The organism is Veillonella sp. 6_1_27, assembly GCF_000163735.1.
GTDB classification, from domain to species: Bacteria; Bacillota; Negativicutes; order Veillonellales; family Veillonellaceae; genus Veillonella; species Veillonella parvula_A.
Genome location: NZ_GG770215.1, coordinates 57,672 through 288,357, shown reverse-complemented (window position 1 = coordinate 288,357; position 230,686 = coordinate 57,672). Strand labels below are relative to the sequence as shown.

The window sequence follows — 230,686 nt, the reverse complement described above, 5'->3', positions numbered from 1 at the left end:
TATTGCTATAAAATTATAGCAACTTATATTATAGCCTAGAAATAGGTATATTGAAAAGATTTGAAATAAAAAGAATCCCTTTCACAAAAGAAAGAGATTCTAAACATTATCTATGTTTTAATAGTTCTTCAGCAGCTCCTAAAATACCAAGCATGGAATGTTCAAATACTAGGCCACCCTGCATGAAAATTGTATATGGTGGACGTATAGGACCATCGGCACTGAGTTCAATAGAGGAACCTTGTACAAAGGTACCACCAGCCATGATGATTTTATCTTCGTACCCAGGCATATCCCCAGGAATAGGATGTACGTGAGCATCTACAGGAGAATAGGCTTGCATACCTACACAGAAATGCTCCATTTCTTCCCCATTTTTCAGATTAATGGCTTGAATCAAGTCATAGCGATCAGCATTTACCTTAGGGAATACATCATAGCCTAGTAACTCACCTACAGCAGCCGTATATACAGCACCTTTAAGAGCTTGTAATACTACGTGAGGTGCCATAAATAAACCTTGGAAGAACAAGCGATAACCAGGAGCATATGAACCCATATGATCACCAAGTCCAGGAGCTGTCAATTGATATGCTGCATCCTCTACAAGGTTTTCTCTACCAACAATGTAACCACCAGTTGGTGCTAAACCGCCACCTGCATTTTTAATGAGAGAGCCAGCCATAATATCAGCACCAGCTTCTAATGGTTCTTGCAGCTCTGTAAATTCACCGTAACAATTATCTACGAAACAAATCGTTTTAGAATTTTTAGTTTTTACAGCATCTACAATAACCTTAATATCTGCAATAGATAAAGGTTCACGTGTGCTATAGCCTCGAGACCGTTGAATCACTACTACCCGCGTATTATCGTTAACAGCGTTAGCAATAGCTTCAACATCATAAGTATTATCTTTCAATGGTACCTCAGTATAGGTAAAACCTTTTTCTACTAAAGAACCACGTACTTCACGAGCGGCACCGATAACGGATTGCATCGTATCATAAGGAGCCCCTACGGCATAGATAAACTCTGTCCCTTTAGAGCCATTTCCCATCAAAGAAATTAATGTAGTAGCTAACGCATGTGTACCAGAAACAAAATGAGGACGAACGATAGCCTTTTCACCTTTAAATACATAGGCAAATACTTCATCTAATTTTTCACGCCCTACGTCGTTATATCCATAACCAGTAGTACCAGTGAAATGATAATCAGATACTTGGCATTCCTTAAAGGCTTCTAATACTTTTTTTGTATTGGCCAATGCAATAGGTTCAAATTTCTTAAATTCTGGTTCAGCCATTTCTAGGGCTTTACTGCGTATTTCTTCTAATGTCATGCTAATCCTTCTCTACGGATTAAATCCATAGCTTTATTAAATATAAAATCTTTAGATGTATTGCTATCAATATGTATCCATTCTATATATGGCATACGTTTATACCATGTAATTTGGCGCTTAGCAAAGTGACGTGTATTCTTCTTAATTAAGTCACGACACTCATCTAATGTTATATTGTCATTTATATAGTCTACAACCTCTTTATAGCCAATACCTTTAAAAGCTTGGCAATCTGGATTCACTCCAGATTTTATGAGTTGTTCCACCTCTTCAATCAAACCTGCATCAAACATCATATCAACGCGTAAATTGATGCGTTCATATAATTTATCACGATCTCTCATGAGACCGATAACAGGACCTTTATAGGATACACCATCTTTTGTCTGATTTCGCAACGAATCTACATCACCATGATGCAATATCTCAATAGCTCGATACAAACGATGTTTGTCGCTATATTGTATCTCTATATTATGCTCTTTACCTAATGTGAAAGCATATTCTCGTAAGCCTTCAATACCTTTTGTACTATAGAGCTCATCGAGTTCTGCTCGCAAATATTCGTCAGGTTTAACATCATTAAAGTTGTAGTTTTCCAATAATGATTGGACATACAGTCCTGTACCACCAGACAGAATAGGAGGGATATTTCTATCTTTTAATCTTGCAATTATTTCTTTAGCTTGATCTTGAAAAATAGATACCGAATATGAATCATTTGGTTCCAGTATATCGATGAGATGATGTTTCACCCGATTAAGTTCATCCACCGATGGTTTAGCGGTACCAATATTAAGTTGTTTATAAACCTGGTAAGCATCACCAGAAATAACCTCAGCATGTAGCTGTTCTGCTAAGTCCAAGGTAAGATCTGTTTTGCCTACCGCAGTAGGTCCAACGATGGTAATTAAGGGATTCACAATAGCTCCTTCATATATACACCATAGCCTATGCGGCTATATTTTCCTCCTACCCATTGGTGAGGTGGATATTTCTGAAAGACAGAACTAAATGGTCGTTCTTTAATGATAACACCATAAGAGGCAACACGCATAGCTTCCTCCATAATTTTATCATCAATATGACTTTCCACAGTATGTCCACGAAGTGGTTTAAATTGAGGACTATCCTCTACAGGGACCTCAAACATGGGATCAAAATAAATAATATCTATACTTTCATCTGGTAGATTAGGTACATAGTTTTCAAAGATATCATAACTTACCTCAATACGACGTAATGCGTCCGTCACACTTTTCACATTATGCGAATAATGAGCTAAACCATAAGATGTGGCAAGCCATATAGGTAAAGAACCTTCTAGACCTTTTATTTTAGCCTGAGGAAAAGCATAGCTCACAACGATACTGTCACTACCAAGACCAATTGTACAATCAAGAAACGAAAATTCTTCTTTATCAGTTATTTTATTAGTATTTAGTATTGTCTGAACAGCATTAATTAAATGATCTCCTTCTCCACGTTGCAAACGTAGTATACGTAATTGAGCCATGGATAAATGAAAGCTATGTTGCTGATTATCAGGAAAATGAATAGTTAAGCCATTACCAGAAAGAACAACAATAAAATCACATGGATAAGCATTAAATAATGCTGGTATAGATAATTTTCCTCTTTTTATATAGGCCATATGCATAGAGGAAGCCAAAGCTTTGGCTTCCTCTTGAATGGCCTCATTAGATTTTTGAGCTGTAGTTAATATATTCATATTAAGACCGTAAGAATAATTTACCTAATTCATCAGGTGTAAATTTGATAATCGTAGGACGACCATGAGGACATACATATGGTTTTTCGGTACTAAATAAGTCCTCAATTAAGGTAGTCATTTGATACATATTTAAATTATGACCTGCCTTGATGGCCCCTCTACAAGATGCATAAGCTAGCATTTCATGTCGTAATTGGGCCTTAGTAGGCTGTTGATGATCATGTAAGTAAGAGAATATATATTGGAGAATTTCAAATGCTTTTGACTCTACTAAATCTACTGGAGCCCCTACTAATTTTATCTTAGTAGGACCACCTAACTCTACATCAAAGCCAAGATCAAGTAATGTTTCTCGTTCTTCCTCTACCAAATTCATTTCATCATTTGTGGCCTCACTATACTGAGGAACCAAAATAGATTGCATAGGAATCGATTCAGAAGACTTACACAACTTATCATAACGCACACGCTCATGTGCAGCATGTTGATCTATGATATATAGATCATCACCTTTTTTAGCTAATATATAACAAGATGCAACTTGACCCATTGGTAAAAAGCCCGAGTTTTGAATTGTACGTTCTTCTATCTCTTCGTTACGAATATCGTGAGACAAGGATTTAAACTTCTCTACATCTTCCGAAGTATAACTAGTGTATGCAGTAGGAACAGCTTCAAAACTTTCATCTACAAAAGAGGATTGTTCATAAGTAGCTTTAGGTGCAGGTGGTGTATACCCCTTTGTTTTAAGATTTTCCACAAACTGCGAAGTTTCACCGCGCATGACTTCATAGCCTTTTGTACGGCGTCCACCAAAAACCTTATCATAATCTATAGCTGTTGCTATATGTTCAGCTGACTGCATCGAATCGTGTACAACAGTAGGTGCTTGATAAGAATCATAAGTAGTATTACCAGCTAAGAATGTACTATTAGAACTAAAATTCTTAATATCACTATTACTATTACTATTACTATTACTAGCAATATCATTACCATATTTATCGGATATGTTAGCAACTGTACCAGTCATATAAGATGATGACTCTCGTTCGTATCTCTCATGGAGTGGATTATTTAAAGCATTTAAGATACCGTGATATACGGCTTTAAATATAATCTTATCATCTGAGAATTTAACTTCACTCTTGCGAGGATGTACGTTTATATCAACCATTCTCGCAGGCACAGTAATATTTAGTACCACTAAAGGATGACCATTTTTCGGCAATAGTGCATGGTATGCATTATCGATAGCCTTCATTATGGTTTTATCAGAAATCACGCGATTATTGACGATAATGGTCTGCCATATCCTTGTACTTTTAAGAAGTGTGGGCTTACTCACTACGCCATCGATATAGATAGAATCACTTTCATAAGCAACAGTAAAAATATCATCTTTGGTTTTATATCCATATAGCGCAGCTACAGTATCACTAATATCGCCATTTCCTGGTGTGATAATAGCTACCCGATCATCTATGATAAGCTTAAAAGAAATATGTGGATTACTTAGAGCTAATTTCCCTACAATATCTTGAATTTTAGAGGCTTCTGTACGCTCCGTTTTTAAGAATTTACGACGAGCCGGCGTATTATAAAATAAATCTTTAATTTCGATAGTTGTACCAGGTGCCGCACCATAAGGAATGCAATCGGTAAAAGTGCCGCCATCAACAGTAATACGAGTCCCCAAATCAGAGTCTGCTTTACGAGTAGTCAAAGAGAAATGAGATACAGAGGCAATACTAGCCAAAGCCTCCCCACGGAAGCCTAGGGACGCAATATCAAAGAGGTCCTCTACTTGTTGAATTTTAGAGGTTGCATGACGTAGAATCGCCAAGCGAGCATCTTCCTCCGTCATACCGATACCATTATCAGTAATCCGCATATAGGCCACACCGCCTTCACCAATTTCAACCTCAATATTAGTGGCAGACGCATCAATAGAGTTTTCAATGAGCTCTTTAATAACTGATGCGGGACGTTCAACGACTTCACCGGCAGCTATCTTATTGATTGTCGTTTCATCCAATACGTGAATGGTTGCCATTATTTCCCGCCTCCTTTACGAGCCTCCTCTTGTAGTTCATATAATTTATTTAATGCTTCAATTGGAGTCATGCTCATTACATCGACTTCCAGTAAGCTATCTACTACGGAATGGGTAAATAAATTGCCTAGTGGAGAATCACTAACTTGCTTAACCGCTGGTTTTGCCACATTAGTAAGTTGAGCACCCATAACTCGATTATTTAAGTCACTTGCATCATGACTTTGATCTTCCAAGGATTCTAAAATCACTTCAGCTCGTTTTAATACAGAGTTAGGTAGGCCCGCCAGTCTGGCAACATGGATACCATAACTGCGATCTGCACCACCTTTAATGATACGACGCAAGAAAGCAACATCTTTCCCTTTTTCTTTAACTGCAACGGTATAATTTTTTAATTTACTATAGCTTTCTTCTAAGCAAATCAATTCATGGTAGTGCGTTGCAAATAAAGTCTTGCTATGAATGTGCTTACAAATATGTTCCACTACGGCTTGTGCGATACTCAAACCATCAAAGGTACTCGTACCCCGACCAATTTCATCGAGAATAATTAAACTATTATGAGTAGCATTTTCTAAAATATACGCTACCTCTTTCATTTCTACCATGAACGTGCTTTGACCAGTAGAAATATCGTCGCTAGCACCGACACGTGTAAAAATACGATCCACAGGTGAGATAGACGCTTCACGAGCAGGGATAAAGGAACCAATCTGTGCCATAATCATTAAGATAGCCGCTTGACGCATGTAAGTAGATTTACCTGCCATATTAGGGCCTGTAATGAGTAAAAATTCTTCTTCATCATGATTTAAAACGATATCATTTGGTACGAATACCTCACGTTTTAAGAACTTTTCAATAACAGGATGACGACCATCACGAATATTGATTTGACCATTCATCACAATAGTTGGACAAATATAGTTTTCTTCGTATCCAACTAATGCTAATGAGCATAATACATCAAGGTCTGCAAGAGCACGAGCCGTTTCTTGCACATCTTTGATAACGAGTTTAATATCATTACGCAATTGTTGATATAGTTCGTGCTCTAAAGCGATGATTTTATCTTTTGCGCTGAGAATTTTAATTTCAAACTCTTTTAACTCAGGCGTAATATAGCGTTCAGCATTGGCCAGGGTTTGTTTTCGTATGAAATAGTCTGGTACTTGTTCTGATTTACTATGGGATACCTCGAAATAGTAACCAAACACTTTATTGTAACCAGTCTTAATTTTTGAAAGCCCTGTAGCTTCTTTAATATCCGCTTCCATCTTAGCAAGCCATTGCTCGCTATTAGTCGCTAAAGAACGTAGCTCATCTAAATCAGCATTAAATCCATCTTTAATAACACGACCGTCTTTTAATGTCAACGCTGGTTGCTCTGCAATAGCTCGACATAATAAGTCATAAATATCTTTATGATCTTGCATGCGCTCATTAATAGATGTTAAAGCTAGACTTGAACATGTACCTAATACATTCTTAATATCAGGTAGAACTACTAATGACTCACGAAGAGCCGTTAAATCTCTGGGAGACACAGATCCGGTTTCAACACGACCAACGATGCGTTCAAAATCGTAAATACAATCTAAAAAGTTACGAATATGAGAACGTTCAGCACCGCGTGTAATAAGTTCTGAAACGGCTGCTTGACGACGTTGTATTTGATTTATATCAGTTAATGGACTTTCAAGCCATTGTTTTAAAAGGCGTGCCCCCATTGGTGTCAACGTACGATCTAGTACATCCAGTAAAGTACCTTTTTGTCCACCATCGCGTAAATTATGAGTAATTTCAAGGTGCCGCAAAGAAGATGTATCAAGAATAAGGCGATTACCTACACTTAATTGATGTACATAGTTGATATGAGAAATTTCAGATTTAATGATATCCTCTAAATATAAAAGCATATAACCTAATGCTTCCCATACATCCTCTTCCATAAGGCCTAAATCACCGAAATGAGTTACAGCTTTTTCAGCTACTTCACGTTGTGTATAGTATGTAGAAAAAGGAGAAAATACGACATTACTAAATTGATTTTCAATAAAATCCTGAATATCTTGCGGTAATATCGTTCCTTCAGGCAATATGATTTCACTTGGTCTATACATGCTGAGTGCATCGTACATATCACTGCGTTTTTCACAATCAGTAATGCGGTGCCAAATAACTTCCCCTGTAGATACATCAGAAAACACAAGAATCCACGTATCTTTTACCATATAAAATAATGATAAAAAGTTATTTGACCGTGCATCGTTACCATTTTCTGTCATCACTGTACCAGGAGTAACAACTTTAATGACATCGCGCTTAACAATGCCTTTAACTGCTTTAGGATCTTCTAGTTGTTCACAGATAGCAACTTTATATCCTTTTTTTACAAGCGTTTCTATGTAGCTTTCAGCCGCATGAAAAGGAACGCCACACATCGGTGTGCGTTCCTCATCTCCTGTAGGACGACCTGTTAAGGTAATATTAAGTTCACGTGATGCGACTAAAGCATCCTCATTAAATAATTCATAAAAATCACCTAATCGAAAGAACAATAATTCTTCAGAGTATCTAGATTTAATATCTAAATACTGCTCCATCATAGGTGTTTGCTTTTTACTCATATTCACCTCATATATTATGAGTCATATCACAGATTCCGCTTATATTCGTATATTCCCATACGATTATTAAACAAATATATAAACGGGTATAATAATTTATAAACAATAGGTGCTAAGGACAACATACTTCCTGTAAAATTAATCAATCCAGTCTGTTTAAGCTTAGGATTCATAACTACAATTTCATGACCATCCTTAGTTCCCCATTGAAAAGTAACATCCATTTTACTGAGCATATCATGTTGTTTACTACGTTTTGCCACGTAAGGAGAAATCATATCAAGATATAAGGTAAATTCTTCAAAAGAATCAGTCAGTAAGCCTAAGAATTGCTTCATTTCATCCAGTGTAAGATACATAACTACCCCTTCACTAACAAGCAATAGTTTTCGGCCATTTATCTCAATATTTTTAGTCCACAATTCATCAGTTATAGAGCTCACTACGTTATGTACTCGTTCATGAGGCTCAAAAAATTGTGTACGTGCTTCAATCACTCCGGCAAAATCGATATTATACCAATCAATATAACCGTTGTCGACTCGATAAAACATAGTATCTAAACCGGCACCTAATGATACGACGATACAATCTGGATATAGAGATATAAAGTTTCGTATCTCTTCATCGATTACTTTTGCTCGTCCTAAAATTCCATAATAAGACATCTTAACATCTTTAAATTGATCAAAATCATAATCAATATGCTTTAAAATATCCCAGGATTTCTGATCCTTTAATACAGATTGATCTGACTCATAATCTTTCGCTCTTGCATATAGTGTCAATAATGCCGTTTCGCCTACAGCGTTTAAATCAAGTTTCATAGTTACACCTTCTTTGTAAAAATACAAAATGTAAATGGTGTTCATACCTATGAATGTCTTCAATATACAACTTTTATATTATTTTATTATTATAACACATATGATTTCTAATCAGCATCTATGGTAAAAAAGAACATCGCCACCACATGTTTAGCAAACTAATTTTAGATAAAAATTCTAACCTTAGAGTTAACATAATAGTGACGAGTTCTTTTTGATTCTAATAGTTTATTTTACAATACTACCATAACAAACCCATGTTTGAGCTTTATCGATATGAGCTGGTACAGTTTGACCAATTGATAGGGAGTCATCCTTAGGGAATAAAACCATTTTATTACCAGATGTACGACCGAACCACATGTCTTCATCACGAGGACTTGGTCCCTCTACAATAATATCAAATACTTGTCCTTCCATAGGTTTATTTAATTCATAAGAGATTTCATTTTGTACATCCATCAATGTTTGTAAGCGAACGCGCTTAATCTCTTCTGGAATTTGATCATCCATAGTTGCTGCTGGCGTTCCAGATCGCTTAGAGTAGATAAACGTATACGCCATGTCATAGCGCACATCTTTTAATAATTGTAATGTAGCTTGAAAATCTTCCTCAGTTTCTCCTGGGAAACCTACAATAATATCCGTAGTCACCACCACATCTTTTATTTTTTCACGGCAATAAGAAAGTAATTCTTTATAATGCTCTACCGTGTAATGACGATTCATTTTCTTTAAAATACGATTGGAACCAGATTGAATAGGTAAATGTAAATGCGTCACAATATTGGATGACCTACCAAGAGCATCAATCATAGACTTACTCATATCTTGAGGATGACTTGTCATATAGCGAATACGTTCTATACCAGGAATACCATCAAGAGCATCAATTAATGTACCAAAATCTGTACCATCTTTAAAATCTAGGCCATAAGAGTTTACATTTTGCCCCAATAAAGTGATCTCTTTAAATCCTTTAACCCCTAGGTCTGTAACCTCTTTAACAATGGCCTCTACAGGACGGCTAATCTCTCTACCACGTACATGGGGAACAATACAATAGGTGCAAAATTTATTACAGCCATTCATAATAGGTACCCATGCATAAAAAGAGCCATTTGGTTTTGCCTCTAATTCAGGCAATACAGAGTTATCCATATCTACGCTGATTTGATGCGTATGTCCATGTTGTACTTCTTCAATCATCTCGTTAATATGTTGAATATTATGAGTACCCAATACAATATCAATATGAGGAGCTCGTTTAAACATTTCTGCTTGATTTTTTTGAGCCATACATCCTGTGACGGCGATAATCAAGTTTTTATTATTACGTTTTAGTCTTTTTAGCTCACCTATACGCCCATAAACTTTAGTTTCTGCATTTTCACGCACTGCACAAGTATTTAGCAGAATTAAATCTGCAGTTTCAACATTCTCTGTTGGTATATACCCAACAGATTCCAGCTGATGCGATAATCGCTCAGAGTCGGCGGTATTCATTTGACAACCATAGGTGTAAATATAATAAGACTTCATTCTAACTCCTACACTTTAACAATCTTACGTTTTGTTTCAATAATATTCTTAACTTTAATGGACATGCGTTCAATAGACATGCCGGTAATATATTCAATTTCATTGCGAACAGATTTTTGTACCTGTTGCATCAACGGTTTAACAGGATATCCATGTTCAATAACTACAGCCATATCAACAACAAGACCGTTTTGACCTTTGTCGCTTTTTTTAAAAGAAATTATACTGGTCTCATCGACACCAGCTACTTTTTTTAACCCATTTCTAATCAATTTAATAATTACTTCATCGTCAAAAGTGAGTCGACCATAGTAGCTAAAAGCAGGCCGTACAACAGAACGTTCAAATCCTTCAGAACCAATTTGACCTAAGGTATCTTGATCTTGTTTTTTCAAAGTCCTGCGGCGCCACATGGTTTTGATTGGATCAATCAAATACCCCCTAAAGTGTGGCTTTAATTCCATAGTCGGCACAGGAATTATATGTTTACCCTCTTTAAGACGTGCATGTTGTGCCTTTTCAATTTCCTTAGGTGTTGCAACATCTTCTATACGAATATATCGATCAGGTTCTTGTAAGCCTAAAGCTTTAGTAATCTTCTTAACCATATTATCAGAAGTGCCGATAATCATAAGCTTATTAGGTTTAATCTTATCTAATTGTTCTCGTACGGATTTAACTTGTACTTCGTCTTGAAAAATAGCACGACGAACAGCTTTTAAACGACTAGACTCTTTTTTTGCAGAAAAGCCAGCTACAATTTTATTATCATGAATCAAAATACCATCATCGATGATACATTCAATTTTATTTTCATGAGCAACTACGAGGGCACGATGACTTTTACCTGTGCCACTACTACCTACAAAAGCAACGACTTCCATAGCCTACCTCGTCATTTATAACAAACTAATAAATTCTGATACATCCTTACCAGATACTAAGTAATCACCAAATCTATCAGGTTTCTTGCCTACAATACCATGGTAATCAGAACCACCAGTAATAAATAGCTTATGCTTTTTAGCGAATTCTTTATATCGCTCCACATCATCATCATTATGCTTTGAGTGATATACCTCCATACCATCAAAATCATAATTTAACATTTCCAACACATATTCATCACTAGTAACCAATTTAGGATGAGCCATAACAGCAAGTCCTCCAGCTTTATGTATAATATCAATAATATAAGGAACCTCTACTTTTACCTTAGGAACATAGCAAGGACTATCTTTTCGAAGAATACCTTTAAATACATCATTAATATCCTTGGCATAACCACCATCAATTAAAAGTTTACCAATATGTGGGCGACCATAAGCTTTAGTATCAGGAAATTGTTTAATGAGCTCTTCTTTTGTAATATAATATCCTTCATTATTACAACGACGGATAATTTCATCGATACGTTCTTCACGTTTTCCTTTAAAAAACGTAATAAAATCGATTAAATCTTTATTATTTTCATCAAAACAATATCCTAAAATATGAATTGACTTATCTTTATAATCAGCACTAAATTCACAGCCATTTACGATTTTAATAGATTCATTAGGATCTAACTTCTTTTGAGCAGCACGCAATGCTTGAATGCCGTCTATTTCATCATGATCGGTTAAAGCCATCATAGATACATTACAGTCTATGGCATGTTGCAATAGATCTTTAGGTGTTTCAACACCATCTGAAAAGATGGAATGTATATGAAAATCTACAAGCATATAGCACCTCCATTCCAAATATTCTATCATTTAATTATGACTTATTTAATCTATTAATTCAAGTTTAGAAAGAAAAATTGCGACCCTAATGAACATTCACTAGAATCGCAATTCTATTATAAGTTTTGAAGCAATTCTGTTACTTTATCAGATACAGAATCAATAGCACATGGAAGAGCTTCTCCAGACTTACGGATTTGAATTTCTACTTCGTTATTCTCAAGAGTATTTTTACTTACTGTAATGCGAAGTGGATAACCAATCAAATCAGCATCTTTGAACTTAACACCTGCACGATCTTTACGATCATCTAACAATACATCTACACCAGCATTTTGTAATGCAGTATAAATAGTTTGACTAGTAGACATTAATGCTTCGTCTTTTGCATTAATTGGAACAATAACTGCTTCAAATGGAGCGATAGAACGTGGCCAAATAATACCATTTTCATCGTGATATTGCTCAATAGCAGCAGCTAGTGTACGAGATACACCGATACCATAGCAACCCATAATCATTGGATTAGGACGACCATTTTGATCTAAGAATGTAGCTTGTAATGCTTCAGAATACTTTGTACCCAATTTAAATACTTGACCCACTTCGATGCCTTTAGCATGTTCTAAAGCACCCCCACATTTAGGACACACATCGTCCTTCGTGATTAAACGAATTGGAGCAACAATAATATCTTCTACATTAAAGTCCCGTTTTGGATTGATATTAACGTAGTGAGCATCTTTTTTATTAGCGCCACCACAAACATTGTAAGTTTCCATAACAGATTCATCAACAACAATAGCAAATTCTTCTGTTTGTTTTAAACCAATAGGACTGATGAAACCAGCTATTAAACCTACTTTTTCCAATTCTTCAGGGGTGGCCATCTCAGGCTCTACAGCACCAAGAACGGCATGTTGTACAGCGACTTCATTTACTTCATGGTCACCACGAACAATGGCTAATACCACTTTACCATCAATAGAAAATACTACCGCTTTGATAGTTTTATGTAATGGTAAATTTAACATGTCTGCCACAGCTTCAATAGAACTTGCATTTGGTGTATCCACAACAGATAACTCATGAAGAACTTCTTCGTCTTGCTTCATGATACCAGGCTTGCCGATTTCAATGTTAGCTGCATAATCACACTTAGTACAATATACGATATCAGCTTCACCAGCTTCGGCAATGGCCATGAACTCATGCGTACCACTACCACCGATTGCACCACTATCAGCCTCTACTGGGCGGAATGTAAGACCACAACGTGTAAAAATACGTGTATATGCATCGTACATAGATTTATAGGATTCATCTAAACCCGCTTCATCTACATCAAAAGAATAAGCATCTTTCATAATGAATTCACGGCTACGCATCAAGCCATAACGTGGACGACGCTCATCACGGAATTTACTTTGAATTTGATATAAGTTGACTGGTAATTGACGATATGAGTTAATCTCATTTTTAACGAGGGTTGTAATCATCTCTTCATGTGTTGGTCCTAGACAAAACTCATTATCATGACGATCATTGATACGCATCATTTCTGCGCCATATGCGTTCCAACGGCCAGACTCTTTCCAAATTTCTGCAGGCTGTAAAATTGGCATCATAATTTCTTGAGCACTAGCACGATCCATTTCTTCACGTACAATAGCTTCAATCTTTTTAATACTTCTCCAACCTAATGGTAAAAAACTATATAAACCATTTGCAGTTTTACGCATAAAACCAGCGCGAAGCATAAGCTGTTGGCTTACTACATCAGCGTCAGATGGAACCTCACGCAATGTAGGTGCATATAATTTAGTGGCTAACATAAAGACTCCTCATCTAAATTTTCTAAATATTGGTCAATTTCTCTAAACAATGTATCTACTAATTCGGCTTCTGGTACAGTCTTAATAACTTTCCCTTTACGGAAAATAATACCTTGACCATCACCACCAGCAATACCAAAGTCGGCCTCACGCGCTTCCCCTGGACCATTTACAACACACCCCATAACGGCAACCTTAATAGGCGCTTTTATGGATGCTAGACGTTCTTCTACAATACCAGCCATATCAAATAAATTTACTTGGCAACGACCACATGTAGGACAAGATATCATAGTGGCCCCAAAATTTCTTAATCCTAAGCTACTTAAAATACTTCTACCTACTTCAATTTCGTGAATTGGATCTCCAGTTAAGGATACCCGTAATGTATCACCAATGCCATCGAGCAATAATGCACCAATCCCCATAGCAGATTTAATAGTGCCTTGTTTAATAGTACCAGCTTCTGTTACCCCTAAATGTAACGGATAAGGAATCTTATCAGATAACTTACGATATGCTTCCACCATTAGAGGTACTTCCGTGGCTTTAATGGATAATTTCATTTGACGATAATCGAGTTTTTCTAAAATTCTTACGTGTTCTAAAGCTGTTTCAACCATACCATCCGCTGTAGGATGTCCTCCATGAGCATCGAGAATATGCTTTGGTAAAGAGCCTGCATTAACACCAATGCGAATTGGGATTTGTTTAGGTTTTGCCTTTTCAATAACGGCTAAAACCTTATCTTCACCACCAATATTTCCTGGATTAATGCGCAATCCATCAACATTATTTTCAATAGCTTCTAAAGCTAATCTATAATCAAAGTGAATATCGGCGATCAAAGGAATTGAAATGCCCGCTCTAACAGCCTTTAAAGCCTTTGCAGATGCCATTGTAGGAACGGCGACACGAACCAGTTCACAACCAGCCTCTGCTAAATGATTAATTTCTGCAATTGCCTTCTCTGTATGTACTGGATCCGTAGTAATCATAGATTGAATACTTACCGGTGCATAATCGCCGATTTTAACTGTACCTACATAGATACCATTTGTTGGTTTACGTACAATCATTGTAATCTCCCATCTGTCTTATAGTAAACGGAAAATATCCTGCGTTGTTACATATAAGAATAATGCTACCATTAAGGCAACCCCAACCATTTGTATATACATAAGAGCTTTAGCAGGTAATCTACGGCCTGTTATAGCTTCCGCCAAGATAATAATCAAGTGACCACCATCTAAAACAGGTAATGGTAAAAGATTAATAACCCCTAAGTTAATACTAAGGAATGCAGCAAAACTTAATAGTGGTGCAAATCCTGATTGTGCAATAGTACCTGCCATTTGGGAAATTCCTACTGGACCAGATAATTCGGCTGCTTGTGTGCCACGAATCATATCATAAATCCCACTGACCATAGCAACAATAGTTTGCCCCGTCCGACTAACAGCAAGGCTCAAAGATTCACCAATACTATAAGTTTCACGAGTAAAGCTAGGGTAGATGCCAATCTTAGGACTATCTTGTTCCATTTTAGGTATTACCGTAGTCTCTATAGTTTGTCCTTCACGCTCTACAACAACAGTTACACCATGGTTTGCTGTGCCTTGTAAGCTAGGACGAATATCATCCCAAGTACTAATTTTTTTACCATCAATCGTAATAATTCTATCGTTAGCTTCTAAATGAGCCTGTTCTGCAGAACTACCCGCAATAATGTTACCAATTACAGGTTCATTTGTATATGTAAGATTTCCTACAGTCACATTTAGGCCAAAGAAAAGTACAATGGCTAATATAAAGTTGAATACAGCCCCTGCAGAAATAACAATAAATTTTTTCCACGCAGGTTTATTATAAAAGGAGCGCTCATTAAGAGGCTCGTCAGGTGTCATACCAGCAATACGATTAAATCCTCCAAGAGGAATTATACGAATAGAATATAAAGTTTCCCCTTTTTGTACTTTAAATATGGCTGGACCAAAACCTATAGCAAATTCATCAACTTGCATACCTGACATCTTAGCTGTAATAAAATGACCTAATTCATGAATAAACACGATTAAACCAAATACAAATATTGTGGCTAATGCCGTAATCATATATTCTCCTATAACATCAACGATGTTGCCTTTTCACGGGCCCATCTATCGATGGATAATAAATTATCTAATGTAAAATCATCTTCTGTTCCCATAGATTCAAGAACAGAAGTAACGACTTTATAAATATCACCAAAGGCGATTTTATCTTCTAAAAAGGCATATACTGCCGTTTCATTAGCTGCATTAAATACAGCAGGTTTAAATCCACTAGCACGTCCCACCTCATACGCAAGTCGAAGTGCAGGAAAATCGTCATACCGCGGAGGTAAAAACTCCAATTGTAGTGCTTGACTAAAATCAAGATGATTCATACTTAAAACTTCACGTTTTGGATACGTCAAAGCATATTGAATGGGCTCGCGCATATCTGGATTACCCATTTGCGCTAATATCGCACCATCCTTCATACGTATCATAGAATGAACAATACTTTGAGGATGTACTACTACATCAATATGATCAAAATCAAAACCAAATAACCAATGAGCTTCTATTACCTCTAAGCCTTTATTGAATAAAGAGGCAGAATCTATAGTTATTTTATTGCCCATATTCCAGGTAGGATGTCGCAAACAATCTGCAGCAGTTGCAGTTTGAATTTTACTAGAATCCCATGTGCGTAAAGGACCACCAGAAGCAGTGACGATTAAAGAATCAACATTGTCACGTTTCTGTCCTTCTAAGCACTGAAATATAGCACTATGTTCACTATCGATAGGTAAGATTTGCACGCCATGTTCTTTAGCTAAAGCCGTAATTAATGGACCTCCAGCAACAAGAGTTTCTTTATTAGCAAGACCTATAGTCTTACCTTGTTTTATAGCTTCCACTGTAGGCTCAATGCCCGCAGCACCTACAATAGCAGTAACAATCATTGTTGCTTCTTGAATTGTAGCTGCTGCAATGAGGGCTTCCTTACCACCTATCAATTTTGTAGGACCTGTATAGCGTGCTTGTAAGTCTTTAAAAGCACCTTCATCTACAAGACCCGCCACCAAAGGTTTATATTCTTTAATCTGATGTTCTAAGAGGTCAATATTATGATGTGCCACTAAGGCAACCACCTTGAATTGATCTGGATGTTGAGACACCACATCAAGCGTCTGTGTACCGATTGAGCCAGTACTGCCGATAATACTTAGGTATTTCATAAGTGTACCTCTATGAAATTAGTACGAAAATAGTAATATATATACTAATGTAATAGGAGCCGCAAATAATAAACTATCAAAGCGATCCAATACACCACCATGACCTGGTAATAATGTACCAGAATCTTTTACATTACATAGTCGTTTAATCTTTGATTCAAACAAATCACCTAATGGTGCTAATATACCGCTAATCATACCTACATGGATTCCCATCCACCAAGGAATGCCAACGATATACGAAAATACTGTACCTGTAAAAATACAGCCGATAAATCCACCAATAAAACCTTCTAGTGTTTTATTAGGACTAATAGATGGTACTATTTTACGTTTACCAAAAGCTCGACCTGAAAAGTATGCAAAGGTATCGCTAGCCCAAGTAGTAAACAATAATAACCAAAGTGTAATAGTGCCCCAGTTATATAATTCAAAAGGCATTGATAAATTCATGTAAATTGAATCATGACGAATCAAGAGCAATGAAGTCATACCCATACCAATATATAATAAACCAAATACACTAAAGGATACACTAGACATCGAGTACTTAGTTTCACCAAATGTACACAACATATAATTGGCAAATAAACTTAATACTAAAATACCTATAGCTATAGTATACTGATGACATGCAAGAGCAATCATTAGCAATAAAATACTAATATATCCCCATATAATGGATATCCGAACACGTTTAGCTTTACCAAGTAATACAAACTCACGCCACCCTAATAAAGCCAAAAGTGTAATTAGCACATCATAAACTAATCCACCAAATGTAATGGCCCCTAAGGCAATAATAAAACCAATAACAGCGGTAATAACACGTGTTTTTAACATTTTTTATTCCTCATCACATAAGCCACCAAATCGGCGTTCTCGTTTCTGATATGCCGCCACAGCTTCAAGTAAAGTTTCCTTAGTAAAATCTGGCCAATGCAAATCGGTAAACCAAAATTCAGCATACGCTAGTTGCCATAACAAAAAATTACTAATTCTAAAATCACTACTAGGACGAATTAATAAATCTACATCACTAAACTCTTTAGTGAATAATTGAGAACTTACATATTCTTCAGTAATTTTGTCCATTGTAATAACGCCATCCGCAACGGATTTTACAATGTCGCGGATAGTTCTAACTATTTCATCACGCCCACCATAGTTAATCGCTAACTGTAATGTGAGGCCTGTATTATTCTGAGTTAATAATTCTGCATCTTGAATGATTTTTTGTAGGTCTTCTGAAAGCCCTCCAATAAAACCAATAAATCGAATGCGTACATTATGTTCATGCATATACTTAACATTATTATTTAAGTATTCTTTTATGAGAGACATAAGTAAAGAAACTTCCTGTTCAGGACGTTTCCAGTTCTCCGTGGAGAAACCATATACCGTAAGAGCTCTAATTCCGATCTCATCTGCGGCCATAACAATTTCTTTTAATACATCTGCACCAGCACGATGCCCCATGGAGCGCGGCATGCCTCTGCGTTTAGCCCATCGTCCATTACCATCCATAATAATAGCAACATGTTGTGGAATTATATTACGATCAATGACAGGCGTATCAGAACGTTTACGGTTAAATAATTTCTTTAGCATAGTCTACCTCGATAGAATTTCCGAAGTCGCTGGCAATCATTGGTCTATATAGTAGTATATGTAAGCACTCATCAACCTTTGTAATACGTGCCACATAAAATCCTTTATCTGAAATTTCAAAGAAGCGATTAAAGGATCCACCAATCATTACCTTAAAAGGAATATGGGCAGCCTGCAAACGAGACTTTGCAAGCTGCCATGGTATTCCAATAAGGCTATTAGAATCAAACATTATACTTCTAATACGTCCTTTTCTTTTACTGCTTTTAACTCATCGATTTGCTTAACTTTAGCATCGGTAAGCTTTTGGATTTGATCTAAACCGTCTTTAGCATCATCTTCAGTAATCGTTTTAGCTTTCTCTTCTTTTTTTAATGCTTCATTTACATCGCGACGAATGTTGCGCACTGCAACTTTTGCATCTTCAGCCTTTTTATGAACTACTTTAACGATTTCTTTACGACGTTCCTCAGTTAATTGAGGAATACTTAAACGAATTTGTGCACCATCATTACCAGGGTTCAAACCTAAATCAGATTGTAAAATTGCTTTTTCAATAGCACCAATCATTGTTTTATCCCAAGGTGCAATCACAATCATGCGAGGTTCAGGCACGGAGATATTCGCAACTTGATTAATGGGTGATGGACTTCCATAATAATCAACCATTACTTTATCAAGTAGTGCTACACTAGCACGGCCTGTACGAATAGATGCGAATTCATGTTTTAAAGCCTCAATAGACTTATTCATGCGGTCTTCTGCTTGTTGTAACAATTCTTTAATTTCCATATGAATTATTCTCCTCGAACAATGGTCCCTATTTCTTCACCTTTAGCAGCTTTTGTAATATTACCAGGAATATCCATGCTAAATACAATAATAGGAATATTGTTATCTTTACATAAAGTTGTAGATGTAGCATCCATTACTTTTAATTCTTTTGTGATAATCTCGTTATATGTTAATTCATCAAATTTAACAGCATTAGGATTTGTCTTAGGGTCAGAATCATATACGCCATCTGCAAATTTCTTTGCCATTAAAATAGCATCGGCTTCAATTTCAGCGGCCCGTAATGCAGCTGTTGTATCTGTAGAGAAGTAAGGTTTACCAAGGCCAGCACCGAAGATAACGATACGTTTTTTTTCTAAATGACGAATAGCGCGACGACGAATATAAGGTTCTGCAATTTCTTGCATTTCGATAGCCGTTTGTACACGTGTATCTACACCAGCTTGTTCTAATGCATCTTGCAATGCTAAGGAGTTCATCACTGTTGCAAGCATCCCCATATAGTCAGCAGTAGCACGATCCATACCTTGATTGCTACCAGCTAAACCTCTCCATAGGTTACCACCACCAACAACAATTGCGATTTCTAAATCAGTGGATTTTGCTAAAGCAGCAATTTCTTTTGCAAATTCTTCGACAACATCAGGATTAATACCAAAACCTTGTTCACCTGCTAATGCTTCACCACTCAACTTTAAAACAATACGTCGAAAGTTTCTTTTTGCCATATTTTTACTCCTCTATTGCAAAATAAGAGAACACTGTACGGTGTTCTCTTATTGTTTATTAATTATTTACCAACAGATGCCATTACTTCTGCTACGAAGTCATCTTGGCGTTTTTCAATGCCTTCACCTAAACCATAGCGAACAAAACGACGTACGTTGATGTTTTCACCGATTTTTGCAATACTTTCATTAATGATGTCTGTAACAGTTTTATCACCATCTTTAATGAATACTTGTTCTAATAGGCAATTTTCTTTATAGAATTTTTCGATACGGCCAGCAACCATTTTTTCTAAAACAGCTTCAGGTTTTGGTTTACGACCAGCTTTAACGTCTTCTTCAGCTTCTACTTTAGCTTGTTCCAATAATACTTGTTTTTCGTGTTCAATGACTTCAGTAGGAACTTCTTCACGGTTCAAGTATGTAGGATTTACAGCCGCAATTTGCATAGCGATATCGCGTGCTAAATTTTGGAAATCATCAGTTTTTGCAACGAAGTCAGTTTCACAGTTAACTTCCACTAAAACACCGATACGACCACCTGCATGAATGTAGGATTGTACTACACCTTCAGCTGCAATACGACCAGCTTTTTTAGCTGCCGCAGCCAAACCTTTTTCACGAAGAAGGTCAACCGCTTTATCGATATTACCGTCAGTTTCAACCAATGCTTTTTTAGCGTCCATCATACCTGCGCCAGTCATGTCGCGCAATTCTTTTACCAAAGCAGCAGTAATTGCCATTATTTTGTTCCTCCTAGTATTAATTAAGGTAAGGATATAGTCCTTACCCCAATTATATATGTTATAGATTTATCTTTCAAATGCTAATACGACAACGATTAAGCTTTACCGTCTCGAACCATTTCAGCAGAGTCAGCTACCATGTTATCTAATGCTTCTTCGAAGGATTCGCCTTGACGACCTTCAAGAACAGCGTCAGCCATTTTACCAGCCAACAATTTAACAGCACGGATAGCGTCGTCATTTGCTGGAATTGGGAAATCAACTTCATCTGGGTCACAGTTAGTGTCAACTGTTGCAACTACTGGAATGCCCAATTTTTTAGCTTCCGCAATAGCAATTTTTTCTTTTTTAGGATCTACTACGAAAAGAGCACCTGGCATTTTAGGCATATCTTTGATACCACCAAGGTATTTTTCCAATTTATCCATTTCATGACGAAGACCGATAACTTCTTTTTTAGGCAATACTTCGAAAGTACCGTCTTCTGCCATAGCTTCCAATTGTTTTAAACGTTTAATACGAGTTTCAATTGTTTTGAAGTTGGTCAACATACCGCCCAACCAACGTTCGTTAACGAAGAACATGTTAGCACGGATAGCTTCTTCTTTAATAGCTTCTTGAGCTTGTTTTTTAGTACCTACGAACAAGATTACTTCGCCTTGGGAAGCAACTTCACGCAAGAAATTGTAAGCTTCTTCTACTTTTTTAACTGTTTTAGACAAATCAATGATATAAATACCATTGCGTTCAGTGAAGATGAATTTCGCCATTTTAGGGTTCCATCTTCTAGTCTGATGACCAAAGTGTACACCAGCCTCTAATAATTGTTTCATTGATACTACTGCCATTGTGGCACCTCCTGTTAATTAACCTCCGCCGCTTCATCCTTCGGGTCACCCAAAATTAGGCACAGTACCGAAGTCCACTGACGTGCATATTTTTCATACCTAATAATTCTAACAAAAAATCATGGCAAAAGCAAGCAAGGAGTGAGGAATTCTTTAAGTATTCCTCACTCCTTATTTTAAATACATTCTCTTTCTTATTGATGTACGATCTTATGTTCAAATTTGAATTATAGAATATTATGAAAATATTTATTTAATTATTGCGAATGGAGTCAATCATACTTGCACGATTTTCTGCTCCAAACACTGCAGAACCAGCAACTAAAACTGTAGCCCCCGCTCTTTTAATCGGTACACAAGTAATATCGTTAATACCACCATCCACCTCAATGACTGCCGTTGAATTGTCTACTTCTTCTAACAATATCTTGGCTTGTTTAACTTTTTTTATGGCATTCTTAATAAAAGATTGTCCTCCAAATCCTGGATTCACAGACATAATTAAAATCATATCTAAATCTGCAGCTACATCTTCTAGTAGAGATACAGGTGTACTAGGATTCAATGCTACACCAGCCTTCATCCCACACTGCTTGATATGTTGAATCAAACGATGCATATGAGGTACAGTTTCTTGATGAAAAGTAAAATATTCTACACCAATTTTTGCAAATTCTTCTACATAATCACCAGGATTAGTAACCATCAAATGCACATCAAATGGTAATTTTGTATATGGACGAATGGCTTTCACAATGGGAGCACCAAAGGTTAGATTAGGAACAAAGTGTCCATCCATGATGTCGATATGTAATAAATCAGCCCCCGCTGCTTCAATAGATTTTAATTCCTCGCTTAACACCGCAAAATTTGCGGAAAGCATAGATGGTGCAATTTTTATCATATTAAAACCTCTTTCGTTGACTTTCTATATCATTACGTATAGACATATAAGCATCATATCGTCCTTGATGAATATGACCAGCTTCTAGAGCAGCTTTAATCCCACAAATAGGTTCATGTTCATGATAGCAAGGATTAAATTTACAAGTATCAACATATTCACCAAATTCTGGGAATAATGTAGGCAATCTTTCAAGGGAAACATCATTAAATTCAATAGCACTAAATCCAGGTGTATCCATGATAAAAGAATCTGCATCTAAACTATATAAAGAAGCGTGACGAGTAGTGTGTTTGCCACGTTTAATCTTATCACTTACCTCCCCAGTCTGAAAGGCAAATTTTGGGTCTACCGCATTTAAAAGACTACTTTTACCAACACCAGATGGTCCTGCAAAAGCCGTTACCTTATGTTGAAGCACATGACGCAAATCATCAATGCCTGTCATATTATATGTGGATGTCATCAAAACCTCATAGCCGATTGATTTATAAAGATCAACCATAGTTTCCGTCTCTGAATCCATCAAGTCACATTTATTGATACATAGTACAATAGGGATATCCGCATGTTCAATCATAACGAGCATTTTATTGAGTAATAACTCATTAATATCTGGTTCATGAGCAGCCACAACTAATACAACTTGGTCAATATTAGCTACTGCAGGGCGAACCATCGAATTATGACGTTCATGGATGGATTCAACGAACCCATCCTCCGAAATCGTAACGCGGTCCCCTACAAGTAAACTATAGCGTCCTTGCTTAAGTCTGCCACGAACCTTACATTCATGAATAGTACCTGTATCATCTTGTACATAAAAGTACCCATTCATATTTTTGACAACAATGCCTGTAATCATAGTACCTCTTATAATGCAGTTTCTTGCACTAATGCACCATTGAGGTACACCTCAATACGTACATTACCTACACCAGACACTTTTTTAACAACACGATCTCCAGGTTTATTCGTATCATCATAGATTACGGCAGAACCTTCATCATCTTTTACGACAATTTTAAGTTCTTGATTTTTAGAACCAGCTGGTACAGTAACATCTATAGTACCAGTTGTTTTATTACCACTGTTTCCTTCTTTTTTATCGGATTTCTTTTTATCATCTTTGAACTCAGTCGTAAGATTTAATGTGGAACCTTCGTCAATTTCATCGCCAGCTTTAATGCTTTGCTCTATAACCACAGATTTTTCTTCCACAGATCCAGATACTTGGTTTACACCTAGTTGAATATTACTCAATGTATCACGAGCATCTTTTAATGTCATACCAACAAGATTAGGTACTTTGACTTTCTTAGCCTTCGCTTTATTTACTACGAGATCAATTGTTGTCCCTTTAGACACTTTAGAATCTCCTGAAGGACTCTGAGCAATAATTACACCATCTTTTTTACCATCCACAGATTGTTGTGTTATTTTCCCCACAACTAAACCTAAATCTTTAAGTCGTTGACGGGCTTGATCGACAGTTAAATCAGTTAAATCTGGCACAGTAATATCGCCTACACCTTTAGAAACTACAAGGTGAATCGTCCGTTGCTCTTTAACCTTTTCTCCAGCCCCAGGTGTTTGAGAAATAACTTGACCAGCTGGCACATCAGGATTAGTAACTTCACTTGTAGACACACGCAAATGTTTATCTTCTAAGATATTTTTTGCTACAGAAACTTGTTTGCCTACCACATTAGGTACATCTACTGTTGTATTACTCCAGAAATTTCCGTAGCTTAAGAAAGCACCTAAAAATGCTACTAAGAAAATGACAGCAGCACCTAGAACGATGTATTTTTGTGGAATCGATGCAATTTTACTTAACATACTCTTCTTTTTACCCTCGTCTTTACGTTCTTCTTGAATAGTACTTAGATCTTCAAGTGCTTCAGGATCAACCGCAGGAATCATTTGTGTAGCAAAATCATATGGTTCATGACGTTGTGTTTTCCCCATTGTAAAACCTTGAGATAACCGCAAATCACTGATCATATCAGAGATAGAATCAAAACGATCTGCAGGATTTTTAGATAATGCTTTCATAACAACAGCTTCTAAAAGCGGAGGAATTGATGGATTATATCGAGTTGGAGGTTCTACCTTCTCACGAACGTGTTTTAATGCTACTGCAATTGGCGTTTCCCCTTCAAATGGTACACGACCTGTAAGCATTTCATACAATACAACACCCAATGAATAGATATCTGTATTTCCATCTACCGGTTTACCACTAGCTTGCTCTGGTGATAAATAGTGTGCAGAACCCAAAATCGAATTCGTATACATAACTGTGTTAGTTGCATTTATTGCACGAGCAATACCAAAGTCAGTTACTTTAACGCGCCCAGTATTGGTAATAATAACATTATGTGGTTTTATATCACAATGAACAATACCCATTGTATGAGCGTGCTCTAAGCCTTCAGCTATGGCAATAGTAAATTTAACAGCCTCATCTATAGACAGTCTTCCATGACGAGTTATATATTTTTTTAAGGTTTCACCATCTACATATTCCATAACAATGTAATGTAAATTTTGGTCAAAACCTACATCATACATATTTACAATATTGGGATGATTTAATTTACCTGCCGCTTGTGCTTCTCGTTTAAATCGAGTCACAAATTCATCATCATTTGCAAAATTAGCATGCAATACTTTTATTGCTACTTGTCTACCTAGTAAGGTATCTTCTCCAAGGTATACATCAGCCATTCCACCAACGCCAATTTTATCAACAATACGGTAGCGGTTATCTAGAAGTATGCCTTTTATATTCATAGTACTCATTATTTCTCCATTTCTAGATTAGATTGTTCCCACCACAATGGTCACATTATCTCCTGCTCCGACTTCATATACAGCTTCCATCAATGATTTAATAACCAACATATCATCATCCGTTGATTGTAATGCAGAGGCAATTACATCATCAGATACATAGCCACTTAATCCATCAGTGCAAAGTAAAATACGATCACCGGGAAGAATAGACTCTACACCACTATCAACCTCTAAGATTTCATCAACACCGACTGCACGAGTTAATAAATTACGTTGAGGGTGATTTAGCATTTCATCCTTTGTAATCTCTCCAGCTGTTAATAATTCTTGTACCATAGAATGATCCGTAGTAATTTGTCGTAAATGACCATCTCTATATACATACAAACGACTATCACCAACACTTGCCCAGTAAAGTTGATTACCATTTATAGCTGTAACTACAGCGGTAGTACCCATACCAGCAAGTCGTTCTTCACAAGCAACGCGATTTACAATACGTTGATTAGCGTGAATGATAGCATCACATAAGTCTTGTTGACCTATCGTTTCAAGGGAGGACAAATATTCTTTTATTTCATCTACAGCATAGGTACTTGCGATTTCACCACCGCTATAACCACCCATGCCATCAGTAACAGCACAAATATGGCCATCAATGAAAAAACGGTCCTCGTTACGCTGGCGTACAAGCCCAATTTTACTTAAACCAACAAAATTATTCATGATTCTCCTTTTTCCGACCATGAGCAGCCTTTAACTGTCCACATGCGGCTTGGATTGCATCGCCCATTTCCTTTCGTACCGTTACTGATACGCCATAGGAACTAACGATGTCTTTAAATGTATTCATATTCGTAATAGATGGTTTATATAATTCAATATGTTCATTACCATTAACTGGGATCAAGTTAACATGACAATTTGGGAAATCTTTACAGATTTTCCCCAAAGCATGAGCATCATCTATAGATGCATTTACAGAATCTATAAGAATATACTCAAAGGTAACACGACGCTGTGTCGTATTATAATAGTATTTTACCGCATCTAAGACTTCCGTCAATTCATAACGTGCCCCAACGGGCATAATACTACGACGAACTTCATTATTTGTAGCATGTAATGAAAGTGCTAAGGTAATTGGCAAACCTTCATCAGCTAATTTATAAATATTAGGAACCCAACCACAAGTGGAAATCGTCATCTTACGATAACTAATATTACAAATCATAGGATCATGTAGTAGTTGTAATGCTTGTAATACATTATCATAATTTTGTAACGGCTCCCCTGCGCCCATAACGACAACAGAGTGTATTTCCTCTTTAGTAAGAGCCCCAAATATGACAACTTGTCCAATAATCTCAGCGACTGTTAAATCTCTGTATAAGCCACCTTGTGTAGAAGCACAGAATACACATCCCATAGCACACCCCACTTGAGAGGAAACACATACAGAATACCCATAGTGTTGCTCCATCAAAACTGCTTCCACACGACTTTGATCTGACATCTCTACAAGTATTTTGCGAGTCTTTCCATCAGGGGCAATAGACTCTGTAATTAATGTAGGTAAAGAAATAACACAATTGTCACCTAGCCATTGACGTAAGTCTTTCGGAAATTGTGTCATGTCTTCAAAATCAAAAATATATCTATGATAGATATAGTCAATTAATTGTTTCGCTCGAAACTTTTGTATATTATGGGTCTTAAAGATAGATTGTAATTCTTCTAAAGACTTACCCAATAATTCTATCATGGTGCTCCATTTCTTATATTATGATAAGCGTTTCATGCGAGCCATAAAGAAACCATCCATATGATCTCGCGGTGGATAGGTTGTAATCATACCATCTATAGCTTGTGGTGCCCCTTTATATGATACAGGATCGATGATAAAGTTCTTATGAATTGCCAAGAATTTATTTAGAACAGCTTCATTTTCACCACTATTCATAGTACATGTGGAATATACTAAATATCCATTAACCTTAACCATTTCAGAAGCTTTTTCTAATATTTCAAGTTGTAACAGCGGCAACTTAATAAGTAAAGACTCTGTTTTACGCCAACGCATGTCTAATTTCTTTTGTAATATACCTAGACCAGAACAAGGAGCATCAACTAAGACGCGATCAAATTGTTCTTTCCAATTATCAGGAAGATAACGACCATCTTGAAGCTTAGTAGAAATAATAGATACACCTAATCGCTCAGCATTTTGATTAATCAGTTCTAATTTATGGTCGTAAATATCACAACTCATAATAGCTCCTGTATTATTCATAAGACTTGCCATATGCATAGACTTGCCACCTGGTGCAGCACAACAGTCTAAGATACGCTCTCCTGGTTGAGGATCTACCACATGGGCTACTAACATAGATGCTTTATCCATAAAAGTAATATGACCTTCTAAAACAGGTTTAGCTTTTTCTAAATGACCTTGATGTCCATCAATATAAACTACTTCAGGAATATATGTATCCTGTTCTACAATCCAATCTAAATCTTCTAATTCTTTTAAACAATCCTCAATAGATACTTTCACTGTATTTATGCGAGCCGTCAAACGAGGTTGTTCATTAAACCAAGAACAAAGATCTACGGTCTTATCTTTTCCCATTTCTTTTATCCATAAGTTGACAAGCCATAATGGTTGATTGTAGATAAAGGAAATTTCTTCAGCTTCGGACTTAGCTAGTTCACCGATAGAAATGCTATCACTTTCACGTAAAACCGAACGCAAAACAGCATTTACAAAACCAGATAAACCTCTAGTTAGCTTTTTGGCGAGTTTAACAGATTCGTTAACAGCCGCACTTTCAGGAACCTTATCCATATAGATAATTTGATAAATACCAAGTCTAAGGATTTCCACAACCATAGAAGATAGTTTCTTTAAGGGTCGCTTTGCAAAGTGAACAATAATAGCATCCAAGTAATTTTTTCTACGAATGACCCCATACACAAGTTCAGTAAAGAATCTTCGATCTAAATCGGATAGATGATATTTCTGTAAATACTCTTGCAACTTTATATTTGCATAAGCACCATTGCGATTAATTTCACTCAATGCTTTTACAGCGAGCAATCGAATATTTTGTTGTTGATTAGTCTTTACCTCTATCATTACTATTCCTACCAATCAATTGTTCTACTACTGCTCGAACACGTTCAGAATCGACTGTTGTATTACAACATGGCCCATTAGGACGTTCATTTAATACCCCAATAACTGGAATGGGAAATACATCAGCCATTCCACTTGCTAAATCTCGTTCGCAAGCTATTGCTACAATAGCTTTTGGCCGTGCTTCCTTTACCTTCATCCGCGCTAAGGTGCCTCCAGTGACAACTATAAATTGACAACCATAGTCCTTAGCCACTTGCAACAAATTACCAACCTGGCATCGCCCACACTGCTTACAATTATATACATCATGTGTAACCTTATGAACACACGAACTTTCTTGTAAACAGTGAGGAGTTAATAATAATATACGTTCTGGATCTACCGTATACATATCTAGCATTACTAAATGATTGATTAAATCAATCATAGACTGGCGGAGTTGATCCTTAGTAACCCCTCTCACCTTACCAATCGCCAAAGTTAATGGAAATAATCCATAAATAAACTGATTGGCTAGTCTTAAAACAATAGGATGTAACCGTATAATACCTGTGCTAGCAACAATTAAAGATAAGCACAAAATCCATATAATAGCAATAAGTATAGATATAACTACACTACTTACAATTGATGCAAATGGATGCAATTGTAAAAGTCCTGGTTCTAATATATACATTAGAAAGGCTAGTACTGCTGTGAGCAAAGCACATGTAATAGTTGATAAAATCAAGTATAACGGATACGTTTCGTACTGCTTATATTGAGTCCCCAAAAACGATACCTTCCTTTATTTGATGACCATTTATAAAATCAATTGCAGAAATGCGTTTTTTATTTTCTGGTTGGACTTCTGTTAATAGAATTATATTTCCATCACCACAAAATACACCTAAACCGGCTATTTTAGATACGATTGTACCAGGCACAGTTGTGGCTGATATAGCAATTGGTACATGTTTACCATGGACATCTATCAAACAGTGAGTCGTATCACTGGGAACCACTTCTCCAGACCATACTTTTAAACGTTTTCCATCGAGATATGTATAACATCCAGGTGCTGGATTAAGTCCTCTAATGAGATTTGCAATTTCATTAGCCGGCTTAGACCAGTCGATCTGCCCCATTTCCTTTGTAATCTTAGTAGTATGTGTAGCCATTGAATCATCTTGTGGTGTAGCCACAATTTCTCCATTAACCCAACGAGTTAATACAGGCACTATAGTTTCACCCCCCAGTACAGCTATACGTTCAAATAACTGTCCTGTCGTTTCACCGGGTAAAATATCTATCTCCACAATGTCAATGATATCACCTGTATCAAGTCCATCATCCATATGCATTATGGTAACACCCGTTTTAGAGTCTCCATTAAGAATTGCATAATGAATTGGCGCAGCGCCTCTATAACTAGGTAAAATAGAGGCATGAACATTAATACAACCATATTGCGGCAATCGAATAAGCCAAGGAGGTAAAATTTTACCATACGCAATAACAATCACTACATCTGGTTGTAATGCTTCTAATTCGGCTCTCACTTGTTCATCACGCAAAGTGACTGGTTGATATACAGGCAAGTCATGCTCTAAAGCAGCTACTTTTACAGGGGGCATTTGAACTTGTTTACCACGCCCTTTTTGTTTATCAGGCTGGCAATACACACCGACAATAAAATGACCAGCTTGAATCAAAGCCTCTAAGGTAGGCACAGAAAAGTCTGGTGTCCCCATAAAAACGATGCGTAATTGTTTATTATCAGACAATTTCTTTCTCCTCTGGATGATCAGTAATTAATCGTAAGTTAGTTGCTTTTTCAATAAACAAATGACCTTCCAAGTGATCAATTTCATGTTGGAAAATACGCGCTAAAAAACCTTCAGCTTTTATAGTTACCTTTTTATTATGTGGATCAATACCTTTAACGGTGACTTTATTAAATCGTTCCACATCTCCGAAATATCCTGGCACACTTAAGCATCCTTCAGGTCCAACTTGAGAACCTTCAGCATGAGTGATTTCAGGGTTAATTAGCGCAATAAGACCACTACCAGATTGGTCATCTACAACGATAATACGTTTAGCTACAGCCACTTGAGGTGCTGCAAGACCAACCCCTTCAGTCTTATACATAGTTTCAGCCATATCATCGATAAGGGCTCTAAGTTTTTTATTAACATGCTCTACAGGTTCCGCCACTTGTTTTAAAACGGGATGACCTGCTTTCACAACATCTAATACAGCCATTGATACTCCTACACTACACGGGATCCACGTCAATCAGCAGTCCTTCTTGCGTGAAAATCCATGAGTTATATATATATTCTTTCAAATTCGTTAAATCTGTACCGCGAATCATAATAGCTAAACGATACATATCGCGCACTTTTTTTATAGGCGCTTCATAAGGACCATTAATCAAAATATCCTGATTTCCTTTATAAGACTCCAAGTCATCGACAATACGATTTGCTATAGACTCTAATGTTTTCATATCTTGATGACGCACAACCATATGAATCATTTCGCGAAATGGAGGATATCCTAAAGCTTTACGGTTTTGAATTTCTTCATTGTAAAAGCCTATATAATCATGAGCCTTACTCTTTATTATAGCATAATTTAAAGGATTATATGTTTGTATTACAACGCTACCCGGTTTTTCACCCCTACCGGCACGTCCAGAGGTTTGAGTAAGTAAATCAAAAGTTCGTTCTGAAGCTGTATAAACAGGAATATTCAAAACTGAATCGGCTGTTAAAATACCAACAGCTGTTACATCTTTAAAGTCATGACCTTTAGATACCATTTGTGTTCCCAACAAAATATCATATTTATGAGCCCCAAAGTCATGTAAAATATCTTCTGCTAATTGCTTATTTTTTGTCACATCTTGATCAAGACGAGCAATGCGGGCCGATTTAAAGTGACGACGTAACTCTTCCTCTACCTTTTGTGTGCCTGAACCAAAAAACTTAATCCTCTTACTATTACATTTGGGACAAACAGTTGGAATTGGTTCATGATGTTCACAATAATGACAACGCAATTCTTCACCAGCTTGGTGATAAACCATAGCTACATCACAATGAGGACACATAATAGTTTCCCCACAATCCCGGCACATAACAAAAGTACTATAACCGCGTCTATTTAACAGAATAATCATTTGATTATGCTCATCTAATGTATGTTGAATTAAGCGACTCATGGCATCAGAAAAAACGGAGTAATTTCCATGAAGAATTTCTTCCTTCATATCTACTATAGTAACCTTCGGCATAGGTTGCTCAAAAATGCGATTTGGCAATTCTAGTAAATGATACTCCCCTTGCTTAGCTTTATAGTACGAAGTAACAGATGGTGTAGCAGAACCTAAAATAACGGGACAACCATGTGCCTCAGCACGCCACAATGCCACGTTACGTGCATGATACCGAACCATATCCTCTTGTTTATAAGATGGATCATGTTCTTCATCGACCACAATAAGGCCGATATCCTCAGCTGGCGCAAATACGGCAGAACGAGCGCCAATAATAATGTGACTATCCTTACGGCGCAAACGCTCCCAATTATTGTTCCGTTGTTGTACCGTCAATTTACTATGAAATACTACGACTTCGTCACCAAAAGTTTCTACAAATCGTCTCACAATTTGATCAGTCAATATAATTTCAGGTACTAAAATAATAGCTGTTTTATCCTGACTAATACATCTTGCTGTAGCACGTAAATATAATTGAGTCTTGCCACTACCAGTGACACCATGAAGTAAAAAGGTTTTATGTTCATGGCTATTCATTGCATCTTGTATTGGTCCATATACAGCTTGTTGAGCTTCAGTAAGAGGAATATTAACTTCTTCTGTTAAAAGCTCATCAAATGTTGTTTTTGTGGCTTTAAAACGAGCTTCAACGACAATACCTTTAGCTTCACTCACTTGTTTAATGACCATACGAGAATAGCCTTTAGCTAGTAATAATGCCTTAGATGCTCCGCCCACTTCAAGTAAGTATTTTGCTAATTCTCGTTGCTTCTTTTTTCGTTCACTAAATTGTGCCACCGAAAATTCTGGCATGACTACTAACCATTCTTCCTTTGGTGCCTCGTAAGATTTTAATGTCTTATTCACTGTAAACAATCGCAATGCATCGCCATAAGAGAATAAATAATACTCATTTAGACGGCGGGCCGTATCCATCATTTCCGGTGTAAACCAAGGTTGGCTATCTAATACTTGCACAATATTTCGTAAAGTGAACTCTGGTGGCTCAACTAACTCGTCGTAACCAATAAGAATGCCTTCTTCACGACTATGTCCTAAAGGAATGAGTACGCGCGTACCAGGTAAGACATTACCAAACTTTTCAGGCATTAAATAGCTCAAAGGTTTATGAAGTTGTTTGGCCGGTCTGTTAATTATAACTTGTGCTACGCGCATACATTTTTTCCTTTCGTTTATTATAAAAGGTCTCAGTAGAAATTCTACCAAGACCTTTTGTATTATAAGCCAGCTTCTTCTTTTAGAATTTGTGCTTTATCTGTACGTTCCCAAGGTAAATCCACATCAGTTCTACCAAAGTGACCATACGCTGCAGTTTTGCGATAATGAGGCTTTAACAAATCAAGCATTTCAATGATTCCTGCTGGACGAAGGTCGAAATGTTTTTTAACAAGCTCTTGAATTTTTGTTTCCTCTATGCGACCTGTACCAAAAGTATCAACTAAAATAGATACAGGATGAGCAACCCCAATTGCATAAGCAACTTGCACTTCACATTTATCAGCAAGACCTGCTGCTACAACATTTTTAGCTACATAACGCGCTGCGTATGCTGCAGAACGGTCCACCTTAGATGGATCCTTACCAGAAAATGCACCGCCACCATGACGGGCCATACCACCGTATGTATCTACAATAATTTTACGGCCAGTTAAACCAGCATCTCCATGAGGTCCTCCAATTACGAAACGACCAGTTGGATTGATGAAGTATTTAGTATTTTCATCAACGAATTCAGCAGGCAACGCTGCGTCAATTACATAACGCTTCAAATCGGCTTTAATTTGTTCTTGGGTAACTTCAGGGCTATGTTGCGTAGAAATAACAATTGTATCAATGCGCTTAGGTTTACCATCAACATATTCTACAGTAACTTGAGTCTTACCGTCTGGACGTAAGTAAGTTAAGGTCCCATCCTTACGAACTTCTGTAAGTCGACGAGATAAACGATGTGCCAAGGAAATTGGCAAAGGCATGAGTTCAGGTGTTTCATTAGATGCATAGCCAAACATCATACCTTGGTCACCAGCACCGATTTTATCAAGCACTTCACCATTGCCATCTTTTGATTCAAGTGCTTCATCAACACCCATGGCGATATCCGCAGATTGTTCATCGATGGATACAAGTACACCACAAGTATCACAATCAAAACCAAATTTTGCACGAGTATAACCAATTTCACGAATTGTATCACGTACGATGCGAGGAATATCTACATATGTGTGAGTAGAAATTTCACCTACTACATGAACTAAACCAGTAGTAACTAAAGTTTCACAAGCCACACGAGCAGTTGGATCCTTTTCAATAATCGCATCCAAAACAGCATCAGAAATTTGGTCAGCTATTTTATCTGGATGGCCTTCAGTAACAGATTCAGAAGTAAAAAACATATGTTTTTCAGCCATTTTATCCTCCTAATACGAAAAAAAGTCTCTCATGCACTCATGAGAGACCCTCCCATCTAACGACATTTGTCATAGGAATTAGCACCTTTTCCGCTTGGAATGGTTGCTGTAGCTTCACAGGGCCTATCCCTCCACTACTCTTGATGAGTTACAGAAATATTATAGTGTATTTACAGTGAGAAAGCAAGTCATTATTATACCTCTCTTGCCTCTTTTAAAGCTAAATCATATTCAGCCTTATGAAGGGCACTTTCAAACTGACGATACATATGATGACGGCCCAGAATATCCAAAAAATTAGATTTATACATCTCTCTACGTATATCGTAACTCACATCACTAAGCAAAACTTCTATGCCTCTTTTTTGAAGTTCTTCAATAATACCTCGTAAAATACGTAAACCCGTTAAATCTACAAATGGTACTTTTACAAAACGAATGATTAAATATTTAGGATCTTTATGTATAGAGTTTAACGCTCTATCAAATGCACTTATAGCACCAAAGAATAATGGGCCTTCTACAGTGTATACCATTATTTCTGGATGGATTGTAATCTCATGCCTAATCTGTGCTGATAATTCGGCACTACTTGCTTCATGCACATCAATTGTATTAACCATTTTGCGCATAAACTGCAACACTGCAAGTACTACACCTACATTTACAGCTACTACTAAATCCGTAAAAATAGTCAGGAAAAAGGTAAGCAATAATATTATTTGATCTGGACGAGATGCGAGAATAAGCATTCGTATAAAACGTGGTACATCACTCATATTGTAGGCTACTACAAATAATATGGCTGCCATAGATGCCAACGGAATATACACTGCATATGGGGCTAAAAATAAAAGAATGGCACCTAATGTAATGGCATGAACAATACCTGCCACCGGAGAATTACCACCTTGACGAATATTTGTAGCAGTTCGCGCAATAGCACCGGTTGATGCAATTCCACCAAACAATGGCGCAAATATATTAGCTAATCCTTGTCCAAATAATTCAGTATTAGATTCATGCTTGGTGCCACTCATACCATCAGCAACAACTGCAGACAATAAGGATTCAATAGCGCCTAGCATGGCAATTGTAAAAGCCGGCCCGATTAAAGATAAGATTTTATCAAAGCTCAATTTTGGTACAGAAAATTCTGGCAAACCTTGAGGTATACCACCAAATGCACTACCAATGGTTAAAACCGTAGGAAATTGGTAGATAGCTTGAATAACCGTAGCAACAATCATAGCTACAATGGGAGCTGGAACTTTATTAATATATGGGATTTTAGGTAAAACTAACAGTAGACTTAAGCTTAAGAGCGCAATCCCCAATGTAGGTAAGTCAGAGTATGGTAAGGACTGAATCATAGCCCATAATTTTTCATGGAAATGAGCCATATAAGGCAACGGTGGAAATCCAAAGAAATATGGCCATTGCCCTACCCAAATTGTAACACCAATACCTGCTGTAAAACCCATAATAACAGGTGTGGGTATAAACCGAATGACTGTCCCTAACTTTGCAACGCTCATTAAAACCAGAATAATCCCTGCCATCATGGTCGCAATTTGTAAACCTTCAAAGCCATAATTGACAACGATACTGCTCAATAGAACGATAAATGCCCCTGTAGGGCCCGCAATCTGAACAGGGGAGCCACCAAACAAGGATACAAATATACCTGCAATGATTGCCGTATAAATGCCCGCTTGCGGTGTAACTCCACTAGCAATAGCAAAGGCCATTGCTAAAGGCAGAGCCACTACCCCTACGACCAATCCAGCAATAATATTGTTACTCCATTTTCCTTTTCCTAATGAGCCGTCTAAATATGCTTTTTGTATAGCAAACATGTAAGAAAAACACACCCTTCTTAAAACAACACACACAAGAATTAATTTATGTCAGCTTTGTTTGCTACTAAATCAATAACTTCTCTAAGGATATGTCGAGCAAGTTCAGATTTTTTCATATTAGGCATTTCTTTAGGCTCTTTATCGGGATATAAAAAATAGCCTTCATTCGTATCTACATTAAAACCTGCATTCGATTTGCTTACATCATTGGCCACAAGCATATCTAGATTTTTTCTAGCCACTTTATCCTGACCATACTTGATTACATGTTCTGTTTCTGCCGCAAAACCAACAAGAATTTGATGATTTTTTTTAGAGCCCAACCCTTGTAGAATATCTGGATTTTTTACAAGTTCTATGGTCATAGACTCCATTTTCTTTATTTTTTGCTCTGCTTTATGAAGGACTCTAAAATCAGAAACAGCGGCAGCCATAATAACTACATTAACATCATTATAACGAGCTTCAACAGCCTCCTGCATAGATACCGCAGAATCTACAGAAATAAAGTCTACGCCACTTGGTATAGGCAAGGATGTGGGAGCACTTACTAATATCACTTTAGCCCCCATGCGTACAGCCTGTTCTGCAATGGCATATCCCATCTTACCGCTAGAACGATTTCCAATATACCGAACAGGATCAATACTCTCCTGTGTTCCGCCAGCTGTAACAAGTATAGTAGTACCTTCAAGCTCATTGGTGCTGCACATTTTAGATTCTAGCCAATCCACAATTGCTTCGGGCTCCGGTAAACGTCCTACACCTGTGATGCCACAAGCTAACCAACCTTCTGCAGGGTCCATAATATGGTAGCCCAAAGAACGTAATCCTTCTAAATTGCGTTGAGTAATAGGATTATTATACATTTCTGTATTCATAGCAGGACAAAGGTACTTAGGTGCTTTGGTAGCCATAATTGTTGTAGTTAACATATCATCAGCAATGCCTGCATAAATTTTTCCGATCACATTTGCTGTTGCAGGCACAACTACATATGCATCTGTCCAAGTGGCCAGTGCAATATGTTCTACATCCCACTGATGAACTTGTTCAAACATGTCTAGAGCTACAGGATGTCCACTGATTTCGCCAAATGTTAAAGGTGACGCAATATGCGTTGCATTTTGTGTCATTACAACCTTTACTTCAGCCCCTTTTTTACGAAGTCTGCTTACCACTTCAATTGCCTTATACGCTGCAATACCTGCAGATACTGCGACAATGATATGTTTTCCGCGCATGTTCTTCTCCTTTTAAAAATTCCTTGTATCAATGATACAAGGAATTGATTTTTTATTTAATGCCTTCTTTAGTGCGTTTATATGTCACTTCACCTTCAGCAATTTCATAAAATGCCAAAGATACAGGCTTGTCAGTCGCATGTGTAGATTCTGCTAAGCAAGGTTCGCCATCTGTTAATTCGCGAGCGCGTTTAGCCGCTAAAGTCACCAATGTATATTTGCTATCTACTTGGCTTTCCAATTTTTTTAATGGAGGTTTTACCATCATACTATCACTTCTCCTTAGACTCTTGATATTGTTTATAAATATATTGAATTTGCTCTTTATTACGACTAATCTTACAAGACTCAGCTCGCAAGATAGAAGCAACCTTTTCAGAAGCCTCTGCTAAATCATCATTTACAACGATATAGTCATAACGATGAGCTAAGGCCAATTCTGAACAAGCCAATGACAATCGTTTATCAATGACTTCTTTAGCATCTGTGCCACGATTATGTAAACGTTCAGATAACTCAGATAGTGACGGCGGTACAATGTAAATAAATACAGCATCGCTAAAACGTTCCTTAACCTGCATAGCGCCTTGAATATCGATTTCTAATAGTACACTTTTCCCATCATCTAATAAATCCATTACATGTTGTTTTGGAGTACCATAGTAATTATCATATACCTTAGCATATTCTAAGAATGCGTCTTCACTAAGTAAAGACTCAAATTCCTCTTTAGAGCGGAAGAAATAGTTAATTCCTTCCTTTTCACCCACACGTGGAGCACGGGTTGTCATAGAAACGGAATAAACTAAATTAGGCATTTCTTTACGAATATTCGCACAAATCGTACCCTTACCTGCGCCAGATGGCCCGGATATAACGATTAATAATCCTCTGTCTGACATATGCACTCCTATGATTCCACTGTATCTACATCCACATCATGTTGCACAAGTCGATGTGCTACGGTTTCAGGTTGAATTGCAGATAATACAATTTGACCACTATCCATAACTAATACAGCACGTGTCTTACGACCATATGTGGCATCAATGAGCAATCCCTTGTCTCTAGCATCTTGAACCATCCGCTTTATAGGGGCGGATTCAGGACTAATAATAGCCATAACACGGTTAGCAGATACCATATTACCAAAGCCTATATTCAGTAATTGAATACTCATTCATAGACCTCCTATTACTCTACATTCTGTACTTGTTCTCTAATTTTCTCTAACTCACATTTAAGTTGAACCACAAGCTCAGTAATAATCGAATCCATTGCTTTGGATCCGATTGTATTTACTTCACGATTCATTTCTTGCAAAATAAAATCGACCTTACGACCGATTGAGTTTGTATCTGCAAGTGTATTTCTTAATTGTACCACATGAGAGGTAAATCGGACAATCTCTTCCGTAATATCCGTCTTATCAGCTAATAGAGCAATCTCTTGTATAAAACGATCCTCACTAATACTCGCTTCTAAAGAAACTAAATATTCCTGAATTTTAGTTTTTATGTGTTCGCGATATGCTTCTACAGCACCAGATTTATTAGTGTCAATTTTAGTAATGATCTTTTCAAGTGTATCGATACGATCTAATAAATCCTGCTTGATATGTTGACCTTCCGCAGTTCGCATTGCTATTAAAGCATCTAATGCTTGAGTCGTAGCTTCTTTCACAATATCTAATAGAACATCTTCTGCAATTGGTGTATCTTGTTGTTGAACCCATTCGGTAGAAATCGAATTTACAGCTTGTAAAGGTACCTTTTTTGAATCATCATAGAATTCTTCTTGTACCAACAACTCTTGTATTTGTTTTCTCAATACACTATTAATAGTAAAAGTTTTAGGTCGCTCCCCTGCATCTAAAATAGAAACTGATACCTCAACCTTACCACGAGTAATACGATCTTGTATCATTCCACGAATAGTACTTTCAAAAGGATTCATTTGTTTTGGACTACGAATAAACAGATCCAAGAAGCGAGCGTTTACGGACTTAATTTCTACCGTACAGGTAATGCCATCTTTGGTTGCTGTGCCAGAACCAAAACCGGTCATACTTTTCATAAATCATCCTCCTTAGTAGTTTTTATTATTGTACCACGAATTACACAATCCGTGTTTAAATACTAAGAATTATATGTACACTATGGTATACTAAACTATACTTCTAAATATATTTGAAAGGAGTACTATGAATTTAGACGGACTTACCATGTCTGTACTCGCTAAAGAATTAAACGAGCGACTACAAACAGGTCAAATACAAAAACTATATCAAATAGATAAAACTACATTATTATTTAAAGTTCGAGCACTTAACGAAGACCAAAACTTAATTATTACCGTAGGTGCCACACCAGCAATGTATCTTAGCCAACCACTTCAAGATCTACCAAAAGAACCAAGCTCACTTTGCATGTTCTTACGAAAGCATATTGAAGGTAGCCGCATCGTAAAGGTGGAACAAATCAACGGTGACCGTATCATGTGTATCCAAACGGATAAACTAGAAATGGACGGTTCTATTACGAGTACATATATTTATATTGAATTAATGGGCAAATATTCCAACTGTATCTTCGTACAAGACGGTATTATTTTAGAATCCTTAATTCACGTCTCCCCTCTCATGAACCGTGAACGTATTATTAGTCCAAAAATACAGTATGATTTACCACCTAATGCTAATCGCGTAAGTTTAATGGACTTTGATAATAATGAAATAAAAAATCTACTTACTTCCTTTGGTAATGGCTCTGTGCAGCAATCTATTCGAGCTATCTTTAACGGTTTTGGTAAACCTTTATTGGATGAGCTTTTATATATTTCCAAATTAAGTGGTGAAGAAATCATAACTGATTTAGATACTTCTCAACTAGATACACTTGCTAAAGCCTTGTACGACCTCAAGGTAAAACTCGAAAATAGCAAAGGTTTATTTACTTTAGTCAACGATAACAATAAAAAAGCTTACACAAGTATTTTATTACATAACTATAAGGTATTAAAAGAATACAACACTATTTCTGAAGCCTTAGAGGAATCTATTCATAATACAAAGGCAATTTATACAGCTGATAAAGAGTTAGAAAAAATCTTAACAGCAGCCATCAAAAAGGAAGAAGGTCGCCATCAAAAGATCAAAGATGAATTAGAAGATACTAAGAAAATGGAAACCTATAAATTATATGGTGATCTTCTAATGATAAATGCACACCTTCAAGTGCAATATGAGCCTTCTATTGAATTACAAAATCTTCTTTCCGAAGAAAATGAAATGTTAACGATTCCTTTAAAGCCAAACTTAACGATTGTGGAAAATGCACAATGGTATTATAAGCTTTATACAAAACTAAAAAATCGTATGGTTAGTGGCGAGTTCCAACTCAATGCTAGTACTACAAAACTAGCATACTTACAATCTATTCTGTACAGCATCTCTTTAGCCACAACTCGTGAAAGCTTAGAAGAAATACGCAAAGAATGCATGGATGCAGGTATCATAAAAAAATCAAAAAAACCACTATCTTACAAGCTTGGCAAATCTAACTATATTCACTTAACAATTGATGAAGGTGAAATATTCATCGGTCGTAACAATCAACAAAACGAATATTTAACACACCGATTTGCAAAGCCAACTGACATTTGGTTCCATACACAGGATATCCAAGGTTCGCACCTTATTTTAAGACTCAATGTTGAGCCAGACGATATGATTCTATCTAAAGCAGCTCAATATGCAGCCTACTTCAGTAAAGCTCGTGATACTAGTAAGGTCCCGGTAGATTATACATACATTAAAAATATCAAAAAGCCACCTGGATCTCCTTTGGGATTTGTTATTTTTAATACCCATCAAACTATGATTGTGGAGCCGAAAAAGCCAGAAAACTATAGAGAATGATAAAAGCGAAGGTATCCCTTCGCTTTTATTTTTGGTTTATTATTTCGCTCACATTATTTTTTACATATTGATCTGAAAATTGATATTACTTATCTTAAGTTTTCTATGGAATTTAAAATATAAAAAAAGAGGCTAGATATAATATGATATCTAGCCTTTGTTTAAACTATTGGTTTTCTTCTGTACGTTGTTCAGTTTGTTTCAAACTTTCACGATTTTGACGCAAGCTTTCCAATGTTTTTTCCAAGTTGTTTTCAACATATTTAAGAACATCACCAGCATATTGAATAGAACTAGCTTTCAACTCATCAGAGGATTGATTTGCTGCATTAATAATTTGATTCGCTTGTTCTTGAGCTTGTTTTACAAGTTCACTTTCAGCTGTCAATTTAGCAATGTAGTCTTTAGCTTGATCAATCAAAGTTTCAGCCTGACGTTGAGCATCAGCTAACACTTTATCTTTATCTGCTACAATACGACGAGATTCTTCAAGTTCCAAAGGTAAGGATTCCTGAATAGAATCAATAATACGCATAATTTCGTCTTCCTCAACCATACGTTTTGTAGTCATAGGAATACGGCTGCTAGATTCAATAAGAACCTCTAAATCTTCTAATAATTTTTCTGTTTTCATACAATTCACCCCTATTTATTATGGACCGTATTAAAGCGTTCTTCAAGTTTTTCCTTAACATCATCCGGAACAAGACCATCTAGCTTACCACCAAATTTAGCTAGTTCACGAATACCCGTGGAGCTGACAAAAGAGTATTTGTTATTTGTCATAATAAATACTGTTTCAATGTCATCATCCAAATATTTTGCAAATAATGCGCGCTGAAATTCATATTCAAAGTCGCTCAATGCACGTAATCCTCGAATAATAATAGTAGCATTCTTGGATTTAACATACTCATTGAGTAAGCCACCTGTACAATCAATTTCAACATTAGGAATATGTTTGACAGAATTTCGAATCATCTCAACCCGTTCTTCCATAGAAAATAAGGAATTTTTATTCGGATTTGAGCTGACAGCAATGATTAATTTATCAACCAATCGGCTGCCCCGTTCAAAAATATCAACATGTCCATTAGTAACTGGGTCAAAACTACCCGGACATACACCTATACGCACAGGTTTAGCTCCTTTCGGCTGTCTTTACAAAATAGGAAACCAACGTATAACCAAATTTCTGTTCTTTTATACATTCCCATGATTCTGGTAAGGTAAAAACCTCATCCTTATGATGTTCTAATAATAAAACACCTTCAGGTTTTAACAAATCATAGTTCACAACCAAATCTATGGTATCTTGTATAAATCCATTTTCATATGGCGGGTCAGAAAATATATAATCGAACTGTCGCCCTACTATATAATTTTTTAATTGTGAAAGTTTCCTCGGAATAATTTCTAACCGATCATCCACACGACAATGTTTAGCATTCTCTAAAATTAGTTTTCCCGTTTTAAAGTCCACTGCTACTGCATGTGCTGCACCACGACTTAAGGCTTCAATTGCTACTGCACCAGTGCCAGAAAATATATCTAGTATATCAGAACCAAATATACCTTTATTGGCTAATACATTAAATACACTTTCACGAACACGATCAAGTGTAGGCCTAGTATCTAATCCTTTAGGTGCTTTTATAGCATGTCCCTTAGCAGTTCCGCCAATAATTCGCATACAACCCTCACAAGATTATACTCATTAATTATAGTATATAAATAACCAAATTAAAAGTATCTTTTATTTATGATACTTCAATTTTAATATCACGCCCCATCAACTCAGCTAATGCTATGGATGGAGATTTTTTTTCGTATAAAACCTCATATAAAGCCTTCGTTATAGGCATTTCAATTTGATGTTTACAAGCCATTGTATAAATAATTTCTGTTGCGAAAAATCCTTCTACAACCATATTAGTATGATTAACAATAAAATCCATAGTCTTACCCTCGGCTAGTTTTTGACCAGCCGCACGGTTACGACCATGTGGGCTCATACAAGTAGCAATCAAATCCCCCATACCAGCAAGACCAGCATAGGTTTCTTTTTGGGCCCCTAAGGCCACCCCAAAGCGAGTCATCTCATGAAGACCACGTGTTAATAGTAAAGCCTTACAATTATCCCCTAAAGCTAAACCATCTGCAATACCAGCTGCAAGGGCAATGATGTTTTTCGTGGCTCCTGCTAGTTCAACACCAATCATATCAGTATTTGCATAAATTCTAAAATTTTGACTACATAATGCCTTTTGCAATGTTGTAGCTACCTCTAGGCTTTCAGTACTCAGCACAGATGCAGCAGGTAAGTTGCGACCAACCTCTTCTGCATGATTAGGTCCAGACAAAACCGCTAAATTACACCCTATGGTAGCAAGAACCTCTTTCATCACAGTCGTCAAAAGTTTGCCACTGGTTCGTTCTACACCTTTTGAACATAGAATATAGGCTTGATTTTTATGAGCATACGGTTTAATAGCCTCTAAACTGGTACGTACATGTACAGAAGGAGTAACCATTAATACCACTTCGGCATTACTAATACAGGCCTCTAAATCAGAACTATATTGTAATTCTTCTGGAAGTTTTACACCTGGTAAATAGTCTTTATTCTCTAAGTCTTTTGCAAGTTTATCTGCAAATTCTGGACGACGACAATATATAGTTGTAGTATTTCCAGCTAAAACGGATTTAATAGCAAGGGCCGTCCCCCAACTACCAGAGCCGATAACAACAACATTCATTCTTTAATCCTTTTTAATGCGCTCTACTTTTAACTCATTTCCAGCAAGTAGACGCTTAATATTATCCCAGTGACGTACAATGACAAACAAAGCTGCTAATCCGCCAAAGCCAACAAACCAGAAGGATTCTCCAGTGAAATACATCAGTACTGGTACTAATGCAGCGGCAATGATAGAGCCTAAAGATACAAGTTTAGTGAAGTATACGATAACACCCCATACCAAAAAGCAAATCAATGCTACTATTGGTGAAAGAGCAATAAGTACACCTAAACCCGTAGCAACGCCACGACCACCTTTAAAGCCCAAAAAAACAGACCAGTTATGCCCCATCATTCCAAGAATACCACCTAAGATCATAAACATAGGCCCATAGGGTGAGAGTAGCACTACTCCTGCTGCCCCTTTTAAAGCATCACATAGAAATACAGGTAAGGCTGCTTTAAGACCTATAACACGATATGTATTAGTAGCGCCAATATTTTTAGAGCCATATTGCCGTACATCTGTATTAAAGAAAAACTTACCTATAATTAATCCACTAGGAATCGAACCGATAAGATATGATAATACAGCATATACAATAATCAAAATATCCATTAGTCTTCATCATCCCGTTTCTTGCCACGTAATACTAAACGAATCGGTGTTCCTTCAAAACCAAAGGACTCACGCAATCGATTCTCTAAGAAACGCATATAAGAGAAGTGAATTAGCTCTGGTTCATTTACAAATAAAATGAATGTAGGCGGCTTAACACTAGCTTGCGTCATATAATAAATTTTTGGAATTCTACCATTGCGAGACGGCACAGGGTTTACAGTTTGTGCATCTTGTAATAATTGGTTTAACGTCCCCGTAGATACACGGCGATATTGTTGTTCAGATACGAACTTCAACATATCAGCTAATCGATGAATACGTTGCTTAGTTAAAGCCGAAGCAAACAGGATAGGTGCAAACTGCAAGAAACCTAATTCATCATAAATATCTTCAGTAAAACGCAATGTAGTTTTATCATCTTTTTCAACAAGATCCCATTTATTAACAACAATGACTACGCCTTTACCCGCTTCGTAAGCGTAACCTGCAATTTTTTTATCTTGTTCTGTAACACCATCTTGAGCATCTAGTACAAGAACTACAATATCAGCACGATCTACTGATCGCAAAGAACGAACAATACTATATCGTTCAACAGCTTCTTCGATTTTAGACTTACGACGCATACCTGCTGTATCAATAAGTACAAACTTTTGATTCTCATGAGTCCAATACGTGTCAATAGAGTCTCGAGTAGTACCTGCTACATCAGATACAATTACACGATCTTGTCCTAACAATGCGTTAGTCAAAGAAGATTTACCCACATTTGGACGACCTATAATAGCAACATGAATAGTATCTTCATCATCTACATTAGTACCTACTGGAGGAAAATGTTTTACAGTATCATCCAATAGATCACCTAAATTCATAAGATTTTTAGCGGAAATACCAATGGGGTCCCCCAAACCAAGATTGTAAAATTCATAAATATTCGGTTCTTGATTTACACTATCAATCTTATTAACTACGAGTACAACAGGTTTTCCACTAGCTCTAAGAATATTTGCGACCTCTTCATCAGCAGGTACAATACCTTGTTTACCATCAACGACAAATAGAATTACATCTGCTTCTTCAATTGCTAATTCCGCTTGTAGTCGCATCATCTTAGGAATAACATGACTATTGTCAGTAATGAACTCGATACCACCAGTATCGATCATTGTAAACTCACGATTTAACCACTCTGCATCGAAGTAAATACGGTCCCTTGTCACACCAGGAATATCTTCAACGATAGAGATACGTTTATTAACAATGGCATTAAAAAGTGTAGATTTACCTACGTTTGGACGGCCTACAACAGCCACTAATGGTTTTGCCATAGTTTCACCTCATTATCTAATCTAATACATTACTATATTTTATCATATACTAAGTAAAGTACGCAAAAAGGCTAACCAAGGAAACCTTGGCTAGCCTTATATTAGACAATGAATTATTCAGCGTCTTCTGCAGTTTCTTTTGATTCCATCAATTCAGTCAAAGCCAAACCCAATTTCTTTTCATCTTTGTTAAGAGAAATGATTTTAACTTCAACTTCTTGACCACGATTCAAGTAATCTTCAACTTTCGCATTACGTTGTTTTGTAATTTGAGAAATGTGAAGTAAACCTTGGATGTCGTCATTAACAGCTACGAATGCACCGTAAGCTACTAAACGAACAACTTTGCCTTTAATAACATCGCCAACATGCAATGTTTCTTCAGCAACGTCCCATGGGCTCTTAGATAAAGCTTTTAAGGACAAGGATAATTTATTGCTTTCAGCGTCGAAAGATTGTAATTTAACTTCGATTTCTTGGCCAACGGAAAGAACATCTTCCACTTTTTTGATTTTTTGCCAAGAAATATCGGAAATGTGAAGTAAACCTTCAATACCGCCGATATCTACGAATGCACCATAAGGCATAATTTTACGAACGATACCTTTATAGTTTTCGCCAACGTTGATATTTTTCAATGCTTCAGCTAATTTAGCTTGACGTTCCACTTCCAATACTGCACGACGAGAAAGAACCAAACGGTTTTTCTTTTCATCGATTTCAAGTACTTTAGCTTCAAATTCTGTACCAACCAAGTTGTCCAAGGATTTCACGAAATGAACATCACCTTGGGACAATGGAATGAAACCACGAAGAGATTTAACTGTTACTACTAAACCTGCTGGGATAGCATCAATACCTTTACATACGATAGCTTCATCTTTTTCTTGTGCTTCGATAACATATTGCCAATCTTCATCTTTAGCCAAGCGAGTCATGGAAAGATAAATAGGATTATCTTCTTTGATGTGATTCATGATAACTGCTTTAATTTCATCACCATTTTTTAACACATCTTTGGCAGATTCTGGTGCTGGATAAGAAATTTCAGTTCTGTTCAAAATGGCTTCAGTTTTGTAGCCAAAAGATACATAAGCTCGTTCATCTTCGACTTGAACTACTGTACCTTCTACAACGTTCCCTTTCTTAAATTCTTCTTGACCTTCGGCTGCTAATAATTCTGCAAAATCTTTCATTGTCTCAATGACCTCCTTAATAATCCAGTCGGGAGTCGATGCTCCTGCTGTTACTCCTACCGTCTGTACTCGGTTAAACCATTCCAGTTGTAATTCAGTAGAAGTTTCAATGTGATACGTTGTACATCCAACGTCACGACAAACCTCTGCCAATCGGTTTGTGTTGCCGCTGTTCTTACCGCCTATCACTATCATAAGATCTACATTACGTGCTAAATCAACGGCAGAATTCTGTCGTTCTTGCGTTGCATTGCATATCGTTTTGAAAACCTTAAGATTCTTAGATTTTTTCTCTAATATGTCTATTATACTGTTAAATTTGAATTGTGAAAAGGTTGTTTGTACAACAACGCCCATTTTTTCCACAACTTGTAGTTTTTGGGCGGATTCTTCATCTTCGATGATTATTCCTTCGTTATTTGCCCACAAATTAATGCTTTTGACCTCAGGATGGTTTTTTTCTCCCAAAATCACCAAAGTCATACCTTCATCTATAACAGACTTTGCATCTTGCTGTGCCTTTTTTACATGTGGACATGTGGCATCCACAACATGTAATCCTTTTTCTTCTGCCTCTTCATAAATAGCAGGTCCTACACCATGAGAGCGAATAATCATTGTGCCTTCAGCGATATCAGACACTTCTTGAACAGGGCTTACCCCTTTATCTTCAAGACGACCTACAACTTGAGGATTGTGAATAATAGGTCCTAATGTATAGCTTTTACCATCGCTATTTGCAGCTTCATTTGCCATTTCGACAGCCCGTTTTACACCATAGCAAAAACCATGGTTTTCAGCCAAAATTATTTCCATAAAGTCTCCTCTATACAATTGTTATGATAAGAATCTATCATTCGTTGGATTTCACTTTTAACACTATCATTTACTTTTTGAATTGCTTCTGGAGTCGCTTTAGCTTTTTCAACTGGGATTGGTTTACCAATAATACAAGCCACTTTATTACGTTCCATATTGTGAGAGCCAATGATAGCAACAGGCACTATGCTAACACCTGTTCTAAGAGCAATTGATGCTGCACCATCATGGAATCTACCAAGTTTACCACTTTTTTGACGGTTTCCTTCTGCAAATATGCCTAAAACCTTATTGTCTTTAAGTAGTCCCATGGCATGACGAATAGCAACTTTATCAATAGCACCGCGATTTAACGGAAATGCACCAAGCCATGTACAAAAAAAACGTGAAATGGGATTCACAAATAATTCTTGTTTAGCCATAAAGTGTACATGTCTAGGCAAAGCATAGCCGCAGATAGGGGGATCGTTATTACTTAAATGATTAGGCACCACGATAACAGGCCCTTCCATTGGAAAATTATCGCGACCATATACTTTCAACCCATACCCTACCTTATAGCGAAGCCAAAAAGCGGTACGCCATAACCAGGTAGAAAATTTATTCATGATTGATTGTCTCCTGTACTAAATTCAATATATATGCCACAGTTTCATCGAAATTCATATTACTAGAGTCTACAACCACTGCATCTTCAACGCATACAAGTGGAGACTCTTCACGATTTTTATCCATTTCATCACGACTAACAACATTCTTTTTAATTTCGTCTAGTGTTTGCTCGTTTGATGTACCTTGTACTTCTAACCATCTACGTTTTGCACGCGCATCTACAGAAGCGGTTAAATAAATTTTTAGCTCTGCATTAGGTAATACGACAGAACCGATATCACGTCCATCTAATATAACTCCCCCAACGGCGGCCATCTCTTGTTGGCGTTCTACCAAATATTGTCGAACCCCTTTATAAGAAGCTATAGTCGATACATTATCATTAATTTGCTGCTGGCGAATTAATGATGTAACATCTTTCCCTTTAATATAGACCTTGCATGCTGTTGCAGTAGGCTCTAAAGTCAAATTTAAAGAAGGTAATAAAGCTTCTACAGCAACTTGATCCTTAACATCGATTTGACTATCAAGAACTGCCCATGTAACACCGCGATACATGGAACCTGTATCGATATATAAATACCCTAATTCATTGGCCACTACTTTAGAAATGCTACTTTTACCAGCCCCAGCAGGACCATCAATAGCAATGGCAATTTTTTTAGTGTTCATAATAACCTCTATTCTTCATCACCGTGTACGGCATGCATAGCCGCCACATAGCCTGTGGAAAAGGCAGCTTGTAAATTATAGCCTCCTGTAAAAGCATCTATGTCTAGTACTTCACCAGCACCATATAAACCACCAATCAATTTAGACTCCATAGTTTTAGGATTAAATTCTTTTAATGAAATACCACCTGCTGTAACAATAGCTTCCGCTACAGGTCGTAATTCCTTAACAGTTACTGTCATATGTTGCAATACATGGCATAAGCGCAAACGCTCTTCCTTTGTAATTTGATTAATTGGTTTAGCCGGATTTAACTCAGCAAGCTTTATAACAATGGGAATAAGATTTACAGGTAGTAAATCCTTCATTCCATTAATCAATTGTTTTTTAGAATATAAGTCAAAATCCTTTTGCAAGCGCTTATCCAATACTTCTGCAGTTAAAGCAGGCTTAAGATTAATTTCAATGGTAATTTGAGGATTTTTCTTACGAAACAACTTACCTACCGTGTGACTTAATGATAAAATTGTAGGCCCCGTAAGACCAAAATGAGTAAACATCATTTCCCCAAATTGTTTAGCTTGTACCTTACTTTTAGAAATTACGGATACCTCAACATTACGAAGACTAAGCCCCATAATTTCCTTTACCCACGTTTCGTTTGTAACGATAGGGACTAAGGATGGACGAATATCAGTAATAGTATGTCCCACTTTTTCGGCTAAAACGTAACCATCACCAGTAGAACCTGTCAATGGATAAGATGCACCACCAGTACAAATAATAGCAGCATCACAAGCATATTGTTCCTTATCCGTTGTAACACCAACTACACGATTTTCCTGTACAGTAATCGATGTAACAGGTTCATTTAAATGAACTTGAACATTATACTTTTTTAGGATTTTCATAAAGATATTGCGTACTTCTAATGCAGAATCGGATTCAGGAAACACTCGTCCACCACGTTCTACTTTAGTTTTTAACCCCCAGCTATGCAATAGGTCCAGAAGATCTTCATTACTAAAGCGTTCATAGGCACCGTACAAGAACTTACCATTACCAGGCGTATTTTTTATAAATTCGGCCATATCTGCACTATTCGTAATATTACAGCGACCTTTACCGGTAATGCCCATTTTCTTGCCAACCATATTCATTTTTTCCAATAAGATGACGCGTGCTCCTTCACAGCCTGCTATAACAGCTGCCATTAGACCTGCCGCACCACCGCCAATGACTATGATTTGCTTCATGCCTTATCTGTCCCCAATGCTTTTAGCGCTTTTACTTCACGAATTGTTAGTTGACGAGAAGCGCCTCGTTTCACACCACCTAAAGTAAGACCAGCATACGCAATGCGTTTTAAATTATGAATACGATAGCCAAAGTGTTCAAACATACGACGAACTTGACGATTACGACCTTCATGAATTGTAATTTCTACTTCATGTACACCATTATGATCATCAAAACCTAAATCTACAATTGTTGCAGGTGCAGTTATACCATCTTCAAGCTCTACACCATTTGCAATAATTTGCAAATCATCATCGCGAACACGACCTTTGATACGAACTTCATAAGTCTTTTCCACGCCTTTAGATGGATGCGTTAGATTTTGTGCCAACTCTCCATCATTCGTAAGCAGTAACAAACCTTCTGTATATAAATCGAGACGACCAATAGGGTAAATTCGTTTCGTTTCATTTTTTATATAATCTAAAACCGTTTCTCGACCTTGAGGGTCAGACACAGATGTAATAACCCCCTTTGGCTTATTTAACAAATAATATACTGGTTTCTCTTGAGCCAATAATTGCCCATTAACCTTAACCTTATCTTTTTGTGGATTAATTTTGACCCCTAATTCGGTTACCTTGCGACCATTGACCTGTACTTTACCTTCTGTAATTAGTTCTTCTGCCTTACGCCGTGATGCAATACCACAACTGGCAATATATTTTTGTAATCGTTCCATGTTATCCTTCTGTTTCCGAAACTTCTTGATGTAAGGCTTCAATAGATTCTACTCCAGCACTTCTCAAAAACTCATCAGTTGTGCCATATAAAATCGGTCTACCAACAGTATCCTTATGACCTAATTCAGCTATAAGAGATCTAGTCAATAATTGTTTTATAATTTTATCGCTATTTACACCGCGAACCTCTTCAATTTCAGCCTTTGTAATAGGCTGCTTATATGCGATAACAGCTAATGTTTCCATGGCCGCATTAGATAATTTATCTTCTTTTTTACGAATATGACCAACATAATCAGCACATTCAACAGCGCTGACTAATTCAACACCGGCTCCTGATATACGTAATCGAATACCTCTATTTTGTTCTTTTAGTTCACGTTGTAATTCTTCTATATATTTTTGTGTTTCCTCTGTGGAAAGACCAAACACCTCTTCTAGCATATCTATCGATATAGGCTTTGCTGCTGAAAACAAAACGGCTTCTAAATGCATCGTTGGTAAGCTCATATAGCCCCCTTTCTACACGGCCCCATCCAAGGTAGCAGTGAATATAATATCATCATCTTCATAACGCATTTCCATAACTTGTTGTTTTAATAATTCTAAAACAGCCATAAAGATGGTTACCATACCACTTTTCGTTTCAATTGCTACTAATAACTCCCTAAAATATAGACATTCGCCACGATGTATACGACGAGACAAGGATATAATCATGTCCTCTAAACTATACGTATCCTTTTCAACCTTTACCTCACGAATCGTCTCTTCTTCTGATAACTCTTTAGCTCGTTTTATAGTTTGATAAAAAATTTGATATAACTGTGAAAGTTCCAAATTATATACACTATCTAATCCAAGCACACTCGTTTCTTCAGGACGACTAAATATATTCGCAGATACAGCGGTACGCTCCATTAATAGAGATGTAATATCCTTAATTTTCTTAAATTCTACTAATTTTGCTACCAACTCGTCACGTGGATCCTCTGCTTCATCGGGCTCAGGTTCAGCCTTAGGTAATAACATGCGTGATTTAATCTGTAATAAGGTAGATGCCATAACAAGAAATTCACTACTATAATGAATATCAAAATGGTTCCAATTGTCTAGATATGCCAAGTATTGACTCGTTATTTCAACGATAGGAATATCGGTAATTTCTATTTTATGTTTTTCAATGAGATGCAAGAGCAGATCAAGGGGACCTTCAAAAACGTCCAACTTGTAGTTATAATCTCCCATAAAACCCAATCCTCAGAAAAAATGTTTTTAACTATATAATTATAAAGCATTTATAGTAGTACTTTCAAATAATTGTTTTTTTTACACTCATCTGCTATCTTTATTATTGTAATTATTTTATATTAAAAAAAGATACGTTATTGTGTATTCCTTTTAGAGAGGATTTATTATGTCATCGAGTGTGAGGCAAATTGGGCGAAATCCAATTTTTCGCTTTGGTATTATAGGTATTGTTTTATATATCATCTTATTTTTAATTTATGAGCCCATAACCTTAGGGCTTGATGTAGAGGATATTACGATTTTAGCTGTACCAACAATTGTAGGTACCTTTTTATTTCAATATTTTATGGGGTGTACCGTTTTCCACAGGCCTTTTTTAGGGTATGGCCTAGTCGGAATCTTATGGGCACTTACCTTTCCTCTTTTATTCCATTGGTCCTATGTGAAGCCATTATACTTCTATGAATTTGCTAATGATTTTTTATTTGGCTTATTAATTTTCATGGGATTATCAGGCATTCAGTTTTTACTGAACCAAACAAATCGCTTCCATAAAACAACATCCTTAATCATGGCTATCATTTCCATGATTCTGAGCTTAATACCATTCTTACAGATCGGCTATTACATGACTACTTGGCATTGCTTAACGCCAGCCAGTCTGCTAGCCGTATATATGACCAATCCAGAAGAAGCATTTGGTTTTTTAAAGAATGCAGCTGGTATACCTGGTCTTATAGCAGTGAGTATTGGTCTTATTTTATGGACTTATTTATTGTACTGGTCTAACTTAGGAATGAAAGCAGTAGTAAACTTAAATACTACACGTCCTATGCGGTCAGCTATGCTCATCGCATCCCTTGTAGCTTTTTTAGTATATGTACCATTCTTCTTGTTCCCTCAAACCTGTATTGTGGCGAACTGGATTGCTGCAGGCGATTATGTAAAACAAATGCAACAATATAATGATAATCACCACTTAGTATTTGATTCCTTTAATTTAGACACAAAGGAAACAGCGGTGAACAAAACACCTGGTACTATTATTCTAGTCATTGGCGAATCTAGTTCTCGAGATTATATGAAAGTATATAATCCAAACTTCCCATATGACGATACTCCATGGCAAGGCAATATGCGTTCGGACAATAAAGACTTTGTCTTCTTTGATAATGCCTATTCATCGTACGTACAAACAGTACCAACCTTGGAGCGTGCACTATCTGAACGAAATCAATATGATGATAAACCATTTCTTGATTCAGCCAATATCTTAGATATTGCTAAAAAAGCGGGATACACGACTTCTTGGTTTAGCAATCAAGGTGTATTCGGTGAATATGATACAGCTATTTCATTAATGGCTAAGACTGCAGACACAACAAAATGGGCCCATGAATCTTATGCATTCTCAGATCGATATGATGAAGCTCTATTGCCATTATTAGAAACTGTAGATCCTACCAAGAACAACTTTATCGTTATACATATTATGGGTAGTCATATTTACTACAATGATCGTTACCCGCATGAATTTAGCAAGTGGAAACAAGGTCCGTATCCTGATGGTCAAGAAGCATATGCTAACAGCCAATTATACACAGACTGGTTATTACAACAAATTTACAATTATGGCAAAGACAAATTAAACTTACAAGCCATGGTGTATTTCTCCGATCACGGTGAAAGTTTAGACAAATCGCATAACCCTGATACATTTGATTTTGTTATGACACATATTCCATTCTGGGTATACCTATCTCCACAATATCGCTCAACCTATCCACAGACTGCTGAGGTACTTGCAAAACACGAGCATCAATTCTTTACTAATGATTTGCTATACGATACATTAGTTGGTCTCATGCATGCTCCAAGTCAACGATATGATGCAACACGAGATTTTAGTAATGCTCAATATCGATTTAATCTACATAACTTAACTACATTACTTGGTGAACAACCATTAGCAAATGATCCTGTTAATGCAAACAAGTAGTCTTTAATTGATATTGTAGCCATTATTTTTCTATTGTATTAAGTTATTTTAATAGTAAAACAACTTAATATAACCAAAAAGAGATGAGTTTAACTCATCTCTTTTTTTCTGCAAGCAAAAGCTCTATATCATTTTCCGTATAAATTCTTATATTCTTTTCTAATAGAGCCTCTACAGTACATCCATGACCATTTTTCAATGTTCTAGTAAAAGTTCCATCATAAATGCACTTATATCCACAGCTAGGACTTTTCGCCTTCATCAAAGCTTGCTTGCAACCATATTTTAGTGCAATATCAACTGTTAATTGAGCACCTCTTACAAACTCATCTGTAACATCAGCTCCATTAACAGTACATATACGTTTACCTTGACGCTCCGCAGGATCACGAGGCGTACTAAGTCCCCCTAACACTTCCGGACATACTGGTACTAATTCATAATATTCCTTTAGAGCCTCTATCGTTTCTATATAATTGTCTTTGCCATCATATCGACAGGGTACACCAAATAGGCATTCACTAATCAATAACTTAGGTTTCTTATTCATAGATTTATCTATCTCTTATATATTTATACGTAACTTATAGTAATAATTTTCACAAATCGTTTTAATTGTATATAAGAAAAAAGACTAACCCAAAGTTAGTCTTAATTGGTGCCGAGGACCGGAATCGAACCGGTACGGTTGTTTCCAACCGACGGATTTTAAGTCCGTTGCGTCTGCCTGTTCCGCCACCCCGGCATGGGTAACGATTGTGGAGGCGGCACCCAGAATCGAACTGGGGAATAAAGGTTTTGCAGACCTCTGCCTTACCGCTTGGCTATGCCGCCATATAAAATTGGAGCGGGAAACGAGATTCGAACTCGCGACCCCCGCCTTGGCAAGGCGGTGCTCTACCGCTGAGCTATTCCCGCATATAAATGGTGCCTCAGGACAGAATCGAACTGTCGACACACGGATTTTCAGTCCGTTGCTCTACCAACTGAGCTACCGAGGCATAAATGGCGACCCCGATCAGATTTGAACTGACGATCTTCGCCGTGACAGGGCGACATGTTAACCGCTACACCACGGGGCCGTAACCAAAGTACTTGCTTAGTATATCGGTTATCAGGACTTTTGTCAACACTATACTACAATATTTTTAATAAATTCTTCCTCATGTTTTAATATAGTAGATTCCCTATGTCCAGGCTCAACAATTAACTCCTTAGACAAAGTTAAAAGATGATTCAAACTCTTAATCAAATCAGCTGGATTACTGTTATAATTATCTGTATTTCCCACATTTTGTTTAAATAAAGTATCACCAGTAAATAGATGGCCTTCAATTTCTAAACAAACCGATCCAGCACTATGCCCAGGTGTATGATGAACTATTATATTAAAAGGATCTAACTGTAATTGCCCCTCTACTAAATCATTACAATGTGTATACATTTTTTTCTTATATACACTTGGTCTCCGTCGAATTAACTGTAACAATTCTTGATCTAAAGGATGTAAATAAGCGGGAATATTATAATGTGTACACACTTCATCCAAGGCTGACACATGATCACAATGACCATGTGTCAATAAAACTGCTATGGGTTGAGAATCTGCAACCATATCAATAATGTAATTACAATGAAAACCCGGATCAATGATTATAGATTTTCCCTCTTTGATAAGCACATAACAATTTGCTTTATAAAGCCCTAGAGGACGTTTTATAACTTCCATATAGTTCCCGCCCTCCTATAGAATACGATATCGTTTAGGAACCTCTTTTTTAATAAAATACCCTTCCCAAAACTGAGGGTGAAGCATAACTAAAATCGTAAATAACTCCAAACGACCTAGTAACATGTCTACAATAGCAATACATTTAGCAGTATCCGGCATAACATTAAAGGAATCAGTAGGACCAAAGCCACCAAACCCTAGTCCTACATTGCTAAGAAAGGCCGTGACCACTTGCATAGAATCATATGTATTAAGACCAGTACAAGTCATTAGAAAAACAGATACCACATAAATCATTAAATATAAAAATAAAAATTGATGTGTCATCTGGATCCATTTAGTAGGCATCGGTTTGCCATTAATACGTACTACTTGAACCATATCAGGATGAATTGATTTTCGCAAATAAATTATAGAACTCTTAATCAAAATAATAAGTCGTATAATTTTTACACCGCCCGTTGTAGAACCACTACAACCACCAAAAAATGTACAAATAAATAACATCATCTGTGCTGCAGCAGGCCACAAATCATAATCACTAATAGCAAAACCACTACCAGTTTGAAGCGAAACTAAATTAAAGGCAGCATTTCTAACAATCTCTAAAGGACTAGAATAGCTAGATTGTAATGCTAGAGATATTGATACAATGGCAATACCAATAAACACTACAAGCCAGTACATACGTGTTTCAAAATCATTAATTAAAACGTGAATTCCTTTTTGAAGTGCATTGTAATACACAGAGAAATTGCCACCAGCAAGAAACATAAAGAATATAAATACGAAACAAATATAATTACTTTGTTCATAAATAAAAGCCCCTGCTGATGTCGGTGCAAATCCACCCGTGGCAATAATAGAAAAGGCATAGTTTAACGCATCAAAAGGTTCAATGCCTCCAGCCCACAGCATAAGAAAGCAAAGAGCAGTAAAGGCAATATACAACTGCCAAAGCTTTGTAGCCATTGATTGAATACGCGGCATTACAACACCAGGCTTTGGTACAGATGCCTCTGCATTAAAGAAATGTGCTGCATCTGCTCCTAAATTCTTTAAAAATGATAAGATAAGGACGATGATCCCCATCCCTCCAACCCAGTGCATAAGGCCACGCCACAATACAAATGTGTTTGGTAACGTATCAACACTATAAATAATAGTTGCACCAGTTGCAGTAATACCCGAAGTGGCTTCAAATAAAGCATCAAAAACATTAGTCAATATGCCACTCCCCAAAAAAGGTAAAGCCCCCAAAATAACCGTGAATATCCAAGTAGAGGATACAACTAAGAACCCATCACGAATACTAAAGCTTTGACTTTCACAACCGTAATAAGATAAAAGCGTCCCCAAAACTAAAGAAAGGCTTGTGGTTATAAGGAATGACCAATATGCAGTTTCAAATACAACACTGTATATAAAAGGGATTAAAGTAAAAATCCCAAATATATAGAGTAGTCGACCCACTAAGGACATAACGATTTGAATTCGCATAGCCCCTCCTTACTAAGTAAGATATTTAAGCAATTTGCTTACCGATTCAGGTAATGTAAAGAGAACGATATGATCACCATCTAAAATTTGAGTATTACCACGAGGTACGATAGCTTCATTTTCCCGTAAAATTACACCTACTAAGGCCTTCCCAGGTAAACGAATATCTTTCAATTGTTTACCTGCTACAGGTGATTCATTGGTAATTTCAATTTCGATAGATTCGGCTTTACCACCTTCAAAGGTGGAAATAGATACAACCCCTTCTCCACTTCGTACAAAGCGCAAAATTTGACTTGCAGTTAATAAACGTGGAGAAAATACTACATCAATACCTACTTGCTCCATCAGCATAATATATTCTGGCCGTCCCACACGAACAACGGTTTTTGGGATGCCCATATGCTTCCCTACAAGTGCTACAAGTAAGTTAAGTTTATCATCATCTGTTAGAGCAATAATTACATCGCTATCAGCAATTTCCTCAGCTTCGAGCAAATCAAAATCAGTACCATCCCCATTGATAACCATGGCTTTATCCACTTGATTTGCCAGTTTCTCACAACGGTCAAAGTCTTTTTCAATAACCTTCACAGAAAAACCAGCTTTTTCTAATAATACAGTTAAGTTACGACCTAAGAGACCTGCCCCAATGATTACAGCCCTTTTATAGAATGTATTATAATTATGGAACCAAAGTTTCTCCACTTCAGAAACGGACTCTTTCAAACCTAGGAAAAATACACTATCATCAGCCTGTAAGCGACTTTCACCATGCGGAATAATCATTTCACCATAGCGCAAAATACCAACTAATAGAACACCTTCAGGAAAGCGAATTTCTTTTAGTGGCTGTTCTAATAGAGGAAATTCATTATTCAATTTGAATTCCATAAGGCGCACAGCACCTTGACCGAACTCCTCAACATCTATAGCTGATGGTGTTTCTAAAATTTGTAGTAACTCTTGAGCTGTAACCATTTCAGGATTGATGAAAAGATCAACACCTAATTGAGCTCGTATCTCCTCATCCATATGTTCCGCCACACTATTATCACGAACGCGTGCAATAGTTGTAGGCACACCTTTTATTTTAGCTACCGAACAGGATAGCATATTAACCTCATCTGAATCAGTAACAGCAATAAACATACCAACATCAGACATATCGATTTCATTCAATAATTGAACATCACTGCCATTTCCTAAAACTAGGCTAACATCTAATGTATTTTCAAGATTATGAATGCGTTCTGGTGAGCGATCGATAACATATACATCATGATCGTCTTGAATAAGACGTTGTGCTAATGAATAACCAACCTTACCAGCGCCTACAATGACAATTTTCATCGTCTTTATTCCTCATCTTGGGACTCATCACTAACAAGAGGTGTCCATTGGCGACCTATGTCGGTAAGCAATGTCCAACCATCCTCCTGAACAATTTTTTTCTCTTTCATTAAATGCCCTAAGGCACGTTTGAACGCAGCCTTACTAATATTGAACTTATCTTTAATCAACATCGCTGAAGACTCATCACTATATGGCATCTTTCCACCGCGATTTAAAAGATATTCCATAATAATATCACCATCTGAAACAAGAGCTTTTTCCTTTGTAGGGCGCATAGATACATTGACACGACCATCATCGCGTTTGAAAGTAATACGACCTTCAATCATTTCCCCTACTTTTAACTTTCTCGTCATTTCAGAACGATGTAAAAAGGCAATCCAACGCTCAGGAGTGATAAAAAATGCCCCCTCACTCGTTAAGTTATAGATAGCACCTTTTACAAGTTGACCAACCGTAGCTTCAGTAGCAGCTTTAGAGGCACGACGCATTTCATCATCTACATCCATGGAGACCGCAAAACGGCCAGATTTATCTGTATAAAGACGAACCCACACCTTTTCCCCTACCTGAGGGCGACCACGCATCTCCGCATGAGGCATAAAGATACCACGTTCTGTGCCAACCTCAACGAAGCAACCAAAATTTGTCGTATTGATGACCTCAACATAACCAATTTGGCCAACCTTCATAGCTGGTAAACGCATAGAAGCAGTTAAACGCCCCTTTGGATCGCGATATAAAAATACTTCTACCGCATCTCCTATAGTAACTGGTGAAGTTTGTTGATCTTTATGAAGCAAAATATCATCATTTGTATTGCCTGTTTGACCATCTAGAAAAGCACCTTGGTCACTAGTACGCAATACTTTCAATGTGGCAATTGTATTTTCCAACAATTCTGTAGCCATATTATACTCCTTCAAATGGAACTCGACCAGCGTCATTCCACAATTCTTCTAAACCGTAGAATTCACGCAATTCATCACCACCAAAGACATGACAAATTATATCGCCAAAATCCAATAAGATCCATTCACCTTCACGATAACCTTCTCTATGCTGTACGGTTATACCTAATTCGGCTGCTTTATCTTCCATTTCATCAGCAATGCTTTGAGATTGCTTACTATTATTTGCACTGGCAATCAAAAAATAATCACCTAACATTGAAATACCTTCTAAATCAAGAATTTCAATATCTCTGCCCTTTTTATCAAATGCAGCTTGTGCAAGTTCTAATACGATTTGTTTAATATCTTCTTTCTTTTTCATTATATTGCCTCTTATCTTATCGCTTACTACCGCTCTCCTCACCTGGTTCTGTGGGCTTTGTAATAGTGCCCCCATTATGTTCCGATTCAGGTGCAACTTTCGACATACTATTTGTTGGTGCAGATATAAATTGCGTCATTTCATTAGCTGGTAAATTACCCATTGTAATACCCACTAAACGCTGAGCTTCCGTAGGGTTTACCTTCCAATAAGTCGTTTCACCTATAAGCTCTTTTTCACCAGGAAGAATATAGAAGTGGATCTCTTCCTTATTAATTTTGCTCGCATTATATACCAGTTTAATAGCATCTAAAGTGGAGATATTACTATCAAAATGCTCCCAAATACGCCAAATATGCCATGCATTTGTTATAAAAAATGCATTATGCTCTTGTTCCACCCACAACTTTAAGAATCGCTCTTGTCGTTGCACACGAGTAAAGGTATCGTGTTTAGGATCAGAATATCGTAAATATGCTAAGGCATTATTACTATCTAAAGTTTGGTAACCACGTCGCAAATCAATATCTATATTGCCTTCTGCATCAATATGTTCCATCGGTTGTTCTACATAAATTTGCTGATTTCCTAACACATCATTAGTTTTCTTGAAGGCAGTTTGATTAACTACTACATAGTACGGGATTGAAATATGGAACATATCCTCAATTACAGCTTTAGTAAGTTCAATGCCTCCTTTTTCATAAATACTATTTAACATAGTCGCATCGGTTTGATCACGATTATCGATTTTACTATTACTTGGAATGCCGATAACGTCCATCGTTTTTTGATCAAGGTTTACAGATAATAGGAATAGACTATCACCTTGACTAGGATTATTGTCATCAGTGCCGATAACCAAAATATATAAAGGTTTATCTAAGCCTTTTTGCTCTACTGATACAGTATTTGCGTCCTGTTTATTTTCACTATCTATCACGGCTTCAGTAGCTTCAGTAGTTCCGACAATTGCTCTATATGCATAAGATACACCACTATATATGCCATACCCTATCCCACCGAGCAAAGTAAAAACTACAACAATAGCCAGAATAACTCTGGGCCACTTCACAGATGACTTTTGTTGACGTCTTTTTCTACGTCGGCGAGCTCTTGCTCGTTCACGTTCGTCCATATAAAACTCCATTATTTACAAGATTTTAATACATCATTACGACCAAGAATGGTCAAAGGATAAATAGAAAGATGTTGCTCAATAAGGTGATTAATAGTATTGTCAAAACCAAGCAATACAGCCTTATTTAGATCTTTTTTAGCTACCGTTCGAAGTTCATCAACACCTAGGAAATCACGATTGGGTTCAATATAATCTGCTAAGAATATAACTTTATCTAATGTAGACATTCCCACCTTACCAGTTGTATGAACACGAATAGCTTCTAAAATTTCTGAATCGGTTATAGAAAACTCAAGTTTAGCTCGAATCATACCTGCTAATCCATGTAAAAGATTACCATTGGCTAATAATTCTTCATCAGCTTTGTAATTATTCTCCTTCACCAAATCTTGCATCTCTTTCAAAGGCATTTCTTTAGCACAATCATGCAGTAATGCCGCTAATCGTGCTTTTTCTACATCAACATTATAAAGTTTAGCCAACTGAGTTGCAGATTCAACAACACCCAGGGTATGCTTAAAACGTTTTTTTCCCATCCATTGACTTACCCTATGTTGTATTTCATCAAACGATAACATCATTTATTCCTTCCCATATATATGGTTTTCTTCTATATAATCCACTACACATTTAGGCAACATATAACGAACTGTCTTTCCAGACCGTAAGCGTTCTCGTAAATACGTAGCAGACAATTTCATTTCAGGCACTTCCATAACATGTATTTTTTCCCGTGCTTTAGCTCCTAATTCATCCAAAGTAGAATCAATAGCACTCGATCCATCTGGTCTAGTAGCTCCAATAAAATGAACCTCATCTATCAGTTCATCTATAAATTTCCAAGTCGGTAATGCACGAATAGTATCAGTCCCTGCAATAAAGTAAAATTCAACAGTAGGACCATATAGTTTTTTAAAATATTGAATCGTATCAACGGTATACGAAGGGCCTTCTCGGCGCATCTCTACATCAGAAATTTCAAAATTTGGATTATCCGAAACTGCGGCCGCCGTCATAGCATAGCGATGATGACTATCTATCACATCATATTGCTTATGTGGTGGAATACGAGCAGGTACAAAGATAACCTTTTCTAAATTAAAGCTTTCACAAGCCACCTCTGCAATCATTAGATGACCTAAATGAATGGGATTAAATGTTCCACCAATTATACCTATACGACGTTTATCTACCATAATGTGGTCACTCCCTTAATGACAATGACACAAATAATGATGAATATGAGCAATGCTTTTATATAGGATATCCATTCATATCGTCCCTTTGGTGTTTGAATGTATCTATAATATGCTCTTATAAAATAATATAATTTCTTCACGTCCGTACTTGGCCTTCTCCAAATACAAAGTATTTATAAGATGTTAGAGCTTGTAACCCCATAGGCCCTCGAGCATGGAGTTTTTGTGTACTAATGCCAATCTCAGCACCAAAGCCAAACTCAAAGCCATCTGTAAAACGTGTAGATGCATTATGATACACAGTAGAGCAATCTACTAAATTCATAAATACATTAGCACGCATAGGTTCATCTGTGATAATAGCCTCAGAGTGATGTGTAGTATACCGATTCACATGTTCAATAGCTTCTTCAAGATTTTCAACGATACGCACATTTAAGTCCATATCATTGTATTCTGTGCTGAAAGACTCTTCTGTTAAAGGAATTGTATTCTCCATATATTGAGCTACAGCCTCATCACCATGAATACGAACACCATATTCTAGTAGTGCTATATTAAGGCGTGGTAAAAACTCTCTAGCCACAGCTTGATGAACTAGTAAGGTTTCCATAGAGTTACATACAGATGGACGTTGAACTTTAGCATTGACTGCAATTTCTAAAGCCATCTCTAAATCAGCAAATTCATCAACAAAGGTATGACATACACCGCTGCCAGTTTCAATAACAGGAATGCTACTATCTTCTACAACACGACGAATAAGTCCAGCACCCCCACGTGGAATGATTACATCAATATATTCCCGTTGTTGTAAAAGTACTCCAACCAGATCTCGATCAAGCACCTCAACGAGTTGAATAGAGTCACCATTAATACCTAACGACTCTAAGGTATCCCGCATGATAGACACGATGATTTGATTCGTGTGAAATGCCTCCTTACCACCTCGTAAAATTGTAGCATTTGCTGTCTTTAAACAAAGAACACCTGCATCTATGGTTACATTTGGACGGGCTTCAAAGATGATACCAATAACACCAAAAGGTACTGATCGCTTTTCAATAATCAAACCATTAGGCCGAGTGATTGTTTCTATAATGGAACCTACAGGACTTTCAAGAGCAGCCACTTGACGCACCCCTTCTGCCATTTGAGCAATGCGACTAGGTGTCAAAGTCAATCGATCTATCATAGTTCGAGGTAAATTATAATCAACAGATTTTTCTAGGTCTAACTCATTAGCCGCCATAATTTCATCTGTTTGTGCTTCTACAGCATCAGCAATTGCTAACAATGCAGAATCTAAAGTTTCTTGGTCGAGTTGGGCTAATTCAAAAGATGCCGTTTTAGCTCTCTGGCCCATATCTTTACAAATTTTTTCATACTGGTTCATAGGATTTCCTCAGTGTAATAAAACTAGATTATTACGATGTACAGCCTCATCATAGGTCGTATTAATACCCAGAATCTCGGCTATATCATTTGTATTGTGACCTTTAATCGCCTTCATATCATCAATACTATAATTAATAAGTCCACGACCAATTTCCTTATGATCATGATAAATGGAAATTGTATCACCAGGTCCAAAAGTCCCCTCTACTTCAATAATACCAGCGGGCAGAATGCTAGCACCCTTATCTAAAACAGCGCGAGCACACCCGTCATCAATCGTAATGGAGCCTTTTAATCGTTTACCAAAAGCTAACCAATGATGTTTACCAGATAAACTTGCATCATGGGCTTCAAAGAGTGTCCCAATTTGTTCACCCTTACATACACGACGAACAGAATCCTCTACTTCACCTGAGGTAATAACCATTGGTACACCAGAATTTGTTGCCATATGAGCAGCTTTAATTTTTGTATACATACCACCCGTTCCCATATTAGAACCAGCACCACCTGCAATAGCATAGGTTTCATCGTTAATTTCAGAAACAGTTTCTATCAAAGTAGCATCTGGATTAGTGGCTGGGTTAGCTGTATATAAGCCTTCAATATCTGACAAAATGATAAGTAAATCTGCATCTACAATACCTGCAACAGTAGCAGATAATGTATCGTTATCACCGATTTTAAATTCTTCGATAGCAACCACGTCATTTTCATTAATAATAGGAATAACGTTAAGTTGCAATAAAGTATGTAATGTATTACGCAAGTTAAGATAACTATGTCGTCCAGTACTATCCTCTTTCGTTAAAAGAATTTGCCCTACGGTTCGACCATATTCTCGAAACATGCGCTCGTACATATGAATGAGAATACCTTGACCTACTGCAGCAGCTGCTTGTTTTAATACGAGATCTCTAGGCTTTTCTTTAAAGCCTAAAGGGGCAAGACCTGCACCAGTAGCACCAGAGGAAACAAGAATAATCTCTTTACCTTGGTTAGCCAAATCTGATAATTGGCGCACTAATCTTTCAATACGCTCCAAATTTAAATGTCCATTAGTGTAACAAAGCGTACTGCTACCAACTTTGACTACAATTCGTTTTGCATTAACGATGGCGCTGCGCATAGACTAACCTCCTAAGGTTGAAATTCTTAACTACGATGTATACAAATTTTTATGATCTACTAGATATAAAATTATTTTGGCAAAATGATTTTAGGTTCTTTTTTAGCTTTATATAAAACACCATTAAAACCAATCACTTGAACTAGTTCAGCGCCAAGCATATCTGCTAAGTCTTGAAAAATTGTCTTATCTTCAGGACTATTATTATGTAATTTAACCTTAATAAGCTCACGTGCTGTAATCGCTGCACGAGCACTATCTATAACGCTATCCTCTAAACCATTTTTACCAATTTGGACAACCGGTGGTATTGTAGCCGCCAATGAACGTAAATACCGTTTTTGTTTTCCTGTCATTATTACTCCTACTCTTGGAAAGTAAAGCGCTGATCGCCGATTACAACTTCATCACCGTCTTTACAGCCTTTTTCCTTCAATTTTGCATCAAGCTCCATAAAGCGCCAAATGCGTTGGAATCTACGAAGAGATTGATCATCGTCAAGATTTGTCATAGCTACTAATCGTTCAATACGTTTACCAGTAATGTAGAAAGCAGCATCATCACCACGAGTAATGACAAATTCTACATCTTGTTTTGCTTCGTATACAACTGTGTCATCATTTGCTTCAGGCTCTGGTTCGTAGTTTTCTACATAGTAGTAAGCTCGTTCCATAAGCTCTGACAAACCTTCACCACTTAAGGCGTTAATGAGAAATACTTCATAGCCTTTATCTTCAAAATATTTTTTTGTTTCGGGAATCGTCGTGTCATCAAAGACCATATCGATCTTATTGAGAGCTACAATTTGTTTTTTATTAGCCAATTTTTCAGAGTATTTACGTAACTCTTCATTAATCGCATCAAAGTCGACCTTAGGGTCTCGGCCTTCCATACCAGATACATCTAGAACATGAATTAAAATATTCGTACGTTCAACATGACGTAGAAAATTGTGACCTAACCCCACACCTTCACTAGCCCCTTCAATAAGGCCCGGAATATCGGCCAAAACAAAGCTACGATCTCCAGAAATTGTAACTACCCCAAGTACTGGTGTTAGTGTAGTAAAGTGATATGCTGCCACCTCTGGTTGAGCTTTAGATACTTTTCGCAAAATACTAGATTTACCAACAGATGGATAACCTAATAAACCTACATCAGCTAATACTTTAAGCTCTAATTGTAACCAGAATTCTTCACCAGGTTCACCCTTTTCTGCAAAGGTTGGTGCACGGTTAGCACTAGTTTGGAATCGAGCATTGCCACGGCCGCCACGACCACCTTTGGCAATAACAAAGGTATCGCCATCGTTGACAAGATCGCAAAAGATTTTTCCTGTTTCCTCATCTTTAATTACTGTACCCAATGGAACTGGAATGATAAGAGGATCGGAACCTCGACCGTGCTTATTAGAGCTTTCACCATTACCGCCAGCTGGTGCCTTAAACTGACGTTTATATCTAAAGTCTACAAGCGTATTAATATTCTTGTCAGCTTTAAAAACAACATCCGCACCTTTACCACCATCACCACCACTAGGGCCGCCATTTGGAACGTATTTTTCTCGACGGAAGCTGGACATACCATCCCCACCGTCACCAGCTTTAACAAAGACGCGCGCTCTATCTATAAACATAATTTAACTCCTATGCATTATTGCTGTAATAGCTCTAATGCTTTTTTAATTTGAATATCATCTAATGTACTAGATGGATGTACACCTTTTGGTAAATCGATTTCTACATCAGGTTTAATACCTGTTCCATCAATAACACGATCACTTGGCGTGTGGTACTTAGCAATAGTTACTTTAATTCCTTCATCATCTAAACTAGGGAAAATAGTTTGAACGGTACCTTTACCATATGTATTAGTACCTACGATAGTGCCTAATTTACGATCTTGAACAGCCCCTGCTATGATTTCTGATGCACTAGCAGAGCCCTTATTAACTAAAACAACCAATGGCATAGCTACATCAGGTCCATCTGACTTATAAGTATCCTTTTTACCTGATCGATTTTGTACTGTTACGAGTGTACCTGGAGGCATAATATAGTTAGATATCTTTTCAGTAGTAGATAATAAACCGCCTGGATTATCTCGTAGGTCCAAGACAAGAGCCTTCATACCTTGAGATTGAAGCTCTTTATATTGAGTGGCAAAATCTTCTGCGGTATTTTCTGCAAACTGACTAATACGAATATATCCAACTGTGCTAGTAAGCATTTTACTTTTAACAGTAGGCAAAACTATGGATTCACGAGTGATATCAAAATGCAACTTTTCACCATTACGTTCAATATCTAGAGATACAGTAGTACCAGCTTCGCCACGAATACGAGAAGATGCTTCCTCTACCGGAATTTCAGTAGTGGATTGTCCATCGATAGCAATAATGTGGTCTCCAGGTTTAATTCCAGCTTTAAAAGCTGGTTGGTCTTCCATTACGCTAACTGCATATAGACCTTTATCATCAGTACCAAGGACCATACCAACACCAGCATATGTTGCAGATGTTTGCATTTTCATAGATTTATATTCTTCTGCATTTAAATAAACACTATGCGGTTCTCCCAAAGAGTCAATTAACCCCTTTAGCATACCATCATAAAGGGTAGTTTTAGCCATAGGTGTCATAAAAACTTGACTCGCAGTATAATAGGCTATAAATAATCTTGGTAGCCCCCAGAATGAACCGGAAAGATACCAAAATGTAAGCCACATAATAACAATGCCAGAGCCTATATATTTCAATAGACTCCATAACACTGTACGTGTATCAAATTTCATATTATAAATATCCCATAGGATCCACAGGATCCCCACTTATACGAACTTCAAAATGTACATGTGGCCCTGTACTATTACCTGTGCTACCAGCATAGGCAATAACTTGACCCTTACCTACATCTTGCCCTTCAGAGACAGCAAGTTCAGAATTATGTCCATAAAGAGTAGACATGCCATTACCATGATCGATAACTACGGCATAACCATAGCCACCCATCCAACCCGACCAAGCAACAGTACCACCATCTGCAGCATGAACAGGTGTACCTTCATCAACACCAATATCAATGCCAGAATGATAAATTGTAGTGCCCCAAATCGGATGTGTACGATAGCCATATGGAGAGGTAATTTCACCACTTACAGGCCACCCAAGTTGACCAGACCCTTGTACCCAAGAGTAAGTTGGTGAAGATTGTTGAGCCGCTGCTGCAGCACGAGCAGCGGCACGCTCTGCTTGACGTGCTTTCAATAACGCTGTAATCTGTGCAGAAGATGCATTTAATTCTTCTACTGCTTGCATTGCTGTAGCACGATCATTTTGAGCCTTTTGAAGAACTACCTCACGTTCTTTCTTCTTTTGCTCTATTTCAGCTCGTTTTGCCGCAGCTGCTTTTTCAAGCTCAACTAGTTTTGCGCGAGACTGTTCTAGTGCTTGCTTTCGAGCCGCTATTTCAGCGCGCTCTTTTTTGATTTCCTCAATTAATTTAATATCAGAATCAATAATTCGTTTTAAAATTTCTAAACGATTAGCAAAGTCTGTAAAATCTTTAGATCCAATAACTACATCTAAGTAACTTAAACGACCATTAATATAAATATCACGTACACGCTTATAAAATACGGCTTCTCGCCCTTCTAGTCGCTTTTGTGCTTCAGCAAGTAATTTTTCATTCACTGTAATATCATTTTCAACAGCTATACGTTGTTGTTGAATAGAATCCAATTGTTGCTGAGCCTGACGTAATTGTTCTTCGATTTGACGTAACTGTTCGGATACACTGACTATTACAGTTTCAGCATCTGCCTTTTTAGCATTTTGTTGATTAACTTGTTGTTGAATTGAATCAAGTTGATTTGTTAAATCTTCGTCCTCTGCAACGATGTATAATGGTGTTCCCAATACCACTATACCAGTCAAAATTGCCGCTACGAAGCGAGATTTAAATATACTATTATTCATAAACATTACACCTTCATGTATTGTTTCAAAGAAATAGTACTACCAATAGCACCTACTACTATGCCGCCACCTAAGATATAAAGGGCTACATCATAGAAGAATGGGAACATTGGTACTAAAGGGAAGAATGCTAATGATTCAGAAACTTCCATTGTGATGAAGTGATAAAATTCACCAACGCAAAGAACGGCAATGATAGCACCAATTAAGCCTAACAACATGCCTTCAATCAAAAATGGCCAACGAATAAATCCATTAGTAGCACCTACATATTTCATGATTGCAATTTCTTTACGACGTGCGAATACAGTCAACCGAATTGTATTTGAAATGATGAATAGTGTTGCAGCTGCTAGGAAAGCAATCAATACAATCCCACCAATACGAATTACTTGCGTAATGCGGAAAAGCTCTTCTACAATATCTTGACCATAGTGTGTACTTTCTACGCCTTGGAATGTCGTAGCTAATTTTGCAGTTGCTTTAACATCGCTAGGATTATCAAAGGTTAACACATATGAGTTAGGCAACGGATTTACATCACCTAAAGCATTCACCAATTGTTGCTGATCACCAAGGCGTTCTTTGAACTCCTTCATAGCTTGCTCTTTATTAACAAATTCTAAATGCTTTAAGTTAGGTATAGCCTTAATTTGCTTTCCTACTGCCATAATTTGATCAGTTGTTAAGCCATCCTTTAAGTAAATACTTAACTGTACTTGATTTTCTAGACTGGATGCCATGTTATTCAAATTAATGACACCACAAAGGAATACACCGAGCATAAATAAGGATAAAGCCACTGTAGAAATGGACGCTAATGTCATAAGTCCATTACGTTTCATAGACTTCAGTGCTTCTTTAAAATAGTATTTTATCGTTCTAGGCTTCATTAATTTCTGCACCTCTCATATTATCACTTTGAACACGGCCGTCTTTTAAACGAATAACGCGTTTATTCAAGTATGAAACAAGATCCATATTATGGGTAACCATAATAACGGTAGTGCCGAAATTGTTAATATGCTTAAACAATTCAACAATATCCTTACTAGTATCAGGATCAAGGTTACCAGTAGGTTCATCAGCAATTAATACTGTTGGGCGATTAACAATTGCACGCGCAATAGCAACACGTTGTTGTTCCCCGCCAGAAAGATCCTCTGGTAAATCATTAGCCTTCTCAGATAAACCAACAAGGTCTAATACATGACTCACCTTTTCTTTAATAATTTTTGGTTTTTCTTCAATAACTTCAAGAGCAAAAGCAATATTCTCTGCTACCGTTTTATTAGGCAATAATCGGAAGTCTTGGAATACAACGCCAAGCTTTCTCCGCAATTTAGGAATTTTACTGCGCTTCATACGCGTAACATCAAAGTCATCAACAATGACAGTACCAGCATCTGGCACTACCTCATGTGTTAATAACTTAAATAATGTTGATTTCCCTGCACCACTGTGACCACAAACGAGAACAAATTCACCATCGTTAATGGTTAAACACACATCGTCTAATGCAACAGAACCATTATCATAGACTTTACTAACATTCTTAAATTCAATCATGGGATCCCCTTTGATTATTTACGAGCGATTACACGTTTTACGGCTTCTACAATATCATTGGCAGTTAAGCCATACTTTGCCATTAGTTCTTTTGGTGTTCCACTCTCCCCAAATGTATCTTGGACACCAACGAATTCCATAGGTACAGGCTTATTAGATACTACTACTTCAGATACAGCAGAACCGAGGCCACCAATAATATTATGTTCTTCAGCTGTAACGATAGCACCAGTTTCCGCAGCGGCTTTTATAATTGCTTCAGCATCAATAGGTTTAATAGATGCCATATTAATAACACGTGCAGATATATTAGATTCAGATAAAGTTTTAGATGCCTCTACAGCAGGTCCAACTAATGCACCACAAGCAATAATTGTAACATCAGAACCATCTACCAAAATAGTAGATTTACCTGGCACAAATGAGTAGCCTTCTGTTGTTACATCATCTACACCAGCACGCCCCAAACGAACGTATACTGGGCCGTTATAAGATGCAGCCCATTCGATAACAGCCTCTGTTTCACGCTCATCAGCAGGCACCACTACAGTCATATTTGGCAATGTACGCATACAGGAAATATCCTCTAAACTTTGGTGCGTTGCACCATCCTCACCAACAGTAATGCCCGCATGTGTAGCACATACTTTCACGTTTAATTTAGGATAGCATACAGCATTGCGAATTTGTTCAAATGCACGTCCTGTAGCAAACATGGAGAAAGATGATACAAATGGAATCTTACCTGCCGCTGCAAGTCCAGCACCAACAGAAATCAAGTTTTGCTCTGCAATACCTACGTTAAAGAAACGTTCCGGGCACACAGCTTTAAATGTATCTGTTTTAGTAGATTTGGATAAATCCGCATCTAGTACGATAATATTAGTATTCTCTTTACCAATGCGAGCTAGCGCATTACCATATGCTTCACGTGTTGCTTTACCCATTATTGCACCCCCATAATTTCATTAACAAAGGCTACACCTTGCTCTTCACTTGGTGCTTTACCATGCCAGCCTGCTTGACCTTCCATCTCTTCAACGCCTTTACCCTTTACAGTATGCATGATAATACATGTTGGGCCTTCTGTGAAAGCTTTCGCAGTTTCAATAGCATTATGAAGCTCATCAAGGTCATGACCATTAACTTCAATAACATTCCAATTGAAAGCTTTGAACTTTTCTGGAATTGGTAATGGAGAAAGAACTTTAGTAATATCACCATCAATTTGAAGACCGTTAAAATCGACAAAAGCTGTCAAATTATTCAGTTTATAAAAGCCAGCAAACATTGCAGCTTCCCACACTTGACCTTCTTCAAGCTCACCATCACCAAGAATAGAGTATACACGGTAATCTGCATTATCAATTTTGCCTGCCAATGCCATACCACAAGCCGCAGAAATGCCTTGTCCTAAAGAACCTGTAGACATATCTACACCTGGTGTGTGTTTCATATCAGGATGGCCTTGTAACATATGATTAATTTTACGTAAGTTCAAAAGTTCTTCTTTAGAGAAATAACCTTTTTCAGCCAATGTAGCGTATAGTGCAGGCGCTGCATGACCTTTAGAAAGGACAAAACGATCTCTATTAGGAGCTTTTGGATTTGCTGGATCTACATTCATCTCAACATAGTACAACAAGGCCATCACATCGGCGATGGATAATGAACCACCTGGGTGACCGGATTTCGCTGCCGTTACAGACTGTACAATACCAACGCGAATAGCTTTTGCCTTCTCTTGAACTAATTGTTTAACATCTTGTGTTAATGTAGCCATAGAGACCTCACTTTCTGGATAAAATCCAATATATTAATAATCTTTAAGTAATGAAATAGCAATTTCTGCATTGCGTTGGGAATCTACACGCAATGATTCAATGCGATCATAAGATGCTTGATACTCCTCACGAGAATTCAACAATTTATGACACCATTGATATAAGGCTTCTTCACGCAAATGAGTCATTGTGCCAATAGGCTCTTGACCAATCATATGTAAAAAGCTTGTAATTTTAGGATCATAGGAAATACCAATAACTGGTTTTCCCATTAAAGAACTAAAAACTAAAGCGTGAAGACGTATACCAATCATGAGGTCCACATTTCCAGATAATGACACTTGTTGCTCTGTAGAGAACGGACCTTCTAGCACAATAGCGCCATTCGGCATATAGCTGGCAATGATCTTAGCCTCTTTTGTATCCTCAGGATGTGACATAGGAATAAAGATAATTTCCACATTATCTTGTTCTTGTAATCTGCTCAATACATTAGCTAAGGATTCTCTATACTCTGTATCCTCTTTCCAACTACGAACCGCCACACCAATTCGTTTACGTTGTTCATCTGCTTCAGATATTTTAGATATATACCCTTTCAGAATATGAGAGCCAATTGAAAGATCTGCTGGTTGCATGGCCAATACCGCATCTGCAGTAACTTCTACATCTTCAATTCCCAAAGAAACTAGTTCATCCTTTGAAATAGAATCTCTAACTGTAATAGTATCTACAAAACGCAATACAAATCCAACGGCACGACGTGTTGATGAACGATTTAAAGGACCAATACCTTGGGAGTATAGCATTACTTTTTTCCCAAGCAACTTTGCTAACGCCATAATACTTAAGTAATAGTAAGTATTGCGAATACTAGTAGCATCTTGTAATAAACTACCACCACCACTAATAACAAGATCCGAATGAGCAATTGCTTTTAAGATACCCAATGCAGAAAATGTACCTACAGCATTAATATTATGCTTTTTACTAGTCTCTTTAGGATTACCAGAAATTACAGTAATATGTGCATCAGCCTCTTCTTTACGAATAGCATCGATAATAGCACAAAGCATGGCCTCATCACCAGCATTACCAAAGCCATAATAACCAGAGATAACAATATTACTCATGGTCAACCTCCCTAGCTTGGAACCATTGTGTTACGTACATCATAAACCGTACTGCGATGATAAGAAGCACTCCAAAAAGGGCGCCAATTAACAAACCATCATAACCACGCATGATGGACATGAACACTGGCGTTCTAAGATGACAGAAGGTTTCAACCATCGAAGCAATGCCAATAACACCAGCTAGAGTTAACAAGAAATGAATTACTGTAGGCCACTTACGCATGAACGCAAAGGTAGCTAGCATTAAAGCAGGATGACCAATAATGAACTCTTTTTCACGCGGTCTCGCATACATTGTATTTTCAAGAAAACGACGTAGCATAAGTTCAAAGCCTGGTACAGGAACACCTGCAGTGTGTCCACTACGGCCAACAAATACCCATACTGCACCACCAAGTGCTGCTATTATAAAGAATACATATAATTTAACATCCATAGTTAAGAATTCCACTACAAATGTTTTCGCTTCTTCTTTGGAATTAATCATGCGGCCGTTCCACAATGGGAATCGTTGAAGGTACGCAATAATAACTAAAATAATTGGCAGAACAAAGGTCAACTTAACACCTCTAAAGAGAGCAAACTCCATAAAGAATTTCGTATTGCCCAATAAAGATGCGATATACATTCCGCCAATAGCAGCAAATAATGCAGCAATTACAAGATATAATAAGGCAAGAATCGTAGACTTAATGGCACCTAATGGACGTGCACCATCATAACGGCGCCACTCTTCCATCAAGCGTATCATAGCACCTACAGGAGCCATAATAGCACTAGATAGAGCCCATATTTGAGTAATTAAGGTACCACTTGTAAGAATAAATACAACAATGGATGCCAAAGAAATTCCAAAAAAGGCCACAAGTTGCGTATGCTTAGACATTGGTAACATCATTTGTAGAACATATACAAAAAGTGCTATAGCCCCGATCATTGTAATAACTACTAATAATGGATTTGGTGTATAAACAGGATAAATATCCGCTGGACCAAATTCATAACCTTTTACAGCCAATTTCTCTGTAGCTATGTTAATATAGTTGATTGTAGTCTGTAATACAGTTTCATTATTTATACCTGTTTCATACATCGGAAACAAGTTAAAACGAATATTTCGCTCTATATCACTAATGTAAAAGCGTTGTGCCGCTTCTTCAGGGGTAATTTTCTTTAACTCCTCTTTAGCGATAGTATACACACGACCTACACTATAATTATTTTTGGCCGCCATTTCCAAGAAACCTTGTTGTGGCTCATACTGCAACTGATTTACAGCTTCGATACCAACTAGTGGAATATGGTTTTTATTTAGTAATGCTAATGTTTCATCCGTTAAATTAGGTGCACCTAGAGCTTCTTTACCAGCAAAAATCATCCCTGTTACATGAGGAATGCCTTCAAGTCGTTTAAATACATATTGAATATCTTCAGATGTTACGTTTCTATAGTTTGTTGGACGAACGATAACATTGAAACCACGATCTACAACCTCTTGTGCTTGCAACTTTGAAATACCAAGATTCATCTTTGCATAGCTATCTGCTGTTGCACCATACAATTCAAGAACAGGACCAATACTTGTATTAAGCTCTTTCACCTTGTCCTTGCCAATACGGTGGTATAAATCCTCTCGAATTTCTTTATAATAACCTTCTTTACCTGAAATTAATGCCACATAAGTCGCCCCAGGTTTAATCGCAGCGCCATTAACACGAACAGAGTCCATCTCTTCAGAGCTTAATACTTTAACTTGGCCCGCATCTTTTGCTTTTTCTAACGTGCGATCATAAATAGCAAAAGCAGTCACACCAGCATTATGTAATGCATCAAAAGCTTCTTGTTGACTACGCTTTTCAAAGGCGCTGGCTCGTAAAACTGCATCATAGTCTACAATATTTTCAATATGATTTTGAGATTTCTCAATCTGATGGCGTTCAAATACTAAGTATAAGGAAGATAAAAGACCTATAATAATACAAAGTATAAGAATCCATGAGTACTTACTTTTTTGTGCGTTCCGATGATTCACGACAAATCCTTTCTAGTTGAGTACAGGTTTAACTTTAATGAGAATTTCACCATTATCAACAGTTAAACTTTCCGCTTTTACAGGAATTGGAAAATTGTTAAAGTCATAAATTTGAGTACTTTCTAACACATTAGATGTCATACCAGGAATTGTAGCACCATTTATGGTGAACTTTTTAGGTGAAAACAATAATGTATTGCCCTTTAACTCTAAATTCCCATCTAATTTAACATCCCCTTTAAACACCATGCCTACATTCATTTTACCGGTTAGGCTGATATTATCTTTACTAATGTCAACTTGTACGTCTTGAATATCACTACCTGCTTCATTACTTAAGAAAGTCCCTAAATCAGCTTTATTAATAGTCCCATCAATACTAGCATTCCCAACACTAACGATATCAATTTGTTGACTAGCTAATAAAGAAATTGGATTAACAAAAATTTGTTTAGCATCAAATCGGAAGCTAGCAAAATTCAATTTACCCAGTTTAATATTCTCCAAAGTGCCATAAACACGATCCACCTCACCATATAAAATTTTGAAAGCAGGTTGAGCCTCAACATTTACTGTTTGAGCCGTTGGTTTCAATGTTTCATTTAATTGACTTTCAATACGAGAGCCAATAAAAGATGGTAATAAAAATTGGGATGCCACTACAAGAGCAATAATTAGCACTAATAGGAATAGTAAAAACTTTTTCATAGTATCTCCTAAATTGTTAAGTTAGCCTCTTTTTTTAAGAAACCTTCGATAAATGGGTCTAAGTTGCCATCCATAACAGCTTGAACATTACCAGTTTCTACACTAGTACGATGATCCTTAACAAGATTATATGGATGGAATACATAGGAACGAATTTGACTCCCCCACTCAATTGCTTGGTAGGTACCTCCAATCTGTTCTTTAAGTTCAGCTTGCTTTTCGAGCTCTAACTCAAATAGTTTCGCCCGTAACAAACGTAAAGCTTGTTCTCTATTCTGCATTTGAGAACGTTGTGTTTGGCATTGTACTACAATACCTGTTGGCTTATGGGTCATACGAACAGCAGAATCGGTTTTATTAATATGCTGACCACCAGCGCCACTAGCACGATATGTATCAACTTGAACGTCTTTCATATCGATATTAATTTCTACAGTATCATCGATTTCAGGCATTACATCGACAGCAGCAAATGATGTATGACGTCGAGCCGCGGCATCAAATGGTGAAATACGAACGAGACGATGCACACCTTTCTCAGACTTCAAGTAACCAAAGGCATTTTCACCTTTAACAAGGAATGTAGCAGATTTTATCCCTGCTTCATCACCAGGTTGTTCATCCATTAACTCGATGGAGAAGCCAGATTTTTCAGCCCAGCGCAAGTACATGCGAATTAACATAGAACACCAATCTTGTGCCTCCGTCCCACCAGCACCAGCATGAAATGTTAAAATAGCATTATTTGCATCATATTCACCACTTAACAATAAAAGTACTTCTTGCTTTTCCAAGGTTTCTTCTATTTGCTTAACATATTCCTTGATTTCACTCTCCATGGAGAGGTCATCTTCATCTATAGCCATTTCAAGCATCATATTAGCATCTTCAATATCACTAACAAGTTGCTTATAGCTTTCTACAGCATTTTTTAGTTGTGTGGCCTCTTGAGAAATCTCACGAGCTTTATCTGGATTATCCCAAAATGTAGGATCACTCATCTGTACATCAAGTGTAAATATTCGGTCTTCCTTCTGAGCGATGTTAAAGTGAATCCCTCATCCCATAAATACGTTCTTCTAGATTAGAAATAATCGGTTTTAAATCTTCTAACAATTTATGTTCACCACCTTTAGTTAATTAGCCTATTACATCAATAAACTATTACCTTAACAAAATAGAAAAATGGCCGTTGCCCAGTGGAAATCCCTTTGAGCAACGTGCCATTCACAAATCTTAATCTATGTTTTGTGGCTCCAACACATCTTCATGATGGGATTGTGCACCTTCTAAGTGATCAACTGGTTCTTCGATTTCTTGAATCAATTGTGCACGAATTTTATATAATGCCATGATTGTCTCATCTTGAATAGCTGCAATCATGTTTTGGAACATATCGAAAGCTTCAAACTTATATTCTACCAACGGATTCTTTTGACCATATGCACGGAGGCCAATACCTTCTCGTAGCATATCCATATTATCCAAATGTTCCATCCATTTATTATCAACAACGCGCAACATAATCGCCTTTTCAAGTTGACTAAACATAGCCTCTCCAAGCATATCAACGCGATCTTGATACTCTTCATGAGCAATTTCTAATAAGCGTTCTAATAAGTCTTGACGACTATATTCTTCCATATCTTGAGAAGACATAATCTCCTCTGTTAAGAAATATTGACTTAAATGTTTATAGAGACCTTCATAATCCCATTCTTCTGGATAGAGCTTTTCATCAGCATAAGCATCTACAGATTCGGTAACAAGCTTGTCAATCATTTCATTAATTGTTTCACGCAAGGATTCGTTACGTAAAATACGACGTCGTTGTTCGTATAATACTTCACGTTGTTGATTCATAACATCATCATACTCGAGTACATATTTACGAATATTATAGTTATGATCCTCTACTTTCTTTTGAGCACGTTCAATAGATTTAGTAATCAAAGAATGCTCGATAGGTTCATCCTCTTCCATACCAAGTTTATCCATGATACCTGTAATATTATCAGCACCAAAGATACGCATTAAGTCATCTTCTAATGATAAGAAGAATTGAGAAGAACCAGGATCCCCTTGACGACCAGCACGTCCGCGTAATTGATTATCGATACGTCGGCTTTCATGGCGTTCTGTCCCCAGAATTGCTAAACCACCTAGTTCTGGCACACCTTCTCCAAGAGTAATATCTGTACCGCGACCAGCCATATTAGTAGCGATTGTTACCATTCCCATTTGGCCAGCAGCTGCAACGATTTCTGCTTCTTGTTCATGATGTTTAGCATTCAATACTTTATGAGGTACACCTGCACGCAACAACATGTCTGAAAGTTCTTCAGACTGTGTAATAGATGTAGTACCAATCAGAATAGGTTGCCCTATTTGGTGGCGTTCTACTGCATTTCGTACTACAGCACGATATTTAGCAGCTTTAGTTTTAAAAATTTGATCAGGCAAATCCATCCGGATTAAAGGCTTATTTGGTGGAATTGGTATAACCTCTAATCCATAAATATCGATAAATTCTTTTTCCTCTGTTTTAGCAGTACCTGTCATGCCTGATAATTTATCATACATACGGAAATAGTTCTGGAATGTAACAGATGCTAAGGTTTGGCTTTCGCGTTCAACTTTCAAACCTTCTTTAGCCTCAATAGCCTGATGCAAACCATCAGAGTAACGGCGTCCAAACATCAAACGGCCCGTAAATTCATCGACGATAACAACTTCACCATCTTTAACCACATAGTCTGTATCACGATGCATCATAGCATAGGCACGCAAAGAAGCACCAAGCAAATGATTCAACTCGATATTTTCTGCATCATATAGGTTTTCAACACCAAGCATTTTTTCAACCTTTGCGATGCCAGAATCTGTAGGGGCAATAGTTTTTTGTTTTTCATCGATAACATAGTCTTCATCTTTTATAAGGTGAGGAACAATTTTAGCCAATTTATAATAATTATCAGTGGAACGTTGACCAGGGCCTGAGATAATTAATGGTGTTCTTGCTTCATCAATAAGAATGGAGTCTACTTCATCCACAATGGCATAATTCAATGGTCGTTGTACCATTTGAACAACATCGGTTACCATGTTATCGCGTAAATAGTCAAAACCAAACTCATTATTTGTACCATATGTAATATCACACGCATAGGCTTCTTTACGTTGATTAAAGTCAAGATTAGCCACAATAAGACCCGTGGAAAGTCCTAAGAAATTATATAAACGTCCCATTTGCTCGCTATCACGAGTCGCCAAATAATCATTTACTGTTACAACGTGTACACCCTTACCGGTCAATGCATTCAAATATACGGGCAATGTAGCTACTAATGTTTTACCTTCACCAGTACGCATCTCCGCGATATTACCATTATGAAGGCAAATGCCCCCCATTAACTGTACATCGAAATGACGCATGCCTAAAACGCGTTTAGATGCTTCACGAACTACAGCGAATGCTTCTGGCAATAGGTCGTCTAACGTTTCCCCTTTTTGCAAACGACGTTTAAACTCATCAGTTTTTGCCACTAAGTTAGCATCACTTAATTTAATATAATTAGGTTCAATTTCATTAATATGATCTGCAATAGCACGCATTTTTTTAATTTCTTTTGCGTTATTATTGCCTAATAGCCTTTGTAAAAAGCTTAACAAACAAATCACTCCTCTACGGGACATCTTACATTATTTTATCTAACTTATTATAACGAAAAAGCCTTGAATAGTCAAAGAATTCAAGGCATTTCAAGATTATTTATAATATTATTTTGGCAAAAAAGGTGGATGACTATTTTAAGTCATCCACCTTAATATAATAATCGGCTGATTTAAAGTAGAAAGGAGTTAGGATTAAGTTCAGCCGACATTATATATTATTGAAGTTCTGGCTCGATCAAACCATAGAAACCATCATGTCTACGATATACAACGTTCATCGATTCAGTTTCAGCATTGAAGAACATAAAGAAATCATGACCAATAAGATTCATTTGTAAAATCGCTTCCTCAACATCCATAGGACGCACAACAAAGTGTTTGCGTTTTACAACTTCAATAGTTTCTTCTTCCACAGGAGTTGCCAAAGCTTCAGGATGGAAAGCTTCTTGTTTTTTGAAACGTTTAGCCAAACGAGTTTTATATTTATGGATTTGGCGAACAATTTTATCTACTACTAAATCAATAGCTGCATACATATCATCGTTGGTTTCCACACCACGAAGAACGATTTTATCAACAAAGCATGTAAGTTCAATTGTAGATTTATCTTTTACAACGGATAAAACCGCTTGTGCATTTAACTCATCATCGAAGTAACGAGTCAATTTACTCAATCTTTTTTCGATATATGCTCTTAAGGCATCTGTTACTTCAATGTTTTTTCCTCTAATTGCTACTTTCATAAGTCAACACCCTTTCTAAAAATCATCCACGAGATGCGAGTGTGTGGTATTATATAACCTTATCTCTCGTGTTATATTTAGTATTTCTACATCCAACTGTAAAACTCCTTCTTTTTTATCTAAAAATCTTATATTTTTTGTAGAATTATGTATAAAATGTATATAGAAAATCAAAAACCCTGATAGTATATACTATCAGGGTCCAATTATATATTGTTTTTATAATTTTTTTGGTATGTAGTTACGCTTTAACAACGTTAGCGGCTTGAGGTCCACGGTTTCCATCAACAATCTCAAATTCTACATTTTGACCTTCAGTCAAAGATTTGAAACCTTCGTCTTGGATTGCAGAGTAGTGTACAAATACATCGCTACCGTCTTCACGTTCAATAAAACCATAACCTTTTTCTGCGCTGAACCATTTTACTTTACCTAACATGGTAACATCCTCCTAAAAATATATATATTGTCTTGCTGTCTTGCTCTATATGTGTATCATAACACAGCATGTATAAAATATCAAACAACAATATTTACATTTTTAATGAATATACAAACACTAGAAATAAGAATATCATTTGCTGTAAATCTCAACAATCCCTATATCTATACATGTTATAAATAATTATATACACCCTATAAATTAATTGTATATTTTTATAATCATAAAAATATGTGAATTAAAAATTATTATTTTAAAAAATGACTGTATAAATTATTGTTATATCACAAATATTTATAGCAATAATCGTGTTTTTCAGATTAATCTACCCTGTAAATCTTTATACAAACTCTTTATAATTAATAAATTCAGTCTAAAAGTTATCAAATATATTAATAGATATTAAGCTATACATATATAATAAAAATTAATATAAATAGATAGGTTAAATTTAATGTAAAAAAACAGGAAGCAATTTCTAATTCTAGAATTTGCTTCCTATAATTATATTATTTAATCTAACAAAATTTTATCTAAGAATGATTTTGTTCTTTCATTGGTAGGTGCATCAAATACGCGTTCAGGTGTATTATCTTCTAAAATCAAGCCACCATCAACAAATAACACTCTATCCGCTACCTTTTTCGCAAAGCCCATTTCATGAGTAACGATGACCATCGTCATACCTTCCTCAGCTAAAGACTTCATAACATCTAGCACTTCACTAACCATTTCAGGATCAAGAGCTGAAGTAGGTTCATCAAAAAGCATTACTTTTGGTTTCATAGCTAAAGCACGAGCAATAGCAACACGCTGCTTTTGACCGCCTGACAAAGAATCAGGGTATGCATTGGCTTTATCCGCCAAGCCTACTCGATCAAGTAAAGCTTGACCTATCTTCTTAGCCTCTTCCATAGATGTTTTACGAACCTTAGTTTGTGCTAAGGTAAGGTTTTCCATAACTGTCATATGTGGGAACAAATTAAAGTTTTGGAATACCATTCCTACTTCAGCACGAACGTCATTTAACTTTTTCTTATCAGAAAGATCCATGCCATCTACGATAACCTTACCAGATGTAGGTTCCTCTAAATAGTTCATAGTGCGCAGTACCGTACTTTTACCAGAACCAGAAGGGCCGATGATTACAACTACTTGACCTTGTTTAATATGTAAATTAATACCTTTTAGTACTTCATTTTTACCAAAAGATTTATGTACATTTTCTAATTTAATCATTTAATGCTATATTTCCTTTCAAGATATCCAACTAATTGTGAGATAGTCACTGTCATAATAAGGTAAATCACAGCAACCGTACCCCAGATTTCAAAGGATGCATAGGTTTTAGCAATGATTAATTGACCACGACGTGTCAACTCCTCGAAACCGATAACAGAAACTAAAGAGGAATCTTTCAACATGGCAATAAATTCGTTCCCTAACGGAGGAATAATTGCTTTAAAAGCTTGAGGCATAATGATGTAACGCATGGTTTGTCCCCAAGTTAAACCAAGAGAACGACCAGCCTCCATTTGACCTTTATCAATAGATTGAATACCAGCACGGAAAATTTCAGATACATAAGCACCAGAGTTAATACTACATGCGGTAACAGCCGCAATATATGGATCAATCCGTTGACCTGTAATCATAGGCAAGGCAAAATAGATTAGGAAAATTTGCACCAGTAATGGTGTACCACGAATGATATCTACATAACATTTTGCAAGCAATCTAACTAATCTAAATTTAGATAAATTTGCTAAAGATACTAAAAGACCGATAAAAAAGCCACAACCTACAGACATGGCTGTAATTTCTACAGTCACTAGAGCACCTTGTAGCAAGAGCGGTAAATTATCCGCAATTAACCCCCAATTAAAACTCATAATCTCTCCTATTATTTAAATTCTAAAACTACTGGCATATCAGCAGGTGTATCTACATTAAACCATTTTTTATATAATGTATTAAATTCACCATCAGCCTTCATATCAGCAATTGCTTTATTAATTTCTTCTTGCAATGCTTTGTTATCCTTATTAATTGCTAAGCCCAAATATTCTTTAGTATTTGGATATGCCATAAATTTAATATGTTGATCAGGATGCTTAGTACTGTAATATTGAGCTACAGGTAAATCGATTACAGTTGCATCTACTCCACTATTTTGTAATTCTAACAAAGCTTCATTACTATGGTCAAATTCTTTTACAGTAGTACCTTCAATTTTATGAGCTAAATCTGCACCAGTAGTACCTAATTGGGCTGCAATTTTTTTACCCTTTAAGTCATCAAGAGAATTCACAGCCGTTCCATCTTTATATACTACTGCTAAGGCATTTTCATAATAAGGAGAAGAAAATAATACTTTTTCACTTCTCGCTTTTGTAATGGTCATACCAGATGCAGCAACATCAATATCATGTGTGTTCAAAGCTGGAATCAAAGCATCAAAAGCTACATTTTTTAGCTCTACATCTTTATTAATACGCTTACCGATCGCACGAATCAATTCAATATCAAAACCTGTATAATCTTGAGTTTTTTCATCTTTAAACTCAAATGGAACAAATGTAGCATTAGTGCCAACGACAAGTTTATTAGATGTAGGTTGATTAGAAGAACCACATCCACCAACTAAAGAAGCCGCCATCACTAACATACAACCGCCAAGAATTATTTTTTTTACTTTGCTATTTAACATATTATCAACCTCATTATTTTAACTTACTACTACTTTATAATAGTATATAGATTAAGTATAATTATGTCAATAATTTTGTATATAATTTTAGATGCAATCGCAAAATCTCTATATTTATATTTTAATTTTATACATTGTTTGTATAAATATTACGTTCATGTATAAAAACTTTCCCATAGTTAGTGGTTTTCTATAGATTTTATAATATACAACTGTATAAAAAAAGCACATGAGAAAAGCCTCATGTGCCCCTATACGGCTGACCTGGTCTTTGCCCCCACACTCGCCTGCTGGAAGGTTCGCTCATAAGTCCAAGACTCCCCACTACTACCTCTCTCGATTTTATCGGCAGGACTTACACCTAAGCCGCACCATGCTCACAACCCTTTGGGCTGCTTATGTGGATCGTTTTGCCTGCGACTAGCCTCGACTTTCAACCACAGACCCGTATAGACATATTATAAAGAATAACAGTATTCATGTCTAGTTTTACTATTATTTTAAAAAATTTTGATTATATAGTTAAGTAGCCAAACATAATTTTTTTACCAAACATACTATCGCATAATTCTTAGAACAATGAGAATAAATTTTGCAACCCCTATTTGTTGATGTATAGAAAATTGGAATAGAAAACCTAAAATATTCTTCATAATATTTTAATATTTCTAAAATCACATTTTTTAAGTACCATATCTAGTGGATTCTTAAATTGTCAATTAGTTTTTGTATGCTAAATATGAATACAACATATTTGTAAGAACATACGTATCATACACAAAAAATTATTTATGGTGTATAATTTGTATACTGTTAAATTAGAACGGCCTAAAGTTGTACGATATGAACATAAGTACGAGGGGTTGTACCATATGTTCAGTTTGTTAGTTAGAGGGGTTTATTATGTTTATGTTATCATTGATGCAACCATCAGGTTTGTATGAACTGGAGAAAGATAGTTTAGAAGCCATAAGCGCACAACTTTTACAGATGATACAAATAAAAAGCTATCATCTCTATACACATTCTATCCAGGTTTCAAACTATGCTGTTAGCATCGCAGCTAAAATGGGTTTGCCATTAAATGAAATTGAACAGATTCGTCACGCAGCTCTACTTCATGACGTGGGTCTATTAATGGTACCTAATGCATTAATCCAAAAATCTCCATATCTTAATAAGCAAGAAATGTCTAAGTATAAACAACATGCGGCAAGTGGAGCCAATATGATTGAAAACTATCCTTGCTGCCAACAAATTTTGCCTTATATTCGTTACCATCATGAAAAATGGGATGGCTCTGGTTATCCCAAACATTTACGTGGTGCCAATATTCCGTTAGGAGCTCGAATTATTGCTGTAGCAGATTACTATGATACAACAGTTAATCCTTCTACTGAATTTTGGGCGAAAACAAAAGCTAAAGCAAAAGAAGAACTCTTTAGTGCATCTGGCTCACTCTTTGATCCTGATGTAGTTAAAGCATTTATTGATGTGCTTGGCTAATATGAAATCAAATATTATATTCCTACATTTAGTAATAAAGATTAGAAACTACCACTAGCCAGCGTAAGGGCATCAATGCGTAGCGCTTTATGCTTTTGTAAGACTTTTGCTACAGCTTCAATTGTGGCACCTGTAGTATATATATCATCAACAATTAATATATTCTTATTGGTAAAATCAATATCCTTATAATCAGCACATATAACAAAGGCATCATCAATATTTTGATGTCTTTCTTTATTTGTTAATCCCCACATATCTCGAGAAGTATCAAACTTGTATATACAATCTAACCATTTAAAGTTTTTTCTATCTATCTCCCATAAAGAATGAGCCCATTCAAGAAAGAATAAATCTACTTGATTATATCCTCTCTTAGCTTTTTTCTTTTCGCTAGATGGTACAGGAACAATATAATCATACATAATTTTACAATTACTATTCACAATATTAGACTCATTATATTTCATGTAAAAGTTGTACGATACTAAAAAAGGAGCGGCCCCTTTGGACTGCTCCTTTTTTTCATTAAATTTTACATCGTAAATCATAGACTTTAGACCACCACGATATTCGGCCAACACACATACATCATCTACATAGTGTAAAAATTTATGTGGTACATGACGAATATGTAATAAATCTGTAAAACAAGCTTTACACCAATCCCCTTGTGTTGCCACAGGTGCACCACAGTGAGGGCATACAGGTGGAAATAGGAAATCCCAAAGACTCATTACGAATCACATCTCCCTTGTAGTCGTTCTTTAAACAATGTGTAACGTTCATCGGCATTAACAGTACGCACAGCACGTTCAACTGCGCTCGTAGTACCAACGATGATTACTTTACGCTTTGCCCGTGTAACAGCAGTATACAACAAATTACGTTGTAACATACCACCATAACGTGGAACAAATGGAATAATAACTACACCATACTCACTACCTTGACTCTTATGGACCGTAATAGCATAAGCAGGCATAATCATATGTGCTTCATCGATAGGTAGACGAACCTCTTTATGGATAAATCGGATACAAATATCGGTCCGCGTAATAGCATAGATAACGCCAATTTCGCCATTAAACACTTCTAACTCATAATCATTGAGAATTTGAATAACCTTATCCCCAACGCGATACGTAATGCCATTGACACGAACTTCTCCCTTATAGCTATCTGGAGGGTTTACGGCTTGTTGTACATATTGTGATATCAATGTACTACCTGCTTCACCACGGCGCATAGGAGAAATAATTTGAATATCTAATTCATCCTCTATCGTCTCTTGTTCACGTTTATATACATCAATGATGGCTTTCATCATCATGTCATAAGATTTAACAGGAATAAAAGAAAACTCTTCGCTCACACCTTCCAGGTTAGGCATTTCACCACGGTTAATTGCGTAAGCACTTTCAACGATAGTATTACCAGAGCTTTGACGATAAATCTGATTAAGTCGTGTATAGGGCACACAATCACTATCTAATAAATCTTTTAATACGAACCCAGCACCTATAGGTGGTAATTGATCTACGTCACCCACAATAATGACATGGGCTTCCTTTGGAATAGCAGCCATCAAAGAATAGAATAAACGCACATTAAGCATAGATGCTTCATCGATGATAATGACATCTATATCTAGAGGATCATCTTCATTCTTTGTAAAGTCATAGGAGTCACTACCTTGAACAGGTACCAATAGACGATGAATTGTAGTAGCTTCAAACTCAGTGGCCTCGGTCAGACGCTTTGCAGCACGTCCCGTAGGAGCACAAAGTATAATGCGCCCCAATCCACCGAGTTGGAAACCTTTTACTAGTGCCTTGATGATAGTTGTTTTACCTGTACCAGGACCACCAGTTATAAGAGAAAACTTTTCAAAAAATGAGAGCTGTATAGCTTCTTTTTGAGCATCACCAAAGATAATGTAGTTGTCTCGTTCAAACTTTTCAATAAAACTAGAAATATCTAATGCTATTGGATCAGCTTCTAATAGAAACTCACGAGTATAGTGGACACCTTCCACTTCAGAAACATACATCTCTGGCGGATAGATATATAAGATATCTTCATAATACGTACTATACAGTGCACCTTGTTCCAGCAGGCTTTCAATAAAGTTCGCAATATCATCTACATCAGTTTGTAATAAATCGTCAAGTCGACCGATAAGTTGGTCTACTGGTAAACATGTATGACCTTGATTATCTAGACTACGTAGAATCCATTCTAAACCAGCCTCTAAACGGCGTGTATCACTACCATTAATACCAAGATGCTCTGCTAGTGTATCGGCCGTACCAAAAAGCATATCCGGTGCTACACGTAATAATGTATAAGGATTATCCTCTATAACTGCGACAGACTGCACACCATAATAGGTATATACAATACGACTCCATTTCGATGAAATGTGATGACTTTCAAAAAAATGATTTAAATCAGATAAAATACCTTCGCCAAGTAAGGTATTGAATAGCTCATCCTTAACACTCTTTCGGAGACCTGGAACATCTTTAATCTCTTCTGGACGTTCTTCCCGTAAAATTTCTAAAATACGAATACCGAAATATTCTAGTACCTTCTCTACGGATTTTTCACCAAAACCTTTTATTCCTAGATTCAACAAATAAGTCTTGGCAGCACCCATATTATCAGGTTTTAACTTTTCAACACTGCTCGCATCAAATTGGCGGCCGTACTTTTCATGTTCTACATAGCGGCCCCGTACTTCGATGTCTTCCCCTTCTTTAGGAGACTCAAATTTGCCAGTACAAGTAATGTATTCCTCATTATAATCTTTTAGGATAAACACGCAATATGTACGTTGTGTATTCTCATATATAGTTCGGTATACAAATCCTCGTATGGCGTCCATTATTTCTCCGTATTCGGCAAAGCTTCAATAATTTCTTGCACTGCATCGGTAATACTGCCTTCGTTACCAATTTTAATATGTGCTACTTCTTCATATAAAGGATAACGTTCTTCATATACATTAAAAATATATTCGATACTTTCTTTTACAAGCGGACGAATCTCTAGATCCAAATCATCTAAAATATGATTTACATCGCGGTTAACAAATACAACAAGACCATTATTGCGCATCAATTTAACAGTTTTATCATAGGTAACAGTGCCGCCACCTGTAGCAATGACAGATGGTTTATTGTGAATTAATTCTTTGATTGTACTATATTCATATTCACTGAAAGCATCTTTACCATCGTAAATATAAATATTTTGAACGGATTTACCTACCTTGTCTTGAATCGTTTGGTCTAGATCGAAAAAGTCGCGGCCTAACTCTTTTGCTAGAACCTTACCAACAGTAGTTTTACCTGCGCCAGGCATACCAATGAGAAAAATATGCTTATGCATATGCTCCTTTAAGAACTCATTACTCATAGAAACGACGGTTTTTATATAATTTTCAACATAAGGTGCTAAAACTTTATCTTTACAATTTTGAGTATGTAAAGCAATGATACTTTCATCCCGTTCTTCATCAATAAGTGGTAAGTGATGTTCATCCTTATATTTACCAATTTCTTTAATCAGTGTGAGTCGCTTCTCAAACTCCGTAACTAATACAGAATCAATACTATCTATCTGTTTTCGAGCTTCTTTAATATCCATGAGAACCCCCTTTTATGCATTAGCCAAAATAGCTAGAGCCTGTTCTTCATCTACCTTCATTTGATCGATAAGATCTTGTAAATTATTAAATTTAACTTCCCCTCTAATATAAGAAATGAACTGTACAATTACTTCTTTTCCATATATATCTTGGTCAAAGTTAAAAACGTGTACTTCACATCTATGGTACTGATTTCTAAAGGTTGGATTATCTCCAATATTGCCTACCCCATCATACCAAATACCATCAATACATACACGATTAGCATAGACTCCGTCTGGAGGTGTAGCCATTTCATTAGGAAGTAATAGATTTAATGTAGGAAATCCTAATGTGCGTCCCCGTTGATCACCTTTAATCACAGTTCCTTTAAACTGGAATGGCCTACCTAGCCAATGATTTGCATCCTCCAAATGCCCTTCATGAATAGCTTTTCTAATTTCTGTACTAGAAATAGGTGTACTACTACCATCACAAGGTAATAAAGGCTGTACAAGAACTCGTATATTCTTATCCGCTACCACTTGTTTCATATATTCTGGATTACCAAGCCCCTTTGCACCAAATGTAAAGTTCTCACCGATTACAATAGCTTCCACATTCATATCATTGCAGAGTTCATGTAAGAATTCATCTGCAGTCATTTTTAATAATGCTTCAGTCATAGGTAACCGCAAAATATAGTCAACTTTGAGTTCTTCTAGCACAGTATCCATAATCTCTTCTTGAATCACTCGTTTAGGTACTCGTTCTGGATGTAATATAGTCAATGGATGATGCTCGAAGGTAATGATGATACTAACCCCATCGACTGATATAGCCTCTTCAACAGCCTTATGTATAACTCGTTGATGACCTCGATGAATGCCATCAAAGGTACCAAGGGCATATACTTTTGTATCTTTGATTTGACGTAGTTCATCAAACGAATGTAGTTGCTTCATACTTATCCTTCAATAAAAATATTTTTTTCCACTTTTAATGTGTGGTTGTTTCGTTTCATAATACCAATAAAACCATTCGGTCCATAAGCTCTATAGAGCTGACCTATTTCTGTGAAAGCAAATTCTTTACCAATCGGTAACTGCTTGCCTTCTATCATCATTCTTAATTGTACACTATTTACAGTTACTTTTGAAAGATGAGAAACAGCCGTATCTGTTGGCAACAACAGACTTTCACCATGTAGCATCAATTCTTCGGCCATCTTAGCAGAGCCGATATCAAAAGGGCCTACTTGAGTACGTGCCAAAGAAGTCATAGCGCCAGGAATACCTAAAGCAATACAAATATCGCGTAATAACGAGCGAATATAAGTCCCCCCTGAGCATGTCACACGAACCGTGAAAAAAGGGAATCCATAAGCAATGAGCTCAATATTTTTAATATGAATTTGACGTAATGGTAGCTCTACAGGAATACCTTTACGAGCATATTCATAAGCTCGAATACCATTTACTTTAATGGCAGAATACTTAGACGGCCTTTGCTCCTGAACGCCAGCAAATTTTCTCAAAATACTAACCAATTCTTCAAAGCCTGGTTTAACCATCGTTGTCGAGATTTCTGTAGATTGAATAGCTCGATTCAATACAATACCATCTCGCAATAGCATATCATTATCTGGCAATACAGGTTGTCCTGAGCTATCTTCAGTATCTGTAAAAGTACCCAATTTACATTCTGCTACATAGGTTTTATCAAATTCATCCGTGTATTCTATAAGGCGCGTAGCCTTACCAAGAAACACAGGCAATACACCATAAGCCATAGGATCCAATGTACCGCTATGACCAATGCGCTTTTCCTTTAGAATACGACGACAAATAGCAACGGCATCATGGCTTGTAATGCCAGGTGGTTTTAAAAATGGTAATATCCCATCCATTATTAAATTACCTCAATGAGAGCTTGTTTTGCCTCTTCTAATGGTAGATTAATAGTGCAACCTGCAGCACGAATATGACCACCACCACCAAAATGGCTTGCTACAACGTTCACATCAATACCTTTGGAACGTAAACTTACACGTGTTATATCATCAGCTTCTGCTTTTAATAAAATTGCCACGTCTACAGTATCAACATTTCTAATAATATCTACAAAACCATCTGTATCATCGCCAAGAATAGTCATAGCCTCACGATTCAACTCGATGGTAGCAATCGTATCATTCTTGTAAAACTCGATAGTTTGCATAACTTGTTTTGTTAATTCTAAACGACTGGCAGATACGGCTTCTATGGTTTCAGAAATAACATTTGGTCTAGCCCCTGCAGCTACACATTTGGCAGCCATCTCAAGAGTATTTGCTGTAGTATTGCTAAATTTAAAGAAACCACAATCTGTAGCAATCGCCATATATAATGCAGTACCCATAGATTCAGTGATAGGCCAATTCCATTTTGTACATAAGTCGGTAACAATTTCACCAGTAGCAGCAAAGTCAGGCTTTAAATATAGATGGTCCGCGAATTCTGTATTAGAAATATGGTGATCTATATTAAAAATAGGTGCACTCCAAAGTGCACCTACTTTGCCAATTCGCTCATACGTGCTAGCATCCAAAACCATAAGCATATCAATATCAACTGGATTAGTTTCAAAATACGCTACATCATGAATGTGGTCCGTATATCGTAAGAATGTGTACTTCTCAGGAACTACATCATCCACTACCATATATACAGTTTTACCTTGTCCTACAAGGGCTTCGTAAAAGGCTACCATGGACCCAATAGCATCACCATCAGGTCTAATATGGACGGTTAGCATAATAGAATTAGCTTCACACAGAGCCATATGTAATTGATTAATAGTAATCTTACTCATGTTCTGTATCCTTTTTGTTAATTTGTTTCTTCATCCTTTTTGATTTCATTCAAAAGGGATTCAATATGCATGCTATAGTCTAAAGACGTATCCTTATCAAATGTGATAGAAGGAATATGGCGTAATTTAAGTACTTTGCCAAGCTCTGTACGAATATGACCTGCTGCATGCTTTAATGCGATAAGGGTATCTTCTTTTTCCTTATCGGAACCAAACAAGGAGACATAAATCGTAGCTTCACGTAAATCACCTGTTACATGAACATCGGTAATAGTAGTGAAGCCGATACGCGGATCTTTCAATCCGCGCATCAACATTTGACTTACCTCTTGTTTGATAAATTCTTGTAATTTTCTGACACGAACATCACTCATATAAACCTCCTATAATTGAGGTGCAATTTCTTCCATCAAGTAAGCTTCAATAACATCGCCTTCCTTGATGTCGCGGTATCCTTCTAAGGAGATACCACATTCAAAGGATGTTTTAACTTCCTTAACTTCATCTTTAAATCGACGTAAAGAATCAACCTTACCTTCAAATACAACGATGCCGTCACGAATTAAACGAACTTCAGAGTCGTTAGTAATACGACCTTCTGTTACATAAGAGCCAGCTACAATAGCCTTTGGTGTGGAAATAACCTGACGCACTTCTGCACGACCTACGACAACCTCTTTAAATTGAGGCGCCAACATACCACGCATAGCAGATTCAACGTCATTGATAGCATCATAAATTACACGATATGTACGCAAGTCAACCTTTTCTTGTTCCGCTGCACGTCGAACATTAGCATCAGGGCGTACATTAAAGCCCATTACAATTGCATTAGATGCAGATGCCAACATGATATCCGATTCATTAATAGCACCTACTGCAGCATGAACAATAACAATACGAACCTCAGGGTTTTTAATACCTTCTAAAGATTGACGCAATGCTTCTACAGAACCTTGAACATCGGCTTTGATGATAATATTAAGATCCTTCAACTCGCCTTGTTGAATTTGGTTGAAAATATCATCTAATGTAACTTTATGTGTAGCTTGCAATTCTTGAACCCGTTGTTTAGCAATACGTTTTTCAGCAATTGCACGTGCTTCGTTGTCATCCATACCATTTATAATTTCACCGGCTTGTGGAACTTCGGAGAAGCCCAAAATTTCTACCGGCATAGACGGACGAGCAACTTTTACTTTTTCACCGCGCTCATTAGTCATGGCACGTACTTTACCGTATGCAGTACCAGCAAGTACTGTATCACCTACACGAAGAGAACCTTTTTGTACCAAGACAGTACATACAGCACCACGACCTTTATCAAGTTGAGCCTCGATAACTACGCCATATGCCTTACGGTTAGGGTTCGCTTTCAATTCCATAACCTCTGCTACGAGCAAGATATTTTCAAGTAAGTCATCAATACCTTGCTTTTGTTTAGCAGATACTGGGACCATGATGACATCGCCGCCCCATTCTTCTGGTAAAAGTCCATGTTCAGACAATTGTTGTTTAACATGGTCTGGGTTAGCACCTGGTTTATCCATTTTGTTGATAGCTACAATAATAGGTACATCTGCAGACTTCGCATGGTTAATGGCCTCGATAGTTTGTGGCATTACTCCATCGTCAGCAGCTACTACGAGAACTGCGATATCTGTAGATTTTGCACCACGTAAACGCATAGCAGTAAACGCTTCATGACCAGGTGTGTCAAGGAATGTGATTTTATTATCCTTGTAGCGAACTTGGTACGCACCGATATGTTGAGTGATACCACCAGCTTCGCCAGCTGTTACATTAGTTTGACGAATTACGTCCAACAAGGATGTTTTACCATGGTCAACATGACCCATAATAGTTACTACAGGAGGACGTGGTTTTAACGTTTCTGGTGCATCTTCAATTTCGATAACATCTGTAGGATCTTCTTCTGGTTCTACTTCAGTTACAGTTACACCGAACTCTTCAGCTACAATAGTAGCTGTATCTACATCAACCTCTTGGTTAATGCTGGCCATAACACCTAAAAGCATCAATTTTTTGATGATTTCAGATACTTCACGACCCATTTTTTCAGCTAATTCTTTAACAGTTAAAGGACCGCTCAATTCAATTTCTGTAGCAATTGCTGCTTCAGCTTTACGTTCAGCTTCTGCTTTTTGCTGTAAGTACTGCTCGTTACGATGTTTTACGCGATTCTTCTTTTTTTGCATAGATGTAGATAACAAGGATTGAGGGCGGTTATTGCCACCTTTTTTATTTTTCTTGTTACGGCGATCATTATTAGAATTGCGGTTATCGTTATTGCGGTTGTCGCTATTACGATTATCGTTGTTGCGATTATCATTATTACGCGCATCATTAGAACGAACGTTATTACGGTTATCATTATTGCGGGTATTATTAGGGCGATTGTTAGCGCGGTCTCCACCATGTTGGTTACCATCGGATTTGCGTGTAGGCTCAGAGATTTGTACATGACGTACATTGCCTTTTTTATGGTCCTTTTGTTTAGATTGATCGTCTTGTTTTTGACCAGATTGTTTATGTTTATCTTTTTTCTGTTCGTTAGAACGATTTGGATGTTGTTTATGTGACGCAACTTCTTGTTTATGAGCTGCAGGAGCAGACTTTTGTTCTACCTTTTTTTCTATTTTTTGTGCTACTTTAGGAGCTTCAGATTTTTTACCTAATTGTTTTTTTACAATTTCATAACCTGAATCATCTACAGAATTAACTGCTTTCGTAACATTGATATTATTTTGTTGCAAGATAGAAATGACCTGCTTACTTTCTACGCCGAACTCTTTGGCGATTTCATGAACGCGCTTTTTGGACATCTACATACCCCCTTATTATCGATCAATCTCTTTAAGTAATGCCTTTGCAAAGCCATCATCTAGTATGGCAACTACTACCCTAACTTCCTTACCAATGGCCGTTCCTAAAGCCTCTTTATTGGCAATACTATGAAGTGGAATGTGATGGGTTTCTGCTAATTGAGTATATTTTTTTTCATTGTTCGCTGCACAGTCACCAGCGAGAAGTACTAACTTTGGTTCCTTTCTTTTTATAGCTTTTTCTACAATGAAGTCACCAGAAATAACTTGTCCTGCTCGTTGTGCTAGACCTAAGAGATTCAAAATTTTATCTTCATTCATGTATATCAGTGATTACTCATTCTCTTGTAAATCACGTTGTAACGCTTCGTATATCTCTTTAGATACACTATGTTTTAATGACCGTTCTAATCGTTTTGCCTTATAGGCCTGCTCAAAACACGACATAGACTCACATAAATAAGCTCCACGACCAGGTGCTTTACCGCTACGATCAATGCTGATTTTACCATCTGGACTCAAGGCTACACGAATCAACTCTCGTTTTGACTTAGGTTCACCACAGCCTACACATGTACGCATAGGTTGGGATTTTGGTTTCATGACTATTCACCATCCTCAGCATTGCCAAAACCTGTGAAAGGTTCTTCAGCAGCTTGAGTTTCGCTTTTAATATCGATTTTCCAGTTAGTCAACTTAGCAGCTAAACGAGCATTTTGACCAGCCTTACCAATAGCTAAAGATAATTGATAATCAGGTACTACTACATAAGAAGCTTTTTCTTCTTCGCTTACATCTACCGATACAACCTTCGCAGGGCTTAAGGAGTTAGCAATATAAATTGCTGGATCTTCATCCCATTTAACAATGTCTATTTTTTCATCGTGTAATTCATCAACAATATGTTGTACACGTTGCCCTTTAGGACCTACGCAAGCACCTACAGGATCAATATTTTCATCACGACTATATACGGCGATTTTAGAACGCATCCCCGGTTCACGAGCTACAGACTTAAGCTCTACTACGCCTTCAAAGATTTCTGGAACCTCTAATTCAAATAGACGTTTTAATAGACCTGGATGTGTACGAGAAATCATAATTTGAGGGCCTTTCGTAGTTTTCTTAACCTCTACGATATAGCATTTAATACGATCCCCTTCACGGTATGTTTCAGTAGCAATTTGCTCTGTTGGAGGTAAAATTGCTTCTGTTTTACCAAGGTCGATAAACACATTTTTACCTTCGACACGTGTAATAACACCAGTGATGATATCACCTTCACGACTGTAGTATTCCTCATATACTACACTGCGCTCAGCCTCTTTCAAACGTTGAATAAGCATTTGTTTTGCAGTATGGGCAGCACTACGACCAAAGTTAGCAGGAGTTACATCGACTTCTACTACATCACCAATCTCAAAACGCTTATCTTTTTTGCGAGCATCCAACAAGCTAATTTCTGTTTCAGGCAATTCAACAGTTTCCACAACTTGTTTTTTGGCCATTACTTTATAAACACCTGTTTCGCGGTCAATCACAACGTACGCATCTGGATTAGATGTTGGTTCTTTGCGATATGCTTGCAGTAATGCAGCCTCTAAGGATTCAAAAATAACCTCAGGAGCAAAACCTTTTTGTTTTGTAAGCACCATTACCGCTTGAATTAATTCTTGACTCACTCGTATGCCTCCATATATTAAAAATCAAGATGTAATCGAATTTGTGCAATAGCAGAACGTTCAAATGTTATGCTTTCACCATTAATAGTAAAGTCGATAGATGTGTCCGTAAAACCTTGTAATGCACCAGTAAATTGTTTACTGCCATTAACAGGCTTAAACAACTGAATATCTACATCACGTCCATTATACCGAACTAAATCCTTATCTTTCTTTAGAACTCGATCAAGGCCAGGAGAAGATACCTCCAATAAATAATTTTCCGTAATTGGATCCTTTTCGTCGAGGACAGCACTTAATTTTTCGCTCACCAACTGACAGTCATCCAAATCTACACCACCTGGTTTATCAAGGTAGACACGTAAATACCAATCCCGTTCACGTACATAGTCTACATCGACGAGTTCCATATCGGTGCCGGCTATAATACCTTCAACTACAGAGGATACAAACTCCTCCACTGCTTCTCTTTTCATAGCCATCGCCTCCTTACTTACTACATCTTGTATATATCTCTTGATTCTAAATACTCTAAAATTGAGCTAATCATAAATGAAAGAGTGGACATAAGCCCACTCTTTTAAAAGATTATATAAAAGTCATATATAGTATATCACATTTGCTGTGTATATACAAATTCTACGCTTTTGAATGGGTATTAAAGAAACCAATCCCACATAAGTCATTCTATAAAAACAAAAAATGACAAAAAATAGCATAGTTAAATCTATCCAAACTTTAATCAATGCGCTCATTCAAGCCTTTTAGTATAGCACCTAAATGCTCACGCAATAGCACTGCTAAATCATCTAGATTTTTTGCATCTAAATGATGGTCGATTTCTGGATAGCTTTTATAGCGAAGTTCCGCAAAGTATTCATCACGCAATTCATTATAATACAATAGTAAGCCTGTACACTCATCCATCTTGTGGTATTCGCCGATGATAAAAGACCCATTAATCATGCGAATCGCATGGGCTGGATCAATATCGCGTACAAAACCTTCTAACTCCTCAGGCATAACTTGTGAGAAGTCCCATTCAGGAATCCCTCGGCGACGATAAGTAAAAGTAAAATTATTAGCAGGTTCTATTAACATATTGGTTAACCCTTTTACACATCGTTCTTGTAGCCCTGTCCAAAAAGACTCTAAATCGGCTCGCACAAAAGAAATGTCCACAAAGGAAAATAGTGGCATTTCTATATGTACTGTATAGTCCTCTACCTCTTTATCATATAAGGCAGACCAACGCCACCCCAATTCATTTTGATAGTGGAAAATAGGCACCTTTAATACGTCTTCACCAGCACTAATACGATTAGCTAATATTGTATAGTCACTTTCAGTAGATGTAACTAACGTAAAGCCGTCAACAGTTTGAGGTAACCAAGAATAGTCTAAGGCTTTACAAGCTTCAATAATTGTTTCCATATAACGCCTCATATCTTTCTTGATACTGTAAGACCGCCTTTACATAGCTACGGGTCTCAGGGAACGGAATCGTATCGACCATTCCATTCCAGTTATTTTCACGAAGCCACGATTCCACATGACCACGACCAGCATTGTAAGCAGCTAATGCTAACACCTGATCACCATTAAATTCCTTTAACAAGTGACCTAAATACCATGTACCTAACTCAATATTTATAGTAGGCTCTTTAAGTTGACGATCTGTATAGTTACCATGCCCCACTTGCTGTGCCACCCAACGAGCCGTATCTGGCATGAGTTGCATCAATCCAAGAGCCCCCGTTTCAGACTCCGCTGTGTTTTTATACTTGCTTTCTGCTAAGATAACACTAGCTACCAAAGATGGAGGTACCTGCTCTTTCTCAGCTGCAGCTATAACTTCCTCTTTATAGTTAAAGGGATACGCAATCTGACGCGCCAAATGGTCATCTAGATATGTAAAATAAAACCATCCTAGTACGACACAAGATAGTGCTGTTGCCGTTGCACGTTTCATATATCCCCCTTTCTATATAGAAACTATACATAGTCACCAAGATATAAAATATAACAAAATACTAGGTTAATATTATACGAAGTTTTATGGGCTTATTATACCATTTAATAGTAATTTTTATATACCAATTTTGACACATAAAATGACTATCATTGAGGTTCTTATAAAACTGATTCGATGCGCTCATCCCAAATGTTATCTAATTGTTCCCTTAAATTTAAAGGTGTACCATTATTGTCAATAATTACATCCGCGTAAGACCGTTTATCCTCAAGACACATTTGACTATTAATACGAGCCAATGCCTCCTCCTCAGTCAATCCATTGCGGCTCATTAAGCGCTCAATTTGAGTCGACTCATTCACATATACGAGCCACACCTCGTCCATCATGGTATACCATTCTCCCTCGATAAGTAAAGGGATATCATATAGTAAAACTGGTGTATGTAGCTCCTCATAATGAGCTGTAAGTTCCATAATTCGATTTTGAATATGCTCCTTTAAACAACCATTCAATTGTTGGCGCTTTTTTGCATTATGAAAGACAATAGCTCCTAATGCTTCTCGGTTTAATGTCCCATCATCGCGCAATACATCGGTTCCAAATGCATCTACAACTGCTTCTAAACCCTTTGTACCAGGCTCAACAACTTCACGAGCCACAATATCAGCATCGATATATGGTATACCTTTATCCTTAAAATATGTAAGAACTGTACTTTTGCCCGATGCGATGCCACCAGTTAAGCCAATTTTAAACATATATACCTTCTATTAATTATAAATACATATTACTTTACTAATGCCCAGTTTTCTGCATGGTGTACGTCTACAATAAGAGGCACTTGTAACTCTACAACAGACTGCATTGTACTACGTAGTAACTCTTCTATAGCTTCTAATTCAGAGTTCACCACTTCAAGTACTAGTTCGTCATGCACTTGTAATAAGAGTCGAGACGTAAAGTTTTGTTCTTCTAACTTTTGCTCCACTTGATTCATAGCTAACTTAATGATGTCTGCGGCGGTACCTTGAATTGGCGTATTCATTGCGGTCCGCTCAGCAAAGGAACGACGGTTAAAGTTACGACTATTGATATCAGGTAACTCACGTTGACGACCAAACATAGTGCGAACTTTGCCAGTTTCATGAGCCTCTTGAACCATTCGATCCATATACTCTTTAACCTTAGGGTAACGGCTAAAATAAAGATCAATATAGTTTTTAGCTTCACCCCGTGTAATACCAAGGTCACGAGATAAACCAAAGTCAGAAATACCGTAGATAATACCGAAGTTAATAGCCTTCGCATGGGAACGTTCTTCGCTAGTTACCTCATCTTGAGATTTACCAAGCACCTCTGCCGCCGTAAATCGGTGAATATCCTTACCTTCCACAAAGGCTTTAATCAATGCTTCGTCGCCAGACAAATGAGCTAAGATGCGTAACTCAATTTGAGAGTAATCGGCACTCACCAATGTATCATATCCAGTACCTGGATAGAATAAAGCGCGAATTTCACGGCCTTTTTCGGTGCGAACCGGAATATTTTGCAAGTTCGGATCGGATGAGCTCAAACGACCTGTAGCCGTAACCATTTGATTGAAAGTTGTATGAATACGATGTGTCTTATCATTGATAAGAACTGCCAATCCTTCACAATAGGTAGATACCAATTTAGCAACAGAACGGTATGCCAAGATTTTTTCAACAATCGGGCTTTCATGACGAAGCATATCTAGCACTTCAGCGTCTGTAGAATAGCCTGTCTTAGTTTTCTTGATGATTGGCAATTTCATCTTTTCAAACAAAATTACACCCAGTTGCTTTGGTGAATTAATATTAAACGTTTCTCCAGCAAGTTCATAAATCTCTTCTTGTACTTGAGTTAGCTCCTCTTTAAAGCGAGCCGTTGTTTCCGCCAACTTCTCTGTATCGATATAGATACCATTTTTCTCCATCACAACTAAGGTATGAATCAAAGGTAACTCAATTGTCTCATATAAAGACCATAACTCTTCACGGCGCGCAGACTCACAAGCAACTTCATTCATAGCGAGTAATGCTTTCACCATGGACACGCATTCTACGTCTACACTACCGTTAGCAATGCTAGGTACAGAAAAGCGCTCAGTTAGGTATAAATAACCATAATTAGTACGCGTAGGATCTAATAAATACGCAATGAGCGACATATCGTGAACACGAGCAGTTTTATCAGCATTAAATAAAGAAATCTCAGCTGGCACATCTGCACCAAAGGCTTCAATAATCTCCTTGGTTTGAGTTGTAACGATGGCTTTGGCACCTTGTAATACAGCTAAAACAGCTTTAGTATCGTCTGTTTTTACAATAGTATCTCCATTAGATAGATAAGCATTCGTTACCGTTCTAAATGGAGTTTTACCATCTAATATAACATGTACTGCTACCGTTTTATCTTTATAAAAATCAGCGGTTAATGATTTAGCATCCGCTAAATCATCTAAAGAAATCTCTTCTTGTTGTGCAAATAAAGAACCTGGATCACCAAGAGCTACTTCCTCACACCCCATTACTTGTGCAATGCGAGGTGTTAATTTAGTAAAACCTAAAGTTTCAAATAACGGTTGTACTTCAGAGGCATGAAAGTTTTGTACAAAATCTTCTACTTCATATGATAACTCCATGTCTGTTTTTATTGTAGCCAACTCACGAGACAAGAAGGCTAACTCTTTATTCTCTACAAGGCGCTCTTTTAATTTCTTACCAGAAATATCTTCAATATGATCATATACAGATTCAAGATTGCCGTATTCGGTAATTAATTTAAGCGCTGTTTTCTCACCTACGCCTGGTACACCTGGAATATTATCGGAAGAGTCACCCATAAGAGCCTTCATTTCGATAACCTTATCAGGACCATAGCCATAAAGTTCTTCCATATTATCTAGAGTAACCTCTAACATATCAGAAATACCTTTTTTAGTTAAGAACACATGGCTATGTTCTGTTACAAGCTGTAAATTATCGCGGTCTCCTGTAATAATTTGAACAGCCATATCAGGGGCTCCAAACTTTTTACTCAAGGATCCGAGAATATCATCCCCTTCAAATCCTTCTTCTTCGATGACACAAATGCCCAATGCTTTTAATACATCTTGAATTAAACTAAATTGTGGACGCAAATCCTCAGGTGCATCTGGACGATTTCCTTTGTATTCGCTGTACATTTCAGTACGGAATGTTTGACGCCCTTTATCAAAAGCTACGGCAATATAGTCAGGATTGATTTCTTCATACAATTTAATGAGCATTGTTAAGAAGCCATATACTGCATTCGTTGGTGTTCCCAAAGCGGATTTCAACGGTGGTAATGCAAAAAATGCACGAAATAATAAACTGCTGCCATCTATAATCATTAATTTTTTCATAAGACACCTCACTTAATTCTATTCTTCATTATAACATAAGGACCCTTTTAACTTTTATAAATAAAAATTAATATATTGTTTCACTATAAAATAAGTAAATAATTTGATTTTAAAAACCACATATATGCTTTCGTTAATAAACAGTAGAAAATGTTTTACAAATCATGTCATTAAAGAAAATATTGGGCTGAAAAGTCCTTGCGTATCAATATTTGGTATGATATAATCATTCAGGTATAAGAAACGATTTTTAAGGAGGTGACTCAATTGCCAAACATTAAATCCAGTATTAGAAGCGTAAAAACGGATGCTGAACGTCGTGCGAAAAACGCCGCTGTAAAATCTCAAATTCGTACAGCAGCTCGTAAAACCGTTGAAGCTGTTCAAGCAGGCGCAGTAGAAGAAGCAAAACAAGCACTTGTTCATGCTACTAGCGTAATTGATAAAGCAGCCTCCAAAGGTGTACTTCATAAAAACACTGCAGCTCGCAAAAAATCTAACCTTGCAGCTAAAGTAAACGCTTTATAATTTTAAAAGCAAGCAAGACAGTCTCTCGGATATCCGTTGAGACTGTTTTTTTATGCCCTTTTCCTATTTAATCAAAAAATAATATTTCGTTTGTTATACAGTTATATTTTATTACGCCCTATGGGCAGATTAGAGGACTATTACTATGAGAACACTATTATTAATGCGTGGTGCTCCTGCTAGTGGTAAGTCTCAGTGGATTCGTGACAACAATCTTGAGGCTTACACCCTTGAAGCCGATCATTTCCGTATGCTTTTACGTAGCCCTTCCCTTGGTGAGAATGGCTGGTATATTTCACAAGAGGATAATGGTCCAACATGGAAGCTCCTACTAGATTGTTTAGAAAAACGAATGAGCAATGGTGACTTTGTCGTCTTAGATGCTACCCACACTACATCTAAAGCGGTTAATGCTTACAAAGAATTGCTTAACAAATATAAATATACTGTATATTACTATGAACCAGATACATCCTTAGAGGATTGCTTGGCCCGTAATGCGGCTCGCGCCGATTACAAACGCGTGCCAGAGCAAGTCATTCATCGTATGTACAAAACGATTAAAACAAGCACATTACCAAAGTTTTGTAAAAAAATTAACTCTATTGATGAAATTAACAATTACTTCACAGTTAATCTAACGAATAGATATGATCGAGTACGTGTTATCGGTGATATTCACGGTTGCTACACCGCATTACAACAAGCTATTACACCATGGGATGAAAAAACATTATACATCTTTTGCGGTGACTATTTAGAACGCGGTATTGAAAACAAAGAAATGATATACGAAATGATGCGCCTCAGCACATTACCCAATACAATTATGTTAGAAGGCAATCACGAGCGACACATTGCAAACTTTGCATTTAATACAAGCTTAAATCGTTCCAAACGCTTTATGAAAGATGTGGTAGCACCAATCGTAAAAGATATGACAAAAAAAGAAGTAGAATCACTCCAACGAGAACTGCGACTCTTTTATAAATCACTTCGTCAATGTTATCCATTCAGCTTTCATGGCAAGAAATATTTAGTTTCCCATGGTGGCCTCTCCTATGTGCCTAATATGACCTTCATAGCTACCTCAACCTTTATTAATGGTTTTGGAGCTTACGAAACAAATATCGCTAATATCTACGATACTAATTACGAACAAGGCATGTGTCAGAACTTCATTCAAATTCACGGTCATCGTGGCGTTCCAGATGGAAAGTACTCCTTCTGTTTAGAAGGAGAAGTTGAGTTTGGTGGAGAGCTAAAATACATCGATATCACAGTAAACACTTTCACAAAAAATGGAATAAAAAACGATGTATATGATAAAGATTATATGCGCCATGAATTCCAAAATATGACACAACATGTCATCTTCACACAAAATGAAGATATTAATATTATTGGCAATTCAAAATTAGTAAAAGTAAAACAGTGTTTCCCTAACCTATATTCCTTGAACTTTACCTCTCGTGTATTCCATAAACGATTATGGAATGAAAGTACAGTACAAGCTCGTGGATTATTTGTGGATCGAATTACAGGAGATGTGAAATTACGTAGTTATAATAAATTCTTTAATCTTGGTGAACGCCCAGAAACAGAGTTAGATAATTTAGCTAATACCCTCTCTTTCCCAGTCGAAATTCGAACTAAAGAAAATGGTTACCTTGCTATTCTTGGCGTTATCAACGAAGAATTCGTATTTGCCTCTAAATCTACAACAGAGGGTATACATGTGGATTTATTTAAAAAACTATTCCATAGATTACCTGACGGATTACAAGCAGAAATCAAAGATTTATTAGCATGTAATAACTGCTCTATGATATTTGAAGTCATCAGCCAAGAGGATACTCATATCATTAAATACGACCAAGACCATCTCTATGTGCTCGATATGATTCAAAATACTCTAGACGTAAATGGTAAGCATATAGATGTCCCATTCTCGAGAGAAAAATTAGCTGAACTTTATACAATTTTACAAAAATATAATACTGACTTGATTTCCATTGTTAAAACAGTTCAACAAATTTCTACCATGGATGAGCTCCAAGGCATTATAAATGAAGAACTAAATTCATGCCATGAATCTGAAGGCTTTGTATTAGTCGATAGCAATGGTTTTATGACTAAATTCAAAGGTCCTTATTATAATACGTGGAAACACAGACGAAATCGCATTCTAGAACCATATCAAAAATTTGGTAAAATTCCATATGGAAACTGTAAAAATGAAGATGACACTAAATTTGCAGACTTCCTTGGTTCATTAGATTATGATATAGTATGTAAATCTACCATACTTGATATTAAAGATATGATGGAAAACCAAGGCTTGCTATAGTTAAATAAACTTATCCCCTTTCAAGGATAAAAGCAAAAGACCAACTTATATAAGTTGGTCTTTTTATATTAGGTTTTCATCAAACTTAATACTAGAACTCCATCACACCTGTAGTAGTGATTCTAATTTCTGGAATTACAGTTAATGCAAGGAAACTCAAATTAATAAAAGGATCTAGACCTTTTGGCACGCCCATACCATAAGCAATATCTTTCATCTTAGCCACTTTTGCATCTACCTCTTCATGAGGTCGATTTGTGATTAAGCCCATTACTTCAAGAGCTAGTTCCTCTACTACTTTGCCTTCACTTGCAATGACATATCCACCGCCAATTTCGCGAATACGCTCAATGGCAATCATCATATCTGCATCGTTGTCGCCAACAACAATCAGATTATGTGAATCATGTGCAAAGGACGACGCAATAGCACCATTTTTTAAATTAAAGCCTTTCAAAATACCGACACCATTTCTACCAGATGCTTTATACCGCTCGATACAAGTAATTTTATTGTACTCAGCATTTGGCTTGAACAGTCCATTTTCAACAGGAACCTCTTCAACGGTTTTTTGTGTAACTATTTGACCAGGCACAATATTAATAATTGCTTGTGGACCTTCAATAAAAATATCTAATTTTTCCTTTGTGAAAGTACCTATATTAATCGTATGAAGTAATTCAGATGGTACAACCTTCTCTTCTCTCACAAGAACGCGTTCAATCGGCTTTCCTTTATAAAACACTTCGTGAATATCTACGCATTGCTCATCATTGAGGATTACAAGATTAGCACTATAGCCGGGAGCAATAGCACCTAAATCTTTTAATCCGTAACATGCTGCCGGATGAGTGGAGGCCATTTTATAAGCTTGGATTGGTGTCAGTCCCAATTCAATAGAACGACGAATATTATAGCTAATATGGCCTTCTGAACGAATATCCTCAATATGCTTATCATCTGTACAGAAACCATAACGTTCCGTATTCCCTTGTTCTTCTACAAGCCCTTTCACAATGGAGTCTAGATTATGAGCTGCACTACCCTCACGAATCCATACATAAATCCCATTTTTAACTTGCTCTTTTGCTTCTTCGTAGAAAATACATTCGTGATTTGTAGTAATGCCTGCCAAACGATAGCTTGCTAGTTGCTCTGGTGAAAGTCCAATAATATGTCCATCCATAATTGTATCTTTAAAGTAATCTAACTTTTTCATCATGTAAGGATCACTATTGATAACACTATAACAGTCCATGACTTCACCTAATCCTAAGATACGTGGATTAGCTTGTAGCTTATGTAACATATCGCCATCTAAAATAGCGCCATTATCTTCACCGGGTACAGCTGGCACACAGGATGGAGCCATAACATATACATCACCTTGAGCCGATGCAGTTTCATTGATCATGTACTCAACACCGGCAATCCCCGCTACATTACCGGCTTCATGAGGGTCTACAATAAATCCTAACGTTCCCACTTGAGAAGCCTCAAATACGAGTTCTTTCGGATTCACCAAGGTGGATTCCAGATGGAGATGGCTGTCTATGAATCCGGGCACAATATATTTACCGCTATAATTATATTCTATTTCACCACTATAGGTACCGACACCTATAATCGTGTCATCATGAATCGCAATATCCGCTTTTACCCATTCATCGGTGAATACATTTAAAACAGATGCCCCCTTCAATACGACAGGAGCCTTATCCAACCCCTGTGCCTGTCGAGAAATTTTTGCATTAAATTGTATCATATAAGGATCCTCCTTACATAAAGATTTCTTTCAAAATGAAAATGAGCGCCAAGAAATACATGACACCGGAAACATCTCGATATTTTCCAGTCAAAACCTTAATCAATACATAACTGATGAGACCCCATTCGATACCCACACCTATGGAGTAAGCAAATGGCATCATTATAATGGTCAAAAATGCTGGTAGTCCTTCCGAAATATCACCGAAATCGATGTCCTTAACGGATGCCATCATAAATAGACCTACCACGATGAGTACCGGCGCTGTAGCCGCCATAGGAATAACCATGAGTAACGGTGCCAGGAATAAAGATGCTATAAAGAGTCCCGCAATGGTTAAAGCAGTCAAACCCGTGCGACCGCCCTCTGCGATACCCGCTGCCGATTCAACAGCTACAATATGAGGAGATGTACCTAGTGCACTACCGATGATAGTGCCTAATGCCGATACTTTCATACAAGAGCTTTGTACACCCAACTGTTTATCTTGAGGCACCTCAGCTTGATTCGTAAGACCAATCAATACGCCCACTACATTAAATAAATTAACGAACAAAAATGTAAAGGCCACAAATACCATATCTACAGATAAAAGTTCACTCATATCATAATGAAACCAAATCGGTGCCAACGATGGTGGCATAGAAAATATCGTCGACGGCAACTTGGTAATCCCACAGAAGAACCCAACAACAGCAGCAATTATAACAGCTAGAAATATTCCTCCTTTTACATTGCGCCCCGTAAAAACGGCAATCAGTATAATTCCCAATATAGATACTAGGCTGGATGGAGTTTGTAAATCGCCAATGCTCACAATGGTGGCAGGATTACTTACAATAAGTCCTGCACTGCTGAGACCGATGAGGGCGATAAATAATCCGATGCCCGCCGTTACCGCCAGTTTAATCGTATGAGGTATGGCATTGAACAGGTATTCTTTTAATGGTGTAACCGCAATCAGTAAAAAAGCTAAACCTGCAATTAATTGAGCCGTCAGAGCAAAAGCAAAGCTATGTCCCATCTGGACTACGATAGTATAAGCAAAAAAAGCATTGATACCCATACCAGATAAGCCAGCGAATGGCATATTACTATACAAAGCTAGCAATAAAGTCATGATGATGGCACTCACAGCCGTCGCCGTGAACACCGCACCTATATCCATACCGGCGGCACCAAGGATAGCGGGATTTACAGCTAATACATAAGAAACGCAAAGAAATGTAGTGGCCCCCGCAAATAACTCTCTCGATACGGATGAGCCTCGTTCTGAAATCTTGAATACTTTGTCCCATACACTACCTTGTACTTGTTCTCTCATGATGATTCCTCCTCTCGTACTTACAATCATGGGCGTATTCATTTATATTTATATATTTCCACATAACTACATAAATTTCCTGTATATGTTTGAAATTTCGTATACAAAAATACCGCAACACATGGTAATTTAAAGTAATTACCATGTGTTGCGGTATTTAAATTATCAATAAAGTCTATGCTACCTTATGGGTAACATAGTCTTTTAATACAGTATCAACAATACTACACTTAGCATCCAACTCTGCCTTTAATGCTCGTTCAGGATCAAGTTCTCCAGATACGACCATATCAACGATGGATTTAGAGAATCCTGACACGAGAATGACGCCGCTTGGATGTGATTGTACAGGTATTGTATTGTGCGCATAAAGAGACACGTTCCAGAAAATAAGGCGTGGCATACTATAACCACAGTCTTCAAATTTCTTACGGCACATTTCCATTACTGTAACTGTATCACTATGAACTGTAGCCTGATCAAATTGCATGTCCGAAATGACAAGACACGTCTTAGGTAAATCCTCTTGACGCATATGATACTTAATAGCCGTATCTAGAATCAAATCAAAGGTAGCCTCAATATCCGTAGTACGGAAATCATCGAATCTACGTAATCGTCTTAATTTATCATGTAATGACTTACACATTGAAATATCAACAATTTCAGGATTGCTGCTAAACGTAATAAATCGATTTTTGAAAGCTTGATTCCTATTATGTTCTGTACAATATAGTGCAATGGAATCGCCCACACTAAGAGCCGTCACAGAGTTATTGCCTGCTACTGGTTGCCACATAGAGCTAGAGCCATCTCGTATGATCAATATATCATCATATGCTTTGGGCGGCTCTTGAGCATTCCACAATTCTTCTAGTGTAGGATCCTCTGCTTTAATAGTACCTACCCAGCCATTAGGATTTGTATAGGCATGAACAATATCATAGAGGAACATAGAATTAGCATTAATCCTAACAGATGTATCACCCTTTTTCAGAGATGCAAGATAAGTTTTACGACGTTCCTCATCATGATTTAGGAAGGCATTTCGATATTTTAAATTTGCCTTAGATGGCACGTGATTATAATTAATATCATTCCATTGGTTAAGAGATGCCTTACGATCAACAACTGCTAGGTATTTACGTAATATGGATAATGACTTACGGTACTCACGAGCATTCAAATTCAATAAGGATTGTAAAATAACCGCCTCAGAACGAGCCTGCTTAGATGACGTGTTATTAGAGGGCATCCATTTTGCTAGGAGGCTAATAGAATCACCAAGACCACAGCCTATCACATCATGACTAAATTGACTCCTAATTAGTCTCCCCAATCCGTCATGAAGAACATCACTAGTCGTATCAAAATAGATACGCAATACATCATCCCAACGACCATAATTCCACAACTCAGTACCAATGATAAATTGCAAAGCCATTTCTGGATACAAATCACCGATTTTAGTGAGCATCATACGAAATGCATCGCGTTCACCAAGACCAAGCTTAATGTGGCGTGCATACATAAGCCACTTCATGGTATATAAAGGATCTTCCTCATATGATGTAATAAATAAACGCAATGCGTCAACTGCTTCCATCCTATGTGCCTCTCCATAAAAATAGGATTGGCTTTTACTTTTACCATAGAAATTAATTGCTGCATTACGCAAAGAAGGAACGGAAAAATTTAGGTCTACGAGAGTACTAGCACTCGTTCGATACGCCGTTCCACCATTACCGGTATAGGATTTTTCATTTGTTGTTAATGCGTCCATAAATGTATTCATAGTTCATATCTCCTTGGCATATAAAAAAACCACTGCGGATTATCACAACGTAAATTTTGAAAGCAAAATAAACAAGATAACCATGAGCGGTTACAATACAAAGTTCAATACAATTACTAACCTCATCGAGGCTAAGGCTAACTAGACACGATATCCGAGGCAAAATAGTCTCCATCATTACTCTTTTGATTTAATCAATAGGAAATTGCTGCTTGTGTCTAACCTTATGAATCGTTTATGAACGATAACTATGAAATTATACTAGATTCTATCCTCATCTTTTTAATTGTAAAATGTTAAAGAATTGCTGTGAGAATCTAAGTCTTTCTGTTCTACATGTTGGTGAATTCTTTCACCTTATGATGTAAGTATAATACACGTATCCGTGTGTGTCAATATATTTTTTTTATTTTTTTGCAACATATTTCTCCAACCTTTAAAGGTTACTCCAACAATAAAATGCCGATACAACAAGTTACTTACTAGTTGTATCGGCATTAGAATCAACATCTTCTATCCTATACTCTACACAGGTAAATTACTTCAAATTGAGAATATCAAAAAATGATTTTCCAATATGCCATTGTTTCAATCCAAAGTTTTGTAATACTGTTTCGCCTATATCCGCAAAACTATGTCTATCACCTAAAGCTACGGAATGACTCATACTTGGACTATAAGCTAACAAAGGCACCATTTCTCTCGTATGATCTGTACCTTTCCAAGTCGGATCATTCCCATGATCTGCAGTGATGAGAAGTAAATCATCATCTTTAAGCAAGTCCAACAAACCACCTAATTGGTAATCAAAGTCTTCAATAGCACGCTTATACCCTTCTACATTGCGACGATGTCCGTAAAGACTATCAAATTCAACAAGATTGACCATCATGAACCCCCGTGTAAAGCTTTGGCCCAACAGATAAGGAACTACGTTCATACCATGCGCGTTAGACTTTGTCGGATATGATGCATCCCAGCCAACATGAGCATAAATATCGCCGATTTTGCCCACTGCCACTGTTGGAATGTTTGCGTCTTGTAACTCTTGTTGCACCATTTTCTTTTCAGGCATACGACTGTAATCATGACGATTTGAGGTGCGTACAAAATGACCTGGTGTACCAACAAAAGGTCGAGCTATAATACGCCCCACATAATAATCACCGACACATACTTTATCGCGTGTAATTTGACACATGCGATACAAATCTTCTAAGGGAATGATATCCTCATGCGCTGCAATTTGAAAAACCGAATCCGCCGATGTATATACGATTGGCTTACCAGTTCTTATATGTTCTTCTCCGAGGCGTTCAATAATTTCCGTTCCAGAGGCTACCTCATTACCAAGAAATCCATAACCCGTTTCTTTTGTGAAAGCATCCATCAGTTCCTTCGGAAATCCATCATAAAATGTCGGAAATGGCACCGTTACAGGATGCCCCATCATCTCCCAATGACCACTTGTCGTATCTTTGCCAGTACTCGTTTCAGCCATACGACCATAAGCGCCAATAACAGGCTCATCAAACGCTGATATATCAGCAATATTAGCTAAACCTAGAGATTTTAAATTTGGACAGCGAATAGGTCCTGCTACCGCTTCGATATGTCCTAATGTATTCGAACCTTCATCGCCAAATTTAATCGCATCGGCTGCATGCCCTACACCGACACTATCCATTACTAGTAGAATAATTCGATTATACATATGTACTCCTAAATCTATATGAGATTAGTTACTCATATAATGTAAAAATACTTTATAACATATTACAGTTAAAATCATCAATATGAATTAATAAAATACATATTATATTGAGAGATAATATTTCTAAAAATTACTTAAGATATGGCATAGCAAGCATGAGGGCCGCCAAAGATTTGCTATCCTTAATAGCCTCATTCTTGATAGCTTCCAATAGTTCTGTCAATGTGTAGTATTCTAGCTCCACATATTCATCAGGATCCCAATTGGTTTCCCCCATGGTAAGGTCCTTCGCAAGATATAAATGTAATACTTCATTGCAGAAACCAGGACTCGTAGCAATTGTACCTAACGAAATCCATTGAGCTGCACGATAGCCGGTTTCCTCAGCAAGCTCCCGTTTAGCACAAACAATCGGTTCTTCATTTGGATCTAATTTTCCTGCTGGTACCTCCAGTAGCGTCTGTTGCAAAGCATATCTAAATTGACGTTCCATAACAATCTTATTATCCTCTGTTACTGCCACAATCGCTGTAGCACCCGGATGATGCACAACCTCACGCCATGCATCCTTTCCGTTCACATCGGCTATATCATAGGTAACTTGAATCAACTTACCGTTAAATTTCATTTCACTGGATTTCTGAATTTCCTTACTAATTGCCATATATACCTCTAATCTTTTATTTTATGTAAAAACCCGAGCATCCTTATACGTTGTAAAATTTCCTCTAAGTACACTTTATTAGGAACAATAAAATCAATATTATCCCGCGTATGACGCTGAACTGTAATATTGTCATCCATAATAGCAAGAATCTTTTCTTTTGTTGTAGGCTCCACCATTTGCTTTATTACAAAGAGAAATCCATTATCTATATCTTGTTGTACTTTATTGTACATGTCGCCTATACCAATATAGGAGCTGCCTTCTTTTTCTACTATAGTAGAAATAAAATCTATAAAACGTTGAGGTATATACACCTTATTATCTTCGAAAGCAACTCTTTCATATGGTTCGGCATACATATCGAGATTATCTACAATAATCAAATATAGTAAACGAGAATAAACTCTGTCCATTTCGATAGTATAACCAGGCAACTTTCTATGTATATGATCAACTATATCCTGAACAGTAAATATATCCCCTCGATCCATAACCTCTTTAATAGCAATATGGATACTATCCGTCATATTAGAAGGAATACCAGTATTGACAACGCTGCAATAATATAATTTTGATAATACATCTATACTAACTCGTTCATTACGAACAATCTTTTTACTATGTTTATTTTTCGTTAACAGGGACATTCTAAACTGCGTATCATAAATGTAATCATAATATTGCTCTTTTGCAATATAATCATCATTTGCCAATTGAGCTATATTATCGTGAATATCCTCCGGTAACCAACTTATGAAAGATCGTGAAAGAAATACATCCCCTATATAGGCACAACCTTGGTCATTGGCACGTTTTATAAATTCATGTACATATACAGGATCATTAAAAGGCTCTAAATATTCATGAGCCACATAATAATCGTTAGAGCTCAACACATTTTGGATGTTATCAATTTTATAACTCGCTTTTTGACTTATCCGATTATCTAATCCCATTGTATCCGCTACGAGCTTCAATATATTCTTCGTATATAAAGTCCGCTCCATCAACGGTAGCTCTAACTCTTTTTGCTCTGCATATTGCATGATTTCTCGATACTGCTCTAATCGTTTCCATCCAGGATACGTATTATACGATACATAAGCTACACCATTGTCGGATAAATTCTTATTACAGATAGATAGAATTTTATCTTTTACCACATCCGGAACCCAGGACCAAATACCATGTACAATAATATAGTCAAAGGTACCGAATGAATCATCAATATCTAGAATATCCTTCTCAAGCAAATGTATATTAGATAGTCCCATCGACGCAATCAGTTCATTTCCCATCTTAATCTGGGAAGACGATAAATCAATACCCGTAAAAGACGCTTCAGGATAGTATAAAGCTTGAGAAATAATGTTCCCGCCAAAAGAACATCCAAGCTCAAGGACACGCGCCTTTTTTAAAGATACAGGATTTAGTCCAAATAACAAAGCTCGCGCTGCTAATGTATTTAACGAGGTCGCCCCAAAAGGTTGAGAAATATATACTACATCTTCATAACTTTTTTTAAGAACCTTATTCTCATCCAAAACGTGCATGGTATTTTGTGTAGTCTCAATGTCATTCCCCATAACTGATGTACCTACATTCTTTTTTTGTTTTGACTCCTGTTTCATAAAGCCTCCCGAATTGTTCTACTAACTATAATAAATATTATATAGTATTATTGATAATAATTACAGCTGAAGAGAGAAATAAACACACAAAAACCGCCCAACAAAGTTGAGCGGTTTTTACTAGTTTATACAAAACCATATATTATTTACATAGTCCCAGTGCTTCCAATGCCACCAGTTCTTACACCAGTAGCATCATCATCATTTGTAATAAGGTATTTAGAGAATATACCTTGAGCAACGCGTTCGCCTTTTTCAAGGGTAACTGGTTCTTTGCCAAAATTATAGAGAGCGATCATAATATGACCTTCGTTGTCCTCATTGTTGTAGTAATCACTATCAATGATACCTGTGCTATTCACAAGTGCTAAATGGCGTTTAATAGCCATGCTAGATCGGATGTGAATGGCAAGGTATTCGTCGTACGCCATGAAAGCTTTAATACCTGTCGGAACGAGCACTACTTGGCCTGGTTCTAATGTAACAGCTTCAGCACATTCAATATCATAGCCTGCGCTTTCAGTTGTTTTACGTGTTGGTAAGTTGATATCTTGTTCTTCAAAAGCAGAAACTACTTCAAAGCCACGAATATCCATGTAACACCTCTTATTTTAAACAATCTTTACGGGACAAGTTTACACGGCCCTGTTTATCGATTTCGATAACTTTTACCATGATTTCATCCCCTACACTTACTACGTCTTCTACATTTTCAACGCGTTCTTTCGCAAGTTTGGAAATATGTACAAGACCTTCCTTACCTGGTAATACCTCTACAAATGCGCCAAAAGCCATTAGACGAGTTACTTTACCAAGGTATACTTCCCCTACTTCAACCTCTTTAGTAAGGTTTGTGATAATTTCTTGAGCTTTTGCAGCACCTTCTTGTTCTACAGAAGCGATAAATACTGTACCATCATCTTCGATGTCAATTTTAGCGCCTGTTTCTTCGATAATACTGCGAATTACTTTACCGCCAGAACCGATTACGTCACGAATCTTATCGGAATCAATTTTCATTGTAATAATACGTGGAGCGTATTGGGACATTTGTTGACGTGGTTCAGCAATTGTATCAAGCATGATGCCCATGATATGCATACGGCCTTTGTGAGCTTGTTCTAATGCTTCTTGAAGGATTTCTCGTGATAATCCGGAAATCTTGATATCCATTTGAATTGCTGTTACGCCTTTAGCTGTACCAGCAACTTTAAAGTCCATATCTCCAAGAGCATCTTCCATGCCTTGAATATCTGTTAAAATTGTATAGTGTTCCCCTTGAGTTACAAGACCCATAGCGATACCAGCTACAGGTGCTTTAATAGGTACACCAGCATCCATCAAAGATAATGTAGAACCACATACGGAAGCCATGGAGCTAGAACCATTAGATTCCAATACTTCAGATACTAAACGCAAAGCATATGGGAAATCTTCTTCACTTGGAATCACAGGTACCAATGCGCGTTCGGCCAACGCACCATGACCAATTTCACGACGCCCAGGGCCACGGGAAGAACGAGTTTCCCCTACAGAGAAGGATGGGAAATTATAATGATGGATATAACGTTTTTCAGTTTCAACACCAAGACCATCGATGGTTTGTTTTTCAGATAAAGGCGCCACTGTTGTGACATTCAACACTTGAGTTTGACCACGTGTAAACAAGCCAGAGCCATGTGTACGAGGTAATACGCCTGTACGGCAAGAGATTGGACGAACTTCATCAAGTTGGCGACCATCTGGACGGATTTTTTCAACAGTAATCATATGACGCACAATTTCTTTTGTCATTGCATCAAATGCTTTATTTACATCAGCCAAGTTATCTGGGTAGATTTCTTCAAAGTGAGCTAATACATCTGCACGTACTTCATTTTCTTGTGCATCACGTTGTTGTTTATCTGCACAACGAACTGCAGCATCAAGTTTATCATGACCATAGGCACGAACTGCATCACTAATTTCAGCAGGAACATCTTTACATTCAAATACGCGTTTTTCCTTACCTACTTTTGCAGTCATATCTTCTTGGAATGCTACGATTTTTTTGATTTCTTCGTGAGCTGCCATGATAACTTCAAGAATGATATCTTCCGGTACTTCTTCAGCGCCACCTTCAACCATGAGAATAGCATCTTTAGTACCAGCTACAACGATATTAAGATCTGTTTCTTCTAATTGTGATTTCGTTGGATTTACAACAAACTCACCATTGATACGTCCCATACGAACGCCTGCAATAGGGCCATTCCAAGGAACATCAGAAATAGACAATGCCGCAGAGGCGCCAATCATACCACAAATGGCTGGATCACAATCTTGGTCCACAGACATAACTGTTGCTACTACGTGTACTTCGTTACGTACACCTTTATTAAATAATGGACGAATAGGACGGTCAATCAAACGGCTATTCAAGATTGCAGACTCAGGTGGACGCGCTTCACGTTTAATGAACCCCCCTGGTAAACGACCAACCGCATACATTTTTTCTTCATAGTCTACTGTAAGTGGGAAGAAGTCGATATCCTTCGCCTCTTTAGAGCCTGTAGCAGTAACCAGTACACGAGTATCGCCATAGCCAACCATTACAGCACCGCTAGCTTGTTTTGCAAGTTCCCCAGTCTCAATCGTAAGCATACGACCAGCTAGGTCCATTTGGAATTGTTCCATTCCTATTCCTCCTAAAAATCTTCTTATATGTATACCTTCTAATTATATATCAATTAAAGCTAAATAGCCAATTCAAAATAAAAAAGCCGTCCTTTAGGACGGCTAATTTTATTATTTACGAAGACCAAGGCGTTCAATAAGGGAACGGTAACGTTCGATATCTTTACGACGAAGGTAGTCAAGCATGTTACGGCGTTGACCAACCAATTTCAACAAACCACGACGGGAATGATGGTCTTTTTTGTGCTCTTTCAAGTGTTCAGTTAAGTATTGAATGCGACTTGTTAAAATCGCAACTTGTACTTCTGGAGAACCAGTGTCACCTTCATGAGTAGCGTATTCTTTAATTACTGCTAATTTAGCTTCTGTAGTTAACATTAATGTTACCTCCTAAAAAATTATAATCCCGATAAGCTTAAGTAACCGTTGGAGAATCGAATACTTCGCTTACGATATGTCTTACGACCTAATTTAGTATACAGTATCTGCCCTATCTTGTAAAGCAAAAATACAGTAATTGAACAAAAGATAGATTAGAACTTCCTTCTATTATTTAGCACCTAGCACCATGCGGTCACTCAGTGCATTATCACCAGCTACCTCGAACTTTTGAAGTAAGTCCGCAACAGTTAATTGTTTCTTTTCTTCCCCTTTTACATCATAGATGATTCGACCAGCGTCCATCATGATGAGGCGATTACCAAATCGCAATGCATCACGCATATTATGGGTAATCATAAGAGTTGTTAGATTATGTTCTGCAACGAGTTTATCTGTTAGTTGCAATACATTTTCTGCAGTTTTAGGGTCAAGTGCCGCCGTATGCTCATCCAACAATAAGAGTTCTGGACGAAGCATAGTAGCCATTAACAATGTAATAGATTGACGTTGACCACCAGATAGTAGGCCCATGCGAGCAGATAAACGATCTTCAAGGCCTAAGCCTAATAATGCAAGACGTTCCTTGAAAAATGCTTGTTCACTATCTTTGAAAGCCCATTTAAGACCTAAGCTTTTACCACGGCGCATAGCAAGAATCAAGTTTTCCTCGATTTGCATATTACCAGCAGTACCAACCATAGGGTCTTGGAATACACGACCAATGTATTTAGCACGTTTGTATTCTGGCATTTTTGTCACATCAATCTCATTAATTGTAATGGATCCTTCATCTACTGGAAATACACCAGCAATGGAGTTTAACAAAGTACTTTTACCAGCACCATTACCACCAATGACAGTACAAAAATCCCCCTCTTCTAGACGAAGATTAATGCCTTGTAATGCAGTCTTTTCATTAATTGTGCCCTTAAAGAAGGTTTTTACCATATTTTTTACTTCTAACATAGTGTCCTCCTTAACGAGCCAACCATTTTGCTTTCAATGTAGGTAAGGAAAGCGCGATGGCAACAAGAATTGCAGTAAATAATTTCAAATCGTTTGGTGGCATACCCATGTAGAGAACTGCAGCAATAACGATACGATATACAATAGAACCAAGTACTACGGCGATGAGACTACGTACAAAGGATTTCGTACCAAACACTACTTCACCGATGATTACAGAAGCCAAACCAATAACGATGGTACCAATCCCCATGCCTACATCAGCAAAGCCTTGGAATTGACCAATGAGAGCCCCAGACATACCAACAAAACCATTGGAAATCAAAAGACCAAGAACGATCATATTATCAGTATTTACGCCTTGAGCGCGAATCATTTGAGGGTTAACACCTGTAGCACGTAAGGCTGTACCAATTTCGGTACCGAAGAACCAAAATAAGAGCAAACATACAACTACAGCTACTATAATACCTACGATGGCTGCAGACCACATATTCGGCGTATGGAAAAATCCACCAAGAATCGTATAAATTGTATCCATACGAAGCAAAGATACATTAGCTTTGCCCATGATGTGAAGGTTTACAGAGTACAATGCAATCATTGTCAAAATACCAGCCAATAATGCAGGAATTTTTAATTTTGTATGAATCCAACCTGTTACAGCACCGGCTATCATACCACCCACACCGGCAAGTAAAATGGAAAGGATTGGATTCATACCACTTGTAATTAAAATAGCAGAAATGGCTGCCCCCATTGGGAACGTACCTTCCACGGTTAAGTCAGCCACATCTAATACGCGGAAGGTTATGAATACACCGACCGCTAACAAAGACCATAAAAGGCCTGTGGTTATGGTGCCTACCACTAAATCTAACATCAAATTCTCCTCTATTGTTTCATATCTTTACGAAGAACTTCAGGAATCGTAATACCTAATTTTTTAGCACGTTCTTCGTTAACAGTTAACTTAATCTCTTTTTGTGTCTCAATAGCTAAGTCTGCAATTTTTGCTTCTCCTGCAAGAACTTTAGCAGCCATTAAACCTGTTTGATAACCCAATTGATAGTAATCAACAGAATAAGTTGCTACACCACCAGTCATTGTCATACCTTCATCGGCAGCAAATACTGGAATTTTAGCAGCATCTGTAATTTGTGCTAAGTTAGCCATTGCAGATGCCAATATATTATCTGTTGGCGTATAGATAGCTTGTACATCTTGGTTCACAAGATTGGTAGCGGCTTGTTGAATATCATTTACATTGGAAACAGTTGCCTCTACAACAGTAATACCTTTTGTAGCAGCATACGCTTTCATTTTTTCAACTTGTAATTGGGAGTTGATTTCAGAGGATGTATAAATGGCACCAATACGCTTTACATTCGGTACTAATGCTATGATAAGATCAACCTCTTTTTCAACAGGTGTCATATCAGATGTACCAGATACATTACCACCAGAGTGCTCGTTAGATTGAACGAGTTTAGCTGTCACGTAATCTGTAATAGCTGTACCCATGATTGGCATGTCATGAGAAGCATTTGCCATCGTCTGAGCCGCAGGCGTTGCAATAGCTAATACTAAATCTTTTTTATCAGACACGAAACGTTGTGCAATACTATTTAGATTAGATTGATCGGCCTGTGCATTTTGTTGGTCAATTTTAATGTTTTGACCATCCTTATATCCTTTAGCTGCTAAACCATCTACGAAACCTTTATTAGCAGCATCAAGAGATGGATGTTCTACTAATTGAATAACCCCTATTTTCTTTTGGTCATTAGTTGCAGTATTGGAACCACAACCGCCTACCATCGCCATAACAGCAATGGCACTAAGTGCCACTGCAATACTTTTTTTCCAATTCATGTATAACTCCTTACCAGATATGTATTAAATCATAGTCGCCTTGTTCATCAAATCCTCTGGTAAGGTGATGCCCAATTTATCTAATTTATCTTTTCCCACAACTAATTTAAATTCTTTCTGCATTTCGATAGGCATATCTTCAACTTTAGCTTCACCAGTTAGAATTTTAGCTGCCATTAAGCCGGTTTGGTAACCAAGTTTGTAGTAATCTACAGACAAGGACATAACTGCCCCACCTTTTACGTGGTTATCTTCACCGCCAAACACAGGGATTTTTGCTGGATCGGTAATAGCTACAAGATTGCTCATCGCAGATGCTACCACATTATCTGTTGGTACATAAACTGCATCTACACGTTGAGATACTAGATTTTGTGCCGCTTGTTGAATATCGTTTACATTGGAAACTGTAACTTCTTCAACTTTAATGCCTTTTGTAGCTGCATAAGCTTTCATCTTCTCCACTTGAATTTGAGAGTTTACTTCGCTAGAGCTATAGATGGTACCAATTGTTTTCGCATTTGGCATTACTCGTAAAATTAGATCTACTTGTTGATCTACTGGGTTCATGTCAGACGTACCAGATACATTACCACCAGGTTTTTGATTGGATTTAACAAGTTTAGCTGCCTCGTAATCAGTAATTGCTGTACCTAAGATTGGAATATCATGAGTTGCATTCGCCATGGATTGAGCCGCTGGCGTAGCAATTGCTAAAATCAAGTTTTTCCGATCGGATACGAAACGCTGTGCAATGCTATTCAAATTAGATTGATCAGCTTGCGCATTTTGTTGATCAAAAGTAATCTTTTCTGCCAAACCTTTTTCTTTTAGCGCATCAACAAAGCCCTTATTTGCCGCATCTAGTGCAGGATGTTCTACCAGCTGTACAACACCAACTTTATATTCACCATTCGATGTAGTTCCATTTGAGCCACAGCCTGTAAACGCCAACAATGCTGCCGCCGTGAGCGCTAGGGCAATACCTTTTTTCAAGTTCATGGGGATTTCCTTCCTATCTGCAATGACTATAATACATCTATTATAAACAAATTTCTTTACTACATCAATGTAGCAGGTTAAAGTATTTTACATTTGTCCATTTATAGAACACATTAAGATACGAAATCCTTTTACTTTTCAAGAGACGCTAACATATCTTCTGTTAAATCATTAGCTGCTAAAATATAGTCCTTAAGAGTCCCTTTGTCGAGAGCTACCTTCATAACAGGCACTTCAAATGGATCCAAGATGACGCACATTAGAATTTCACCCGTTATATAGTAACCAACTACTGCTTCCCCTTCTTCAGGATCTAAGGTTTCTCGTTTTACAGTAACACAGTATGATTTCATAACCTGCGCTGCTGCTTCTGCTACCTCTTCACGATTAGCAATATATTCTTCAACCTTCGTTTCAGGGATGTCAAAAATATCTACCTTTACAGTCTTGACCTCTGTAGCCTCTCCTTTCGCAGACTCTATAGCTGCGCCTAATTCTGTTTGCTTCATATACACCTCACAAAGAATGGACTTTTACCATTGGTGAAAGCCCCATTATCTTAGATTGATTCATCAGCTGCATTTAAGAACGCCACATAGCATTGTTTAGCCTCGTAAATATCAGCCTTAGATATAACCTCCCAAGGAGCATGCATGCTAAGAACGGCTACACCACAGTCGATGACATTCATACCATAAAGAGCCATGATGTACGCAATGGTGCCACCACCACCTAAATCAACCTTACCGAGCTCTGCTGTTTGGTATGTTACATTGTTAGATTCCATGACACGACGGATAAAGCCCATATACTCAGCATTCGCATCGTTAGAACCAGCTTTACCACGAGAGCCTGTAAATTTATTAAATACTACACCCATACCAAGGTAAGAAGCATTTTTCTTTTCATACGCCGATGCATAAAGTGGATCGTAGCCTGCACTTACATCGGAGGACAACATACGAGATTTCTCCAACGTACGACGTACACTTACAGAGTTAGGTTTACCCATAAGTGTTAAAATTTCAGCCACTGCATTTTCAAAGAAACGTGATTGCATACCTGTAGCACCTACAGAACCAATTTCCTCTTTATCTACAAGTAAACAACAAGTAGTACGCTTTACATTATCCACTTCAAGCATTGCTACCAAGGATGTGTAAGCGCACACACGGTCATCTTGGCCATACGCCATTACCATAGAACGATCAAAACCCATATCACGTGCTTTACCAGCTGGTACAATTTCTAGTTCTGCAGACAATAAGTCACGTTCAATAAATCCATACTCTTTTTCAAGAAGGCTATTAATAAATTTAGTAACCCCTTCTTTTTCTTCGTCTTTAACTGGACGGCTACCGATGAGTAAATCAAGAGCTTCCCCTTCAATTACTTTAGCTGCATTCTTTTGCATTTGTTCTTGTCCCAAATGAGGTAACAAGTCAGTTATGCAAAACACGGGATCTGTTTCTTTATCACCAATGTTGATATTAATGCGAGTGCCATCTGTTTTTACCACAACACCATGAATAGCAAGAGGCATAGCTACCCAATGATATTTTTTAATACCTCCATAGTAATGAGTATCCCAAAATACTAAATTACTATCTTCATATTGTGGATTTTGCTTTACATCGATGCGTGGAGAATCAATATGAGCACCTAAAATATTCATACCCAATTCAATATCATCAGTACCAATATTAAATAAAGCAATAGATTTATCCATATGTGTGTAATAAATCTTATCACCAGCTTTAATTGACGAATTGCTTTTAATAATGTCATTTAGATTTACATAGCCCTTTGCTTCTGCAAATTCTACAGCTTGCACAACGCATTCACGTTCTGTTTTACCATTATCTAAAAATTGACGATAGGTATCACTTAAAGCATATACCTTTTCTATAGTGGCATCATCATAATTATGCCATGCATATTTACGTTCCATAATCTATCCTTTCTAAAAGTTCATATCCTAATATATAGTACAATTCAGAAAATGAATTTGAATTTACATAACTATTTTTGGCGGACTTTTTCATGTTCTGCCTTACGATACTCTAAATATTTTCGCTCTTTTTCGCGATTGATTTCAGACTTCTGAGTATATAGAGAACGAATTTCGTCCGTACAATGAGTTAATACCTTAGTAACATAAAATTTACTACTGCCGGACTTAATCGTATACTTTCCAACTTTAAGTTGCACCGCAAAATCGCCATGTTTAGGACATACTCCAATGGCTAGGTGCTTATCCCCTTGTAATCGTTCAGGTCTTGTCATTTCTAAACGTGTTTGACAGTACGGACAGAAGGACATACGTACTCTTCTATCATGAACAATACGTTTTTTCTCAGAAAAATTTTCATACATAAAAAATGTGAGAATAGGAGGATATAGGAAAGGATTACTACTTTCCTTGCGAATTAGATCATAATGCAAAATTCCTTGTGCGATATCTAAAGACTGACAAATGTGAGCTGTAAAGACTGCATCATGCAAGGCATTATGAGCAGATAGATGCTCCGTTGATATATTAAGATTCTCCATAGCATGTGCCACAGAGTACTGCTGATTTGTTCCATAGCGTTGATAAGAATAAATCATTTGCGCATCTACCCATTGATCATAAGATAATGCTTTCATCTTATGAAGCATAAGATTTTCGCGTAGGATAAGAATATCGTCTGATCCCCAAGAAAGCAGCATATATTCATCACCACACCATTTTTGAAAGTACTGCATAGCCGTCTTGAATGGCACACCATGATTGAGCTCATGGGTGGTTATCCCTGTCAACTCACGCACATGTTTATGCATCCGTGTCAGATATTGAGGCTTGATGAACATCGTAAAATGATCTATAATGTCCATCTTTTCATTCAGTTTTACCGCCCCGATTTGAATGATTTCCCCTGTCAACGGCATTTTTGTGCGCTTCATAAAGCTAATATCATTGCTATAGGGTTGATTCCATTCTAAATCAAATACAATATAGTTCATATGTTTATTTCGATTCTAAAAGCAATGTTTCCGCTGCTTTAATAACCTGTTCTTCAGAAATTACAGATAATCCTTTATAATTTCCTTCTTTAATAATTTTCTTCATGCTTTTACCAATCTCATAAGAATCCATCGTTTCTAAAACGATAGCATGAGCTTGATAAGGTCCATAAAAGAATGGATTTGATGGACCATACAGTGCCACAATTGGCACACCTTGACTGATTCCTACATGCATTGGTCCAGAGTCATTAGTAATTAGTAGATTACAACGGCTCATAGCCGCTGCCAAAGGGCCTAACTGGAATTTTCCGGTAGCCACAATAGGCTTTGTTTCCATTTGTTCTACTACGGGCTGCACCATTTCAAGGTCCATAGGTCCGCCAAAGAAAACCGTCTTATAACCTAATCGACCAAAGTAATCTGCTACATGAGCAAATCGTTCAGCTGGCCAACGTTTCTCAGGAACGGCGCTACCGATATTAAAACCAATGAGTATATCAGTATCAGTTAATCCATGACCAGAATAAAACTCTCGAGCCTGACGACGCCATTCTTCACAGGTCTCAATATGTAAACCAGAGTTAGAAGTATCTGTTACACCTAATTGCTCTAGTACATTAATGTACATATCCGCAGCATGACGAGTTTTACGATCTAAGCGCGTATACTTTGTCATGAATGGTCTAAAGAGGAAATGACTCATACCAGTTGTAATAGTTGCATGAATTTTCCAGGCTAAATATGAAGTACGCTCATTAGGATGTAAATTAATGACAATGTCAGGTTTTCCCTTAGCATTGATTTCACGAGCCACTTCATTGAGACCTGAGATGCTATTATGGCGCCCTTTTTTATCTACAACAATAAGTTCATCAATATTTGGATTATATTCCATTACTTGTTGTAATTTTTCATCTATTACATACGTAATATGACTATGAGGAGCCGCTTTGCGAAGCACTTCTAAAAACGGAGTCGTTAATATAACATCGCCTAAATGCATTAAAAAGGTTACCACAATGCGCTTATAATCTAGTTCCATTATAGTTCCTTTCCAAGTACTTGTTCATACACTGACCATACCGCGTCTACAGGAATTTGTGCCATACAATCTGGATCATCTACTAGTGGTTGCTCAGGTGTAGCCTTAGAAGTAGGTGAAATAATGAGATGTACATGACTACCACCATAAGGACCTGTGCGCTTAGGTGATGTTGTACCAAACATGGCAATCAAAGGACGCTTCAAAGCATTTGCAATATGCAATGGTCCCGTATCGGCACTAATAAAAATCTGACAATGACGAATCAACTCAATGAGTTCAGGCATGGTTGTAGATCCAACTAAATTGATCAGATTCTTATGTTTTACATAATTTTCTATGAAAGCACCTTTATCTACATCATCAGGAGCACCGGCAATAACAACCTTCTTACCAGATTCACATAAACGAATACAAAGTTCTCCAAAATTTAGAAGTGGCCACTCCTTAACAATCCATCGTGCCCCTGGTACAACTACAATATATTCATCATCTACACCATGGCATTTCAACTTTTGTTTTATGGATTTCTCAGCCTCAACGTAAGCTGGCATCGGAAATTCAATCTCCTCCACCTCACCACCAAGGGCGCGTACGGTATCCAGATAGCGTTCAATAACATGGTCGTATTTATGCTCACCTACTAATGCTTTATTAACAAGATTACTGCCCTCACGAAGCTCCCAGTAGCCATACTTTTCAGGGGCACCAGATAATAAGGAAACAATAGCACTTTTTGCGATGCATTGAAGGTCTAAGGTCATATCAAAATGACGACTATGTAGCTCCTTGCGCAATTGATATAAATACGTAGGCTTCTTTAGTTGTTTTTTGTCAATGATAATCACGTCATCAACCCATGGTGTACCAGGTAAGAGGCTAGCGAATTGCTCATGAATAGCCCATGTAATACGCGCATTAGGCCAATTCTTGCGCACAGCGTACAAGGTAGGCAATGCGTGAATTACATCACCTAAGGAACTCATCTTGATGATGAGTATATTCTTGTAATCTTTCATATAGCCTCCCCAATACAAAACAACAACCCTAAATATATTCTTCAAAAATAGACTAAATGGAATAAATGATTAAATTATTGTTTTAATGAAATCCAATAGATTAGAACCTTTAAATAGGTACCCCTTAATGCCAGCAGCCTCAGCTGCATCAACATCACGTTGACTGTCACCGATAAGAAAACTATCTGATATATTTACATCATAATCCTTAATAGCTTGCTTAATCATGCCAGGTTTAGGCTTTCTACATTCACATTCTACTGCATAGAGAGGAACAATACCTTCTTTATGATGTGGACAGTAATAGAAATGTAAAATCGGTGCTCCACTGCGATCTAGTTCATGAGCCATATAGTCATGTAAAATCTGAACATCAGATTCTTTATAATAACCACGAGCTACACCACTCTGATTTGTCACTACAATGAGATCATAGCCCTTACTATGAGCATAAGCAAGGGCCTCTTTTGCACCATCTACCCACTCTAAATCGCTGATTTTATATAGATAACTAACATCCTTGTTAATAACACCATCGCGATCTAAAAATAATACCTTGCGCATTAGCGTAAATATCCTTCGTTATTATCTAATAGTTCACAATATTCTTTAACGGCATCTTCCATTTTATGGAACCCTTTATCATAGCCAGCAGCTAACAATTTAGTAGTATCAGCCTCTGTAAAGCTTTGGTATTTACCCTTTAACACCTCTGGGAATGGCACATATTCAATTTTGCCTTGACCATTGTAGTCGATAACAGCTTGCATGAATTGGTTAAAGCTATGAGCATTACCTGTACCACAGTTAAAAGTACCAGAGATTTCAGGATGCTCCCAGAAATAGAAGTTTACATTAACTACGTCTTTTACATAAATAAAATCACGTGTTTGACCACCATCTTCGTAACCATCTGTACCTTCAAAGAGGTTAATAATACCTGTTTCTTTATTTTTGTAGAACATTTGACGTACTAAAGAAGCCATTTTATCTTTATGAGCTTCATTAGGACCATATACGTTAAAGTAACGCAGCCCCACAACTTGTGCAGTATATTCACCTTCATATTTACGTACATAACGGTCGAATAACAATTTAGAATACGCATATGGGTTAAGTGCTTCTTCAGCTTCCGGTTTTTCTACGAAACCATGTGTACCATTACCATAGGTAGATGCAGAGGAGGCATAGATGAATGGAATACGACGATCTTGGCAATAATGGAATAGATTTTTAGAACCTTCATAGTTGTTCTTCATCATGTATTTGCCATTATATTCCATTGTGTCTGCACAAGCACCTTCATGGAATACGACTTCAATAGGGCCAACGTCGAATGTACCATCAGCAATAGCACAATCAAAATCATCACAATCGATGTAATCTAGAAATTCTAAATTTTGAATATTGCGAATCTTACGACCATCTGTAAGATCATCTACGATGAGAATATCTGTACGACCACGATCATTCAGTGCTTTCACAATATTACTGCCAATAAAACCAGCACCACCTGTTACGATAATCATAATTTGCCCTCCTTAGCCATAGTGGCTATTTTCCCTACAATATCTGATGTAGAGTAACCTTCTTTAAATGAAAGAACCTCTACATTGTCAACGGACTCGCGTCCAATAATATCTTCTATTTTGTAATCTCCGCCCTTAACAAGAGTATTGGGACGTAAGTACGCTAGTAATTCAGCCGGTGTATCCTCTTCAAATAGTACTACACCGTCAATACATTGCAACGCACTCAACAAGGCCGCTCTATCCGCTTCACTTACGATGGGCCGTGTTTCTCCTTTTAAACGTCGAACAGATGCATCAGAATTTAATCCAATGATTAAATGATCACCTAGCTGCGCAGCTTCTTGTAAATACGTGATATGTCCACGGTGAAGAATGTCAAAACAACCATTTGTAAACACTACAGTTTCACCTTTGCTTTGCCATTGTGAAACGAGTTCTTTCATCTCTTCCTTCGTATATAATGGCTTAGATTGAATACTATGTTTATAGGAATGCCATAAGTCTAATAACTCAGAACGATGTATTGGATACGTACCAACCTTAGATACTACGATACCCGCTGCACCATTGGCGATATGTAAGGCTAAACGCATCGATAAACCACTTGCAAGACAGGTCATCATCATGGATACAACGGTATCTCCTGCACCACTCACATCAAACACCTCTTGTTGAGTAGCAGGATTATGCCATGTACGGCCATCCTTTGCAATAACCGTAATACCCTTAGCAGATCGAGTGGCCACAATATAGTCTAAATCTACATCAGCAAGTACAGACTTAGCAGCCTCTACAATAGTAGCATCATCATTTTCTAACGTACGGCCTACACATTCACCAAGTTCTTTCACATTCGGTGTAATACATGTAGCACCATTGTATTTAGACCAGTCTGCCCCCTTAGGATCTACGATAGTTTGCACACCATATTCCTTAGCCAAACCAAAGATTGTCTTCAATAAGGTAGGTGTACAAACGCCTTTACCATAGTCAGATACGACAATACCATCAATCCCCGCTTTACATAGATTTTCCAACCAAACAGACAATTGTTGCTCTTCTTGATTGGTTAAATTTGTAATTGTTTCAAAATCAAGGCGCATCATCTGTTGACGATCACCCAATATGCGCATCTTAGTAATAGTAGAGCGGTCATCACTAGTGATTAAACCAGTCGTATCGATTTTATCAGTATCAAGTAAATTTTTTAATAAATGGCCATGGTCGTCATTACCTGCTAGTGCACCAAGATATACTTTACAGTCTAAATTAGACAGATTAGATGCAACATTACCAGCTCCACCAAGGACCTCTTTCATCTTGGACACGCGGTTTACAGGAACCGGTGCTTCTGGAGAAATACGACTTACATCACCAAAAACATAACGGTCTACCATTACATCGCCTACAACGGCAATCTTCAAGTTTGGCAGTTGCTTTGTTAAAAACTGACTAATGGTAGTATTTATCATAATCCACCTATTCCTTATCAAAATTACATATGTTCCTAATTTAAATAAATTTTTAATTGAAACAATGTGTATCTATGAGTAAAAACCTATCGGTTAATAATCTTCTTCAATAATTTCGCACATAATGTGGCCAGCTAAGATATGCATTTCTTGAATGCGTGCTGTCACATTACTAGGAATAGCCAGCGTAATATCACATAGTTCGGCTAGTTTGCCACCGCCTTCCCCAGTGAAAGCAATGGTATGCATACCGATAGAACGGGCCATTTCTGCAGCTTTTACAACATTCTTGGAGTTACCAGATGTAGAAATACCGATGAGAACATCACCTGTACGGCCTAAGCCCTCTACTTGACGTGCAAAAACAGATTCAAAATCATAGTCATTCGCAATAGCTGTTAATGCAGATGTATCAGTAGTTAATGCAATGCCTGCAAGAGAGCGCCGTTCCTTTTTAAAGCGACAAATCAATTCAGCTGCTAAATGTTGAGAGTCCGCCGCAGAGCCACCATTACCACAGAACAAAATTTTATTACCATTTTCTAAAGCCGCTTTACAGCGATATCCGATTTCTTGAATGGTATCCATATGTTCCATCGTTTTACCAAACACTTCAAGATGCTCTGTAAAACGATCAGCAATGATTGGATTTAAATCAGTCATTATAAAATCTCCTTTAATAGTCTATCTGCATTTTTCCAGAATAACTTTTCACATTGTTCCACAGATAAACCTGCCTCTTTAAAAGCATCATAAAGACGACTCATTTGAGACATATCTGCAATCTCTGTGTCGGGTGGAATCCCATCAAAATCAGTTCCTAATGCCACTACATCTTCACCGCCCTTGTCGATGAGATATAGACCATGTTTAACAATATCTTCAATGCGACTAATTGGCGATGTGCCGAGAAAATTCTGTGCAAAATTAAGTCCTATAATACCGCCCTTATTAGCGATAAGTCTAATAAGATTGTCCGGCAAATTTCTTGTATGAGCCCGAACTTCCCGTGCATTTGAATGAGATGCTATAAAAGGAACATCTAGAATATCTCCTAGTTGCTCTGTACCAGCATCATTAAGATGAGAGCAATCAACAATTATCCCTAACTCTTGCATAGCTTCTACAAATTCAACACCTTTAGATGTTAATTTTTTATGTTGCTCACCACAGTGTGGCTCGCCAAGTCCATTTGGATAGTTCCATGTTAGCGTTATAAGTCTGACTCCATCTTGGTAAGCTTGTTTAAGTTTATTTAAATCGCCACCTAGCACTCCACCTTCCTCAATAGACATGAGCGCCCCAATCTTACCAGACTTGTATACAGACTCTACATCTTGATAAGAGAGCACATGTTGTATGTGCTCTCCATAGTTATGAATTTGTGATACACACAAATTACGCATCTCTTCATAGCGACCATAAGGGTCATTCGTCTCACCCATATTAATAAAGAGTGCAAAGTCTTGTATCTTGCTATGAGCCTTTTGTAATTTTTCTATATCTATTTTCCAAGTATTACGATATAAATCACCACTATCAGGATGATCTAGCAATTGCATCATCGTATCACAATGTAAATCTATCATAAAGCCTCACACATCGCTAATTTCAAAACTATGTATAACCAATCAGTAATACAGAATCAATTATTCTTCTACAACAGGTTTGCGTTTTGGCTTTTTAGCATCTAACTTCTTCAGAGCTTTTAACTCTTCCATAAAGCTATCAATATTATCAAACTTACGATATACACTAGCAAAACGAACATATGCAACTTGATCTATGTCTTTCAGTTGTTGTAACACAAGCTCACCAATGCGATCAGTTGTAACCTCTTGGTTAATTTCATTCCGAATGTCACGCTCCACATCATTAACTACTTGCTCCATCACAGACATAGGAACTGTACGCTTATCACAAGAGCGCAATAACCCATTCAGTAGCTTACCGCGGTCAAATAATTCACGTCGTCCATTTTTCTTCAATACCATTAGTGGTACTTCTTCTATAATTTCATAGGTAGTAAAGCGACGGCCACAATTGATACATTCACGGCGACGGCGAATACTATTACCTTCATCAGTCGTTCTAGAGTCTGTTACCTTCGTGTCTGTGTGTTGGCAATAAGGACATCTCATCTGTTACTACTCCTTTTCTACTAATCATTCTGAAATAACGCATAATACGCCCATTTTCTCTATATTATATAGTACCATGAAACCCTTGAAAATACAAAGAATCCCTAGGATTTCCTAGGGATTCTTCCATTATTCTTCAATTTTTCATCTTATGAAATACTTGAGAAATAATATTTTTAATTTTAAATGATTGTTAGCTTATCGTTTTAAAGCATCTTCAATACGAAGCAAGCAGTCACCAGATTCGATACGGCTACCTTCACGTACAAGAATTTCTTCTACGATACCATCAATAGGAGCTGTAATTGTTGTTTCCATTTTCATCGCTTCTGTAACGATCAATGGTTCACCTTTAGTTACAGATTGACCATTCTTAATAAGGATCTTAACAACGGAACCAGACAATGTAGCACCAATTTCACCAGGGTTAGATTCATCCGCTTTGCGACGAACAACACCAGTTGTCTTAGCATGTTTATCATGAACCTTAATGCTACGAGGTTGACCATTAAACTCGAACAATACGATGCGGTTACCATCTTCATCAGGTTCAGAGAAACCATTCATCTTGATAATCAGTGTCTTACCTTTTTCAATGGTTACTTGAATTTCTTCGCCCCGTTTCATACCAAAGAAGAATGTTGGAGTATCTAATACAGATACATCGCCAAAGTCTTTTACAAATTTATTGTAATCTTGGTAAACCTTAGGATACAAGCAATATGCACTAATATCTTCATCAGTTGTTTGGGCTCCCATTTCACTTAATTCATGACGAATATGTTCAAAATCTGTTGGAGGTAATACAGCACCAGGGCGAACTGTGATTGGGCGAGCACCTTTCAAGATGATTTTTTGTAATTTTTCAGGGAAGCCTTGATATGGAGTACCAAGACGGCCTTCAAAGAATTCAACTACGGATTGAGGGAAATCCAATACATCGCCTTTTTCGTAGATATCTTTTTCAGTTAAGTTGTTTTGTACCATGTACAATGTCATATCCCCTACCACTTTAGAGGATGGTGTAACTTTAATGATATCACCAAACATCATGTTTACTTGGTGGTACATTTTCTTAATATCTGTCCAACGATCACCAAGCCCTACCATTTTAGCTTGTTGTTGCAAGTTAGAGTATTGTCCGCCTGGCATTTCATGTTGATATACTTCAGTATTAGGATATGCTTCTGCTTTATCTACACCTTTGTAATATGGTCTGATACTACCAAAATAATGAGACATTTCTTCCATATAGTCGATGTTCATTTCTGGTTGACGTTCATGACCGGACAACGCATAGTACATGGAATTCATACTAGGTTGAGAAGTACCATTAGCAAAAGCAGAGTACGCTAAGTCGATTACATCAACACCAGCATCTACAGCGCGGCCATATGTATAGATAGAGTTACCGGAGCCTTCATGAGTATGTAAGTGAATTGGAACAGAGACAGCATCTTTCAAGGCAGATACCAAGTTATAAGAAGCTTGTGGTTTTAAAAGGCCGGCCATATCTTTAATGGCAATAATATTGGCACCAGCTTTTTCAAGCTCTTTTGCCATATTTACATAATAATCCAAATTGTATTTTGTACGAGCACCATCAAGGATATCGCCAGTGTAGCACAATGCAACTTCAGCTATTTTATTTTGTGCACGCACTTCATCGATAGCAACATGCATATTATCAAGACTATTCAAGCTATCAAATACGCGGAATACATCAATACCATTAGCAGCAGCCCGTTGAATGAATTGACGAACTACGTTGTCTGGATACGATGTGTAACCTACGGCATTTGCACCACGAAGAAGCATTTGAAGCAATGTATTTGGCACTTCACGACGGAACATGCGCAAACGCTCCCACGGATCTTCATGTAAGAATCGGTATGATACGTCAAAAGTAGCACCACCCCAACATTCTAAGGAGAATAAGTTAGGTACACCTTTTGCAGCATGACCAGCTACGCGAGCCATATCGATTGTACGAAGACGTGTAGCAAACAAGGATTGGTGGGCATCACGCCAAGTGGTATCAGTGAAGAATACTTGTTTTTGTTCCGATAACCATTTACTGAATTTATCTGGTCCAAGTTCATCAAATTTTTGTTTTGTACCAGATGCTGGACTTACATCCAAAGTAGATGGCATTTGAATCGGTTCAAAGTCAGGAACCTCTTGAGCTCCTGCACCAGAATAGCCATTAATTGTAACGTCAGCAATGTAACGTAATAATTTAGTACCACGGTCACGATCTGGTTTTAATTCGAATAATTCAGGATGTTCTTCAATGAAGTTTACATTATAAGAACCACTTTGGAATTCAGGATGTTCCAATACATTAATCAAGAAGTGAATATTTGTTTTTACACCGCGAATACGGAATTCTTTCAGGCAACGAAGCATTTTACGAATAGTTTCTTCGTTGTTAGGACCAAATGCTGTCGCTTTCACAAGCAAGGAGTCATAGTAAGGTGTTACAACGGCACCTGTAAAAGCATTACCAGAATCAAGACGGATACCAAAACCACCGGAGCTACGGTACGCCAAGATTTTACCGGTATCAGGCATAAAGTTGTTTTTAGGATCTTCTGTGGTAATACGACATTGGATAGCAGTGCCTTTACAAGGAATTTTATCCTGCTCAGGAATACCTACTTCAGGGCTATGTAAACTAAAGCCTTCAGCGATTCTAATTTGAGCATGAACAATGTCAATATCTGTAATCATTTCTGTTACAGTATGCTCTACTTGAATACGTGGATTAACTTCGATAAAGTAGAAGCTACCATCAGCAGTTACCAAAAATTCTACAGTACCTGCATTCACGTAGCCAACATTTTTCATGATTTTAACGGCAGCATCACATACAGCTTTACGAGTTTCTAATGATAACGCAAAGGCTGGCGCCATTTCAACTACTTTTTGGTGACGACGTTGAACAGAGCAATCACGTTCATGCAAATGAACTACATTGCCATGTTCATCACCTAAGATTTGAACTTCAATATGTTTAGGCTCTACGATAAGTTTTTCTACATATACATCATCATCGCCAAACGCAGCTTTCGCTTCAGATTTAGCACGATCATATGCATCTCGAAGATCTTCTTTATGATGAACTTCACGCATACCACGACCGCCGCCGCCATTAACGGCTTTAATCATCAATGGAAAACCATGTGTATCAGCAAATTCTTCTAGTTGAGCATAATCTTTTAAAGCCCCATCAGAACCTGGGATCATCGGAATTTTTGCTAATTTAGCTTGCTCACGAGCATTTACTTTATCACCAAACATATTCAAATGCTTGATTTTAGGCCCAATAAAGATAATTCCTTCTTCTTCACAACGACGAGCAAAGCCTTCATTTTCAGATAAGAAGCCATAACCTGGATGGATAGCATCGATGTCATGTTCTTTTGCAATACGGATGATATCTTCAATATCAAGATATGCGTCAACTGGTTTTTTACCTTCCCCTACGAGATAGGCTTCATCGGCTTGGTTACGGTGCAAGGATAATGTATCCTCTTTAGAGTAAATGGCTACAGTTTTAATTCCCATTTCATTACATGCACGGAACACGCGGATCGCAATTTCTCCACGGTTGGCAACCAATACGGATTTAATTTTTCTCATGTATTGCCTCCTACTAGCTTCCACAAATGTGAACTATCAGCTTTCATTTTTATTAATATATGAATATTTCCTATACTTATAGATAAATCAATATTGAGGAAAGCCTCATCAAAATTTATGATGAGGTTTTATATTCATAATAATATATACTTATTATACAATATTTTCATTATATTTAAAGGATTATACCAATTATGAAAGTATAAAATATATTTTTTACTGTTCATTACAAAAAATCATATGTCTTTCAATAATGCACATCGAATAAATTCCATTTTATATTACTTACCACCTAGAAAATGATTCATTAATCGATTTAATTGCTCTTGATCAGCTGCCCCCATCAATTCTCTAGCTGAATGCATTGCTAAAAGAGGCAAGCCTACATCAATAGTACGCATTGGTAACATAGCTGATGAAATGGAACCTACTGTAGATCCACCTGGAATATCCGAACGATTTACATAAATCTGATACTGTGCATCCGCTTCTTCACAAAGGCCTTTAACGATAGCAATGGCCTTAGCATCCCCAGCGTAAGATTGGCTACATGCAATCTTAAGGGATAGCCCTTTATTAAGTACAGGAATATTCGTAATGTCATTTTTCTCTGGATAGTTTGGGTGTAATCCGTGTGCTACATCGGAGGAAATCATAAAGCCTTTAGAGATAAAGCTGTCCATCTCTTGATTAGAATATCCTAATGCGTCATACACGCGTTTAACGAGATTTGGTAATATCATGCCAGCCCCACCTTGTTTCGTACGACTGCCCACCTCTTCGTTATCAAAGAGTATAGCACAGCGAACACCATTAACATTCATTTTTTTGGCTTGAATAATACCAGATAATACACTAAAGCAAGATGTTAAATTATCTAAACGAGGTGAGCTAATGAAATCACCTTCCGTACCGAGTACACAGCCTTGTTCCGTAGGATATAAAGTCATTTCATAAGATAATATTTCGGAAGGATCGCAATCTACTTCATCAGCTAAAAACTTTGTCCACTCATCGTATTGAGTATCTGATTCTGAAAATAAACTTGGATTATTTCTATTATTTAAAGGTTTTGTAGGATTATCTTCATTATTACGTTCCATCATCAATATAGGAAGCATTTCTTTTTGACGATTTAGTTTAACCCCATCATTAACAGAGCGATTCATATGAATAGCTAGGTTTGGAACAATAGCGATAGGCCGTTTTGTATCGACTAGAACAGAATCTACGTCAAAGGCATTTTTTCCTTTTAACACAACCGTACCTGCTGCACCTAATGGACGATCAAGCCATGTATTTTCTATAAGACCGCCATACATTTCTACATTTAACTTTGTGTATCCTTTCATAGAGGTTATAGGGTTTGGTTTAACACGAATAGCAGGAAAATCTGTATGAGCCGACGCAATACGTAATGTATGTTCTGGTTTCTTCCCTATATGAAAGGCAAATAAGGTGGTGCCGAACACGTTAACTACATAAGAACCAGAGTCTAACTGCCACTCATCTTCTAAACTGAGCTCTGTAAATCCTGAGTCCAATAGCATTTGTAAACTTGTATCTACTGTGTGATACGGAGATGTACAAGCGCCAATATACTTTAATAATTGTTCATTATCAAACTTCATAGGTCCCTCCTATGCACAAATCATATAAAATTTGTACAATTAGCTTGAATAATTTATTATGTATATTATTTTACAATATTTACATTAATTATCTATTAACTACTCATATTTTATCACAAAAAGCCGCCCCTATCGGGACGGCTTTTTATATACGATGTAAATGCATAGTACACTAAGTCTAATAGGTTTAAAGTACATGCCATTACAATCCTATAAAATTGTCAGTACTAAATTTTACCACATACCAATCAACTTCATCCATACAGAGCCAAGACCCATGAAGATAATTAAGTTGATTACAGATGTGAAGAAACCAAGTTTCCACCATATATTTTGAGGAACATAACCAGTATTAAAGATTACTGGAGATGGACCTGCTGCATAGTGAGTCAAAGACATACACAAGTTAGATGTGAATGCAATCATCAACAATGTCAACATAGGTGGGGCACCTGCAGAAATAGCGATTGCAGAGAATGCTACGAACATCGCAGAAATATGCGCTGTTAAGGATGCAAATACATAGTGAGCATATGTATTAACAAGAACAGCTACAACAAAGGCAATTACCCAAGAGCCTTCTGGAATATAACCACCCACTTGAACTGTAGCCCATTTGATAAAGCCCAATTTGGAAAGGAATCCGGCAAAGCCCATCAATGTACCCATCCAAACCAATGTATCCCAAGCACCCTTTTCACTCTTAACATCGTCCCAAATTAGAACGCCTGTAGCAAGTAAAATAGAAATACCTAAGAATGCAACAGTTGTAGCATCAAGTTTTGTAAATTGAGACGTAGCCCACAATACTAATGCTAAAATAAATACGCCAAGCATTACCCATTCTTGGAAAGAAATCTTGCCAAGACCTTTTAACTCTTCGCGAATCATTTGTTGAGCTTCACGAGCATCTTTGATTTCCGGTGGATATACTTTATAAATGAAATACGGCATAATAATCAATGCAATAATACCAGGTACGATAGCTGCCATAGCCCAGTCGCCCCATGTAATACCAATACCAAAAGATTGAAGCGCTAATGCTGCAACCAATGTATTACCAGCCATGGATGTTTGGAACATCGCAGATGTAATCGTATTTACTTGGTAAATTGATTGCATCAAGAAAGAACCAATTTTACGAGGTCCATCTTGTGGTTCAGAACCGAAAGCTTTTGCTAAGCTAGTTGTAATTGGCATGATTACACCGCCTACACGAGCTGTGTTAGATGGTGTTGCGGGAGCTAAAATCAAATCAGACAAAGCCAATGCATAGGCCAAACGCAAGGAGCTACTACCAAAAGCAGAAATCAAATTATAAGCAATACGTTTCCCCAAACCAGTTTTAATAAAGCCACGAGAGAATAAGAAAGCACCTACAATTAGCCAGATTGCAGAGTTAGCAAAACCTGAAATACCTTCACTAATCTTTAATGTGCCTGTCAATGCAGCAACAGTAATAACAACGATAGATACGCCACCAATCGGTAACGGCTGAGTAATGAAGCCTACGATAGTAGCTACAAAGATTGCAAATAAATGCCATGACTGAGGAGTTAATCCCTCTGGAGTTGGAACAAACCACAGACCTAAACCAAAGGCTGCTGGAATGATCCAGTTCAATAGTTTTTTCATACACATACGTCCTACATAGGAAAACATTAAAATTAAACCAATATATGCCAATACACCCTATAGTATCATGTTAAGAAAAATAAAAATCTATACTAACTATGTTCAGCATATCTGTAGTAAGAGAATTAAAGATATAATTCTATCTTCCTACCATAAATATAACATAATTCACCATAAAAAGATGTGATAAAAAGCTGTGCATTTATAAATACACAGCTTTCATCATCATATGAATCCTATTCAGGTAGAGATACGTCTTCTAAATTTGTTTTTTCGATAGACTCAATATTACCTTTATCGCAAAGGTTTGCAATAGTTGGGTCAATTGGTAAACGGTTCAACAATAATAGACCGTATTTTTGAAGGATTTCTTCGATGTGGCTTTCACCAAAAATTTGATAATCCTTACCGTTATCTGGGCAATGGAAGTAAGAGTAGTTTTCCACCACACCAATAATAGGCACTTGCATTAAATCAGCCATTTTAACTGCTTTTTCAACAATCATGGATACCAAGTCTTGAGGAGATGTAACGATAATAATACCGTCCAATTTCAAGGATTGATATACAGTAATCGCTACGTCACCTGTTCCCGGTGGCATATCAACAAATAAATAATCGATGTCTTTCCAAATAACATCTGTATAAAATTGTTTTACTACATTACCTAAAATAGGACCACGCCATAAAACAGGATCTGTATCGTTTTCCAAAAGGAGGTTAACAGACATAACGTCAATACCGCCTTTAGATTTTACAGGATACATACCGATTTCGTCAGCATATGCCTTTTCCTTAATGCCAAACATCTTAGGAATAGAAGGACCTGTAATATCCGCATCGAGGATACCTACTTTGTAACCTTTACGCGCCATTGTAATGGCCATCAAGCTGGTAACGGAGGATTTACCTACGCCACCTTTGCCAGATACTACACCAATTACATGTTTAACAGAACTAAGCTCGTGTAATTGAGCTGTAAGATCTTGAGGTTGTTGAGACGCGCCACCACCGCAACCAGAAGATTGAGATGGGCATCCGCCACAATCACTGCTGCTACCGCAACCCATAGTAAACACCTACTTTCTTTGAGGCTATACCTCACATCTATATTAAAAACTTTTTTATATGGTAAACACAATGTATCTACGCCTACATTGTATCACGTTATATCAAAAATTATCAATATATTACTCACCACAAAATTCTTTAGTTAACCCGCCGAGAATTTCCATCCCCTTTGTAATTTCCTCTACTGTTGGTACCGTATAGCTCAAACGAAATGCATGACCTGCTCCTGCTCCATCTGCTGCAAAGGCACCACATTTAATAATCCCAACATTGCGGTCCATACAAGTTTCAAAGAATACATCACAATCTACATCCTCAGGCATCGTCATCCATGCAAACATACCACCTGTAGGTTGTGTCAAATGAACTTTAGAACTCGCATACTTTTTAAAAGCGTTAAGTAAAGCTTCACATTTCATTTTATATACTTTTCGTACATTATCTAAATGAGCATCGTAATCAATGGTATCAAGAACCTTCGCTACCACCTTTTGAGTTACTAATGGCATTTGACCGGCCGTATTATTTTTTAATGCTTGGATAGCTTCAATAACTTTAGTTGGGCCAAATAAGAAGCCTACACGCAAGCCTGCAGATAATGTTTTAGAATAAGAACCTGCATACAGAACACGATCTTCTGTGTCGAAGGATTTGAACGTTGGAATATATTCTCCGGCGAAACGAATTTCACCATATGGATCATCTTCATAGATAAATAAATCATATTTAGATGCAATAGCATAAATCTCCTTACGGCGCTCTAAAGGCATAGTAATGCCTGTTGGATTCTGGAAGTTGGGAATTAGATAAATATATTTACCTTTACCAGATTGAGCCGCTTTTTCTAACTCACCCGGAATCATACCGTACTCGTCAGTTTTAATACCTATTGCTTTACCGCCCATGTTGCGCACAGAGTTAATAGCACTGGTGAAAGTAAATTCATCCATATACACTTCATCGCCTGGTTCTAAAACTGTAATTGGTACAAGACCTAATAATTGACCTGCACCATTGGAAATAATGAGACCTTGTCCTTCCGAATTCATCTTATGAGTTTGTACTAAACGTTCTAACGTAAGTTCTGCTAAATGTGCATCACCTTGCATTGGACCATATTGTAAAAGGCTCATAGGATTAGAATGCACAACTTCATCAAAAGCCCTTTCGATGACCTCTACCGGTATCGCTTCTGGCGCAGGATTACCAATACCAAAGCTAATAAAGCCTTCCACGCCTACACCACGTTCAAATACTTCACGAATAAAATTAGGACCTTTTAAGGTTACACGTTCAGGAAGAGAAAAGCTCATACTATCGCCTCTTTCATATATACTATGTAGAAAACACTTCTAAGTAGAAAATATTACTAACATCAAGAATTAAGAATATTACATTATTAAAACGTAAGCAGCCTATAGTTAATTAGTTATTTTGTAATGGCTTACCTAATTAGACTTTATATTACGCATTAGGATCATGCTCTTGTTCCGCATTTTTCTTATTAATATAGTTCTTATATACTTTCCAAAGAATGAAGTATACAACACCTGCAACAAGAACAATAATTCCTAATCGTCCCATATTTTCTTGGAAATTTACAATATCTGTACCAATAGCTACTTCTAAAGCCGTAGATGGAAATTTACCAATCAAGTTTGCCAATATATAATCTCTAGGTTTGATTTTACTAATGGCCCCTAAGGCGGTAATGACTCCAGATGGAAAATACGGTAAGGATCGTGCAAATAACATGACCACAAAACCATTTTTACCGGAAAAATCATCTACTTTCATCAATACCGTACTCTTAGCAATCAACTTGTCCGCTGTATCACGTAAGAAGTAACGCATAATATAAAAGCTAATGACTACACCAATTGTTTCAGCCAACCAAGAAATAATGATCCCTGGCCACATACCAAATACTAAACCATTAGCTGTAGATATGAAAATTGACGGTAAAAAGCCTACGGCGTTAACAAAAATATCGAGGACCATACTCACCAACATGGCCATAGGGCCAAAACTTTGAATATACTCCGCTACCTCTTCCATAGAGCCACTTGTTGCTAAGTGCCACATGGTCGGATAAAATGTAGGATCTACAATATTTATAATAATTAATAAAACAATAAAACCTATGCCTGCTATTAACTGTACCCAACCTTCACCAGAAGGTTTTAAATTTCTTTTACTCATATATACCTCGTATAAAAAAGACTAGCTTCATTATATCACGTATTCTATAGAACAGTTATAACTAGTTACATTTCTTTAATTTGAATAGCTTTTTTAATATATTTAAAATTGATAACCGATATAGCATTAGAGGTGTATACATATATCTATAAAATATGTATCATTACATTAGCATAAAAATTATCGAAAGATGTATAATACTATTATAACGAGAATTTTCTTAATGAAAGAAGGTATAATATGGTATCAGCAGGTCAAACAGCTACGGCTACTGTAACAGTTACAGAATCTAATATTGCTAAAACAATGAAATCTGGTTCTTTAGATGTCTTTGCCACACCAGCCATGTGCGCTTTAATGGAAGAAGCGGCTCAAGCAGCAGTACAACCATACTTAGAAGAAGGTGAAGGCACTGTAGGTATTGCTTTATCCATCACCCATGAAGCCCCTACTCCACTTGGTGCAACAGTAACAGCAAAAGCTATTGTAAGCGCCGTAGAAGGTCGCAAAATCACATTCGATATCGAAGCTTCTGATGGCATTGGTATTATCGGTCGTGGTACACATGAACGCTTTGTCATTAACAACGAAAAATTTATGGCTAAAGTGCATAGTAGAGCAAACGCTAACTAAATATAGCTAGAATATTTATCAATCAAAATCATTAGTTTACTAATATCTTTAGCAGAATAAAAAACGGCATCTATCATACGGTAGATGCCGTTTTTATATACTTTCATGTTTGCATAATTAAATCATATTTGCATAGTTAAATAATTAGCAAATTTTAACTACCCAGCCTTCAGGAGCTTCGATTTCACCATGTTGAATGCCAAGTAATGTGTCATATAATTTTTTAGTGATAGGACCCATATCATCCATGCCAGCAGGAACATTAATAGTGCCTTCTGGAGTATCGATTTGACCTACTGGAGAAATAACAGCCGCTGTACCACAAAGACCAATTTCAGCAAAGTCTTTTAATTCATCTTTATGAACAGGACGATGTTCTACAGTCATACCAAGGTAGTGTTCTGCTACATACATCAAAGAACGACGTGTAATGGATGGCAAGATACTATCAGATTTAGGTGTAACTAATTTACCATCTTTAGTAATAAAGATGAAGTTAGCACCACCAGTTTCTTCTACATGTGTACGAGTAGCCGCATCAAGATACATATTTTCTGCATAGCCTTCATTATGAGCATCAGTGATAGCATACAAACTCATAGCATAATTCAAACCAGCTTTAATATGGCCAGTACCATGAGGAGCTGCACGATCAAAATCAGTAATACGAATTTTGATTGGTTTAGCACCACCTTTAAAGTAAGGGCCTACTGGTGTTGTAAACACACGGAATTGATATTCATCAGCAGGTTTTACACCGATAACGGAGTTTGTACCCATCATGTAAGGACGAATATAAAGGCTTGCACCATGACCATATGGAGGAACAAAGTCTTTATTTGCTTTTACAACTTCTTTTACAGCTTCGAGGAAACGACCTTCAGGTAATGTAGGCATTACAAGGCGTTCACAGGATTGATTCAAACGTTCTGCATTCAAATCTGGACGGAAGCATACGATGTGACCATCTTTTGTATAGTATGCTTTCAAACCTTCAAAAACAGTTTGAGCGTATTGGAATACACCAGCACATTCATTAAGGACAACGTTAGCATCAGTAATTAGACCACCTTCGTCCCATTTACCATCTTTATATGTAGTCAAATAACGGTAGTCGGTTTCTACATAACCAAAACCGAGATTATCCCAATCGATATTCTTGCTCATAACAATAACCTCCATTTATATTGATATACACTTAATCTTATCACTATCATCTTGTATTTTCAATAGATTCTATAGAGATGATAAATTATATATACAGATATAGTATCTATTAAGATATATCATCTATACATAGGTAACATATTAATAGATATGTATATTATCAAATAGACGACCAGCTATACTATCGTTAAATATATAAATTATTTCTTTACAGTATAGCTACCGCCCTATTTATATTATAATAATTGCAGATATACATTATCCTAATTTACTAGGAGGGCCCTATTATGAACGAAAATAAACATTTTTTAATTCCTAATCCTAAAAGTATCATTTGTATTGGCCTTAACTACGCTGATCATATTGCTGAAACTAGTCTACCTACACATAATTTTCCAGAAATCTTTATGAAAACATCAAATGCTCTTGCAGGTAATCATGATACAATTACCATTGAAGACGAAACTTTCCATTACGATTATGAAGGAGAATTAGTTATCATCATTGGTAAATCTGGCAAAAATATATTTCCAGAACATGCGAAAGACCATATCTTAGGTTATACAATTGGCAATGATGTTTCCGCCCGTAGCTTACAGTTTAGAGGCTCCCAATGGATTCTTGGCAAATCACTTGATCACTTTGCTCCTATTGGTCCTACTATTGTATCTCCTGATGATTTTGACTTTGAAAGTGCTACTATTACGACAACAGTAAATGGTGAACAACGTCAACACGCCAAGCTAGAACAGATGATTTTTAAGCCTTATGACATTATTGCCTTTTTATCAACATATATGACGCTCCAAAAAGGTGACATTATCTTTACAGGTACGCCTAGTGGTGTAGTATTAGGTAAAAATGAAAGTAAATATTCTTGGCTAAAACCAGGAGATACTGTTACAGTTTCCATAAGTGGTATTGGCACCTTAGAAAATAAATTTATTTAAAATAAGTAAATTATTAAAGTATTGTATTTGCTCGTATTCTAATTATTACGATATCTATTTACATTACAACTAACTATATCTAAACACAAAAAGAGATTACTGTTATGTATATCTACGGATAAATAGAAGTAATCTCTTTTATTATTATCTAAGTTTTATATTTACTATTACTTTATTTATGCTCCGACTCTAGGTCTAGCATATATTTCTTACGTTCAATGCCCCCTGCATAGCCTGTTAACTGGCCATTACTACCAATAACACGGTGACAAGGAACGATGATAGAAATTGGATTATGCCCTACAGCCCCCCCTACGGCTTGAGCAGAGAATTTCTCTTTACCTTGTTCCTGTGCAATCTGTTTACCAATATCTCCATATGTTGTAGTTTCACCATAAGGAATTGTCTGTAATATAGACCATACGGATTTACGGAACTCAGTACCTTCTAACTGGATGGGAGGGGTAATAAAAGGCTTTTTACCATTAAAGTATTGATTTAGCCACATAATTGTTACTTCAAATGGACCTGTTAGTTGCTCTATATACTCCGCATCATCATAACTAGGTGCATGAGCTTCATCAATAAAAAATAAATCTGTTAAGTATGATAATGTACCAAGCATAATCATAGTTCCTAATGGACTTTCATAGGTATATTTATAATTCATAGTACATTAACTCCTTCTTAAGATAACAAATCATTCAATACCTTTTGTATATCATTATTAAATGATACAGCATTTTTATGAATTTCAAAAGGAGTCTCTTATTTATCCCAATAGTTTGTTATAGATGTCATAATCTATATCCTTAAATACATTAAATACCACTTGTATTTTACTATTTGTTTCTTTTAAATATGTTCGTACCGTATCTATGGCAATCTGTGCTGCTTCTTCATTAGGGAATCTAAACTCACCGGTAGAAATACAACAGAATGCAATGGAGTGTAAGTTATAAGCATTAGCTAACTTTAGGCAGGATCGATAGCAAGAGGCTAGCTTATTTCGTTCTTTATCTGTTACAGCTTCACAAATTATAGGTCCCACAGTGTGAAGTACATGCTTTGCCGGTAAATTATACCCATAGGTCATACGAGCCACACCGGTCTTTTCAGGCATATCTAAATACTCTATCATTCTATTACACTCCATACGGAGCTCAATACCCGCAAAGGTATGGATAGCATTATCGATACATTTATGGTTAGGAGCAAAGCATCCAAGCAATTGATTATTGGCAGCATTAACAATGGCATCAACAGCTAATCGAGTAATATCACCTTGCCACAAATAGATTTGAGATTCTCGCTCTTCCATATCGTTAATCGTAACGATGCCTTTTTCATGAGCCAATATATTTAAATATTCATCCTCTACCTTCATCCACTCAGCGGGCATGGCTCCTGCTGGACGAATATTACATAGTGCTCTAAATAGAGTAAATTGTTCTTCTTCATTTACTGGAATATCTATATGTTCGTTATATTTCTCTTTATATTCTGCTACCAATCCCTCTAAAAGATAGCTCAATCGTTCTTGTTGTGTCATATATAACTCCTAAATAGAATTAACTAGATTATAACCTATTATATAGCAAAAAACTGCTAGCACATAATATGCTAGCAGTAACTTTACTGATTAGTATTTTATCAAAGACTAAGGTCTAACAAAAGCTTGACCACCATGGTTTACGAGGATATCCCCATCTAATACTTTAGTAGTAACCCCTTGTAGACTACCTTGGATTTGGCTCATCATAAAGCGATAGCCTGGACTATTCAAGTGTTTAGTAAGCGCTTCCTGATCGCTATAGATCTGAATGACGTACCAGCGATTTTTTGCGTTTCTTTCACGAAGCACATAACCAGCTTTATAACCCGCATCATCTCGAACGGCACGTTCCATATCGAGTTGATATTGTCGTTGTACCGTATCGATTTCATTGCTATCAACAGTAAACTCAGTTAAGGTCACTACTGCCTTACCATCATTTACAATGGATAATGCATCTTTCTTTTCAAATAAAAGTACAGACTGCACATCGTACATCTTACGATTTGTTAATTTAGAACCAACTTCATTAACAAATGCTTGATAATGGTCAGATTTGCGATGTGTTTCAATAGCAGCTAAATCTTTATAGATTTCAACTACATAAGACTCCGAAGGATTACCTTTTACATGCGCCACATTCATGGACAATGTATTAGGTTCTTTTTCCATAGATGCTGTCAGATTAGCTACACCTGCACTATTATAAGTGCCTTGTAACTCTACAGGTACTTCGAAACGATACATACCTACGCTAGGTGCTGTATCTACAGATTGATCCCGTTCCATAACAAGAGCTGCAAAAGATGTACTTACACCTAATACGGCAATAGCAGATGTTAGTACAATACGTTTTAATAAATTTTTATTCATACATACTCCTTTACATATATCTTGATAGCTTCTCAGCAAACAAACCGATACGCTTATAAGTTAACAACTCACATACTTTTGATGTAAATTGTCCAAATCTACGATAAAAGAAATTAAAAGTTAGATATGCTGGTATTGTACCGATAGTTTTAGGCATGCGACGAAATATATTTTTTATGGAATATAGCTCTTTATAGATCCACAGATACCCTTTTTCTAATTCTTCTTTAGACATACCAAGTGGCGTTACAACTACGTGAGACGTATTGTATTTAGACAAATCATAATCAAAAATTCTATTTTGAGCTGCCATTCTCTTGTAGAATTCAGTACCTGGGTATGGTGTGACAATATGTGATGTAATCGTATCAATTTTCTGGCTAATAATCCAATCTAACGTATTTTTAAAAGTCTCTGGTGTATCTCCATCTAAGCCAAATACAAAGCTAGCATTAACCATGATGCCACGCTTATGTAATTCGTTAATAAGTCGTTCAAACTCTTCACGATTATTTTGCATTTTATGAACACTAGATAAAGATTTGGGGCTGATACTTTCAAAACCAATAAATAAACTCTGGCAACCAGTCTCTTTCATTAAATCCATCAATTCAGGGTATTGTCCTATTTTCATAGTAACCGCTGCATTCCAGTTTAACTTCAAAGGTTTAATACGTTCTAAAAACTGTTTAGTCCAAGAAATATTACCAATAAAATTATCATCAATAAACATAATATGTTTTGTACCTAATCTTTTGATATCTCTCAACACATCCTCTATATTGCGATTAATATATTGGTGTGTTCCAGAACTATTATAGCAAAAATCGCACTTATGAGGACAACTTCGACTAGTAGAAACAACGTTATACCATAAGTAATCGGTCTTATCTATCAAATCATATGCTGGTGATGCAATATCATCTCCAGATTCTAAGGGCGCAGAAACATATTGAGATTGCAATCGACCATGTTTAGCATCTTCTATAATTTGAGGCCATGTATTTTCTGCGAAACCTATACAAAGGCTATCAAATGCCTCCTTAGGTACGGTATCGAATGCTGTCGTAATATGTATACCACCAGCAATCACCTTAGCCCCTTTCTTTCTATATAGAGCTGCAATTTCTATTGCTCTAGGCAATACATCAACAGTCACCGCGATGCCTACTAAATCAGGTACATCATTAAAATCTATTTCTCTAATATTTTCATTTTCAATTGTGACCTCACACTCATGCCGAATAATATTAGCCACAGTTAATAGTCCTAAATGTGGGGACATACGTATTTTTAAATCTGTATCCATAGGACGCTTCAACATACGTGGTTGAATCAATTTAACTTTCATATAAAACCTCTTATATAACATACTCTTACATTATTATAAAAGATTATGAGTCCTTTTGCATATAAAAACATCCTATCTATGAAAACTATATTGAGTAATATTAGTTCCAACAAATAGGATGTTACGCTTATATTGTTATATATTTAATAGTTGTACCATGCTCTTCAATGAGTTTAACTAGTTCTTTACCTTGAAGCCACACAGTCGCATCATTTTGGTTCGGATGTATGCCGATTAAATTATTCTTGTAGTCCGCGTCAATATAATAATGGACCTTACGGTCCTCATCATGAAGCAAGCAGAATGGAGATACGTGACCTGGTTTAATCTTCAAAATATCCCATAGTTCTTCTTCAGAGCCAAAGGAAATCTTTTTCAACTTATGGTCCTTACGAAATTGTTTTAGATCTACACGCTTTGAACCACGAACGGTAATTAAATAGTAATGCTCTCGTTTATGATCTCGTATAAATAAATTCTTTGCATCCCACTCAGGATAGGGCAACTGCACATTTGGCTTGTCGTCCATACTAAATAATGGTGCGTGATCTGTAATTTCAAAATCGATATGATGGTCACGTAAACAATCATATACGCCTTGTTTATCTAACATGTAATACCTCTAATACATCGTTTCTACTTGGTGAAAGTTGCTACATAATAAAATCGATTAACATAGTGAAAGTACCAGTTGTACCGGTTACATCGATTATATCTTGTTAAATATATCCCAAGCTTATTCTGGAATCGTATAGGTACCATCAAATACAAATAATTCAGGATGTTCATGTACGAATGTATCTTCATAAATTCCATCATATTCATACACTACATCATCTTTTTTATCGAGAAAATCGAACAATTCCTCTTCATTTTCCCAGTCTTGTAAAATAGTCCATCGTTCAGCTCTATCAAATGGAACTGAACCACCAAAGTAATCGATAACTGATTGTAAATTATCTGCTAGCTCATCCATCTTGAAGAGGCGTAAGCCAGCAAGAGCATCTTCCCATACAATGCCTGTTGAGTTATATAAAAACTGATGATGACCACCATTATTGACCTCGGCAAAATACCAACATATTGCATTGAGGTATCGTTGCTCTAAGGTGAAAGGTTTTGCAGATTCTAAATAATCATCGTAAGAACCATATATATTGATAGACCAATACATGGGCTCATTAATGGTCCACATATCATCTGCAGATTGGATTTCTTCAATAGTAATGGTCCGATGTCGAGGTACACCTTCTCGTTTCTTCTTTTTCTCTGCTACATAATTGCTATAAGCTTTACATAACTTAGGATACTCTGCTTCACACTGTTCAAAGTCCATCTGCATATAGCACATATCAATGACTTCAAAACAGTACGATTTTATATCATCCAGATTCTTTTCCTGAGCTAAACGTACGCCCTGATCTACTAATCTTAGCATCTGTTTCATAATATCTGATGTATACGATTCATTATTATCTAAAGCAATGGCTCCATACGCATAGGCACAACGATAATACCACACCGCATCACGATACTCTTCATCAATAGACTCTAATACCTTAATTGCCTCTTTTTCATTGCCATTATTGTTATAAGCTCTACCAAGCTCACCTAACAGAGGTATAGATAAATTTTCTATGCCTACACGAGTTAACACATCAATAATAGTTTTTACATTTCCAGTATCATTAAGCTCTTTAACAGTTTGTAATTGCTCACTTTCAGAAAAAGATAAAAACTGTTCAATAGTTATAGACATACAATACACTTCCCCTCATATTATCAATATGTATATGAACTCATCTTAGCATAATAATAACAAACAACACAAAACAATAAATTACAGATTTTAAAATAATAGTTTATGACAAAAAAGACTATTTAACTAGCTACCAAGCCATACAACAAATACAGGAATACCTTCATCATTATCGTCAATATCTTCAATTTCATCAGCTTCAAATTCGTGATCATCATAGACTAAATTTTCAAAGAATACATGATCACCGAGCTCTTTATTGGCCATTAAGTTATGTATCTTGAAAAGAAGCTCTTCAGTAGTAAAGTACTGACCATTATCTGCTTTAAGGCGAGCATAGATTTCAACTTGCCACATATCATCTTCTTTATCGTCTTCTAGTAATTCGTCTACCTCGTATAAGTGTTCATTAGGGTGAAGCTGACTTTTGCTTTCAATCCAAGCTTCATAGCTTACAAAAATTTCAGGCTCTACTAATGGTGGTAAATTATCAGGATTAACTTTATGCTCTTCTAAGCATGTATAAAACTCCTTAACAAACTCTTCTCTAGTATAGGTAGTTTTATTAAAAACCCAAGGAATTCCCTTAAACTCATGATAATAACCTTCATATATTTTATTACCATCTTTATCAACACCAAGATATTCAATCTTTTCCGTGTTCTCATTTTTGTTAAAAAGGTTTTTGATCATTTCAAAAATCATAATATAATCCTCCTTGTAATCTTTTAAACAATGCTTTGATTTCATTATTCCTAATATATTTCTCAATATTCTACATTAATCCCCTATAAAATAACGTAGCCCGAAGCACAAAAGTATATAATTTCTACGTGTATAGTAAAAGCCCCTCGTATAGCGAAGGGCTAATCTATTATCGTCTTATAATGTTCTATACTAACTAGCTACCACAAACAATAAAGAATACAGGTATACCATCTTCATTATCTATAAGTCCGTACCCTTCACATTCATGACCTTCGTATTCAATACCTTCAAAGAATACGTGATCTCCTAATTCTTTATTGGCCATTAAATTGTGTAATTTAAAAAGTAATTCTTCTCTAGTAAAATATGTACCATTATCCGCTACAAGATGAGCCATAATTTCTACTTGCCACATGCCATCTTCTTTATCTTCTTCCAGCAATTCTTCGTCGGTAACACGTTCATTATCAAAAAGTTGGTCTTCACTTTCAATCCAAGCTTCATAGGTTACTAGAATTTCAGGCTCTTCTAATCTATCGTCGTCATCTGCTTGATCATCATCTACATATTTTTCTACAATTTTATTATATTCTTTTGAAAACTCTTCTCTGCTATATGTTTGCTTATTAAATACCCAATGTACTGCATCATATGTAGGATAGTTATCTTCTTCGTATTCATTAACGTCTTCAATATCTTTACCTTCTGTAGTAATTTTACTATTTTTCTTATCAAAGAGATTCTCAATGGTATCAAAAATCACAGGGTAATCCTCCTTGTAATCTTTTGGCTTGATTTGAGTTAATAAGTATTTTACAACTTCGCAACACCAGCCCAGCTGTTTATCTAAATGGGACTCTTTCGCCATTTTCATACCTACTTCTATTAACTGTAATGCTTGCTGCACATGTTCAGATTCGTAGCTTTCACCACATCCCAAAGATGCATGAGCATAGCCACAACGATAATACCAAGACCAATCGCGATGTGCCTCATCTATACGATTAAATAAATCGATAGCCTCTGCCGGTCGACCATTATTGTTATACATACGTCCTAAGGTGCTTAATAGTATAGGGGACAAATTATCGATGCCCATATTAGTTAACAGTTCCATCGCACGCTTAATATCGATGCCCTCTTGTTCATTAAGGAACTTAACCTTTTCCGCATCACTTAATTCTTGAAATTCTTCATCCGTAATCTCTTCTATACTGATATATAAGTTCTTAATAAAGTCACCAAAGTTATCTGCTAATAGAGTAATTGAGTAATCACCTTCTTGGTCTACACGTACAACCTTAGGCTCACCGGTAGGACCGCACTCACGATAATCAAGGAAAATCATATCATGCCCACCAGAAATCGTATCGGCTACAACGACACCGATAGGAGGATATTTACATTTCGAAATCCAAAATTCATTCCCCATCTCACCTAAAAGAGAGTATTTCTTACCACTATCGATGCCATATATACCTGTTACGTATACACAATCGTCATCATCGTTAATAAAACAATTTTTCTTTACCACACCACCATTATGTTTTTTAAGTAGCTCAATATATGCTACAGGCAATGTATATCCTAATTCTGATTCAGCATCTTTAATATCGTCATCGGTAACAGGTTTACCTATATAGGATTCAAATGCATAATCAACATCGTTCCAAAATCCAGTCCAATTAAAGTCTTTTAGATCACTCATAATACTCTCTCCTAGCCAAATGGATATAATCTAACCACATAATTACTCATCAATGGAATATTCTTTAATTAAAGCTTTTACCTCATGTTGTATCAATATAGTATCTACAATATAAGAAAAAATGATATAAGGAGATGCATTTATAATCGCTATAGGCGCTAATATAATTGCTACCCATAATAGATCTAGAGGATATGCATACCACTTAATATCTATGGTATTTAAAATGGGTATAACATAATCTATCACTCTTAATTCCCATTGCATTAATGGATTTAATTCCTCACTTGTTCCTACTAGCCAAGCGAAGATAACCCCAAAAAGCAAAAAATATAATATGCCAGTTGGAATTAATATCTTCGCCCTCTTTTTTAATAGATTACGACAAATCTCATCTTCTTCCTCTGGTGCTATATCATATAACATATTGCACTGAATCTGAATCCGTCTAAATCGATAGCGAATATACTTATACAAAATGTTATTAGGTGTATATAACATAATAGACTCCACACATAAGTCATACTAGCAAAATCATGAAAAATATATCATCCATCTATGGCAAAATAATGTAAATCTTTGAATTCATCATCCCAAAATGTAAAAGAAAAGATATGGGTATCATCAAAGGTTTGCTCGCAATAGGTCACAGCATCACGTTCTGGTTCAATAATAGGCATACCAATACGTGTTTTCACGTCATCAATAGTTACATCACCATACCAATCTTGTATTTCGTTATAAATGAAAGTTGCAATTGCATCTATATTCTTATGGTAATTAACAGCTAATAGCTTTGCCGTATCTAAATTAGCATCTGTTGGTTTCTCATCCCAGCAAAACTGTATTCCTTCGTAGGATATGGTATATTGCCTTAACTGTTCATCATATATTGCAAGATTAGTCATTTTCTGTTCCTTTTATATAGCTTTCCATCTTCGGTCTTAAATCTAACACAATTTCCCAATCATCTAACGATGGTACCTTATGATGTGCAATAAATTCTTCTATGATCTGTAATACCTCTTGATGTCCTAGCTCATTTTTACCATATATAATAGCGCCCTGTTCGCCATCATTAGTTGCACTAAGCTCTATATGTAATAAATCGGTATCTTGATCACTACAAACTTGTACAAAGTTATACTTTTTATTATCTATTAAGATTGCATTTAATGGTGATATAACTACAAAATCTTGCTCTTGATCTTCAATAGCATATAGATTTTGCTCAACCTCATTCAATGTAATCCCTTCATATTTGTACTCACCCACATCAATGGACCAATCCGTATATTTTTTCTCAAAGGTATCTATCATATGTATCGACTCTCCTTTACGATATCTGTTACGATATGAGTTACAGCTTCAAATGTACCTAAATTCTTTAACTTTATCATGTCTCTCTCCCACGAACTATATTTTTAAAATGATTATTACTAATTACATTATATTATATTTATAAGTATGAGTGTATAGTAAAAGCCCTTCACATAAGTGAAGGGCTAATCTATTATTTCTCTTGTACTTGTTTACCACTCATATGTTCGATGGTAATTTCAAACATTTGTGTTGCTCGCCCATTACGAGCAATTTGTTCATCAGCTAAGGTCTCATCAGGATAATACTTCATAGCAAATTCTTTTAATCGCTCTATAGATTCTGAACCGGCCTCTAACAAACGACATTTTCCAAATACGACTACACTTTGTACATACGGCGCCCAAGATTCAGATTCATCAATACACTCATTACCATATACGGTAAAGCATATCTTATCTGAAGTTTTCAATGCATCTACTTTATGACCAGCTTTAGCTCCATGAAAATAAATTTTCTTCTTATCACAGTCATAAAAATAATTAATAGGAATAGCATAAGGGTACCCATTATCGCCGTTCATGGCTAAAATACCTCGACGATTAGATTGTAATAAAGCTTCTATAGCAGCACGATCTATTTCATTTATCTTTTTACGAATAGGTTTAAACATAATATATCTCCTAATTTTATTTACTTATCCTATTTACAAGATACATAAAAGTACCACTATTAGTATAATCAACTTTAGAATATTCTTTCCAATTTATAGGATATATCCCAGTTAATTCAATAGATGCTTCCATTCCACGCATTGTTCCTTCTCCTGTATTAGCGGCCCAATTCATACACCCAGTTTTTATAGAACCATCCTCAATAGAAAATTCGGCATATGTACAATTTACTTTTATGGGCGGTTTTAAATAAGACATCTCACTAGTTATCTTAATCGTATAACCTTCAATAAATTTATTACTCTTATCCCTAAATTCCTCTATACGCATTATATCTTTTAAGTAGTTATAACAACCTTGGTCCTTAGCACCTTGCTCCTTCAACATATACACTTCATCATTTATAGTTTTAATACATTTTTTTGTCGTATATTTAAGCTCAATAGGAATCCATTTACCATCTAATATAACAAGAATATCGAGATGTAAATTAGGATTAAATTCAGGTACAAACTCTAGTCTAATATCACAATTTGGATATTGTTCTTTAATCATCCAAGCTAAGCTAAATTGAAAGTCTGCTTCCGAATGAAATATTGGTCTCCACCTACTCAATTGGTACATTATTTTATCAATATCTAAAATTAGTCCCACACCACATACCTCAACGAACATAATACATCTATTTATTCTAATTATATTACATTTATAAGTATGAGTGCTCTTCGCATAAAGTGAAGAGCTTCTACTAATATATATATTATTTCTTCGCTTGTTCTAATTCAAGAATTCGTCTTTCTAATTCGGCTATTCTAGCATCTGTAGATGTAGATGTCCCTTTAGATTCAGATCCTACTTTAAAGCTTAAACCACCATTAAAACCTGAATTACCATTTCCAAGAACAGTGCCTACATTGAGCTGTACATTACGGCTTGGACGATAGAATGCGCCTAACGCAGTAGCTGTTTTACCATGGAAATGACCAAATCCAACAGCTACACCTAATCCTGTTTCATCTCCAGAGAAGTTCGGATGTAATGCTGCAAGAGCATAGCTAGATGCTGTTGCTTTATTTACTTTAGTATCTAAATTTGTGCCTACAGCTTGCAATTGACCTACAGTAGATTCCAATTGATCTACTGTGCTTTCTAATTGACCTGTGGAAGACTTTAACTGACCCACTGTTACTACATCATGTTCATCTACACCATCAGCTACTTTTACCAATCGATTATACTTCGCATCAGTGTATGTAGTAGGTGTTACTGTCGGTTCTTTATCATAATCTGGAACAGTTTTTTTATAACCTAAATGCGTAGTTATTTCTTTATCAGGATATTTAACAGTGTACCCAGATACATCACCAGTAAAACCACCACCGATAGATGTAGATGCCACACCAAGTGTTAAACCATTAGAACCACCAAGAACGGTACTACCGTTTGCTACAGTTCTAGCATCTCGACTACCTACAATCGTACTATATTCACCATTAGCAATATTTTTGTGAGTAATAAATTTTCGGCCTGTAAACTGACGACCACCACCACCAAGAATAGAAGCACCAGTTCCTACTGCTTCATTTTTACTGCCGCCGAATACAGATGACCACATACCTACACCAGTATTTCCTAAACCACCAGCTAGAGTACTACCATGACCATCCGCATTATTTTGGGAACCCCCAATGACAGAACCAATTTCACCACCTGCGTTGTTACCACGACCGCCAGCAATAGAGCTATGCAAACCATAGGTCCCATTGGCATTACCGCCAGAGATAGAAGAAGACTCTCCATAAGCAATATTATCTTCACCACCACTGATTGTTGCATAATTACCTACTAAAGTACCAACAGCTTCAATTTGATTCTTTTTACCACCGAGAATAGCACCATTCTTAATTTCTTCGTGAACTATATTCTGTAATCCACCTACGATAGTAGTATATGCTCCTTCTGCTGCATTCTTTGTACCACCAACAACAACGCTATTTTCACCTTCCGCAAAATTAGGTTCCTTATCTTTGCCGCCACCTACGACAACACTGCCATCATCTACTGCTTGATTACCGAAGGTATAGCCGCCTATTACTTGACCTGCTGCCTCTACAGTTGGCACACTCAATAAAATAGCAGCTCCAACTGTTAATGCAAAAACACAAACAGTTACAGATGCACCAAAACGATTTACTTTCTTAATTTGTTGTCTTTTAGAATTCATTTTATTAGTTACTAACATAGTTCTTTTCTCTCATTATAAATCTACAAAACTACTTTCTACATAAAACCAGATTCTGCACAATTTAGTTTTACTTTTAAGTCTCTAAAATATATTTTTTGTTGTCGTTTCAAATATAAGCTTATAAATGGCTTAAATATTAATTTTTTAGAGACAATATTTTCAGTAAACTCTAAGATAGTTTTATCTCCCTTGGAATAAAATTTTCCTACCCAAGTCCCTCTAATATTTTTATTTTCTATCTCAAATGCCCAGGATTGATATTTAATACATTCTGTGACTCTAAAATAAGTTTCTATACCATTCTTACTAATCTCTATAAAGTTATGCTCATCTATAATTCTTATATCCTTTAAATCACTTCTCCAAGCAAAATCATTTAGATTCGTGACCGCATCCCACACTGTTTCTATTGGACATAAAAGAATAACTTTCATATTAGAAATTGCCACAGTGATCACCTCAAATAATATGTATAAAAAAGGTACAACATTTACTGTTGTACCTTTTTCGATTCCTATACAAACTGAATAATTATATAGTCTCTTTTGTAAATATATCTTAGAAAAGTGCGTGAGCGATAAAATAGCCAACAACACAACTTGTAAAGACACCGATACAACCAGGAAGTATAAAACTATGGTTGATTACAAACTTACCAATGCGCGTTGTACCAGAACGGTCAAATCCAATACATGCAAGGTCTGATGGATAAGTTGGTAAAATAAAGTAAGCATAACAAGCTGGCACAAAGGATAAAATAATGAGAGGATCTACTCCAACACTAAGGCCCATTGGCACTACAATAGCAAGTGCTGCCGCTTGCGAGTTTACCAGTTTAGAAATCAAGAATAGCACAAAAGCATATGTCCATGGATACGCTACAACGATACCAGACAATGTAGTTTTAAATTGTGGAATGTAAGCACCGAAATATGTTTCTGCCATCCAAGCTACACCATAAACAGAGATAACTGCAATCATACCAGATTTAAATACAGAACCATTCGTTACATCACTAACTTTTACCTTGCACACAAGAAGAATAATCGCAGCAATTACAAGCATAGAAATTTGAATAGTTGGTGTCATGGATAAGGGTTTCCATACGCCTTTAGCATTTGGAACAAGTGGTAACAATTGTTCAGGGAAACTACCAAAGAGAGCAATAATAATAATACCTAGTAGAAAAATTGTTGTTGCCCAATATGCAGTATGTGGAAGTTCAGTTTTAACACTTGCTTCTTTATTTTCTTCATAAATGTACGCACGTTGCTCAGGATTTTTAATACGTTCTTGAAAGTCTGGATCATTTGCAAGATCTTTGCCACGACGCATGCTCCAAATACCAGCAACAATAACACCACAGAAAGTAGCTGGAATTGTAATTGCCAAGATTGTTACTACACTAGCTGGGAAGTTAGCTGCTACCAACATAGCAACAACGGATACGACTGCAACGGATGCCGGTGAAGCACATACCCCCATTTGAGAAGCAATAGATGATACAGCCATAGGTCGTTCTGGACGAATACCTTCTTTGATTGCAATATCATAAATAATTGGGAACATTGTATATACAACGTGACCCGTACCGCAAAGAACAGTCAAAAACCAAGTTGTTATAGGTGCCAAAATTGTAATCTGCTTCGGATTTTTACGTAGAAGTTTTTCAGCATAAACTAGCATTACATCTAAACCTTTAGAAGCTTGTAAAAAACCAGAGCATGTAACAACTGCCATAATAGTCAACATTACATCAATAGGTGGTTTTCCTGGAACCAAACCAATTACAAATACAAAAAAGGCAAGACCTAAACCTGATATAGCAGCAAGTCCTAGGCCACCATATCTAACACCTACAATTAAGCAGGCTAATAAAACAATAAAACCTAATAAAATAATCATGAAACTTATCAATCCTTTCAAAACCATACATAATAATACAAATCAACTATATTATATGTTACTATTAAGAAAAATAATAGATAAAATAGTCCAAATTAATAAGTTATAATAATGATATTTTTTTATTTTTACTAAAAATAATATTATTTCTAGTATATATGGTTATATTTATTTAGTGCGCTCTAAATAAAACTAGCTTCTTTACAATTTAGTTTCACTTTTAAATCCTTAAAATATATTCTTTGTTGTCGTTTCAAATATAAACTTATAAATGGTTTAAATATTATTTTTTTAGAGATAACATTTTCAGTAAAATCCAGAATCGTTTTATCACCCTTTGAGAAGAATTTTCCAACCCACGTCCCCTTAATATTTTTGTTTTCTATCTCAAATATCCATGACTGGTATTTAATACATTCTGTAATCCTAAAATAAGTTTCGATTCCATTCTTAGCAATCTCTATAAAATTATGCTCATCTATAATTTTTACATCTTTTAAATCGCTTCTCCAGGAAAAATCTTTTAGATTCGTCACTGTATCCCACACAATTTCTATAGGACATAAAATAGTAACCTTCATATTAGAAGTTGTCATAATGATTACCTCATATATATTAAAAAGTACATAAGCGATAAACAGTCCAGAAACAACACATATTTATTAGAGGCATTTAATGTTATAATTCATACTCTGCCCTCAGCATTATCAAATACCGAGTACAAGGATAATGCTAATGCTTACTGCGTCACTTCGTTCCTAGTAAGCAAAGCTACTGCCTCAACGTGTGCCGTCATTGGAAACATGTCTACAGGTTGTACTTCTTTGAGTTCATAGCCGTAGTGTGTGAGGATTTCAATGTCTCGTGCCATGGTAGCTGGGTTACAGGATACGTAGACAATGCGTTTTGGTTCCATGCTAGCTGCAGAAGTTAGTACTTCTTCTTTACAGCCTGCGCGAATTGGATCGAATACGATAACGTCAGGTCGTACGCCTGCTTTATAGAGTTTTGGCATTTCTACGGCCGCATCGGCAACGATAAACTCTGTATTATCATAGCCATTGCGTCGTGCATTTTCACGAGCATTGATAATCGCTGGTTCTACGATTTCTATACCGATAACATGTTTTGCTTTATGCGCAAGGAATAATGAAATAGTACCCGTACCACAATACGCATCGATAACGATTTCGGTTCCTTTTAGGTCTGCATACGCTAGTGCTTGATCATAAAGCACCGTAGTTTGTTCAGGATTAACTTGGAAAAAGGAATGTGGAGATAAGGTAAACCGTAAATCTTTAATATGGTCTGTAATCGTTCCAGCCCCATAAAGAAGACTATTTTTAGGCCCTAATATAACATTTGTACGCTTCCCATTTACGTTATGAACAATGGTTTCTACTTGGGGAACTCGTTCAATTAATTTTTCTACCCACTTTTCTTGATGCGGCAAATGTTCTGTAGCGGTTACAAGGATAATCATCCATCCAGATTGTCCAATACGACCGATTACATGGCGTAATACACCTTTTCCCGTATGTTCATCATACGGTTCGATATCAAATTCTTTAGCAATTTGATAGCAAGCTTGAGCAATGCTATTATTGCCTTCAGATTGTATTGGACAATTCGTACCTTGTACGATATCGTGAGATCCCATCGCATAGAAACCCATTTGAATATCGCCTTTAGTCCCTCCTACAGGCATTTGCATCTTATTGCGATATGCCCAGGGATTTTTAGGTCCTAGAGTAGGTTTAACAAGATCTGGGTTTTGATGAGCAATGCGTTCGATAACGTCCTTCACCTTTTGTGTTTTTAGTGAAAGCTGGCCTTCATAGGTAATGTGTTGCAACTGACATCCACCACAAAAGCCATAGAGATCACAGCGCGGATCGATACGATTAGGAGCCATAGTGACAATTTCTAATAGTCGTCCTGTAGCATAAGTCTTTTTCACCATATTGATGGATATTTTAACGGTTTCTCCAGGTAAGGCAAAGGGAACAAAGACTGTAAACTCGTCTACACGACCTACACCTTCACCACTACTGCCGATACCATGAATAGTAACTAAGACCTCATCACCTAACTTAACTGGAGCATTGAATATAGCTTGTTGCTTCTTAGATAATGTACTAGTAACTGATTGACCTGTATTCACACAATTACCGTTTCTACGTTGTTGTTTAGATTTTTTCTTACTAGATGTACGACTTGTACCGTTCATTACGAGTCTCTTTTCTTCCAAATTTTAATCATGCCAGTTACGATAAGTACAAAGAATACAGTGCCAAATTTCACGAGTAATTCTTCACCTTGAATATATGGCATAAGAAGTGGATCTTCCACAATCATTTCACCAGCAACCCAACCTAATAAAGCACCACCAGCCCAAAGGATAATAGGGAACTTATTGATGATACGAGCAAATAGTGTAGAGCAGAACACAATGATTGGAACAGTAATCAACATACCAACAATAACAAGCTCTAAATGTCCTTTAGCGGCACCAACTACGCCAATTACATTATCGATACTCATCATCGCATCAGCCACAATGATTGTCCAAATAGCTCCCATTAAGGAATTCTTAGCTTCGATATGTGCATCTTCATCTCCACCTTTTAAGAGTTGAATGGCAATCCATACAAGTACAAGGCCACCACCTAAGTGAATAAGAGGTATTAAAGTAAGTGCTTCCACTAAAAGAGTAGCAAATAGAAGGCGCATTCCAATAGCCCCTACTGTACCCCAGATAACGGCTTTCTTTTGTAATTCTGGTGCCAATTTACCCGCTGCCATACCAATAACAACGGCATTATCTCCTGCCAATAAAATATCGATCAAAATAATTTTACTAATCGTTATCCACGTTGCAGCTTCTAAAAATTCCATTCTATACTTACCTCAATTCACTCAGCTGATTCTATAACTATCCCTTAACTATACCACAAATTCTCTATTTTCTCATCTAAAAGAAAGCTCTTAGACTACCACTGTTATTCTTAAGATTAGCCTATAAGGTTCTTTATAATAACTATACTTTTACGAAAAAAATATCTCTCCTCCTATGACTAGAAGAAGAGATATGTTACATTATTTCTTAAGTTTCTTTACTAACAAAGATGCCCCTACTACGAGAATAACAGCACCAATTTTAATGAGTAATGCATACGGTTCTACGGTATGTGAAATTAATTTATCTTCCACACTCATCGCTGCACCCACCCAGGCAAGGATACCGCCACCAACGTAAAGGATGATTGGAAAGCGTTCGATAACTTTTACAAATAAAGTACTACCATAAATGATAATAGGTACTGTAATAAGCATACCGACAGCAACTAATGTCATATTGCCACTAGCGGCACCAACTACACCAATAACATTATCAATACCCATAATTCCATCTGCAATAACAATGGTCATGATAGCAGCGCGCAAGTTATCTTTAGCCTCGATATTGTGCTCGCTATCATCATCAACAACAAGCTTATAACCGATCCATAAAAGAAGGATACCACCAACTAAACGAAGAGCAGGAATATTGTTCAATGCCTCTACAAATAGGAATGCCATAACAAGACGTAAAATAATAGCGCCAGCTGTGCCCCAGAAAATCGCCTTCTTCTGTAAATGTGCGGGTAGGTTGCGAGCCGCCATACCAATAACGATGGCATTATCACCAGCTAATAAAATATCAATAACGATGATTTGAAGCATCGCTAATAAGCCTTGTACAGTTAAGATGTCCAATGTATCCTCCTTAGAATAAAACAATAGTATATATATTATAATCGATATAGTAAAGTAGTGTAAAATTCAATTATCAACATATATATACGTTTTTATCATAATTCTTTCTTATTAAATAAGATAGTTTATATAAGGTCATTTCTCCCCTTACATAATCACAATATGGGCTCTATTTTTTTATAAATTTAATTCCTTTTCCCCTTAGGTTTTGGCTATTAAATTAAGCTACTTTATGGTATGGTATAGTATATCGTTACTAGGGAGGTTAGTATGTATCAAACATATTCTATACTGCAAAAATTATGGTTGTTTATAAAACTATTTACTCCAATGTGCATCACTCAATTTTCCCTGATTGGGGCGACCTTTATCGCCATCTTTTTAACGGGGCAATATAGTACGACTGATTTAGCTGGTGTTGCTACGGGATATAATTTGTGGCTCCTCTTCTATATCTTTGCACAAGGTACATTAATGGGTATCACACCAATTATTTCTCAACTATTAGGAGCTAAGAAAACAGATGATATCCCAATAATCTTTCATCAAGGCCTTTTCATCGGTACAGGACTAGCATTTTTAATTTTACTAATCGGTATATTCGGCTTACGCCCTTTATTGACATATTTAAATCTTGAGCCGGCTGCCACCGAGGTATGTATTAGTTATCTGAAAGCCTTTGCACTTGGTTTATTCCCATTACTCTGGGTAAATACCTTGCGTAACACTGTCGATTCTCACGGATTAACGCATTACTCCATGGCCATCGTCTTTACAAGCTTTGTGATTAACGTATTCTTAAATTATGCACTCATCTTTGGTCATTACGGTTTTCCTGAAATTGGTGGTGTTGGTGCTGGCTACGGTATTGCTGGTGCCTGTTGGACAAACTTAGTTCTATTTAGCTTAGTCATTCTATTGCATCCTAAGTTAAAAGGCTATCGCATCTATAAAGATTTCCATAGCCCGAATTTTCACTATATCCGTGAACAATTACAAGTTGGTATTCCCATAGGTTTTTCTATCTTTTTTGAAGCTAGTATCTTTAGTATTGCTGGGCTCTTAATGGTTCACTTTGGATCTGCTGTAGTAGCAGCTCATCAATCTGTCATTTCTTTTACTAATGTATTCTACTGCTTACCATTAAGTATCGCCATGTCCTCTACCATTGCCGTTGCTTATGAACTCGGTGCAGGACGAAAAAAGGAAGCCATCCAGTACTCTTATATTTCTCGTGTATTAGCTATCATTATAGCTGTTCTTATATGCGCCTTTACGTTCACCCATATGGATAATATTGCTGATTTATTCACCAACGATGATGAAGTATATGAGCTTATTTATCACTTCCTCGGGTATGGCGTATTTTTTGCAGCTATTGATGCCATAGGTACTCCATTACAAGGTATTCTAAGAGCCTACAAGGATGTAAAAATAGTTCTTTACATCTCGCTCATATCTTATTGGGGCGTATGTTTCCCAACAGCTTATACTCTTGCCAAAAATCCTAATTATGGACCATTTGGCGTATGGATTGGTTTGTTGGCTAGCGTAGTAGTTGCGGGTATATTATTTACACTTCGCACATACTACATACAACATTACAAACCTAGAACTATTGTAGAATAATAAAATCACCTATTGATTACGCTCAAGTGTAAGTAATCAATAGGTGATTTTTTTATTTTAGAGCCTCTTGTTTCTCTACTTTGGACATACGGAAGAAATTATATAGTGTTTCTGCCGTCTTATAATTCATAGATTCTACCTTTAAAAGTTCATCGATAGATGCCTCTTTCATGGCCTCTAAACTATTAAAGTGAGCCCATAAGGCCTTACGGCGTTTAGGCCCGATACCTTCAATATGATCAAGAATAGATTCAAGATTTCGCTTACCGCGCAACTTACGGTGATAGGTAATGGCAAAGCGATGCGCTTCATCACGAATTTGTTGAAGTAATTGAAGCTCCGGCGTGTGATGACTCAAAATGATACTTTCAGATTGTCCCTCTACAAAGACCTCTTCAATACGCTTAGCCAAGGAGATAACTGGCACATCTGTAACACCAACGGCACGGATTAACGGCAAGGCCGCATTGAGCTGACCTTTACCACCATCGATAATAATGAGGTCTGGCATAGGCCAATCTGTTTCATTACCATAACGTCGTTCCATAATTTCAGCCATCGATTTAAAATCATCAGGTTTGCCTTGTGTAGTTTTCAGTTTAAAGCGGCGATATTCTTTCTTCGCAGGCTTGCCACCTTCAAAAACAACCATAGAAGCCACCGTTTCAGTTCCTTGTGTATGAGATATATCAAAACACTCCATACGTTCGGGTAAACGTGGTAAGTCGAGAATCTCGGCTAGCTTCTTAACCGCCCCGCCAGTCTTATCGATTTGGTGCTGCCACTGACGACGACGTTCTTCAAGGAAAGTTTCCGCATTTTCATGAGCCATCTTGATCATATCCATCTTATAGCCACGTTGTGGCACAGATACATTTACGTGTTGACCTTTTAACTGTGTAAACCATTCCGTTAATAAGTCCCTATCTGTACTCTCCATAGGTAGTAACAACTCTTTAGGAATAAAGTTTGTATCTCCATAGTATTGCTTGATAAAGTCTGTCATAATGGTTTCTGAACTATCGCCATCATGTTGCACAAAGTAATTCTCACGGCCTAACAGACGACCACCGCGGATGAATAGCAACTGTACACAGGCCATCGATGTATCTACAGCCAATCCTAAGACGTCTAAGTCGCCACGTTGGGTAACCATGCGTTGCTTTTCTTGTATCTTTTCAATACTAGATAATTGATCTCGATACCGTGCCGCATCTTCAAAGCGCAAATCTTCTGCAGCAGCCTCCATCTTTGATTTAATTTCCTTTAGCAATGGTATAGGTTTACCTTCAAAAAGTTCTATGATTTCGTCAATATACTTCCGATAATCGGGTACCGATATTTTATTAAAACACGGCGCCTCGCAGTAATGCATATGATACTGTAAGCATGGGCGTTCTACCTTCATAGACTTACAGGTACGCAATGGATAGTACTGTCGTATTAATTTCAGTACCACATGAACAGATGTGACATCTGTAAAAGGGCCAAAGTACTTGGCTCCGTCCCGCTCTAAACGCCGCGTCATATATACGCGTGGGTAATCCTCTTGCACAGAGACTTTTACATATGGGTATGTCTTATCATCACGAAGTCTAATGTTATATTTCGGTTCATGCTCCTTGATAAGTGTATTCTCCAAGATGAGCGCTTCCATCTCCGTTTTTGTTTGAATGACTTCCACATCGACGGCACGTTTCATCATGGCCGTAACCTTTGGTGCGCGATTTGCATCGTTACGCACATAGGAACGCACACGATTTCGCAAGTTAATAGCCTTACCTACATAAATAATTCGGTTATATTGATCACGCCACAAATATACGCCTGGTGTAGTTGGCAAATGGCTAACCTTTTCCAGTAATTCTTTAGACGGCATATTTCCTCCTTTCCTTGTAGATTTTTAGATGTTTTATTTCTTATTTTTTGCAGCTTTCATAAATTTCTTAGTCTGTTCCAATACAGGACCTAAGAATTTCCCGGTATAGCTTTCTTTCACCTTAACAATTTCCTCAGGCGTACCAATTGCCACGATAGTGCCTCCGCGATTACCACCTTCAGGACCAAGATCAATAATGTGATCAGCCATCTTAATAACATCTAAATTATGTTCGATAACGACAACTGTATCGCCACCCTCTACGAGTTGTTGCAATACGTGTAATAACTTGCGAATATCCTCGGCGTGAAGACCTGTAGTAGGTTCATCTAGGATGTATAGCGTTTTACCTGTGCTGCGACGAGCTAATTCAGTAGCTAATTTAACGCGTTGTGCTTCACCACCAGATAATGTTGTAGCCGCCTGACCTAAACGAATATAGCCAAGACCTACCTCTTGCAAGGTAACCATTTTACGATTGATCTTCGGAATAGCGCTGAAGAACTCAACCGCATCATCTACCGTCATATCTAGTACATCTGCAATAGATTTACCTTTGTATTTAACCTCTAAGGTTTCTCGGTTATAACGGGCTCCCTTACAAACCTCACAAGGTACATACACATCTGGTAAGAAGTGCATTTCAATTTTAATGATACCGTCACCACGACAAGCTTCACAACGGCCACCTTTTACGTTAAAGCTAAAGCGCCCTTGTTTGTAACCGCGCATCTTTGCTTCCGGTGTTTGACTATATAGTTCGCGTATGGCATCAAATACACCTGTATATGTAGCTGGATTGGAACGAGGTGTACGTCCGATAGGGCTTTGATCAATATTGATGATTTTATCGATATGTTCAAGACCACGGATTTCTTTATGAGCCCCTACTTTGTGGTTAGAGCGATATAATTGATTAGCTAAACCTTTGTAGAGAATTTCATTAATCAAGGTAGACTTACCAGAACCGCTGACACCAGTAACAACATTAAACAAGCCAATAGGGAATTTTACATTTACATTTTGTAAATTGTTTTCCTTAGCACCGCGAATTTCAATGCAGTTCTTACCTGGTTTACGGCGTTCTTCCGGAAGAGCGATAAATTTACGACCACTCAAATACTGACCCGTAATAGAGTCTTTTACCTTCATAACTTCCTCAACAGAACCAGCGGCAATAATTTGACCGCCATGCTCACCTGCACCTGGACCAATGTCCACGAGATAGTCAGCCGCACGCATCGTATCTTCGTCGTGTTCTACAACGAGCAAGGTATTACCTAAGTCCCGCAATCCTTTTAAGGTATCGATGAGTCGATCATTATCTCGTTGATGTAGACCTATGGACGGTTCGTCTAGGATGTACAATACACCTACCAAACCAGAGCCGATCTGTGTAGCCAACCGAATACGCTGTGCTTCACCACCAGATAATGTGCCTGCACTACGGTTCATTGTTAGGTAATCGAGACCTACATTATTAAGGAAACCTAGACGAGCATTGATTTCCTTCAAAATTTGAGCGCCAATGACTTGTTCACGCTCTGTTAATTGTAGATGCCCAAAGAAATCTAATGCTTCCTTTATAGTTAATTGTGTGACCTCATTGATATTCTTATCCCCTACGGTAATAGCCAATACTTCAGGTTTTAGACGAGCACCATGACATGTAGTACACGGCTTAATGGACATAAACTTTTCAAATTCTTCACGCATAGAATCTGTAGAGGCTTCACTATGACGGCGCTTAACCATCGGTAAAATGCCTTCGTACTCAGTAAAGAATTCCTTTATTTCACCTCTCATATTTTCATAGGTGAAACTTACCTTATCCGTCGTACCGTACATCACCTTTTTCTGTAATGCTTTCGGCAATTCATCATAGGTGGAGTCTAAGGAATATCCATTAGCTTTTAATAGGCCTTCTACTTGACGCATAAACCAAGCATTAGGATTAGAGCTCAATGCTTGCACACAACCATCGGCAAAGCTAATGGATCCATCTGGAATAACGCGCTCCTCATCAACCTCCATAGTAGAACCAATCCCTAAACAGGATGGACACGCACCAAATGGACTATTAAATGAGAACATACGTGGTTCAATCTTAGGTAGCGAAACATGACAATCCGGGCACGCAAAATGTTGGCTATACATATGTTCAGGTCCATCTACCTCTTGAATCACAACGATGCCTTCCGCCCATTTTGATGCAGTCTCCATAGAGTCAGCCAACCGGGATTCAATGCCTTCTTTTACAACGAGGCGGTCAACAACGATATCGATGGAATGCTTCTTATTTTTCTCTAATACAATCTCTTCGTCCAAGGTACGCACTACACCATCTACGCGAGCACGAACAAAGCCTTCTTTGCGAAGTTGTTCAAATACCGATTTATGTTCTCCCTTTTTACCTTGAATCATAGGGGCTAGCACTAAAACCTTAGTACCTTCAGGAAAGCTCATTACATCATCTGTCATTTGTTGTATTGTTTGTTGTGTAATAGGCTTACCACACTCTGGGCAATGTGCATGACCCACGCGTGCAAATAAAAGACGTAAATAGTCGTAAATCTCCGTTACGGTACCAACCGTAGAGCGAGGGTTACGACTCGTCGTCTTTTGGTCGATAGAAATGGCTGGAGATAAACCTTCAATATAATCGACATCGGGTTTATCCATTTGTCCCAAGAATTGACGGGCATATGCAGACAGAGACTCAACATAACGACGTTGCCCTTCTGCGTAAATCGTATCAAATGCTAAGGATGATTTACCAGAGCCACTGAGTCCAGTCAAGACGATAAACTGATCACGTGGCAAGGATATATCAATATTTTTTAGGTTATGCTGACGCGCACCTTTTACAATCAATTGATCTTTCATTATCTTTCCTATTTAAAGAGATGATACCAAATGGCATCATCTCTCTGATTACTAACATGAAATAATATATGTATATTATCGCACATATAGTCTATATAATCTATGTGTTTTCTTACAATCTTTTAAAATTGTTCCTAAGATTTACTTTTTGAACCTGTCCGCTTTCTAGATTTGGTAGAAGCAGGCTTCTTCAACTTGCTATCTCCTGCACTATGCATATCGGACCATTGTTGACGTAATACGCCCAATTGATCACGTAACTTAGCAGCGGTTTCAAATTCAAGCTGCTTTGCGGCGGCCTTCATTTGACGATCTAGTTCTTCAATCTTATTGTACAATTCTTCCGGTGTTATATCTGCCACCTTAGGTGCTGATGTATCTTGAACATATGATTCGTGTCCATGGTCCATGCCCTCTGAGGATTTTTTTTGTTTTCCTTTTTTCGATGAAAGTCCCTTTCCATCGGTAACCATATCTTCTTCGATTTTCGTTAATTCGATTAGCTCTTTTACATCTTTAGATACAGATTTAGGCGTAATATTATGTTCAATATTATAAGCCTCTTGCACGGCACGACGACGGTCGGTTTCATCGATAGCCCGTTGCATAGAACCTGTTACACGATCTGCGTACATGATAACATGACCATTCACATTACGAGCCGCACGACCTATAGTTTGAATCATAGCCGTATCGGAACGCAAGAAACCTTCTTTATCCGCATCTAAGATAGCAACCAAAGAAACCTCTGGCATATCGAGACCTTCACGAAGCAAGTTGATACCAACTAATACATCGAATACGCCAGCCCGCAAATCACGAATGATTTCAGCCCGCTCAATAGTAACAATATCGGAATGAAGATAACGAACTCGTACGCCCATTTCCTTCAAGAATTCCGTTAAGTCCTCAGCCATCTTCTTCGTCAAGGTCGTAACGAGAACCCGTTCGTTCTTAGCAGCTCGTTTATGAATTTCTCCAAGCAAATCATCCATTTGCCCCTTAATAGGACGAATTTCTATAGATGGATCTAATAGGCCCGTAGGACGAATGATTTGCTCTGCAATATTCGTTTCTACTTCCATTTCGTATGGTCCAGGCGTTGCCGATACGTAAACAATTTGATTGATACGCTCTACAAATTCATCGAATTGAAGCGGTCTATTATCGAGTGCAGAAGGCAGCCGGAAACCGTATTCTATAAGAGATTCTTTACGGGCACGGTCACCATTGTACATAGCTCGAATTTGAGGCATCGTCACATGAGACTCGTCCACCATGATGAGGAAATCATCTGGGAAATAATCAATCAATGTAAACGGTGCTTCCCCAGCCTTGCGTTCAGACATATGACGTGAATAGTTTTCGATGCCCGAGCAATAGCCCATTTCTTGCATCATTTCTATATCATAACGGGTACGCTGTTCTAAGCGCTGAGCCTCCAATAGACGGTCAGCAGCTTTTAACTTCGCTAGCTGTTCATCTAGTTCGGCTTCTATACGCTCTACGGCAATATTCATCTTCTCTTTCGTCGTCACATAGTGAGATGCTGGATAGACAGCAACATGCTTTCGTTCCGCAATAACTTCACCCGTCAAGGAATCTACCTCTACGAGGCGGTCGATTTCATCACCAAAAAGCTCCACCCGAATGGCTCTTTCACTATAAGCGGCAGGGAAAATATCAATTGTATCCCCTTGTACACGGAAGGTACCGCGAATAAAGTTCATATCATTTCTCGTATATTGAATATCTACGAGTTTAGATAAGATTTCATCGCGCGACTTCGTTTGACCTAAGCGTAAGGACAATACGAGATCAGAATAGTCCTCAGGGTCACCTAAGCCATAAATACAGCTAACAGAGGCAACAATAATGACATCGCGGCGCTCAAAAAGACTCATCGTAGCACTATGTCGCAGTTTATCAATTTCATCATTAATAGACGCATCCTTCTCGATATAGGTATCACTAGAAGGAATATAGGCCTCCGGTTGATAAAAATCGTAGTAAGATACAAAATATTCTACCGCATTATTAGGGAAGAAACTTTTAAACTCGCTACATAATTGAGCAGCCAAGGTTTTATTGTGAGCAATGATCAAGGTCGGCTTTTGAACTGCCTCAATAACCTTGGCCATTGTAAAGGTCTTACCAGTACCAGTGGCACCGAGCAAAACTTGGGCCCATTCACCGCGTTCAATGCCTTCTGTTAAGGATTGAATCGCAGTAGGTTGGTCCCCTGTAGGCGCAAAGGGCGCCTCCACTTTAAATGGTTGGCCCCCCTCGTAATTATATGTACTATGCTTCATTACTGTTCATCCTGATGTTTACGGATGGCCTTCATCTCTTCATCCGTCAAACGACGACCTACATTTTCCGCTTGATTCAACGTATCCTCACCTTCTAAGACTTCGATGAGCATAGCAATAGAAAAGCGATCTAGTGTAGGTGTGGTCTTCTGGATCTCATCAGCCATCATCCAATCTGATTCAGTATAGTTATTAATACGTTCTGTAATTTCTTCCCAGTTTGAAAGTAGCAATCTCGTAATGGGGCGATATAGTTCAATACCGAAGTACTCGATTAAGCTAACTATCTTATTCATATTTTCTAGGCTAACATTACATTCATTTTTTTTATTTTCAGATTCTACATATTCAAGTAAGAATTCCCGGTTATATTTATTTGTCACCTTGAATCATTCCTTTATTAAATAATGCATTAGCAAATTCTTTTGCATTAAATGGACGCAAGTCATCCATACCTTCGCCAACGCCAATCCAGCGTACGGGTACGCCTAGTTCCTCTTTAATAGAGATAACTACGCCGCCTTTTGCCGTACCATCTAGTTTAGTTACAACAATACCATTTACTGGTACAGCTTGACCAAATAATTTAGCTTGACTTACTGCATTTTGACCCGTAGTACCATCTAAAACAAGCAATGTTTGATGCGGCGCACCTTCTACGTGGTTATTCGCTACGCGTCCCATCTTTTTAAGCTCTTCCATAAGGTTAACCTTAGTATGTAGACGACCAGCCGTATCTACGATAACGAGGTCTGCATTACGAGCTTTCGCAGCTTCCATTGCATCATATACAACGGCAGCAGGATCTGCACCTTCTTTATGTTTAACAATCGGCACACCAACGCGATCAGCCCAAATGGATAATTGGTCAGCTGCAGCAGCACGGAATGTATCACCTGCTACAATGATAACCTTTTTACCTTCTTTAGTATAATAATTGGCCAATTTAGCGATTGTCGTTGTTTTACCGACACCATTTACACCAACTACGAGGATAACCTCAGGATGATGCAAAGTAATTTCATCTTCTTGATCGATGAGCATTTCCGTGATGCGGTCTTCCATGAACGGCATTACATCGCCTGTATGATTGATGATACCTTCTGTTACACCACGACGAATTTCTTTCATCAAGTATTCTGTCGTCTTAGGGCCTAGATCACTAGTAAGCATAACTGCTTCTAAATCATCTAAAAAATCATCATCGATTTGCGCATAACCAATAACGATGCTTTCTACATTTTTTACAAAAGACTTACGAGTTTTTTCTAAACCGTCTTTAATTCTATCAAAGAATCCAAATGCCATTATGCTAGATCCTCCTTCACATCTTCAAATGCTACTGTTAATAATCGCGATACACCGCGTTCCACCATTGTTACCCCTTGAAGTACTTCGGCAGCTTCCATCGTCTTTTTACGGTGAGATACAACGATAAATTGTGTTTCTTTATTTACTCGATTTAAGTAGGAACTAAATCGTTCAACATTGGCTTCGTCAAGCGCCGCGTCAACTTCGTCAAGCACGCAGAACGGAGCTGGACGATAATCGAGGAATGAGAACAATAAAGCGATAACCGTAAGAGCACGTTCACCACCCGATAAAAGTGTCAATTGTTGACGCTTTTTCCCTGGTGGTTGAATATAGAAATCGATACCACCCGTCAAAATATTATCTGGATCAGTCAGTACAATTTGCGCAGTACCACCGCCAAACAATTGGCTGAATACCTCTTGGAATCTACGGCCTACCACATCCAATACATCGTATAGCTGTGTACTCATAGCCTTATCCATTTCGGCAATAACCGCCTGTAATTGCGTCTTTGCCGTATCTAAATCAGCTAATTGTGTGGTTAAGAAATCATAGCGTTCTTTAGTCTCTTCATATTCCTCAACGGCATTTGGATTGACTGGACCCAATTCGGCAATTTCGGCCATCAAACGAGCTTGCTCATCCTTCCAATCATTAACGGAACCTTCAATGCGAAGGGCTTGAGCATCTTCCAATGTAAAGCCTAGCTCTTGTAATTCTTCTATAAAGCGCTCACAATCCATGCGATGACGTGTAATTTTACCTTCCATATCAACAAGACGACCTTGCACCACTTTATAGCGTTGATTTAATCGGTCTTGCTCACTGAGGATAGATTCCATTTCCTCGCGCCCCGTAGATGTTTTATCATAGGCTTCATCGCGAAGAGCACGTAATCGTTCAACCTCAGCCGTAGCAGAGGCCAACTCTTGTTCTGCAACTTCCTGAGCCTTAGGTATTTCCTCTTCATAGCGTTGTGTAGTACTCACTAACAAATTACGAAGTGGTGTTAAGCGCTCAATAATACTAGAAATAGATTGATTACGCTGTTCACGTTGTGTTTCCCGTTCCTGAATCGTATGTCGTAAGGTATCACAAGTAAGGCGAGCTTTTGTAAAAGCTTCATACGCCTCTTGTTGCACCTTTTGCAACACAGTCAATCGATCCATCAACGCCCCTTGATTACCATCCACACCATGATTCTCTTGCAAGGAAGCTAATGCTGTTTCTTGATCTTTCAAGTTAGCCGTTGTAGTAGCCAAATCAATATCAATTTGTACTAAACGTTGCTCTTCTTCTGATAGAACACGTTTCTTACGATCTATCTGATGTTGTATATTTTGTACCTTTGTTTCGCTAGCCACATAGAGTAAGTTCGTATGTTGATAGCTTTCATCAAGGGCAACTCGTTCTTTCTCAGACTCTTCAACCCGTTTTTCAAGTCGTTCTAAGTTAGCAGTTAAAGATTGAATTTGTTCTTCAATTTGTACTAGCTCTTGTTCAAGGCTAGCAGCCTCTTCTTTGCGGCTCAATACAGAAGCACGCTTGCGCTTTGTGGCACCACCGGTTAACGAACCACCAGGTTGGAATTGTTCCCCTGTAAGGGTTACGATGCGCAATTGCTGATTGTATTTTTTCTGTAATCCAATGGCATCATCCATGGAGGATACTACCAAGGTGCGTCCCAACAAGTATTGGAAAATATGGGCGTACTTATTATCAAAGGAAATACAATCAACAGCAGTGCCTAATACACAGCTTTCATGTAAAGCCGGTGTATCATATGGTTTACCTTTTACTGAATCCATCGGCAAGAAGGTTACACGACCACCTTGGATAGATTTCAAATAGTTGACACCCTCCGCAGCAGCGCGAGCTGTAGTAGTTACAACGTGGTTAACACTACCGCCTAATGCCGTTTCGATAGCCGTAGTATATTTGTCCTCTACCGTAAAGAGCTCGCCAACAGCGCCCGTAATCTGTTCACGCCAAGAACCTTTACCATTGAGGATATTCTTAGTACCTTCTAAATAGCCTTCGTGCTGTTCCTCCCACTGTGCTAAGAGTTCTAAACGACCTTTTGCACGTTGTTCTTGAGTGCGCAGCTTTTGTAACTCCTTACGCTCTTCACGCGCTTTCATAGCCGCATTCTTAGCATCATCAACGAGGGCTTGTCGTTGAGCAGATAAGGCATTAAACTTTTGGCCTAGCTCTTCAAATTCAGAACGAGCGACTTGTAGTTCACTATCTACCTGTGCTATTTCAGATTCTAGAATAGCACATTGATTTTTGCTTTCTACCTTGCGAGCTTCTAAGCTCCGAATACTAGCCTTAGCCGTTTCAATAGCACTCACAACTTCTAATTGACGTTGCTCAAAAGCCTCTCGATCGGATTGCAAGGATTGGAACTTAGCTTGTTCTGCCCTTACATCTTCAACAGCCTTTTTGTAGGTCTCTTCTAATTCTTCTAAATTAGACTCTTTCTCTACTAATTGAGCACTTTCATCTTGAATCAATTGATTTAAGATGCGCAATTGTTGCTCCTCGCCCTTTTGCGTAGCCTCTAGCTCGCTAATGCGCATAGAAGTTTCATCTAATTCACGGCGCGCTGTTTTTAGTTGCTCTTCTAAGAGACGTAAATGGCCAGCTAAGCGTTCTTCATCACGTTGCTTTTCAGTATACTGAGCCTCCCACAACTTAAGCTGTTCCTGCTCTTTTGACGAGGACGATTGCAATTCGTGACGACGAGCCTCTAATTTAGACAATTCAGTTTGAAGCTCAATTTCTTCATCTTTAAAGGCAATATTATCATTTTCAAAACGCGTCAAAAGACGATCAGAGGTCTTATAATTGTGAAAGCCTAATGCCCCATCATAATCGCGCTTTGTGCGGCTTAAGGTCATATACTTTTTAGTCTTTTCCGCTTTTTCAGACAAAGGTCCTAATTGCTCTTCAATGGTAGCCATTACGTCTCGTACACGCTCCATATTACGGTCTGTGCTAGCAATACGACGCAACGCATCTTCTTTATTGATCTTAAAGCGAGAAATACCTGCTACATCTTCAAAAATCAATCTCCGTTCTTCAGGCTTAGAATTCAAGATAGCATCAATTCGATTTTGACCAATGATGGCCATAGAATCTCTACCAAGACCGGTATCTGCTAGTAAAAGATGTATGTCCTTTAAACGACAAGATCGCTTATTGACAAGAAACTCACTTTCACCAGTGCGGTATATACGGCGTGTAATGGCTACCTCAGCCATATCTATATCTAATTGTTGGTCACTATTGTCAAACACAAGTGTAACCTCAGCAGCGCTCATAGGTTTGCGCTTTTCCGTACCAGAGAAAATAATATCCTCTGCTTTTTGTCCGCGCAAATTACGCACATTGGATTCCCCTAAAACCCATTTCATTGCATCCGTAATATTACTTTTACCACTTCCGTTAGGACCAATAACGGCAGTCATTCCTGGTGAGAATTTTACAATCGTTTTATCCGCAAACGATTTAAAGCCCTTTAATTCCAACCGAAGTAATTGCATGACTGCCTCCTTTCTACCAACAACCCTAAATAATCATATCTTTTATTATAACACATATTGCAGGCCATCAATACAGCAACGAACGGTATTTCTCGTGCGTTCTTCACACCATTCAAATGCATACTGCGGATACTGAATCTGAAAGTATTTAACGTTTCGATTATTAAGGCCTCGCACCTTAGATGTTAAGCATCTCGGATAAGAAATAACAATATTATGCTTTACAGGAATACCATTAGTCCTAATATAATTTGTTCTATCATTATTAGTGTTATCTATACATCCACTATTATCAACATTAACTCTACTTAATTTTAAGCTTCCATAAGTAGCATCTTCAATTAAACTAAAACAATCATTACTTATTAAGTACTTAAACTGAGATACATGCTCATCAATACAACGTTCAATTCGCTGCTTATACTGTTCGTTCACAACCAGCTCTCCCATAGCGGGCTCATATGGACCTGCCACTAAGCTATTGCCGGAATCTAATTCTTCTGTACTTTGTAACCCCGTGCGAATGACTTCAATACCATGCTGTTCAAACCAATCTTTTAAAAATGAACAATACTGTATAGCTAGCTCAGTACTTAGTGGTTCATATTCTCCAGCTCTATACTGGTCGGCTAGCTCTGTATTTTCTATAACTAGTACGGGATAGATACGTACAAAATCAGGTCGTAATGCGGCTACTGCAATGGCCGTTTCTATTATGGTTTGCCATGTCTCTCCTTTTAGTCCTGGTAAAAGTTGAACCCCAACGGTCATATCACGATGTTTTAATCGTGTAACAGCCTCTACTACCTCTTGTGCCGTGTGCCCCCTCTTAGCATCGACTAAAATACCATCATTCATAGACTGCACACCAAGTTCTACAGTTTTTACTCCATAAGACTGTAATAATGTAATCGCTTCATCACCTACAGCATCAGGTCTTGTAGAGCAACGTATGCCATCAATGAGGCCCTGTTGAAGCATTTCATAGGCAGGCATTAATAATTTATGTTGTAAATCTTTAGTAATAGCCGTAAATGATCCACCATAAAAGGCAACCTCCCAAAACTTTTCATTCCGCTTTGTTCCTACATAGTCTTTGATTGTTTGTTGTATATATTCTGGAGTTAGGTGACTAATACCAGATTGGCCTGTAATACGAGATTGATTACAAAATGTACACACATAGGGACAACCTACGTGAGGTATAAAAAAGGGAATCATACCAAATGGTTTCATAGACACCTCCTCTTCTTATGTAAAAATTATTATTCATCTATTATTATATAGATTATTGTTCATCTATCATTATATAGATCATTATTCATCTACCATTATATAGATTATTACTCACATACTATATATTACTCACATACTATTATACAAAAAAAAGCGCCATTCGGCGCTTTTCTATTTATCAGCCATCAACTTTTCTAAAGTCAATTGAGCCGCATGTTGTTCTGCAATTTTTTTACTTTTACCAGAGCCGGCCTCATAAGTAACACCATTAATTTCAACCTCCATATGGAAGGTTTTAGCATGATCGGGACCACTTTCACTGAGCAAATGATAGACAATATGTTTATCCCCATCACGTTGCACATATTCTTGTAATAATGTCTTATAATCTTTGCCCCGCTTACCTTCTAAGGCTTGCATGATATAGGTAGTTAAATGCTTTAAAACAAAGGCCATAGCCGTTTGATAATCTGTAGAAATATAAATGGCACCGATGAGAGACTCAAAGGTATCCGCTAATATAGAGTTTCTATCGTTACCACCGGAAGCGCGTTCTCCATGACCGAGCAATAAATATTGTCCTAGTTGCAAAGAACGACTCACAGATGCTAAAGAATCCTCACACACTGTAGCGGCCTTAATTTTCGTTAAATTACCTTCAGCCATATCTGGATATGTCTTAAATAGGTATTCCCCAATAATAAGATCCAAAACAGCATCGCCTAAAAACTCTAATCGCTGATTGTGATGAATATGCTTTGATTTATGTTCATTCGCATAAGAAGTATGTGTAAAAGCACAATCTATAATGGATATATCTGACACAGGTATGTCTAAACGAGCAACAAGCTCATGAAGAGATTCTTCACGAGCTTGTGTTATCTTACTCTTATGCGTTTCGATAGTAACCATTAAGCTTCATAACGGCGAATGCAAAGTGTACCGTTATGACCACCAAAACCGAAAGAGTTAGAAAGTGCACATTTTACTTGAAGTTCACGTGCGCCTTCACGAACATAGTCCAGATCCAAACCTTCATCAGGATTGTCACAGTTAATTGTAGGGTGAACTTTACCAGTTTCAATCGCCATTGCCATTACGATAGTTTCAATAGCACCAGCAGCCCCCAATAAGTGACCTGTCATGGATTTAGTAGAGTTAACAGCGATATTTTTAGCGTGATCGCCGAACAATTCTTTAATAGCCAATGTTTCATTTTGGTCATTAAGGCCAGTAGATGTACCATGAGCATTGATGTAGTTAACGTCTTTAGGATCAATACCTGCATCTTTAATTGCTAATTCCATACATTTACGAGCTTGAACACCACCTGGAGCTGGTGCAGTGATATGGTAAGCATCACCATTGCTACCATAGCCCACAACTTCAGCATAGATATGCGCACCGCGTGCTTTTGCGTGTTCTAATTCTTCAAGAACTACGATACCAGCACCTTCACCCATTACGAAACCATCACGGTCACGGTCAAATGGACGGGACGCCTTTGTTGGCTCATCATTGCGTGTAGACATAGCTTTCATAGCCGCAAAACCAGCTACAGCAGCCGGAGATACCGCAGCCTCAGTACCACCAGCAAACATCACATCAGCATCTCCACGTTGGATGATACGGAATGCATCGCCAATCGCATTTGTACCAGAAGTACAAGCAGTTACGTCTGTAATAACTGGACCTTTAAGACCAAGGCGAATAGATACGCGTGCAGATGTCATATTTGCAATCATCATAGGTACTGCAAATGGACTTACACGGCCAGGACCTTTTTCGAATAATGTTTCATACACCTCATGGATAGAGTCAATGCCGCCTATACCTGTACCAACTACAGTACCACAGCGATCTAAATCTGCTTTATCTAAATCAAGATCAGCATCTTCACAAGCAAGAACAGCTGCACCGATAGCAAATTCTACAGAACGGTCCATACGACGAGCTTCTTTCTTGTCTACCCCATAGTTTGTAATATCAAAGTCTTTTACTTCACCCGCAATGCGTGTTGCATAGTCAGATGCGTCAAAGCGTGTAATCGGCCCAATACCAGATTGACCTGCCAATAACGCATTGTAGAAGTTCTCTTTACCGATACCTACAGGAGTCACTGCCCCTAAGCCAGTAATTACTACACGTTTTTCCAATTATTCCACCTCTTATAGCTATACAGCCCTTTAAATTAATCAATCTCTGCTACTTGCTGTTTTAATTGAGCAAAGATATCTTTAACTGGCATAATCCTATCGACTTTTCTCATATTATTGCCAGAGAACACCAACCCCGTTTCCACATCACCTTGTTGTGCGCGAGAAAGAGCGCGGATAATGCAGAATTTATGGGAACAATGTTTTAAACAGTTATCACACACCGTTGGAGGCGCTACAGTACCATCTAAAACAGATTCAGCAAATTTGTTTTTTATTGCTTGACCAGGCAAACCAACAGGACTTTGAATCAATACAATATCCTCAGGGTTTGTAGCTCGTACATACATTTTTTTCAATTCATCAGATGCATTACATTCATCAGAAGCAGCAAAACGGCTACCCATTTGAACACCACTAGCACCGATTTTTAACATTTCAACGATATCACGGCCATCTAGAACACCACCAGCAGCAATTACTGGAATGTTTTTTACCGCTGCTACAACTTCGGGAACGATTTCTCGAGCGGAACGATCCGTCCCCAAGTGTCCACCAGCTTCACAGCCTTCTACGATTACAGCTGCAGCACCTAAACCTTCAGAAATGCGAGCTAATTTTGCGGACGAAACAATTGGTACAATAGGAGTACCAGACTCTTTGCCCATTGCGAACATATCTCTTGAAAAACCAGCACCTGCTACTACAAGATCAATGCCTTCTTCGATGGCAGTCTTTACTAAGCCAGCAAATTGAGTTGCTGCTACCATCGCATTTATACCAATAATACCCGTAGGTGATAATTTTCTAGCTAATTGTATTTCGTATCGTAATTCATCGAAAGGCAAGCCAGATGCCGCAATAAGGCCAATACCACCTTCATTTGCAACGGCTGCTGCCAAGCGAGCTGTAGACAATCTAATCGCCATACCACCTTGAATAATAGGTACTTTGGCCACTAGATTCCCAATGCGAAGTTCAGGGAGCTTCACTATCAAATCCTCCTGTAAATAAAACCGGTTGGGAGGCCACTCGGCCTCCCGTTCGGTTGAATTGTTAGCTTTACAGCTTATTTAGCAGAATCAATATATTCTACTGTATCCTTAACGGTTTTAATTTTTTCTGCAACGTCGTCAGGGATTTCAACATTGAATTCTTCTTCAAATGCCATGATCAATTCAACGATATCTAAGGAGTCAGCGCCTAAGTCGTCGATGAATGTAGAATCAATGGTAACTTCAGCTTCATCAACGCCTAATTGTTCCACAACGATTGCTTTAACTTTATCGAAAGTGTTCATTAGTGGTTCACCTCCTTTCAAAGTGTATTTATATATAGTCTAATTTTACAACTACATTACCATGCCACCATCAACATTGATGACTTGACCCGTAATATAATTAGCAAAATCGCTAGCAAGGAATGTTGCTACTGTTGCTACTTCTTCGGCATCAGCCATACGGCCCAACGGAATTTGAGTAACCATAGCTTCTTTAACTTTTTCTGGTAATACATCGGTCATATCTGTATTGATAAAGCCTGGTGCAATAGCATTAACTGTAATACCACGGCTAGCCAATTCTTTAGCACAGGATTTAGTAAAACCAATTACGCCCGCTTTAGAAGCAGCATAGTTAGTTTGACCAGCATTACCTATAACACCAACAACAGATGTCATGTTGATAATATGACCAGAACGTTGTTTCATCATGATTTTAGATACTGCTTTAGTTACCAAGTAAACACCTTTTAGGTTGATATCGATAACAGCATCAAAATCTTCGTCTTTCATTCGCATTAACAAACCGTCACGCGTAATCCCCGCATTATTCACGAGAATATCAATGTGACCAAATTCTTTATGAGCTTCTTCCACCATGGAAGCAACTTCATCAGCATTTGCTACATTAGCTTTAATTTTAATGGCTTTACGGCCTAACGCTTGTACAGCTTCAACAGTTTCTTGCGCTGCACCTTCACTACCGCTATAGTTTACTACAACATCAGCACCAGATTGTGCTAAATTGATAGCTACAGCGCGACCAATGCCACGGGATGCGCCAGTTACAATGGCTACTTTACCCTCTAAATGCATTTTATCGAACCCCCTTCAAAAATTCAAGCGTTTTCTCTAAGGATGCAATGTCTTCAACATTGGCTAATTCCATATCTTTGTTAATCTTTTTAGTAAAACCTGTAAGTACTTTACCAGGCCCCACTTCAACAAAGCGAGTAACACCAAAGTTTACCATTTCAGCTACACAATCTTCCCATAAAACAGGGTTAGCGGCTTGAGTAACTAAGGACTTTTTAATGTCATTGGCATTAGTCAAAATCTTACCAGTAACATTTGCAACTACAGGAATTTGTGCATCACTCACTTGGATCTTATCCAATTCTTCCTTTAACCGAAGAGCTGCTGGTTCCATCAAACGGCTGTGGAATGGAGCACTCACCGGAAGCATTACTGCACGTTTCGCTCCTGCTTCTTTCATTTTTTCAGCTGCTGTTTCCACCGCTGCAGTTTCACCGGCAATAACGATTTGTCCAGGGCAATTGAAGTTAACTGCTTGTACAGAACCTACAGAAGCATTTACTTCTTCACAAATTTCTACAACTTGCTCACGAGGTAATGCCAAAATTGCCGCCATAGCGCCTTTACCCAATGGCACAGCTTCTTGCATATATTCACCGCGTTTATGAACTACATATACTGCGTCTTTAAAGTTCAATACACCGGCTGCTACTAGAGCACTATACTCACCAAGACTATGCCCGCCTACGATATCAGGCATAAAGCCTTGTTCTTTTAGGATTTCATAACAAGCTACGGATGCAGTCAAAATAGCTGGTTGTGTATTTGCTGTTTTAACAAGCTCTGTATCAGGACCTTCGAAGCATAATTTACTGATGGAATAACCCAGTGCTTCGTCAGCCTCTTCAAAACGTTGTTTTACAATAGGATACGCATTATACAAATCTTGTAACATGCCTACTTTTTGAGAACCTTGACCAGGAAAAACAAATGCCGTTTTCATTAGGGGCCTCCTTATTTACTAAGACCTTGAAGATTCTTAATCACTGTTTCAGCTTCAGTCATGATATCTTTAATGATAGTTTCACATGGTTTAACATCTGTTAACATACCAGAAATTTGACCGATCATTACAGAACCTTCTTTTACATTACCCTCAATAGCAGCTAAACGAAGTGTGCCAGCGCCTAATGCTTCCAATTCCTCTTTAGAACCACCACTAAATTCAAGGGATTTATATTTATGAGCTAACGCATTATCTATAATACGTACAGGATGACCTGTTGTTAAGCCAGTCATAACTGTAGCACGATCTTTTGCTTTCAATACAGCATTTTTATAATTTTCATGGGCAATACATTCTTCGGATAATACGAATCGTGTCCCCATTTGTACCGCTTTAGCACCTAATGCAAATGCCGCAGCCATACCACGACCATCTGCAATACCTCCAGCAGCAATAACTGGTACATCTACAGCATCAACTACTTGAGGAATTAATGCCATAGTTGTAATATCACCTACGTGACCACCAGACTCTGTACCTTCAGCAATAATTGCATCAATACCGCCACGTAATAAGCGCTTTGCAAGTAATACTGATGCAACTACAGGAATAACTTTTGTACCAATTTCTTTCAAAGCGGGAACATAAACACCAGGATTACCTGCACCTGTAGTGATAACAGGAACACGTTCTTCCACAACTACTTCCATAACCTCTTTTACAAATGGAGACATGAGCATAATATTACAGCCAAAAGGCTTGCTAGTGCGCTCTTTTAATTTATGGATTTCATTACGGAAAATATCAGGAGGCATATGACCAGCACCAATAATCCCAAGGCCACCAGCTTCAGAAACGGCTGCCGCTAATTCTGCAGTACCGAGCCAAGCCATACCACCTTGAAAGATTGGATACTCAATCTGCAATAAATCACAAATGTCAGTCTTAATCATCTTGATGTGTCCTCCTTAATACCATTTCAAGACCAGGCTTGCCCATGTTAGGCCTGCACCAAATCCTGCAAACGCAACATTATCACCGCGTTTGAAACGTCCCTCGCGATTAGCTTCATCAAGTGCAATCGCTACAGACGCGGCAGATGTATTACCATACTTATGTAAATTAACAAAAACTTTTTCCATCGGCAGATGTAAACGTTTGGCTGCCGAATCAATAATACGAATATTCGCTTGATGAGGAATGAAGTAATCTAATTCGTTTAACTCCATACTAGCGCGTTCTAAGGATTTTAAAACCGTACGCCCCATCGTTTTAACGGCAAATTTATATACTTCAGGGCCATCCATATGAATAAATGTTAAGCCCTCTTCTACGCGTTGATCATTTGCCACCACAGCAGTGCCGCCTGCAGGAATGCAAAGAGCTGATCCTCCAGTGCCATCGGCGCCCATGTCAATACCTTTAATGCCATAGCCTTCAGGTACTTCAGATACTACTGCAGCCCCAGCACCATCACCAAAGAGGATACATGTACCACGATCATTCCAGTTTACTCGACGGGAAAGAATTTCCGCCCCCACGACGAGTACTTTTTTATAAATACCAGAACTAATATAACTAGCGGCAGTAATCAATCCATATACAAACCCAGAGCATGCCGCTTGTAAATCATAGGCCGCAGCGTTTTTAGCGCCTAAGTTCGCTTGCAATACACAAGCTGCCGAAGGAATAATCATATCTGGTGTTAAGGTAGCAAAGATAATCATGTCGATTTCCTCTGCAGTGACATTAGCCATTTGCATAGCTTTTTTTGCTGCCTCTGTCGCCATATAGGATGTATTCATACCTTCCGGTGCAATGCGTCGTTCTTCTATACCCGTACGCTCTCTAATCCATTGATCATTGGTATCAACCATTTTTTCAAGATCAAAGTTTGTTACTACATTGTCAGGAAGGAAGCTCCCAGTACCAATGATTCCTACAGGTTTATTCATCATAGTCATACTTTAAGGCTCCTTCAATATCCATCGTTTCTCTTATGTGTTGAATAATTTTACGCTCTACTAAATCACTAGCAATTTCAATAGCAGTTTTTATTTCTTTTGCTTTAGAACTACCATGAGCAATCATGAATACCCCATTAACTCCTAAGAGCGGAGCACCACCATTTTCTGTGTGATCCAAACGTTTTGCCATCTTTTTCAAAGCTGGCTTTACAAGCATAGCTCCTATCTTGGCGAAAATACTTCCTGCCATGATGCTATCCTTTACTAATTGCGTAAGACCTGTTACTAAACCTTCCGCAAATTTAAGTACCACATTGCCTACGAAGCCATCACATACGACAACATCAACGGCACCTTTAGGAATATCGCGACCCTCAATATTTCCTTTAAAATTGATAGTCTTCATACCCTCCAAAATCGGATACGTCGCCAATACAACATCGTTCCCCTTTGTGGCCTCTTCACCAATATTTAACAATCCCACAGTAGGATTTTCTTTTCCTAATAAAAGCTTAGCGTATTCAGACCCCATTAAAGCACCTTGTACAAGATGTTTAGGTTTACTATTAGAATTTGCACCAGAGTCTAACATAACTGTTATACCACTTACCGTTGGCATTGGAGTTGCAATGACAGGGCGATCAATGCCCTTAATGCGACCGAGACCAAACAAAGCCGCTGCAACAGCAGCTCCCGTACTCCCCGGAGCAATTACAGCATCACAACGATTATCCCGAACCAACGAAGTAGCGACCACAACAGATGCATCTTTTTTCTTGCGCAATGCTTGACCTGGATGTTCATCCATGCCGATTACCTGGCTAGCATGATGTACAGAAATACGTGGATTCTTAGCTTCATTATTAGCTTCTAATATATCAAAAATTTGCTGCTCATCGCCGACGAGCACCACTTCAATGTGTTGATTTGCTCGTACGGCTTCAATGGATCCAAGTACAGTCTCCATTGGAGCAAAGTCGCCACCCATGGCGTCTATTGCAATTTTCATAATTTACACCCTATTCTCTACGGATTCCATAATAAATTTTGCGCGAAACACTTCTTTTATTTTATCTCTTATTATAACCCAAATAAAGAACTTATTACCTCGGCGACGAACAATTTCTGCTTTCGCTACCAAATTAGTACCAGATCCTACCGGGTTCTTATATTTTATATTTCCAACTTCCGCAGAGCAAACAGTCGTCCCCATAACCACTTTTGCAAGGGAATTTGCTTGAGCATATAAATACTGCGGTTCTACATATCCAAATTGATCTTCCATATCAGCCGTAGTACGCAACATAGATAATGCTTGGTGCCCCTCGGTGACATCAATCAATTCGCCAACCACTTCATATGATACATGTTCTGCCATTTCATGTGATTGACCTGTAGCCATAACACGAATGCGTTCACGCAATTCAGGAATACCCAATTCTAGTCGATCGAGACGAATTGTTGGCACACTTACACCAAAGTGTGTTGCCAATTCTTCATCAGTAAGAAATGGCGTAATATTCAGTTTTTCTTGTAACTGCTTCTGGCGCTCTTGCTTCTTTAACCGACTCATGGGACCACCTTTTATGACCTAGTATTAATATTACATCCTAAGTATATACAATAATTCCCTTATTGGCAAGACTTTTCATACATATAGTAAGATATTTTCATAGCATATACAAAATATAGTTGTTTTTTTATATTTTAGTATTATTGTTTATAAAAAATAAAAATGTGTCACCATCTTATAGAATAATCTTACTATAAAATAGTGACACTTGCTATTGATAACGAAACATATAAAAATATGAGTGTATATTTTGAAAGCATATAAAAAAGACGCCTACAAAGTAGGCGTCTCTCTCTGCTCACATATTAAGCATTAGCTACTACTTGTTCACCTTTATAGTGACCACATGTAGGGCAAACACGATGAGGCATCTTAGGTTCGTGGCATTGTGGACATGCTACATAACCAGGAGCTTCTAATTTCCAATTAGCACGACGACGATCGCGACGGCATTTAGACAATCTACGTTTAGGTACTGCCATTATCTGCACCTCCTTAGTACAATCATTAGGATAATCTATCATCTTTCTCATCAAGCAAAGCACGTAACTCTGCAAATCGAGGATCCACCACAAAGGATTCACAAGAACAAGGTGAAACATTTAAATTTGCTCCGCAATGAACGCACAATCCTTTGCAATCATCCTGACATAACACTTGAGAGGGCTCATTGATGATTAATGTATCCCTAATTAGTTCAGTTAAGTCAATTTCTTCTCCATCAAAAGAATTCACATCATCTGCAGCATCTCGACAATCACTAAAGATTTCCTCAAAGAAATCTTTTCGATAATGTTCTGTGGTATTTAAACAACGGGAACAATCATAATCGCCTTTAGACTGAATCGAACCTTGAACGATGTAATTTTGACCATCAAACCAAAACTCACCACTAATGGTTATATCATGACGGCTCCAAGGAAAAGCAGTTACGTCACCAAGCTCAGAGGCTGATATCGTATAGCTATAAGGAAATTTCTTTCCTATATGTTCTTTTGCTTGCTCTACTTGCAGTTTCATAATCTTACCTCGACTCATAATATTATAAACATGACATGGTGCTTTGTCAAATAAAAAAGACTATCTCAAGTGGACTCAAGATAGCCTTTTGGTAAGTCAATTACATTTTTTCGAATTGGTCTTTACCAACACCGCAAATTGGGCAAACATAATCAGCTGGTTGATCTTCGAATTTTACGCCTTCAACAGCTTCGTCATAAACCCAACCACATACTACGCATACATATTTTTCCATGTGTATTTCCTCCTTCACTTGAAAATTATTGTTTAATGTTTATCTTTAATTAATTCAGATACTCTATCTGTAATGTAGTATATCAAAGACATCGAAACTTTTCAATACTCATTTTCTTATTTTCTCATTTTTTATAATATTTAATAATCATAGATACTATGCGGTTTTCTACTACTTAACTCATTTGAAATATATTATCATTTAGTTTTTTTATCTTTAGACTACTGCTGAATATTTTATTTTAATCCAATAATTGGAAATTAATTTTGAAAGCATATTGTTTAAATAAATAACTATAATAACCTTATCTAAGGTGTACATAATTTTTATATTATACTATTATATAGAGAAGAGATTATGTGACTACATATAATCTCCAAATAATATTACGCTTAATCTCTTTAGTATATAAGTATATACTGATGAATATTCTTGACTTTATTAATACTCTAATTTTATATAAGAAAATAAAATCATTCTTATATAAAATTCTCGTATAAAGGTATAATAAAGTTTCAGTAAATTTAATTGTTATCATAGGAGGCTTTATGAGAACAGCGTTAACACAACTTTTACAAATCGAATACCCTATCATCCAAGGTGCTATGGCTTGGGTATCTGAACACAAACTAGTTGCTGCCGTAGCTAATGCAGGTGCTACAGGTGTAATTGCTCTTGGTGGTCGTGATGCAGAATGGACGCGCAACGAGATTCGTGCCTGTAAAGACTTAACGGATAAGCCTTTCGGAGTCAATCTCATGTTAATGGCTCCCAATAAAGACGAATTAGTGGATATTATCATTGAAGAAAAGCCTGCATTTGTAACACTTGGAGCAGGCAATCCTGTACCATATATTAAACCATTGCAAGATGCAGGCATTAAAGTTATCCCTGTTGTCCCATCTCTAAAACTTGCTAAACGCATTGAAGAAGCTGGTGCTGATGCAATTATTATTGAGGGTATGGAAGCTGGTGGACATATTGGTAGCCAAACAACCATGTCCTTGATGGAAAATATTTTACCTGAGATTTCCATCCCTGTTGTTGTAGCAGGCGCTATCGTAGATGGTCGTGGTATTGCAGCAGCATTGTTGATGGGTGCTGAGGGTGTACAAATGGGTTCCCGTTTTTTGTTAGCTGAAGAATGCCAAGCCCACATAAATATGAAAGAAGCAATTATTAAAGCCACAGATACAGACTCTGTTGTAACGGGTCTCCTCTCCGGTCACGGTGGAGTACGTAGCTTGAAAAACGAATTCACTACACGTTACTTAGCTGCCGAAACAGATGGTGTTACTACCCCTGAAGAACGTACCAAAATGTCCCAAGGCACTAACAAACGTGCTGCTATCGATGGTGATGTTGTAAATGGTGCTGTACAAGTTGGACAGGGTTTAAACCGACTTACTACTATTGAACCTGCTCACACTATAGTACAAACAGTAATGAATGAAGCTATCATGTCTATTCGTAAAGCACAACGTCTTATTGAAATCGTATAATTAATAAATTAGGAGTTCCTTATGTTACCATTTCACGGAAAATACCCAAAATTAGATCCTAAAAGTTGTGTTATGCCTGGTGCAGAACTTGCAGGTGATGTTGAACTAAAAGAATATGCTTCCATTTGGCAAAACTGCGCACTTCGCGGTGATGTAAATAAAATTGTAGTAGGTCGTTATTCTAATGTACAGGATAACTCTGTATTACACGTTGATGACGACAGGGCTTGTATTCTTGGAGATTATGTAACAATTGGCCATGGTGCAATAGTACACGCTAGTACCATCGAAGACAATGTATTAGTTGGAATGGGCGCTGTTGTATTAAGCGGTTGTCATATTGGCTCTGGCTCTATTATCGCTGCTGGTGCAGTCATAAAGGAGAACACTGTAATCCCACCTAATTCTTTAGTTGTTGGAATCCCAGCTCGCATAGCTCGTACAGATGAAACGCAAATCGAACGTATTCACAATCAAGCACTAAAATATAAACACTTGTGGACTGTAGAATATGGCATGCTTCCTGATGCGGGTGGCGAGGAATACGATAAGAACGCAAAAATCGTATAATCATATATACACTAAAAGCGGATAGTTGATTAGTTCAACTATCCGCTTCTTTTCTATATATTATATTTACTTTTATTAACTGCTATTTAGTGCTACTTAGTACTATTTAATTTTGATTGAATGATTTGCTCTACCATAAGAGCTGTCCCCATTGTTAAAGCTATAGGAAACAACATTTCTACAGAGAAACGAGATAATTCAAGCATAAATACACAAGATGTCATAGGCATTTTTTGTGCAAGGCCTAAGAATACTACGGCCCCCACAAAAGCAGACATTCCCAAAGATACTGGCGCTATAGCAATAGCCCATACGGTACCAAATACGATTCCCAAAGTACTGCCTAACATCATAGATGGTGTAATACGGCCACCATATGCACCAGCGGCCAAGGCAAGTAAAACAGCTACCCATTTAGATCCAAATAGACCCAATGCATATGTCCATGTGATATCGTTCGTAAAAGTCAACTCATTGCCTGCTTTACCATTCCCAAGAATTTCAGGAAAATACATAGCTAAAACACCAATTAGTGTAAATGCTACGATAGAAATAGGAATCATAACAGGACTACTACGATGAATGGCGGGTAGCTTACTTTGTGTAATATTAAATAAAACAACACCAATTGCAATAATAGCGCCTAAAACGATAGAAAACTCTACATAATGACTCCCCAAACTGGGTTGTGCCATTGTATATTGTATGACATCTCCTACACCAGCTTGTCGCGTCACAAATGTAGCCAAACCACAACATAAGAGGGCTGCACTCATAGCGCGTATATTCCAAGTAAGAAGCAAAGTTTCTAATGTAAAAATTGCCGCAGATAATGGTGAATTATAAACTGCAGCTAAACCAGCGCCTGCAGCACATGCAATTAATAATTGACGATCTTCTTGTTTTATATCAAAATGTTTAACTAAAAAGGTAGTAATACCAGCGCTAGCCTCACGTGGTGCAACTTCTCGACCTAATGGAGAACCAATACCTACCGTAATTATTTGCAGTGTTGCATGTAAAACAGTAGTAATTGGATTCATATCCATTTTACCAGAAACTGCCGTTTTTATATCTACAACGCCTTTACCATATCTGTGAATCAAAACCCAACCTACGCCACCTATCACGCCACAGACGATTAAGGGTATTAATCGTTCTATCGGTGATACTCGGGCCACAGCTGCACCAAAGCTCAGATGTTCAGCAGAGGAGTAATTATATACGAAATGTTGGATTCCATGTAATAAATGCGTATAGGAAGCCCCTACTAGCCCCGCTATAAAGCCAACTATAATAATGAGTCCTATAAATCGTTTATCATATATCATATTTACTCCATCGCTAATACAATTTCCCCAGCCGCTAATGTCTTTTTAACATCAATGATACGCTGATTTGAGGAACCTCTGAAGCGCAAAGCAGGGTCCTTAAGTTCATCTACAAAGCGGCCATCTACGAGAATGTCGATTTCTTGTAATAAAGCACTTCGCAACTCATCTTCTAAGATATCATCTATTTCATAGCCGGAATAGGCCCAAATCTTCTTTTCTGGCGCCGCTGCTCGAACAGCTCTCACCACCGGTAATAAGCCTTGTACATTTTGAAATGGCTCCCCACCTAATAATGTTAAACCTGAACATGTAGGATTCTTTACATAGGAAACCACTAAATCTGTCTCAGCTTGCGTCCATACCTTACCAGCATTAAAATCTTGGTATTCTTCGTTAAAACAATTATAACAACAATGTGTACAACCTGTTACAAATATAGATGTACGAATCCCTTCTCCATTGGCAATATCATATTGTCTTATTTGCCCATATCTCATCATAACCTCCATAGTAGTGCCTATCAACTTTGATCAACACTATATAGATATATTTCAATTTCCCATATATACAGTAAAAGCTGTGCCTAAGGCACAGCTTTTACCATTTAAAACTATCGTATTTAGAACTAAAATCATATCTATTAGCATACCCACATCATTAGATGTCTATGATAATTATATTAATCTATATAACAGTTTATCTTAATCTGCTTAATATACAGGATAATTATTAAAACTATAACTCTAATAATCTTAAATGTGCATTACACGATCTTTAATTTCCTTTGTGCGCCCTTCATTCCAGAAGTTTTCGCCAAGGTATCCACAAGTACGACGGATAACAGTTAATTTATCGCGATTTGTATTGTGGCAACGAGGGCATTCCCACTCGTTATGTTCATTTACCTTAATTTCTCCATCAAAGCCACATTCGTGACAATAGTCAGACTTGGTATTAAATTCAGCATAAGAAATATGATCATAAATATATTGAATCATAGTCAAAACAGCTGGAATATTATTAGTCATATTAGGAATTTCTGCATAGGAAATACAGCCACCTGTAGATTTCTTTTGGAACTCAGATTCAAAGGAGAACTTGTCAAATACATTAATCTCTTCTCGTACGCTTACATGATAACTATTAGTATAATAACCCTTATCCGTAATGTCCTCAATAATACCAAAACGAGCGCGATCCAAAGAAGAGAATCGATGGGTTAAACTTTCAGCAGGTGTACCATATAATGCGAACCCCATGTTATGTTTAACTCGCCATTCATCAACAGCTGTATTTAAGCGATCCATAATCTTCATCGCAAAAACGCGACCTTTCTCGCCTGTATTCGATTCACCGGTAATTAAACGAGTTGCTTCATAAATACCAATATATCCCAAGGAAATAGTCGCATAACCGCCAGTCAAGAATTTGGCAATTTTCTCGCCTTTTTTAAGTCTTGCGATAGCACCGTGTTGCCAATGGATTGGTGACACATCGCTCACTACGTCCTTAAGTAATTCATAACGAAGCATAAGCGCTTTTTCTGCCAACTCAAGTCGTTTATCTAAAATTTCAAAATATCGTTCTTCACTACCGCGGGCTAGAATACCAATTTGAGGTAAGTTTAAACTTACTACACCAATGTTAAAACGTCCATCAAACTTGTATTCACCATTTTCATCCTTCCAAGGAGATAAGAAGGATCGACAGCCCATAGGACTAAAGACATTACCTGAGTAGTTTTCCTTCATTTTTTTTGCAGAAATATAGTCAGGGTACATGCGCTTAGCCGTACATTGTGCTGCCAATTCAGTTAAGTAATAGTATGGACTATCTGGTGTTACATTATGCTCATCAAGAACATAAATCAACTTAGGAAAGGCTGGTGTAATATATACATCGGCTTCGTTTTTTACACCTTTAATACGTTGGCGCAAAATTTCTTCTGTAATAAGAGCCGCTTCCTTCGCGTATTCATAGTCTGGTTGGAAATACATAAATAATGTAACAAATGGAGATTGACCATTTGTGGTCATCAATGTATTGATTTGGTATTGAATAGTTTGGATACCATCTTTAACCTCTTTACGCGTACGTTTCCACGCTATTTCACGAGCCTTTTCCATATTAGGCTCCATGCCATAAATCTCAACTTGCTCTTCAATAACATTATTGAGGATTTTTTCATAAGATTTACGTACAAATGGTGCCAAAATACGGTCAATACCATTAATACTTTGACCACCATATTGACCAGATGCTACTTGTGCAATGATTTGTGTTGTTACAGTACAAGCAACTTGGAAAGACTTAGGTGTATCGATTTTTTTACCATTAATTACTGTGCCATTTGTAAGCATATCTTCCAAATTAATCAAGCAACAGTTAAACATAGGTTGAATAATATAATCCATATCATGGAAGTGGATAGCTCCACTATCATGGGCTTCCAAAATATCGGTAGGAATCAATTTACGACGAGCAATATCCTTAGATACTTCACCAGCAATTAAATCCCGTTGGGTAGATACAATAGCAGCATCCTTATTAGAATTTTCATCAAGAACACTGATATTACTACGATCTAATAAACCAATTACATCATCATCAGTTGTATTTTGACGGCGTTTAAAAGCTTGAACAGCTTTGTAACCTTCATAGGCACGTGCCGTTGCAGGATTATGATACTCAATCAACTTATAATACACTTGATCTTCAATAGCATAAATTGTCATGTCTTTTTGAAGCTTAGTAGCATATTCCTCAATTTCATTTGCAATACGCTGTGCCAAGCCCTCTTCGTACAACCCAGTACTACTATGTTCAGCTTTTTCAATAGCCAAAGCAATCTTGTTTTTGTCGAATGGTACCTTCGTGCCATCACGCTTAATGACCTGCAACATATTGGCAACCTCCCCATCTTGTTACTGCCAAAATATATGTTAAGAAGTATAAAAAGTATGTCTAATCACACTTTTTATAAATTTATATGTAAAAATGTAAAGAATTATTAGAAACCCCCTCTATTTTTACCGCCTTCTCAGTATACTATATATGGTGGTTGTTTTCAACCCTAAATACAATATAAAGTAAAAATAGGTCCCTTTATCTATGCCAATATGACATGGATAAAAGAACCTATATAAATTATAATGCAAAGCCAAATAGACGAGTTAAGAAATTACCCTTTTTCCCCACCCAACTAGATGGGACAGAAGGATAAAATGTGCGATTAGCTAAGAGGTCGCGTTCATTAAGATGGATATTTGGCAACAAATCTTTTTTATACGTATTGTCTAATTCAGAAATTGCTTCCACATAACCTTGGTACGTCTCAACATCACAGCCATCGCTGTAACCAGTACCAAAGAAATGAATTAAACCATTTCGATATAATTCAATGGCCCTATCATAGTTAGCGTTACCATGATCAAAAGATGCCATATTACATTGAATCAAAATACCTCTATCAACCCATGCTAGTAATTGTTCAGGTTTAGTAAATAATTGTCCATAAGTTTCTACTTCACTAATAATAGGTACAAGCCCCATATCTAGTAGACTTAATAACCACGCATTAATATGATGCACTTTGCTATTTTGTGGAAGAGCAACTAATATAAAATGGCTATCTCCCAACGTATATTGATTGCGATGAGAAGCTATATATGCAACCATTTCATCACAAAGCATTACGCGAGCTCCACTGTGAATAGTTATATCTACTTGTTGCTCCTTAACCATAACTTTTACTTTATTAACTAAAGAGTTTATAGCATTCCATGTGTTCAGATCCATAGATACTGTTACATCAGGCGTACTAAAAATATCTGTAATACCTTGTTCAGACAAGGACTTAATCATTTTTACTGATTCTGCCATTGTTTGAGGCCCTTGTGGGCCTAACACAGCTGGCAAAATGCAACCATGTAAATCAACCACGCGACTCATAATCTTTCCCTTCTACTTTCGATTTTCTTTTCAAAATCGACCTCTTTTATAAAGTTCATGTTCTTCTCATTTAAGTTTATAATTCATTTTACATTCACGATTATAACAAGGGACCGGTCGCTTGTATAGTGGTTTTTCTATAAAAATAAATAAATTATTATATGTTCATTTAATACAATTTTTTATATATTCATTTATCCTTCATAAAATATGACCCATAATTTCTACAATTATGAGTCATATTTTACACATTATTATATTAATAATTATTTAATTTTTAAATGTACTTTTATCTTTTATCATGACTAATATAATAAGTTAATTTCACTACCGATATACCGATGATTATACCAACTGTATCAATCAGTACATCAGACAGTTGAGAGCTGCGTCCTAGAGAAAATAATTGTATAAATTCATCTAGACTAGCTATTACTATACCCACTACTATTGTTTTTACTACTGTGCCATATTCAATATAGCGGCGTAGAACTACATATAAAACACCACCAAGGATTGTGAACTCTGTAAGGTGGGCTAATTTTCGAATAATCCTATTTAAGGCCCATATATTTCCGTAAAAGCCTAATTTATTAGCTATAGGGGCAATCCACTTTGCAAAAATAAGACTAAACCCATCAGAGGTTCCTCCATTTTGCAAGGAATTATCCCATATAAAAAACACAATTAGACATAACACAATATATAGTATCCAACGTTTCATACTACTCTCCTAAACGCCACAATACATATAGCTGTATTAATCTCTATCAAAAATATCTCGTGTATAAACTTTATCTTTTACACCTTCTAAGCTACTATCCCAGCGATTAGCTACAATGACATCACTAATACGCTTAAAATCTTCAAAATTACGTATAACTGGCGAATTAAAGAAATCTTCTGCATCTAGTGTAGGTTCATATACTACCACAGCAATCCCTTTCGCCTTAATACGTTTCATAACACCTTGAATGGCTGATGCTCTAAAATTATCAGAGTTCATCTTCATGGTCAAGCGATAGATACCAACAATTTTCGGATTTTTAGCAATAATAGTATCTGCCACATGATCTTTACGTGTTCTATTCGCATCGACAATGGCAGAAATTAAGTTTTGTGGTACATCATTATAGTTAGCTAATAATTGCTTTGTATCTTTTGGCAAGCAATAACCACCATAACCAAAGGAAGGATTATTATAAAAATCTCCAATACGAGGATCTAAACAAACCCCCTTGATGATTTGACTTGTGCTAAGGCCACGTACTTCAGCATAGGAGTCTAACTCATTGAAATACGCTACACGTAATGCTAAATACGTATTAGCAAACAATTTAATTGCTTCCGCTTCCGTAGAATCAGTATATAATTGTGGAATATTTTCTTTAATAGCACCTTCCGCTAGTAATTGGCCAAAACGACGTGCTCTGTCAGAATCCTCGCCCACAACAATACGGGATGGATGTAAATTATCGTATAAGGCTTTACCTTCACGCAAGAATTCTGGCGAGAAAATTAAATTCTCCGTATTAAATTCTTTACGCATTTGTACCGTATAGCCCACCGGTACAGTTGATTTAATAATCATTACTGCATCAGGATTAATCTCTAGCACAGTTTTAATGACTTGTTCAACAGAAGATGTATCGAAAAAGTTTTTTTGAGGATCATAATTTGTAGGTGTCGAAATGATAACATAATCTGCACTGTTAAAAGCTTCTACTGGGTCAAGTGTAGCTTTGAAGTTTAACTCCTTAGTAGCTAAATACTCTTGCAATTCAGCATCTACAATAGGTGTCTCTTTGCGATTTAACATATCTACTTTTTCTGGGATGATATCGAGGGCCACCACTTCATTGTGTTGAGCTAACAACACACCATTGGAAAGGCCTACATAGCCTGTACCAGCAATTGCAATTTTCATTTATTTGCCCTCCATCATATAGAAATCTTTATACCATATGGCAAAACGCTTTAACCCTTCTCGTAAGGTTGTATTAGGTTTAAAGCCAAAATCTGCTTCTAACGCACTTGTATCAGCATATGTAACAGGCACATCCCCTGGTTGCATGGGTACTAATTCTTTATGCTCCTCAAAATTATAATCTTCTGACAATACGCCAGCAGAAACCAATTCCTCTGAAAGAATGCGCACAAAATCAAGTAAATTTTCTGGGTTGCTATTGCCGATATTATAAATAGCGTACGGTGGAACCGGCAAGCCATCCGCACCATTGCGACGCTCTGGTGCAGTAGACATAACCTTAGAAACGCCTTCTACGATATCATCGATATAGGTGAAATCACGCTTACAATTGCCGTAGTTAAAAATTTTAATTGTCCCACCATTACGTAATGTATTTGTAAAACCAAAGTATGCCATATCTGGACGACCTGCAGGGCCGTATACAGTGAAGAAACGAAGCCCTGTGCTAGGGATGTTATATAATTTAGCATACGAATAAGCCAATAACTCATTTGACTTTTTTGTAGCTGCATAAAGAGATACAGGATTATCTACTTTATCATCTGTAGAGTATGGGATTTGTTTATTTGCACCATATACAGAAGAAGATGATGCATACACTAAATGCTCTACACCTCTTTCACCATCGTCATAAGAATGACGACAAGCTTCTAGAATGTTATAAAATCCAATAATATTAGACTCGATATAGGCGTCGGGGTTAGTAATAGAGTAACGAACCCCTGCTTGAGCTGCTAGATTCACTACAACTCGTGGTTTATAGATAGCAAAAATTTCATCAACAAAGGACTTATCTGCAATATTCCCTTTTTTAAAAATCCATATATTCTTATTATCTTTGCTAAGTTCATCAATCTGTTGCAATCGATACTCTTTCAATGCTACATCATAGTAATCATTAACAGAATCTATGCCAATAATTTGAGTCCCTTCTGCTTCAGATAGTAAGGACATAACTAGATTAGCCCCTACAAATCCAGCGGCACCCGTTACAAGGATTACCGTATTGTTTAAATCTATATTTTTTGAAAGCATATGTACTCCTTTCATAGTTCTGTTAATTATGTCGTTTTACTTTACTTAAGACTTTTTTATAGCCAGAAGCAATAATTATGCGCTCAGATGGAATGACGTATAAAATAGCCACATATAATACAACACATAAAAGCATACAGACGACGGTCCACCATACTGCATCATAGAGATGTAAAATACTATAGGCAATTAACCCAACTATAGATGCTGTAATGAGATATACACTGATATTAGATATTATGCGAAATGCACTCATATTGACAAATAAAGCCAGTAGCAACATAGAAGCCGCTAGCATTTCCATTCTTACTAATGATCGAGCATATACAAAGGTACTGAAATCATATTGAATACAAATATAGATAACTGGTATTAAAACTACTAGATGTAATATTTGAGTCCAAAATGATAGATTAGGCATCCCTTTTGCACGAAATATTTCGGAAATCAAATTAGCTGTTACAGTCATAATAGCCGAACTCAATGCCCAGGAACCTAATACAATGCCTGCTAACGTCCATTGTGGCCCTAGTAAAAGCTGAACAACAAAGTCTTGAAATACAAATAAGCCTACACCTAGAGGTACCAAAAATAGAGCCATATAGCGTTGGAATGTAAAGAATGTATTCGAAAAGGCCTGTTGATTATTTTGCACACGACTTAAAGCCGCGAATAATACAGGAGCCAAAGATGCTGTAGCCATAGCCATTACAGTCGTAACAATAGCCATTGGCATCTTATATATACCCAAATAATAAGCATCTAAAAAACGGCTAATAATGAATGTATCCACCCAAGCAGTGAGCCATATAGAAAATGCTTCAGCTAAAGACCATGCACTATAGTTAAACATATTCATAAAGACGCGACTACTAAAAAACAGATGAATTTGATTCTTCCGACTCTTTAATAATGCCAACGCCGTAAATAGCTGAGACCCTAGCATACCAGCAATTAAAGACCAATAATCGTACCCCATAAGTGCCATTGGTATAGATATCAATATAGGTGTAAGAATTGTTATGAGCCTAATATTTAAAAGAAACTTGAAATTAAAATCTCTTCGATACAATGCCATTTGGACACTACTAAAAGCAGATAAAGGAATCATAGCGCCCATCACGGCTAAAGGTATCCCTAAGCCATCATTACCTACTAATACGGCCAATTCATCACGACCGATTATGATAGCGCCCCATAAAACTAGAGAAAACACTAGGTTGGCAATAAAGGCCACATCTGTGGCCTCTTGCTTATCTTGGGTACTTTCAAACTCATGCTGAACAAGAAATTTTTGAAAACCCGCATCAGCAAGCATTTCCGCAAAAGATATAACCATCATAATCGTCGCCAATATGCCGAATGCAGTCGGTGCTAACATATGAGCCAATATTATATTTGTCAGTGGTGTGATAAGCTTTGCCAAAACCTCTGTAATAACAGACCATTTAGCAGCAGCTACGATTTTAGTATCCATTATTTCTTATTGATATTCTTAATGCCTCTCAAGAATAGTTCATGATGAGCTTCACATTCCAAATAATTTTGTATTGCTAAATAACTCGTTTTGCCCAAAATAAGTTCTACCAATTTTCGGCCCAATAAAGCATTAATAGTGCGTACAATAAATGATCTACCTAAAAACTCACGCAAATAACGTTTTACATGTGTATCAGCAAAGGCCTTATAAGCTTGAGTCACAAAGTGAGGGTCTTTAATTTCTTCACTACGTTTTCTATAAGCCTCTAATGTTTCTGTAGCTTCAACTTCTGTGGCTAATCGTGTACCATTATCAGTTCTACGAATAGGCAATTCAGACACCACAAAATTATCCTTAGTTACGTCTATAGTAACTAGTATTGCATCTTTCACAAATTCCTGATGATTTACATAAAAGTCAGAATTAAAAATAAAGTTTCCCTGTCCATAAATGATAGTGCCCCCCTGGTAATCTTCGCGAGACCCTACACAATGATTATGTTGACAGATAACGAGATTCGCTCCACTATCGACAAATTTACGGCAATATCTCTGTAGCATAGGAGATGGATAGCGATAGAATTCCTTGCCGCCGTGATATAGAACGATGACGTAGTCGCATTGTGCCTTTAAAACTTTCACTTCGTCAAAGCTTTCTAGCACATCAAAAGGATTAGCCCCCATTGTATGACAAGTAGCCATAGTAAACTCGTTCTCTGTACAAAGATAGAATCCAATACGTATATCATCTTTTTCAAAGATAAATGGCTTCTTAGCCTCTTTCAAATTAGTTCCAGCTCCAGCATGAGCAATCTTATGCTGCTTCAGCAAATTTAATGTTGTCGTCAACCCTTCCACTCCTTGATCTAAGGAGTGGTTATTAGCTAGTGTTAAAAATAACGGCTCTAACGCCTTATATCCATTAATTGTTTTTGTTGGCGCAATTAAATTATTACCAAATTTTACGATGGGTGTCTCTATATCAGTAAGAGGAACCTCTAAATTGAAAACATTTAAATCCGATTGCTTCAAAATTTCATAAAGCTCTTTTCCTACAAAAGCTTCTCCATTACCGTTTTCAAATAATGTTTTATTAATATCCGTAGGAACTAAATCAGCCCCGATGTACATTCTCAAGATGTAACCACTCTCCTAATTCATAATCCTTTGACATAGGACGAAATCTTTCAAATCCAGCACCAGGGAAAAATGTTAATTCTCCAATAAATAGATGCCCTTTAATTTCATAAAAATCAACACGCAAAAATGGACACCCTTTGCTAAGCTCTATCGCAACCTGTTGCATTTCACCATATGTATCTGGCTTTGGAAACTCTGTAGGTAACGGTGGATAATGTCCAAAATGGATTCCCATAAGATTCCAATCGATATCATAGAAGTTCATACGCGTTCCTGTTTTAGAAAAACGATTAGAACATACTACTGTTAACTTTGGTTCACCATGAAAACAATACATCTTATAATCTAATATGTCATTGCTACCTAACTCCGACAAATATTCCTCTCCGATAATACGTCGAGGAACATTCTTATAAGGCCACTCTCTAGCAATACGTGAATAATCCCGTTTTAAGAATGTTCTTAATTTAGCTTTTGCTGCTTCCCAATCAAGTGTTGATTTATCTTTACAAATAACGATGCCTCCACTATCATGTGTACATTTCAAAACGAATTGATTAGGCAATCTATCAAGATCAATATCATCTACAGAGTTCCATACGGAAATCGTAGGTATTATATACTGATTACCTACACGTTGAGCAATAAAATGTTTAGCTTCATGTTTATCAACCATCACTGTTTGTATTGGGTCTCTAAAATTAACCTTAAGCCATTGCAACTTTTCGCTGAAAGTTTTTGGATTTTCTAGATCTAAAGGGTATCCCATATACTTAGGAAATACCTTCTTCAAAAAGTCTTCATCAGACAAAGAGTCATAATAACCCGATTTAATTAATATCCTCGTACGATAGTAAGGTTTTGTTAGAAAGGACATGCCAACATTACACAATTTTCTGAACTTCATGTTTTCGTCCTTTCCGAAGCAGTTGCACCTCTAAATAAAACAACATCATATAAAAATAAGTGCTCTTACTTTCATAAGAAACCATACCCATATCCATAACAATCTGTGAAAGGAATAGAATGAGTACCATTATATATTCATTACTATGGATATCACGATAGCGAATTAAATTATAAGCTACATAGAGATACATTGAATAATAGGCTAGTAAACCAATGACACCCGTGCCAGCTAATAACTCAATATAATTGTTATGCAAGTAATAATTATCTTTGCCATATACGAAAAAAGTATATACAGATGGATTATTGATACCTACACCAGTTATGGGAGATTGATAAAATAAGTCCCATCCAATATCTACCAAAGCTAACCGAATAATAGTGGATGAGTCCCCCCCTGTGCCTGTAAAGGCTTCTACCATGTTAGACATTCGGTCTAATACTTCAGAAAACATCGGCAATTGCAATACCGCAATACCTATAATGGTAAGACCTAATAAGGAACCAATAACTTTTACAATAGAATTGACCGCATTAGTACTACGAAAACTTTTAAAAATAAAGAGTAATACTGTACCAACACCGACAAAGACTAAGGCCTTACGACTACCTGTAGCCGCTAAAATACCAAGTGTTGGTAATGCAATAATATGCCACCAACGAGGACGGTCATATAGCATATAATACAAGGTCATAACAATAGCATTGGCCCCCAATAACCCTACCGTATTCGCATTCAATGCATCATTAGCAATACGTGCTGAGGATGATAAAACAGTAATAAAATAATCTAAACCGTAGAAATAAACAGTATAGAAACAAACTATATAGCCTGTCCACATGCCAATCTTTAATAATGTATCCACCGATTTCTTATCTTGATAACACATGTATAAAATGATGAGCATAAAGAATATCTTGACCATATCAAAACTTCGGCTCATAGCTACGGAAACATCTGTGGCATTAATCGCACTTAGATAACAAGCACCAATAAAAAGTAACATATAAGCATGCATCCAATTAAACCGCAGTTTTATAACACCCTGTTCTCGTATAAGATAAAAAATGATGAGACCAAATAAGCATACAAATAATACATACGCACCATAGTTCGCTTCGCCAAGGGCAAAGGAAATGGTCAACGACAACACTAAAAAGATTAGAGTTATGAACCATATCATGCAATCAGCAAGAGCCGTAATATTTAACTTCAATGGTTCTCCTCCTTACAACTCATAAAACTTCTAACCAACGTTTTGCGATTTTCCATAATGGAAATTCATCGCGTACTTTGATGGCATTCTGTGAAAGTTTAGCCGCTAGTGCAGGATCTTTTAATATACTGCGCATAGCTTCATACATAGCCTGCGTATCACCTACAGGCACAAGGATACCATTCTCTCCACTTTTAATTACCATACGAGCACCGCCTACAGGACAGTCTGTAACTACTGCCGGCAGACCCATGCCCAATGCTTCCAACATAGAATTTGAAATGCCTTCAAAATCAGAAGATGATACAAACATGGAACAAGGGGCTACCTTTTCTAAAATATTACTAGCAAATCCAGGCAATAAAACGCGATTCTCTAAATTAAGAGACTTAATTTGAGCTCGTAGTTCATCCTCTAATACACCTTGACCATAAATGACAAGTTTATATTCTGGAAACTCATCTGCCAACATACTAAAGGCATTGATCATCATAGGCAAATTCTTTTGCGGATGCAAACGACAAGCTGTAACGATTGTCTTTTCTCGTTCCCCTTCTATGGGTGACGGCAATTTACCATTAATAGGATTGGGGATAATAACACCGCGATTTTGGACAGATTTTGGGAAATAAGAACGAGCATCTTCCGTTTGAAATACTAGTGCATCTGCAAATCGAAAAGCAAAATTGCGCAACGCTTGTTGATGCCACCCAATAGGTACCATACGCGGGTTATTGCGTTCAGAAAAAACAATGCGATTTTTTATAAACCAAGAACTAATCGATAAGATAAAACTCGATGCAGACAAAAAAGATAAGCATGTCGCATTTGGCCTAGTCTTTAAAATTTTGATTAGTTCTTTTATTTCTTGCATAAAGCGAATGACTTTATTAGAGCTTGTAGTATGAATTTCGATTTGTTCAATACCTTCCTCTAACGCATATTCATTACCATATCGATTAGGGCTTGTTTGGATAACTGTAATATGATGACCATCATGTACCCACTGACGAGCCAACTCTGTTAAGATTCGTTCAGCCCCATCGTTACCAAGGGAGATGGTGACAATTATTATTTCCTTTTTCATAAGCCTTCCTCTTGGATATATTCAGCTAGTCTTACATAGGCTTGTGCCATTGATACCTTAGGTTTCCAACCTAAAGACTTTAACTTCTTAGAACTTAAGAACATATGCACTGTAGGCGCATAGCCGAACCCTTGTACATCTTCTGGAATATCAAAAACAACTTTACTCTTATTATTGCTCACATGAGTTGCCACTAATTGAGCAATGCTTGCAATAGAACGCGTCTCCTCATCATGACATACATTATAGGCCTCGCCAGCTTCGCTTACCTTCATAAGGGCTAAAATACCAGTTAATGCATCGGTAATGTAGCAATAGTTCGACATAGAATCACCTTTTGTGTGAAGAACAATATTTTCATGTTTAAGAGCACTCTTGGTAAACTGCATGAATACACGGTTATCTGATACCGGAACACCAGGTCCAAAGGTTTGAGCTAGTCTAGCTATTACAGCAGGCACGCCATATTCCACAGCATAGGACTTACAATAACATTCACATAGTCTCTTACTTTCAGAATAGGAACTACGAACATTTAGGTGATCAAGATACCCTAATCGGTCTTCAGTCATAACTTGACCAGACTCATAAGGTACACCATATTGTTCCATACTAGATAAATAAACTACTTTCTTTACCTTTTTTCGACGGCCTAACTCGAGCATGGCCTCCGTGCCATAAATAGAGGTACGGATAGTTTCTACTGGATGTTCTACAAAAAACTTAGATTGTGTTGGTGCGGCTCCATGCAAAATATAATCACATGGCACATCAATAGATTCTAATGAACTATCCACTAGAGATAATGACTTATTATCTAAATACTCACCAAAAATGGTTTTTGCCTTTTCATGACTTCGTACATGACCAATCACTTTTAAATCCAGGTCATGAGTCTCATTGGCAAGTATAAGTAATTTTATAAACATCGATCCAATAAGCCCCGTTGCACCTGTTATAAGAATGCGTTGATGACGGAGGAAATGAAAGTAATTTTTTTCATGTACTAAAGCCGTTAACTCACGTTGAATAACGGAATTACTCATCTTTTAATCCTCCTAGCTCACGATTTTTAATAATCCCTGTGAACATATAATAATCAGATGGAGTTGTAATCTTTATATTTTCAGTTTCCCCTAATACAGGATATAGAGTATATCCATAGTGCATCATCATCGATGCGGAATCAATAAAGTCATGAATGCCCTCATCTTTTGCACGATTATGAACTGATATAATATCATCTAATCTAAAACTCTGGGGAGCTTTAGCCATGAGACATTCATTACGATTTAAAATATGCTTAATAGAACCATTTTGGGTAACCATAACCGTTTCTATAGCTGGAGTAACAGTAATGGCAGACCCCTTTGATTCTACAGATTCTATGTTTCTCTCTATGGTAGAGTTATCTACAAGTGGACGAACCCCATCATGAATCAATACAGTCACCGCATCATCAGGAAATAAACGCTTAGCCTCTACGAGTCCATTATATTGGGATTCTAGAGCGCTTTCACCACCAGGCACAATGGATAATACCTTTTGTAACCCCTCCTTTTTGATGAGCTGTTTTGTATGATCAATCCATTCTGCTTTGCAGGCAAGAACAATCCCATCAATTGTCTCCGTTTGTTCAAACACATCTAAGGTTTGAATCAAAATTGGTCTACCGTTCCATTCTAAAAATTGTTTTGGCGTGTTGCTATTTTTCATACGAGCACCTACGCCACCCGCAAAGATTACTGCTATTCGTTTCATAGGCCCTCCTTATGGTTGAGCTTCTTTTTTGACATAATATATGCCTTTATACTCCTTGTAAGGTGTATGTAGATCAGCAAATACTGCATCATGTTTTGCCACACGTTGTTCTATAGGTGGTAATTGCATATAGTCGCCCCAAATAAGACGCAAATATCTCTCATACCCTTTCATAACAGGTATTTGATGACCTTCAAAGTCTTTATATACAACAGAAGCAAAGTCCTCTCTAGGATGACGTAGCTTCATACCTTTTAAACTGCCAATTAACTCCGTACATTCATCACTGGTATCAAAGTCGTATTGAGTCATTCTCTTTTCTGCAAATCGCCAAATATGATAGCGTATAGACTGACTGGAAAAGATTTTATAAATATAGCCAGCTAAAGTGCGATATGTAGGCCCTTTATTATCTGGTAAACGCTGCGCATTAAAGAGTGCAAACGTCATGGCCCACATCAATTGCAATAAACGACTAATTTTACCAGGTGCACAGCCATCAATAGGCATAATTTCAAGTGCTAAACCATGACAAACATCTTCATGCATACTATGACGATTAATAAAGGTCGTATTATTATCTCTTATAGATGCACCTGCATCATGATAGATGTGATCTCGATTAGTACGACAATACGTAAATCGTTCAGTGTCAGCATATTTTGGCCATAATTTAGCTAACTTTTCATAATCTGGACGAGGCATAAATAGATCTAAATCATCATCCCAAGGGATAAATCCATTATGCCGTATAGCCCCAATGAGACCACCGCCGCAAAGATAAAAGCGCAAATTATGTTTATTGCAGAACTCTTTAAAGTACAGCAACATATTCAGCTCTTTTTCTTGTATTTCCTTTGTCATAGATGTACTCATAGGGACCTCTTTCAACGTAATACAGCTAATACTGTATCAATCATCGTTTTTATATCTTGTAAAAAAGAAAACTCCTTAATACTCTTTAAATTCCAAGCCATCTTGCCCGGTAAAACCTCATTTATATAGACTTCATCAATATTTTGAGCATTTTGTAAAAGTTGATCTTCATCCTTATAAGTAATACTGGCAATACTGGTAACCCCAGCTGGTAATAATAAGGTAGCTTTCATTTCATCTGTATAAGCAGACACGTAACGTGGAACCTCAGGTCTTGTACCAACAAAACTCATATCACCTAAAAGGATATTGATAAGCTGAGGCAATTCATCGAGACGACAGCTGCGAAGCATATTTCCGACCCTAGTGACACGCATATCATTTTGCGACGTCACTTGTGCACCTAAAGATTCTGCATTTTTTACCATAGTACGGAACTTGTAGATGCCAAAGGTACGACCGTACTGTGTCACTCGAGTTTGACGGAAAAAAACCTCTCCCGCACTATCTCGTTTAATCATGATGGCTAGTATCAAAAATACAGGACTTAATGTAATAAGCAGTCCCGCTGCCATTACGCGGTCAAAAATGCTTTTACAAAGAAGGCTTGTACGTCTTTGATTTAATATTTCAAAATAAGGACGAACCGCTTCACACTGTAGCTCTTGTGGTAGATCATAAAAGTTCTTTACTAGCATTCGGTAATAATCCTTTTAAACTGCTCAATGATATATTGCACTTCTTCATCTATAAGGAGCGTATGAAGTGGCAATGTAATTTCATTCTTAAATTGGTCATAAGCATTTGAATAGTCATCGATTGTAAAGCCTAAGTTTTTGTAAGCCGTATGCATTGGAATTGGCTTATAGTGAACATTCGTTGCAATACCAGCCTCAGCCATAGCTTCTATAACCTTATTTCGATATTCCGCATCACGGCCATCTAAACGGACTAAATACAAGTGACCACTACTCTCATGCTCATCTGTATAATGGTTCAACAATGTAACAGGTAAATCCTTAAATGCTGTATCATAAGCTTCGATAAGTTCTTTACGACGTGCCAAAAGTTTTGGGTATCTTTCAAATTGAGCTAGCCCAATAGCCGCCATAATATCCGTCATATTACATTTATAATATGTGCCCTTGATATCATATTCCCACGCACCAGCTTTTGTTTTAGCAAGCGCATCTTTATCCTGACCATGTAAGGATAACAATTGGAATTGCTTGTAGATAGCTTCATCGTCATAACCATCTATGTGGCGCCATGTAGCACAACCACCTTCAGCAGTAGTAAAGTTTTTTACTGCATGAAAGGAAAAGCTGCTAAAATCGGCTATATTACCTGTTGGCACCCCTTTATAAGAAGCACCAAAAGAATGCGCACAGTCCGCTACGATAGGAATATGACCTAATGCTGATTGAATATCATTAGATGGTATAAAGAGAGATTTCTTTTCCTCTACAATGGATCGCAAACGTTCATAATCACAAGGCACACCCGCAATATCTACAGGGATGATAGCCTTTGTTTTTGGTGTGATAGCGCGAGCGACTGCATCGTAATCCATTTCATAGGAGTCTTTTTGTGTATCAACAAGCACTAATGTAGCGCCTACATGAACTACAGGACTTGCACTAGCTGTATATGAGTAAGCACTAGTTATTACTTCGTCTCCAGGTCCAATTCCCAATACACGAAGGGACATTTCAAGTGCTGCAGTAGCAGAGTTTAAACAAACGGATTTTGGTGTACCTAATTGGTGAGCTATCTTTTTTTCTAATTCTTTAGTACGAGGACCTGTCGTAATCCACCCACTTTTTAAGGCTTCAACAACTTCATTGATTTCTAACTCTGTAATATCTGGAGGAGAAAAATTAATTCTCATATACATCACCTCAATACTTTCTGTACCACATTGATACGCTTGATTTATCACATAGAATGTTGATCAAAACAGTTATATTACGCGTCAATCACGATAGATCCTAAAAGAGGAATACCTACTTGTGAAAGGCGTTTCTTAGCTTCAATCAAATCTTTTGGACTAGCTACTTCATTTTTAACAACTAACACAACACCATCTGATTTTTCGGCCAATACAACGGCATCTGTAACAGACAATACGGGTGGTGTATCGATGATAACCACATCATATTCATCACGTACATACTCAAAAATCGTAGGTAATTTGCTAGAATCTACAATATCAGATGGATATTCAACAACTTCACCAGCCGTAAGCACATCCAAATGAGGCACTACATTACGATGAATCGTCAAATCTTCATCCATCATCACCGCATTTGTAAGACCTTTATTTTGTAGATTAAAGGCTATATGTTGTGCTGGATTGCGTAGATTACCATCTAACAGAAGAATTTTATTATTATTTTTAGATAAAGCTAACGCTGTATTAGCTGCCACTTCAGAAGTTCCTTCACCACTAGTAGCTGCAGTAATGCAAATAAGTTTACATTTATGTTGGTTACATACATATTGAAGATTGCTACGCAATGTACGATATGCTTCCACAAGTGGTGTATCACCACGTTCATTAGAAATTAGTCTAATCATATTAACCTCTCACTTTGCGCAACAATGCTACGATACGATTACTAGGCTCTTCATATTCTTTTTCTTTATGATTTGGAATCACGCCCAAATTTTGAATGCCAAGAATATCATTAATCTCTTGTACAGATTGAACTTTGCGATTACCGAAGAATTGGCCCAATGTATAGAGGCAACCAAAGATGAGGCCTAAAATGGCAGAGCCTAATAGAATAAGAACCTTACGCGGAGCAATCGCCTTTTCTGGCAATGTAGGAGGATCAACGATTTGAACTTCATTCGGTACCATAACCTCTGCAACCTTCGCTTCTTCTAAGCGAGTGGATAACATTTGATAGATATCTTGTGCCACATCTACATCACGTTTTGCTTGGATATAACCGCGTTCTTTTTCAGGTAACCCCTTCATAGCTTCTTCGTTTACTTTATCTAACTCAGCTAATGTAGATTGTTTACCTTGAGCTACTGCTAGAGCAGCTTCATTTTTAAATTTATCCGCTAACAAGCCTTGTTGTGCAGAATTGCTGGATGGTGCTTGTTGAGATGCAATGGCATTAATTTCAGCATTTAAACCGCTTTTAGCCTCTTCAATTTGTTGGTTAATCTCTTTCATCGCTGGATGTTCATCAGTATATTTACCAACGTAAGAAGCTTTACGAGATTCTAGATCTGCTAACTGCCCTTTATAAGCTTGAACCGTAGCACTATCGGCGATGCTTTTACCAGCAGAACCTAATTGCTCATTGATACTACCAAGTGCAGCTTGTGCCGTTTCTAAATCAAGTTGATTTTGAGCTTTCTCACGATCGATAAGAGTAATCTTATCGGTTAAGCCTTTCATTTGATCTGCTGTGGAGTACACCTTATTATCTATTTGAAATTGTTGTAATTTCTTTTCTGCTTGCTCTAATTCAGTTTTTGCAGTAACAACGCGTTTCTGTAAGAATTCACGAGTAGTTCGTTGTTCAACATGAGAGATTTCAGCAAGGCGTTTCAAAAAAGTATCAATAAGTAATTGATTAGCTTCTTGTGCTTGCTCAGGAGACTTACCTGTTACACTTACTTGCAATAACTCGGTTTCTTTATAGGGTTTAGTTTCAATGCGAGTTTTAACAAAATCTTCATATGTTGGCGCATTACCAGTACCTTCAGGATCTTCTATAGCAGTAATTACTGGCTCTACTACATTACGACTTTTTAAAATTTCTGCATCTGTGTTCATCAATTGACGAGACATAGAATCAGAATAGCCATTAGCACTAGATAATACAGAATTGCTCAAACCTTGAGCTTGTTTTATACGCAACATCGATGTAGATTGATATGTAGATGGTGCAAGAAAGGCATACGCACCACCTAAAACCATACATGCTATCGTAATATTAATAATTTTACGGCGCTTTTTAATGAGGACTCTGCCCACCTCTTTTAAATCAATAATTTGTTCCACCCATATACCCCTTTCTGTAAAAGTATACAAACAACAGGGTCTCTCCCACTTAAAATATTAACTGTACCTAACCCTCTCGATAAAAGCACAATGTATCAAAATTAAAATGGTCTTATACATATATCGGGTAATAAATGTATCGTCCACGACTTATACATTATGATTTGGGGCGTATGTAGGAATGATATCCTGCAACACATTAATTACATCTATATCAGTTTTACATGTATCAAAACGCTCTATTTCACGACTTAGCCATTCTTGATTAACATCTTCTAGAGCTGCTTCAAAAATTTTCTTATGCGTAGTAGTATTCGTACCTTCTTCGGCAGTCAATAATTCTTCGTATAACTTTTCACCTGGACGTAATCCAGTAAATTCAATACGAATATCCTTATTAGGCTCAAAGCCAGAAAGACGAATCATATTCTTAGCCAAATCGACAATTTTAACCGGTTCACCCATGTCTAAAAGAAACACTTCGCCTCCATTCCCCATGGCACCAGCTTGAAGTACTAATTGACTGGCTTCAGGAATAGTCATGAAATAACGTGTCATTTCTGGATCTGTAACGGTTACAGGGCCACCTGCTTCAATTTGTTTACGAAATAAAGGAATAACCGAACCACGGCTACCAAGTACATTACCAAAACGAACTGTTATAAACTTAGTATCATATGTGTGATTCATACCAAGTACAACTTTTTCAGCAACTCGTTTTGTAGCGCCCATAACGCTGGTTGGATTCACCGCTTTATCCGTGGAAATCATAACAAATCGATCTACCCCATGAGCTCCGGCTACATCCGCAACATTACGAGTACCATAAATATTATTTAATACCGCAGCAATTGGCTGTATTTCCATAAGCGGCACATGTTTGTGAGCTGCCGCATGAAATACTACATCAGGATTATAGTTTTTGAAAATTTGTTCTAATTGATTCTTATCGCGAATATCTGCAATAATTGGAACCAATGTAGCTTGGGGCACAATATTGCGCAATTCTTGATGAATAAGATAAATACTATTTTCACCATGGCCTAGGAGCAATAGCTTTTTAGGCTTTACACATAAAACTTGACGACAAATTTCAGAACCAATAGAGCCTCCCGCACCAGTAACTAAAACTACTTTATCCTTAAGATATGTTTCAACCTTGGACGTATCGAGCTGAATCTCATCGCGCTCCAATAAGTCTTCGATTGAAACAGGATGTAAATGAGATACAAGAACTTCATCATCAAGTAATTGGTACATCCCCGGTAAAATATTGATTTTACACTTTAAAGGAGCACAAATTTCCATGATTTCCTGAATAATATCTCGCTTCACGGAAGGCATGGCAATAATGATTTCTTCTACCTTATACTTAGCAACTAATGCAGGAATATCTTCACGGCTCCCAAGAATTCTAAAACCATTCATAAGACGATTATGTTTAAACATATCATCATCAACAAAACCAATCACTCGACGAGAACGCTTATGATATCGTTCAATTTCACGAGCTATAGTTGCACCTGCATCACCGGCTCCTATGATCAATGTATTCACTTGGCCACTTTCACCATCGTCCCCACTGCTATAGTGAAGTGCCACATAATGAAGCAACATACGTCCCATACCAACAGCACCTGTAGTGAGGAACCATGTAATAAAATAGATGGAACGTGGTAATGACTTACCAAATACAAACATAGAGGAATAGAATAAAGCCGTACCAATTGTAGTCGCTACAAATACTGCTAATACCTCTCGCATCCCTGCATAGCGCCAAATACGTGTATATAAATGCATTATCAAGAACATCAACATATACGAAATAAGTAATAACGGAAGTGCATCCACCATTTGATTAATATATTGAGGTTCTATGTGTCCATCAAATCGAATAAAAAGACTGATAAAAGCAACGATTACAATCGTCACAATATCGGTAATAAACAATATGGATGGTAATAAATATGAACGCAAAAAAACGCCCCCTTATATGATAGATATCGCCTTATCTTTAATCCTTACCTATTCGTGATACCATATAAGCCCCTGTTAAGATTGGAGCAATATCACGAGCAAAGTTGATACGACTATTCTTAGTTAAGTAAAGAATATCACCTTCACGCATGATGTAGTTTTCAGACATATCTCCAGTTTGTAAAATACGATTTAAATTGATAGGAATCGGTTTCTCTGGATTATCTTGATGAATCAAGTAAATTTTCTTCTTTGCTGTATCCCAGTTAAAACTACCTGCAGCCCCAATCGCATCAATAACTGTACTAGATTTAGTCAACGTATAGGCGCCAGGCTTATTAATTTCACCAAATACATATACGCGAACACCGCCCAATTTCGATACATTTACTGTGATATCAGGATTAATGATATAACGAGACAAACCTTGCTGTAACTCAGCTGTAAATTCATCTACAGTTAAGCCATCTGCTTTTACGGCACCAACCATAGGGAACGATACATATCCATCTGGTCTGACGGTATACACAATGTCGTTACCATTACGCGTACCAAGCTCTGCCTGCTGAACCACTTGAATATTTAGTTCATCTCCTTGGCGCAGACGATATTCTTTATCAGAGCTAATTACAGATGCGCTAGTTTCCAATGGTGCATGACCGTCCATTTGTACATTCTTAGCATTATAAGGCTGATTAGTATTTATATTAACTGGCGCAGCCATAGCCATTGTTGTAGTACATAAGAATGCAGCCATCATCATATACTGTTTCTTCTTCATACTTACCTCTTTTTCTATTCAACTTATTTAATTCATCACTTAATTATTGATGTATCTTATATCTAAAAAATCAGTCATGCTATTTTATCATTTTTTTAAATATACTTCTACAAATCTAGTATGTTCCAAGCGAACTTCATAAAACCTTCAACAACGATTCCTTAAAAATACAGTATTTTCAATATATGTTCATTAATTATTATTTGCTGTTTTCATTCCTAATTCACTAGTTTTATCATTGAAATTTGTAAAAATAATAAAATATATTTAAACTCACTTCATTATCAGCTCACATAGTTCTTCTATTTATATCAGAATTAGTGATAAAAAAATAAGGTGTATATACTAGAAATCTAGTATATACACCTTATTCAAAGTTTTTGACACTAATGATCGCTCTATATAATTAATTATTCAACACGACCGCCTAAATAAGCTTCCATAACGCGAGGATTATGGCGAACTTCATCAGCAGAGCCAGATAATACCATTTTACCAGTCTCCAAAACATACGCATAATCAGCAATCTTCAATGCTTGACGCACATTTTGTTCTACTAAAAGAACTGTTGTTCCATCAGCGCTGATTTCTTTAATGGTTTCAAAAATCTCATTTACTACTAAAGGTGCAAGGCCCATAGATGGTTCATCTAATAATAACAATTTTGGACGAGCCATAAGTGCACGACCAATAGCTAGCATTTGCTGTTGACCACCTGATAAAGTACCACCCAATTGATAACTTCGTTCATCAAGAATAGGGAATCGTTTAAATACCTTTTTGATATCTGTTTCGATTTCTTTATCTTTACGTGTATAAGCACCCATTTCAAGGTTCTCATAAACACTCATATCTTGTAGAATTTGACGTCCTTCAGGAACTAAGGAGATACCATTTTGTACAACTTGATGGGTTTGGCGACCTGTAATATCTTGACCTTCAAAAATCACTCGACCAGATGTGGGTTTTACAAGTCCCATAATAGTCTTCATCGTCGTAGTCTTACCAGCACCATTAGCACCAATAAGAGATACAATGGAACCTTGTGGAACTTCTAAACTTATATCTTTTAAGGCTGTAATATGTCCATAACCAGCCACAATATTTTCTAGTTTTAACATATTACACCTCCTCTTTTCCTAAGTATGCTTCAATTACAGCTTCATTATTTTGAATTTCTTGAGGTGTACCTTCAGCAATTTTCTTGCCAAAGTTAAGTACTACCAAACGATCACAGATATTCATCATCAATTCCATGGCATGTTCGATAACCACAACGGTAATACCTAGGTCACGAATCTTGCCAATCAATTGACGCAGAACTTCAGTTTCACTATCATTCATACCTGCTGCCGGTTCATCAAGCAAGATTAACTGAGGGTGTGTCGCTAAGGCACGAGCGATTTCAAGACGACGTTGCTTACCATACGGTAATGATGTGGCAACCTCTTCTGCATCTGCTTCAAGACCTACAAGCTTTAAGAACTCATAAGCAATACCACGACAACGCTCTTCTTCAATGCGTTGACGTTTTGTTTTCAAAAAACTAGATAAGAAGCCAGAGCCAGTACGACAATGCATACCGGTTAAAACAGTTTCAAGAGCTGTCATATTGCCAAAGAGACGAATATTTTGGAATGTACGAGCAATCCCCATTTCAACAGTTCTATGAGGCTTGATGCCTACAACAGACATACCATCAAATACAATTTCACCAGAACTTGCAGGGAATACACCAGTAATCAAGTTGAAGAGTGTAGTCTTACCAGCACCATTTGGACCGATGACACCAAATACTTCACCTTGTTTAACGCCAAAAGATACTCCTGTGAGGGCTGCAACGCCACCAAAGCTTTTACTTACGTCATTTAATTCTAATAGCATTCAGTTCCCTCCTATCCTTGTTTTTCTTCTTGTTGTTTGCGTTTATATGCTTCAAAACGTTCTGTTAATACTTGTGACTCTGGAATATATGGAGCCTTTTTAAAGCCTAATTTGCGACTAATTTTATCTACCATAGATTCTGTCAGAATACCATCTGGACGAACGGCCATCAAAATGACTAGTAATGCACCATAGATGATGTCCCGATAGTCGGATAAGAAACGCAATACTTCTGGTAATAATGTAAGAATAAAGGAACCTAATACGGAGCCCCATACTACATTGGAACCACCAAATACAGGGAATAACAAAATTTGTACTACTTTATGGTAGCTGAAATCTGTAGGATTAATAAAGTTTGTAATATGCGCATACAAACCACCGCCAATACCAGCGATGAAAGCACCAATGATAAAGGCCATCATCTTGTAGTATACAACGTTAATACCCATCAATTCTGCTGCATGATCATCAGCCTTAATCGCTGCAAAGGCACGACCCACACGGCTATTATTAATCCGTACACAAAAGGCGATAATCAATACTAAAATAGCTAACAAAATAATGATAGCCATTAGATTGCCCCATGCAACAGCATCAATGCCCATTAAACCATCGAAATCAAATTCATAGGCATAATTTGTCAATTCTTGAGGAATGGATGGAATACCAGAAAGGCCTAATGCACCATTTGTAATATCCAAATTCAAGAAAATAACACGCACAACTTCGCCAAATCCAAGAGTAGCAATGGCAAGATATAATCCGCGAAGACGTGTTGTTGGTAAACCGATAATAACGGCTACAAGACTAGCAACTAAACCACCAATGATAATGCCTAAAACGATAGGCAAATCAGCTTTCAAAGAAAGGATAGCGCCTACATATGCACCAACGCTCATAAAGCCAGCAGCCCCTAAAGAAAGCTGACCACTTGCAAGTGTAAAGTAAATAGAGATACCCATGATAGCATTGATGATAAAGAACATCACGATCTGTAGATAATACGGGTTCAATAAATCCATTATGGTCTCCCCCCTTTATCTTTAGATCCAAACAAGCCTTGTGGGCGCCAGAATAATAATAGGATGATGAGACCAAAGGCCACAGCATCACGGAATGTAGATGCACCATAAGCAACAGAGAAGATTTCTGCTACACCTAAAATAAAGCCGCCAACCATGGCGCCTGTAATATTACCAAGACCACCTAAGATAAGTACTGCCAGACCTTTAAAGCCGATAATAACGCCCATAGTAGGCTCAATAGCATTAAAGGACAACCCTACCAATACACCTGCCGCTGCACCTAAAGCAGATGCAATCATAACAGTAATAGATATAATCATTGTTGGATTGATACCCAAGAGAGCTGCTGTTTCCGTACTCATGGATACAGCGCGAATAGCCTTACCAATCTTAGTTTTCTTAATAACTACATTTAAAATCAGCATTAGCACAACAGAAACGCCTAAACCAATAATTTGTACCATGGAAATTTTGAAAGCTCCAAAGTCAATTAGGCCACCAATATAGTCTGGTGGGAATGATCTAGTTTGAGGGCCCCAAAGCAATAATGCCAAACTTTCAAGGAAAATAGAAACACCAATGGTACTAATAAGTGGTGCCAAGTGAGACACCTTTTTCTTACGAAGTGGACGAAGCGCCACAAATTCTAAAAGATAACCGAGGATAGCACCTACAGCCATAGCTACGATAAGGGCTACAAAAATGTTAACGTTAAAAACAGTTACCATAAAAAGACCAACGAAGGCACCTATCATAAAGATGCCTCCGTGAGCCATGTTGATAATATTCAAAACACCGAACACAAGTGTTAAGCCAATAGCGAGTACAGCATATAAGCTACCGAGGGTTAACCCGTTAACTAATTGTTGTAAAAACACTATACTACCTCAACTTATTTTGTTAATGCGTCAAATTGACCGTTTTTAATTTGTAATACTTGAACTTCCATGGAAGGATCGCGTTTTTCGTTGAATTTGAATTGGCCAGTTACACCAACGAAGTCAGCAATATTTTTCAATGCTTCCCGGAATTTTTCGCGATCTGTTGTGGACCCTGCTTTTTTCAAAGCTGTTTCATAGAGATATACTGCATCATATGCTTGAGCGGCGAATTGGTCAGGTTCTTTACCGTATTTTGCCACATAGGCTTTACGGAAGTCTTTAACCTTTTGGTCTTCTTTATTAGGGAACCAAGGTGTACCAACGATAACGCCGTTAGCCGCATCGCCAGCAATTTTAATGAATTGTGGACTGTTGAAGCCGTTGGAGCCAACTACAGGTTGATTCATACCCATTTCACGCATTTTTTTCATGATAAGGGCCCCTTCTTGGTAAAGAGAAGCAACTACAATTACATCAGGTTTTGCTTGTTGAATTTTAGTCAATTGTGCAGAGAAGTCAGTATCTTTATCTGCAAATGTTTCAGTATCAACGATTTGTACACCTTCAGATTCCAATGCTTTACGAGCAGTATTATTTACAGATACCATTTGGTCATTGTTGTTAGAGTACATGATAGCTGCAGTTTTGAAGCCTAAAGTTTTATGTGCTTCTTTAATTGCAGTATCTACTGCCAAGGATTCAGGTACAGCATTACGGAAAATGTAATCGCCGATATCCGTAATACCTTCAGCCGTTGTAGATGTACCAAGCGCTACTACTTTACTTTTGTTTGCTACAGGCCCCGCAGCCATCATTTCACCAGATAACATAGGACCGATAACTGCTACCACTTTATCTTTTGCAATTACTTTGTTCATCGCATTGATAGCTTCGTTTTTATCACCTTTAGTATCTTCTACTAATAAGTTAATTTTTACAGCATTTGCATCAGCATTGATTTCGCTTACTGCCAATTCAGCACCAGCTTTAATGGATTCACCATATGCTGCCGCACCACCAGTTGTTGTTGTTAACAATGCAATTTTAGCTTCATTACTATTCGCACTACCTGCATCTTTATTTCCACCACAGCCAGCAGCAACTGCCATTACACCGGCAAGGCCAAAAATGGCTGCTTTTTTTAACATGGATTTATTCATATTACACCCTTCCTTTAAAACATAAAACTTTGATTCTATACCTATATTATGGGAAATTTCAATCTTTTGTCAATTAAAAGAAAATGATTTTAATTCCTTAATAATATATAAATTAAAAAGCTATTCACATAGCCGTTCCCACTTCTCATACAATAAATTCAACTCAGTTTGAGTCTCTTCAATTTGTGTGGAAATTTTAGACATTTCATCTAAATCTTGCTGAACTACAGGATTCGCTAATTGCACTTCATACATCTTCATCGTCGCCTCTAAACGAGCAATTTCAGCTTCTACCTCAGCCAATTGTTTTTCTACCATATAAGCATTTGGCTTCTTCTGATTTTCCTCCGTAGTTTCTGATACTGAAAGCATTGACTCATTAATAGGAGTAGCTTTACTATCACGCTTACTGCTATCAGAGTTTTTCTCATTAGCCAATGCTAATAAGTCTTCTTGCTCTTTCAGCTTTTCCTTATAGTATGAATAGTTACCGAGATACTCTGTAATTTTACCTTCATCTAGAATTACTGTTTTTGTAGAAACTTGATCCAAGAAATATCTATCATGAGAAATAATAAAACAAGTCCCTTCAAATTGTTGCAATGCTTCCTCTACAATTTCTCGTGTAGGAATATCTAAATGGTTTGTCGGTTCGTCTAATATGAGGAAATTATCTCCTTGAAGAAATAATTTAAGCAAAGCTAAACGAGCGCGCTCACCACCAGATAATTCACCTACTAGCTTAAATACATCGTCCCCTTTAAACAGGAAAGCCCCCAGCACATTACGAGCCTTATCCTCGCTGTAGTTAAAGTGATTCATGATCTCTTCCACTACCTGCCAAGAATCATGCAATTCTTCGTGTTCTTGTGAGAAGTAACCGACTTGTACGCGATTGCCAATATCCACATGACCAACTTTAGGGAATAGTTCTCCTACAATGGTTTTCACCAGTGTAGACTTACCCGCGCCATTAGGTCCAATAAGCGCTACTGATTCACCTCGTCGAACAACAAGAGAGATATCATCAATAATGCGACTTTCACCATATCCGACAGATAAGTGATCTAAGACTAAAACCTTATCAGCACTCATCGCAGCAGGAGGAAAAGAAAATTGTAAATGATGTGAAGTAACAGGTGCCTCTAGCCGCTCTAATCGATTTAGTTGAGACTGACGACCACGAGCCATTTTAGACTTGATACCAGCGCGGTATTTATCTATATAAGCCTCTGTTTTCTTAATATACTCCTGCTGTTTTTCATAGGCCACCATATCAGCCTTTAAACGTTCATCACGTTGTTGAATATAGCGACTATAGTTACCACGATAGGTTGTAGCCTTGTGATTATCTAACTCCACAACACCTGTAACGATACGATCTAGGAAATATCTATCATGGCTGACAATGAGAATACCACCTTGATAGGCAGATAAGTACCCCTCTAACCACTCCAGCATATCCATATCTAAATGGTTAGTCGGTTCGTCTAAGAATAAAAAATCAGGACTACGTACTAACGCTTTAGCTAAATTGATACGCGTTTTTTGACCACCTGAAAAAGCATTAGCAGGCTTATCTAAGTCATCATCAGTAAAACCAAGACCATAGACTATGCGCTTTGTCTTTTGCTCGTAATCATAACCACCTAGCCATTCTAGACGATTCTGTAAATAATCTAAGCGTTGTAAATCCGATTCGCTAGCCTCTTCAGTTTCCAAGCGACTAGTGAGCTCTTTTAATTGTTTTTCCAATGCATGAACATCAGCCCAAGCCTTTTCGATTTCCGTAGCAAGGCTATCATCTCCAAGATTTACATCTTGTTGTAAATAGCCAATACTAGCAACAGGCGACTTGACTACATTACCTTCATCGAGTTCTTCATACCCTAATATGCACTTTAACAAGGTAGATTTCCCAGCCCCATTAGGGCCTACCAATGCGAGTCGATCCCCTTCTTTTATCTCAAAAGACACATTGGAAAATACTTGGCGCACTCCAAATGATTTTCCAAGGTCTATCATTCGAATGCGTTCCATTCACAACCTCCTAATCATTTACTCTTCATTATACCACAGTTGCCCTCACTAACATTAACATTTCTATAGAATCTTTTGTTTTTCGACTATGACGGAATAATTTTCCTAACAAAGGAATATCTCCCAAAATAGGTATTTTTTGTATTTGATGTTGATCTCGATTATCCATGAGTCCACCAATAACTAGCACTTCTCCTGGTTGTAATCGTACTCTTGTATGTGCTTGACGTGTGCTTATTTTGTAGGCTTTCATTTCAGATACCATAATAGGTGTACTCACTTCTGCATGTATTTTAGCATCTACACCACCATCAGCGGTAATGATAGGAGTGTAATTCAACTTAATGCCCACCTCTTCATAACGAGTAGAACGCTTTCGTTCGCCATTCACTTCTGACTCCTCTATAACAGGTATTCTTTCACCTATCAAGATATGCGCAGTCTCACCATTGAGAGCCATGATAGATGGTTTTGCAATTAGAACGGCCTTACCTGAGCTTTCCATAAGACTTAGCTCTGGCTTTACAAAGAACTTATAGGCTTCCCCAGTCGGTGTTTTGCCAAAGGTAACGGCACCATAGGAATGTGTTTTATCTTCTCCATGACCGGTCAAGCTAAGCCAAGACCATCTAAAACCTTGTTCCTTAGCATAGGATTGTTCCATAGCAATGATGGTAGCTTCCAATTGCACTTGTTTTGGTTCCTTGTCGATAGCACGTACTAAGGTTTCTACGCGTCGCTTTTCTCCGCTCGTCAAATGCATAATTACTTCATTTTGTTCTGAAAGCACTGCCATTTTATCGTTTTTTACCACTGTGCCTACCACATTTTTCAAAGACTCAGCCGGTAAATGTTCAGGTGATATAACATATAGTTCTCTTTTTTCAAGTGTTTCATCATCAGAATCAATAAGAAGTGTGTTATGCTCCTTCAATACGGAGAAATGATATAACTTACCTAGTTCATTAATAATCCCTTCTGGGGATTCTCCCGTTACAGTGGCCGTAACAGTCCCTTTTAACGACTCTACACCAATTACGGATATACCGTAACTACGACAAATTCCTAAAACGGTTTCCTTTAAGGATGCATTGCGTACAGAAATCGTTATGAGTTTGTTCTCAATATTTTTTTCATTTTTAGCTACTTCACCACTAATTACGATGTTTTCAGAACTACTAGTAGTTATCCTATCAGTACCATTAGCAAATACCATGAAGGGAGTTACAAGCATTACGACCATCCATAAGCTTATTTGCAATATAACTGTCACTATAATCTTATCTATACATTTTAGACCTATAAAGCTTACTCGATTCTTAGCCACCGTGATGAACCTCCTTCAATAATTTCTACACCACTTGCAGTTATCTTAGATACTGATATTTCTTTCCACACACTTCCTATACTAACCATTTGTTCCTCTGTACCTTTTCGTAAAATAGCAATATTCTGTTGTCCCTCAATAATACCTATAAGCTCTATGGGATGTTGTTTGGTAGGATTACTTATAGAAGGTTGTATACTAGATTCAACTCGTCTAGCACTAATATCTTTAGCTTTTAATTCAATATAATTACCACTATGCTTTTTATTATTTCTTATTTGTTGATATTTTTCATTTCTACGACTTTCATCTACCTTTTTCTCAAAAGTCTTCATTGAATCATCTGACTCATGTAAATCATTATTTATATCAACGAAATTGCCATTGCTATCTTTAGTTATCTTATTCTGACCAAGTAATTCATCTATAGGAATATCTTTAAAAACCTCTCGCCAAGGATTTGCTCGCTCAACACCGGTAATATCATATAATAATCGTCCATGAACATCGCTTTTTACCTCTCTATCCTTTACATTTTTTATATCACTTTCATCTTTAAAATAGTTCTTTCCTTTCCCATTTCTATTATCATGTGTTGTTTCTTTTGATAATTTTTCTGAGCCTCGTTCAATTTGATTAGCATCTCTACCATTAGATTGATCTAAACTAATATGAACATTTTCCTCCTCATGTGGATAAAAAATACCAATGCCTAAAAGGGCAACCGTAATGATAAAGAAAATACCAAGTGCAAACTTATAGTGGCGCATAATAAAATGCTGCTTATCAATCCACATTTTCATACGTTCTATATAGTCTTGTAAGTTCATAATCCACCTCCTGCTGACATATTCTAGGAGGCTCTTTTAAAATCCTACAAAAAAATGACTCTACCAGTCACCAAGGTGACTAATAGAGTCATTCATTATATTGACAAATCAAAACAATTTGTTCTTTATTTACTATTAAATCCATCTGGATGAGATGTATGCCAATGCCATGCATCTTTGATAACATCAGCAACATTACTAAATTTAGGATCCCAACCAAGTAAATTTTTGATTTTTTCAGAGGAAGCAATTAATGTTCCTGGATCACCAGCACGGCGATCACCATATTGAATAGGAATATCGATACCCGTAACCTCTTTTGCAGTCTCGATGATTTCCTTTACAGAGAATCCATTACCACTACCAAGATTAAATACTTGAGATTCTCCGCCTTTACGCAAGTAGTCCATAGCCAATACGTGAGCAGCTGCTAAATCATTGACATGAATATAGTCGCGTACACATGTGCCATCAGCTGTATCATAATCAGTCCCAAATACAGTTATATGCTCTCTTTTACCGCGAGCCGCATCTAACACAAGTGGAATCAAATGAGTTTCAGGATGATGGTCTTCTCCAATCATACCAGACGGATCCGCACCGGCCGCATTGAAATAACGCAACGCAACATATGTAGAACCATAAATCGAACTATAATCAGATAACATTTTTTCTATCATCAATTTAGTGCGACCATATACATTTGTTGGTTGTAGCTGAGCATCCTCACAAATAGGAACTACCTTAGGCTCACCATACACAGCAGCCGTACTAGAAAATACAAAATGCTTTATACCTGCGGTACGAGCAGACTCAATAAGGTGATAAGAACCAACTACATTATTTTCATAATAAATAGCTGGATTTTGCATGGATTCACCAACTTGTGAGTGAGCAGCAAAATGCATTACACCTAGGATGTTATGTTCTTTCATAATACCTACTAGTTTAGGATCAGCAATATCCATATTGTAGAACTTTACCCCCTCAGGAATAGATTCTACATGCCCACGAGATAAATTATCTACAATAATTGGTGTATATCCTGCTTGTTGTAAAGCACGTACAGTATGACTCCCAATATAACCAGCACCACCTGTTACTAAAATATTCATAGTTCCCCCTCATGAATTATGTACTTCCTTTGCTCGAGCCAATTTGGGTCCGATGAGACGCTTATAAACCTCTACCCCTGGTTGATCAAAAGCATCAACGCCCGCAAAAATGGACTCAAAATAAACGGCCCAACAATGCATAAACATAATTTCTCCTAAATGGAATGCGTTTAATGTTGGTACAGTTATAGTCATGTTAAAACGATTGTCACTAGACAAGGCTTCTCTATTAGCATCTAAAGCAATGTTTAAAATATCACAAATGCCTACATCAGATAGAGAGTGTAAGCATTCATATTGACTATAGGAATCTGGAACAATGAGATTATGTTTCCAATCCTTAACCTTAATAAATTGAACTACCTTATTTAGGCGCCCCTCTTGATGCTCTTGAACTTGAGCATGCATATCCATAGTACCTACTGCAGCAACTGGCGTACGGCCATATGGTAGACAAGTATTACTCATTTTTCCAAGAGATTCGGATAGGAGCTGCACATACCAATCAGATAATGAGTGGAGTGCTTCACTATAAGGCATAAACACCTCTATAATACGACCATATCGTTCAGATGCAATATATTTCAATAATGCACTTAAAAGGCCTGGATTTTTAAAAATGTCTTCTTCTTGACATGCTGCATCCATAGATGCAGCACCAGCTAAGAATCCTTCAATATCAAATCCTACAAGAGCGGCTGTTACAAAACCAACTTCTGTAAATACAGAGAAACGACCACCTACACCATAAGGAATGCTATAGGTCTTCCAATTATTTTCTATCGCCATAGATCGTAAAATTGTAGGATGTTCATCATCAGATACATCTGTAACAGCTATCACTTCGTAGTTAATATTACGATCTTGTAAAGCCTTCTCCAAAATCATGAAGTTAGCCATTGGTTCAATGGTAGATCCAGACTTAGAATTAATAACGAGCATCACCTTATAATCAGGACCTTTTTTCTGAGCTTGACACTCTAACGTACGAATTAGCCCTACTAAGTAATCACCATCCACATTAAAGCCTGCAAAGTACATCCTAGGATAGCCGTCACGTTCCTCTGCACTGTAGTTATTCCAAAACGCTCCACACTGCACATCAAAAATAACTTTGCTCCCCAAATAGGAGCCCCCAATACCTACGGATACAACTGTATCAATATTATGGCGTGCGTAGTCACGTAATTCGTAAAGCCGCTCTAACATATCTGGTGTATTGATACCATCTTCTGAAATATATGGAAGTTGGTAAAACAACACAGGTTCAGGTAAACCATCTTTAGAAACATGACCTTCTTCGAAGCCTGTAGAACGCAAAATATTTGTATGACGCCATACATTTTGTATAGCCCGTTCAAAATTATTCACATCACGTTCTTGTATGCAACTTTCATTATATATATTAGCATAATCTAACTCAAAACCTGATTGTAATCGCAACATCAAATATCTCCTTCACTGACATTTTATGTACAATATTCTTTTATTATACCATAAAAGAATGAATAAAATATTAGTTTATACAATCATTTTACCCACAAGCCATAACCGAATCCAACCGCATATACAGACCAAAGTAATGCAAAAGGAATGGCTAATTTAAATTTAATTTTTAATGTCTTATGACGCCATAGGACCATGCCTAATAAAGCACCAACACCCCCAAAGGCAAACGCTAAAAATAATAATGTAAACTCTGAAATTCGATCATATCCATTAATGGCACATAATTTATCATATCCATACAGACTAAATACGATAAGATTCCAAATACCTACGGTCACCCAAAATTGCGTATCACTCATATCCCCAAACCTTATTTTTCTTACTTATGATGAGCTTTAAAATATTCCAATGTCTTTTGTAAACCAGCTTCTAATGTTGTAGTGGCAATAAAACCAAAATCACGTTCAGCTTTCACATTACTTAAGCGCGAATGTTTAATATCCCCTATACGTTCATTTTCATAATAAACCATAAAATCTGTCCCACTAATAGCCCGGAATCGCGTAATCAACTCATTCACAGATGTTCCCATATTGGTAGATACATTATAAATACCTGTGCATTGACCATTTTCCATAGCCTTAATATTAGCATCTACCACATCATCTACATAAATGAAATCTCTAGTTTGCTCACCATCACCAAATACAGTTAATGGTTGCCCTTCGACAATCAAGCGGTTGAAAATACTGATAACGCCACCTTCACCGCCATCACCTTGACGTGGTCCATATACATTAGCATATCTAAAGCATACTGTATTTAATCCAAAAGCTTCATGATAAATACGCAAATAACCTTCTGCAGTAAGCTTTGTCAAGCCGTAAAAAGACGAAGGCATACCACTCAAGTCTTCAGTCAATGGCAATACTGCCAAGTCACCATATACAGCAGCTGATGAAGGCATTAAAAATTGTTCAACTTTCACTTTACGACAAGCATCGAGAACATTAATAAGTCCTATTAAATTTACATCACAGTCATAACTTGGGTTCTCCATGGAGGATTGAACCATTGTTTGCGCCGCTTCATGAAATACGATAGACGGCTTAAACTCTTCAAATACAGATAGTAATTTTGGATCTCGTACATCCATCTCAATAAATCGAGCATCTTCATGTACAAAGGAGCGCATACCTGTAGATAAATCATCTATAACGAGTACATCGTGCCCTAATTCAATTAATCTATCAACTAAATGGGACCCAATAAATCCGGCCCCACCAGTAACACATATATTCATAGCGCCCTCCCTTCTAATATCTTTAAATACCTGCACCTTGTTTTGCTAGTGCATCAGCCATTTCATTATATGTATCGCCTGTATGAGCAGCCACCTTGTGAAAGTATACTCGCACATGATTTTTTATAGAATCATAAAATGCTGAATACTCTTTGGTTAGCTCATTATTACGTTTCCATCTCTTAGTAGCCCACATTTCTATGCCCATATAATCATAGTAAAGTGAGCATTCAGAAATTCCATTATCAACAGCATATTTCATAACATGCATAGCAGCCAACAACTCGCCAGCTACATTCCAAAACGATGTATATCGTTCATCAGTAGAGGGAAAAGAAAAAGTTTTCCTCTTGCCATTCAAAAAGATAACCCCACCTGCACCAACAGTATTAGTCTCTTTATTATAACTACCATCGATATACGCAACCATATAGTTTGGAATAGTAAAATCTGGTTTCACAACACTTGCTGATACTTTACTTTGAATACTAGAACTAGAACCTATAGGCCTAGAATTTATAGATTTAAACTTCACTTCTTGTGGCAATTTAAGTTCACTCTTTTTAGCGCTCATAAAATCACTTAAAGACAAACCTGAATTCTCTACAAAAGCACGTGCTTCTACTTCTGTGGAAAATGATTTGTAGATAGCACCACCATAGCCCTTTACTTGTTTCTCACAGTCAGACCATGTAGTATAAACTCCTGGTACACGGCCCTGACGAACAGCATAAAACTTTTTTGCCATACGTCCCCCTTAATGGTCCATTGTCAGTTCAACAAATTCAGCATTTACGACAGATGCCAAATCCTTTGGATCTACCTTCATTTGCATCCCGCGTAAACCTGCGCTTACATATACAAACTTTTGGGGTTCCATAGTAGCATCAAAATAGGTAGGGAATGCTTTTTTCATGCCTACTGGAGAACATCCACCGCGCAAATAACCTGTAATACTTAACAAATCCTTAACATGAACAAGCTCTACAGACTTATTATGACTAACACGTGCTGCCTGTTTCATATCTAACTCTTCAGCCACAGGAATACAGAATACTACATATCCAGTTTTGTCACCTTTGCCAACTAATGTTTTAAAGACTTGTTTCTCATCGAGTTTTAATGCTTCTACTACATGAAGGCCAGCAGCACGCTCTTCAGACCACTCATATTCGCTAATACTATAAGGTATCTTATGAGTATCTAAAATACGTAATGCGTTTGTTTTTTTATGTTTCTCTTTACTCATCATAACCTCCATATACTAGCATAGCAAATAAATTTAATCATTACATAATATATTTCTATAGACAAATATAATTTTTCATTACTATTTATTTACGATTTTATTAATATTTTTTAATTCAATACGCAAAGTACCATCATCATTAGTTTTTATCTCAATAAACTCACGATTCTTCATATATTCCACAGGAAATGAAATCTCAATACCTGTATCTGTTTTAATCTTATGATGTTCACCAATTTTTGTGGCGAACTCACGATTTACTGGCAAAGGACGCAACATATCCGCATCAGCCAATTCCTTCTTTGCCGCCTCTTGTTGAATAGGATTCGCTTTAAATACCTCTTCTACAATACGAACAGCATCAACGGTATCTGATACTTCAGCATTTTTAGCAATCATAGATTTTACGGTTGTCAGTTCAATAACGCCATCAGACTCGTGCGCTTGAGCCACCTTATCTACGATAGCTTTTACCTTTCTCACCGTATCTCGCGAGGATTGATTAGTCCCTAATTGCAAGACCTTATCTGCTAGGATATAGGATACCTCACCATCAAATTCACCTTTAGGTTCAAAAATACGAACACTAAAATTAGAGAGATTAATAGATGCAAAGGCCCGTAATTTTTGTGATGGCATAGGTAGTACTGCCTTATGAGAAACAAGTTCTGTAGCCAATGTACCATCATCTTCACTGAATAATTGATGGGTAAAAGCATCATGAGCTTGACACAAAAGAATACAAACATAAGGCATATCCGTAACGGCTTCACAGATAATTGTATCAATAACAACAAAATCAGTAGCTTGTTTCATGTATGTAAACAAGCTTTCACCTAAATTCTTACATAAATCAATAAACTTAAGCGCTCCATTTTTATAGTCTACTAATTGTTTACCTACAGGACTCGCATCATGTAAGGTTCCGGTTCTAGCCCCTGGATCTTTAAAAGCCTTAACTACATGATTTGCTATATAATCTTGTATAGCTTGATCCCCAACCTTTAATTCATGTTCAGAATATACAGCTAACGAGGATGTAAAGTCGAAAATCTCTAGCGCCGCCTTATTAATCTGCATGATGCCTCCTTGTAGTACAAAAAATGTTTACCCTTTATTATACCACTCTTTTAACTTTCGTTTATCAACTTTTGAGCATTCCGTAAGGGGTAACATAGGAATTTCTATTATAGCTTTTGGCCACTCTACAGGAGGTCTTTTATTATGAATAAGTTCTATAACTTCACTCAATCTAGCCTCACCATCTAGCACTATATAAACTACGTAGTCTTCCCCTCGTATCTCATCAGTAATATCAATTATAGCAACCTCGGAAACCCCTTGTAAGGATTGTAAATACAATTCCATCTCTGGAATAGAAATTTTATATCCCCCTTTATTGATTACGTCGCCTGCTCTCCCATTAAACATTAGATAACCATCGCTATCGATATATCCACAATCATTTACAGTATATGTATTAGGAATCCCTTCAATATGATATTTTGTGGTCACATAAATAACATTATCAGTCTCTGCTATCTGTATGGTTGGGAATGGTCTCCCCACCGTACCTTCTCGCTCTAGCCATTCCTTACCTGTACAATACGTTATATAGTTAAGCTCTGATGCGCCATAGTACAAGATAAACTCCATATCAGGACATATATGTTGTAACTGTTCCATTAATTGTCGATCTAGAACTTGAGATCCTGCAATTATATATTTAATAGATGATAAATTACTTTTACAGTGTCGTACCAATAATCGTAGTTTCGTTGGTAATGCATATATATGGTCTACATTGTATTCCTCTATAAGCTGCATCCATCTACTAGGACGCAAGGAACTCGTTGTAACCACGGTCCCTCCAGCCCATAAAGCGGCAATGACCATATTGCTAACACCTGTGAAACTAAAACTTCCCTGTAAAAAGATTTTAACATCTTTGTTTATATGAAAAATATTATTTTGAATATCAAAAAAATCACGCCAAGACTTCTCTCGTCTCCACAAAGGTTTTGGTCGTCCCGTAGTCCCCGATGTAAGTACCCCAAAATCAGCTAATGGCGGTACCCCTTCATAGGCTATAATACGAGCTAGCTCATCTACATAAGCCTTATCCATCTCATTGTGACATACCATAGGAATATTATCTTTATATAATGCCCCAAGCCATTGTGTAAGTTGTTCAACAAACGACAGTTCCTGAATTAAAAGAATCTTAGTATTTAATGTCTTTTTAGACTGAGTAAGATTTACAATGCGACTTGTATTATTAATACCGACCGATAGAATAGCATCATATAGTTCACCATATGTATATTGTATGTCATCTACGATTAAAGCCATTTTATGGGGCTCTAAATCTTTATGCTGTTGTAAGCGTTCAATAATTGTCATATTACATGCGTTCCATAATTAAAGCCGTACCTGTGCCCCCTGCACCAGCAATAGCACATAAACCATAGCGACCACCACAAGATTCTAACGCAGCCATACAGTGAAGCACTAATATGGCACCAGAACATCCATAGGGATGTCCATAAGCTAAGGCACCTCCAAGCATGTTATATTTTTTAATGTGATTAGGGTACGCCTTGTTAAAAAGAACATCAATGATGGCAAAGGCTTCATTCCATTCCACCACATCAATATCATCCATAGTTAAACCTGTACGTTTTAAAATGGCTTCTGTACTTTCAAGAGCGCCCTCCGGACTAAACTGAGGATTTCCTGCCCAAGGTTTAACGCTATGAATTTTAAAAGGCCCTTTTTTATTAGATAAATATACAAAGGCCGCTCCATCATGAGTTAAACACGCATTGCCTGCATTTGTAACAGAGTCAGCTCCCAACAAAGGCTTCATCCTAGACAAGAGTTTCTCGTTCATCGTAGGTCGAATACATTCATCTATACATCTTTTACCATCTATAGTAATAGGCATAATATATGACTGTAAATATAGGTTATCTAAAGCAGCTGATGCTCTTTGATGACTGCCAATAATATGTGGATATAAATCTTCCTTTGTTACATTGTGTTTATGGATAGTCCGCTCAGCCCCTTCGAGCATGGCTAAAGGCGATTGATCTTGAGGCGTAAATTGAGCTACCTTATAGGTTCCTTTTCGGTCATCCCCTGATGCATACACCCGTTCTGGCTGTAACGACGAACTTTCAATACCGCCTGCAATAGCGGAATTCATAATACCAGACAAAATATGTGCATAGGCGATCTCAATACTCATCAAAGCTGAGGCACATTGCATATCAACGGTAATAGCAGGCACAGAATTTGGTAAATTACACATAAGCCCCATAAGACGCCCTATATTACCACCGGTACCAACTGCATTGCCACAAAATAATCCGTCCACCTGCAAAATACTATGACGATTAATTATTTCATCAATTACTTGAGAGCCCAAAATCTCGGGTCTCATATGTTTATATTGTCCATTTAAAACGCCGATAGGACTTCTAAGCCCACCATGAATATATACTGACATATATACTCCTTCTATTAAAAGCAAAAAAGAGGCATCCCGCAGAATGCCACTTTAATTGTATTCTAAATTTTAACTTTAGTTGCTAACCAAGAAGCAACCAGACATTTTACGATATCTCCAGGAATAAATGGGAACATGACTACAGGCAAGGCCGCCCAAAGTTCTGTTTTTGTAACAATCATAAAACCTGCTACACCAAAGAGGTACACTACAGGAATGGTAATCACAAGAGATCGCCAGGCATAAGAGAAAAAGCTTTTTTTAGAACCTTTAAATATACTTAGTAATGTATATGCAACTGGCCAAGAAAAAATAAAGCCACCTGTTGGTCCCAACAATTTGCCAAGACCAGCCGTACCGCCAACAAATACTGGTAACCCAACTGCACCAAGCAAAATATAAATGATAAATACGATAAGTGCATCCTTAGGCTGTAACAATAGGCCGATTAATGTGGCTACCAAAGTCAAAGCCGTTACCATAGCGGGACTAAATGGCAATGGGAAAGAAATATATGCTGAAATACATAATAAGGCTGTTAATAAAGCCATTTTTGTTAAACGTCTTGTTTCCATAATTACCTCTAACTAATACATCTTTGTTTCAAAGATGATGAATCTTCATTTTCACCGAAAAACGTAGCCGAAAATGCCAATGTATCACCAATGTAACCTTCTACATGAGCATCTTCAGGATATTCCACCAAAGTTACCTTGTCATCTGCAATAACTGGTGCATGAAAATAAATCGCCATTTGCAGAGCAGATTTACTAATATTCCAAAAATCCCACATCGTTTCTAAAATCATGCAGCCAGGAACAACATAAGGATTCTCACGATGGATTGGATTCGTATCATTAATATCATTTACAAATCGTATGACCTCTT

216 protein-coding genes, 5 tRNA genes and 1 riboswitch (1 of these 222 running past the window's edge) are annotated in these 230,686 nt (G+C 37.2%); of the genes, 10 read left to right on the top strand and 211 right to left on the bottom strand.

What is annotated here, in order from left to right:
• Nucleotides 1-106 precede the first annotated feature (106 nt).
• The 37 genes from HMPREF0874_RS01350 to HMPREF0874_RS01170 form a co-directional block, all read right to left on the bottom strand.
• Nucleotides 107-1,345: a methionine gamma-lyase family protein gene (locus HMPREF0874_RS01350; RefSeq protein ID WP_004695726.1), complete on the bottom strand. Its 1,239-nt coding sequence runs from the start codon at nt 1,343-1,345 to the stop codon at nt 107-109.
• Nucleotides 1,342-2,271, bottom strand: a complete 930-nt coding sequence (gene miaA / locus HMPREF0874_RS01345) for a tRNA (adenosine(37)-N6)-dimethylallyltransferase MiaA (protein WP_004697251.1) — start codon at nt 2,269-2,271, stop codon at nt 1,342-1,344. Before miaA ends, HMPREF0874_RS01350 begins: the two co-directional genes overlap by 4 nt.
• On the bottom strand, nt 2,268-3,080 hold the full coding sequence (locus HMPREF0874_RS01340; protein WP_008600865.1) for a class I SAM-dependent methyltransferase: 813 nt from the start codon (nt 3,078-3,080) through the stop codon (nt 2,268-2,270). Before HMPREF0874_RS01340 ends, miaA begins: the two co-directional genes overlap by 4 nt.
• A gap of 1 nt (nt 3,081) precedes the next feature.
• Nucleotides 3,082-5,139, bottom strand: coding sequence for a DNA mismatch repair endonuclease MutL (gene mutL, locus HMPREF0874_RS01335; protein ID WP_008600864.1), 2,058 nt, complete (start codon nt 5,137-5,139; stop codon nt 3,082-3,084).
• Nucleotides 5,139-7,772, bottom strand: a complete 2,634-nt coding sequence (mutS, locus tag HMPREF0874_RS01330; RefSeq protein WP_008600863.1) for a DNA mismatch repair protein MutS — start codon at nt 7,770-7,772, stop codon at nt 5,139-5,141. Before mutS ends, mutL begins: the two co-directional genes overlap by 1 nt.
• Nucleotides 7,773-7,798: 26 nt before the next feature.
• Nucleotides 7,799-8,599, bottom strand: coding sequence for a class I SAM-dependent methyltransferase (locus tag HMPREF0874_RS01325; protein WP_008600861.1), 801 nt, complete (start codon nt 8,597-8,599; stop codon nt 7,799-7,801).
• Nucleotides 8,600-8,827: 228 nt separating this feature from the next.
• Entirely contained in the window at nt 8,828-10,141 is a 1,314-nt protein-coding gene (gene miaB / locus HMPREF0874_RS01320) for a tRNA (N6-isopentenyl adenosine(37)-C2)-methylthiotransferase MiaB (protein ID WP_004697437.1), read from the bottom strand.
• A gap of 8 nt (nt 10,142-10,149) precedes the next feature.
• Nucleotides 10,150-11,025 (bottom strand): Asp23/Gls24 family envelope stress response protein, encoded by an 876-nt coding sequence (locus HMPREF0874_RS01315; RefSeq protein ID WP_004695710.1) that lies wholly within the window; start codon nt 11,023-11,025, stop codon nt 10,150-10,152.
• A 15-nt stretch (nt 11,026-11,040) separates the two neighbouring features.
• Nucleotides 11,041-11,868 carry a PHP domain-containing protein gene (locus HMPREF0874_RS01310; protein ID WP_008600857.1) on the bottom strand — a complete coding sequence of 276 codons (828 nt, stop codon included), beginning with the start codon at nt 11,866-11,868 and terminating at the stop codon, nt 11,041-11,043.
• A gap of 116 nt (nt 11,869-11,984) precedes the next feature.
• Nucleotides 11,985-13,703: a proline--tRNA ligase gene (locus HMPREF0874_RS01305; protein ID WP_008600855.1), complete on the bottom strand. Its 1,719-nt coding sequence runs from the start codon at nt 13,701-13,703 to the stop codon at nt 11,985-11,987.
• Nucleotides 13,697-14,782: a flavodoxin-dependent (E)-4-hydroxy-3-methylbut-2-enyl-diphosphate synthase gene (gene ispG, locus HMPREF0874_RS01300; RefSeq protein ID WP_004695704.1), complete on the bottom strand. Its 1,086-nt coding sequence runs from the start codon at nt 14,780-14,782 to the stop codon at nt 13,697-13,699. The genes HMPREF0874_RS01305 and ispG overlap by 7 nt, the downstream gene beginning before the upstream one ends.
• An 18-nt stretch (nt 14,783-14,800) precedes the next feature.
• Complete coding sequence (gene rseP / locus HMPREF0874_RS01295) at nt 14,801-15,817, bottom strand: RIP metalloprotease RseP (protein WP_008600853.1); 1,017 nt, start codon at nt 15,815-15,817, stop codon at nt 14,801-14,803.
• An 8-nt stretch (nt 15,818-15,825) separates the two neighbouring features.
• Nucleotides 15,826-16,971, bottom strand: a complete 1,146-nt coding sequence (locus HMPREF0874_RS01290) for a 1-deoxy-D-xylulose-5-phosphate reductoisomerase (protein ID WP_008600851.1) — start codon at nt 16,969-16,971, stop codon at nt 15,826-15,828.
• An 18-nt stretch (nt 16,972-16,989) separates the two neighbouring features.
• Nucleotides 16,990-17,814 (bottom strand): phosphatidate cytidylyltransferase, encoded by an 825-nt coding sequence (locus HMPREF0874_RS01285; protein ID WP_008600850.1) that lies wholly within the window; start codon nt 17,812-17,814, stop codon nt 16,990-16,992.
• Between the two features lie 3 nt (nt 17,815-17,817).
• Nucleotides 17,818-18,582, bottom strand: a complete 765-nt coding sequence (locus HMPREF0874_RS01280) for an isoprenyl transferase (RefSeq protein WP_008600848.1) — start codon at nt 18,580-18,582, stop codon at nt 17,818-17,820.
• On the bottom strand, nt 18,563-18,814 hold the full coding sequence (locus HMPREF0874_RS01275) for a hypothetical protein (RefSeq protein WP_004697100.1): 252 nt from the start codon (nt 18,812-18,814) through the stop codon (nt 18,563-18,565). Before HMPREF0874_RS01275 ends, HMPREF0874_RS01280 begins: the two co-directional genes overlap by 20 nt.
• Entirely contained in the window at nt 18,814-19,374 is a 561-nt protein-coding gene (frr, locus tag HMPREF0874_RS01270; RefSeq protein ID WP_004695693.1) for a ribosome recycling factor, read from the bottom strand. The genes HMPREF0874_RS01275 and frr overlap by 1 nt, the downstream gene beginning before the upstream one ends.
• Nucleotides 19,375-19,379: 5 nt before the next feature.
• The gene (pyrH, locus tag HMPREF0874_RS01265) at nt 19,380-20,105 is read right to left on the bottom strand and encodes a UMP kinase (RefSeq protein ID WP_004697414.1); all 726 of its coding nucleotides are present in this window, start codon (nt 20,103-20,105) and stop codon (nt 19,380-19,382) included.
• Between the two features lie 62 nt (nt 20,106-20,167).
• Nucleotides 20,168-20,848: a translation elongation factor Ts gene (tsf, locus tag HMPREF0874_RS01260; protein ID WP_004695689.1), complete on the bottom strand. Its 681-nt coding sequence runs from the start codon at nt 20,846-20,848 to the stop codon at nt 20,168-20,170.
• A gap of 98 nt (nt 20,849-20,946) precedes the next feature.
• Nucleotides 20,947-21,699, bottom strand: a complete 753-nt coding sequence (gene rpsB / locus HMPREF0874_RS01255) for a 30S ribosomal protein S2 (protein ID WP_004695687.1) — start codon at nt 21,697-21,699, stop codon at nt 20,947-20,949.
• Between the two features lie 253 nt (nt 21,700-21,952).
• Entirely contained in the window at nt 21,953-22,603 is a 651-nt protein-coding gene (rpe, locus tag HMPREF0874_RS01250; protein WP_004695686.1) for a ribulose-phosphate 3-epimerase, read from the bottom strand.
• Nucleotide 22,604: 1 nt separating this feature from the next.
• Complete coding sequence (gene rsgA, locus HMPREF0874_RS01245) at nt 22,605-23,468, bottom strand: ribosome small subunit-dependent GTPase A (protein ID WP_008600844.1); 864 nt, start codon at nt 23,466-23,468, stop codon at nt 22,605-22,607.
• Between the two features lie 8 nt (nt 23,469-23,476).
• Nucleotides 23,477-25,402 (bottom strand): Stk1 family PASTA domain-containing Ser/Thr kinase, encoded by a 1,926-nt coding sequence (gene pknB / locus HMPREF0874_RS01240; protein ID WP_008600842.1) that lies wholly within the window; start codon nt 25,400-25,402, stop codon nt 23,477-23,479.
• Nucleotides 25,403-25,429: 27 nt separating this feature from the next.
• The gene (locus HMPREF0874_RS01235; protein WP_039964940.1) at nt 25,430-26,131 is read right to left on the bottom strand and encodes a Stp1/IreP family PP2C-type Ser/Thr phosphatase; all 702 of its coding nucleotides are present in this window, start codon (nt 26,129-26,131) and stop codon (nt 25,430-25,432) included.
• Nucleotides 26,124-27,170, bottom strand: a complete 1,047-nt coding sequence (rlmN, locus tag HMPREF0874_RS01230) for a 23S rRNA (adenine(2503)-C(2))-methyltransferase RlmN (RefSeq protein WP_004695677.1) — start codon at nt 27,168-27,170, stop codon at nt 26,124-26,126. Before rlmN ends, HMPREF0874_RS01235 begins: the two co-directional genes overlap by 8 nt.
• An 18-nt stretch (nt 27,171-27,188) precedes the next feature.
• Nucleotides 27,189-28,544, bottom strand: a complete 1,356-nt coding sequence (gene rsmB / locus HMPREF0874_RS01225; protein ID WP_008600837.1) for a 16S rRNA (cytosine(967)-C(5))-methyltransferase RsmB — start codon at nt 28,542-28,544, stop codon at nt 27,189-27,191.
• Complete coding sequence (locus HMPREF0874_RS01220; RefSeq protein WP_008600835.1) at nt 28,525-29,319, bottom strand: DUF116 domain-containing protein; 795 nt, start codon at nt 29,317-29,319, stop codon at nt 28,525-28,527. Before HMPREF0874_RS01220 ends, rsmB begins: the two co-directional genes overlap by 20 nt.
• Nucleotides 29,303-30,313, bottom strand: a complete 1,011-nt coding sequence (gene fmt, locus HMPREF0874_RS01215; RefSeq protein ID WP_050760764.1) for a methionyl-tRNA formyltransferase — start codon at nt 30,311-30,313, stop codon at nt 29,303-29,305. The genes HMPREF0874_RS01220 and fmt overlap by 17 nt, the downstream gene beginning before the upstream one ends.
• Nucleotides 30,306-30,794, bottom strand: a complete 489-nt coding sequence (gene def / locus HMPREF0874_RS01210) for a peptide deformylase (protein WP_004695669.1) — start codon at nt 30,792-30,794, stop codon at nt 30,306-30,308. The genes fmt and def overlap by 8 nt, the downstream gene beginning before the upstream one ends.
• A 13-nt stretch (nt 30,795-30,807) precedes the next feature.
• The gene (gene priA / locus HMPREF0874_RS01205) at nt 30,808-32,991 is read right to left on the bottom strand and encodes a primosomal protein N' (RefSeq protein WP_008600834.1); all 2,184 of its coding nucleotides are present in this window, start codon (nt 32,989-32,991) and stop codon (nt 30,808-30,810) included.
• A gap of 62 nt (nt 32,992-33,053) precedes the next feature.
• The gene (gene metK, locus HMPREF0874_RS01200) at nt 33,054-34,244 is read right to left on the bottom strand and encodes a methionine adenosyltransferase (RefSeq protein WP_004695665.1); all 1,191 of its coding nucleotides are present in this window, start codon (nt 34,242-34,244) and stop codon (nt 33,054-33,056) included.
• Nucleotides 34,245-34,293: 49 nt separating this feature from the next.
• Nucleotides 34,294-34,394, bottom strand: a riboswitch (SAM riboswitch).
• A 44-nt stretch (nt 34,395-34,438) separates the two neighbouring features.
• Nucleotides 34,439-36,103 (bottom strand): SulP family inorganic anion transporter, encoded by a 1,665-nt coding sequence (locus tag HMPREF0874_RS01195; protein ID WP_039964937.1) that lies wholly within the window; start codon nt 36,101-36,103, stop codon nt 34,439-34,441.
• A gap of 41 nt (nt 36,104-36,144) precedes the next feature.
• Nucleotides 36,145-37,350, bottom strand: a complete 1,206-nt coding sequence (coaBC, locus tag HMPREF0874_RS01190; RefSeq protein ID WP_008600830.1) for a bifunctional phosphopantothenoylcysteine decarboxylase/phosphopantothenate--cysteine ligase CoaBC — start codon at nt 37,348-37,350, stop codon at nt 36,145-36,147.
• 52 nt (nt 37,351-37,402) lie between these two features.
• Complete coding sequence (gene rpoZ / locus HMPREF0874_RS01185; protein ID WP_004695660.1) at nt 37,403-37,618, bottom strand: DNA-directed RNA polymerase subunit omega; 216 nt, start codon at nt 37,616-37,618, stop codon at nt 37,403-37,405.
• 4 nt (nt 37,619-37,622) lie between these two features.
• Entirely contained in the window at nt 37,623-38,252 is a 630-nt protein-coding gene (gmk, locus tag HMPREF0874_RS01180) for a guanylate kinase (RefSeq protein ID WP_004695659.1), read from the bottom strand.
• Between the two features lie 8 nt (nt 38,253-38,260).
• The gene (gene remA, locus HMPREF0874_RS01175) at nt 38,261-38,530 is read right to left on the bottom strand and encodes an extracellular matrix/biofilm regulator RemA (RefSeq protein WP_004695657.1); all 270 of its coding nucleotides are present in this window, start codon (nt 38,528-38,530) and stop codon (nt 38,261-38,263) included.
• Between the two features lie 14 nt (nt 38,531-38,544).
• The gene (locus HMPREF0874_RS01170; protein WP_008600822.1) at nt 38,545-39,426 is read right to left on the bottom strand and encodes a YicC/YloC family endoribonuclease; all 882 of its coding nucleotides are present in this window, start codon (nt 39,424-39,426) and stop codon (nt 38,545-38,547) included.
• Nucleotides 39,427-39,553: 127 nt separating this feature from the next.
• Between HMPREF0874_RS01170 and HMPREF0874_RS01165 the strand changes: the two genes are divergently transcribed.
• Nucleotides 39,554-41,269 (top strand): NFACT family protein, encoded by a 1,716-nt coding sequence (locus tag HMPREF0874_RS01165; protein ID WP_008600821.1) that lies wholly within the window; start codon nt 39,554-39,556, stop codon nt 41,267-41,269.
• A 166-nt stretch (nt 41,270-41,435) separates the two neighbouring features.
• Here HMPREF0874_RS01165 and HMPREF0874_RS01160 read toward each other — a convergent pair whose 3' ends face one another.
• The 13 genes from HMPREF0874_RS01160 to HMPREF0874_RS01100 form a co-directional block, all read right to left on the bottom strand.
• Entirely contained in the window at nt 41,436-41,903 is a 468-nt protein-coding gene (locus HMPREF0874_RS01160) for a hypothetical protein (protein WP_004693228.1), read from the bottom strand.
• An 11-nt stretch (nt 41,904-41,914) separates the two neighbouring features.
• The gene (gene coaD, locus HMPREF0874_RS01155; protein ID WP_004693226.1) at nt 41,915-42,406 is read right to left on the bottom strand and encodes a pantetheine-phosphate adenylyltransferase; all 492 of its coding nucleotides are present in this window, start codon (nt 42,404-42,406) and stop codon (nt 41,915-41,917) included.
• 4 nt (nt 42,407-42,410) lie between these two features.
• Nucleotides 42,411-42,962 (bottom strand): 16S rRNA (guanine(966)-N(2))-methyltransferase RsmD, encoded by a 552-nt coding sequence (gene rsmD, locus HMPREF0874_RS01150; RefSeq protein ID WP_004693225.1) that lies wholly within the window; start codon nt 42,960-42,962, stop codon nt 42,411-42,413.
• A 67-nt stretch (nt 42,963-43,029) separates the two neighbouring features.
• On the bottom strand, nt 43,030-44,028 hold the full coding sequence (locus tag HMPREF0874_RS01145; RefSeq protein ID WP_004693223.1) for an NAD(P)H-dependent glycerol-3-phosphate dehydrogenase: 999 nt from the start codon (nt 44,026-44,028) through the stop codon (nt 43,030-43,032).
• Nucleotides 44,029-44,031: 3 nt separating this feature from the next.
• Complete coding sequence (gene plsY, locus HMPREF0874_RS01140) at nt 44,032-44,628, bottom strand: glycerol-3-phosphate 1-O-acyltransferase PlsY (RefSeq protein ID WP_004693220.1); 597 nt, start codon at nt 44,626-44,628, stop codon at nt 44,032-44,034.
• A complete protein-coding gene (der, locus tag HMPREF0874_RS01135) occupies nt 44,628-45,962 on the bottom strand; it encodes a ribosome biogenesis GTPase Der (RefSeq protein WP_008600817.1) in 1,335 nt (444 codons plus the stop codon). Before der ends, plsY begins: the two co-directional genes overlap by 1 nt.
• A 113-nt stretch (nt 45,963-46,075) precedes the next feature.
• Nucleotides 46,076-47,974, bottom strand: a complete 1,899-nt coding sequence (locus HMPREF0874_RS01130) for a bifunctional 4-hydroxy-3-methylbut-2-enyl diphosphate reductase/30S ribosomal protein S1 (RefSeq protein ID WP_008600816.1) — start codon at nt 47,972-47,974, stop codon at nt 46,076-46,078.
• Nucleotides 47,965-48,585, bottom strand: a complete 621-nt coding sequence (locus HMPREF0874_RS01125) for a 1-acyl-sn-glycerol-3-phosphate acyltransferase (protein WP_008600814.1) — start codon at nt 48,583-48,585, stop codon at nt 47,965-47,967. Before HMPREF0874_RS01125 ends, HMPREF0874_RS01130 begins: the two co-directional genes overlap by 10 nt.
• Nucleotides 48,578-49,261, bottom strand: a complete 684-nt coding sequence (cmk, locus tag HMPREF0874_RS01120) for a (d)CMP kinase (RefSeq protein WP_008600813.1) — start codon at nt 49,259-49,261, stop codon at nt 48,578-48,580. The genes HMPREF0874_RS01125 and cmk overlap by 8 nt, the downstream gene beginning before the upstream one ends.
• A gap of 8 nt (nt 49,262-49,269) precedes the next feature.
• Nucleotides 49,270-50,517 carry an NAD(P)/FAD-dependent oxidoreductase gene (locus tag HMPREF0874_RS01115; protein WP_008600810.1) on the bottom strand — a complete coding sequence of 416 codons (1,248 nt, stop codon included), beginning with the start codon at nt 50,515-50,517 and terminating at the stop codon, nt 49,270-49,272.
• Nucleotides 50,514-51,242, bottom strand: a complete 729-nt coding sequence (locus HMPREF0874_RS01110) for a pseudouridine synthase (protein WP_004697430.1) — start codon at nt 51,240-51,242, stop codon at nt 50,514-50,516. Before HMPREF0874_RS01110 ends, HMPREF0874_RS01115 begins: the two co-directional genes overlap by 4 nt.
• Nucleotide 51,243: 1 nt before the next feature.
• Complete coding sequence (gene scpB / locus HMPREF0874_RS01105) at nt 51,244-51,753, bottom strand: SMC-Scp complex subunit ScpB (RefSeq protein ID WP_008600807.1); 510 nt, start codon at nt 51,751-51,753, stop codon at nt 51,244-51,246.
• Nucleotides 51,754-51,765: 12 nt separating this feature from the next.
• The gene (locus tag HMPREF0874_RS01100) at nt 51,766-52,491 is read right to left on the bottom strand and encodes a ScpA family protein (protein WP_008600805.1); all 726 of its coding nucleotides are present in this window, start codon (nt 52,489-52,491) and stop codon (nt 51,766-51,768) included.
• A 169-nt stretch (nt 52,492-52,660) separates the two neighbouring features.
• On the opposite strand from HMPREF0874_RS01100, the gene HMPREF0874_RS01095 reads away from it, so the two are divergent.
• Nucleotides 52,661-54,493: a phosphoethanolamine transferase gene (locus HMPREF0874_RS01095; RefSeq protein ID WP_008600803.1), complete on the top strand. Its 1,833-nt coding sequence runs from the start codon at nt 52,661-52,663 to the stop codon at nt 54,491-54,493.
• A 94-nt stretch (nt 54,494-54,587) separates the two neighbouring features.
• On the opposite strand, the gene HMPREF0874_RS01090 is transcribed toward HMPREF0874_RS01095, so the two are convergent.
• The 34 genes from HMPREF0874_RS01090 to HMPREF0874_RS00925 all read right to left on the bottom strand — a co-directional run bounded on the left by HMPREF0874_RS01090 (nt 54,588) and on the right by HMPREF0874_RS00925 (nt 83,998).
• The gene (locus HMPREF0874_RS01090) at nt 54,588-55,043 is read right to left on the bottom strand and encodes a DUF523 domain-containing protein (RefSeq protein WP_004697220.1); all 456 of its coding nucleotides are present in this window, start codon (nt 55,041-55,043) and stop codon (nt 54,588-54,590) included.
• Between the two features lie 106 nt (nt 55,044-55,149).
• Nucleotides 55,150-55,238: transfer RNA gene (locus tag HMPREF0874_RS01085), tRNA-Leu, on the bottom strand.
• Nucleotides 55,239-55,252: 14 nt separating this feature from the next.
• Nucleotides 55,253-55,327 (bottom strand) — tRNA-Cys (locus HMPREF0874_RS01080).
• Between the two features lie 9 nt (nt 55,328-55,336).
• Nucleotides 55,337-55,411: transfer RNA gene (locus tag HMPREF0874_RS01075), tRNA-Gly, on the bottom strand.
• Between the two features lie 7 nt (nt 55,412-55,418).
• Nucleotides 55,419-55,494 (bottom strand) — tRNA-Phe (locus HMPREF0874_RS01070).
• 5 nt (nt 55,495-55,499) lie between these two features.
• Nucleotides 55,500-55,575 (bottom strand) — tRNA-Asp (locus HMPREF0874_RS01065).
• A 50-nt stretch (nt 55,576-55,625) separates the two neighbouring features.
• Nucleotides 55,626-56,222: an MBL fold metallo-hydrolase gene (locus HMPREF0874_RS01060; RefSeq protein ID WP_008600800.1), complete on the bottom strand. Its 597-nt coding sequence runs from the start codon at nt 56,220-56,222 to the stop codon at nt 55,626-55,628.
• Between the two features lie 15 nt (nt 56,223-56,237).
• Nucleotides 56,238-57,725 (bottom strand): TrkH family potassium uptake protein, encoded by a 1,488-nt coding sequence (locus HMPREF0874_RS01055; protein WP_039964933.1) that lies wholly within the window; start codon nt 57,723-57,725, stop codon nt 56,238-56,240.
• 12 nt (nt 57,726-57,737) lie between these two features.
• On the bottom strand, nt 57,738-59,078 hold the full coding sequence (gene trkA / locus HMPREF0874_RS01050) for a Trk system potassium transporter TrkA (protein WP_008600796.1): 1,341 nt from the start codon (nt 59,076-59,078) through the stop codon (nt 57,738-57,740).
• A 5-nt stretch (nt 59,079-59,083) separates the two neighbouring features.
• Nucleotides 59,084-59,992 (bottom strand): S1 RNA-binding domain-containing protein, encoded by a 909-nt coding sequence (locus tag HMPREF0874_RS01045; RefSeq protein ID WP_039964931.1) that lies wholly within the window; start codon nt 59,990-59,992, stop codon nt 59,084-59,086.
• A gap of 1 nt (nt 59,993) precedes the next feature.
• A complete protein-coding gene (gene rsfS, locus HMPREF0874_RS01040; RefSeq protein WP_039964929.1) occupies nt 59,994-60,356 on the bottom strand; it encodes a ribosome silencing factor in 363 nt (120 codons plus the stop codon).
• A gap of 16 nt (nt 60,357-60,372) precedes the next feature.
• Entirely contained in the window at nt 60,373-61,494 is a 1,122-nt protein-coding gene (locus HMPREF0874_RS01035) for an LCP family protein (RefSeq protein ID WP_039964928.1), read from the bottom strand.
• A gap of 11 nt (nt 61,495-61,505) precedes the next feature.
• Entirely contained in the window at nt 61,506-62,075 is a 570-nt protein-coding gene (gene yqeK / locus HMPREF0874_RS01030; protein ID WP_039965108.1) for a bis(5'-nucleosyl)-tetraphosphatase (symmetrical) YqeK, read from the bottom strand.
• A gap of 3 nt (nt 62,076-62,078) precedes the next feature.
• Nucleotides 62,079-62,693: a nicotinate-nucleotide adenylyltransferase gene (nadD, locus tag HMPREF0874_RS01025; protein WP_039964926.1), complete on the bottom strand. Its 615-nt coding sequence runs from the start codon at nt 62,691-62,693 to the stop codon at nt 62,079-62,081.
• Nucleotides 62,694-62,832: 139 nt separating this feature from the next.
• Nucleotides 62,833-64,092: a glutamate-5-semialdehyde dehydrogenase gene (locus HMPREF0874_RS01020; RefSeq protein ID WP_039964925.1), complete on the bottom strand. Its 1,260-nt coding sequence runs from the start codon at nt 64,090-64,092 to the stop codon at nt 62,833-62,835.
• A gap of 9 nt (nt 64,093-64,101) precedes the next feature.
• On the bottom strand, nt 64,102-65,223 hold the full coding sequence (gene proB / locus HMPREF0874_RS01015; RefSeq protein ID WP_004693178.1) for a glutamate 5-kinase: 1,122 nt from the start codon (nt 65,221-65,223) through the stop codon (nt 64,102-64,104).
• Between the two features lie 71 nt (nt 65,224-65,294).
• Nucleotides 65,295-65,579, bottom strand: a complete 285-nt coding sequence (yhbY, locus tag HMPREF0874_RS01010; protein WP_004693176.1) for a ribosome assembly RNA-binding protein YhbY — start codon at nt 65,577-65,579, stop codon at nt 65,295-65,297.
• Nucleotides 65,580-65,587: 8 nt separating this feature from the next.
• Entirely contained in the window at nt 65,588-66,859 is a 1,272-nt protein-coding gene (gene obgE, locus HMPREF0874_RS01005) for a GTPase ObgE (RefSeq protein WP_004693173.1), read from the bottom strand.
• A gap of 17 nt (nt 66,860-66,876) precedes the next feature.
• Entirely contained in the window at nt 66,877-68,016 is a 1,140-nt protein-coding gene (locus HMPREF0874_RS01000; protein ID WP_008600791.1) for a S41 family peptidase, read from the bottom strand.
• 1 nt (nt 68,017) lies between these two features.
• Complete coding sequence (locus tag HMPREF0874_RS00995) at nt 68,018-69,199, bottom strand: murein hydrolase activator EnvC (RefSeq protein ID WP_004693169.1); 1,182 nt, start codon at nt 69,197-69,199, stop codon at nt 68,018-68,020.
• Nucleotides 69,200-69,204: 5 nt separating this feature from the next.
• Nucleotides 69,205-70,092, bottom strand: a complete 888-nt coding sequence (gene ftsX, locus HMPREF0874_RS00990; protein WP_004693167.1) for a permease-like cell division protein FtsX — start codon at nt 70,090-70,092, stop codon at nt 69,205-69,207.
• Entirely contained in the window at nt 70,082-70,768 is a 687-nt protein-coding gene (ftsE, locus tag HMPREF0874_RS00985) for a cell division ATP-binding protein FtsE (RefSeq protein ID WP_004693165.1), read from the bottom strand. The genes ftsX and ftsE overlap by 11 nt, the downstream gene beginning before the upstream one ends.
• Nucleotides 70,769-70,782: 14 nt before the next feature.
• Nucleotides 70,783-71,715 (bottom strand): transketolase family protein, encoded by a 933-nt coding sequence (locus HMPREF0874_RS00980; RefSeq protein ID WP_004697368.1) that lies wholly within the window; start codon nt 71,713-71,715, stop codon nt 70,783-70,785.
• Nucleotides 71,715-72,551, bottom strand: coding sequence for a transketolase (locus HMPREF0874_RS00975; protein ID WP_039964921.1), 837 nt, complete (start codon nt 72,549-72,551; stop codon nt 71,715-71,717). The genes HMPREF0874_RS00980 and HMPREF0874_RS00975 overlap by 1 nt, the downstream gene beginning before the upstream one ends.
• A gap of 33 nt (nt 72,552-72,584) precedes the next feature.
• Nucleotides 72,585-73,685 carry a polysaccharide pyruvyl transferase CsaB gene (csaB, locus tag HMPREF0874_RS00970; RefSeq protein ID WP_004693157.1) on the bottom strand — a complete coding sequence of 367 codons (1,101 nt, stop codon included), beginning with the start codon at nt 73,683-73,685 and terminating at the stop codon, nt 72,585-72,587.
• On the bottom strand, nt 73,678-75,720 hold the full coding sequence (locus HMPREF0874_RS00965; protein WP_008600787.1) for a DUF5693 family protein: 2,043 nt from the start codon (nt 75,718-75,720) through the stop codon (nt 73,678-73,680). The genes csaB and HMPREF0874_RS00965 overlap by 8 nt, the downstream gene beginning before the upstream one ends.
• A gap of 12 nt (nt 75,721-75,732) precedes the next feature.
• Nucleotides 75,733-76,428 carry an LmeA family phospholipid-binding protein gene (locus HMPREF0874_RS00960; protein WP_004697145.1) on the bottom strand — a complete coding sequence of 232 codons (696 nt, stop codon included), beginning with the start codon at nt 76,426-76,428 and terminating at the stop codon, nt 75,733-75,735.
• Nucleotides 76,429-76,436: 8 nt separating this feature from the next.
• Nucleotides 76,437-77,544, bottom strand: a protein-coding gene (gene prfB, locus HMPREF0874_RS00955; RefSeq protein WP_206669385.1) for a peptide chain release factor 2 whose coding sequence is annotated in 2 segments (ribosomal slippage) — nt 76,437-77,486 and nt 77,488-77,544 — 1,107 coding nt in all. Because the reading frame shifts where the segments join, the coding sequence is not laid out codon by codon here.
• A 120-nt stretch (nt 77,545-77,664) separates the two neighbouring features.
• Entirely contained in the window at nt 77,665-80,100 is a 2,436-nt protein-coding gene (gene secA, locus HMPREF0874_RS00950) for a preprotein translocase subunit SecA (protein WP_004693148.1), read from the bottom strand.
• 218 nt (nt 80,101-80,318) lie between these two features.
• Nucleotides 80,319-80,846, bottom strand: coding sequence for a ribosome hibernation-promoting factor, HPF/YfiA family (hpf, locus tag HMPREF0874_RS00945; RefSeq protein ID WP_008600782.1), 528 nt, complete (start codon nt 80,844-80,846; stop codon nt 80,319-80,321).
• A gap of 241 nt (nt 80,847-81,087) precedes the next feature.
• Nucleotides 81,088-81,285 carry a cold shock domain-containing protein gene (locus HMPREF0874_RS00940; RefSeq protein ID WP_004693056.1) on the bottom strand — a complete coding sequence of 66 codons (198 nt, stop codon included), beginning with the start codon at nt 81,283-81,285 and terminating at the stop codon, nt 81,088-81,090.
• A gap of 516 nt (nt 81,286-81,801) precedes the next feature.
• Nucleotides 81,802-82,527 carry an amino acid ABC transporter ATP-binding protein gene (locus tag HMPREF0874_RS00935; protein WP_004693054.1) on the bottom strand — a complete coding sequence of 242 codons (726 nt, stop codon included), beginning with the start codon at nt 82,525-82,527 and terminating at the stop codon, nt 81,802-81,804.
• Nucleotides 82,524-83,180 carry an amino acid ABC transporter permease gene (locus HMPREF0874_RS00930; protein WP_004693053.1) on the bottom strand — a complete coding sequence of 219 codons (657 nt, stop codon included), beginning with the start codon at nt 83,178-83,180 and terminating at the stop codon, nt 82,524-82,526. The genes HMPREF0874_RS00935 and HMPREF0874_RS00930 overlap by 4 nt, the downstream gene beginning before the upstream one ends.
• An 11-nt stretch (nt 83,181-83,191) precedes the next feature.
• A complete protein-coding gene (locus HMPREF0874_RS00925; RefSeq protein ID WP_008600779.1) occupies nt 83,192-83,998 on the bottom strand; it encodes a basic amino acid ABC transporter substrate-binding protein in 807 nt (268 codons plus the stop codon).
• A 903-nt stretch (nt 83,999-84,901) separates the two neighbouring features.
• Between HMPREF0874_RS00925 and HMPREF0874_RS00920 the strand changes: the two genes are divergently transcribed.
• Nucleotides 84,902-85,504 carry an HD-GYP domain-containing protein gene (locus HMPREF0874_RS00920; RefSeq protein ID WP_039964918.1) on the top strand — a complete coding sequence of 201 codons (603 nt, stop codon included), beginning with the start codon at nt 84,902-84,904 and terminating at the stop codon, nt 85,502-85,504.
• A gap of 41 nt (nt 85,505-85,545) precedes the next feature.
• Here HMPREF0874_RS00920 and HMPREF0874_RS00915 read toward each other — a convergent pair whose 3' ends face one another.
• The 16 genes from HMPREF0874_RS00915 to polA all read right to left on the bottom strand — a co-directional run bounded on the left by HMPREF0874_RS00915 (nt 85,546) and on the right by polA (nt 101,906).
• A complete protein-coding gene (locus HMPREF0874_RS00915; protein WP_004693022.1) occupies nt 85,546-86,241 on the bottom strand; it encodes a ComF family protein in 696 nt (231 codons plus the stop codon).
• The gene (locus tag HMPREF0874_RS00910) at nt 86,241-88,394 is read right to left on the bottom strand and encodes an ATP-dependent RecD-like DNA helicase (protein ID WP_004693020.1); all 2,154 of its coding nucleotides are present in this window, start codon (nt 88,392-88,394) and stop codon (nt 86,241-86,243) included. Before HMPREF0874_RS00910 ends, HMPREF0874_RS00915 begins: the two co-directional genes overlap by 1 nt.
• Nucleotides 88,394-89,158, bottom strand: a complete 765-nt coding sequence (locus HMPREF0874_RS00905; RefSeq protein ID WP_004693019.1) for a shikimate kinase — start codon at nt 89,156-89,158, stop codon at nt 88,394-88,396. The genes HMPREF0874_RS00910 and HMPREF0874_RS00905 overlap by 1 nt, the downstream gene beginning before the upstream one ends.
• Nucleotides 89,159-89,170: 12 nt before the next feature.
• Complete coding sequence (locus tag HMPREF0874_RS00900; RefSeq protein WP_004693017.1) at nt 89,171-90,103, bottom strand: bifunctional riboflavin kinase/FAD synthetase; 933 nt, start codon at nt 90,101-90,103, stop codon at nt 89,171-89,173.
• A 2-nt stretch (nt 90,104-90,105) separates the two neighbouring features.
• A complete protein-coding gene (locus HMPREF0874_RS00895; protein ID WP_008600773.1) occupies nt 90,106-91,047 on the bottom strand; it encodes a tRNA pseudouridine(55) synthase TruB in 942 nt (313 codons plus the stop codon).
• Nucleotides 91,048-91,049: 2 nt separating this feature from the next.
• Nucleotides 91,050-91,991, bottom strand: coding sequence for a bifunctional oligoribonuclease/PAP phosphatase NrnA (locus HMPREF0874_RS00890; RefSeq protein WP_004693013.1), 942 nt, complete (start codon nt 91,989-91,991; stop codon nt 91,050-91,052).
• A 17-nt stretch (nt 91,992-92,008) separates the two neighbouring features.
• Nucleotides 92,009-92,365 carry a 30S ribosome-binding factor RbfA gene (gene rbfA / locus HMPREF0874_RS00885; protein ID WP_008600771.1) on the bottom strand — a complete coding sequence of 119 codons (357 nt, stop codon included), beginning with the start codon at nt 92,363-92,365 and terminating at the stop codon, nt 92,009-92,011.
• A gap of 9 nt (nt 92,366-92,374) precedes the next feature.
• Nucleotides 92,375-94,837 (bottom strand): translation initiation factor IF-2, encoded by a 2,463-nt coding sequence (infB, locus tag HMPREF0874_RS00880; protein ID WP_008600769.1) that lies wholly within the window; start codon nt 94,835-94,837, stop codon nt 92,375-92,377.
• 15 nt (nt 94,838-94,852) lie between these two features.
• Complete coding sequence (locus HMPREF0874_RS00875; protein ID WP_039964914.1) at nt 94,853-95,158, bottom strand: ribosomal L7Ae/L30e/S12e/Gadd45 family protein; 306 nt, start codon at nt 95,156-95,158, stop codon at nt 94,853-94,855.
• Between the two features lie 12 nt (nt 95,159-95,170).
• Nucleotides 95,171-95,440: an RNase P modulator RnpM gene (gene rnpM, locus HMPREF0874_RS00870; protein ID WP_039964912.1), complete on the bottom strand. Its 270-nt coding sequence runs from the start codon at nt 95,438-95,440 to the stop codon at nt 95,171-95,173.
• Between the two features lie 2 nt (nt 95,441-95,442).
• On the bottom strand, nt 95,443-96,519 hold the full coding sequence (nusA, locus tag HMPREF0874_RS00865) for a transcription termination factor NusA (RefSeq protein ID WP_004693004.1): 1,077 nt from the start codon (nt 96,517-96,519) through the stop codon (nt 95,443-95,445).
• A 17-nt stretch (nt 96,520-96,536) separates the two neighbouring features.
• A complete protein-coding gene (gene rimP, locus HMPREF0874_RS00860; protein WP_004693003.1) occupies nt 96,537-96,995 on the bottom strand; it encodes a ribosome maturation factor RimP in 459 nt (152 codons plus the stop codon).
• A 262-nt stretch (nt 96,996-97,257) separates the two neighbouring features.
• A complete protein-coding gene (locus HMPREF0874_RS00855; RefSeq protein WP_004693002.1) occupies nt 97,258-97,953 on the bottom strand; it encodes a hypothetical protein in 696 nt (231 codons plus the stop codon).
• Nucleotides 97,937-98,491 (bottom strand): lytic transglycosylase domain-containing protein, encoded by a 555-nt coding sequence (locus tag HMPREF0874_RS00850; RefSeq protein WP_004693001.1) that lies wholly within the window; start codon nt 98,489-98,491, stop codon nt 97,937-97,939. The genes HMPREF0874_RS00855 and HMPREF0874_RS00850 overlap by 17 nt, the downstream gene beginning before the upstream one ends.
• Before the next feature lie 161 nt (nt 98,492-98,652).
• Complete coding sequence (gene coaE / locus HMPREF0874_RS00845) at nt 98,653-99,255, bottom strand: dephospho-CoA kinase (protein WP_004693000.1); 603 nt, start codon at nt 99,253-99,255, stop codon at nt 98,653-98,655.
• A gap of 29 nt (nt 99,256-99,284) precedes the next feature.
• Nucleotides 99,285-101,906: a DNA polymerase I gene (gene polA / locus HMPREF0874_RS00840; protein WP_039964909.1), complete on the bottom strand. Its 2,622-nt coding sequence runs from the start codon at nt 101,904-101,906 to the stop codon at nt 99,285-99,287.
• Between the two features lie 267 nt (nt 101,907-102,173).
• Here polA and rpsT point away from each other — a divergent pair, with 267 nt between their 5' ends.
• On the top strand, nt 102,174-102,434 hold the full coding sequence (gene rpsT / locus HMPREF0874_RS00835; RefSeq protein ID WP_004692998.1) for a 30S ribosomal protein S20: 261 nt from the start codon (nt 102,174-102,176) through the stop codon (nt 102,432-102,434).
• A 145-nt stretch (nt 102,435-102,579) separates the two neighbouring features.
• Entirely contained in the window at nt 102,580-104,784 is a 2,205-nt protein-coding gene (locus HMPREF0874_RS00830) for an RNA ligase (protein ID WP_008600761.1), read from the top strand.
• Between the two features lie 91 nt (nt 104,785-104,875).
• On the opposite strand, the gene ade is transcribed toward HMPREF0874_RS00830, so the two are convergent.
• The 30 genes from ade to HMPREF0874_RS00680 form a co-directional block, all read right to left on the bottom strand.
• Nucleotides 104,876-106,549 (bottom strand): adenine deaminase, encoded by a 1,674-nt coding sequence (gene ade / locus HMPREF0874_RS00825; protein WP_008600759.1) that lies wholly within the window; start codon nt 106,547-106,549, stop codon nt 104,876-104,878.
• 13 nt (nt 106,550-106,562) lie between these two features.
• Nucleotides 106,563-107,876, bottom strand: coding sequence for an NCS2 family permease (locus tag HMPREF0874_RS00820; RefSeq protein WP_008600758.1), 1,314 nt, complete (start codon nt 107,874-107,876; stop codon nt 106,563-106,565).
• 175 nt (nt 107,877-108,051) lie between these two features.
• Nucleotides 108,052-109,671, bottom strand: a complete 1,620-nt coding sequence (locus HMPREF0874_RS00815; protein ID WP_008600757.1) for a DUF2828 family protein — start codon at nt 109,669-109,671, stop codon at nt 108,052-108,054.
• Nucleotides 109,672-110,209: 538 nt separating this feature from the next.
• Nucleotides 110,210-111,385, bottom strand: a complete 1,176-nt coding sequence (locus tag HMPREF0874_RS00810; protein ID WP_008600755.1) for a phosphopentomutase — start codon at nt 111,383-111,385, stop codon at nt 110,210-110,212.
• A 130-nt stretch (nt 111,386-111,515) separates the two neighbouring features.
• Entirely contained in the window at nt 111,516-112,049 is a 534-nt protein-coding gene (locus tag HMPREF0874_RS00805) for an NUDIX hydrolase (protein WP_004692995.1), read from the bottom strand.
• An 8-nt stretch (nt 112,050-112,057) separates the two neighbouring features.
• Nucleotides 112,058-113,683: a class I SAM-dependent methyltransferase gene (locus tag HMPREF0874_RS00800; RefSeq protein WP_004692994.1), complete on the bottom strand. Its 1,626-nt coding sequence runs from the start codon at nt 113,681-113,683 to the stop codon at nt 112,058-112,060.
• Nucleotides 113,684-113,829: 146 nt separating this feature from the next.
• Complete coding sequence (gene dut / locus HMPREF0874_RS00795; RefSeq protein ID WP_004692993.1) at nt 113,830-114,279, bottom strand: dUTP diphosphatase; 450 nt, start codon at nt 114,277-114,279, stop codon at nt 113,830-113,832.
• 10 nt (nt 114,280-114,289) lie between these two features.
• The gene (locus tag HMPREF0874_RS00790) at nt 114,290-116,359 is read right to left on the bottom strand and encodes a polyribonucleotide nucleotidyltransferase (protein ID WP_008600752.1); all 2,070 of its coding nucleotides are present in this window, start codon (nt 116,357-116,359) and stop codon (nt 114,290-114,292) included.
• A gap of 111 nt (nt 116,360-116,470) precedes the next feature.
• Nucleotides 116,471-116,737 (bottom strand): 30S ribosomal protein S15, encoded by a 267-nt coding sequence (gene rpsO / locus HMPREF0874_RS00785; protein ID WP_004692991.1) that lies wholly within the window; start codon nt 116,735-116,737, stop codon nt 116,471-116,473.
• A gap of 171 nt (nt 116,738-116,908) precedes the next feature.
• Nucleotides 116,909-117,706, bottom strand: a complete 798-nt coding sequence (locus HMPREF0874_RS00780; RefSeq protein ID WP_008600750.1) for an ABC transporter ATP-binding protein — start codon at nt 117,704-117,706, stop codon at nt 116,909-116,911.
• Nucleotides 117,707-117,716: 10 nt separating this feature from the next.
• Nucleotides 117,717-118,589 carry an ABC transporter permease gene (locus HMPREF0874_RS00775; RefSeq protein ID WP_004697183.1) on the bottom strand — a complete coding sequence of 291 codons (873 nt, stop codon included), beginning with the start codon at nt 118,587-118,589 and terminating at the stop codon, nt 117,717-117,719.
• An 11-nt stretch (nt 118,590-118,600) separates the two neighbouring features.
• Nucleotides 118,601-119,581, bottom strand: a complete 981-nt coding sequence (locus HMPREF0874_RS00770) for an ABC transporter substrate-binding protein (RefSeq protein ID WP_039964906.1) — start codon at nt 119,579-119,581, stop codon at nt 118,601-118,603.
• Nucleotides 119,582-119,605: 24 nt separating this feature from the next.
• The gene (locus HMPREF0874_RS00765) at nt 119,606-120,583 is read right to left on the bottom strand and encodes an ABC transporter substrate-binding protein (protein WP_008600749.1); all 978 of its coding nucleotides are present in this window, start codon (nt 120,581-120,583) and stop codon (nt 119,606-119,608) included.
• A gap of 131 nt (nt 120,584-120,714) precedes the next feature.
• Nucleotides 120,715-121,092, bottom strand: a complete 378-nt coding sequence (locus HMPREF0874_RS00760) for a hypothetical protein (RefSeq protein WP_024061486.1) — start codon at nt 121,090-121,092, stop codon at nt 120,715-120,717.
• Between the two features lie 50 nt (nt 121,093-121,142).
• Entirely contained in the window at nt 121,143-122,534 is a 1,392-nt protein-coding gene (locus HMPREF0874_RS00755) for an aminopeptidase (RefSeq protein ID WP_008600745.1), read from the bottom strand.
• A 71-nt stretch (nt 122,535-122,605) separates the two neighbouring features.
• Nucleotides 122,606-123,589 carry a 3'-5' exonuclease gene (locus HMPREF0874_RS00750; RefSeq protein ID WP_008600743.1) on the bottom strand — a complete coding sequence of 328 codons (984 nt, stop codon included), beginning with the start codon at nt 123,587-123,589 and terminating at the stop codon, nt 122,606-122,608.
• A gap of 4 nt (nt 123,590-123,593) precedes the next feature.
• Nucleotides 123,594-124,634, bottom strand: coding sequence for a glycosyltransferase family 9 protein (locus tag HMPREF0874_RS00745; protein WP_008600741.1), 1,041 nt, complete (start codon nt 124,632-124,634; stop codon nt 123,594-123,596).
• On the bottom strand, nt 124,634-125,653 hold the full coding sequence (locus tag HMPREF0874_RS00740; RefSeq protein ID WP_004697170.1) for a glycosyltransferase family 9 protein: 1,020 nt from the start codon (nt 125,651-125,653) through the stop codon (nt 124,634-124,636). Before HMPREF0874_RS00740 ends, HMPREF0874_RS00745 begins: the two co-directional genes overlap by 1 nt.
• 69 nt (nt 125,654-125,722) lie before the next feature.
• Nucleotides 125,723-126,217, bottom strand: a complete 495-nt coding sequence (locus HMPREF0874_RS00735) for an HAD-IIIA family hydrolase (RefSeq protein ID WP_004692981.1) — start codon at nt 126,215-126,217, stop codon at nt 125,723-125,725.
• Nucleotides 126,217-127,182 (bottom strand): ADP-glyceromanno-heptose 6-epimerase, encoded by a 966-nt coding sequence (rfaD, locus tag HMPREF0874_RS00730; RefSeq protein WP_004697321.1) that lies wholly within the window; start codon nt 127,180-127,182, stop codon nt 126,217-126,219. The genes HMPREF0874_RS00735 and rfaD overlap by 1 nt, the downstream gene beginning before the upstream one ends.
• Complete coding sequence (gene rfaE1 / locus HMPREF0874_RS00725; RefSeq protein ID WP_004697349.1) at nt 127,179-128,657, bottom strand: D-glycero-beta-D-manno-heptose-7-phosphate kinase; 1,479 nt, start codon at nt 128,655-128,657, stop codon at nt 127,179-127,181. The genes rfaD and rfaE1 overlap by 4 nt, the downstream gene beginning before the upstream one ends.
• 93 nt (nt 128,658-128,750) lie before the next feature.
• Nucleotides 128,751-129,320, bottom strand: a complete 570-nt coding sequence (gene gmhA, locus HMPREF0874_RS00720; protein ID WP_008600733.1) for a D-sedoheptulose 7-phosphate isomerase — start codon at nt 129,318-129,320, stop codon at nt 128,751-128,753.
• Nucleotides 129,320-130,246, bottom strand: coding sequence for a dipeptidase (locus HMPREF0874_RS00715; protein WP_008600731.1), 927 nt, complete (start codon nt 130,244-130,246; stop codon nt 129,320-129,322). Before HMPREF0874_RS00715 ends, gmhA begins: the two co-directional genes overlap by 1 nt.
• Before the next feature lie 60 nt (nt 130,247-130,306).
• Entirely contained in the window at nt 130,307-130,798 is a 492-nt protein-coding gene (gene nrdR / locus HMPREF0874_RS00710) for a transcriptional regulator NrdR (RefSeq protein WP_004692976.1), read from the bottom strand.
• Nucleotides 130,799-130,996: 198 nt separating this feature from the next.
• Entirely contained in the window at nt 130,997-134,443 is a 3,447-nt protein-coding gene (locus HMPREF0874_RS00705; protein WP_008600728.1) for a pyruvate carboxylase, read from the bottom strand.
• Between the two features lie 281 nt (nt 134,444-134,724).
• Complete coding sequence (locus HMPREF0874_RS00700) at nt 134,725-136,074, bottom strand: M18 family aminopeptidase (RefSeq protein WP_008600727.1); 1,350 nt, start codon at nt 136,072-136,074, stop codon at nt 134,725-134,727.
• A gap of 234 nt (nt 136,075-136,308) precedes the next feature.
• A complete protein-coding gene (locus tag HMPREF0874_RS00695) occupies nt 136,309-137,709 on the bottom strand; it encodes an anion permease (protein ID WP_008600725.1) in 1,401 nt (466 codons plus the stop codon).
• A 236-nt stretch (nt 137,710-137,945) separates the two neighbouring features.
• Nucleotides 137,946-138,779, bottom strand: coding sequence for an Mrp/NBP35 family ATP-binding protein (locus tag HMPREF0874_RS00690; protein ID WP_039964899.1), 834 nt, complete (start codon nt 138,777-138,779; stop codon nt 137,946-137,948).
• 120 nt (nt 138,780-138,899) lie between these two features.
• Nucleotides 138,900-140,093 carry a PLP-dependent aminotransferase family protein gene (locus tag HMPREF0874_RS00685; protein WP_008600722.1) on the bottom strand — a complete coding sequence of 398 codons (1,194 nt, stop codon included), beginning with the start codon at nt 140,091-140,093 and terminating at the stop codon, nt 138,900-138,902.
• Between the two features lie 151 nt (nt 140,094-140,244).
• A complete protein-coding gene (locus HMPREF0874_RS00680; protein ID WP_004692970.1) occupies nt 140,245-140,982 on the bottom strand; it encodes a TVP38/TMEM64 family protein in 738 nt (245 codons plus the stop codon).
• Between the two features lie 240 nt (nt 140,983-141,222).
• Here HMPREF0874_RS00680 and HMPREF0874_RS00675 point away from each other — a divergent pair, with 240 nt between their 5' ends.
• Nucleotides 141,223-141,615, top strand: coding sequence for a thioesterase family protein (locus tag HMPREF0874_RS00675; protein ID WP_004692969.1), 393 nt, complete (start codon nt 141,223-141,225; stop codon nt 141,613-141,615).
• 144 nt (nt 141,616-141,759) lie between these two features.
• On the opposite strand, the gene HMPREF0874_RS00670 is transcribed toward HMPREF0874_RS00675, so the two are convergent.
• On the bottom strand, nt 141,760-142,782 hold the full coding sequence (locus HMPREF0874_RS00670; protein WP_004697304.1) for a branched-chain amino acid aminotransferase: 1,023 nt from the start codon (nt 142,780-142,782) through the stop codon (nt 141,760-141,762).
• 287 nt (nt 142,783-143,069) lie between these two features.
• On the opposite strand from HMPREF0874_RS00670, the gene HMPREF0874_RS00665 reads away from it, so the two are divergent.
• Nucleotides 143,070-143,732: a fumarylacetoacetate hydrolase family protein gene (locus HMPREF0874_RS00665; protein ID WP_008600718.1), complete on the top strand. Its 663-nt coding sequence runs from the start codon at nt 143,070-143,072 to the stop codon at nt 143,730-143,732.
• 172 nt (nt 143,733-143,904) lie between these two features.
• On the opposite strand, the gene HMPREF0874_RS00660 is transcribed toward HMPREF0874_RS00665, so the two are convergent.
• The 20 genes from HMPREF0874_RS00660 to HMPREF0874_RS00565 form a co-directional block, all read right to left on the bottom strand.
• Nucleotides 143,905-144,402 (bottom strand): methylated-DNA--[protein]-cysteine S-methyltransferase, encoded by a 498-nt coding sequence (locus tag HMPREF0874_RS00660; RefSeq protein WP_008600716.1) that lies wholly within the window; start codon nt 144,400-144,402, stop codon nt 143,905-143,907.
• Nucleotides 144,403-144,504: 102 nt separating this feature from the next.
• On the bottom strand, nt 144,505-145,284 hold the full coding sequence (locus tag HMPREF0874_RS00655; protein WP_004697284.1) for a protein-ADP-ribose hydrolase: 780 nt from the start codon (nt 145,282-145,284) through the stop codon (nt 144,505-144,507).
• Between the two features lie 108 nt (nt 145,285-145,392).
• On the bottom strand, nt 145,393-146,160 hold the full coding sequence (locus HMPREF0874_RS00650) for a putative quinol monooxygenase (RefSeq protein ID WP_004697240.1): 768 nt from the start codon (nt 146,158-146,160) through the stop codon (nt 145,393-145,395).
• Nucleotides 146,161-146,170: 10 nt separating this feature from the next.
• Nucleotides 146,171-147,511 (bottom strand): radical SAM protein, encoded by a 1,341-nt coding sequence (locus HMPREF0874_RS00645; protein ID WP_004697362.1) that lies wholly within the window; start codon nt 147,509-147,511, stop codon nt 146,171-146,173.
• Nucleotides 147,512-147,638: 127 nt separating this feature from the next.
• Nucleotides 147,639-148,124, bottom strand: coding sequence for a prolyl-tRNA synthetase associated domain-containing protein (locus HMPREF0874_RS00640; protein WP_008600709.1), 486 nt, complete (start codon nt 148,122-148,124; stop codon nt 147,639-147,641).
• A gap of 123 nt (nt 148,125-148,247) precedes the next feature.
• The gene (locus HMPREF0874_RS00635; RefSeq protein WP_004697005.1) at nt 148,248-149,270 is read right to left on the bottom strand and encodes a DMP19 family protein; all 1,023 of its coding nucleotides are present in this window, start codon (nt 149,268-149,270) and stop codon (nt 148,248-148,250) included.
• Nucleotides 149,271-149,396: 126 nt separating this feature from the next.
• Nucleotides 149,397-149,975: a hypothetical protein gene (locus HMPREF0874_RS00630; protein ID WP_008600706.1), complete on the bottom strand. Its 579-nt coding sequence runs from the start codon at nt 149,973-149,975 to the stop codon at nt 149,397-149,399.
• A 196-nt stretch (nt 149,976-150,171) separates the two neighbouring features.
• The gene (locus HMPREF0874_RS00625; RefSeq protein ID WP_008600704.1) at nt 150,172-151,686 is read right to left on the bottom strand and encodes an SMI1/KNR4 family protein; all 1,515 of its coding nucleotides are present in this window, start codon (nt 151,684-151,686) and stop codon (nt 150,172-150,174) included.
• Nucleotides 151,687-151,728: 42 nt separating this feature from the next.
• A complete protein-coding gene (locus tag HMPREF0874_RS00620) occupies nt 151,729-152,187 on the bottom strand; it encodes a hypothetical protein (protein WP_008600702.1) in 459 nt (152 codons plus the stop codon).
• A 47-nt stretch (nt 152,188-152,234) separates the two neighbouring features.
• A complete protein-coding gene (locus HMPREF0874_RS00615; RefSeq protein WP_008600700.1) occupies nt 152,235-152,594 on the bottom strand; it encodes a hypothetical protein in 360 nt (119 codons plus the stop codon).
• Complete coding sequence (locus HMPREF0874_RS00610; RefSeq protein ID WP_008600698.1) at nt 152,587-153,006, bottom strand: hypothetical protein; 420 nt, start codon at nt 153,004-153,006, stop codon at nt 152,587-152,589. Before HMPREF0874_RS00610 ends, HMPREF0874_RS00615 begins: the two co-directional genes overlap by 8 nt.
• A 193-nt stretch (nt 153,007-153,199) precedes the next feature.
• Entirely contained in the window at nt 153,200-153,679 is a 480-nt protein-coding gene (locus tag HMPREF0874_RS00605; protein WP_008600697.1) for a pyridoxamine 5'-phosphate oxidase family protein, read from the bottom strand.
• A 16-nt stretch (nt 153,680-153,695) separates the two neighbouring features.
• Entirely contained in the window at nt 153,696-154,334 is a 639-nt protein-coding gene (locus tag HMPREF0874_RS00600) for a hypothetical protein (RefSeq protein ID WP_105086557.1), read from the bottom strand.
• Nucleotides 154,335-154,440: 106 nt separating this feature from the next.
• Nucleotides 154,441-155,922: a YadA-like family protein gene (locus tag HMPREF0874_RS00595; protein ID WP_008600693.1), complete on the bottom strand. Its 1,482-nt coding sequence runs from the start codon at nt 155,920-155,922 to the stop codon at nt 154,441-154,443.
• 38 nt (nt 155,923-155,960) lie between these two features.
• Nucleotides 155,961-156,374: a polyketide cyclase gene (locus tag HMPREF0874_RS00590; protein ID WP_039964895.1), complete on the bottom strand. Its 414-nt coding sequence runs from the start codon at nt 156,372-156,374 to the stop codon at nt 155,961-155,963.
• A gap of 109 nt (nt 156,375-156,483) precedes the next feature.
• Nucleotides 156,484-157,830, bottom strand: coding sequence for an anaerobic C4-dicarboxylate transporter (locus tag HMPREF0874_RS00585; protein ID WP_083791374.1), 1,347 nt, complete (start codon nt 157,828-157,830; stop codon nt 156,484-156,486).
• A gap of 182 nt (nt 157,831-158,012) precedes the next feature.
• Nucleotides 158,013-158,426: a hypothetical protein gene (locus tag HMPREF0874_RS00580; protein ID WP_008600688.1), complete on the bottom strand. Its 414-nt coding sequence runs from the start codon at nt 158,424-158,426 to the stop codon at nt 158,013-158,015.
• A 143-nt stretch (nt 158,427-158,569) separates the two neighbouring features.
• Complete coding sequence (gene rlmD, locus HMPREF0874_RS00575; RefSeq protein WP_008600686.1) at nt 158,570-160,060, bottom strand: 23S rRNA (uracil(1939)-C(5))-methyltransferase RlmD; 1,491 nt, start codon at nt 160,058-160,060, stop codon at nt 158,570-158,572.
• Nucleotides 160,060-160,728: a TerC family protein gene (locus HMPREF0874_RS00570; RefSeq protein WP_008600684.1), complete on the bottom strand. Its 669-nt coding sequence runs from the start codon at nt 160,726-160,728 to the stop codon at nt 160,060-160,062. Before HMPREF0874_RS00570 ends, rlmD begins: the two co-directional genes overlap by 1 nt.
• Nucleotides 160,729-160,929: 201 nt before the next feature.
• Nucleotides 160,930-161,589, bottom strand: coding sequence for a TerC family protein (locus tag HMPREF0874_RS00565; RefSeq protein WP_039964892.1), 660 nt, complete (start codon nt 161,587-161,589; stop codon nt 160,930-160,932).
• Between the two features lie 270 nt (nt 161,590-161,859).
• On the opposite strand from HMPREF0874_RS00565, the gene HMPREF0874_RS00560 reads away from it, so the two are divergent.
• Nucleotides 161,860-163,218 carry an MATE family efflux transporter gene (locus HMPREF0874_RS00560; protein WP_008600681.1) on the top strand — a complete coding sequence of 453 codons (1,359 nt, stop codon included), beginning with the start codon at nt 161,860-161,862 and terminating at the stop codon, nt 163,216-163,218.
• A 52-nt stretch (nt 163,219-163,270) separates the two neighbouring features.
• On the opposite strand, the gene uvrC is transcribed toward HMPREF0874_RS00560, so the two are convergent.
• The 20 genes from uvrC to HMPREF0874_RS00460 form a co-directional block, all read right to left on the bottom strand.
• Nucleotides 163,271-165,097: an excinuclease ABC subunit UvrC gene (gene uvrC, locus HMPREF0874_RS00555; protein WP_008600680.1), complete on the bottom strand. Its 1,827-nt coding sequence runs from the start codon at nt 165,095-165,097 to the stop codon at nt 163,271-163,273.
• Nucleotides 165,098-165,130: 33 nt separating this feature from the next.
• Entirely contained in the window at nt 165,131-167,983 is a 2,853-nt protein-coding gene (gene uvrA / locus HMPREF0874_RS00550; protein WP_008600678.1) for an excinuclease ABC subunit UvrA, read from the bottom strand.
• Between the two features lie 134 nt (nt 167,984-168,117).
• Nucleotides 168,118-170,295, bottom strand: a complete 2,178-nt coding sequence (gene uvrB / locus HMPREF0874_RS00545; protein WP_008600677.1) for an excinuclease ABC subunit UvrB — start codon at nt 170,293-170,295, stop codon at nt 168,118-168,120.
• Nucleotides 170,295-170,678, bottom strand: a complete 384-nt coding sequence (locus tag HMPREF0874_RS00540; protein ID WP_008600675.1) for a hypothetical protein — start codon at nt 170,676-170,678, stop codon at nt 170,295-170,297. Before HMPREF0874_RS00540 ends, uvrB begins: the two co-directional genes overlap by 1 nt.
• The gene (ftsY, locus tag HMPREF0874_RS00535; RefSeq protein ID WP_008600673.1) at nt 170,668-171,603 is read right to left on the bottom strand and encodes a signal recognition particle-docking protein FtsY; all 936 of its coding nucleotides are present in this window, start codon (nt 171,601-171,603) and stop codon (nt 170,668-170,670) included. Before ftsY ends, HMPREF0874_RS00540 begins: the two co-directional genes overlap by 11 nt.
• Nucleotides 171,603-175,157 carry a chromosome segregation protein SMC gene (smc, locus tag HMPREF0874_RS00530; RefSeq protein WP_008600672.1) on the bottom strand — a complete coding sequence of 1,185 codons (3,555 nt, stop codon included), beginning with the start codon at nt 175,155-175,157 and terminating at the stop codon, nt 171,603-171,605. The genes ftsY and smc overlap by 1 nt, the downstream gene beginning before the upstream one ends.
• Before the next feature lie 45 nt (nt 175,158-175,202).
• A complete protein-coding gene (locus HMPREF0874_RS00525; RefSeq protein ID WP_039964890.1) occupies nt 175,203-176,393 on the bottom strand; it encodes an elongator complex protein 3 in 1,191 nt (396 codons plus the stop codon).
• A 171-nt stretch (nt 176,394-176,564) separates the two neighbouring features.
• Nucleotides 176,565-177,305 carry a ribonuclease III gene (gene rnc, locus HMPREF0874_RS00520; RefSeq protein WP_004693448.1) on the bottom strand — a complete coding sequence of 247 codons (741 nt, stop codon included), beginning with the start codon at nt 177,303-177,305 and terminating at the stop codon, nt 176,565-176,567.
• Nucleotides 177,305-178,549, bottom strand: coding sequence for a beta-ketoacyl-ACP synthase II (fabF, locus tag HMPREF0874_RS00515; RefSeq protein WP_004693446.1), 1,245 nt, complete (start codon nt 178,547-178,549; stop codon nt 177,305-177,307). Before fabF ends, rnc begins: the two co-directional genes overlap by 1 nt.
• A 35-nt stretch (nt 178,550-178,584) precedes the next feature.
• The gene (locus HMPREF0874_RS00510; protein WP_008600668.1) at nt 178,585-179,541 is read right to left on the bottom strand and encodes a nitronate monooxygenase family protein; all 957 of its coding nucleotides are present in this window, start codon (nt 179,539-179,541) and stop codon (nt 178,585-178,587) included.
• Nucleotides 179,542-179,618: 77 nt separating this feature from the next.
• Nucleotides 179,619-179,849, bottom strand: a complete 231-nt coding sequence (locus tag HMPREF0874_RS00505) for an acyl carrier protein (protein ID WP_004693441.1) — start codon at nt 179,847-179,849, stop codon at nt 179,619-179,621.
• Nucleotides 179,850-179,900: 51 nt separating this feature from the next.
• Nucleotides 179,901-180,644: a 3-oxoacyl-[acyl-carrier-protein] reductase gene (fabG, locus tag HMPREF0874_RS00500; RefSeq protein WP_004693439.1), complete on the bottom strand. Its 744-nt coding sequence runs from the start codon at nt 180,642-180,644 to the stop codon at nt 179,901-179,903.
• A 1-nt stretch (nt 180,645) separates the two neighbouring features.
• A complete protein-coding gene (gene fabD, locus HMPREF0874_RS00495; protein WP_008600663.1) occupies nt 180,646-181,587 on the bottom strand; it encodes an ACP S-malonyltransferase in 942 nt (313 codons plus the stop codon).
• 11 nt (nt 181,588-181,598) lie between these two features.
• A complete protein-coding gene (gene fabK, locus HMPREF0874_RS00490; RefSeq protein ID WP_008600662.1) occupies nt 181,599-182,543 on the bottom strand; it encodes an enoyl-[acyl-carrier-protein] reductase FabK in 945 nt (314 codons plus the stop codon).
• Nucleotides 182,544-182,558: 15 nt separating this feature from the next.
• The gene (locus HMPREF0874_RS00485) at nt 182,559-183,554 is read right to left on the bottom strand and encodes a beta-ketoacyl-ACP synthase III (RefSeq protein WP_008600659.1); all 996 of its coding nucleotides are present in this window, start codon (nt 183,552-183,554) and stop codon (nt 182,559-182,561) included.
• A complete protein-coding gene (plsX, locus tag HMPREF0874_RS00480; RefSeq protein WP_004693432.1) occupies nt 183,538-184,566 on the bottom strand; it encodes a phosphate acyltransferase PlsX in 1,029 nt (342 codons plus the stop codon). Before plsX ends, HMPREF0874_RS00485 begins: the two co-directional genes overlap by 17 nt.
• Nucleotides 184,567-184,569: 3 nt before the next feature.
• Nucleotides 184,570-185,130, bottom strand: a complete 561-nt coding sequence (fapR, locus tag HMPREF0874_RS00475; RefSeq protein ID WP_004693429.1) for a transcription factor FapR — start codon at nt 185,128-185,130, stop codon at nt 184,570-184,572.
• Nucleotides 185,131-185,435: 305 nt separating this feature from the next.
• The gene (gene rpmF, locus HMPREF0874_RS00470) at nt 185,436-185,612 is read right to left on the bottom strand and encodes a 50S ribosomal protein L32 (RefSeq protein ID WP_004693428.1); all 177 of its coding nucleotides are present in this window, start codon (nt 185,610-185,612) and stop codon (nt 185,436-185,438) included.
• A 25-nt stretch (nt 185,613-185,637) separates the two neighbouring features.
• Complete coding sequence (locus HMPREF0874_RS00465; RefSeq protein ID WP_004693424.1) at nt 185,638-186,150, bottom strand: DUF177 domain-containing protein; 513 nt, start codon at nt 186,148-186,150, stop codon at nt 185,638-185,640.
• 100 nt (nt 186,151-186,250) lie between these two features.
• Complete coding sequence (locus tag HMPREF0874_RS00460; protein ID WP_004693422.1) at nt 186,251-186,385, bottom strand: rubredoxin; 135 nt, start codon at nt 186,383-186,385, stop codon at nt 186,251-186,253.
• A gap of 548 nt (nt 186,386-186,933) precedes the next feature.
• On the opposite strand from HMPREF0874_RS00460, the gene HMPREF0874_RS00455 reads away from it, so the two are divergent.
• Nucleotides 186,934-187,887, top strand: coding sequence for a nitronate monooxygenase (locus HMPREF0874_RS00455; protein ID WP_004697213.1), 954 nt, complete (start codon nt 186,934-186,936; stop codon nt 187,885-187,887).
• Between the two features lie 21 nt (nt 187,888-187,908).
• Nucleotides 187,909-188,457, top strand: a complete 549-nt coding sequence (locus HMPREF0874_RS00450) for a gamma carbonic anhydrase family protein (protein ID WP_008600651.1) — start codon at nt 187,909-187,911, stop codon at nt 188,455-188,457.
• Between the two features lie 92 nt (nt 188,458-188,549).
• Here HMPREF0874_RS00450 and HMPREF0874_RS00445 read toward each other — a convergent pair whose 3' ends face one another.
• The 40 genes from HMPREF0874_RS00445 to HMPREF0874_RS00250 form a co-directional block, all read right to left on the bottom strand.
• Nucleotides 188,550-189,788 carry a chloride channel protein gene (locus tag HMPREF0874_RS00445; protein WP_008600649.1) on the bottom strand — a complete coding sequence of 413 codons (1,239 nt, stop codon included), beginning with the start codon at nt 189,786-189,788 and terminating at the stop codon, nt 188,550-188,552.
• 2 nt (nt 189,789-189,790) lie between these two features.
• Nucleotides 189,791-190,288 carry an anaerobic ribonucleoside-triphosphate reductase activating protein gene (gene nrdG, locus HMPREF0874_RS00440; protein WP_004697282.1) on the bottom strand — a complete coding sequence of 166 codons (498 nt, stop codon included), beginning with the start codon at nt 190,286-190,288 and terminating at the stop codon, nt 189,791-189,793.
• A gap of 255 nt (nt 190,289-190,543) precedes the next feature.
• Entirely contained in the window at nt 190,544-192,694 is a 2,151-nt protein-coding gene (gene nrdD / locus HMPREF0874_RS00435) for an anaerobic ribonucleoside-triphosphate reductase (protein ID WP_008600647.1), read from the bottom strand.
• A gap of 244 nt (nt 192,695-192,938) precedes the next feature.
• Entirely contained in the window at nt 192,939-193,742 is an 804-nt protein-coding gene (locus HMPREF0874_RS00430) for a tyrosine-protein phosphatase (RefSeq protein ID WP_008600644.1), read from the bottom strand.
• Nucleotides 193,743-194,031: 289 nt separating this feature from the next.
• On the bottom strand, nt 194,032-194,466 hold the full coding sequence (locus HMPREF0874_RS00425) for a VanZ family protein (protein WP_008600642.1): 435 nt from the start codon (nt 194,464-194,466) through the stop codon (nt 194,032-194,034).
• Nucleotides 194,467-194,502: 36 nt separating this feature from the next.
• Nucleotides 194,503-195,669 (bottom strand): nucleotide sugar dehydrogenase, encoded by a 1,167-nt coding sequence (locus HMPREF0874_RS00420; RefSeq protein WP_008600640.1) that lies wholly within the window; start codon nt 195,667-195,669, stop codon nt 194,503-194,505.
• Entirely contained in the window at nt 195,670-196,767 is a 1,098-nt protein-coding gene (locus tag HMPREF0874_RS00415; RefSeq protein ID WP_008600638.1) for an NAD-dependent epimerase/dehydratase family protein, read from the bottom strand. It abuts the gene before it with no gap.
• Nucleotides 196,768-196,789: 22 nt separating this feature from the next.
• The gene (locus HMPREF0874_RS00410) at nt 196,790-198,244 is read right to left on the bottom strand and encodes a lipopolysaccharide biosynthesis protein (RefSeq protein ID WP_004697227.1); all 1,455 of its coding nucleotides are present in this window, start codon (nt 198,242-198,244) and stop codon (nt 196,790-196,792) included.
• The gene (locus HMPREF0874_RS00405; RefSeq protein WP_232197504.1) at nt 198,244-199,377 is read right to left on the bottom strand and encodes a CapA family protein; all 1,134 of its coding nucleotides are present in this window, start codon (nt 199,375-199,377) and stop codon (nt 198,244-198,246) included. Before HMPREF0874_RS00405 ends, HMPREF0874_RS00410 begins: the two co-directional genes overlap by 1 nt.
• Nucleotides 199,361-200,293 (bottom strand): ATP-grasp fold amidoligase family protein, encoded by a 933-nt coding sequence (locus HMPREF0874_RS00400; RefSeq protein ID WP_039964885.1) that lies wholly within the window; start codon nt 200,291-200,293, stop codon nt 199,361-199,363. Before HMPREF0874_RS00400 ends, HMPREF0874_RS00405 begins: the two co-directional genes overlap by 17 nt.
• On the bottom strand, nt 200,271-201,512 hold the full coding sequence (locus HMPREF0874_RS00395) for an O-antigen ligase (RefSeq protein ID WP_008600633.1): 1,242 nt from the start codon (nt 201,510-201,512) through the stop codon (nt 200,271-200,273). The genes HMPREF0874_RS00400 and HMPREF0874_RS00395 overlap by 23 nt, the downstream gene beginning before the upstream one ends.
• A gap of 19 nt (nt 201,513-201,531) precedes the next feature.
• Nucleotides 201,532-202,599: a glycosyltransferase gene (locus tag HMPREF0874_RS00390; RefSeq protein WP_004697063.1), complete on the bottom strand. Its 1,068-nt coding sequence runs from the start codon at nt 202,597-202,599 to the stop codon at nt 201,532-201,534.
• Nucleotides 202,596-203,645 carry an NAD(P)-dependent oxidoreductase gene (locus HMPREF0874_RS00385; protein WP_008600631.1) on the bottom strand — a complete coding sequence of 350 codons (1,050 nt, stop codon included), beginning with the start codon at nt 203,643-203,645 and terminating at the stop codon, nt 202,596-202,598. Before HMPREF0874_RS00385 ends, HMPREF0874_RS00390 begins: the two co-directional genes overlap by 4 nt.
• Complete coding sequence (locus tag HMPREF0874_RS00380; protein ID WP_008600630.1) at nt 203,638-204,360, bottom strand: 2-C-methyl-D-erythritol 4-phosphate cytidylyltransferase; 723 nt, start codon at nt 204,358-204,360, stop codon at nt 203,638-203,640. The genes HMPREF0874_RS00385 and HMPREF0874_RS00380 overlap by 8 nt, the downstream gene beginning before the upstream one ends.
• A gap of 9 nt (nt 204,361-204,369) precedes the next feature.
• Nucleotides 204,370-205,236, bottom strand: coding sequence for a phosphorylcholine transferase LicD (locus tag HMPREF0874_RS00375; protein WP_008600629.1), 867 nt, complete (start codon nt 205,234-205,236; stop codon nt 204,370-204,372).
• A gap of 11 nt (nt 205,237-205,247) precedes the next feature.
• A complete protein-coding gene (locus tag HMPREF0874_RS00370) occupies nt 205,248-205,934 on the bottom strand; it encodes a sugar transferase (protein ID WP_008600628.1) in 687 nt (228 codons plus the stop codon).
• Entirely contained in the window at nt 205,928-207,127 is a 1,200-nt protein-coding gene (locus tag HMPREF0874_RS00365; protein WP_039964883.1) for a DegT/DnrJ/EryC1/StrS aminotransferase family protein, read from the bottom strand. The genes HMPREF0874_RS00370 and HMPREF0874_RS00365 overlap by 7 nt, the downstream gene beginning before the upstream one ends.
• Nucleotides 207,128-207,204: 77 nt before the next feature.
• Complete coding sequence (locus HMPREF0874_RS00360) at nt 207,205-207,816, bottom strand: CpsD/CapB family tyrosine-protein kinase (RefSeq protein WP_008600626.1); 612 nt, start codon at nt 207,814-207,816, stop codon at nt 207,205-207,207.
• A 1-nt stretch (nt 207,817) separates the two neighbouring features.
• A complete protein-coding gene (locus HMPREF0874_RS00355; protein WP_008600625.1) occupies nt 207,818-209,263 on the bottom strand; it encodes a GumC family protein in 1,446 nt (481 codons plus the stop codon).
• 150 nt (nt 209,264-209,413) lie between these two features.
• Complete coding sequence (locus tag HMPREF0874_RS00350) at nt 209,414-211,240, bottom strand: nucleoside-diphosphate sugar epimerase/dehydratase (protein ID WP_008600624.1); 1,827 nt, start codon at nt 211,238-211,240, stop codon at nt 209,414-209,416.
• Nucleotides 211,241-211,277: 37 nt separating this feature from the next.
• Nucleotides 211,278-212,021, bottom strand: coding sequence for a polysaccharide biosynthesis/export family protein (locus HMPREF0874_RS00345; RefSeq protein WP_008600623.1), 744 nt, complete (start codon nt 212,019-212,021; stop codon nt 211,278-211,280).
• Nucleotides 212,022-212,431: 410 nt separating this feature from the next.
• The gene (locus HMPREF0874_RS00340; RefSeq protein ID WP_008600622.1) at nt 212,432-213,142 is read right to left on the bottom strand and encodes an ABC transporter ATP-binding protein; all 711 of its coding nucleotides are present in this window, start codon (nt 213,140-213,142) and stop codon (nt 212,432-212,434) included.
• Between the two features lies 1 nt (nt 213,143).
• Nucleotides 213,144-213,905, bottom strand: coding sequence for an ABC transporter ATP-binding protein (locus HMPREF0874_RS00335; RefSeq protein WP_008600621.1), 762 nt, complete (start codon nt 213,903-213,905; stop codon nt 213,144-213,146).
• 11 nt (nt 213,906-213,916) lie between these two features.
• Entirely contained in the window at nt 213,917-214,930 is a 1,014-nt protein-coding gene (locus tag HMPREF0874_RS00330; RefSeq protein WP_008600620.1) for a branched-chain amino acid ABC transporter permease, read from the bottom strand.
• Nucleotides 214,930-215,811 carry a branched-chain amino acid ABC transporter permease gene (locus tag HMPREF0874_RS00325; protein ID WP_008600619.1) on the bottom strand — a complete coding sequence of 294 codons (882 nt, stop codon included), beginning with the start codon at nt 215,809-215,811 and terminating at the stop codon, nt 214,930-214,932. Before HMPREF0874_RS00325 ends, HMPREF0874_RS00330 begins: the two co-directional genes overlap by 1 nt.
• A gap of 14 nt (nt 215,812-215,825) precedes the next feature.
• On the bottom strand, nt 215,826-216,974 hold the full coding sequence (locus tag HMPREF0874_RS00320; protein ID WP_008600618.1) for an ABC transporter substrate-binding protein: 1,149 nt from the start codon (nt 216,972-216,974) through the stop codon (nt 215,826-215,828).
• 120 nt (nt 216,975-217,094) lie between these two features.
• Nucleotides 217,095-219,014, bottom strand: a complete 1,920-nt coding sequence (locus HMPREF0874_RS00315; protein ID WP_008600617.1) for an ABC-F family ATP-binding cassette domain-containing protein — start codon at nt 219,012-219,014, stop codon at nt 217,095-217,097.
• A 28-nt stretch (nt 219,015-219,042) separates the two neighbouring features.
• Entirely contained in the window at nt 219,043-220,341 is a 1,299-nt protein-coding gene (locus HMPREF0874_RS00310; RefSeq protein ID WP_008600616.1) for a type II secretion system protein GspD, read from the bottom strand.
• Nucleotides 220,323-221,171 carry a hypothetical protein gene (locus HMPREF0874_RS00305; RefSeq protein WP_008600615.1) on the bottom strand — a complete coding sequence of 283 codons (849 nt, stop codon included), beginning with the start codon at nt 221,169-221,171 and terminating at the stop codon, nt 220,323-220,325. Before HMPREF0874_RS00305 ends, HMPREF0874_RS00310 begins: the two co-directional genes overlap by 19 nt.
• A 125-nt stretch (nt 221,172-221,296) precedes the next feature.
• Entirely contained in the window at nt 221,297-222,286 is a 990-nt protein-coding gene (galE, locus tag HMPREF0874_RS00300) for a UDP-glucose 4-epimerase GalE (RefSeq protein ID WP_008600614.1), read from the bottom strand.
• A 9-nt stretch (nt 222,287-222,295) separates the two neighbouring features.
• The gene (locus HMPREF0874_RS00295) at nt 222,296-223,732 is read right to left on the bottom strand and encodes a glucose-6-phosphate isomerase (protein WP_039964879.1); all 1,437 of its coding nucleotides are present in this window, start codon (nt 223,730-223,732) and stop codon (nt 222,296-222,298) included.
• Nucleotides 223,733-223,815: 83 nt separating this feature from the next.
• On the bottom strand, nt 223,816-224,094 hold the full coding sequence (locus tag HMPREF0874_RS00290; RefSeq protein ID WP_008600612.1) for a DUF1294 domain-containing protein: 279 nt from the start codon (nt 224,092-224,094) through the stop codon (nt 223,816-223,818).
• Nucleotides 224,095-224,114: 20 nt separating this feature from the next.
• A complete protein-coding gene (locus tag HMPREF0874_RS00285) occupies nt 224,115-225,038 on the bottom strand; it encodes an NAD-dependent epimerase/dehydratase family protein (RefSeq protein ID WP_008600611.1) in 924 nt (307 codons plus the stop codon).
• A 22-nt stretch (nt 225,039-225,060) separates the two neighbouring features.
• A complete protein-coding gene (locus HMPREF0874_RS00280) occupies nt 225,061-225,786 on the bottom strand; it encodes a viroplasmin family protein (protein WP_008600610.1) in 726 nt (241 codons plus the stop codon).
• A 9-nt stretch (nt 225,787-225,795) separates the two neighbouring features.
• Complete coding sequence (ybaK, locus tag HMPREF0874_RS00275; RefSeq protein WP_008600609.1) at nt 225,796-226,287, bottom strand: Cys-tRNA(Pro) deacylase; 492 nt, start codon at nt 226,285-226,287, stop codon at nt 225,796-225,798.
• 81 nt (nt 226,288-226,368) lie between these two features.
• Nucleotides 226,369-227,367 (bottom strand): nucleoid-associated protein, encoded by a 999-nt coding sequence (locus tag HMPREF0874_RS00270; protein ID WP_008600608.1) that lies wholly within the window; start codon nt 227,365-227,367, stop codon nt 226,369-226,371.
• A gap of 27 nt (nt 227,368-227,394) precedes the next feature.
• On the bottom strand, nt 227,395-228,690 hold the full coding sequence (locus tag HMPREF0874_RS00265) for an AMP-binding protein (RefSeq protein WP_008600607.1): 1,296 nt from the start codon (nt 228,688-228,690) through the stop codon (nt 227,395-227,397).
• A gap of 1 nt (nt 228,691) precedes the next feature.
• Nucleotides 228,692-229,798 (bottom strand): thiolase family protein, encoded by a 1,107-nt coding sequence (locus tag HMPREF0874_RS00260; protein ID WP_008600606.1) that lies wholly within the window; start codon nt 229,796-229,798, stop codon nt 228,692-228,694.
• A 62-nt stretch (nt 229,799-229,860) separates the two neighbouring features.
• Nucleotides 229,861-230,373: a biotin transporter BioY gene (locus HMPREF0874_RS00255; RefSeq protein WP_004693338.1), complete on the bottom strand. Its 513-nt coding sequence runs from the start codon at nt 230,371-230,373 to the stop codon at nt 229,861-229,863.
• Between the two features lie 8 nt (nt 230,374-230,381).
• Nucleotides 230,382-230,686: the 3' portion of a hypothetical protein gene (locus HMPREF0874_RS00250; protein WP_008600605.1), read on the bottom strand. It continues 262 nt past the right edge of the window; 305 of the gene's 567 nt are visible here — the last part of the coding sequence; the start codon falls outside the window, past its right edge; it ends in the stop codon at nt 230,382-230,384.

What these genes read in the sequence shown, in the direction of transcription:
- HMPREF0874_RS01350 (WP_004695726.1), bottom strand. Translation starts at nt 1,345, where the DNA reads ATGACATTAGAAGAAATACGCAGTAAAGCCCTAGAAATGGCTGAACCA.
- HMPREF0874_RS01340 (WP_008600865.1), bottom strand. Translation starts at nt 3,080, where the DNA reads ATGAATATATTAACTACAGCTCAAAAATCTAATGAGGCCATTCAAGAG.
- mutL (WP_008600864.1), bottom strand. Translation starts at nt 5,139, where the DNA reads ATGGCAACCATTCACGTATTGGATGAAACGACAATCAATAAGATAGCT.
- mutS (WP_008600863.1), bottom strand. Translation starts at nt 7,772, where the DNA reads ATGAGTAAAAAGCAAACACCTATGATGGAGCAGTATTTAGATATTAAA.
- HMPREF0874_RS01325 (WP_008600861.1), bottom strand. Translation starts at nt 8,599, where the DNA reads ATGAAACTTGATTTAAACGCTGTAGGCGAAACGGCATTATTGACACTA.
- miaB (WP_004697437.1), bottom strand. Translation starts at nt 10,141, where the DNA reads ATGAAGTCTTATTATATTTACACCTATGGTTGTCAAATGAATACCGCC.
- HMPREF0874_RS01315 (WP_004695710.1), bottom strand. Translation starts at nt 11,025, where the DNA reads ATGGAAGTCGTTGCTTTTGTAGGTAGTAGTGGCACAGGTAAAAGTCAT.
- HMPREF0874_RS01310 (WP_008600857.1), bottom strand. Translation starts at nt 11,868, where the DNA reads ATGCTTGTAGATTTTCATATACATTCCATCTTTTCAGATGGTGTTGAA.
- HMPREF0874_RS01305 (WP_008600855.1), bottom strand. Translation starts at nt 13,703, where the DNA reads ATGTTAGCCACTAAATTATATGCACCTACATTGCGTGAGGTTCCATCT.
- ispG (WP_004695704.1), bottom strand. Translation starts at nt 14,782, where the DNA reads ATGATTGTACGTAAACCAACAAATGGTATCTATGTAGGTACAGTTAAA.
- rseP (WP_008600853.1), bottom strand. Translation starts at nt 15,817, where the DNA reads ATGATTACGGCATTAGCCACAATATTTGTATTTGGTTTAATCGTGTTT.
- HMPREF0874_RS01290 (WP_008600851.1), bottom strand. Translation starts at nt 16,971, where the DNA reads ATGAAATACCTAAGTATTATCGGCAGTACTGGCTCAATCGGTACACAG.
- HMPREF0874_RS01285 (WP_008600850.1), bottom strand. Translation starts at nt 17,814, where the DNA reads ATGTTAAAAACACGTGTTATTACCGCTGTTATTGGTTTTATTATTGCC.
- HMPREF0874_RS01280 (WP_008600848.1), bottom strand. Translation starts at nt 18,582, where the DNA reads ATGCTAAAGAAATTATTTAACCGTAAACGTTCTGATACGCCTGTCATT.
- HMPREF0874_RS01275 (WP_004697100.1), bottom strand. Translation starts at nt 18,814, where the DNA reads ATGTTTGATTCTAATAGCCTTATTGGAATACCATGGCAGCTTGCAAAG.
- frr (WP_004695693.1), bottom strand. Translation starts at nt 19,374, where the DNA reads ATGGAAATTAAAGAATTGTTACAACAAGCAGAAGACCGCATGAATAAG.
- pyrH (WP_004697414.1), bottom strand. Translation starts at nt 20,105, where the DNA reads ATGGCAAAAAGAAACTTTCGACGTATTGTTTTAAAGTTGAGTGGTGAA.
- tsf (WP_004695689.1), bottom strand. Translation starts at nt 20,848, where the DNA reads ATGGCAATTACTGCTGCTTTGGTAAAAGAATTGCGCGACATGACTGGC.
- rpsB (WP_004695687.1), bottom strand. Translation starts at nt 21,699, where the DNA reads ATGGCAGTAGTATCAATGAAACAATTATTAGAGGCTGGTGTACACTTT.
- rpe (WP_004695686.1), bottom strand. Translation starts at nt 22,603, where the DNA reads ATGATAAAAATTGCACCATCTATGCTTTCCGCAAATTTTGCGGTGTTA.
- rsgA (WP_008600844.1), bottom strand. Translation starts at nt 23,468, where the DNA reads ATGATTACAGGCATTGTTGTCAAAAATATGAATGGGTACTTTTATGTA.
- pknB (WP_008600842.1), bottom strand. Translation starts at nt 25,402, where the DNA reads ATGAATATAAAAGGCATACTTCTAGATAACCGCTACCGTATTGTTGAT.
- HMPREF0874_RS01235 (WP_039964940.1), bottom strand. Translation starts at nt 26,131, where the DNA reads ATGAATAATTTTGTTGGTTTAAGTAAAATTGGGCTTGTACGCCAGCGT.
- rlmN (WP_004695677.1), bottom strand. Translation starts at nt 27,170, where the DNA reads ATGATAGAATTATTGGGTAAGTCTTTAGAAGAATTACAATCTATCTTT.
- rsmB (WP_008600837.1), bottom strand. Translation starts at nt 28,544, where the DNA reads ATGATAGAGGTAAAGACTAATCAACAACAAAATATTCGATTGCTCGCT.
- def (WP_004695669.1), bottom strand. Translation starts at nt 30,794, where the DNA reads ATGGCTGTATTAGATGTTGTGAAAGCAGGTCATCCCGTTTTAAAACAA.
- priA (WP_008600834.1), bottom strand. Translation starts at nt 32,991, where the DNA reads ATGCGCGTAGCACAAGTTATAATTAACAGACCGGCCAAACAACTTCAT.
- metK (WP_004695665.1), bottom strand. Translation starts at nt 34,244, where the DNA reads ATGGCTGAAAAACATATGTTTTTTACTTCTGAATCTGTTACTGAAGGC.
- HMPREF0874_RS01195 (WP_039964937.1), bottom strand. Translation starts at nt 36,103, where the DNA reads ATGTTTGCTATACAAAAAGCATATTTAGACGGCTCATTAGGAAAAGGA.
- coaBC (WP_008600830.1), bottom strand. Translation starts at nt 37,350, where the DNA reads ATGCGCGGAAAACATATCATTGTCGCAGTATCTGCAGGTATTGCAGCG.
- rpoZ (WP_004695660.1), bottom strand. Translation starts at nt 37,618, where the DNA reads ATGATGGTAAAACCTCCATTAAAAAAATTGGAAAGCCAAGTAGATAGC.
- gmk (WP_004695659.1), bottom strand. Translation starts at nt 38,252, where the DNA reads ATGTCAGACAGAGGATTATTAATCGTTATATCCGGGCCATCTGGCGCA.
- remA (WP_004695657.1), bottom strand. Translation starts at nt 38,530, where the DNA reads ATGAGTATTCAATTACTGAATATAGGCTTTGGTAATATGGTATCTGCT.
- HMPREF0874_RS01170 (WP_008600822.1), bottom strand. Translation starts at nt 39,426, where the DNA reads ATGAAAAGTATGACCGGTTTTGGTTCTGGCACAGCAACCAAAGATGGC.
- HMPREF0874_RS01165 (WP_008600821.1), top strand. Translation starts at nt 39,554, where the DNA reads ATGAATTTAGACGGACTTACCATGTCTGTACTCGCTAAAGAATTAAAC.
- HMPREF0874_RS01160 (WP_004693228.1), bottom strand. Translation starts at nt 41,903, where the DNA reads ATGAAAACAGAAAAATTATTAGAAGATTTAGAGGTTCTTATTGAATCT.
- rsmD (WP_004693225.1), bottom strand. Translation starts at nt 42,962, where the DNA reads ATGCGAATTATTGGCGGAACTGCTAAGGGACATGCTATAAAAGCACCT.
- HMPREF0874_RS01145 (WP_004693223.1), bottom strand. Translation starts at nt 44,028, where the DNA reads ATGAATGTTGTTGTTATCGGCTCTGGTAGTTGGGGGACGGCCCTTGCT.
- plsY (WP_004693220.1), bottom strand. Translation starts at nt 44,628, where the DNA reads ATGGATATTTTGATTATTGTATATGCTGTATTATCATATCTTATCGGT.
- der (WP_008600817.1), bottom strand. Translation starts at nt 45,962, where the DNA reads ATGGCAAAACCATTAGTGGCTGTTGTAGGCCGTCCAAACGTAGGTAAA.
- HMPREF0874_RS01130 (WP_008600816.1), bottom strand. Translation starts at nt 47,974, where the DNA reads ATGGAAATAATTTTGGCTGAAAACCATGGTTTTTGCTATGGTGTAAAA.
- HMPREF0874_RS01125 (WP_008600814.1), bottom strand. Translation starts at nt 48,585, where the DNA reads ATGAATAAATTTTCTACCTGGTTATGGCGTACCGCTTTTTGGCTTCGC.
- cmk (WP_008600813.1), bottom strand. Translation starts at nt 49,261, where the DNA reads ATGAACACTAAAAAAATTGCCATTGCTATTGATGGTCCTGCTGGGGCT.
- HMPREF0874_RS01115 (WP_008600810.1), bottom strand. Translation starts at nt 50,517, where the DNA reads ATGAAGCAAATCATAGTCATTGGCGGTGGTGCGGCAGGTCTAATGGCA.
- HMPREF0874_RS01110 (WP_004697430.1), bottom strand. Translation starts at nt 51,242, where the DNA reads ATGGAACGATTACAAAAATATATTGCCAGTTGTGGTATTGCATCACGG.
- scpB (WP_008600807.1), bottom strand. Translation starts at nt 51,753, where the DNA reads ATGAGCTTACCAACGATGCATTTAGAAGCCGTTTTGTTTTCAGCAGCA.
- HMPREF0874_RS01100 (WP_008600805.1), bottom strand. Translation starts at nt 52,491, where the DNA reads ATGGGAGATTATAACTACAAGTTGGACGTTTTTGAAGGTCCCCTTGAT.
- HMPREF0874_RS01095 (WP_008600803.1), top strand. Translation starts at nt 52,661, where the DNA reads ATGTCATCGAGTGTGAGGCAAATTGGGCGAAATCCAATTTTTCGCTTT.
- HMPREF0874_RS01090 (WP_004697220.1), bottom strand. Translation starts at nt 55,043, where the DNA reads ATGAATAAGAAACCTAAGTTATTGATTAGTGAATGCCTATTTGGTGTA.
- HMPREF0874_RS01060 (WP_008600800.1), bottom strand. Translation starts at nt 56,222, where the DNA reads ATGGAAGTTATAAAACGTCCTCTAGGGCTTTATAAAGCAAATTGTTAT.
- HMPREF0874_RS01055 (WP_039964933.1), bottom strand. Translation starts at nt 57,725, where the DNA reads ATGCGAATTCAAATCGTTATGTCCTTAGTGGGTCGACTACTCTATATA.
- trkA (WP_008600796.1), bottom strand. Translation starts at nt 59,078, where the DNA reads ATGAAAATTGTCATTGTAGGCGCTGGTAAGGTTGGTTATTCATTAGCA.
- HMPREF0874_RS01045 (WP_039964931.1), bottom strand. Translation starts at nt 59,992, where the DNA reads ATGGCTACAGAATTGTTGGAAAATACAATTGCCACATTGAAAGTATTG.
- rsfS (WP_039964929.1), bottom strand. Translation starts at nt 60,356, where the DNA reads ATGAAAAAGAAAGAAGATATTAAACAAATCGTATTAGAACTTGCACAA.
- HMPREF0874_RS01035 (WP_039964928.1), bottom strand. Translation starts at nt 61,494, where the DNA reads ATGGACGAACGTGAACGAGCAAGAGCTCGCCGACGTAGAAAAAGACGT.
- yqeK (WP_039965108.1), bottom strand. Translation starts at nt 62,075, where the DNA reads ATGTTATCGTTTGATGAAATACAACATAGGGTAAGTCAATGGATGGGA.
- nadD (WP_039964926.1), bottom strand. Translation starts at nt 62,693, where the DNA reads ATGGTAGATAAACGTCGTATAGGTATAATTGGTGGAACATTTAATCCC.
- HMPREF0874_RS01020 (WP_039964925.1), bottom strand. Translation starts at nt 64,092, where the DNA reads ATGAACCAGTATGAAAAAATTTGTAAAGATATGGGCCAGAGAGCTAAA.
- proB (WP_004693178.1), bottom strand. Translation starts at nt 65,223, where the DNA reads ATGCGCAGCGCCATCGTTAATGCAAAACGAATTGTAGTCAAAGTTGGT.
- yhbY (WP_004693176.1), bottom strand. Translation starts at nt 65,579, where the DNA reads ATGACAGGAAAACAAAAACGGTATTTACGTTCATTGGCGGCTACAATA.
- obgE (WP_004693173.1), bottom strand. Translation starts at nt 66,859, where the DNA reads ATGTTTATAGATAGAGCGCGCGTCTTTGTTAAAGCTGGTGACGGTGGG.
- HMPREF0874_RS01000 (WP_008600791.1), bottom strand. Translation starts at nt 68,016, where the DNA reads ATGAAATTTGATACACGTACAGTGTTATGGAGTCTATTGAAATATATA.
- HMPREF0874_RS00995 (WP_004693169.1), bottom strand. Translation starts at nt 69,199, where the DNA reads ATGAATAATAGTATATTTAAATCTCGCTTCGTAGCGGCAATTTTGACT.
- ftsX (WP_004693167.1), bottom strand. Translation starts at nt 70,092, where the DNA reads ATGAAGCCTAGAACGATAAAATACTATTTTAAAGAAGCACTGAAGTCT.
- ftsE (WP_004693165.1), bottom strand. Translation starts at nt 70,768, where the DNA reads ATGATTGAATTTAAGAATGTTAGTAAAGTCTATGATAATGGTTCTGTT.
- HMPREF0874_RS00980 (WP_004697368.1), bottom strand. Translation starts at nt 71,715, where the DNA reads ATGGGTAAAGCAACACGTGAAGCATATGGTAATGCGCTAGCTCGCATT.
- HMPREF0874_RS00975 (WP_039964921.1), bottom strand. Translation starts at nt 72,551, where the DNA reads ATGGCTACATTAACACAAGATGTTAAACAATTAGTTCAAGAGAAGGCA.
- csaB (WP_004693157.1), bottom strand. Translation starts at nt 73,685, where the DNA reads ATGAGTAATATTGTTATCTCTGGTTATTATGGCTTTGGTAATGCTGGT.
- HMPREF0874_RS00960 (WP_004697145.1), bottom strand. Translation starts at nt 76,428, where the DNA reads ATGAAAAAGTTTTTACTATTCCTATTAGTGCTAATTATTGCTCTTGTA.
- hpf (WP_008600782.1), bottom strand. Translation starts at nt 80,846, where the DNA reads ATGAAAGTAGCAATTAGAGGAAAAAACATTGAAGTAACAGATGCCTTA.
- HMPREF0874_RS00940 (WP_004693056.1), bottom strand. Translation starts at nt 81,285, where the DNA reads ATGTTAGGTAAAGTAAAATGGTTCAGCGCAGAAAAAGGTTATGGTTTT.
- HMPREF0874_RS00935 (WP_004693054.1), bottom strand. Translation starts at nt 82,527, where the DNA reads ATGATTAAATTAGAAAATGTACATAAATCTTTTGGTAAAAATGAAGTA.
- HMPREF0874_RS00930 (WP_004693053.1), bottom strand. Translation starts at nt 83,180, where the DNA reads ATGAGTTTTAATTGGGGGTTAATTGCGGATAATTTACCGCTCTTGCTA.
- HMPREF0874_RS00925 (WP_008600779.1), bottom strand. Translation starts at nt 83,998, where the DNA reads ATGTTAAATAGCAAAGTAAAAAAAATAATTCTTGGCGGTTGTATGTTA.
- HMPREF0874_RS00920 (WP_039964918.1), top strand. Translation starts at nt 84,902, where the DNA reads ATGTTTATGTTATCATTGATGCAACCATCAGGTTTGTATGAACTGGAG.
- HMPREF0874_RS00915 (WP_004693022.1), bottom strand. Translation starts at nt 86,241, where the DNA reads ATGAGTCTTTGGGATTTCCTATTTCCACCTGTATGCCCTCACTGTGGT.
- HMPREF0874_RS00910 (WP_004693020.1), bottom strand. Translation starts at nt 88,394, where the DNA reads ATGGACGCCATACGAGGATTTGTATACCGAACTATATATGAGAATACA.
- HMPREF0874_RS00905 (WP_004693019.1), bottom strand. Translation starts at nt 89,158, where the DNA reads ATGGATATTAAAGAAGCTCGAAAACAGATAGATAGTATTGATTCTGTA.
- HMPREF0874_RS00900 (WP_004693017.1), bottom strand. Translation starts at nt 90,103, where the DNA reads ATGAAGCAACTACATTCGTTTGATGAACTACGTCAAATCAAAGATACA.
- HMPREF0874_RS00895 (WP_008600773.1), bottom strand. Translation starts at nt 91,047, where the DNA reads ATGGATGGGATATTACCATTTTTAAAACCACCTGGCATTACAAGCCAT.
- HMPREF0874_RS00890 (WP_004693013.1), bottom strand. Translation starts at nt 91,991, where the DNA reads ATGAGTAAGATTACTATTAATCAATTACATATGGCTCTGTGTGAAGCT.
- rbfA (WP_008600771.1), bottom strand. Translation starts at nt 92,365, where the DNA reads ATGAGTGATGTTCGTGTCAGAAAATTACAAGAATTTATCAAACAAGAG.
- infB (WP_008600769.1), bottom strand. Translation starts at nt 94,837, where the DNA reads ATGTCCAAAAAGCGCGTTCATGAAATCGCCAAAGAGTTCGGCGTAGAA.
- HMPREF0874_RS00875 (WP_039964914.1), bottom strand. Translation starts at nt 95,158, where the DNA reads ATGAATGAAGATAAAATTTTGAATCTCTTAGGTCTAGCACAACGAGCA.
- rnpM (WP_039964912.1), bottom strand. Translation starts at nt 95,440, where the DNA reads ATGAAACCAAAATCCCAACCTATGCGTACATGTGTAGGCTGTGGTGAA.
- rimP (WP_004693003.1), bottom strand. Translation starts at nt 96,995, where the DNA reads ATGAAAAGAGAAGCAGTGGAGGAGTTTGTATCCTCTGTAGTTGAAGGT.
- HMPREF0874_RS00855 (WP_004693002.1), bottom strand. Translation starts at nt 97,953, where the DNA reads ATGGAAACAATTATTGAAGCTTGTAAAGCCTTAGACTATTCTTGGTTA.
- HMPREF0874_RS00850 (WP_004693001.1), bottom strand. Translation starts at nt 98,491, where the DNA reads ATGAAACGTGCAACGGCAACAGCACTATCTTGTGTCGTACTAGGATGG.
- coaE (WP_004693000.1), bottom strand. Translation starts at nt 99,255, where the DNA reads ATGTTTAAAATTGGCTTAACTGGTGGCATCGCATCGGGCAAAAGTACA.
- polA (WP_039964909.1), bottom strand. Translation starts at nt 101,906, where the DNA reads ATGAAAAAATTAATGATTATAGATGGCAGCAGTTTATTATTTCGTGCA.
- HMPREF0874_RS00830 (WP_008600761.1), top strand. Translation starts at nt 102,580, where the DNA reads ATGAGAACACTATTATTAATGCGTGGTGCTCCTGCTAGTGGTAAGTCT.
- ade (WP_008600759.1), bottom strand. Translation starts at nt 106,549, where the DNA reads ATGATACAATTTAATGCAAAAATTTCTCGACAGGCACAGGGGTTGGAT.
- HMPREF0874_RS00820 (WP_008600758.1), bottom strand. Translation starts at nt 107,876, where the DNA reads ATGAGAGAACAAGTACAAGGTAGTGTATGGGACAAAGTATTCAAGATT.
- HMPREF0874_RS00815 (WP_008600757.1), bottom strand. Translation starts at nt 109,671, where the DNA reads ATGAATACATTTATGGACGCATTAACAACAAATGAAAAATCCTATACC.
- HMPREF0874_RS00810 (WP_008600755.1), bottom strand. Translation starts at nt 111,385, where the DNA reads ATGTATAATCGAATTATTCTACTAGTAATGGATAGTGTCGGTGTAGGG.
- HMPREF0874_RS00805 (WP_004692995.1), bottom strand. Translation starts at nt 112,049, where the DNA reads ATGGCAATTAGTAAGGAAATTCAGAAATCCAGTGAAATGAAATTTAAC.
- HMPREF0874_RS00800 (WP_004692994.1), bottom strand. Translation starts at nt 113,683, where the DNA reads ATGAAACAGGAGTCAAAACAAAAAAAGAATGTAGGTACATCAGTTATG.
- dut (WP_004692993.1), bottom strand. Translation starts at nt 114,279, where the DNA reads ATGGATATTCGTGGCTTTGAAGTAGTTTCTGCTTTTGAAGAACAAGAT.
- HMPREF0874_RS00790 (WP_008600752.1), bottom strand. Translation starts at nt 116,359, where the DNA reads ATGGAACAATTCCAAATGGACCTAGCTGGTCGTATGCTTACGATTGAG.
- rpsO (WP_004692991.1), bottom strand. Translation starts at nt 116,737, where the DNA reads ATGTTAACTACAGAAGCTAAATTAGCAGTAATTAAAGAATACGCTACT.
- HMPREF0874_RS00780 (WP_008600750.1), bottom strand. Translation starts at nt 117,706, where the DNA reads ATGTTAGAAGTAAAAAATATGGTAAAAACCTTCTTTAAGGGCACAATT.
- HMPREF0874_RS00775 (WP_004697183.1), bottom strand. Translation starts at nt 118,589, where the DNA reads ATGTTAGATTTAGTGGTAGGCACCATAACCACAGGCCTTTTATGGTCT.
- HMPREF0874_RS00770 (WP_039964906.1), bottom strand. Translation starts at nt 119,581, where the DNA reads ATGAATTGGAAAAAAAGTATTGCAGTGGCACTTAGTGCCATTGCTGTT.
- HMPREF0874_RS00765 (WP_008600749.1), bottom strand. Translation starts at nt 120,583, where the DNA reads ATGAACTTGAAAAAAGGTATTGCCCTAGCGCTCACGGCGGCAGCATTG.
- HMPREF0874_RS00760 (WP_024061486.1), bottom strand. Translation starts at nt 121,092, where the DNA reads ATGAAGCAAACAGAATTAGGCGCAGCTATAGAGTCTGCGAAAGGAGAG.
- HMPREF0874_RS00755 (WP_008600745.1), bottom strand. Translation starts at nt 122,534, where the DNA reads ATGGAACGTAAATATGCATGGCATAATTATGATGATGCCACTATAGAA.
- HMPREF0874_RS00750 (WP_008600743.1), bottom strand. Translation starts at nt 123,589, where the DNA reads ATGAACTATATTGTATTTGATTTAGAATGGAATCAACCCTATAGCAAT.
- HMPREF0874_RS00745 (WP_008600741.1), bottom strand. Translation starts at nt 124,634, where the DNA reads ATGGAACTAGATTATAAGCGCATTGTGGTAACCTTTTTAATGCATTTA.
- HMPREF0874_RS00740 (WP_004697170.1), bottom strand. Translation starts at nt 125,653, where the DNA reads ATGAAAGATTACAAGAATATACTCATCATCAAGATGAGTTCCTTAGGT.
- HMPREF0874_RS00735 (WP_004692981.1), bottom strand. Translation starts at nt 126,217, where the DNA reads ATGCGCAAGGTATTATTTTTAGATCGCGATGGTGTTATTAACAAGGAT.
- rfaD (WP_004697321.1), bottom strand. Translation starts at nt 127,182, where the DNA reads ATGATTATCGTAACAGGTGGTGCTGGTTTTATTGGCAGTAATATTGTG.
- rfaE1 (WP_004697349.1), bottom strand. Translation starts at nt 128,657, where the DNA reads ATGATAAATACTACCATTAGTCAGTTTTTAACAAAGCAACTGCCAAAC.
- gmhA (WP_008600733.1), bottom strand. Translation starts at nt 129,320, where the DNA reads ATGACTGATTTAAATCCAATCATTGCTGATCGTTTTACAGAGCATCTT.
- HMPREF0874_RS00715 (WP_008600731.1), bottom strand. Translation starts at nt 130,246, where the DNA reads ATGATAGATTTACATTGTGATACGATGATGCAATTGCTAGATCATCCT.
- nrdR (WP_004692976.1), bottom strand. Translation starts at nt 130,798, where the DNA reads ATGAGATGTCCTTATTGCCAACACACAGACACGAAGGTAACAGACTCT.
- HMPREF0874_RS00705 (WP_008600728.1), bottom strand. Translation starts at nt 134,443, where the DNA reads ATGAGAAAAATTAAATCCGTATTGGTTGCCAACCGTGGAGAAATTGCG.
- HMPREF0874_RS00700 (WP_008600727.1), bottom strand. Translation starts at nt 136,074, where the DNA reads ATGAAGTTTGATAATGAACAATTATTAAAGTATATTGGCGCTTGTACA.
- HMPREF0874_RS00695 (WP_008600725.1), bottom strand. Translation starts at nt 137,709, where the DNA reads ATGAAAAAACTATTGAACTGGATCATTCCAGCAGCCTTTGGTTTAGGT.
- HMPREF0874_RS00690 (WP_039964899.1), bottom strand. Translation starts at nt 138,779, where the DNA reads ATGGGTTGCGGTAGCAGCAGTGATTGTGGCGGATGCCCATCTCAATCT.
- HMPREF0874_RS00685 (WP_008600722.1), bottom strand. Translation starts at nt 140,093, where the DNA reads ATGAGCTTTTCTCTTCCTGAACGTGTAACCTTAAAAGGTCCTAATTTT.
- HMPREF0874_RS00680 (WP_004692970.1), bottom strand. Translation starts at nt 140,982, where the DNA reads ATGAGTAAAAGAAATTTAAAACCTTCTGGTGAAGGTTGGGTACAGTTA.
- HMPREF0874_RS00675 (WP_004692969.1), top strand. Translation starts at nt 141,223, where the DNA reads ATGGTATCAGCAGGTCAAACAGCTACGGCTACTGTAACAGTTACAGAA.
- HMPREF0874_RS00670 (WP_004697304.1), bottom strand. Translation starts at nt 142,782, where the DNA reads ATGAGCAAGAATATCGATTGGGATAATCTCGGTTTTGGTTATGTAGAA.
- HMPREF0874_RS00665 (WP_008600718.1), top strand. Translation starts at nt 143,070, where the DNA reads ATGAACGAAAATAAACATTTTTTAATTCCTAATCCTAAAAGTATCATT.
- HMPREF0874_RS00660 (WP_008600716.1), bottom strand. Translation starts at nt 144,402, where the DNA reads ATGAATTATAAATATACCTATGAAAGTCCATTAGGAACTATGATTATG.
- HMPREF0874_RS00655 (WP_004697284.1), bottom strand. Translation starts at nt 145,284, where the DNA reads ATGACACAACAAGAACGATTGAGCTATCTTTTAGAGGGATTGGTAGCA.
- HMPREF0874_RS00650 (WP_004697240.1), bottom strand. Translation starts at nt 146,160, where the DNA reads ATGAATAAAAATTTATTAAAACGTATTGTACTAACATCTGCTATTGCC.
- HMPREF0874_RS00645 (WP_004697362.1), bottom strand. Translation starts at nt 147,511, where the DNA reads ATGAAAGTTAAATTGATTCAACCACGTATGTTGAAGCGTCCTATGGAT.
- HMPREF0874_RS00640 (WP_008600709.1), bottom strand. Translation starts at nt 148,124, where the DNA reads ATGTTAGATAAACAAGGCGTATATGATTGTTTACGTGACCATCATATC.
- HMPREF0874_RS00635 (WP_004697005.1), bottom strand. Translation starts at nt 149,270, where the DNA reads ATGTCTATAACTATTGAACAGTTTTTATCTTTTTCTGAAAGTGAGCAA.
- HMPREF0874_RS00630 (WP_008600706.1), bottom strand. Translation starts at nt 149,975, where the DNA reads ATGATTTTTGAAATGATCAAAAACCTTTTTAACAAAAATGAGAACACG.
- HMPREF0874_RS00625 (WP_008600704.1), bottom strand. Translation starts at nt 151,686, where the DNA reads ATGAGTGATCTAAAAGACTTTAATTGGACTGGATTTTGGAACGATGTT.
- HMPREF0874_RS00620 (WP_008600702.1), bottom strand. Translation starts at nt 152,187, where the DNA reads ATGTTATATACACCTAATAACATTTTGTATAAGTATATTCGCTATCGA.
- HMPREF0874_RS00615 (WP_008600700.1), bottom strand. Translation starts at nt 152,594, where the DNA reads ATGACTAATCTTGCAATATATGATGAACAGTTAAGGCAATATACCATA.
- HMPREF0874_RS00610 (WP_008600698.1), bottom strand. Translation starts at nt 153,006, where the DNA reads ATGATAGATACCTTTGAGAAAAAATATACGGATTGGTCCATTGATGTG.
- HMPREF0874_RS00605 (WP_008600697.1), bottom strand. Translation starts at nt 153,679, where the DNA reads ATGTTTAAACCTATTCGTAAAAAGATAAATGAAATAGATCGTGCTGCT.
- HMPREF0874_RS00595 (WP_008600693.1), bottom strand. Translation starts at nt 155,922, where the DNA reads ATGTTAGTAACTAATAAAATGAATTCTAAAAGACAACAAATTAAGAAA.
- HMPREF0874_RS00585 (WP_083791374.1), bottom strand. Translation starts at nt 157,830, where the DNA reads ATGATTATTTTATTAGGTTTTATTGTTTTATTAGCCTGCTTAATTGTA.
- HMPREF0874_RS00580 (WP_008600688.1), bottom strand. Translation starts at nt 158,426, where the DNA reads ATGACAACTTCTAATATGAAGGTTACTATTTTATGTCCTATAGAAATT.
- rlmD (WP_008600686.1), bottom strand. Translation starts at nt 160,060, where the DNA reads ATGAACGGTACAAGTCGTACATCTAGTAAGAAAAAATCTAAACAACAA.
- HMPREF0874_RS00570 (WP_008600684.1), bottom strand. Translation starts at nt 160,728, where the DNA reads ATGGAATTTTTAGAAGCTGCAACGTGGATAACGATTAGTAAAATTATT.
- HMPREF0874_RS00560 (WP_008600681.1), top strand. Translation starts at nt 161,860, where the DNA reads ATGTATCAAACATATTCTATACTGCAAAAATTATGGTTGTTTATAAAA.
- uvrC (WP_008600680.1), bottom strand. Translation starts at nt 165,097, where the DNA reads ATGCCGTCTAAAGAATTACTGGAAAAGGTTAGCCATTTGCCAACTACA.
- uvrA (WP_008600678.1), bottom strand. Translation starts at nt 167,983, where the DNA reads ATGAAAGATCAATTGATTGTAAAAGGTGCGCGTCAGCATAACCTAAAA.
- uvrB (WP_008600677.1), bottom strand. Translation starts at nt 170,295, where the DNA reads ATGAAGCATAGTACATATAATTACGAGGGGGGCCAACCATTTAAAGTG.
- ftsY (WP_008600673.1), bottom strand. Translation starts at nt 171,603, where the DNA reads ATGGCATTTGGATTCTTTGATAGAATTAAAGACGGTTTAGAAAAAACT.
- smc (WP_008600672.1), bottom strand. Translation starts at nt 175,157, where the DNA reads ATGCAATTACTTCGGTTGGAATTAAAGGGCTTTAAATCGTTTGCGGAT.
- HMPREF0874_RS00525 (WP_039964890.1), bottom strand. Translation starts at nt 176,393, where the DNA reads ATGAAACCATTTGGTATGATTCCCTTTTTTATACCTCACGTAGGTTGT.
- rnc (WP_004693448.1), bottom strand. Translation starts at nt 177,305, where the DNA reads ATGGTTACTATCGAAACGCATAAGAGTAAGATAACACAAGCTCGTGAA.
- HMPREF0874_RS00505 (WP_004693441.1), bottom strand. Translation starts at nt 179,849, where the DNA reads ATGAACACTTTCGATAAAGTTAAAGCAATCGTTGTGGAACAATTAGGC.
- fabG (WP_004693439.1), bottom strand. Translation starts at nt 180,644, where the DNA reads ATGCATTTAGAGGGTAAAGTAGCCATTGTAACTGGCGCATCCCGTGGC.
- fabD (WP_008600663.1), bottom strand. Translation starts at nt 181,587, where the DNA reads ATGAAAACGGCATTTGTTTTTCCTGGTCAAGGTTCTCAAAAAGTAGGC.
- fabK (WP_008600662.1), bottom strand. Translation starts at nt 182,543, where the DNA reads ATGATTAAGACTGACATTTGTGATTTATTGCAGATTGAGTATCCAATC.
- HMPREF0874_RS00485 (WP_008600659.1), bottom strand. Translation starts at nt 183,554, where the DNA reads ATGACTATGATGAATAAACCTGTAGGAATCATTGGTACTGGGAGCTTC.
- plsX (WP_004693432.1), bottom strand. Translation starts at nt 184,566, where the DNA reads ATGAAAATTGCAATAGACGCCATGGGTGGCGACTTTGCTCCAATGGAG.
- fapR (WP_004693429.1), bottom strand. Translation starts at nt 185,130, where the DNA reads ATGAGTCGGTTAAAGAAGCAAGAGCGCCAGAAGCAGTTACAAGAAAAA.
- rpmF (WP_004693428.1), bottom strand. Translation starts at nt 185,612, where the DNA reads ATGGCAGTACCTAAACGTAGATTGTCTAAATGCCGTCGCGATCGTCGT.
- HMPREF0874_RS00465 (WP_004693424.1), bottom strand. Translation starts at nt 186,150, where the DNA reads ATGAAACTGCAAGTAGAGCAAGCAAAAGAACATATAGGAAAGAAATTT.
- HMPREF0874_RS00460 (WP_004693422.1), bottom strand. Translation starts at nt 186,385, where the DNA reads ATGGAAAAATATGTATGCGTAGTATGTGGTTGGGTTTATGACGAAGCT.
- HMPREF0874_RS00455 (WP_004697213.1), top strand. Translation starts at nt 186,934, where the DNA reads ATGAGAACAGCGTTAACACAACTTTTACAAATCGAATACCCTATCATC.
- HMPREF0874_RS00450 (WP_008600651.1), top strand. Translation starts at nt 187,909, where the DNA reads ATGTTACCATTTCACGGAAAATACCCAAAATTAGATCCTAAAAGTTGT.
- HMPREF0874_RS00445 (WP_008600649.1), bottom strand. Translation starts at nt 189,788, where the DNA reads ATGATATATGATAAACGATTTATAGGACTCATTATTATAGTTGGCTTT.
- nrdG (WP_004697282.1), bottom strand. Translation starts at nt 190,288, where the DNA reads ATGAGATATGGGCAAATAAGACAATATGATATTGCCAATGGAGAAGGG.
- nrdD (WP_008600647.1), bottom strand. Translation starts at nt 192,694, where the DNA reads ATGTTGCAGGTCATTAAGCGTGATGGCACGAAGGTACCATTCGACAAA.
- HMPREF0874_RS00430 (WP_008600644.1), bottom strand. Translation starts at nt 193,742, where the DNA reads ATGAGTCGCGTGGTTGATTTACATGGTTGCATTTTGCCAGCTGTGTTA.
- HMPREF0874_RS00425 (WP_008600642.1), bottom strand. Translation starts at nt 194,466, where the DNA reads ATGAAACGTTGGATACTATATATTGTGTTATGTCTAATTGTGTTTTTT.
- HMPREF0874_RS00420 (WP_008600640.1), bottom strand. Translation starts at nt 195,669, where the DNA reads ATGAAAATTGCAATTGCTGGTACAGGCTATGTAGGCCTTTCCAATGGT.
- HMPREF0874_RS00415 (WP_008600638.1), bottom strand. Translation starts at nt 196,767, where the DNA reads ATGCTTTCAAAAAATATAGATTTAAACAATACGGTAATCCTTGTAACG.
- HMPREF0874_RS00410 (WP_004697227.1), bottom strand. Translation starts at nt 198,244, where the DNA reads ATGGATACTAAAATCGTAGCTGCTGCTAAATGGTCTGTTATTACAGAG.
- HMPREF0874_RS00405 (WP_232197504.1), bottom strand. Translation starts at nt 199,377, where the DNA reads ATGTACATCGGGGCTGATTTAGTTCCTACGGATATTAATAAAACATTA.
- HMPREF0874_RS00400 (WP_039964885.1), bottom strand. Translation starts at nt 200,293, where the DNA reads ATGAAGTTCAGAAAATTGTGTAATGTTGGCATGTCCTTTCTAACAAAA.
- HMPREF0874_RS00390 (WP_004697063.1), bottom strand. Translation starts at nt 202,599, where the DNA reads ATGAAAAAGGAAATAATAATTGTCACCATCTCCCTTGGTAACGATGGG.
- HMPREF0874_RS00385 (WP_008600631.1), bottom strand. Translation starts at nt 203,645, where the DNA reads ATGAGTAATTCCGTTATTCAACGTGAGTTAACGGCTTTAGTACATGAA.
- HMPREF0874_RS00380 (WP_008600630.1), bottom strand. Translation starts at nt 204,360, where the DNA reads ATGAAACGAATAGCAGTAATCTTTGCGGGTGGCGTAGGTGCTCGTATG.
- HMPREF0874_RS00375 (WP_008600629.1), bottom strand. Translation starts at nt 205,236, where the DNA reads ATGAGTACATCTATGACAAAGGAAATACAAGAAAAAGAGCTGAATATG.
- HMPREF0874_RS00370 (WP_008600628.1), bottom strand. Translation starts at nt 205,934, where the DNA reads ATGCTAGTAAAGAACTTTTATGATCTACCACAAGAGCTACAGTGTGAA.
- HMPREF0874_RS00365 (WP_039964883.1), bottom strand. Translation starts at nt 207,127, where the DNA reads ATGAGAATTAATTTTTCTCCTCCAGATATTACAGAGTTAGAAATCAAT.
- HMPREF0874_RS00360 (WP_008600626.1), bottom strand. Translation starts at nt 207,816, where the DNA reads ATGATTAGACTAATTTCTAATGAACGTGGTGATACACCACTTGTGGAA.
- HMPREF0874_RS00345 (WP_008600623.1), bottom strand. Translation starts at nt 212,021, where the DNA reads ATGAAGAAGAAACAGTATATGATGATGGCTGCATTCTTATGTACTACA.
- HMPREF0874_RS00340 (WP_008600622.1), bottom strand. Translation starts at nt 213,142, where the DNA reads ATGTTAAAACTAGAAAATATTGTGGCTGGTTATGGACATATTACAGCC.
- HMPREF0874_RS00335 (WP_008600621.1), bottom strand. Translation starts at nt 213,905, where the DNA reads ATGCTATTAGAATTAAATGACGTAAGTAAAAGCTTTGGTGGCGTTGCA.
- HMPREF0874_RS00330 (WP_008600620.1), bottom strand. Translation starts at nt 214,930, where the DNA reads ATGGATTTATTGAACCCGTATTATCTACAGATCGTGATGTTCTTTATC.
- HMPREF0874_RS00320 (WP_008600618.1), bottom strand. Translation starts at nt 216,974, where the DNA reads ATGAATAAATCCATGTTAAAAAAAGCAGCCATTTTTGGCCTTGCCGGT.
- HMPREF0874_RS00315 (WP_008600617.1), bottom strand. Translation starts at nt 219,014, where the DNA reads ATGGAACGCATTCGAATGATAGACCTTGGAAAATCATTTGGAGTGCGC.
- HMPREF0874_RS00305 (WP_008600615.1), bottom strand. Translation starts at nt 221,171, where the DNA reads ATGAACTTACAAGACTATATAGAACGTATGAAAATGTGGATTGATAAG.
- galE (WP_008600614.1), bottom strand. Translation starts at nt 222,286, where the DNA reads ATGAATATTTTAGTAACAGGTGGTGCTGGTTATATTGGGAGTCATACT.
- HMPREF0874_RS00295 (WP_039964879.1), bottom strand. Translation starts at nt 223,732, where the DNA reads ATGTTGCGATTACAATCAGGTTTTGAGTTAGATTATGCTAATATATAT.
- HMPREF0874_RS00290 (WP_008600612.1), bottom strand. Translation starts at nt 224,094, where the DNA reads ATGAGTGATACGCAATTTTGGGTGACCGTAGGTATTTGGAATCTTATC.
- HMPREF0874_RS00285 (WP_008600611.1), bottom strand. Translation starts at nt 225,038, where the DNA reads ATGAATATATGTGTTACTGGTGGGGCCGGATTTATTGGGTCCCATTTA.
- HMPREF0874_RS00280 (WP_008600610.1), bottom strand. Translation starts at nt 225,786, where the DNA reads ATGGCAAAAAAGTTTTATGCTGTTCGTCAGGGCCGTGTACCAGGAGTT.
- ybaK (WP_008600609.1), bottom strand. Translation starts at nt 226,287, where the DNA reads ATGAGTAAAGAGAAACATAAAAAAACAAACGCATTACGTATTTTAGAT.
- HMPREF0874_RS00270 (WP_008600608.1), bottom strand. Translation starts at nt 227,367, where the DNA reads ATGCAGATTAATAAGGCGGCGCTAGAGATTTTCGACTTTACATCCTCG.
- HMPREF0874_RS00265 (WP_008600607.1), bottom strand. Translation starts at nt 228,690, where the DNA reads ATGACAATTATTGAACGCTTACAACAGCATAAAGATTTAGAGCCCCAT.
- HMPREF0874_RS00260 (WP_008600606.1), bottom strand. Translation starts at nt 229,798, where the DNA reads ATGTCAGTATATATTCATGGTGGGCTTAGAAGTCCTATCGGCGTTTTA.
- HMPREF0874_RS00255 (WP_004693338.1), bottom strand. Translation starts at nt 230,373, where the DNA reads ATGGAAACAAGACGTTTAACAAAAATGGCTTTATTAACAGCCTTATTA.